The organism is Salinirubellus salinus, from assembly GCF_025231485.1.
Taxonomy (GTDB): domain Archaea; phylum Halobacteriota; class Halobacteria; order Halobacteriales; family Haloarculaceae; genus Salinirubellus; species Salinirubellus salinus.
Window position 1 is genome coordinate 2148334 of sequence record NZ_CP104003.1, and the last position, 217554, is coordinate 2365887.

General features: G+C 69.6%; 241 protein-coding genes, 3 tRNA genes and 1 pseudogene (2 of these 245 cut by a window edge). 114 read left to right on the plus strand and 131 right to left on the minus strand.

Going from position 1 to position 217554, the window contains the following annotated elements; genetic code table 11:
- On the minus strand, positions 1–166 hold the 5' portion of the coding sequence (locus N0B31_RS11495; protein WP_260591771.1) for an STT3 domain-containing protein. It extends 2267 nt beyond the left edge of the window; only the first 166 of its 2433 coding nucleotides appear in the window; the start codon lies at positions 164–166; its stop codon lies beyond the left edge, outside the window.
- A 225-nt stretch (positions 167–391) separates the two neighbouring features.
- Here N0B31_RS11495 and N0B31_RS11500 point away from each other — a divergent pair, with 225 nt between their 5' ends.
- The 3 genes from N0B31_RS11500 (at position 392) to N0B31_RS11510 (ending at position 4744) form a co-directional block, all read left to right on the plus strand.
- Positions 392–2560, plus strand: a complete 2169-nt coding sequence (locus N0B31_RS11500; protein WP_260591772.1) for a LamG domain-containing protein — start codon at positions 392–394, stop codon at positions 2558–2560.
- A 158-nt stretch (positions 2561–2718) separates the two neighbouring features.
- Positions 2719–3306, plus strand: coding sequence for a tRNA (pseudouridine(54)-N(1))-methyltransferase TrmY (gene trmY, locus N0B31_RS11505; RefSeq protein WP_260591773.1), 588 nt, complete (start codon positions 2719–2721; stop codon positions 3304–3306).
- 541 nt (positions 3307–3847) lie between these two features.
- Positions 3848–4744, plus strand: coding sequence for a CARDB domain-containing protein (locus N0B31_RS11510; protein WP_260591774.1), 897 nt, complete (start codon positions 3848–3850; stop codon positions 4742–4744).
- 231 nt (positions 4745–4975) lie between these two features.
- Here N0B31_RS11510 and N0B31_RS11515 read toward each other — a convergent pair whose 3' ends face one another.
- Together N0B31_RS11515 and N0B31_RS11520 are read right to left on the minus strand one after the other, a co-directional pair.
- Positions 4976–5716, minus strand: a complete 741-nt coding sequence (locus N0B31_RS11515; protein ID WP_260591775.1) for a hypothetical protein — start codon at positions 5714–5716, stop codon at positions 4976–4978.
- A gap of 23 nt (positions 5717–5739) precedes the next feature.
- Positions 5740–6765 carry a prohibitin family protein gene (locus N0B31_RS11520; RefSeq protein WP_260591776.1) on the minus strand — a complete coding sequence of 342 codons (1026 nt, stop codon included), beginning with the start codon at positions 6763–6765 and terminating at the stop codon, positions 5740–5742.
- 169 nt (positions 6766–6934) lie between these two features.
- Here N0B31_RS11520 and N0B31_RS11525 point away from each other — a divergent pair, with 169 nt between their 5' ends.
- The 8 genes from N0B31_RS11525 (at position 6935) to N0B31_RS11560 (ending at position 13553) form a co-directional block, all read left to right on the plus strand.
- Positions 6935–7756 carry a hypothetical protein gene (locus N0B31_RS11525; protein WP_260591777.1) on the plus strand — a complete coding sequence of 274 codons (822 nt, stop codon included), beginning with the start codon at positions 6935–6937 and terminating at the stop codon, positions 7754–7756.
- 78 nt (positions 7757–7834) lie between these two features.
- Entirely contained in the window at positions 7835–8668 is an 834-nt protein-coding gene (locus N0B31_RS11530; RefSeq protein WP_260591778.1) for an ABC transporter ATP-binding protein, read from the plus strand.
- Positions 8661–10403 carry a hypothetical protein gene (locus N0B31_RS11535; RefSeq protein ID WP_260591779.1) on the plus strand — a complete coding sequence of 581 codons (1743 nt, stop codon included), beginning with the start codon at positions 8661–8663 and terminating at the stop codon, positions 10401–10403. Before N0B31_RS11530 ends, N0B31_RS11535 begins: the two co-directional genes overlap by 8 nt.
- Positions 10404–10486: 83 nt before the next feature.
- The gene (locus N0B31_RS11540; RefSeq protein WP_260591780.1) at positions 10487–10633 is read left to right on the plus strand and encodes a hypothetical protein; all 147 of its coding nucleotides are present in this window, start codon (positions 10487–10489) and stop codon (positions 10631–10633) included.
- Between the two features lie 46 nt (positions 10634–10679).
- A tRNA-Pro gene (locus N0B31_RS11545) sits at positions 10680–10752 on the plus strand.
- 189 nt (positions 10753–10941) lie between these two features.
- Positions 10942–12147, plus strand: a complete 1206-nt coding sequence (locus tag N0B31_RS11550) for an RNA-guided endonuclease InsQ/TnpB family protein (protein ID WP_260591781.1) — start codon at positions 10942–10944, stop codon at positions 12145–12147.
- Positions 12148–12308: 161 nt separating this feature from the next.
- Positions 12309–12437, plus strand: a complete 129-nt coding sequence (locus N0B31_RS11555) for a hypothetical protein (RefSeq protein WP_260591782.1) — start codon at positions 12309–12311, stop codon at positions 12435–12437.
- A 303-nt stretch (positions 12438–12740) separates the two neighbouring features.
- Positions 12741–13553, plus strand: a complete 813-nt coding sequence (locus N0B31_RS11560) for a response regulator (protein ID WP_260591783.1) — start codon at positions 12741–12743, stop codon at positions 13551–13553.
- 13 nt (positions 13554–13566) lie between these two features.
- Here the strand turns inward: N0B31_RS11560 and N0B31_RS11565 are convergent, their stop codons facing one another.
- Positions 13567–14256 carry a DUF8071 domain-containing protein gene (locus N0B31_RS11565; RefSeq protein ID WP_260591784.1) on the minus strand — a complete coding sequence of 230 codons (690 nt, stop codon included), beginning with the start codon at positions 14254–14256 and terminating at the stop codon, positions 13567–13569.
- 146 nt (positions 14257–14402) lie between these two features.
- Complete coding sequence (locus N0B31_RS11570) at positions 14403–15368, minus strand: winged helix-turn-helix domain-containing protein (RefSeq protein ID WP_260591785.1); 966 nt, start codon at positions 15366–15368, stop codon at positions 14403–14405.
- A 147-nt stretch (positions 15369–15515) separates the two neighbouring features.
- On the opposite strand from N0B31_RS11570, the gene N0B31_RS11575 reads away from it, so the two are divergent.
- The 4 genes from N0B31_RS11575 to N0B31_RS11590 all read left to right on the plus strand — a co-directional run bounded on the left by N0B31_RS11575 (position 15516) and on the right by N0B31_RS11590 (position 19231).
- Positions 15516–16370 (plus strand): hypothetical protein, encoded by an 855-nt coding sequence (locus N0B31_RS11575; RefSeq protein ID WP_260591786.1) that lies wholly within the window; start codon positions 15516–15518, stop codon positions 16368–16370.
- A 124-nt stretch (positions 16371–16494) separates the two neighbouring features.
- The gene (locus N0B31_RS11580) at positions 16495–17745 is read left to right on the plus strand and encodes an MFS transporter (RefSeq protein ID WP_260591787.1); all 1251 of its coding nucleotides are present in this window, start codon (positions 16495–16497) and stop codon (positions 17743–17745) included.
- Positions 17746–17894: 149 nt separating this feature from the next.
- A complete protein-coding gene (locus N0B31_RS11585) occupies positions 17895–18617 on the plus strand; it encodes a profilin-fold protein (protein WP_260591788.1) in 723 nt (240 codons plus the stop codon).
- A 77-nt stretch (positions 18618–18694) separates the two neighbouring features.
- Complete coding sequence (locus tag N0B31_RS11590; RefSeq protein ID WP_260591789.1) at positions 18695–19231, plus strand: P-loop nucleotide/nucleoside kinase family protein; 537 nt, start codon at positions 18695–18697, stop codon at positions 19229–19231.
- Here N0B31_RS11590 and N0B31_RS11595 read toward each other — a convergent pair.
- From N0B31_RS11595 to cbiB, 9 genes are read right to left on the minus strand one after another with little or no spacing between them, the layout of a single operon-like run.
- Entirely contained in the window at positions 19210–20727 is a 1518-nt protein-coding gene (locus tag N0B31_RS11595; RefSeq protein ID WP_260591790.1) for a cobyric acid synthase, read from the minus strand. The genes N0B31_RS11590 and N0B31_RS11595 overlap by 22 nt on opposite strands.
- 3 nt (positions 20728–20730) lie before the next feature.
- Positions 20731–21435 carry a cob(I)yrinic acid a,c-diamide adenosyltransferase gene (locus N0B31_RS11600; protein ID WP_260591791.1) on the minus strand — a complete coding sequence of 235 codons (705 nt, stop codon included), beginning with the start codon at positions 21433–21435 and terminating at the stop codon, positions 20731–20733.
- A 29-nt stretch (positions 21436–21464) separates the two neighbouring features.
- The gene (locus N0B31_RS11605) at positions 21465–22763 is read right to left on the minus strand and encodes a cobyrinic acid a,c-diamide synthase (RefSeq protein WP_260591792.1); all 1299 of its coding nucleotides are present in this window, start codon (positions 22761–22763) and stop codon (positions 21465–21467) included.
- A complete protein-coding gene (locus N0B31_RS11610; RefSeq protein WP_260591793.1) occupies positions 22760–23467 on the minus strand; it encodes an adenosylcobinamide amidohydrolase in 708 nt (235 codons plus the stop codon). Before N0B31_RS11610 ends, N0B31_RS11605 begins: the two co-directional genes overlap by 4 nt.
- Complete coding sequence (locus tag N0B31_RS11615; RefSeq protein WP_260591794.1) at positions 23460–24476, minus strand: aminotransferase class I/II-fold pyridoxal phosphate-dependent enzyme; 1017 nt, start codon at positions 24474–24476, stop codon at positions 23460–23462. The genes N0B31_RS11610 and N0B31_RS11615 overlap by 8 nt, the downstream gene beginning before the upstream one ends.
- Positions 24466–25479 carry a nicotinate mononucleotide-dependent phosphoribosyltransferase CobT gene (gene cobT, locus N0B31_RS11620; protein ID WP_260591795.1) on the minus strand — a complete coding sequence of 338 codons (1014 nt, stop codon included), beginning with the start codon at positions 25477–25479 and terminating at the stop codon, positions 24466–24468. Before cobT ends, N0B31_RS11615 begins: the two co-directional genes overlap by 11 nt.
- Positions 25476–26024 (minus strand): NTP transferase domain-containing protein, encoded by a 549-nt coding sequence (locus N0B31_RS11625; protein WP_260643978.1) that lies wholly within the window; start codon positions 26022–26024, stop codon positions 25476–25478. The genes cobT and N0B31_RS11625 overlap by 4 nt, the downstream gene beginning before the upstream one ends.
- Positions 26024–26791: an adenosylcobinamide-GDP ribazoletransferase gene (gene cobS, locus N0B31_RS11630; protein ID WP_260591796.1), complete on the minus strand. Its 768-nt coding sequence runs from the start codon at positions 26789–26791 to the stop codon at positions 26024–26026. Before cobS ends, N0B31_RS11625 begins: the two co-directional genes overlap by 1 nt.
- Positions 26788–27693, minus strand: a complete 906-nt coding sequence (cbiB, locus tag N0B31_RS11635) for an adenosylcobinamide-phosphate synthase CbiB (RefSeq protein WP_260591797.1) — start codon at positions 27691–27693, stop codon at positions 26788–26790. Before cbiB ends, cobS begins: the two co-directional genes overlap by 4 nt.
- 179 nt (positions 27694–27872) lie before the next feature.
- Between cbiB and N0B31_RS11640 the strand changes: the two genes are divergently transcribed.
- Positions 27873–28559, plus strand: a complete 687-nt coding sequence (locus N0B31_RS11640; RefSeq protein ID WP_260591798.1) for a DUF502 domain-containing protein — start codon at positions 27873–27875, stop codon at positions 28557–28559.
- 48 nt (positions 28560–28607) lie between these two features.
- On the plus strand, positions 28608–29174 hold the full coding sequence (locus N0B31_RS11645) for an NUDIX hydrolase (RefSeq protein ID WP_260591799.1): 567 nt from the start codon (positions 28608–28610) through the stop codon (positions 29172–29174).
- Between the two features lie 10 nt (positions 29175–29184).
- On the opposite strand, the gene N0B31_RS11650 is transcribed toward N0B31_RS11645, so the two are convergent.
- Positions 29185–29754: a DUF7344 domain-containing protein gene (locus N0B31_RS11650; protein WP_260591800.1), complete on the minus strand. Its 570-nt coding sequence runs from the start codon at positions 29752–29754 to the stop codon at positions 29185–29187.
- Positions 29755–30075: 321 nt separating this feature from the next.
- Here N0B31_RS11650 and N0B31_RS11655 point away from each other — a divergent pair, with 321 nt between their 5' ends.
- The 3 genes from N0B31_RS11655 to N0B31_RS11665 all read left to right on the plus strand — a co-directional run bounded on the left by N0B31_RS11655 (position 30076) and on the right by N0B31_RS11665 (position 32260).
- Complete coding sequence (locus tag N0B31_RS11655) at positions 30076–31032, plus strand: hypothetical protein (RefSeq protein ID WP_260591801.1); 957 nt, start codon at positions 30076–30078, stop codon at positions 31030–31032.
- Positions 31033–31041: 9 nt separating this feature from the next.
- A complete protein-coding gene (locus N0B31_RS11660; protein ID WP_260591802.1) occupies positions 31042–31665 on the plus strand; it encodes a hypothetical protein in 624 nt (207 codons plus the stop codon).
- Between the two features lie 61 nt (positions 31666–31726).
- The gene (locus tag N0B31_RS11665; RefSeq protein ID WP_260591803.1) at positions 31727–32260 is read left to right on the plus strand and encodes a hypothetical protein; all 534 of its coding nucleotides are present in this window, start codon (positions 31727–31729) and stop codon (positions 32258–32260) included.
- On the opposite strand, the gene N0B31_RS11670 is transcribed toward N0B31_RS11665, so the two are convergent.
- The 5 genes from N0B31_RS11670 to N0B31_RS11690 all read right to left on the minus strand — a co-directional run bounded on the left by N0B31_RS11670 (position 32233) and on the right by N0B31_RS11690 (position 35876).
- Entirely contained in the window at positions 32233–32574 is a 342-nt protein-coding gene (locus N0B31_RS11670; RefSeq protein WP_260591804.1) for a DUF5658 family protein, read from the minus strand. The genes N0B31_RS11665 and N0B31_RS11670 overlap by 28 nt on opposite strands.
- Positions 32575–32655: 81 nt before the next feature.
- On the minus strand, positions 32656–33381 hold the full coding sequence (locus tag N0B31_RS11675) for a guanosine phosphorylase (protein ID WP_260591805.1): 726 nt from the start codon (positions 33379–33381) through the stop codon (positions 32656–32658).
- A gap of 48 nt (positions 33382–33429) precedes the next feature.
- The gene (locus tag N0B31_RS11680; protein WP_260591806.1) at positions 33430–33978 is read right to left on the minus strand and encodes a hypothetical protein; all 549 of its coding nucleotides are present in this window, start codon (positions 33976–33978) and stop codon (positions 33430–33432) included.
- Between the two features lie 40 nt (positions 33979–34018).
- A complete protein-coding gene (locus N0B31_RS11685; RefSeq protein WP_260591807.1) occupies positions 34019–34870 on the minus strand; it encodes an ATP-dependent ribose-1-phosphate kinase in 852 nt (283 codons plus the stop codon).
- Positions 34871–35039: 169 nt separating this feature from the next.
- Complete coding sequence (locus N0B31_RS11690) at positions 35040–35876, minus strand: DUF63 family protein (protein WP_260591808.1); 837 nt, start codon at positions 35874–35876, stop codon at positions 35040–35042.
- A 112-nt stretch (positions 35877–35988) separates the two neighbouring features.
- On the opposite strand from N0B31_RS11690, the gene N0B31_RS11695 reads away from it, so the two are divergent.
- Together N0B31_RS11695 and cofH are read left to right on the plus strand one after the other, a co-directional pair.
- On the plus strand, positions 35989–36381 hold the full coding sequence (locus N0B31_RS11695) for a hypothetical protein (RefSeq protein ID WP_260591809.1): 393 nt from the start codon (positions 35989–35991) through the stop codon (positions 36379–36381).
- A gap of 71 nt (positions 36382–36452) precedes the next feature.
- On the plus strand, positions 36453–37802 hold the full coding sequence (gene cofH / locus N0B31_RS11700) for a 7,8-didemethyl-8-hydroxy-5-deazariboflavin synthase subunit CofH (protein WP_260591810.1): 1350 nt from the start codon (positions 36453–36455) through the stop codon (positions 37800–37802).
- 157 nt (positions 37803–37959) lie between these two features.
- Here the strand turns inward: cofH and N0B31_RS11705 are convergent, their stop codons facing one another.
- The 6 genes from N0B31_RS11705 to N0B31_RS22590 form a co-directional block, all read right to left on the minus strand.
- Positions 37960–38976 carry a hypothetical protein gene (locus N0B31_RS11705; protein WP_260591811.1) on the minus strand — a complete coding sequence of 339 codons (1017 nt, stop codon included), beginning with the start codon at positions 38974–38976 and terminating at the stop codon, positions 37960–37962.
- A 125-nt stretch (positions 38977–39101) separates the two neighbouring features.
- Positions 39102–40181 (minus strand): 7,8-didemethyl-8-hydroxy-5-deazariboflavin synthase subunit CofG, encoded by a 1080-nt coding sequence (cofG, locus tag N0B31_RS11710; protein ID WP_260591812.1) that lies wholly within the window; start codon positions 40179–40181, stop codon positions 39102–39104.
- A gap of 261 nt (positions 40182–40442) precedes the next feature.
- A complete protein-coding gene (cofC, locus tag N0B31_RS11715; protein WP_260591813.1) occupies positions 40443–41057 on the minus strand; it encodes a 2-phospho-L-lactate guanylyltransferase in 615 nt (204 codons plus the stop codon).
- Entirely contained in the window at positions 41057–41830 is a 774-nt protein-coding gene (locus tag N0B31_RS11720; RefSeq protein ID WP_260591814.1) for a hypothetical protein, read from the minus strand. Before N0B31_RS11720 ends, cofC begins: the two co-directional genes overlap by 1 nt.
- On the minus strand, positions 41808–42986 hold the full coding sequence (locus N0B31_RS11725) for a tubulin/FtsZ family protein (protein ID WP_260591815.1): 1179 nt from the start codon (positions 42984–42986) through the stop codon (positions 41808–41810). The genes N0B31_RS11720 and N0B31_RS11725 overlap by 23 nt, the downstream gene beginning before the upstream one ends.
- Positions 42987–43114: 128 nt before the next feature.
- Complete coding sequence (locus N0B31_RS22590; protein ID WP_368389182.1) at positions 43115–44203, minus strand: NAD(P)H-binding protein; 1089 nt, start codon at positions 44201–44203, stop codon at positions 43115–43117.
- Positions 44204–44318: 115 nt separating this feature from the next.
- On the opposite strand from N0B31_RS22590, the gene tmk reads away from it, so the two are divergent.
- On the plus strand, positions 44319–44912 hold the full coding sequence (gene tmk / locus N0B31_RS11735; RefSeq protein WP_260591816.1) for a dTMP kinase: 594 nt from the start codon (positions 44319–44321) through the stop codon (positions 44910–44912).
- 1 nt (position 44913) lies between these two features.
- Here the strand turns inward: tmk and N0B31_RS11740 are convergent, their stop codons facing one another.
- Positions 44914–45243, minus strand: a complete 330-nt coding sequence (locus tag N0B31_RS11740) for a DUF7991 family protein (protein ID WP_260591817.1) — start codon at positions 45241–45243, stop codon at positions 44914–44916.
- A 129-nt stretch (positions 45244–45372) separates the two neighbouring features.
- On the opposite strand from N0B31_RS11740, the gene N0B31_RS11745 reads away from it, so the two are divergent.
- Entirely contained in the window at positions 45373–46419 is a 1047-nt protein-coding gene (locus tag N0B31_RS11745) for a thiamine pyrophosphate-dependent enzyme (RefSeq protein WP_260591818.1), read from the plus strand.
- 39 nt (positions 46420–46458) lie between these two features.
- Here the strand turns inward: N0B31_RS11745 and N0B31_RS11750 are convergent, their stop codons facing one another.
- Entirely contained in the window at positions 46459–46689 is a 231-nt protein-coding gene (locus tag N0B31_RS11750; RefSeq protein ID WP_260591819.1) for an Lrp/AsnC family transcriptional regulator, read from the minus strand.
- Positions 46690–46807: 118 nt separating this feature from the next.
- Here N0B31_RS11750 and N0B31_RS11755 point away from each other — a divergent pair, with 118 nt between their 5' ends.
- From N0B31_RS11755 to N0B31_RS11765, 3 genes are all read left to right on the plus strand, one after another.
- Complete coding sequence (locus tag N0B31_RS11755; RefSeq protein WP_260591820.1) at positions 46808–47074, plus strand: DUF8145 family protein; 267 nt, start codon at positions 46808–46810, stop codon at positions 47072–47074.
- Between the two features lie 72 nt (positions 47075–47146).
- Entirely contained in the window at positions 47147–47833 is a 687-nt protein-coding gene (locus N0B31_RS11760; protein WP_260591821.1) for a potassium channel family protein, read from the plus strand.
- Between the two features lies 1 nt (position 47834).
- Positions 47835–48065: an Lrp/AsnC family transcriptional regulator gene (locus N0B31_RS11765; RefSeq protein ID WP_260591822.1), complete on the plus strand. Its 231-nt coding sequence runs from the start codon at positions 47835–47837 to the stop codon at positions 48063–48065.
- Between the two features lie 5 nt (positions 48066–48070).
- Here the strand turns inward: N0B31_RS11765 and N0B31_RS11770 are convergent, their stop codons facing one another.
- Entirely contained in the window at positions 48071–48592 is a 522-nt protein-coding gene (locus N0B31_RS11770; RefSeq protein ID WP_260591823.1) for a DUF5813 family protein, read from the minus strand.
- 100 nt (positions 48593–48692) lie between these two features.
- Between N0B31_RS11770 and N0B31_RS11775 the strand changes: the two genes are divergently transcribed.
- Positions 48693–48777: transfer RNA gene (locus N0B31_RS11775), tRNA-Leu, on the plus strand.
- 235 nt (positions 48778–49012) lie between these two features.
- Here the strand turns inward: N0B31_RS11775 and N0B31_RS11780 are convergent.
- The 3 genes from N0B31_RS11780 to N0B31_RS11790 all read right to left on the minus strand — a co-directional run bounded on the left by N0B31_RS11780 (position 49013) and on the right by N0B31_RS11790 (position 51843).
- Positions 49013–49351 carry a ferredoxin gene (locus tag N0B31_RS11780; RefSeq protein WP_260591824.1) on the minus strand — a complete coding sequence of 113 codons (339 nt, stop codon included), beginning with the start codon at positions 49349–49351 and terminating at the stop codon, positions 49013–49015.
- A gap of 63 nt (positions 49352–49414) precedes the next feature.
- Positions 49415–50620 (minus strand): DUF8167 domain-containing protein, encoded by a 1206-nt coding sequence (locus N0B31_RS11785; RefSeq protein ID WP_260591825.1) that lies wholly within the window; start codon positions 50618–50620, stop codon positions 49415–49417.
- On the minus strand, positions 50620–51843 hold the full coding sequence (locus tag N0B31_RS11790; protein ID WP_260591826.1) for a potassium channel family protein: 1224 nt from the start codon (positions 51841–51843) through the stop codon (positions 50620–50622). Before N0B31_RS11790 ends, N0B31_RS11785 begins: the two co-directional genes overlap by 1 nt.
- A 77-nt stretch (positions 51844–51920) precedes the next feature.
- Between N0B31_RS11790 and N0B31_RS11795 the strand changes: the two genes are divergently transcribed.
- Both N0B31_RS11795 and N0B31_RS11800 read left to right on the plus strand, forming a co-directional pair.
- The gene (locus N0B31_RS11795; RefSeq protein WP_260591827.1) at positions 51921–53138 is read left to right on the plus strand and encodes an NAD-binding protein; all 1218 of its coding nucleotides are present in this window, start codon (positions 51921–51923) and stop codon (positions 53136–53138) included.
- Entirely contained in the window at positions 53135–53572 is a 438-nt protein-coding gene (locus N0B31_RS11800) for a hypothetical protein (RefSeq protein ID WP_260591828.1), read from the plus strand. The genes N0B31_RS11795 and N0B31_RS11800 overlap by 4 nt, the downstream gene beginning before the upstream one ends.
- A 1-nt stretch (position 53573) precedes the next feature.
- Here the strand turns inward: N0B31_RS11800 and N0B31_RS11805 are convergent, their stop codons facing one another.
- On the minus strand, positions 53574–55049 hold the full coding sequence (locus N0B31_RS11805) for an HPP family protein (protein WP_260591829.1): 1476 nt from the start codon (positions 55047–55049) through the stop codon (positions 53574–53576).
- A 95-nt stretch (positions 55050–55144) separates the two neighbouring features.
- On the opposite strand from N0B31_RS11805, the gene N0B31_RS11810 reads away from it, so the two are divergent.
- Positions 55145–56164 carry a phosphoribosylaminoimidazolesuccinocarboxamide synthase gene (locus tag N0B31_RS11810; protein WP_260591830.1) on the plus strand — a complete coding sequence of 340 codons (1020 nt, stop codon included), beginning with the start codon at positions 55145–55147 and terminating at the stop codon, positions 56162–56164.
- Positions 56165–56239: 75 nt separating this feature from the next.
- The gene (locus N0B31_RS11815; RefSeq protein ID WP_260591831.1) at positions 56240–56647 is read left to right on the plus strand and encodes a universal stress protein; all 408 of its coding nucleotides are present in this window, start codon (positions 56240–56242) and stop codon (positions 56645–56647) included.
- 1 nt (position 56648) lies between these two features.
- Here the strand turns inward: N0B31_RS11815 and N0B31_RS11820 are convergent, their stop codons facing one another.
- Positions 56649–57611, minus strand: a complete 963-nt coding sequence (locus N0B31_RS11820) for a formyltetrahydrofolate deformylase (protein ID WP_260591832.1) — start codon at positions 57609–57611, stop codon at positions 56649–56651.
- 141 nt (positions 57612–57752) lie between these two features.
- On the opposite strand from N0B31_RS11820, the gene purS reads away from it, so the two are divergent.
- The 3 genes from purS to N0B31_RS11835 all read left to right on the plus strand — a co-directional run bounded on the left by purS (position 57753) and on the right by N0B31_RS11835 (position 59121).
- A complete protein-coding gene (gene purS / locus N0B31_RS11825; RefSeq protein WP_260591833.1) occupies positions 57753–58007 on the plus strand; it encodes a phosphoribosylformylglycinamidine synthase subunit PurS in 255 nt (84 codons plus the stop codon).
- 55 nt (positions 58008–58062) lie between these two features.
- The gene (purQ, locus tag N0B31_RS11830) at positions 58063–58740 is read left to right on the plus strand and encodes a phosphoribosylformylglycinamidine synthase I (RefSeq protein WP_260591834.1); all 678 of its coding nucleotides are present in this window, start codon (positions 58063–58065) and stop codon (positions 58738–58740) included.
- Positions 58741–58818: 78 nt separating this feature from the next.
- Positions 58819–59121 (plus strand): DUF7967 family protein, encoded by a 303-nt coding sequence (locus tag N0B31_RS11835; protein ID WP_260591835.1) that lies wholly within the window; start codon positions 58819–58821, stop codon positions 59119–59121.
- Here N0B31_RS11835 and N0B31_RS11840 read toward each other — a convergent pair whose 3' ends face one another.
- The 3 genes from N0B31_RS11840 to N0B31_RS11850 all read right to left on the minus strand — a co-directional run bounded on the left by N0B31_RS11840 (position 59122) and on the right by N0B31_RS11850 (position 61772).
- Positions 59122–59265, minus strand: a complete 144-nt coding sequence (locus tag N0B31_RS11840; RefSeq protein WP_260591836.1) for a hypothetical protein — start codon at positions 59263–59265, stop codon at positions 59122–59124.
- Between the two features lie 249 nt (positions 59266–59514).
- Positions 59515–60621 (minus strand): archaeosine biosynthesis radical SAM protein RaSEA, encoded by a 1107-nt coding sequence (locus N0B31_RS11845; RefSeq protein ID WP_260591837.1) that lies wholly within the window; start codon positions 60619–60621, stop codon positions 59515–59517.
- A gap of 83 nt (positions 60622–60704) precedes the next feature.
- Entirely contained in the window at positions 60705–61772 is a 1068-nt protein-coding gene (locus tag N0B31_RS11850; protein WP_260591838.1) for a zinc-dependent alcohol dehydrogenase family protein, read from the minus strand.
- 203 nt (positions 61773–61975) lie between these two features.
- Here N0B31_RS11850 and N0B31_RS11855 point away from each other — a divergent pair, with 203 nt between their 5' ends.
- Both N0B31_RS11855 and N0B31_RS11860 read left to right on the plus strand, forming a co-directional pair.
- A complete protein-coding gene (locus N0B31_RS11855) occupies positions 61976–63910 on the plus strand; it encodes an aldehyde ferredoxin oxidoreductase family protein (protein ID WP_260591839.1) in 1935 nt (644 codons plus the stop codon).
- A 186-nt stretch (positions 63911–64096) separates the two neighbouring features.
- Positions 64097–64987, plus strand: coding sequence for an alpha/beta fold hydrolase (locus N0B31_RS11860; protein WP_260591840.1), 891 nt, complete (start codon positions 64097–64099; stop codon positions 64985–64987).
- Here N0B31_RS11860 and N0B31_RS11865 read toward each other — a convergent pair.
- The 4 genes and pseudogenes from N0B31_RS11865 to N0B31_RS11875 all read right to left on the minus strand — a co-directional run bounded on the left by N0B31_RS11865 (position 64984) and on the right by N0B31_RS11875 (position 66468).
- Positions 64984–65403 carry a DUF8048 family protein gene (locus N0B31_RS11865; RefSeq protein WP_260591841.1) on the minus strand — a complete coding sequence of 140 codons (420 nt, stop codon included), beginning with the start codon at positions 65401–65403 and terminating at the stop codon, positions 64984–64986. The genes N0B31_RS11860 and N0B31_RS11865 overlap by 4 nt on opposite strands.
- Positions 65404–65415: 12 nt before the next feature.
- A complete protein-coding gene (locus tag N0B31_RS22730) occupies positions 65416–65727 on the minus strand; it encodes a MoaD-like domain-containing protein (RefSeq protein WP_465270155.1) in 312 nt (103 codons plus the stop codon).
- Positions 65728–65769: 42 nt separating this feature from the next.
- Positions 65770–66045 (minus strand): annotated as a pseudogene (locus N0B31_RS22595) (ubiquitin-like small modifier protein 1); the annotation flags it as partial.
- A 75-nt stretch (positions 66046–66120) separates the two neighbouring features.
- The gene (locus N0B31_RS11875; protein WP_260591842.1) at positions 66121–66468 is read right to left on the minus strand and encodes a hypothetical protein; all 348 of its coding nucleotides are present in this window, start codon (positions 66466–66468) and stop codon (positions 66121–66123) included.
- A 246-nt stretch (positions 66469–66714) separates the two neighbouring features.
- Here N0B31_RS11875 and N0B31_RS11880 point away from each other — a divergent pair, with 246 nt between their 5' ends.
- From N0B31_RS11880 to N0B31_RS11890, 3 genes are all read left to right on the plus strand, one after another.
- Positions 66715–67827: a tRNA (guanine(26)-N(2))-dimethyltransferase gene (locus tag N0B31_RS11880; protein WP_260591843.1), complete on the plus strand. Its 1113-nt coding sequence runs from the start codon at positions 66715–66717 to the stop codon at positions 67825–67827.
- Between the two features lie 92 nt (positions 67828–67919).
- Entirely contained in the window at positions 67920–69278 is a 1359-nt protein-coding gene (locus N0B31_RS11885) for a YihY/virulence factor BrkB family protein (RefSeq protein WP_260591844.1), read from the plus strand.
- Positions 69279–69284: 6 nt separating this feature from the next.
- Positions 69285–70190: a phosphatase PAP2 family protein gene (locus N0B31_RS11890; RefSeq protein ID WP_260591845.1), complete on the plus strand. Its 906-nt coding sequence runs from the start codon at positions 69285–69287 to the stop codon at positions 70188–70190.
- A 25-nt stretch (positions 70191–70215) separates the two neighbouring features.
- Here the strand turns inward: N0B31_RS11890 and N0B31_RS11895 are convergent, their stop codons facing one another.
- Both N0B31_RS11895 and lrp read right to left on the minus strand, forming a co-directional pair.
- Positions 70216–70428, minus strand: coding sequence for an archaellin/type IV pilin N-terminal domain-containing protein (locus tag N0B31_RS11895; protein ID WP_260591846.1), 213 nt, complete (start codon positions 70426–70428; stop codon positions 70216–70218).
- 93 nt (positions 70429–70521) lie between these two features.
- Entirely contained in the window at positions 70522–70974 is a 453-nt protein-coding gene (lrp, locus tag N0B31_RS11900; RefSeq protein ID WP_260591847.1) for an HTH-type transcriptional regulator Lrp, read from the minus strand.
- 246 nt (positions 70975–71220) lie between these two features.
- Between lrp and glnA the strand changes: the two genes are divergently transcribed.
- Positions 71221–72594: a type I glutamate--ammonia ligase gene (gene glnA, locus N0B31_RS11905; RefSeq protein ID WP_260591848.1), complete on the plus strand. Its 1374-nt coding sequence runs from the start codon at positions 71221–71223 to the stop codon at positions 72592–72594.
- 216 nt (positions 72595–72810) lie between these two features.
- Positions 72811–74094 carry a hemolysin family protein gene (locus tag N0B31_RS11910; RefSeq protein WP_260591849.1) on the plus strand — a complete coding sequence of 428 codons (1284 nt, stop codon included), beginning with the start codon at positions 72811–72813 and terminating at the stop codon, positions 74092–74094.
- Here the strand turns inward: N0B31_RS11910 and N0B31_RS11915 are convergent.
- The 10 genes from N0B31_RS11915 to N0B31_RS11960 form a co-directional block, all read right to left on the minus strand.
- Entirely contained in the window at positions 74074–75084 is a 1011-nt protein-coding gene (locus tag N0B31_RS11915) for a calcium/sodium antiporter (protein WP_260591850.1), read from the minus strand. The genes N0B31_RS11910 and N0B31_RS11915 overlap by 21 nt on opposite strands.
- Positions 75085–75401: 317 nt before the next feature.
- Positions 75402–77081 (minus strand): thermosome subunit alpha, encoded by a 1680-nt coding sequence (gene thsA, locus N0B31_RS11920; RefSeq protein WP_260643979.1) that lies wholly within the window; start codon positions 77079–77081, stop codon positions 75402–75404.
- Between the two features lie 154 nt (positions 77082–77235).
- A complete protein-coding gene (locus N0B31_RS11925; RefSeq protein ID WP_260591851.1) occupies positions 77236–77820 on the minus strand; it encodes a KH domain-containing protein in 585 nt (194 codons plus the stop codon).
- A gap of 360 nt (positions 77821–78180) precedes the next feature.
- Entirely contained in the window at positions 78181–78672 is a 492-nt protein-coding gene (locus tag N0B31_RS11930; protein WP_260591852.1) for a GNAT family N-acetyltransferase, read from the minus strand.
- Positions 78673–78716: 44 nt separating this feature from the next.
- Positions 78717–79994: an MFS transporter gene (locus tag N0B31_RS11935; RefSeq protein ID WP_260591853.1), complete on the minus strand. Its 1278-nt coding sequence runs from the start codon at positions 79992–79994 to the stop codon at positions 78717–78719.
- Positions 79995–80084: 90 nt separating this feature from the next.
- Entirely contained in the window at positions 80085–80981 is an 897-nt protein-coding gene (locus tag N0B31_RS11940; RefSeq protein ID WP_260591854.1) for a DUF7351 domain-containing protein, read from the minus strand.
- A gap of 67 nt (positions 80982–81048) precedes the next feature.
- Positions 81049–81960 carry a serine/threonine-protein kinase Rio1 gene (gene rio1 / locus N0B31_RS11945; RefSeq protein WP_260591855.1) on the minus strand — a complete coding sequence of 304 codons (912 nt, stop codon included), beginning with the start codon at positions 81958–81960 and terminating at the stop codon, positions 81049–81051.
- Positions 81961–81967: 7 nt separating this feature from the next.
- Positions 81968–82261: a translation initiation factor eIF-1A gene (eif1A, locus tag N0B31_RS11950; protein WP_260591856.1), complete on the minus strand. Its 294-nt coding sequence runs from the start codon at positions 82259–82261 to the stop codon at positions 81968–81970.
- 49 nt (positions 82262–82310) lie between these two features.
- A complete protein-coding gene (locus N0B31_RS11955; protein ID WP_260591857.1) occupies positions 82311–83456 on the minus strand; it encodes a PAS domain-containing response regulator in 1146 nt (381 codons plus the stop codon).
- Positions 83457–83540: 84 nt separating this feature from the next.
- Positions 83541–85058 (minus strand): aldehyde dehydrogenase family protein, encoded by a 1518-nt coding sequence (locus N0B31_RS11960; RefSeq protein WP_260591858.1) that lies wholly within the window; start codon positions 85056–85058, stop codon positions 83541–83543.
- A gap of 89 nt (positions 85059–85147) precedes the next feature.
- Here N0B31_RS11960 and N0B31_RS11965 point away from each other — a divergent pair, with 89 nt between their 5' ends.
- A complete protein-coding gene (locus N0B31_RS11965) occupies positions 85148–85882 on the plus strand; it encodes a helix-turn-helix domain-containing protein (RefSeq protein WP_260591859.1) in 735 nt (244 codons plus the stop codon).
- 12 nt (positions 85883–85894) lie between these two features.
- On the opposite strand, the gene N0B31_RS11970 is transcribed toward N0B31_RS11965, so the two are convergent.
- Positions 85895–86719, minus strand: coding sequence for a proline dehydrogenase family protein (locus N0B31_RS11970; protein ID WP_260591860.1), 825 nt, complete (start codon positions 86717–86719; stop codon positions 85895–85897).
- A 162-nt stretch (positions 86720–86881) separates the two neighbouring features.
- Between N0B31_RS11970 and N0B31_RS11975 the strand changes: the two genes are divergently transcribed.
- The 7 genes from N0B31_RS11975 (at position 86882) to N0B31_RS12005 (ending at position 93717) form a co-directional block, all read left to right on the plus strand.
- On the plus strand, positions 86882–88195 hold the full coding sequence (locus N0B31_RS11975) for an ABC transporter substrate-binding protein (protein WP_260591861.1): 1314 nt from the start codon (positions 86882–86884) through the stop codon (positions 88193–88195).
- Between the two features lie 4 nt (positions 88196–88199).
- Entirely contained in the window at positions 88200–89114 is a 915-nt protein-coding gene (locus N0B31_RS11980) for a branched-chain amino acid ABC transporter permease (protein ID WP_260591862.1), read from the plus strand.
- Positions 89115–89137: 23 nt separating this feature from the next.
- The gene (locus tag N0B31_RS11985; RefSeq protein WP_417750608.1) at positions 89138–90430 is read left to right on the plus strand and encodes a branched-chain amino acid ABC transporter permease; all 1293 of its coding nucleotides are present in this window, start codon (positions 89138–89140) and stop codon (positions 90428–90430) included.
- A 103-nt stretch (positions 90431–90533) separates the two neighbouring features.
- The gene (locus N0B31_RS11990; RefSeq protein WP_260643980.1) at positions 90534–91325 is read left to right on the plus strand and encodes an ABC transporter ATP-binding protein; all 792 of its coding nucleotides are present in this window, start codon (positions 90534–90536) and stop codon (positions 91323–91325) included.
- Positions 91325–92074 carry an ABC transporter ATP-binding protein gene (locus tag N0B31_RS11995; protein WP_260591864.1) on the plus strand — a complete coding sequence of 250 codons (750 nt, stop codon included), beginning with the start codon at positions 91325–91327 and terminating at the stop codon, positions 92072–92074. The genes N0B31_RS11990 and N0B31_RS11995 overlap by 1 nt, the downstream gene beginning before the upstream one ends.
- Before the next feature lie 228 nt (positions 92075–92302).
- Positions 92303–93370, plus strand: coding sequence for a zinc-dependent alcohol dehydrogenase family protein (locus N0B31_RS12000; protein WP_260591865.1), 1068 nt, complete (start codon positions 92303–92305; stop codon positions 93368–93370).
- Between the two features lie 143 nt (positions 93371–93513).
- The gene (locus N0B31_RS12005; protein ID WP_260591866.1) at positions 93514–93717 is read left to right on the plus strand and encodes a DUF7470 family protein; all 204 of its coding nucleotides are present in this window, start codon (positions 93514–93516) and stop codon (positions 93715–93717) included.
- Positions 93718–93739: 22 nt separating this feature from the next.
- On the opposite strand, the gene N0B31_RS12010 is transcribed toward N0B31_RS12005, so the two are convergent.
- Positions 93740–95731 carry a DUF460 domain-containing protein gene (locus N0B31_RS12010; RefSeq protein ID WP_260591867.1) on the minus strand — a complete coding sequence of 664 codons (1992 nt, stop codon included), beginning with the start codon at positions 95729–95731 and terminating at the stop codon, positions 93740–93742.
- A gap of 109 nt (positions 95732–95840) precedes the next feature.
- On the opposite strand from N0B31_RS12010, the gene N0B31_RS12015 reads away from it, so the two are divergent.
- On the plus strand, positions 95841–96230 hold the full coding sequence (locus tag N0B31_RS12015) for a DUF2178 domain-containing protein (protein ID WP_260591868.1): 390 nt from the start codon (positions 95841–95843) through the stop codon (positions 96228–96230).
- Complete coding sequence (locus tag N0B31_RS12020) at positions 96227–96424, plus strand: helix-turn-helix transcriptional regulator (protein ID WP_260591869.1); 198 nt, start codon at positions 96227–96229, stop codon at positions 96422–96424. The genes N0B31_RS12015 and N0B31_RS12020 overlap by 4 nt, the downstream gene beginning before the upstream one ends.
- Here the strand turns inward: N0B31_RS12020 and N0B31_RS12025 are convergent.
- Positions 96421–96858, minus strand: coding sequence for an HIT family protein (locus N0B31_RS12025; protein ID WP_260591870.1), 438 nt, complete (start codon positions 96856–96858; stop codon positions 96421–96423). The genes N0B31_RS12020 and N0B31_RS12025 overlap by 4 nt on opposite strands.
- A gap of 39 nt (positions 96859–96897) precedes the next feature.
- Positions 96898–97581 (minus strand): carbonic anhydrase, encoded by a 684-nt coding sequence (locus N0B31_RS12030; RefSeq protein ID WP_260591871.1) that lies wholly within the window; start codon positions 97579–97581, stop codon positions 96898–96900.
- Positions 97582–97686: 105 nt separating this feature from the next.
- Here N0B31_RS12030 and N0B31_RS12035 point away from each other — a divergent pair, with 105 nt between their 5' ends.
- Entirely contained in the window at positions 97687–98292 is a 606-nt protein-coding gene (locus tag N0B31_RS12035) for a hypothetical protein (protein ID WP_260591872.1), read from the plus strand.
- Here the strand turns inward: N0B31_RS12035 and rnz are convergent.
- Positions 98277–99203: a ribonuclease Z gene (gene rnz, locus N0B31_RS12040; RefSeq protein ID WP_260591873.1), complete on the minus strand. Its 927-nt coding sequence runs from the start codon at positions 99201–99203 to the stop codon at positions 98277–98279. The genes N0B31_RS12035 and rnz overlap by 16 nt on opposite strands.
- A 294-nt stretch (positions 99204–99497) precedes the next feature.
- Between rnz and N0B31_RS12045 the strand changes: the two genes are divergently transcribed.
- From N0B31_RS12045 to N0B31_RS12055, 3 genes are all read left to right on the plus strand, one after another.
- A complete protein-coding gene (locus tag N0B31_RS12045; RefSeq protein WP_260591874.1) occupies positions 99498–100778 on the plus strand; it encodes a hypothetical protein in 1281 nt (426 codons plus the stop codon).
- A 129-nt stretch (positions 100779–100907) separates the two neighbouring features.
- Positions 100908–102170 (plus strand): DUF4382 domain-containing protein, encoded by a 1263-nt coding sequence (locus N0B31_RS12050; protein ID WP_260591875.1) that lies wholly within the window; start codon positions 100908–100910, stop codon positions 102168–102170.
- Positions 102171–102235: 65 nt separating this feature from the next.
- Positions 102236–102586, plus strand: a complete 351-nt coding sequence (locus tag N0B31_RS12055; protein WP_260591876.1) for a hypothetical protein — start codon at positions 102236–102238, stop codon at positions 102584–102586.
- Positions 102587–102758: 172 nt separating this feature from the next.
- Here N0B31_RS12055 and N0B31_RS12060 read toward each other — a convergent pair whose 3' ends face one another.
- Complete coding sequence (locus tag N0B31_RS12060; RefSeq protein WP_260591877.1) at positions 102759–103688, minus strand: branched-chain amino acid transaminase; 930 nt, start codon at positions 103686–103688, stop codon at positions 102759–102761.
- A gap of 143 nt (positions 103689–103831) precedes the next feature.
- On the opposite strand from N0B31_RS12060, the gene N0B31_RS12065 reads away from it, so the two are divergent.
- Both N0B31_RS12065 and N0B31_RS12070 read left to right on the plus strand, forming a co-directional pair.
- The gene (locus N0B31_RS12065) at positions 103832–105067 is read left to right on the plus strand and encodes an MFS transporter (RefSeq protein WP_260591878.1); all 1236 of its coding nucleotides are present in this window, start codon (positions 103832–103834) and stop codon (positions 105065–105067) included.
- A 40-nt stretch (positions 105068–105107) separates the two neighbouring features.
- Positions 105108–105902 carry a sulfite exporter TauE/SafE family protein gene (locus N0B31_RS12070; RefSeq protein ID WP_260591879.1) on the plus strand — a complete coding sequence of 265 codons (795 nt, stop codon included), beginning with the start codon at positions 105108–105110 and terminating at the stop codon, positions 105900–105902.
- An 18-nt stretch (positions 105903–105920) separates the two neighbouring features.
- On the opposite strand, the gene ribB is transcribed toward N0B31_RS12070, so the two are convergent.
- From ribB to N0B31_RS12090, 4 genes are all read right to left on the minus strand, one after another.
- Positions 105921–106619, minus strand: coding sequence for a 3,4-dihydroxy-2-butanone-4-phosphate synthase (gene ribB / locus N0B31_RS12075; RefSeq protein ID WP_260591880.1), 699 nt, complete (start codon positions 106617–106619; stop codon positions 105921–105923).
- The gene (locus tag N0B31_RS12080; protein WP_260591881.1) at positions 106619–107344 is read right to left on the minus strand and encodes a DUF120 domain-containing protein; all 726 of its coding nucleotides are present in this window, start codon (positions 107342–107344) and stop codon (positions 106619–106621) included. Before N0B31_RS12080 ends, ribB begins: the two co-directional genes overlap by 1 nt.
- A 152-nt stretch (positions 107345–107496) precedes the next feature.
- A complete protein-coding gene (twy1, locus tag N0B31_RS12085) occupies positions 107497–108462 on the minus strand; it encodes a 4-demethylwyosine synthase TYW1 (protein WP_260591882.1) in 966 nt (321 codons plus the stop codon).
- Between the two features lie 24 nt (positions 108463–108486).
- Positions 108487–109356, minus strand: coding sequence for a CPBP family intramembrane glutamic endopeptidase (locus N0B31_RS12090; protein ID WP_260591883.1), 870 nt, complete (start codon positions 109354–109356; stop codon positions 108487–108489).
- A gap of 213 nt (positions 109357–109569) precedes the next feature.
- On the opposite strand from N0B31_RS12090, the gene N0B31_RS12095 reads away from it, so the two are divergent.
- The gene (locus N0B31_RS12095) at positions 109570–110064 is read left to right on the plus strand and encodes an HTH domain-containing protein (RefSeq protein ID WP_260591884.1); all 495 of its coding nucleotides are present in this window, start codon (positions 109570–109572) and stop codon (positions 110062–110064) included.
- Between the two features lie 51 nt (positions 110065–110115).
- On the opposite strand, the gene prf1 is transcribed toward N0B31_RS12095, so the two are convergent.
- Positions 110116–111357, minus strand: coding sequence for a peptide chain release factor aRF-1 (gene prf1, locus N0B31_RS12100; RefSeq protein ID WP_260591885.1), 1242 nt, complete (start codon positions 111355–111357; stop codon positions 110116–110118).
- A 132-nt stretch (positions 111358–111489) separates the two neighbouring features.
- On the opposite strand from prf1, the gene N0B31_RS12105 reads away from it, so the two are divergent.
- The 3 genes from N0B31_RS12105 (at position 111490) to argS (ending at position 114908) form a co-directional block, all read left to right on the plus strand.
- A complete protein-coding gene (locus N0B31_RS12105) occupies positions 111490–112425 on the plus strand; it encodes a nucleotide-binding protein (protein ID WP_260591886.1) in 936 nt (311 codons plus the stop codon).
- Positions 112426–112510: 85 nt separating this feature from the next.
- Positions 112511–112900, plus strand: coding sequence for a DUF6276 family protein (locus tag N0B31_RS12110; protein WP_260591887.1), 390 nt, complete (start codon positions 112511–112513; stop codon positions 112898–112900).
- Positions 112901–113141: 241 nt separating this feature from the next.
- Positions 113142–114908 (plus strand): arginine--tRNA ligase, encoded by a 1767-nt coding sequence (argS, locus tag N0B31_RS12115; protein ID WP_260591888.1) that lies wholly within the window; start codon positions 113142–113144, stop codon positions 114906–114908.
- A 23-nt stretch (positions 114909–114931) separates the two neighbouring features.
- On the opposite strand, the gene N0B31_RS12120 is transcribed toward argS, so the two are convergent.
- The 5 genes from N0B31_RS12120 to N0B31_RS12140 all read right to left on the minus strand — a co-directional run bounded on the left by N0B31_RS12120 (position 114932) and on the right by N0B31_RS12140 (position 119291).
- Positions 114932–115087: a hypothetical protein gene (locus N0B31_RS12120; protein ID WP_260591889.1), complete on the minus strand. Its 156-nt coding sequence runs from the start codon at positions 115085–115087 to the stop codon at positions 114932–114934.
- Between the two features lie 224 nt (positions 115088–115311).
- Positions 115312–116007 carry a V-type ATP synthase subunit D gene (locus tag N0B31_RS12125; protein ID WP_260591890.1) on the minus strand — a complete coding sequence of 232 codons (696 nt, stop codon included), beginning with the start codon at positions 116005–116007 and terminating at the stop codon, positions 115312–115314.
- Positions 116008–116069: 62 nt separating this feature from the next.
- The gene (locus N0B31_RS12130) at positions 116070–116651 is read right to left on the minus strand and encodes a DUF7504 family protein (RefSeq protein ID WP_260591891.1); all 582 of its coding nucleotides are present in this window, start codon (positions 116649–116651) and stop codon (positions 116070–116072) included.
- Between the two features lie 22 nt (positions 116652–116673).
- Positions 116674–118110: a WS/DGAT/MGAT family O-acyltransferase gene (locus N0B31_RS12135; protein WP_260591892.1), complete on the minus strand. Its 1437-nt coding sequence runs from the start codon at positions 118108–118110 to the stop codon at positions 116674–116676.
- A 254-nt stretch (positions 118111–118364) separates the two neighbouring features.
- Complete coding sequence (locus N0B31_RS12140) at positions 118365–119291, minus strand: hypothetical protein (protein ID WP_260591893.1); 927 nt, start codon at positions 119289–119291, stop codon at positions 118365–118367.
- A 246-nt stretch (positions 119292–119537) separates the two neighbouring features.
- Between N0B31_RS12140 and N0B31_RS12145 the strand changes: the two genes are divergently transcribed.
- A complete protein-coding gene (locus N0B31_RS12145; RefSeq protein WP_260591894.1) occupies positions 119538–120359 on the plus strand; it encodes a hypothetical protein in 822 nt (273 codons plus the stop codon).
- A 232-nt stretch (positions 120360–120591) separates the two neighbouring features.
- On the opposite strand, the gene N0B31_RS12150 is transcribed toward N0B31_RS12145, so the two are convergent.
- The 9 genes from N0B31_RS12150 to ahaH all read right to left on the minus strand — a co-directional run bounded on the left by N0B31_RS12150 (position 120592) and on the right by ahaH (position 130541).
- Positions 120592–122070, minus strand: a complete 1479-nt coding sequence (locus tag N0B31_RS12150; protein WP_260591895.1) for a hypothetical protein — start codon at positions 122068–122070, stop codon at positions 120592–120594.
- A gap of 335 nt (positions 122071–122405) precedes the next feature.
- Positions 122406–123818 carry an ATP synthase subunit B gene (locus N0B31_RS12155; protein ID WP_260591896.1) on the minus strand — a complete coding sequence of 471 codons (1413 nt, stop codon included), beginning with the start codon at positions 123816–123818 and terminating at the stop codon, positions 122406–122408.
- A gap of 2 nt (positions 123819–123820) precedes the next feature.
- On the minus strand, positions 123821–125590 hold the full coding sequence (locus tag N0B31_RS12160; protein ID WP_260591897.1) for an ATP synthase subunit A: 1770 nt from the start codon (positions 125588–125590) through the stop codon (positions 123821–123823).
- 3 nt (positions 125591–125593) lie between these two features.
- Positions 125594–125917, minus strand: a complete 324-nt coding sequence (locus N0B31_RS12165) for a V-type ATP synthase subunit F (protein WP_260591898.1) — start codon at positions 125915–125917, stop codon at positions 125594–125596.
- A complete protein-coding gene (locus N0B31_RS12170) occupies positions 125914–126978 on the minus strand; it encodes a V-type ATP synthase subunit C (RefSeq protein ID WP_260591899.1) in 1065 nt (354 codons plus the stop codon). Before N0B31_RS12170 ends, N0B31_RS12165 begins: the two co-directional genes overlap by 4 nt.
- Positions 126975–127550: a V-type ATP synthase subunit E gene (locus N0B31_RS12175; RefSeq protein WP_260591900.1), complete on the minus strand. Its 576-nt coding sequence runs from the start codon at positions 127548–127550 to the stop codon at positions 126975–126977. Before N0B31_RS12175 ends, N0B31_RS12170 begins: the two co-directional genes overlap by 4 nt.
- 20 nt (positions 127551–127570) lie before the next feature.
- The gene (locus N0B31_RS12180) at positions 127571–127855 is read right to left on the minus strand and encodes an ATP synthase subunit C-like protein (RefSeq protein ID WP_260591901.1); all 285 of its coding nucleotides are present in this window, start codon (positions 127853–127855) and stop codon (positions 127571–127573) included.
- A 171-nt stretch (positions 127856–128026) separates the two neighbouring features.
- A complete protein-coding gene (locus N0B31_RS12185) occupies positions 128027–130222 on the minus strand; it encodes a V-type ATP synthase subunit I (protein ID WP_260591902.1) in 2196 nt (731 codons plus the stop codon).
- Positions 130209–130541 (minus strand): ATP synthase archaeal subunit H, encoded by a 333-nt coding sequence (gene ahaH / locus N0B31_RS12190; protein WP_260591903.1) that lies wholly within the window; start codon positions 130539–130541, stop codon positions 130209–130211. The genes N0B31_RS12185 and ahaH overlap by 14 nt, the downstream gene beginning before the upstream one ends.
- A 217-nt stretch (positions 130542–130758) precedes the next feature.
- On the opposite strand from ahaH, the gene N0B31_RS12195 reads away from it, so the two are divergent.
- Positions 130759–131454, plus strand: coding sequence for a methyltransferase domain-containing protein (locus N0B31_RS12195; RefSeq protein WP_260591904.1), 696 nt, complete (start codon positions 130759–130761; stop codon positions 131452–131454).
- Between the two features lie 66 nt (positions 131455–131520).
- Here N0B31_RS12195 and N0B31_RS12200 read toward each other — a convergent pair whose 3' ends face one another.
- On the minus strand, positions 131521–132891 hold the full coding sequence (locus N0B31_RS12200; protein WP_260591905.1) for a DUF7096 domain-containing protein: 1371 nt from the start codon (positions 132889–132891) through the stop codon (positions 131521–131523).
- 163 nt (positions 132892–133054) lie between these two features.
- On the opposite strand from N0B31_RS12200, the gene N0B31_RS12205 reads away from it, so the two are divergent.
- The 4 genes from N0B31_RS12205 to N0B31_RS12220 all read left to right on the plus strand — a co-directional run bounded on the left by N0B31_RS12205 (position 133055) and on the right by N0B31_RS12220 (position 137242).
- Positions 133055–134263 carry a helix-turn-helix transcriptional regulator gene (locus tag N0B31_RS12205; RefSeq protein WP_260591906.1) on the plus strand — a complete coding sequence of 403 codons (1209 nt, stop codon included), beginning with the start codon at positions 133055–133057 and terminating at the stop codon, positions 134261–134263.
- Between the two features lie 264 nt (positions 134264–134527).
- A complete protein-coding gene (locus N0B31_RS12210; protein ID WP_260591907.1) occupies positions 134528–135322 on the plus strand; it encodes an electron transfer flavoprotein subunit beta/FixA family protein in 795 nt (264 codons plus the stop codon).
- Positions 135319–136290, plus strand: a complete 972-nt coding sequence (locus tag N0B31_RS12215; protein ID WP_260591908.1) for an electron transfer flavoprotein subunit alpha/FixB family protein — start codon at positions 135319–135321, stop codon at positions 136288–136290. The genes N0B31_RS12210 and N0B31_RS12215 overlap by 4 nt, the downstream gene beginning before the upstream one ends.
- Before the next feature lie 94 nt (positions 136291–136384).
- Complete coding sequence (locus tag N0B31_RS12220; RefSeq protein WP_260591909.1) at positions 136385–137242, plus strand: zinc metalloprotease; 858 nt, start codon at positions 136385–136387, stop codon at positions 137240–137242.
- Here the strand turns inward: N0B31_RS12220 and N0B31_RS12225 are convergent.
- Together N0B31_RS12225 and N0B31_RS12230 are read right to left on the minus strand one after the other, a co-directional pair.
- Positions 137239–138003, minus strand: coding sequence for a GIDE domain-containing protein (locus tag N0B31_RS12225; protein WP_260591910.1), 765 nt, complete (start codon positions 138001–138003; stop codon positions 137239–137241). The two genes, N0B31_RS12220 and N0B31_RS12225, sit on opposite strands and share 4 nt — an antisense overlap.
- A 3-nt stretch (positions 138004–138006) precedes the next feature.
- Positions 138007–138588, minus strand: a complete 582-nt coding sequence (locus N0B31_RS12230) for a LemA family protein (RefSeq protein WP_260591911.1) — start codon at positions 138586–138588, stop codon at positions 138007–138009.
- A gap of 87 nt (positions 138589–138675) precedes the next feature.
- On the opposite strand from N0B31_RS12230, the gene N0B31_RS12235 reads away from it, so the two are divergent.
- On the plus strand, positions 138676–139536 hold the full coding sequence (locus N0B31_RS12235) for a polyprenyl synthetase family protein (protein WP_260591912.1): 861 nt from the start codon (positions 138676–138678) through the stop codon (positions 139534–139536).
- A gap of 24 nt (positions 139537–139560) precedes the next feature.
- Here N0B31_RS12235 and N0B31_RS12240 read toward each other — a convergent pair whose 3' ends face one another.
- Positions 139561–141042 (minus strand): sodium:solute symporter family protein, encoded by a 1482-nt coding sequence (locus tag N0B31_RS12240; protein WP_260591913.1) that lies wholly within the window; start codon positions 141040–141042, stop codon positions 139561–139563.
- Complete coding sequence (locus N0B31_RS12245; RefSeq protein WP_260591914.1) at positions 141039–141263, minus strand: DUF3311 domain-containing protein; 225 nt, start codon at positions 141261–141263, stop codon at positions 141039–141041. Before N0B31_RS12245 ends, N0B31_RS12240 begins: the two co-directional genes overlap by 4 nt.
- Before the next feature lie 289 nt (positions 141264–141552).
- On the opposite strand from N0B31_RS12245, the gene dnaG reads away from it, so the two are divergent.
- On the plus strand, positions 141553–142887 hold the full coding sequence (gene dnaG / locus N0B31_RS12250) for a DNA primase DnaG (RefSeq protein ID WP_260591915.1): 1335 nt from the start codon (positions 141553–141555) through the stop codon (positions 142885–142887).
- Here dnaG and N0B31_RS12255 read toward each other — a convergent pair.
- Both N0B31_RS12255 and N0B31_RS12260 read right to left on the minus strand, forming a co-directional pair.
- Positions 142884–143327, minus strand: coding sequence for a GNAT family N-acetyltransferase (locus tag N0B31_RS12255; protein ID WP_260591916.1), 444 nt, complete (start codon positions 143325–143327; stop codon positions 142884–142886). The genes dnaG and N0B31_RS12255 overlap by 4 nt on opposite strands.
- A gap of 8 nt (positions 143328–143335) precedes the next feature.
- Positions 143336–144676: a DUF92 domain-containing protein gene (locus N0B31_RS12260; protein ID WP_260591917.1), complete on the minus strand. Its 1341-nt coding sequence runs from the start codon at positions 144674–144676 to the stop codon at positions 143336–143338.
- A gap of 151 nt (positions 144677–144827) precedes the next feature.
- Here N0B31_RS12260 and N0B31_RS12265 point away from each other — a divergent pair, with 151 nt between their 5' ends.
- Positions 144828–145442 (plus strand): undecaprenyl diphosphate synthase family protein, encoded by a 615-nt coding sequence (locus N0B31_RS12265; protein WP_260591918.1) that lies wholly within the window; start codon positions 144828–144830, stop codon positions 145440–145442.
- Between the two features lie 2 nt (positions 145443–145444).
- On the plus strand, positions 145445–145900 hold the full coding sequence (locus N0B31_RS12270) for a hypothetical protein (protein WP_260591919.1): 456 nt from the start codon (positions 145445–145447) through the stop codon (positions 145898–145900).
- A gap of 57 nt (positions 145901–145957) precedes the next feature.
- On the opposite strand, the gene uppS is transcribed toward N0B31_RS12270, so the two are convergent.
- Complete coding sequence (gene uppS / locus N0B31_RS12275) at positions 145958–146872, minus strand: polyprenyl diphosphate synthase (RefSeq protein WP_260591920.1); 915 nt, start codon at positions 146870–146872, stop codon at positions 145958–145960.
- Positions 146873–146988: 116 nt separating this feature from the next.
- Between uppS and N0B31_RS12280 the strand changes: the two genes are divergently transcribed.
- The 5 genes from N0B31_RS12280 to hemA all read left to right on the plus strand — a co-directional run bounded on the left by N0B31_RS12280 (position 146989) and on the right by hemA (position 150908).
- Positions 146989–147183, plus strand: a complete 195-nt coding sequence (locus tag N0B31_RS12280; protein ID WP_260591921.1) for a cold-shock protein — start codon at positions 146989–146991, stop codon at positions 147181–147183.
- A gap of 111 nt (positions 147184–147294) precedes the next feature.
- Positions 147295–147693, plus strand: coding sequence for a DUF5778 family protein (locus tag N0B31_RS12285; protein ID WP_260591922.1), 399 nt, complete (start codon positions 147295–147297; stop codon positions 147691–147693).
- A 108-nt stretch (positions 147694–147801) separates the two neighbouring features.
- On the plus strand, positions 147802–148860 hold the full coding sequence (gene ahbB / locus N0B31_RS12290) for a siroheme decarboxylase subunit beta (protein WP_260591923.1): 1059 nt from the start codon (positions 147802–147804) through the stop codon (positions 148858–148860).
- Positions 148861–149535 carry a precorrin-2 dehydrogenase/sirohydrochlorin ferrochelatase family protein gene (locus tag N0B31_RS12295; RefSeq protein WP_260591924.1) on the plus strand — a complete coding sequence of 225 codons (675 nt, stop codon included), beginning with the start codon at positions 148861–148863 and terminating at the stop codon, positions 149533–149535.
- A complete protein-coding gene (gene hemA, locus N0B31_RS12300) occupies positions 149532–150908 on the plus strand; it encodes a glutamyl-tRNA reductase (protein WP_260591925.1) in 1377 nt (458 codons plus the stop codon). Before N0B31_RS12295 ends, hemA begins: the two co-directional genes overlap by 4 nt.
- A gap of 164 nt (positions 150909–151072) precedes the next feature.
- On the opposite strand, the gene N0B31_RS12305 is transcribed toward hemA, so the two are convergent.
- The 6 genes from N0B31_RS12305 to N0B31_RS12330 all read right to left on the minus strand — a co-directional run bounded on the left by N0B31_RS12305 (position 151073) and on the right by N0B31_RS12330 (position 153872).
- On the minus strand, positions 151073–151342 hold the full coding sequence (locus tag N0B31_RS12305; protein ID WP_260591926.1) for a hypothetical protein: 270 nt from the start codon (positions 151340–151342) through the stop codon (positions 151073–151075).
- A gap of 166 nt (positions 151343–151508) precedes the next feature.
- Entirely contained in the window at positions 151509–151823 is a 315-nt protein-coding gene (locus N0B31_RS12310) for a DUF5811 family protein (protein WP_260591927.1), read from the minus strand.
- A gap of 65 nt (positions 151824–151888) precedes the next feature.
- Complete coding sequence (locus tag N0B31_RS12315; RefSeq protein WP_260591928.1) at positions 151889–152374, minus strand: pyruvoyl-dependent arginine decarboxylase; 486 nt, start codon at positions 152372–152374, stop codon at positions 151889–151891.
- A 97-nt stretch (positions 152375–152471) separates the two neighbouring features.
- A complete protein-coding gene (locus N0B31_RS12320) occupies positions 152472–152882 on the minus strand; it encodes a hypothetical protein (protein ID WP_260591929.1) in 411 nt (136 codons plus the stop codon).
- A gap of 39 nt (positions 152883–152921) precedes the next feature.
- Positions 152922–153602: a phosphate signaling complex protein PhoU gene (gene phoU, locus N0B31_RS12325; protein ID WP_260591930.1), complete on the minus strand. Its 681-nt coding sequence runs from the start codon at positions 153600–153602 to the stop codon at positions 152922–152924.
- A gap of 48 nt (positions 153603–153650) precedes the next feature.
- Positions 153651–153872, minus strand: a complete 222-nt coding sequence (locus N0B31_RS12330) for a DUF8029 family protein (protein ID WP_260591931.1) — start codon at positions 153870–153872, stop codon at positions 153651–153653.
- Positions 153873–154270: 398 nt separating this feature from the next.
- On the opposite strand from N0B31_RS12330, the gene N0B31_RS12335 reads away from it, so the two are divergent.
- Positions 154271–157408, plus strand: coding sequence for an adenosylcobalamin-dependent ribonucleoside-diphosphate reductase (locus N0B31_RS12335; RefSeq protein WP_260591932.1), 3138 nt, complete (start codon positions 154271–154273; stop codon positions 157406–157408).
- Positions 157409–157435: 27 nt separating this feature from the next.
- On the opposite strand, the gene N0B31_RS12340 is transcribed toward N0B31_RS12335, so the two are convergent.
- The 5 genes from N0B31_RS12340 to N0B31_RS12360 form a co-directional block, all read right to left on the minus strand.
- Positions 157436–158071 (minus strand): outer membrane protein assembly factor BamB family protein, encoded by a 636-nt coding sequence (locus N0B31_RS12340; protein WP_260591933.1) that lies wholly within the window; start codon positions 158069–158071, stop codon positions 157436–157438.
- 53 nt (positions 158072–158124) lie between these two features.
- Positions 158125–158631, minus strand: coding sequence for a hypothetical protein (locus tag N0B31_RS12345; RefSeq protein ID WP_260591934.1), 507 nt, complete (start codon positions 158629–158631; stop codon positions 158125–158127).
- 196 nt (positions 158632–158827) lie between these two features.
- Complete coding sequence (locus tag N0B31_RS12350; RefSeq protein WP_260591935.1) at positions 158828–159328, minus strand: FKBP-type peptidyl-prolyl cis-trans isomerase; 501 nt, start codon at positions 159326–159328, stop codon at positions 158828–158830.
- 1 nt (position 159329) lies between these two features.
- Positions 159330–160799 carry a sulfite oxidase gene (locus N0B31_RS12355; protein ID WP_260591936.1) on the minus strand — a complete coding sequence of 490 codons (1470 nt, stop codon included), beginning with the start codon at positions 160797–160799 and terminating at the stop codon, positions 159330–159332.
- A gap of 54 nt (positions 160800–160853) precedes the next feature.
- Complete coding sequence (locus tag N0B31_RS12360; RefSeq protein WP_260591937.1) at positions 160854–161333, minus strand: plastocyanin/azurin family copper-binding protein; 480 nt, start codon at positions 161331–161333, stop codon at positions 160854–160856.
- A gap of 236 nt (positions 161334–161569) precedes the next feature.
- On the opposite strand from N0B31_RS12360, the gene N0B31_RS12365 reads away from it, so the two are divergent.
- On the plus strand, positions 161570–162325 hold the full coding sequence (locus N0B31_RS12365) for a helix-turn-helix domain-containing protein (RefSeq protein WP_260591938.1): 756 nt from the start codon (positions 161570–161572) through the stop codon (positions 162323–162325).
- Between the two features lie 25 nt (positions 162326–162350).
- Here the strand turns inward: N0B31_RS12365 and N0B31_RS12370 are convergent, their stop codons facing one another.
- The 3 genes from N0B31_RS12370 to N0B31_RS12380 form a co-directional block, all read right to left on the minus strand.
- Positions 162351–162647: a DUF8036 family membrane protein gene (locus tag N0B31_RS12370; protein ID WP_260591939.1), complete on the minus strand. Its 297-nt coding sequence runs from the start codon at positions 162645–162647 to the stop codon at positions 162351–162353.
- Positions 162648–162650: 3 nt separating this feature from the next.
- On the minus strand, positions 162651–162980 hold the full coding sequence (locus tag N0B31_RS12375; RefSeq protein WP_260591940.1) for a winged helix-turn-helix domain-containing protein: 330 nt from the start codon (positions 162978–162980) through the stop codon (positions 162651–162653).
- A gap of 94 nt (positions 162981–163074) precedes the next feature.
- Positions 163075–164571, minus strand: coding sequence for a molybdopterin-dependent oxidoreductase (locus N0B31_RS12380; protein ID WP_260591941.1), 1497 nt, complete (start codon positions 164569–164571; stop codon positions 163075–163077).
- Between the two features lie 103 nt (positions 164572–164674).
- Between N0B31_RS12380 and N0B31_RS22555 the strand changes: the two genes are divergently transcribed.
- On the plus strand, positions 164675–164794 hold the full coding sequence (locus tag N0B31_RS22555) for an HVO_2523 family zinc finger protein (protein ID WP_303655776.1): 120 nt from the start codon (positions 164675–164677) through the stop codon (positions 164792–164794).
- Between the two features lie 36 nt (positions 164795–164830).
- Here N0B31_RS22555 and N0B31_RS12385 read toward each other — a convergent pair whose 3' ends face one another.
- Positions 164831–165730, minus strand: coding sequence for a universal stress protein (locus tag N0B31_RS12385; protein ID WP_260643981.1), 900 nt, complete (start codon positions 165728–165730; stop codon positions 164831–164833).
- Positions 165731–165811: 81 nt separating this feature from the next.
- Positions 165812–166492 (minus strand): TVP38/TMEM64 family protein, encoded by a 681-nt coding sequence (locus N0B31_RS12390; RefSeq protein WP_260591942.1) that lies wholly within the window; start codon positions 166490–166492, stop codon positions 165812–165814.
- A 454-nt stretch (positions 166493–166946) separates the two neighbouring features.
- Between N0B31_RS12390 and N0B31_RS12395 the strand changes: the two genes are divergently transcribed.
- On the plus strand, positions 166947–167306 hold the full coding sequence (locus tag N0B31_RS12395; protein ID WP_260591943.1) for a DUF5830 family protein: 360 nt from the start codon (positions 166947–166949) through the stop codon (positions 167304–167306).
- A 46-nt stretch (positions 167307–167352) separates the two neighbouring features.
- A complete protein-coding gene (locus tag N0B31_RS12400) occupies positions 167353–167736 on the plus strand; it encodes a hypothetical protein (protein ID WP_260591944.1) in 384 nt (127 codons plus the stop codon).
- Positions 167737–167807: 71 nt separating this feature from the next.
- Here the strand turns inward: N0B31_RS12400 and N0B31_RS12405 are convergent, their stop codons facing one another.
- Positions 167808–168803, minus strand: coding sequence for a radical SAM protein (locus N0B31_RS12405; protein WP_260591945.1), 996 nt, complete (start codon positions 168801–168803; stop codon positions 167808–167810).
- 69 nt (positions 168804–168872) lie between these two features.
- Positions 168873–169730, minus strand: a complete 858-nt coding sequence (locus N0B31_RS12410; protein WP_260591946.1) for a BGTF surface domain-containing protein — start codon at positions 169728–169730, stop codon at positions 168873–168875.
- 224 nt (positions 169731–169954) lie between these two features.
- Between N0B31_RS12410 and N0B31_RS12415 the strand changes: the two genes are divergently transcribed.
- The 4 genes from N0B31_RS12415 to N0B31_RS12430 all read left to right on the plus strand — a co-directional run bounded on the left by N0B31_RS12415 (position 169955) and on the right by N0B31_RS12430 (position 174062).
- Positions 169955–171271: an MFS transporter gene (locus tag N0B31_RS12415; RefSeq protein ID WP_260591947.1), complete on the plus strand. Its 1317-nt coding sequence runs from the start codon at positions 169955–169957 to the stop codon at positions 171269–171271.
- Positions 171272–171340: 69 nt separating this feature from the next.
- Positions 171341–172048, plus strand: a complete 708-nt coding sequence (locus tag N0B31_RS12420; RefSeq protein WP_260591948.1) for a DUF6517 family protein — start codon at positions 171341–171343, stop codon at positions 172046–172048.
- A gap of 216 nt (positions 172049–172264) precedes the next feature.
- Complete coding sequence (locus tag N0B31_RS12425) at positions 172265–173353, plus strand: DUF373 family protein (protein WP_260591949.1); 1089 nt, start codon at positions 172265–172267, stop codon at positions 173351–173353.
- Positions 173354–173432: 79 nt separating this feature from the next.
- Positions 173433–174062 (plus strand): ribonuclease H, encoded by a 630-nt coding sequence (locus tag N0B31_RS12430; RefSeq protein WP_260591950.1) that lies wholly within the window; start codon positions 173433–173435, stop codon positions 174060–174062.
- A gap of 170 nt (positions 174063–174232) precedes the next feature.
- On the opposite strand, the gene N0B31_RS12435 is transcribed toward N0B31_RS12430, so the two are convergent.
- Positions 174233–174400, minus strand: a complete 168-nt coding sequence (locus N0B31_RS12435; protein WP_260591951.1) for a DUF8015 family protein — start codon at positions 174398–174400, stop codon at positions 174233–174235.
- Positions 174401–174571: 171 nt separating this feature from the next.
- Between N0B31_RS12435 and N0B31_RS12440 the strand changes: the two genes are divergently transcribed.
- Both N0B31_RS12440 and N0B31_RS22600 read left to right on the plus strand, forming a co-directional pair.
- Positions 174572–175357 (plus strand): class I SAM-dependent methyltransferase, encoded by a 786-nt coding sequence (locus tag N0B31_RS12440; RefSeq protein WP_260591952.1) that lies wholly within the window; start codon positions 174572–174574, stop codon positions 175355–175357.
- A gap of 279 nt (positions 175358–175636) precedes the next feature.
- A complete protein-coding gene (locus tag N0B31_RS22600; protein WP_380628462.1) occupies positions 175637–176077 on the plus strand; it encodes a rhomboid family intramembrane serine protease in 441 nt (146 codons plus the stop codon).
- 4 nt (positions 176078–176081) lie between these two features.
- Here the strand turns inward: N0B31_RS22600 and infB are convergent, their stop codons facing one another.
- A complete protein-coding gene (gene infB / locus N0B31_RS12445) occupies positions 176082–177896 on the minus strand; it encodes a translation initiation factor IF-2 (protein ID WP_260591953.1) in 1815 nt (604 codons plus the stop codon).
- A 111-nt stretch (positions 177897–178007) separates the two neighbouring features.
- Positions 178008–178592, minus strand: coding sequence for a plastocyanin/azurin family copper-binding protein (locus N0B31_RS12450; RefSeq protein ID WP_260591954.1), 585 nt, complete (start codon positions 178590–178592; stop codon positions 178008–178010).
- 123 nt (positions 178593–178715) lie between these two features.
- On the opposite strand from N0B31_RS12450, the gene N0B31_RS12455 reads away from it, so the two are divergent.
- Both N0B31_RS12455 and N0B31_RS12460 read left to right on the plus strand, forming a co-directional pair.
- Entirely contained in the window at positions 178716–178955 is a 240-nt protein-coding gene (locus N0B31_RS12455; RefSeq protein ID WP_260591955.1) for a PRC-barrel domain-containing protein, read from the plus strand.
- Entirely contained in the window at positions 178956–179411 is a 456-nt protein-coding gene (locus N0B31_RS12460; RefSeq protein WP_260591956.1) for an NOB1 family endonuclease, read from the plus strand.
- A gap of 1 nt (position 179412) precedes the next feature.
- Here N0B31_RS12460 and N0B31_RS12465 read toward each other — a convergent pair whose 3' ends face one another.
- From N0B31_RS12465 to N0B31_RS12475, 3 genes are all read right to left on the minus strand, one after another.
- Complete coding sequence (locus N0B31_RS12465) at positions 179413–179574, minus strand: CopG family transcriptional regulator (RefSeq protein ID WP_260591957.1); 162 nt, start codon at positions 179572–179574, stop codon at positions 179413–179415.
- A 124-nt stretch (positions 179575–179698) separates the two neighbouring features.
- The gene (locus tag N0B31_RS12470) at positions 179699–180451 is read right to left on the minus strand and encodes a CPBP family intramembrane glutamic endopeptidase (protein ID WP_260591958.1); all 753 of its coding nucleotides are present in this window, start codon (positions 180449–180451) and stop codon (positions 179699–179701) included.
- Positions 180452–180506: 55 nt separating this feature from the next.
- Positions 180507–181799, minus strand: coding sequence for a phosphoglucose isomerase-related protein (locus N0B31_RS12475; protein ID WP_260591959.1), 1293 nt, complete (start codon positions 181797–181799; stop codon positions 180507–180509).
- A gap of 102 nt (positions 181800–181901) precedes the next feature.
- Between N0B31_RS12475 and N0B31_RS12480 the strand changes: the two genes are divergently transcribed.
- The 3 genes from N0B31_RS12480 (at position 181902) to N0B31_RS12490 (ending at position 183356) form a co-directional block, all read left to right on the plus strand.
- Complete coding sequence (locus N0B31_RS12480; protein ID WP_260591960.1) at positions 181902–182327, plus strand: DUF8009 family protein; 426 nt, start codon at positions 181902–181904, stop codon at positions 182325–182327.
- A 243-nt stretch (positions 182328–182570) separates the two neighbouring features.
- The gene (locus tag N0B31_RS12485) at positions 182571–182819 is read left to right on the plus strand and encodes a DUF8028 family protein (protein WP_260591961.1); all 249 of its coding nucleotides are present in this window, start codon (positions 182571–182573) and stop codon (positions 182817–182819) included.
- Between the two features lie 123 nt (positions 182820–182942).
- Positions 182943–183356, plus strand: a complete 414-nt coding sequence (locus N0B31_RS12490; protein ID WP_260591962.1) for a spore germination protein GerW family protein — start codon at positions 182943–182945, stop codon at positions 183354–183356.
- A gap of 18 nt (positions 183357–183374) precedes the next feature.
- On the opposite strand, the gene N0B31_RS12495 is transcribed toward N0B31_RS12490, so the two are convergent.
- Positions 183375–184421 carry a lysylphosphatidylglycerol synthase transmembrane domain-containing protein gene (locus N0B31_RS12495; protein ID WP_260591963.1) on the minus strand — a complete coding sequence of 349 codons (1047 nt, stop codon included), beginning with the start codon at positions 184419–184421 and terminating at the stop codon, positions 183375–183377.
- Positions 184422–184538: 117 nt separating this feature from the next.
- Between N0B31_RS12495 and N0B31_RS12500 the strand changes: the two genes are divergently transcribed.
- The 3 genes from N0B31_RS12500 to N0B31_RS12510 are packed head-to-tail and all read left to right on the plus strand — an operon-like array spanning position 184539 to position 186508.
- A complete protein-coding gene (locus N0B31_RS12500; RefSeq protein WP_260591964.1) occupies positions 184539–184778 on the plus strand; it encodes a DUF7543 family protein in 240 nt (79 codons plus the stop codon).
- A gap of 45 nt (positions 184779–184823) precedes the next feature.
- Positions 184824–185888: a S66 family peptidase gene (locus N0B31_RS12505; protein ID WP_260591965.1), complete on the plus strand. Its 1065-nt coding sequence runs from the start codon at positions 184824–184826 to the stop codon at positions 185886–185888.
- A gap of 41 nt (positions 185889–185929) precedes the next feature.
- On the plus strand, positions 185930–186508 hold the full coding sequence (locus tag N0B31_RS12510) for a DUF7504 family protein (protein WP_260591966.1): 579 nt from the start codon (positions 185930–185932) through the stop codon (positions 186506–186508).
- Between the two features lie 18 nt (positions 186509–186526).
- On the opposite strand, the gene N0B31_RS12515 is transcribed toward N0B31_RS12510, so the two are convergent.
- The 5 genes from N0B31_RS12515 to N0B31_RS12535 form a co-directional block, all read right to left on the minus strand.
- Positions 186527–187012: a methyl-accepting chemotaxis protein gene (locus tag N0B31_RS12515; RefSeq protein WP_260591967.1), complete on the minus strand. Its 486-nt coding sequence runs from the start codon at positions 187010–187012 to the stop codon at positions 186527–186529.
- Positions 186993–187508: a chemotaxis protein CheD gene (locus N0B31_RS12520; protein WP_260591968.1), complete on the minus strand. Its 516-nt coding sequence runs from the start codon at positions 187506–187508 to the stop codon at positions 186993–186995. Before N0B31_RS12520 ends, N0B31_RS12515 begins: the two co-directional genes overlap by 20 nt.
- A complete protein-coding gene (locus tag N0B31_RS12525) occupies positions 187508–188668 on the minus strand; it encodes a chemotaxis protein CheC (RefSeq protein ID WP_260591969.1) in 1161 nt (386 codons plus the stop codon). Before N0B31_RS12525 ends, N0B31_RS12520 begins: the two co-directional genes overlap by 1 nt.
- 1 nt (position 188669) lies before the next feature.
- Positions 188670–189038, minus strand: a complete 369-nt coding sequence (cheY, locus tag N0B31_RS12530; protein ID WP_260591970.1) for a chemotaxis protein CheY — start codon at positions 189036–189038, stop codon at positions 188670–188672.
- Between the two features lie 81 nt (positions 189039–189119).
- Positions 189120–189632 carry a DUF7500 family protein gene (locus N0B31_RS12535; RefSeq protein WP_260591971.1) on the minus strand — a complete coding sequence of 171 codons (513 nt, stop codon included), beginning with the start codon at positions 189630–189632 and terminating at the stop codon, positions 189120–189122.
- 97 nt (positions 189633–189729) lie between these two features.
- Between N0B31_RS12535 and N0B31_RS12540 the strand changes: the two genes are divergently transcribed.
- The 3 genes from N0B31_RS12540 (at position 189730) to N0B31_RS12550 (ending at position 191286) form a co-directional block, all read left to right on the plus strand.
- Positions 189730–190068, plus strand: coding sequence for a winged helix-turn-helix domain-containing protein (locus N0B31_RS12540; RefSeq protein ID WP_260591972.1), 339 nt, complete (start codon positions 189730–189732; stop codon positions 190066–190068).
- A 65-nt stretch (positions 190069–190133) separates the two neighbouring features.
- Positions 190134–190415: a DUF7521 family protein gene (locus N0B31_RS12545; RefSeq protein ID WP_260591973.1), complete on the plus strand. Its 282-nt coding sequence runs from the start codon at positions 190134–190136 to the stop codon at positions 190413–190415.
- Between the two features lie 247 nt (positions 190416–190662).
- Positions 190663–191286 carry a flagellin gene (locus N0B31_RS12550; RefSeq protein ID WP_260591974.1) on the plus strand — a complete coding sequence of 208 codons (624 nt, stop codon included), beginning with the start codon at positions 190663–190665 and terminating at the stop codon, positions 191284–191286.
- 167 nt (positions 191287–191453) lie between these two features.
- Here the strand turns inward: N0B31_RS12550 and N0B31_RS12555 are convergent, their stop codons facing one another.
- Positions 191454–192215, minus strand: coding sequence for an RAD55 family ATPase (locus N0B31_RS12555; protein WP_260591975.1), 762 nt, complete (start codon positions 192213–192215; stop codon positions 191454–191456).
- Between the two features lie 182 nt (positions 192216–192397).
- Between N0B31_RS12555 and N0B31_RS12560 the strand changes: the two genes are divergently transcribed.
- Genes N0B31_RS12560 through N0B31_RS12590 form a run of 7 tightly spaced genes read left to right on the plus strand, consistent with a single transcriptional unit; the run spans position 192398 to position 199767 of the window.
- The gene (locus N0B31_RS12560) at positions 192398–193777 is read left to right on the plus strand and encodes a FlaD/FlaE family flagellar protein (protein WP_260591976.1); all 1380 of its coding nucleotides are present in this window, start codon (positions 192398–192400) and stop codon (positions 193775–193777) included.
- Positions 193778–194242 (plus strand): archaellum stator protein ArlF, encoded by a 465-nt coding sequence (arlF, locus tag N0B31_RS12565; RefSeq protein WP_260591977.1) that lies wholly within the window; start codon positions 193778–193780, stop codon positions 194240–194242.
- Complete coding sequence (gene arlG, locus N0B31_RS12570; RefSeq protein ID WP_260591978.1) at positions 194242–194691, plus strand: archaellum stator protein ArlG; 450 nt, start codon at positions 194242–194244, stop codon at positions 194689–194691. The genes arlF and arlG overlap by 1 nt, the downstream gene beginning before the upstream one ends.
- On the plus strand, positions 194688–195434 hold the full coding sequence (gene arlH, locus N0B31_RS12575; protein WP_260591979.1) for an archaellum protein ArlH: 747 nt from the start codon (positions 194688–194690) through the stop codon (positions 195432–195434). The genes arlG and arlH overlap by 4 nt, the downstream gene beginning before the upstream one ends.
- A gap of 1 nt (position 195435) precedes the next feature.
- Positions 195436–197103 (plus strand): archaellum flagellar ATPase motor FlaI, encoded by a 1668-nt coding sequence (flaI, locus tag N0B31_RS12580; RefSeq protein WP_260591980.1) that lies wholly within the window; start codon positions 195436–195438, stop codon positions 197101–197103.
- A gap of 1 nt (position 197104) precedes the next feature.
- Entirely contained in the window at positions 197105–198865 is a 1761-nt protein-coding gene (gene arlJ / locus N0B31_RS12585) for an archaellar assembly protein ArlJ/FlaJ (protein WP_260591981.1), read from the plus strand.
- A complete protein-coding gene (locus N0B31_RS12590; protein ID WP_260591982.1) occupies positions 198862–199767 on the plus strand; it encodes a CheF family chemotaxis protein in 906 nt (301 codons plus the stop codon). The genes arlJ and N0B31_RS12590 overlap by 4 nt, the downstream gene beginning before the upstream one ends.
- Positions 199768–199996: 229 nt before the next feature.
- Here N0B31_RS12590 and N0B31_RS12595 read toward each other — a convergent pair whose 3' ends face one another.
- Genes N0B31_RS12595 through cheB form a run of 4 tightly spaced genes read right to left on the minus strand, consistent with a single transcriptional unit; the run spans position 199997 to position 204857 of the window.
- Positions 199997–200863, minus strand: a complete 867-nt coding sequence (locus N0B31_RS12595; RefSeq protein WP_260591983.1) for a CheF family chemotaxis protein — start codon at positions 200861–200863, stop codon at positions 199997–199999.
- A gap of 3 nt (positions 200864–200866) precedes the next feature.
- On the minus strand, positions 200867–201688 hold the full coding sequence (locus tag N0B31_RS12600; protein WP_260591984.1) for a CheR family methyltransferase: 822 nt from the start codon (positions 201686–201688) through the stop codon (positions 200867–200869).
- Entirely contained in the window at positions 201685–203772 is a 2088-nt protein-coding gene (locus tag N0B31_RS12605) for a chemotaxis protein CheA (protein WP_260591985.1), read from the minus strand. Before N0B31_RS12605 ends, N0B31_RS12600 begins: the two co-directional genes overlap by 4 nt.
- Positions 203773–203774: 2 nt before the next feature.
- The gene (gene cheB / locus N0B31_RS12610) at positions 203775–204857 is read right to left on the minus strand and encodes a chemotaxis-specific protein-glutamate methyltransferase CheB (RefSeq protein WP_380627701.1); all 1083 of its coding nucleotides are present in this window, start codon (positions 204855–204857) and stop codon (positions 203775–203777) included.
- Between the two features lie 137 nt (positions 204858–204994).
- On the opposite strand from cheB, the gene N0B31_RS12615 reads away from it, so the two are divergent.
- Positions 204995–205453 carry a chemotaxis protein CheW gene (locus tag N0B31_RS12615; RefSeq protein WP_260591986.1) on the plus strand — a complete coding sequence of 153 codons (459 nt, stop codon included), beginning with the start codon at positions 204995–204997 and terminating at the stop codon, positions 205451–205453.
- Between the two features lie 109 nt (positions 205454–205562).
- Here N0B31_RS12615 and N0B31_RS12620 read toward each other — a convergent pair whose 3' ends face one another.
- Positions 205563–206084, minus strand: a complete 522-nt coding sequence (locus N0B31_RS12620) for a FlaD/FlaE family flagellar protein (RefSeq protein ID WP_260591987.1) — start codon at positions 206082–206084, stop codon at positions 205563–205565.
- 208 nt (positions 206085–206292) lie between these two features.
- On the opposite strand from N0B31_RS12620, the gene N0B31_RS12625 reads away from it, so the two are divergent.
- The 3 genes from N0B31_RS12625 to N0B31_RS12635 are packed head-to-tail and all read left to right on the plus strand — an operon-like array spanning position 206293 to position 208728.
- Positions 206293–206952, plus strand: a complete 660-nt coding sequence (locus N0B31_RS12625) for a FlaD/FlaE family flagellar protein (protein WP_260591988.1) — start codon at positions 206293–206295, stop codon at positions 206950–206952.
- Positions 206949–208046: an actin-like salactin gene (locus N0B31_RS12630; RefSeq protein ID WP_260591989.1), complete on the plus strand. Its 1098-nt coding sequence runs from the start codon at positions 206949–206951 to the stop codon at positions 208044–208046. The genes N0B31_RS12625 and N0B31_RS12630 overlap by 4 nt, the downstream gene beginning before the upstream one ends.
- A 4-nt stretch (positions 208047–208050) precedes the next feature.
- The gene (locus N0B31_RS12635; protein WP_260591990.1) at positions 208051–208728 is read left to right on the plus strand and encodes a hypothetical protein; all 678 of its coding nucleotides are present in this window, start codon (positions 208051–208053) and stop codon (positions 208726–208728) included.
- On the opposite strand, the gene N0B31_RS12640 is transcribed toward N0B31_RS12635, so the two are convergent.
- Positions 208683–208850 (minus strand): hypothetical protein, encoded by a 168-nt coding sequence (locus N0B31_RS12640; protein WP_260591991.1) that lies wholly within the window; start codon positions 208848–208850, stop codon positions 208683–208685. The genes N0B31_RS12635 and N0B31_RS12640 overlap by 46 nt on opposite strands.
- 160 nt (positions 208851–209010) lie before the next feature.
- Here N0B31_RS12640 and N0B31_RS12645 point away from each other — a divergent pair, with 160 nt between their 5' ends.
- The gene (locus N0B31_RS12645; RefSeq protein ID WP_260591992.1) at positions 209011–209583 is read left to right on the plus strand and encodes a hypothetical protein; all 573 of its coding nucleotides are present in this window, start codon (positions 209011–209013) and stop codon (positions 209581–209583) included.
- Positions 209584–209609: 26 nt separating this feature from the next.
- On the opposite strand, the gene N0B31_RS12650 is transcribed toward N0B31_RS12645, so the two are convergent.
- Positions 209610–209741: transfer RNA gene (locus N0B31_RS12650), tRNA-Met, on the minus strand.
- Between the two features lie 104 nt (positions 209742–209845).
- Here N0B31_RS12650 and N0B31_RS12655 point away from each other — a divergent pair.
- A complete protein-coding gene (locus tag N0B31_RS12655; protein WP_260591993.1) occupies positions 209846–210916 on the plus strand; it encodes a DUF7115 domain-containing protein in 1071 nt (356 codons plus the stop codon).
- Here the strand turns inward: N0B31_RS12655 and N0B31_RS12660 are convergent.
- Complete coding sequence (locus N0B31_RS12660) at positions 210913–211794, minus strand: DUF7537 family lipoprotein (RefSeq protein WP_260591994.1); 882 nt, start codon at positions 211792–211794, stop codon at positions 210913–210915. The genes N0B31_RS12655 and N0B31_RS12660 overlap by 4 nt on opposite strands.
- Before the next feature lie 84 nt (positions 211795–211878).
- Between N0B31_RS12660 and N0B31_RS12665 the strand changes: the two genes are divergently transcribed.
- Complete coding sequence (locus N0B31_RS12665) at positions 211879–212730, plus strand: MOSC domain-containing protein (protein ID WP_260591995.1); 852 nt, start codon at positions 211879–211881, stop codon at positions 212728–212730.
- A gap of 224 nt (positions 212731–212954) precedes the next feature.
- Here N0B31_RS12665 and N0B31_RS12670 read toward each other — a convergent pair whose 3' ends face one another.
- The 4 genes from N0B31_RS12670 to N0B31_RS12685 form a co-directional block, all read right to left on the minus strand.
- Entirely contained in the window at positions 212955–213437 is a 483-nt protein-coding gene (locus tag N0B31_RS12670) for a DUF5812 family protein (RefSeq protein ID WP_260591996.1), read from the minus strand.
- A 63-nt stretch (positions 213438–213500) separates the two neighbouring features.
- A complete protein-coding gene (locus N0B31_RS12675) occupies positions 213501–214070 on the minus strand; it encodes a DUF8056 family protein (protein ID WP_260591997.1) in 570 nt (189 codons plus the stop codon).
- A gap of 47 nt (positions 214071–214117) precedes the next feature.
- A complete protein-coding gene (locus N0B31_RS12680; RefSeq protein ID WP_260591998.1) occupies positions 214118–215062 on the minus strand; it encodes a DMT family transporter in 945 nt (314 codons plus the stop codon).
- Between the two features lie 212 nt (positions 215063–215274).
- Complete coding sequence (locus N0B31_RS12685) at positions 215275–215520, minus strand: DUF4423 domain-containing protein (protein WP_260591999.1); 246 nt, start codon at positions 215518–215520, stop codon at positions 215275–215277.
- Positions 215521–215771: 251 nt separating this feature from the next.
- On the opposite strand from N0B31_RS12685, the gene N0B31_RS12690 reads away from it, so the two are divergent.
- Positions 215772–216710 (plus strand): HFX_2341 family transcriptional regulator, encoded by a 939-nt coding sequence (locus N0B31_RS12690; protein ID WP_260592000.1) that lies wholly within the window; start codon positions 215772–215774, stop codon positions 216708–216710.
- A 16-nt stretch (positions 216711–216726) separates the two neighbouring features.
- Here the strand turns inward: N0B31_RS12690 and N0B31_RS12695 are convergent, their stop codons facing one another.
- Together N0B31_RS12695 and N0B31_RS12700 are read right to left on the minus strand one after the other, a co-directional pair.
- Positions 216727–217101: a hypothetical protein gene (locus N0B31_RS12695; RefSeq protein WP_260592001.1), complete on the minus strand. Its 375-nt coding sequence runs from the start codon at positions 217099–217101 to the stop codon at positions 216727–216729.
- 60 nt (positions 217102–217161) lie between these two features.
- Positions 217162–217554 carry the 3' end of a DUF1405 domain-containing protein gene (locus N0B31_RS12700; RefSeq protein ID WP_260592002.1) on the minus strand. The gene runs 399 nt beyond the window's last position, so 393 of the gene's 792 nt are visible here — the last part of the coding sequence; its start codon lies off the right edge, out of view; its stop codon occupies positions 217162–217164.

A 217554-nucleotide genomic window follows, 5' to 3' on the forward strand; every position in this document is an offset into this window, starting at 1 on the left:
CGACCACCCCTCGCGAGACGAGTTCGCCGAACGCCCCAGAATCAGCCTCGAGATCCCCAAACACCCACGTTTCATGACGTTCATCCACAACCGAGGCCGCCTCGACTGCCTCCTCCAGATCAGGCCGGTCAGCGAGGAGTCGAGCGACCTCGGACGCATCACTCATGTTCGTGACCTCCAAGTCAGGTTGAATAAAGCCTCTGCCCTCTGCGACTCTCGATAGCCCTCGCGTCGAAGGGCGCTGCCTACCCCAACCACGCACTGAGGGAGTGTGACCGCGCAACGGTACGCTGCTGAGCAATGCCGCTCAATTAATAACAAGACCGCTATACCAACCTGCATGAGAAGCCGGCCACCGTGGGCCGGACGGGGGGTCTCGACAGTGTTGGCGGTGATCTTCCTCGTCGGGCTCGCCATCATCGGCGGGACAATCGTCGGAGCGTACAGTTTGGGGCTCATCGACGGGGCATTGGGCACGGACGTGCCGCAGGTGGCCTACGAGTTCGAGTACGACGCTGAACAGGGCGTCCTCACCATTGGCCAGACCGCAGGCCAGCGCTTCGGGGGTGAGGAACTCAAGACACTCCAGATTCAGGTCGCCGACGGCACGAGGACCGAGACCTTCAGTTGGGCTGCGGCGGTCGGACCGGAAGCGACGGTCGCTGCTGGGTCGAGCATTCGCCTCGACGACAGCACTGGGGCCAACATGGGGTCGTTCACCCACTCGGGCGTGTTCAACGCGGGCGACACCGTCCGCGTCGTCTTCGAAGGGCGCACGGAGAGCTACACCCTCGCGACCTACCGCATCACCGAGGGGCCGAGTGCCGTCGCGAGCTGGCGGGCTCCAACCACGGGGCTGCTGAACCGCTACCCCCTCGACGAAGCTGAAGTGGTCACCACGGACATGGCCGGCGATGGCGCGGGTCGAAACACAGGGGCAACCCGAGGTGTCGACGGACAGGTCGGCTCGGCCTACATGTTCGACGGCGATGACTACATCGCGCTGGACCGGTCGTTCGACGGCAGCGGGACGCTTGAGGAGGTGACAGCGTGTGCCTGGTTCCGGACGAGCGAGCGCGGCACCGGTGAGTTCGATAACTGGGCACTGCTGGATTTCGATCGCTCGGAGTATTTTAACCTCTATGTCCGTGGCGATACGGGCGGTATTGGCTTTTCGACGTCCGGGCCCGAACGAACGATGGTCGACCACAGCACGGCCGGAGACTACACGGATGGAGACTGGCACCTCGCCTGCGGGATTTACGACGCAGCCACGGACACCAAACGCATCTACGTCGACGGCTCGCTCGAAGAGGAGGTCGCCGCACAGAACAGCGGCGGTCTGGGGACTGGCGCGACGCGCTACGGCATCATCGGCGATGGCTCGGAGGCTGCCTCGTTCGACGGCGACCGAAACACGAGGTACTTCGACGGCCGCATCGACGAAGTCCGTCTCTACGAGACGGTCCTCACCCCGAGTGAGATTAGCGCAATCTACAATGCCGGCCGCGGAGTCGATGGTGCGAGCGATCCCACCCGTGGGCTGACAAACTACTGGCCTCTCGATGAGCCGGGCACCACGGACGCCGTCGCCGATATCGCTGGTGGCGGTTCTGGAACGATCGTCGGTACAAGCACCCAGCGAGCGGTCGATGGGCCGGTCGGGAACGCCTACCGCTTCCGCGACGGGAGCGGTTACGTCGCGCTCAACCGTACGTTCATCAGCGATACCGTCGGGAACCTCACCGCGTGTGCGTGGTTCCAAACGAGCGAGGCAGACGGCTCGGAGAATTGGGCGTTACTCGATTTCGACCGCTCTGAGTACTTCAATCTCTATGTGGAAGGGGACGGTGATGTTGGGTGGTCGACCTCGGCGGTCCCCGGCTACGACAGCGGTTCGGTCGATGATCTGTACGCCGACGGCGGATTCAATGACGGGGATTGGCACCACGCTTGTGGCGTCTACGACGGCGGGAAGCGACTCATCGTCGACGGCCGAGACCGGGCGAGTCGGGCCGACCCACACGACGGGCAATCCCTCGGGACCGGTACCACCCGGTACGGTGTCATCGGTGAGGGCTCGGAGGCCGACGACTACGGCCGACTTACCAGCGCGTCGAACGGCAATCAGCGCAACGAGTACTACTACGATGGCGCGGTGGATGACGTTCGACTCTACGGACGCGGGCTTTCGACAGCTGAGGCTAGCCGCCTGTGGGCGTTTACCGGCGGGGCCGTCAAGACAACCTACGAGACTGCATCGCGGTCGTTCGCCGAGCCGACCGATGTCGAGGGGCTCTCTGTCCGGTCGCTCGGCGCACAGCTCCCGGCTGGAACAACCGTCACGGTCCGCGTCCGAGCGGACACCGGCGGCGACGGTATAGATTCAGAGGACCCACTAAGCGAGCCGGTGACGTTCACGCCTACTGCGAGCGGAATGCAGGCCGTCGACGGACTCTCCGGAGAGGCGACGACTGTCCGCCTCGAGGTGACGTTTGGCGGGACAACAGCTGCGGCCGGTTCGCCGACAGTCGATGGCTTCGATGTACTCGGGTCGTGAAACGGAGAGCCCTCCATATCCTGAGCTAGCGACGAGTGGCAGCCACTCAAGACACCTGCCAGCGTGCCAAGGGATATGCGACGGCAACTCAACCACGCAAGTCAGAACCGAGAGCACGCTCGCCACACAAACGGAGCATCGCTCGGGGAAACTGTTCGATGAGACGGTTCGCCGTCTGCGGCCACGAGGCCCCGCTCGACCCCGACTTCTCGCTGGACGCCCTGACGGGTGCCGGTCGCCTCGACCTGCTGGCGCGGTGTGTGACCGCGGGATTCCTCCTGAGCCACGGCATCCGCGAGGAGGTGGAGGTCTCGCTCGTCCTGCAAGACGAACTCACCGTCCGATTCGACGGGCGCGAACTGAAGCAACTTCACCCAGACGAGCGCTCGGCCGCGGCGCTTGTGAAGACCGCTCTGGAGGGGAAACGGGGGGCAATTGGCGCGATGGAAGCGAATCCCTCGCCGGGCGTCTACGTTGGCAAGCGCGGGCTGGCCGAGACGCTCAACCGTGCCGATGGGACGCTCGTCGAACTCCACGAAGACGGCGACCCCGCGGTCAACGTGACACCCCCCGAGGACCCGGTGTTCGTCCTCTCGGATCACCGTGACTTCGCGGACGAAGAGGCCGACCTGCTCGCAGAGCGCGCCGACCACCGGATTCGGGTGGGGCCAGAGCGACTCCACGCCGACCACACCGTGACGGTCGCACACAACTGGCTAGACACGGTCGGATACACGACGTATTAACTGGCCAGCTGGGGGGCCTGAGCATCGAACAACATACGCCTCGAAGACATCAACACCACACCGGAGCGCAGCTGACGACGATCCCAATGCGCGCTCGTGTGCTGGGCATAATACTCATGCAAGCCACAGTTGTGTGCTAAATGCCCACTTTTGTACTGACCCTCCCAGCTGCGATGGTCGGTGTACTGAGCCCCAGAATCGAATGAATAATTAGTCAAGAAGTCACAGAGTCATGTATCTAAGACAGAACCACACAAAATACAGAATGTTCAATAATTGTCTTCGATATAAACGTTCTCACGATGGGTAACGGTAACCATACTATTGCTGATATTTTTCAATCGTGTCTCTCCTCACGCTTTTCTCAGAATATACCAACCTCCGGTAGAGTTAAGACAGTCTTCTACTTGTGAGAATCATCGCTCGAAACAACCAAAACCTTGAAAAGGATGCATTGACAGACGATTGCGGTCGGACCCGACGGCACTTTCTGACCGGGGCGGCAGCGATTGCGACGGCCGGCGTCGTGTCCGGACGCGCGATGGCGGACGACCGGCCGATCGAAGAAGAGGGCGAGATTGTCGACCTGGACTACGACGGCGGCACGCTTTATCCAGGCGAGACCGAGACAATCCAACGCGTTGAGTACAATCTCGGAGCTGCTGACCGAGTCGTGTCTCTCGCAAATGCCTTCTTCCAAGGAGGTGAGAGCATCGAGAGCGTAACCTACAGCTTCGACGACGACTCTATTCCTGACAAGACAGTCTCCCCAGATAGATTCAACGCTGAGCGACGGGAAACGCGGGAGGGACTGGTCGTGGTTGAATACCCAGTCGCAGAACTCGGAGAACCCGTAGCGGTTCCCGATGGTACTATCCTCACAATCGATGTCACAATCACCGACGAGCCAACAGCAGGCCCCCTTGAGACGGAGCATGCGGTCCGGCTGGGCTCAGATGTAGACCGAGTCATCATCGGCTCCGAGAAAGAGCAAGTCCTGACAGACGGCCCAACCCCAACGGAGACCGTGATTACTGAACCCAGTTACACATCAGACATCCTGTACGTAAAGGACGGAACAGCAGAACAGATCAGCGAGAGCCAACCCTCCTCACGAGACGCCGAGTTCTCACTCGTCGCCGACCAGCCGTCGTACTACGACAGCATGGACGGGTACGAACGAGTGACAGTCACACCCGAACAGCCGACGGTCGGCGAACAAGTGACGGTTGAGGTCGTCGTCACCAACATCGGCGATGGGGCCGGCACATATCACGCCCGACTCGATAACTACTTCACCATCTTCGGGAGTCAGGACGTGGAGCTCGAACCAGGCGAGAAGACCACTCTCGAATTTACTTTCAGCTTTGACAAGGCCGGCACCCACCAGCTGTTCCTGACGAACGACCGCATCGCCGAAGTCGTCGTCACGGAGTAGCTGGCCACCTAAAATCCCCTGTCTGATCGGTCCGGTTCCCCCGCCCGCATGGCCGCGTGTTTCTGCGCTGACCGCACCCACGCTACGGCAGCTCAAGTGAACTGCCTCGAGGTCAAGCCCCGAGGCACTCGCCTTGATTCTTCTGTAGACGACCGAGTAGACCGCTCACGAGGCGAGGAAGAGACCACCACTCACAAGCCGCGGACCTCAGAGACAGCCAGTCAACCCCAATTAGCCCAGCCAAAGCGTGAGCCCAAGCACGAAACCAGCTCCACTGGCAAGCAGTCCAATTACTGCCGTCCGGGCCATCCGTCGGAGCGTCGCCCCAGGTGAGCGGTCCGAAACGACGGTCGGGTCGAGGCCAAGTCCCTCATCGGTCTCGACGAGTCGGCCCATGACGAGCACCTCTGCACCCGGCTCAAGCACTCCTTCGCGGTAGCGTCGTGTTCCTAGCGAGAGCGCACGGGCGAGGAGACTCACGACCGGAGGCCGTCGGTGCCATATCGTTCGTGACGGCACCTCGTGTCGCCGCTCGAAGGACCGGAGCGCATCGGCGGGCGTCTCGCCCGGGACTACCTCGGCAACCGACCCGTCTGCGAGGACGAGACTGGCTGTCGGCGCAACGAGCGAGATGTCAGCCGTCGGCGTCCGCACCTGAAACGGCTCGGCGACGCTCGTCCGCGCGAGCTGGACCCACGTCGGAAGCGGAACGACACCCAAACGGCGCTCCTCGACTGTCGCCTGCACGGCCAGCGCGCTCTGCTCAGAGAGAGGACTCTCAAGTGGACCGTTTGAGCCAGCGTGTGCCGTCCCTTCGACCCGGACGCAATCACCGGGCGTGGGCGAGGCGAGGGTATCGAACGCAGGGGCGCGAACCGCACGCGTCGTTTGCCACGCGTACGCGCCGCTGACGAGCACACCGAGTGCCCCGAGTGCCAGCAGCGCGACAGCGAATACGTCGAGTGGCGTCACAAGCCTTCACCTCGATCGACAGGTCAGGACCCACTTGCCGTAGGCGTGGGCGTCGGCGTCGTCCCTGCCGTCGCGTCGACCGAGGTGTCGAACCCCGCGCCCACGTCCGACTCGTTCGTCCCGCCACCGTTCGTGCTCGACCCGGTCTGGAGGATGATGGGCGTCCCCTCATCGTCGGTCGCGAGGATGACCTTGTCCGAGGCGTCGATGGCCTCGATGTACTGCTGGCGCAGGACGATGGGGTTCTCACGTAGCGCCTGCCCGCGGATCTCGATGACCCGCGCGTCGGCCTCGGCCTGGACCTCCTGGCGTTCCTTGTCCTTGCGTGCCTGCTGGATCTCGAACTCCTTCTGCTGGACCTCCTGCTTGGCGATCTCCTTCTCGTTCAGCGCGCGGTCGTAGGACTCGGGCAGGTCGACCTCCCGGACCTGCACCTCCTCGAGGACGAGCGCCTCGTCGTCGAAGACGGACTCCAGTTTCTGCTGGGCGGCGGTCGCGAGGCGCTCGCGCCCACTGCTCGTGTAGATCTCGCTCGTCTGGATACCGGCGGCCTCGTCGCGGAGCTGTGAGCGGACCGAGGGCCGGATGAGCCGTTCTTCTGCCTGCCCGACGGTCCGCCACTGCGTGACGAACGTCGAGGTGTCGTTGGCCTGCACCCGGTAGCGGACCGTCAGGTCGATGTCGACGGTCGTCCCGTTGACGCTCTGGACGACCACCGCGTCCGCGCGGCCGGGTTTGTCACCCTCGCCCTGCGTGTTCGCCATCGTGTAGGTTCGGGGACGGATCTCCACGTCCTGCACCGAATCCTTCACGGGTACGATGAGGTGCGCGCCGGGCTGGAACTCCGTGCCCGTCACCGCACCGAAGGACTTCTGGACGCCGACGTGCCCCTCGGGCACCTGGTGATAGCCACCGGCGAGGACGCCGAGGACCAGCAGGCCGACGACGGCGATGCCCGCGAGCCGGACGAACCGACCGACGTTCACGTCGGGGAGCGAAGGCCCAGAGTCCGACCCGGAGTCCGGACCGGGACCGGGGATGTCGCTCATCGGTGCACCTGCCGCGCAGTCGCTACTCGGAACCGCTGTACGGGGACCATGAACGTTCGTTCAGGAGGCGCGTGAAAAGCCCCACGGTCTCCGGTCGGAACACACACGGGCGAGTCCACCGTCACCAGTCCACCGCAGTCGTTTTGTCCCACCCGCCTCGGGTACGAACGTGCGTCCCCGCCTTCCCTCCCTCCGACCGTTCAGCGTCGGCACCGGCCTGTTCGCCGGCGTCTGCGCCGGCCTGCTCGCACACCACCTCGCGCCCGGCGTCGCCATTCCAGACCTCGGCTCCGGTCCCGGCGTCGGTCTCGCCCCCGCCGTCGGCTTCCTCGTCCTGCTCGGCGTCTGGGTCGCCCTCGAACAGGTCCCCGAAGCCGTCGACCGCCTGCTGCTCGCACGTGGACACTACGCGCTCGGCGCGTTCGCGCTCTGTCCAGCGCTGGCCGTCCTCGTCGTCGACGCAACCGGCGCCGTGGCGCTGGCCGAAGCCACCAGAGTGCAGGCGCTCGTAGTCGCGCTCGTGGGACTGGCTGCCACCTCGGCGGCGACCGGCCAGCGAGCGCGACTCCTGCGCGAGCGCGAGGCGGTCGAACTCGCCGTCGAGGCCGTCGAGGTCAGGCGGCGTCGACTGGCGGTCACCGCCGCGTCGTTCGTCGTCTTCTACGCCGGCTTCGCCGCCGTCTACCCCGCGGTCTTCTCGGTCGCGTCGTTCGTCGGTATGGCAATCGGGCTCGGCGTCGGCGCGTTCGTCGTGGGTGAACGCCGGGTCGACCTGACCGTCCTCGACCGGGGGCTGCTCGTCGGCGCGAGCGGCCACCTCGGTGCGAGTCTCGTCGCGTGGCAGCGCGTCCACAGCGTGACCGTCGACGGCGACACCCTGACCGTCCGGCGCGGACTCCCGTGGCCGCTCGTCTACCGGGTCGACCTCGGCGAATCCGACGACCGGAACGCAGTGGTCGAGACGCTCCGAGCACGCGTCGACGGCCGCTGAGCGACCGACACCTCGATACGCTGGCCACCCGACACGTTCTTCACTCGCTCCGTCGATACGCGAGGCGTCCCCCTGACCATGGATTCAGTCGAGACCTCCCACCTGACCAAGCGTTACGGCGACACGGTCGCCGTCGATTCGCTCGACCTCGCGGTCCCCGAGGGTACCGTCTACGGCTTCCTGGGCCCGAACGGCGCCGGCAAGACCACGACGATGCGGATGCTCACCTCGCTCGTCCGGCCGACGAGCGGGTCGGCGACCGTCGCCGGCGTCAACGTGACCGACCGCGAGGCGCTCGTCTCCCACATCGGCTACCTCCCCGAGGAGCCCCCGCTGTACGATGAACTCACCGCTCGCGAGCAACTCACCTACGCCGCCGGCCTCCGCGGGATCCCCGAACCCACCGCGCGCGAGCGGATGGACGACTACTTCGAGCGCCTCGACCTCGCGGACGACGCCGACCTTCGCATCGACGCCTACTCGAAGGGGATGCGCCAGAAGACCGCGTTCGTCCAGGCGCTGCTGCACGAACCGGACGTGCTGTTCCTCGACGAGCCCACCTCGGGCCTCGACCCCCGGGCGGCCCGGACCATCCGCGACACCATCGACGGGCTGGCCGACTCCGGGACGACCGTCTTCCTCTCGACGCACATTCTCCCCGTCGTCGACGAACACGCAGACGTCGTGGGTGTGCTCTCGGAGGGTCGCCTCGTCGCCGAGGGACCGCCAGCGGACCTGAAACGGCGGGCCGACGCCGGCGAGGAGGCCGACGACGACCGCTCGCTCGAGGACGTGTTCCTCGACGTGACGAGCGAGGACCCCGCGTCCGGCGACAGCGACAGCGAGGACGAGGGCGAGACGGCCACGCCAGAGGCGGCGAGCGCCGGTCACGGTCCCGAGGCCGATGGCTGAGCCGGCGTGGCTCGGGCAGGCCCGCCGCGTCGCGCGGATGGAGTTCCGCCGGAGCGTCCGCAAGGTCCGCGGGAGCGGCCTCCGAATGGGTGGGTTGCTACTCGCGGCTGGGTTCTTCACGCTCGTCGCCGTGGGGTTCTCGGCGCTCCTGATCTCGCTCGACCCCGACGTGAGCGGGTTCACCGTCCCGGACGTCTTTCGCGGGACCGTCGCCGGCCAGTGGCTGTTCGCACTCGTCATCCTCACCCAGCGGGTGGTCTCGAACTTCCCGGAACCCGAGGCCGAGGCCTTCGTCCTGACGACGATCCCGGTCCGGGCGGCCGTCCTCGGCCAGATGCTCGCCGAGACCTACCGGGCGCTGGCGTACATCGGTCTCCCCGTGCTCGCGCTCGCGGGTTCGCTCGCGTACGTGGCCGGCGCGCCGCTCCTGTTCGTCGCCGTCGTGCTCGCGTTCGGCCTGTTCGTCGCCAGCGTCTGTGCCGTCGCCGCCGCGCTCGGCTACGGCCTCAAGCTCCTCGTCGCTCGCGTCCCCGGCATCGCACGCAACCAGACCCTCCTCGGAGTGCTCGCCGTCCTCCTCTTCTTCGGCGGCTACACGCTCGTCCAGTTGCAGGTGGTCGACTACAGCGTCCTCGGCGTGCTCCCGATGGGCTGGTTCGTCGACCTCGCGGTGCTCGGCTCGCCCGTCGAGGGCTCCGCGCTGCTCGCACTCGGCGCCGCCGCGTTCGGTCTCGGTGGTATCGCCCTCGCTGTCGCGCTCGGCGCACCGCTGGCGACGGCACTCTGGCTCGGTGACTCCGTCGAGGGGCGCGTCGAGCGCGAGCAGGCCCGCGTCGGCACCGCCAGCGGCGACCCGCTCGCCGCCGCCATCTCCCCACTCGCGTTCCCGGTCGGCCGGCCCGCCACGCGACGGGTCGCCCAGCGGACCGTCCTGCTCGCACGACGGGCGCCCATCAAGCTGAGCTTCCTGCTGACGCCGTTCGTCCTCGGTGCGGTGGGCCTCGGGAACCTCGCCGCCTCCGGTAATCTCGCGGCCACCATCGGCCCGCTCGCGCCCGTGCTGGCCGTGACGCTCCCGTGGCTCACCGGCGCTGCGCTCGCGCTCAACCCGCTCGGCGACGAGGGGCGCGTCCTCCCGGTGACGCTCACCGCGCTCACCGACGGCCGGGCGTACGTCCGTGGTCTCGCGCTCCCCGGTCTGCTCTACGGCGTCCCCCTCGCCGTCGTCCTCACCCCGCTGGCGACGCTCGGCGGGACCTACACCGCGCTCGAGGTGGCCTGTCTCACCCTCCTCGCTGGCGTCACCGCCGCCAGCTCCGCGGCGCTCGCCCCGGGCGTCGGCGTCGCGTTCCCCCGCCTGAACGCCGTCCGCGTCGTCCGGGGCCGCGACCTCGTCCCGCCGCGGTTCACCGCCATCGCCCTCCACGGCGCCGCCGTCTTCGGCCTCGGCGGGTTCGCGGCCGCCGCGCTGCTCGCCCCCGACGCGACCCGGACGGGTCTCGCCGTGGTCGTCGGTGGCCTGCTCGCGCTCCCGTTCGACCTCGCGGCGACCCGCGGCCTGCCGACGGCCGGCGTCGCGGCGGGACTCAGAGACGCCGGCGACGCCATCGCAGCCGTCCCCAACCTCGCCTTCCGCTGGGGCGGGTACCTCATCCCGCCGCTCGTCGGAGTGGGACTCGCGCTCGCGGCACTCCGGTTCGCCCGCCGACGCTACGAGCGCTTCGAGGTCGACTGACGCCACGGCCGAGGGCGACGCTATCGACCGCGAAGTGGCGTTCGCCGGGCGCCGTCGGGCGAAGCGATACCGATCGCTACCGTGTGTCTCGAACGACGAAGTGGACGGGGGGTGACCTCGCGCGCTGGGCGCTCGCACTGCGCGCTCGGGAGTCGTGGTGGCGAGAGCGGCTCGCCCGCGACACCGACCCGAAGACCGCAGCGAACGGGAGCGAGGCGGTCGGTGGTTGAACCGAGTCGGAACCGTTAAACCTCGGTCCTGCCTTGCCCGTAATGCGGGCCGATGGGGTAGCTTGGTATCCTTCGAGGATCGGGTCCTCGGTACCTCGGTTCAAATCCGAGTCGGCCCATCAAATTTTTTACACTTCTAGATGAGTAGCGGAGAGTCGGATCCACGAGAACGTATCTGATTCACAGCATTGTAGCGAGCGTGTCGATTACGCCGCAGGTGGCCACGCAGAGCTGTGTCCTTCTCGGTGACGGGTGGGCGGTCGAGAGGGGGTGAAGGTTTATAAGCGAAAGTGGGACCATCAGACCACGTGCCCGGCGAGTACCTGTACCGGACGGCAATCACGCGGTTGCGCGTCAGCGAGGAGGGAGCTGAACGGCTCGAGCGGCTCATAGACGCATGGCGCGTGGGCTGTGCGATGGCGACGGATATCGCCTGGCCGACCATCGACGACCCGCAGGCGCTGCAGTCAGCGGCGTACGAGCGTGTTCGCGAGTCGTCCGGCCTGAAGAGCCAGCACGCCATCCTCGTCTGTCGGCAGGTCGCCAAGGCACTCCGTAGCATCGAGGCGAGGCGCCAGCGTGGACAGCAAGTCTCGAAACCCGTGTTTCGTTCGCCGACGGTCACTTACGGCCAGCGGACGATGACGGTGTTCGAGGACGGCTGGGTCTCGCTCACGACGCTCGGCGAGCGCGCTGCGTGTCAGCTCGTGCTCCCGAATGACGACGATGGGTATCAACAGCAGTACCTCGAGAACGACTCGTGGGAGCCGACCGAGAGCACCCTCACCCGTCGTGACGGTGTCTACTATCTCCACCTCGGCTTTCGACGCCCCGCCCCAGCGACCGAGTCACCCGAGCACAGGACAGTCCTCGGTGTCGACCTCGGTATCGAACACCTCGCGGTGACGAGCACGGCCCGGTTCTTCTCGGGTCGGGCGTTCGCTCACGAGCAGCGCGAGCTACTGAAACGCGAACGGGAACTCCAGCAGACCGGGACACGGAGCGCGTATCGCACCCTGAGATGCCTCAAGGCGAGGTACCGGCGTCGCGCTCGTGACCGCCTCCACCGCGTCGCGAACGACATCCTCGACGAAGCCGTCCGGCACGACTGCACGACGATCGCGTTCGAGGACCTTCGCGGCATCCGCGAGAACGACCTGACAGTCACCGCAGTCAACCGGTGGGCGTTCCGCACGCTCGTCTCGTTCGTCGAGTACCGCGCTCGTGGACGCGGGCTCACGGTGGAGTACGTCGACCCGTCGTGCACCTCTATCGCCTGTTCGCGGGTCGGCTGCGACAGCGTCGACTCAGCGAACCGACCCGAGCGTGGCCAGTTTCGTTGTCGGGAGTGCGGGTACGAGGTTCACGCGGACTACAACGCCGCGAAGAACGTCGGGCTGAGATGTGTCCGTTCCGGCCACACGTCGTCGGAGCGGACGGGCGTCGGCCAGTGCGCCCTGCAGTCCGGAACCCTCGGACCGGACGGGTTCACGGGCAGGTCGAGCATCCCGTAGCTCGACAGCTGGTATCCGGGTCGACCCTCTCTCCGTGGGTAACCGCGAGCCCTGTGGAACGCGGAGTGACCAGTCCCGTGGCGTGCAGTCGCCACTCAGGGTCGAGACACGGCATCACACCACCGCACAGTTTACCAGTCCACGTCCTCGAGTCGCCGCCGATGACTGTCGTCGCAGCGTTCACCGCCCCCTCCTCCGCGAGCGCCTTCGGGTCGCTCGGAGACGTCAGGGTCGAACTCGAGCGGTTCGTCCCGCTGAAAGAGGTGGCATCCCGTATCTCTGGGTCCTGAGGGTAGGCCGGGGGGAACTGGATGCCGCGTTCGCTGAACGCCTCCACAGGCAGCGGATGGAGGTGCTCGACAGCGTCGGGGGTGAGCACCTCCTGCAGATGCGGTGGCTCCGGGAGCCGAAGGAGTGGTGGATACCCTCGTCGCCTCGGACGGGTCCTCACTGGAGGGTGACGGGACTGGCACCTCGAGGCGCGCGGCACCGTGACGACCCGGAGAGGTGAGCGTCGGCAAATCTGAAAGTCTCGAAATCAGGCGTTAGAAGAGCAACAGCAGCGTTATTCGGTATGGCGTGGTATGACGTGTATGCTCGACGAGCCGCCGAGTCACTCGTTCGGCGCGAAAGAGAGGGGTGTCCACGTCCTCCACGTCGACGACGAGGCGATGGTGCGTGATCTGGTGCGGATCTACCTCGAACGTCACGGCGCGGACTGTGCCGTCCGGTCCGTGACGTCGGCGGCCGAGGCGCTCGAGCTGCTCGAGCAGGAGCAGTTCGACTGTATCGTGAGTGACTACCGGATGCCCGACATGGACGGCATCGAGTTCCTCGAGCGGGTCCGCGAGACGAACCCGGAGGTCCCGTTCATCCTGTTCACGGGGCAGGGGAGCGAGGAGGTGGCGAGCCGGGCCATCGAGCGGGGGGTGACCGACTACCTCCAGAAGGGCGAGGCCGAACGCCTCGAACTGCTCTGGAATCGCATCGACCACGCCGTCGAGCACTACCGGAGGCGGCGGGAACTGTCGGGGGAGGCACGGAAGTTCCGGGCGGTGTTCGACCGCTCGTCGGACGCGATGTTGCTCGCCGACGAGGTGGGCCGGTACGTGGACGTCAACGACGCGGCGTGTGACCTGTTCGGCGTCCCGCGCGAGGAGTTGCTAGGGCGGACGGCCATCGACTTCGCACCGCCGGAGTTCGACTTCGAGACGGCCTGGCGACAGTTCCGCAGCTCGGACGGGGAGGAGGGTGAGTTCCCGCTCGTCCGACCCGACGGCGAGACGATCATGCTCGAGTACTCGGCGGTGCCCGACGTCGTCCCCGGCTTGAACCTCTCGGTCCTCAGGCCGGTCGAGTCCGAGGACGACTCGGACGAGGATGCCGAGGACGCGGGAGCGGCCTGAGGCGACGCTCGCCTCAGGCCTCGTGACCGGACAGCGGCTCTCGGCCGCCTTCGAACACGCGGAAGACGCGCCTGAGCGCGGCACCGAGCAGGAAGCCACCGCACGCGAGCGGGACGCCGAACGCGACGGCGAGGAGCGTGGCGACACCGACCGCTTCCGGCAGCGAGACGACGGGTCCGAGTGAGAGCACGGTCGGTTCGGTGCCGTAGCGCAGCAGGCCGGCGCCGAACACCGGTGCGGAGACGAGCAGTGTCGTCGGGAGGAGCCCGGAGTTGACGGCGCTGCTGGCGGCTCCGAGCGCGACGAGCGCGGCGGCGGCGAGCAGGACGACCAGCGTGGGGTCGCGCCCGGTCCACGTGCCGACGACGGCCTCGCGGACGGCGTCGAAGCCGACGCCCGAGAGCGCCCACGCGACGGCCAGCGCGAGGACGGGCGCGAGCAGGACCGCGAGCAGCGAGACGCCCGGGCGACGACCGAGGAGGCCCACCCTGACCGGGCCGACGACGTGTCGGCGGGTGGGACCAGCGAGGTCGGCGAGAGACGCCCGTAACCAGCCGAGCCATCGGACGGTACTGCGGGCGAGCGAGCGGGCGGCCGTGCCGAGCCAGCCGAACGCACGGCCGGCGAGACGAGCCGTCAGGACGAGTGCCGCGACCAGTCCGGACAGGAACCGACCGGCGACGGTGAGAGGGCTTCGGGACACGACAGAGAGCTGTGGGCGGGACCATCTACCGTTTTGGGTGACTACGACGCCGGTTTCACCCTCAGAAGAAAAGTGTGGTCTGCCCGGCTACTTCGGCGCCGGTGCGGGCGACCCCATGCCCGGTCGAGCGGCCACGTCCAGCGGGGTCAGGCGGAATCGACCCGCCGTGCTCTGGTGACGTCGACGACTGACATGGCCTCGTCTATCGTCAACGTGAGCGAATCCCCCTTGATGGTGAACGTGATGGCCACCCGGAGCGGGTCGAGCGACTGGACATCCTCCTCGTAGTTCGCCAGCGCGCCCGGCTCCACGTTGTGGGTCTCTGGCACGAGCGGATTGGCGTCGTGGTCGGTGACGAACGACAGCAGTTCAGTCTTCGCCAGCAGACCGATGACGGCGATGCCGCTCGTCTCGTAGTGGCAGGTCGCGCACTCTACCTCGAAGAGGACCGCGTATCGTCGGTCGCAGGCGTCGCAGAAGCCCCCGGAAGCGTCGTGGTCCTCACAAACCCTCAGCGAGTGTTCGATGGTACCGGAACAGCGCGGACAGACACCCGTGCTCAACCCCAGAAGTTCCAGATTCGACCAGACCTCCGCGGCGTAGTGCATTTCGGCCGGAGTCCGACCCTGGACACCCGCCGGGGGGAGGTAGATGTGACCGAGTGTGCCGAACTCGGCGTCGAACTGCTCTCCAGAGGCCTCCTGTCTGACGATACCGGGGCACTCCGAACAGTACATCTCTACGCGTTCTTGCTGGTAGCTCACCTCGATCGGTGCCGAACAGATGGGACACGGCCGGTCCGATGGCGCCCGCTCGACCACTGGGTCATCGGTCACCGTCCCCGAGACGACCGCCTCGACGATTCGGCGTCCCGTCTGCCGGAGGGCGTAGCCCCCGTCAGCCCGACTGATGAAGTGCCCCTCGAGTTTCTCGAGGTGGTAACTGAAGTTCGACCGTGTGTCGTACTCGCTGCGCTCGAACAGCGTGGAGAACGCGAGCGGTTCGCCCGCCTCCGCGAGTGTCCGCAGAATCCCCAGCCGCGTCTCGTCGGCGACGAGGGCGAACGCCTCGTCCGGTGAGAGCCCCGACGCCGCGCTCTCGTCGACGGTCATGCCCCACTCATCACCGGAGGAGTGTATAAATCCGGGTCCGCCACTCCCCCGGCGGAACTGACCTCCGCGAACGTGTCAGAACACCCACTATAGTATCATATAGCTGAACTATAATTGTCCGACGTGTGATGGATGATGACGTACACCATGAGTTCCGAAACGACAGGCACGGGCAGCACGATGGGCGGGATTATGGACGTATCGACCGTTTCCGACCTCTCGACGTTCGGAAAAGCACGGCTCGCAGGGTTCGGACTGGTCGTCCTCGCGACGATCGGCTTCGCGGTGGTCGCGCTGGGGGAGTTGTTCAGTCTGCTCGTCGTGGGCTGGACCGAACCCGTGGGGGCGGAACTCGGCATCCATCGGCTGCACGTGATGGCCATCGCACTCACGATACTCACGACGCTCCTCGGCGTGTTCGTCCAAGCGTACAGACCGACACGACAGGTCGCGTCGATGCTCGGGGCCTTCCTCAGTATCGTCGTCGCCGCGGGAATCACGGTCGGCGTCGGCGAATCGCTCGGCTCTATCGTTCCGTTCCTCCTGCTCGTCGGACTCGCGACGGTTCTCCACCCCGCTGGCCGGGAGCTACTGGACCGGGGGCAGTCCTACAGCCCCGCGATGCTGGCGCTGGTGGTCGTCGCGGCCATCCCCATGCTCGCGTTCGCAGTCGACCAAGTGAGCCTCCAGCTCGGGTCGGGCGACCCACACGCTGCGGCCGGCCACTACACGGTGATGGCGCAGTTCGGACTGGTCCCGCTCGCCTACGGCTTCCTCGCCGCGATAGGGATGCGAGGGTGGCGCGTCGCCGCCTGGATCGCCGCCATCCCGGTCTCGTACTACGGCGTGCTGTCCATCGCATTCCCGGCACAAGCGAGTTCGACGGGCGTCGTCTGGGGGACCGCGGCCGTTCTCTGGGCCGTCGGCTTCGTCGTCGTCACGGAGTACTCGCGTGTCGGGACGTCGCCGGCACTCCGTCAGAGCGTGGCCGGACAGGACTGACCGAAACCCGGGAGGGAACACCCGTGTTCGGCGGTCGACACGCCGGACTCGCCCCCGAGCGGTGGCTGATACGATTCCATCACCGGAGGAACATTTTTCCCACGATATTCTGAACAGGGGGACGATGCTGGAGCGGGGTGAACGAGGGGAGCCGGGCGTGGGGGCTGTCGCCGGGAGCTTCGTCGTCGGCATCTTCCTGCCCAGCGTGGCCGGCGGCATCACCTTCCCTGCGCTCCCCCGACTCGAACTCGTCCTCGGGCTCTCGCCGGCGGTCGTCGGCCTCATCGTGGCCACGGCCGACGGCGCCCGCCTCCTGAGCAACGCACCAGTCGGAAGCCTGCTCGACCGGGTCGGGACTCGCCGGCCGCTCGTCGTCGGGTTCCTCCTGTTGGGCGTCTCCCCCTTCGGGTACGCGCTCGGGATGGACCCGGGAGCCATCCCCGTGGATCCGGCGGTCGTGTTCGTCATCGCACAGGGCGCAACTGGCCTCGGCTCCGCGCTGGTGCTCGTGGGCGGCTACGCGATGATAACGGACATCACGACGCCCGAGAACCGCGGTCGGTGGCTGGGGTACATGCTCGGGTCGTACGGCCTCGGATTCCCCATCGGACTGGTCGTCGGCGGTGTCGTCGGGGACGTGTACGGCCTCCGCGAGATGTTCCTGCTCGGTGGCGTGCTCAGCCTCACCTCGGTCCCGGTCATCGTCGCGATCGTCCCCGACCGTTCACCGGCGGTCGACCGGAACGGCGACATCCGCAAGATACCCGCGCTCGTCCGGGCCGACCGTCGCCTCGCGGCCATCGGAACGGTCAACGGTATCCTGTCGTTCCTCAGCCGGGCCTTCCTGACGACCGTCGTGGTGTTCACCGCCGAGCTCGGTCTCGAACTCGGCGGCCTCGGTGACATGGGCGTCACCGGTTTCCTGCTCGCACTCGTCACCCTCGCCGCGGCCGGGTCGACGCTGGTGGCCGGACGGTACTCCGACCCGTTCGACGACCGACTCACCCTCGTCCTCCCCTCGCTCTGTGTGATGGCCGTCGGGTTCGTGACCGTCGCGGCTGTGCCGACGGTGACCGGCATCGTGGCCGGTGGCATCGTCGCCGCGGCCGGTGGGGGTGCGGTCGGCCCGGTCCTCAAGGCGTATCTCGGCGACATCAGTCCGCCGGGCGACGTCGCGAAACTCGGTGGCGCGTACAACGTCTTCGGCGACCTGGGCTCGATTCTGGGGCCGATAGTCGCCCTCCCCGCAGCGTCACGGGTCGGGTTCGACGCCGTGTTCGTCGGTTGTGCCGTGCTCAGTGCTGTCGCCCTGGCGCTGGTCGTGCGGACGCTGTTCTCCACCGCACCGGTTCCGGGAGCGACGGTGAGCGAGTGAGCGACGACTCGAGGGACGAGTGTCGTCCCGACTCGTCGACGGGCACCGCGGTTGCCACCCCCGTCGAGCCCACCACACACCGGAGGCCGTCTACGTTCACTCCGCTCGCACTCCGAACGTTTACCCCCGGTGGCGACCCACCTCCGGACGTGACAGAGATCCCGTTCGAGGCGGCGTCGGCGGACGACGTGGTCGGCCGGCGCGACGATTTCGTCGCCGCCGTTCGCGACCACGCTGGGCAGTTGGCCCGTGACCTCGCCCGCCTGCAGGGTGGGGACTACGGCCGCGAGGCGTTCCGCACCGACGACGGGACGTGGACGCTGAAACACGAGGCGGGCGACCTCGAGTTCCTCCGGTTCGAGGGCGCGAAGACCGACGTCTACGTCGTCTCGACCAAGCAGGCACCCGAGCCCGAGGCGCTGGCGACGGCGCTCGCGGACTACGAGGCGTTCGTCGACGCGTGGGACGAGTGGGTCGCGGGCTACGAGGGCCTGCTCGACGACGTGCCCAGCGAGTTCCCCGCACCGGCGTCGACCGCCGAGGTGGTCGCCGAACGCGACCGCATCGTCGCGGCGATGCGCGCCACCGCAGACCGGATGGCGGGCGAACTCCACCGCTACGAGGGGACCGACTACGGCTCGTACACCGCGCGCGTCGACGGTACCCGCTGGGAACTCAAGTGGGAGGCCGACCGGGCCTCGTACCTCCGCGTCGGCGGCGAGGGCGGGACCTACCTCCTCTCGCAGTACGGTCCTCCCTCCGCCGAGTCGGTCCGCGAGTACGCCGGCGGGTTCGAGGGGTTCGTCACGGCGTTCGACGACCACGTCGCCGAACTCGAGGCCGCGATGAAGGGGCTCGACGTCGGCGAGTAGCCGAGCGGGACTGTCGGTCGACGCGAACCGTTCGGCTTCCGAGAGTTCTTTGGGGTGAGCGCGACCACGGCCGGTAGATGCAGCGACTCGTCGCCGTCGCCGGCCTGCCGGGCGTGGGCAAGACCACCGTCTCGGGGGCCGTCGCCGAGCGGCTCGGCGCGACCCGACTCCGCTCGGACGTGCTCCGCAAGGAACTGTTCTCCGACCCGACCTACGCCGCCTCCGAGACGGAGGCGGTCTACCGGACGCTCCGTGACCGCGCCGCAGAACGGCTGGCCGCCGGCGAGAGCGTGGTGCTGGACGCGACCTTCCGCGAGCAGCCGCGCCGCCGCCGAGTCGCGGCCGTGGCCGACGACCACGGCGCGGCGTTCCGCTTCGTCCACGTCGAGTGTGCCGACAGCGTGGTCCGCGAGCGCATCGCCGCGCGCGAGGGCGACGCCAGCGACGCCGACGTGGCCGTCTACGAGCAACTGAAAGGCGAGTTCGAGCCGGTCGAACGCGACAACGTCCGGGTCGACAACTCCGGGACCATCACGGAGACACGCCGGCAGGTCGACCGGGCGTTCCCCGTGAGCGCGAGCGACCCCGCTACTCAGGACAGCGTCTCGAGGTAGTCGAGGAGCCCCGGTGCCTCGCGACAGAGCGCGGCCGCCACGGCGTACGGGTCGGCCGTCTCCTCGTCGACCGACGGACGCTCGCGTCCGGTCCGCCGGTAGAGCCCGTCGACGAACGCCTCCCTCACCGCCCGGTTCTCGAACAGGCCGTGGAGGTACGTCCCCAGCACGTCACCGCAGGCGGCGCTCTCCGGGCCGAGGGGCCGGGCCACCTCACCCACGAGTTCGGTCCGGCCCGCGTGTATCTCGTAGCCCGTGGCGGTCCCGCTCGCCCCGTCGATGGGACCGGTCCCGCACACCTCGACGGTCGCCTGCTCGACACGCTTCTCGGGGGAGAAGCGCGTGACGACCGGGAGCAGGCCGAACCCCTCGACGGTCGCCGTCTCGCCGGTCCCCTCCAGCGCGGCGTTCTCAAGCCGCTCGCCGAGCATCTGGTAGCCGCCACACAGCCCGACGACCGGGCCGTCGAACGCGGCGAGTCGCCCGCCGAACCCCGCCGCCCGGAGCGCCAGCAGGTCGTCGACGGTGTTCTTGGTGCCGGGGAGGACCACGGCATCCGCGCCGTCGAGCGACGCGTCCGGTGGACGGTACACGACCCGTACCCCCGGGACCGCCGCCAGCGGTTCGAGGTCGGTGACGTTCGAGACCCGGGCGAGCCGCGGGACGACGACGGTCACCGTCCGGGCGTCGTCGACACCGTCCGCGTCGCCGAACGTCGCGGCCCCACCCTCGTCCGGGAGCGAGACGCTGTCCTCCTCCGGCAGGCCGGGGTCGTCGTACGGGAGGACACCGAGGACGGGGACCCCCGTTCGTGATTCGAGGTCGGCGGTGCCCGACTCGAGGAGCGAGGCGTCACCCCGGAACTTCGTGATGCAGGTGCCGACCACCCGCTCGCGGACGTCGTCGGGCATCAGGTCGAGGGTCCCGTAGAGGCTGGCGAACACCCCACCGCGCTCGATGTCGCCGAGGAGGAGGACCTTCGCGTCCGAGAAGCGAGCCGTCTCCACGTTCGCCAGGTCGCGGTCGTGGAGGTTCGTCTCCGCGATGCTCCCCGCACCCTCGGCCACGACGACGTCGTGTCGCGCGGCCAGTCGTGCGTGGGCCGCCCGCGCCGTCTCGCGGGCGCGTGCCCAGTGCTCGTCGTAGTAGTGCCCGGCCTCGACGTGCCCGACGGCCTCACCGTCGAGCACGAGCTGGCTCTCGCCGTCGCCCCGCGGTTTCAGGAGGACCGGGTTGTGGTCCGTCGTCGGGGTGACGCGAGCGGCGCGGGCCTGCACGTACTGCGAGACGCCAACCTCGCCCCAGTCGCCGTCGGGCCGGCGCACGGCGCGGGCGTTGTTACTCATGTTCTGGGCCTTGAACGGGGCGACCGAGACGCCGCGGTCGGCCAGCAGCCGGCAGAGCCCGGCGACGACCGTGCTCTTGCCGACGTGGCTCGCGGTGCCCGCGACGAGGAGGGTCCGTGCGCGGTCGGCGTCGTCCGTCTCGGCCTCCATCGTTCAGTACTCCGTCCCCTTCCGGGCGCGCTGGCCGTCGTCGATGGGATGCGTCTCCTTGCGGACGTTCGTGACGAGGTCCGCGATGTCGGTCACGTACTCGGGCCGCTCGTGCCCCCCGGTGAGGACGAGTTCGAGGGGGGAGGGCTTCGACTCGACGAGGTCGACCACGTCCGCGGGCGCGACGAGCCCCCGGTTCGCGGCGTACAGGATCTCGTCCAGTATCAGCATATGGACGCCCTCGTCGGCCGGGCCGTCCGGGTCCAGCGGCGCGGTCAGGTCTGCCTCGTGCGCCCCCTCGAGGAGGTCGCGAGCGCGTTCGAGGCCGCCCTGCGCTCGGGCGTGGTGTTCGTCGTCGTCCGAGCCGTCGAGCAGGCCGTGCCAGCCGTAGTGTCCCGAGTTCTCGTAGCTGAAGCCGGGCATCGCGGCGATGGCGTTGTACTCCCCGCGGGTGTCCTCGACGCTCGCCGCGCCGCCCTTCATGAACTGCAGCATGTGGACGCGGTAGCCCTGCCCGGCCGCGCGGAAGCCCATCCCCATCGCGGCGGTGGTCTTGCCCTTACCGTCGCCCCACCAGACCTGGACGAGGCCGAACGCCTCGGGTGCGGCGGGTTCGATGGTGCGGGCCTCGGGGGTGACCCCGCGGCCGGGCGTGTTCGCGTGCTGGTCGGCAGTCGGTCCGTCGTGCGTGTCGGTGTCGTCGGTCATGGTGTGGTGGGTGTGGTCGGTCTCGGTGCTCAGAGCGCGTCCACGAAGCGGTCGAACGCGCCGCTCTCGGGGTGGACGTGACAGTACGTCCCCAGCGTGCGGTGCTCGGTGAGGCCGTCGTGGTCGCTGTCGAGTCCGGTGCCGCGGACGGTGTCGAACGCGAACCGGGCGTCACCGGCGGCCTCGGCCGACGAGTAGTGGAACTCGTGGCCCCGGAGGGTCGCCCCCTCGCTGGCGGTCAGCGTCGACTCGCGCGCCCTGAGTTCCACGTGGTCGAGCGCCCGGTACCGCTCGTGCATCCGCACGTCGGCGGGCAGGACACCCGCCATCGCGTGTCTCTCGCCGTCGGCGGTGGTGAGCGACTCGGCCAGCGCCATCAGCCCGCCACACTCGCCGAGGACGGGGGTCCCGTCTGCGGCCGCCCCGGCCACGTCGTCGAGTGCCGGGGCGGAAGCCAGCGTCGCAGCGTGGCGCTCCGGGTAGCCACCGGGGAGGTAGACCGCGTCGCAGTCGGGGAGTGGGTCGCCCGCGACGGGCGAGAACACCGCGACGGTGGCCCGCTCGCGGAGCCGTTCGAGGGTCGCCGGGTAGCAGAACGCGAACGCGTCGTCGCGGGCGACGGCGACCGTCCGGTCGACTCGCGCCTGCGGTTCCCGTTCCGCGTCGGAACGAGGCGGTTCGCGCGCCACGTCCAGCAGTCGGTCGACACGGATCTCTGCGGCGGCCTCGTCCAGCGCCCCGGGGTCGACCGGCGACTCGCTCCCCAGGTGGAGGCCGAGGTGGCGCTCCGGTATCGAGAGGCCGTCTAACGGCGGGACGCGACCGAGATACGCCAGTCCGTCGGGGAGCGCCTCGCGGATACCCCGCTCGTGGCGTCCGCCGTGAGCCCGCGCGGCGAGGACGCCGACCACGTCGATGTCGCGGTCGGCGTGGTCGGCGTACTCCCGGAACCCGAGCGCGCTGGCGGCCACGCTCTCCATCCCGGCACTCGCGTCGACGACGAGGACGACCGGGAGCGAGAGCGCCTCGGCGACGACGGCCGTGCTCGTGTCGCCGTCGTACAGCCCCATGGCCCCCTCGACGACGCAGACGTCGCCCTCGCCGCGGTGATAGTTCCGGTGGAGGCCGGTCTCCCCCTGGAGCCACGGGTCGAGCGTCCGCGACGGTCGGCCGGCGACGGCGGCGTGGTGGCTGGGGTCGATGAAGTCCGGCCCGGCCTTCGCCGGCTGGACGGCGTGGCCCGCCCGTTCGAGCGCCCGAACCGTGGCGAGCGTCGCCACCGTCTTCCCGACGCCGGAGGCCGTACCGGCGAGCACGACCCCCTTCACGGCTCTGACACCTCCGGCGTGAACACCGTTGCGCGCTCGTCGGTGACGACGCCGTACTCCGCCGCGGCGACCGACTCGGGGCGCTCGCGCTCGGCGTACCGCGAGTCGAGACTCGCCCGCACCGCCTCGCGGACACAGGCCCGGGCGGCCGCCCCCACCTCGGTCGCACTCCCCGCGAACGTTACCCGCTCGCCGGCCGGGGCACAGCCGACGACGACGGCGTCGCTCGTCGTCCCCGTAAAACCCGTCTCGGCGACGAGCGTGGCCGTCTTCGCCTCGACGACAGCCCCGAGCAGGGTGGCGAGCGTCCCCTCGGCGAGCGCCCGGGTCGTCCCGACCACGAGGTTGACCGTCCCGGGTCGGGGAGCGGTCGCCGTCCCGCCGTCGGGCAGCGGGAGCGCCGCCGGGTTCGACACGCCCGCGGTGGCGTAGGCCACCACCGGCCCGAGTCGCGCGCCGCGGGCGTGCTGCAGTTCGACGCCGGTCAGCAACGTCGGCCCACCGTCGTCGAACCCCGCCTCCCGTCGTCGCTCGGCGGCGTACGCGGTGAGGTCCGTCCGTTCCCACCCCTCCGGGACGGTGACGTTGTAGGCCGCGTCGGCCCGCTCGTAGCCCCCGTCCCACCCCGTCGAGAGCCAGCGGGCACCGGGCTGTCGGACCCGGAGGACCCCCTCCCGGACCGTCGCGGTGAACGGCTCACGCATCGATAGCCTCCAGCACGGCCAGCAGCCGGTCGTGCTCCTCGGGGAGTCGGACCGCGACGCGGACGTGCGAGTCGAGCCCCCGGAAGGTCGTGGCGTCGCGCAGCGCCACCCCTTCGGCGAGCGCCGCCTCGCAGAGCGCCGCCGGGTCCCGGTCGCCCACGTCGAGCAGGAGGAACGGGGCGGCCGAATCGTGGACCGCGAACCACTCGGAGAGCGCCTCGCGGAGCCGTTCCCGTTCCTCGGCGACCCGTTCGCGCGTCTCCGCGACGAACCCCTCCCGTCGCATGCAGAACGCGCCGGTCCGGAGCGCGGGGACGCTCACGTTCCACGGCCGGCGGGCGGTGGCGAGCGCGTCGTGCCACTCGCCGGTGGCGACGGCGAACCCCGTCCGGATGCCGGGGAGGCCGAACAGTTTGGTGAGCGAGCGGGCGACCACCACCCCCTCGGTGCCAGCCAGCGAGGGCCGGTCGGTGAACCCGAGGAACGCCTCGTCGACGAGCAGGAGTGTCCCCGCGTCCCGACAGCGGGCCGCGAACGCGTGGAGCGCGTCGTCGTCGTAGGCCGCCCCGGTCGGGTTGTTCGGGTTGCAGACGACCGCGAGGGCGTGGCCGCTCGGGTCGGCGTCGAGGAGGTCGGTCGCGGGGACGAACTCCGGCGTGCCGCCCTGCAAGCGCACCTCGCGGGCGTACTCCCCGAAACTCGGGGCCGGGACGAGCGCGGTGTCGCCCTCGCTCACGGCGAGTTCGACAGCGCGGCGGATGGCCGCCAGTCCGCCCGGCGTCGGGATGACCTGCGCGGGGTCGCAGTCGACGTACGCCGCGGCGGCCGCCGCGTACGCTGCGGGCGGTTCCGGTGCGTAGCGTCGCGACGCGTCGAACGCCTCGCGGTAGACCCGTTCGATCCCCTCGGGGACGAGCGGGTTCGTGTTCGCGCTGAAGTCGAGGACTGCGGGGTCGTCGCTGCTCCCGTGGGGGACCCGCTCGACTGACGCGACGGTCTCACGGCGCACCGTCCTCACCCCCGAGGAGCGCGTCGTACCGCTCGAACAGGCGGTCGCGGACGGCCGCCATCGGCACCCCCTCGCGGTCGGCGAGGGCGAGCGCCCCGCCCATCCCGGCGCCCTCCTTGGCCTCGCCGTGCAGGAAGCGCTCGGCCGCGACGTGGTCGCTCGACTCGAAGCCGGGGTCGGTGACGACGAGGTCGACGTCGAGTGCCGCGGCCGTCTCACGGGTCGCCGCCGAGTCGTCCGCAGCCACGAACGGCGTGGTCGCCACGGTCAGGTCTCCACCGTAGCCGCCGTGCCGGAGCAGGGCGGCGACGGCGAGCATCTGGGTGCCGCCGGCGAGCGTCACCGCGGTGTCGGTGGCGAGCGCGCCCTCCGCGAGGCCGAAGACGGCCGCCAGCACCGGGTCCCCCGTGGCACGCACCGCCTCGACCGGTCGGCCGGCGAGGCTCCCCGCCTCGGCGCCGCTCGCGGCCAGCGACTCCTCGACCACGCGGCGCTTCAGCGAGAGCGGGTTCTCCGGGAGCGAGGAGGAGACCGAGTCGGCGACCCCGAGCGCCTCGAAGACGCCGAGTGCCGTCGTGGTCCCGCCGGGGACGCTCTCGCCGACCACCAGTTCGGCGTCGTGGAGCGACCGGCCCACCTCGCGGGCGCGCTCGACGATGGCAGGCGCGTCCGGAACGGCCTCGGGGTCGCGCACGTCGCGGCCGGGTGTCGGTCCGACCGAGAGCGTCGGTGCCCCGGTGGACTCGGCCAGCCCCGCCTCCACCACGAGCGGGTCGAAGCCGACCAGTTCCCGGACCGCGCGGGTCACCAGCGCCGGTGTGGGACAGCCCGTTGGGCTGACCGGGACGGCGGGCGACCGCGTCGGCCGGCCGTAGTACAGGAGTTCCGCGTCGGCCACCGGTGTGTAGCGCATCACCTCGGGGGCCGCGCCCGCGGCGCTGATGCCGTCGATGGTGGCCGTCTCGGTGGTGCCGACGACCAGCGCGAAGCGCGCGTCGGTCACAGCAGGGCCTCCGCCACCATCGCGTCTCGGAGTCGGTTCACGTTCACCGCCAGTCGGGGGTCGTCGAGTGTCATGGGTTCGTCGTCGGAATCGGGTGCGACCACGTTCAGCCCGGTCGGCGCGAGGTCGCGGTCGGGAAGCGTCGAATCGACGCGCACGCCGAGGCGTCGCTTCAGCGCGACGGGGACACAGACCGTCAGCGAGCCGCCCTCGTGGGTGTCGAGGACCGCGTCGACCACCTCGGCGTCGAGGAGTGGCAGGTCCGCGACGACCGTCAGGACGGGCGACTCGCCGAGAGCGAGTCGGTCCAGCGCCCACGAGAGGTCGGCCACGTAGCCGTCACCGGGGGCGTCGAGGACCCGGACGCCGCGTTCGCGGCAGTGCTCGCGGGTCCGCGGCGTCGCGGGGGAGGTGACGGCGTGGACGGACTCGACGCGACTCGCGGTCAGCGCCTCGTGGACCCGGTCGACCATCGGACGGCCCCCCACGTCGAGCAGGGGTTTCTCGCGGTCCGTGTCCAGCCGGGTGCCACGGCCGCCGCACATCAGAACTGCGTCCACGCAACCACCCCCGCGTGGAGCGCGGCGACCCGCGCCAGTTCCGTGGTCGCCCCGAGCACGTCGCCGTTGACACCGCCGAGGTTCGGGCGCGCCCAGCGCCAGACGAGGAGGCCGGTCAGCACGGCCACGAGGAGGGTGACGAGGAGCGCGAGGACGGCGTCGAGCGTGGTCGAGCCGCCGAGACCCAGCAGGATGACGGGGAGCGCGAGCGCGAGGACCGGCCCCGCGTCGCGGTCCCCGTTCGGGCCGGTGAGCGCCGACCCCAGCCCCTCGTGTGGGGCGTCGCCGAGACAGACGAGCAGGGCCGTCACCGTCTTCGCACCCACCTCCGCGGCGACGACGAGGGCGAGCGCCCCGACCGGGAGCACGGCGAGCGCGAGACCCGCCGTGCCGAGTCCGAGGACGACGAGGGCGACGGCGAGCACCGCCCCCACGCCGACCGTGGTGTCCTTCAGCACGTCGCGGCGGTCCTCGCTCGTCCCGTGGACGACGGCCGCGTCGCCGAGGTCGGCCACGCCGTCGAGGTGGTTGATACCGGTGACGCCGTAGACAGCGAGGACGAACAGGAGCGCCGCGGTGGGCGCACCGACGGGGAGCGCGAGCGGCAGTGCGACGAGCACGCCCACGAGCGCGCCGACGACCGGGAACGTCCACGGTGCGGCGCGGAACGCCTCCCAGCCGGCCTCGTCGTGGCCGACCGGCAGCCGGGTGAGGAAGCCGACGGCGCCACGGAGCGCGGCCGGCGCGCTCACGGTCGCACCCCCACCGCGACGGCGGCCAGCGCGAACGCGAGCAGCCCCGCGACGGCGACGGTCCGCACGCCGAGTCGGGCCCGCTCGGGCGTCGGCAGGTCAGCGTCCGGGTTGAGCGTGTAGACACCCGGTTTCGTCAGTTCGACGTCTATCGCGACAGCGAGCGTCGCCATCGGCCACCCCGAGTTCGGTGACGGCGGGGTCCGTGCCCACCGGCGAGCCGTCGTGAGTGCCCGCGGGGCGGGCCGGGCGAGCGCGACCAGCACGGCACTCAGCCGCGCCGGGAGCCACATCACGGCGTCGTCGAGACGGGCGCTGGCCCAGCCGACCGGTTTCGAGCGGTAGCCGAGCATCGAATCGAGCGTGTTCACGCCCTTCACCCACGCGGCGGCGGCGACGCCCAGTGCCAGCGAGAGCTGGGCACCGAGCGCGAAGGCGAGAATCGGGGCGACCAGCCCGTCGGCGAGGTTCTCGGCGGCACTCTCGACGGCCGCGCTCCGCAGTTCGCCGGCCGAGAGGGCGCTCGCGTCACGCCCGGCGAGCGCGAGCAGGGAGTCGCGGGCGGCGTCGAGGTCCGTCTCGCTCGCCGCGACCACCTCGCGGGCGGCCGAGACCAGCATCCGGCGGCTGGTGGTGGCGAACAGCGCGAGACCCGCGACGATTGCGGTCAGGACCACACTGCCCGACGCGAGCGCGACCAGCGCGTAGGCGACACCGGCGAACCCCAGCGGGAGACAGAGCGCGGCGACCAACCCGGCCGTGCGGGGTCGGGACCACGACCGGTCGAACGGCGCGACCAGTCGGCCGAACAGCGCGACGGGGTGGATGCGGCCGGGGAACTCCTCGACCGTCGCGTCGAGCGCGAACGCGAGTCCGACCGCGGCCACCGCGGTCAGTCCCATCGGACCCCTCGCATCGTCCGGTGGTCGTGGTAGTCCAACATCAATGTACCTAACACAAGCACGCTTGCCGGTCGGTCGGCGTGGTGGTGCACGGGTCCGTCCCCGCTCACGGGTGGCTCGTGCGTGTCGGCGTGGTGAGTCGGACGGGGGCTTATGTCCGGGCGGTCGGAGGGGGAGATATGGAACCCCGGACGGCGTTGCGCAACAGCCTGGTGACGGGGCTGGTGTTGCTCGCCCCGCTCGCGGTCACCGTGTTCGTCCTGCAGTTCGTCTTCACCCGCCTGACGCGCCTGCTCGACCCCATCGTCCAGACCAGCGAGATACAGGCCGTCGCGGCGAACGACCTGCTCGTCGCGCAGGCGCTGTCCGCGCTGCTCGTCGTCTCGGTCATCACGCTCCTCGGCTTCCTCGCCCAGCGGTCGGGCGGCGAGCGCGTGATCGACACGGTCGACCGCCTGTTCTCGCTCGTCCCACTGGTGAACGTCGTCTACACGGGCGTCCGGCAGGTCTCCGACGCGCTCTCGGCGGGCGAGGGGCGCTACCAGCGGGTCGTCCTCGTCGAGTACCCGCGACTGGACGTGCTCTCGCTCGGCTTCGTCACCGGCGACGGACCGAGTGAGGCCGACGCGGTGGCCGGCGAGGAGACGGAGTTCGTCATCGTCCCGCACTCGCCGAACCCGACCGCCGGACAGCTCATCATCGTCCCGAGCAGCAACGTCCACGAGACGGACATCTCGGTGCGCCGGGCGCTCCGATTGCTCGTCACGACTGGCGTGGCCGAGAGCGAGGACGAGCTCGTCGAACTCCAGGGAGAGGTCGAGGACCGGACCCCACACGTCGACCCGGTGGCGACCGACGACGACTGACTCGCCGCGACCGAAGCGGCTTATCGGGCGCGGGGCGCACTCGGGCACATGCGTGACCGCGACGACGACGGCGAGACCGATCCGCTCGCGTGGACGACGACCGACTCCGAGACGGACTACACCTGTCCGGGGTTCGACGTGCGCCGCGACGAGGTCCGGTTCCCCGACGGGACGACGGGGGAGTTCCACAGCGTCACCGACGACCCCTCGGTCGTGGTCCTCCCGTTCACCACGGACGGCGACGTGGTCGTCATCGAGGAGTGGCGACAGGCCGTCCGCCGGGTCAACCTCGGCCTCCCGGCCGGCGGCCTCGAAGGCGACGAGGACCCGGCCGCGGCCGTCCACCGCGAACTCGCCGAGGAGACGGGCTACGAGGCGGGCGCGGTGGAGGAACTCGCGGTCTACGAGCCGGCGAACGGCCTGTTCGACGTCACCTTCCACTACTTCGTCGCGCACGGCTGCGAGCCGACGGCCGAACAGGACCTCGACCACAACGAGTCCATCCGGGTCGACACCCGGACGTTCACCGACCTGCGCGACCGAGCCCTCGCGGGAGACCTGCGCGACGGCCGCTCGGCGCTGGCGGTGCTCCAGTACGCGCTGCAGGCGGAGTGACGGAGCGCCGCTACGGCGAGAGCTCCGGCGGTGGGCCGGCGCCCCCGAGGCTCATCTGACGAGTCCGGTAACTGTGGACGAGCGCCGAGACCACCAGAGACACCGCGAGTCCCAGGGCCACCGCGAGACCAGACACCCCGCCGACCACGCCGATGGCGACGGCGGCCGTGACCACCACCCCGAGGAGCCCGAGCATCAGGTAGTAGGTGCTCCACGGGATGTCGTCACTGTGGACCACCTCGAGGTACACCTGCAGGTCCTCCAGTTTCGAGGTGGGGGCGACCGTGCCGCGGTCGCGGTCGTACTCGACGACGGCAGCCCGGTCCATCTTGGGGAGGTGCTGTTGCTGGAGGGCGTTGTACACCCGGTGGCGCTCGGTCGGCGTGACCTCGTCCAGCGGTTCGTGGTTCTCCCAGGCGGCCACCTGTCGAGAGAGCTCACGGAGCGTCACCGGCTGGCCACGCTGCTGGAGGTAGTGGACGACCGCGCGCCGCCGCTGGTTGTCGAGCAGCTCGAACACCGTGTTCGTCGACGGCGGGCCGCTGCGCCGCTCGTCGGACACCCGGCTGTCGAGTGTCACCCCACCGTCCGACGACAGCTCACCCCGTCCACGGTCTCGTCGAGTCATATCCGAAATTCGATCACTCTGATTTCTGGGACGCTCACGTATATATCTGACCGAGAGTCCTGTCCCGTGGAACCGAATCGAGCGGTGATAACCACCCGTTAAGCCGTTCTGGCAGTTGTTTCACTCTTTTCTGGACCATCCTGACCGACTTGTGGGCACCCCTGAGCGAGAGAGGCAGCCTGCCGAGAAAGTTCAGGTAACTTATGAATATTCCTCCGTCTCCCGTAGGACCGACTGTAGTCGGGCGGCGACCGCCCGACACGGACAAGGACCATGACCCAAGAATCCACCACTCGACTCGACCGCCGTACCGTGCTGAAGACAGTCGGCCTGCTCGCCGTCGCGGGCGCCGGCACCGGTCTCGGCGTGAGTGCCTTCGCGGGCCGCGCGAGCGCCGGCATCCCCGAGTTCACGATCGACGGGGACACAGTGACGACCGACGACGGGACGCTGACCGACATCAAGCTCCGTGCCAGCGGGACCTGGCAGTTCGACGGCATCGACGGCCCCGTGAGCGGGGTCAGGATCGGGCTGAGCGCCCACCGCCCCGGCTCCGCGCACGCGCAGGGCTACACCGTCTCGACCCAGCAGATCCCCATCGAGGGCGACCCGGCCGCCGCGTCGGGGACGTTCGACCTCGACTGGGCGTCGCTCCCGTTCGACGGGTACTACTTCTACGACCTGTCGGACTTCACCGCGGGGACCGACGGGACGTCGAAGACCACGCCCGTCGTCGCCTACCTCTGGATGGAGGTCCACGAGTTCGGCTGGCAGACGAACTACGCGCTCGACGACCTCGGGGGCCCGGCGATGCCGGGCCACGGTCCAGCGCGTGAGACGCAGTTCAACGTCACCGTGAACAACCAGGAGGCGACCGGCTCCGTCGCCGGGACCGGCGAGGCAGACGCACAGGGTGTCAACGAGTACCCGCTCGGCGAGGGCGACGTCGGTGAACTGGGCCTCACCTGGTCGACCGGCAGCTGCGCGTGGCGGGTCGACAACCGCAACCCGGTCGGGACCGCCCCCATCGCCTTCACCATCCAAGGTGTCGGCGGCGACGGGTCGGTCGACGGCGTGGCGCCCGCGGGCCACTACGGCTACCCGCTCGCGGACGGGCCGAACGGCCACGACCCGCACGGGACATACGCCGACCTCGACACGCCGACAGCGAAGCTCCTCGTCGACGGCCAGCAGGTGGACGTCAAGGCACGTGGAGGGTGCACCCAGTGAGGTGACATCATGACCGCACGACTCACCCGACGGACGGTGCTCGGCGGGCTAGCAGCGACGGGCCTCGCGGCGACGGGCCTCGCCACCCTCCCGGCACCCAGCGCGGGCACGCAGGTGATGTTCGCCGTCGAGGACGCCAGCATCACGACCGACGACGGCACCATCGACGGCGTCGCCATCGACGTGGACGGCAGCTGGCAGTTCGACGGCGTCGACACCCCCGGCACGGACGTCCACCTCCAGCTGGGGCTGAAAGGCGAGACCGAACCGGAGACCTGGACGTGGGAGACGGTGGCGGTGGATGGCCAGTCCATCACGCCAGCCCACGCCGCCACCGGCACGTTCGCGTTCGAGGACGTGGACCTGCTTGCGGAGACGGTCTGGACCGCCGAGGACTTCGCCGCGCCGGCGAACGACTCGGTGAACTCCGGCGAGGAGGGCCAGACCGAGACGGAGACCACCCTGACGCTCCGCCTGCTCCTGCAGGTCCGTGACGCCGGCGGTGCGCTACTCGTCCAGGACGAGAAGCGCGCGTCGTTCGACATCACCGTGGTGAACGAACCCAGCAGCGTGGGGAGCGAGGGAGGCGGGACCGTCGAGCTCTCCGGCTCGAACGAGGAGCACACCGAGTGAGGGACGACGGGCACCCCCGCTCGGATCGAAGTCTGGTGCGTGATGCCCGTGGAGGAACCACATGAGACTCACCAAGAAACGCGTCCTGCTCGTGCTCCTGTTACTGGTGGTGGTGCTGCTCGGCGCGGGGCTGGGCTTCCGGGGCGGCGACGGGCCGGTACCGGAGGAGCCGGGGCCTGCGGAGACGGCGACGCCCGCCGAGACACCAACGCCGACGGACACGGCCACGCCACCACCCGGGGTGACGGAACCCCCGACGCCGACGGCCGTGTCGACACCCACGGTCACACCGACGCCGGATGGGACGACGGCCCCGAATCCGGCGACCGAGACGCCGGACGGCACGACGACCCCGACGGCGACCCCCACGCCGCGTGACGGCCGCGACCCGCCACCCGCGACCCCCCGGCCGGGGACCGAGCCGGCCGACCGGGGCCGTGACGGCGGGTCGGGACCCTCCGGCGACTCGGCCACGGCACCGACCGGTGACGTGGACGGAACCGGCGACGCGCGGGCCGAGGGTGAGGACGAACACCCGGACGACACCTGGGTGGGCGCCGAGCCCGCTCAGCCGAGCAGGAGTCGGAGGTTGTAGACCGTCGTGAACGCGCCGACCACCGCCAGCACCACCGGTGGGGCGTAGTACGAGATACGGTCCTCGGTCCCGCGGAGCGCCGCGAGACTGAGGCCGATACAGAAGAGCAGTACCGCGATCTTCAGTCCAGCGAGCCCCCCGTTCCCGAACGTCTCCACCACCGCACGCACCAGGACGTTCGCCTCGCGCACCGTCGGACTGAACTGGACGATAGCGATGGTGGTGACGGTGTCACCGACCCCGTAGGTCGCCGTGGCGATAATCCAGAGCCAGTAGAACTCCTGCTCGCGCAGGCGGGTCCAGCGGGCGGCCATGTCGAGAGCCTCGACATCCCAGTACTTATCTCTGCGTCACGTTTCGCTCGGCGAGACCCGGACGGTGGACGCCCTGGCTGTTCAGAGCCCAGCAGCGGCGTCGAGCGAGATTCGGATGGCCCGCTCGACGTTGTCCTTCGCCTTCTCGGGGAGCTCCTCCCCCTCCGTCTCGCCCTTCTGTGTCCCCTCGACGAGGTTGCCGTCGACGGTGCAGATGGCGCCCGCGCGGAGTCCCTTGCGCCGCGCGAGCGTGAAGATAGCCGCCGCCTCCATCTCGACCGAGAGCAGGCCCGCGGCCTCCCAGTCCTCGACGTAGGCGTCGGTCTCGGCGTAGAACGCGTCGTCGGAGGCGATGGGCCCCACGTGTACGTCCTCGTCGTTCGCTTCGGCCGCATCCACGAGTGCCGACAGGACGTCGTAGTCCGGCACCGCGGGGACCGTCTCGTCCTCGTAGCGTTTCGTCGTCCCCTCGTCCTTCGCGGCGCCGGTGGCGACGACCATGTCGCCGATCTCCATCCCGCGCTGGAGCGCCCCGGTCGTGCCGACGCGGACGAACGTCTCCACGCCGACGGCAGCGAGCTCCTCGACCGCGATGGCCGCGGAGGGGCAGCCGATGCCGGTCGAACAGAGCGTCAGCTCCCGGTCGCCGTAGGTCGCGTTGACGACGCGATACTCCCGGTTCTCGGCGACGAGTTCGTGGGAGTCACAGAGCCCGGCGATACGGTCGACGCGGTCGGGGTCGCCCGGCAGCAGCGCGAGGTCGTGGACGTCACCCGGCTCGCAGAGTACGTGCGGCTGTTTCGCCATGTCTCGGGCGACTCCCCGCGGGGTCGAAAGCGTGGCGGTCCGACCGGCTCAGCCGACCGGCAAGAACGCGTAGAGGAGCGGGACCACGGTGAGGAGCGCCACGCCGTACACCGTCGCGGAGACGAGCCAGTCACGGCGCACCGTCCGGCGGACGTCGGCGTCCTCGAACAGCCGGTCGCCGAACCGCGGGAAGACCAGCCGCGCGAAGAAGACGTAGAGGAACGTGATGACGAGGACGATGGCCACCGGGTCCGACAGCGTGAGCGGCGTCGGCGTCCCGAACAGGACGAGCCGCTGGGCGACCGTCTGCACCGAGTCGACGCCGCTGACCACGAGTTCGTAGATGACGCCCGCGAGCATCCCGGCGGCGTAGTGCGCGGCGTCGGCCTGTCGCTTCGTGACGCTACCGGGCGACCGGCCGAACAGCGCCGCGGCCGCGACGTACGGCGGGACGTCACCCTCGGGGAGCGCGTCCATGGCGATGGTCATGATGGCCGTCGCGCCGAACCCGGCGACGACGGCGACGGCGAGGCGCACCTCCAGCGGGAGGGCGGCGGCGATGTGTGCGACGGGGAGCGACGCGAACGGCGCGGACATCGCCTCCCCGTACCGGTCCCCGTGTCAAACGCGTGTCGGTCTACAGGAGCCCCTCGATTCGCTCCCACGAGACGTCCGGGCGTGGCCCCTCGCTGCTCGCCGCCAGCGCCCCGCAGGCGTTCGCCACCGCCAGCGACCGCTCGCGGTCGGTCCCCCGGCCCGACGCGGCGATGAACCCCGCGGCGAACGCGTCACCCGCACCCGTGGCGTCGACGGCCGGGAGGTCCACCCCCGAGTGCTCGAGCGTCTCGTCCGGGGCGACCAGTGACGCCCCGCGTTCGCCGTGTTTCGTGAGCACCACGCAGTCCTCCGGGAGTGTCCCCCGAGCCACCTCGGTCGCCTCGCGGTCGTTCAGGAACAGCAGGTCCGTCAGCGCGAGCGTCTCGTCGTAGTCCCGTCGGTCGAGGAGCCGGCCGGGGTCGAAACTCACCCGCAGGTCGTGCTCGACGGCGAGTTCGGCCAGTCGTGCGGCCGTCGCCGGGCGCTGTCCGGTGAGGTGGAGGTGGTCCGCGCCGGCGACCCACGAGGCCTCGACGTCCTCGGGACCGACGGCCTCGTTCACCCCGCCGTCGTCGATGACCGACACCTCCCCGGCCGCGTCGACGAGGAGGTACTTCCGGGCGGTGTCGCCGGGTGCGGTGAGTACGGGCGAGACGTCGACGCCGGCCTCGACGAGCGTGTCGAGCGCCTGCCGACCCGTGGCGTCGTCGCCGACGCTCCCCACCAGCGAGGCGTCGTGCTCCAGCGCGACGAGCGTCACGGCGACGTTCGCCGCGGAGCCACCCCCGGACTCGTAGCGGTCACGGACCCGCGACTCGCCGTCCGGGACCGGGAGCCGGTCGAGCCGGATCGTGACGTCCCAGTTGACGTGCCCGGCACACACCACGTGCATGGCCCGACCTCCGGCCGGGCCGCTGAAAGAGGTTCCTTTCGTCGGAAGTTTTATGCGCAATCGAGTCGTTGGAACGAAGTGCCGCCACCGCCGCAGTTCCGGTGGCGTACACCCACCCCCACCCCCACACCGTTTTGCGAGGCGACGCTCTCACCGGCCAGTGACCCGTTCAGGCGACGGTGAACAGCACGAGGTTGTGCGCACCCGGACCGAGTCCGACGGCCGCCACCAGACCGAGCAACAGCGTCCCCTCGCGAGGCGCCTCCTCGACGTAGTCCGTGAGCAAGAGTACCACGCCAATGGCCAGCGCCACCTTCACGAGGACGAACACCCACCCACCGCCGAGGTACTGGGCCGTGGGGAGCGCCTGCCCGAGTTCGAGGACGACACGGGAGAGCGGCGTCTGCTCGCCGAAGCCGGTGAGCACGTCGACCCCGATGGCCGTCGAGACGCCGTCGAGCGTGTGTGCGAGGACGACGAGGAGCCCGGCCGCCCCGGTCACCTCGACCCGAGGCCGACGCCGTCTGAGGAGTGTCCAGACGAGGCCGGCGACCACGACCGAGACGAGGAGTCCGACGGCGGGCCAGAACGGCTGGAGCCCCCCGCTCGCGCTCCCGACGGTGAGCGCCGAGCCGACCACCGCACCGCCCGTGAGCGCGCCCGAGAGCAGGAGCACCGAGGGGGCAGACGGGAACGACCACGTCTCGGGGTCGAACCGAGCGACGGCGGCCCAGACGAGCCCCGCGAGGACGAACGTCGAGAGGTAGACGGCGGGCGAGCCGAACAGCGGAGCGACGACGCTGGGGACGGCCTCGAGCTGGAAGAGGACGTAGCCAGCGGCGCCGGCGACCATCCACGGGGCGAACGCGGCGACGACCCGTGGCGTGACGGGCGGGTCGAGACGGTAGAGCAGGGCGGCGACGCCCGCCACCGCGAGGAGCAGTCCGAGGAGGTACGGCAGCGGCGGGAGCGCGAACCCGGAGGGCAACACCAGCGCCGTGTACATGTGCCGACACGGGTGGGGACCCGGCGAAAGGGTTGCGGTCCGGCCGTGCCAACGCGTGTCGTTTCGGGGGCGTTACCGCGAACATATGGGGGCGACGGCCGTAGCCGCGGACGTGTCCGACGCCACGACGGAGCGGTATCGGCCGGGGGCCTGCAACATCGGGGCCCGCGAGCGGCGACGCCGGTACCGCCTCGCCGCTGGCGCACTCCTCGCCGCCGTCGGCTACCTCGCGGTCGTCGTCGTGACGGGGCTCCCCGCGGTGTTCGCGCTGGGCGCGTTCGTCCCGCTCTCGCTCGGGTGCGAGTGGTGTCTGCAGGGACGGCGCTCGTTCTGTGCCACCCTCGGCTTCAGCGGGCGCTACGCGTTCCCCGGTGCGCGGGGGACGGTGCCCGACGGCGACGCGCGGCAGGCCGACCGGCGCTACGCCTTCCGCCTGACGATACTCGGCTTGCTGGCCGGGGGCGTGCTCACGCTGGGGACGTACGTCGCACTGCTGCTGGCGTGAGGGGAACCGCCAGACTGTAGGGGGTTGCCGACACCCGGAGGGTTCTTCACCGTCGGGTGACAGCCTCGGGTATGGACGCGCCCGAGCCGTCGGTGAACGTCCCCCGCGACCGGTACTCGTTCGACCACCGGCCCATCACCGACGGGTCGTTCGGGGACGCGCTGGAGCGGGCCCGCGCCGGCGAGCGGCTCACCGTCGACGAGGGCATCGAACTCATCACCACCGGCACGGACCGCGCCGGCATCGACCCCGAGCGCAAGGAACTCGTCCTCGAGGCGGCCGACCGGCGGCGCGCCGAGGTGGTCGGCGAGGAGGTCACCTTCGTCGCCAACCTCAACAACAACGTCACGACGGCCTGCGACACCGGCTGTCTGTTCTGCAACTTCAAGGACCCCGCGGCCGCCTTCGAGTCGGACGCCCCCGCCGAACACGCGGCGGGCGGGTTCACCAAGACGCCCGCCGAATCACGCGACATCGTCGATTCGGCGCTCGACCGCGGTATCTACGAGGTCACCTCGGTCTCGGGACTCCACCCCGCGTTCGTCCTGAACGAGGAACACCGCGAGCGACTCGAGTCGATGGACGAGCCCCCGAACTACCGACCCGCGAGCGACTACCAGGTCGACCCCGGCACCTACGTCGAGCAGATGGAGGCGATGAGCGTCGGCGGGGTCCACCTCCACTCGATGACGCCAGAGGAGGCCTACCACGCCCGCCGGGGTACCGACTGGAGCTACGAGGCGGTGTACGCCGAGCTGAAGGCCGCAGGGCTCGACAGCGTGCCCGGCACCGCCGCCGAGATACTCGTCGACGAGGTCCGTGACGTCATCTGCCCGGAGAAGATCGGGACCGACGAGTGGCTCGAGGCCATGGAGGCGGCCGCGAACGTCGGCCTCGACACCACCGCGACCATCATGTACGGCCACGTCGAGAACGAGGCCCACCGCGTGGAGCACCTCCAGCGCGTCCGCGAGTTGCAGGACCGGACCGGCGCCATCACGGAGTTCGTCCCGCTCTCGTTCGTCCACCGCGACACCCCGCTCTTCCGGCAGGGGATGGTCGACGGCGGCGCCAGCACCGACGAGGACGAACTGATGATCGCCGTCTCGCGACTGTTCCTCGACAACGTCGATCACGTCCAGTCCTCGTGGGTCAAGTACGGCGACGCACAGGGGCTGAAGATGCTCTCCTGTGGCGCCGACGACTTCATGGGAACCATCCTCTCGGAGGAGATCACGAAACGTGCCGGCGGCGAGTTCGGCGAGTTCCGCTCGTTCGACGAGTACGTCGACATGATACGGGCCATCGGCCGGGTACCCGTCGAGCGCTCGACGGACTACCGCCAGCGCCGCGTCGTCGAGGGGGACGGCCCACACGGCCCGACGCTCGGGCCACGGGCGGACGGGACTCCGCTGCTCTGAGCCGGCGAAGGTTCATCAACGAAGCCGGGACCAGCCACCCCGTGACCTGAGCGAGGCGCGGCGTGGCCGAGGCGGGAGCGTGGGCCACCACGCCGCGGGCGGAGGCGCGGACCACCTGTTCGATTCTGATTCGGAGCTGAGCGACCGGCCGACCGTCTCAGGGGAGCGAGACGACCGGGCAGTTGACCGTCGCCACACCCGAGGCGAGCTGTTCGGCGTCCATCGCGCTGGCGAGGTCCGAGACGGCGTCGAAGTCGGCGTTGTCGTAGACGTTCACCAGCCAGAGCGGCGAGTAGCCCTCGTCACCGGGGAGCGTGGCGAGGACGTTGTGCGTCCGGTCGCCGCCGGCCTCCGTCACGAATCCGGACGGCGGGCCGCCGCCATCCTCGCCGGGGTTCACGTTGAACGTGACCCAGATGGGCGAGACGGGGACCGACTCGCCGGCCGAGGTGAGCGGCGCCTCCGTGAACTCGAAGTAGGAGACGACCTGCCCGCGGTACCAGCCCTCGACGAGGCCGGCGTCGCCGTCACCGGCGCGCATCGACGCCGTGGACCCGTCCGGGACGACGGGACAGTTGACGAGCGTCTCCGTCGCCGTCGTCTCGTAGCCCGCGTCCGCGATGGCCTGCCGGCTGGTCACCGTGTTGGCCTCGTAGTCCGCCGGGACGGTCACGCGGTGGACGTGCCAGAAGTCGTTGTAGCCCTCGTCGCCCGGCACCGCGTCGACGACGTTGAGCTGGTCCTCGACTGGCGTCTCCTCGCCCTCGCGGAACAGCACGAAGATGGGTGCCGGAGCGGTCGGCTGGACGTCGAAGTTGTAGTAGGCGACGTGGCCGCCGTCGGGGCCGAGCCCCTTCGTCAGGAACGGTCCCCCGTCGAAGTCGATGGGTTCGTTCGGCCCGGGGAGGCCGTTCTCCTCGGTGCGGACCATCAGCGTGCCGGCTGCCTCGCTGAAGCGGTCGACGGAGACACGGGGGGCCTCCATCGGCGCCATCGGTCCCTCGGTCATCGACCCGCCCTCGGTGGGAGTGGGCGTGGCCATCTCCGTGGCGGTCGGCGTGGACTCCCCACCGCCGTCGCCAGTGCTGTCGCCGCCGGTACATCCCGCGAGCAGTGCCACACCGGCGAGGCCGGTGGCCGCCACGAACCGTCGCCGCGTCGTCTGTTCGGACATCACGGCAGACGGGACGTCGACGTGGTATATCCCGGTTTTTCGAGTTCCGGTCGGAGTCCGGCCCGAGAGCCTCTCGGCTCGGACTCGACTCCGTGCAAGATTGGCCCAGACTCCCGGCGAGACGGTCAGTCACTCAGTACGGACCGGTACCGCGCGCCGGCCGCGTCGTCGGCGTCGATGGCCCCCCGGATGCGCGGCGAGAGCCAGTCGAGGTGTCGCTCGTAGACAGGCAGGCGCTCGCGCAGCGGCACGCCCGCCTCCTCGGCGATGGCCTCCAGTTCCCGCAGCGCCGGCCACGCGTAGTCGGGGTTGATGTGATCGTCCGTGACCGGCGAGACGCCACCGAGGTCGTCGACGCCACAGTCCAGCAGGTCACGCACCGGCGCGAGGTTCGGTGGCACCTGCACCGACACCTCCGGCGGGAGGACGACGCGGGCCATCGCGACCACGCGGCGCATCGCCTCCAGCGCCGGTCCTGGTTCGCTCCACCGCTCGTTCGGCGACACCGGCTGGACGATTACCTCCTGGACGTGGTCGTAGCGCTCGTGCAACTCACGGATGGCGAGCAGCGACACCGCCCGGTCGCGCCACCCCTCGCCGATGCCGACGAGGAGACCCGTCGTGAAGGGGACCCCGAGTTCACCCGCGGTTCGGATGGTCGCGAGACGCTGGCCCGGCGACTTCGCGCGAGGGCCGCCGTGTGCCTGCACGTCGGCCGTCGTCTCCAGCATCACGCCCATCGAGGCGTTCAGGTCCGCGACCAGTTCCATCTGCTCGCGGGTCTGGTCGCCCGGATTCGAGTGGGGCAAGAGCCCGGCGTCCAGCGCGATCTCGCAGGCCTCGCGGAGGTAGCTGTGGATGGAGTCGTGGCCCCACTCGCGGAGCTGGTCGTGGACGGCGGTGTAGCGGTCGTCCGGGTCGTCGCCGAACGTGAACAGCGCCTCGGTACACCCGGCGTCGGCCCCACGCTCGACGATGGCACGGACCTCGTCGGGCGGGAGCAGACTCGCCTGCCCCGGCGGATCGTAGTAGGTGCAGTAGGTGCAGGTGTACCGGCACGCGGTCGTGAGCGGGACGAACACGTTCCGCGCGAACGAGAGCTCGGGGGCGGCGTCCACGTCAGAGGGGTCGACAGCGAGCGCTCGGTCGACGGCCGTCTCGTCGATGTCGAGCGTGACGTCGTACGCATCTGCCCCGGGAATCACGGCCGTCGCTCGGAGGCGAAGGCACTAAAACGTTGAGAGCGGCGACCGTGCAGTGCGGGACCCCGACGCAGGTGCCTCTGGTAGCGGGGGGTGGCCCGGGACTCGACCAGGGTGCCCTAGAACGCTGGCTTCCGGGCTCTCACCGCCCACGCGCGAGTCGCCCCCGCGCGCTTTTCAGTTCTCGCCCGAAGGTCAAAAATCCCGCTATCGAATCGACGGCAGACTCCCTCGGGAGGGTGACGGCCCCCACCCGAGTCGAGTTCAGCCCTCGCGTTCGGTCCGGACGCGGCCGTCACCGGTCACGAGCTCGAACCCCGCGTCGGCGAGCCACCGCGCCGCCCGGCCCTCCGAGTGGAGCAGGACCTCCACGAGGTCCGCGGGGTCGTCCACGTCCGTGGCGAGTCGGAACGAGTCCACCTCGGCCGTCGACGCCCCCACCTCGGCGGCCGTCTCCCGGTGGTCACGGACCGAGGCTCCGTGGTAGTCCACCCGGAACTCGGGGTGGCGGACGACCAGCGCGTTCGTCCCGCCGCCGCGGCCGGGGGCGAGCACCACGTCGCCGACGGTCCCGAACAGCCGTTCGAGAGCCACGGGCGTCGCCAGCGCGAGGTCCGCCATGACCACCGCGAGCGGCGCCTCGGCGGCGTCGAGTCGTGCGTTCACCGCCGCGGTGAGAGGTCGGTCGTCGACGGCGACCGGGACGGGACACTCAACGGGGCCGGTGGCGAGGACGGTGGGGTCGGCGTCGGTCGCGGCGAGGGCGTCCAGCACGTCCCCGAGCATCTCGGCGGCGAACGCGCGTCGCTCCTCGGGGGTGAGGACGGGGGCGAGCCGGGAGTTGGGGTCCTGCGCGTCGAACGGGACGAGGACCTCCATCAGCTCAGGGGGTCGCTCGGGCCGGACCGACCGCGCAGGTAGAGCACGCCACCCACCACCGCCACGAGGGCGACGACGCCGAGGGCCCCGTAGAGGAGGAGCTGCGTGGTCTGGCTGGACTGCTGGGACTGCCGGGCGGTCGCCTCGGCGTCCTCGGCGAGGTCCGTCGCCAGTTCGAAGTCGCCGGTGCCGTAGGCGCGGATGGCCCGGTCCAGCTGTTCTTCGGACTGTTCGCTGTTCGTGTCGGCGACGACCGCGTCGGCCGCGTCGATGGCCTCGCGGGCCTCGGCGGACGCCTCGGTGTAGTGGACGACGTCCCACGTGTCCACCGTGTTCACGTTGTCACCGACCACCTTCGCCAGCCGCGCGAACTCGAAGGACTGCGCCGGGTCGTAGGTGAAGTTCTCGACCGCGGGGGCCTCGCCGGTCACGCGCACCTCGACGCGTTCGACGTTGTCGGCGGCGGAGACGGTCGTCTCGAACGACGACCCCGAGAACGTCTCGGAGGTGGTGTCGCCGTTCAGCTGGACGAAGCGGACCCGCCAGTTCGCGGCTTCCAGTTCCGTCTGGCCGCGGAGCGTGAACTCCTGCGTCCCGTCCTCGTAGAGGTCGTTCAGCGTGAACGACGCCCGACGCTCCTCGCCGACCTGCTGACGGTTCGGCACGCCGTCGGCGGAGGCCGAGATGGCCGCGACGGGGACGGCGACGAGCGACGCGACGAGCAGCAGTGCGAGGGTCGATACGAGGAGGTCAGAACAGCGGTTCCAGCTCATCCTCGTCGTCTTCGACCAACCGCTGTAAGTTCGCTTCGGATGCGTCCCGAAGCTCCTCGATGTTCTCCTGGGCCTCGATGGCCACCTGCTGGAGCTCCTTGATGCGCGGCACGTTCGTCACACCCGAGAGCAGGACGACCCCGGCGACGTACCGGGAGTTCGAGACGGGGTAGTCCCCACCGCGGACCTCCATCGAGCCGGTCTGCTCCTCGAGCCACTTCCGCCCGCGCTCTATCCCCTTCCGGTTGAGGTACTTCGGCGGGCCGGACATGACGAGCAGGGCACGCTCCGTACCCGAGACCTCACAGGGGAGCGTCAGCCGCCCGAGCGTGGCCTTCCGGACGAGACTCGTGATGCGGTTGGTGGTCGTCGCGGCGTCGACCTCCTCCTCGTCGCCCCCGGTGAACCGCGAGAGCAGCCCCTTCTGCTGGGCGTCGCGCTGGAGTTCCTCGCGGGCGTAGCCCACGGTGGAGACCCCGCCGCACGCGAGCGTGTTGATGATCTCCGAAGAGTCGACGACGGACTCGGCGACCTCGCCGCCGCGTTCGACCTCGCCGGCACCGAACAGGATACCGAAGCGCCGGACGATCTCCTCGTTGATGTCGGCGTAGCCCGACTCCATCGACTCGCCGGTCTTGCGCCACGCGTCGTTGTCGAACACGAGGAGGTTGTCGACCTCGCGGACGAACGTCTGGAACGAGCGAGCGGCGTTGAGCGTGTAGATGCCACCCTCGTCGGCGCCCGGCAGGATACCCATCCCGTAGACCGGTTCGGTGTAGATGCGTTTGAGGTGTTTCGCGAGGACGGGCGCACCGCCCGACCCCGTGCCGCCACCGAGCCCGGCGATGACGAGGAACGCGTCCACCTCGTGGACCGGGATGTTGTCGATGGCACCCTGGACCTCGTCGATGTCCTCCTCCGCGACCTCGGCACCGAGTTCGTTGTCCGCACCGACCCCGTGGCCCTTCACGCGGGCCTGGCCGATGAGCACGCGCTGGTCCTCGGGCACGCGTTTCAGCCCCATCAGGTCCGCCTTCGCCGTGTTGACGGCGACGGCGGCCTTGACGATGTTGCTCCCCGTCCGTTCGTCGTACTCGAGGAACTTGTCGAGTACCTTGCCACCGGCCTGCCCGAAGCCGATCATCGCGAGTTTCATGGGTCGGTCACTACGCTAGGCCCGTCCCGTGTTCACGATAAACTTTCGGCCAACTACGCGAACGATTCTCCACCCGTCCCGGTGGTGAAAGGAACGTCTGACCCGGCGTGACCCCGTGAGAGCGGGACTCAGGCGCGTGCCCGGTCCGGCTGGGCCGCCGCGGGGTCCACGCCGAGGTACTCGGCGTACGTCGTGAGGTCCTCGGGGTCGACCCCGAACGCGTCGATGTCGTTGTGCTCGACGATGAGGTCCTTCCGGAGCGACTTCGCCTGGTCGGAACCGAGCGGTCCCCCGATGGACCCGAGCACGGAGAGCCCCACGTCCGCCAGCGCCATCGGCACCGGCACCACGCTCGTCGGCTTGTTCTCGGCCGCCCACGTGAGCCGGACGACCTCGGCGAACGACTGGACCTCCGGCCCACCCACCTCGTATATCTTCCCGACGTGGGGATTTACGTCGCCGTCGGCGTCCTCGTCGACCTCGACCTCGGTGGCTTCCTCGTCCTCCTCGCCACCCTCCTCGGTCTCGTCCTCGTCGGCCGCCTCTGCCGCGTCGTCATCGTCACCGGCGTCGCTCTCCTCGGCCGTCTCCACCCCCTCTTCCTCGCCCAGGTCGCCGGTCTCACCCTCGATGGCGTCGGCCATCAGCGGGACGAAGTCCTCGATCCACATCAGCTGGAACTGCTGCTCGCCGCCGCCGGGCAGGGGCGTCAGGTACGGCGTCGCCACCAGTTTCGTGAACGAGCGGATCTCGTCGCCCTCGCCGAACAGGACGGTGGGGCGGAAGATGGTCCAGTCGAGGCTCGACTGCCGCACGGCCTCCTCGGCCTCCCCCTTCGATTTGAGGTAGGCGGTGTCTGCGGTCGGCGAGGCGTGGATGCCACTCATCTGGACGAGGTGGCCGACACCGTGTTCCTCGGCCGCACGTACGCAGTTCTCCGTCCCGCCGAGGTGGACCTCGAAGTGACGCTCGTTGCCACCGCTCGGCTTGAACAGCGGCGAGAGTGCGACGAGGTTGACCACCGCGTCGCGCCCCTCGAACGCCGCCTCGATGGAGTCGTAGGCGGTCACGTCGCCGGAGAGACGCTCCACCTCGGCCGGCAGGTCGCCCTCGTCCGGGTTCCGGGAGAGCGCGGCCACCTCGTGGCCACGTTCGACCAGTTCACGACAGAGGTTCGACCCGACGAAGCCGCTCCCACCGACCACGAGTACGTTCATGCGCGCTGATACGCCGGGCGACGACGTAAAACCACGCGTCGCGGTGGTCCTCGTCGGCTCAGCGGTTCGCGGCGACACGCACGGGCTTTAGGTTCGGGCGCCGCCGAGACCGGGTATGCTCATCACGCTCGAGGGGATCGACGGCTCCGGGAAGACCACCGTCTGGGAGGCGCTCTCGGCCTCCGGGACGCTCCCCGAGGACGCCGTCTTCACCCGCGAACCGAGCGAGACGTGGTACGGGAAGAACGTCCGGCGGTCGCTCGCCGACCCCGACGCCGACACCTTCGCCGAACTCTTCCTGTTCACCGCGGACCACGCCGACCACCTCTCGCGCGTCGTCCGGCCCGCCCTCGCCGAGGGGAAGGTGGTCGTCTCGGACCGCTACTCGGACTCCCGATACGCCTATCAGGCGGCCAGTCTGGCGGGCGAACTGGAGCGGCCGATGGAGTACATCAAGGGCGTCCACGCGCCGTTCACCCGACCGCCGGACGCGACAGTCTACCTCGACGTGCCGGCCGAGGTGGGTGCCGGCCGGGCGGGCGCGACGGACAAACTGGAGCGACGCGAGTACCTCGAACGGGTCCACGCGAACTACGAGCGTCTCATCGAGGCCGAGCCCGAGCGGTTCGTCCGGGTGGACGCCACGCAGTCGCCGGAGGCCGTCCTCGCGAGCGTGGAGGACGCACTCGAGTACGTCCTCGAGGGCTGAGTCAGTCGCCCGCGCGGTACTCCGCCGGCAGCTCCACGTCGTCCGGCGCGGGCATCCAGAAGTAGTCGAACGCCACGCCGAGTGCCATCGGCAGGACGACGGTGATGCCGAAGACGAGCGCGGCGCTCCCGAGGTTCCCTCCGAGCCCGGCGATACCGGAGAGGATGAGGACGACGACCGTGAGCACGACGGGTTCGATGAGGAGGGCGAACACCACCGGCCCCCAGTCGGTGTCGAGCCGGACGCGGAAGAACCGGGTCATGAGCGCGGCGAGCCCCGCGTTGACACCGACGATGACGAGGAGGCCCACGACGTCGACGACGGAAACCATTGCGCCACAGTTGGGGTTCCGTGCTCTTTGCTCCTCCGCTCGATGGTGGCCCACCCTCGGGGTGCCAGCCCCTCGCTCCGGTCCCGTCCACCACAACCACTTTCGCGGGACGCGCCCACGGGTGACGGTATGCACCGGGTCATCGGCGAGCGAGACGTAGACGAGACGCCGTTCGACGAGGAGGACGCCCGCGACCTGCTCTCGGAGATGGTCAGGGCGCGCGCGTTCGACGAGCGGGCGCTCTCGCTCCAGCGGCAGGGCTGGATGTCCGGCTACCCCCCGTACCGTGGGCAGGAGGCCTCGCAGGTGGGGGCGGCGGCGGCGATGCGCGAGGCCGACTGGCTGTTCCCGACCTACCGGTCGAACGCGATGCAGCTGGCCCGCGGGGTCCCGCCCCGCGACGTCCTGCTCTTCCGGCGCGGGTTCGCGGAGTTCAACTCGGACCACGCGGTCCGGAACTTCCCGCAGGCGGTCCCCATCGCCACGCAGTTGCTCCACGCCGTCGGCTTCGGGATGGCCGAGAACTACGGCGCCGGCGCGATGGTCGGTGAGCGCGAGACACCCGCCGAGTCCGCCGTCGTCGCCTACCTCGGCGACGGCGCCACGAGCGAGGGTGACTTCCACGAGGCGATGAACTTCGCGGGGGTCTTCGAGACGCCCGTGCTGTTCTTCTGCGAGAACAACGGCTGGGCCATCTCAATGCCGCGCGAACGCCAGACCGCCAGCGACTCCATCGCGGTGAAGGCCGAGGCCTACGGCTTCGAGGGCGGGCAGGTCGACGGGAACGACCCGCTCGCCGTCCGCGAGTACGTCGAGCGGGCACTCGAGCGGGTGCGGGCGGGCGAGCCGTTCCTCGTCGAGAGCCTGACCTACCGGCAGGGACCACACACGACGAGCGACGACCCCTCGCGCTACGAGGACCGGGCGGGCTACCCCGAGTGGCGGACGCGCGACCCCATCGAGCGTTACGCCGAGTACCTCCGGGAGCAGGGCGTCGTGGAGGAGGGGTTCGTCGAGGCGGCCCGAGAGGCGGCCGACGAGGAACTGAAGGCGGCCGTCGAGGCCGCGGAGGCCGAACCGACCCCCGAACCGGGGACGGTGTTCGACCACGTCTACGAGGACCTGCCGCCGCGGCTGCGTGCCCAGCGGGCCGAACTGCTGGAGCGCGTGGACTGAGGGCGCCCGCGACGACCGCGGCTCCGAGCGACGGCGAGCCTACTCCAGACAGACGTAGGTCTTGGTGTCGATGACCCCCGCGAGCCCGCGGGTCTGCGTGGCGACGGTCCGCATCAGGTCGTACACCTCCGGGGTCTCGGCCTCGACGATGAGGTCGTACTCGCCCGCGACGACGTGCGCCTCGGTGACGCCCTCGAATCCCGTGATCTCCTGGCGGGTCTCCTCGGCGCGTCCCGCGTCGATCTTCACCATGATGAACGCACGAGCCATGCTACCGTGTTCCACGGTTCGGAGCAAAAACCTTCGCCCGTCCCGCTCTGGGCGCCCGCGGGTCACTCGGGGCGGCTCGCCCCCGAACCGTCTTGGGGACGGCACCCCCAGTACGGGTGTGGAGCGCCCCGTCGACCCACCCGCCCGCTGTCCGGTCTGTGACACCGTGTACGACTCCGTCTCCAGACACGGCGAGGGCGACGGCCTCGTCGTGAACCTCCGTGTGAACCGGCGCTACGCGCGGGTCTGTTTCGACCCCGTCACCGTCGACGGGAGCGCCCGCGTCGACTTCTACCACCACACCCACGCGCAGGTCGGCCGAAGCGAGCCACCCTCCGACCGGACGGTCCTGCCGGCGGGCGGCGTCGGGGCCGACGACCGGTGAGACGGGCGCGTCGGCGGAAGCGAGAGTGGGTCCGGGGGAATATTCATGGTAACACACGACATACCCCGTCCCATGCGATTCATCATCGTGGGCGCAGGACGCGTCGGGATGCGGACCGCGCGGGTGCTCCGCGAGGAGGACCACGAGGTGGTGCTCGTCGAACCCCAGCGGGCACGGGTCGAACGCCTCGCCGAGGAGGGGTTCACCGTCGTGGAGGGCGACGGGTCGGACGAGGAGGTGTTGCTGGACCTCGACCTCGATTCGGCCGACGGCCTCGCGGCGCTCACCGGCGACCTGACGGTCAACTTCGTGGCGTGCATGATCGCCAAGGCGCACGACTGCCGGACGGTGCTCCGGGCGGACAGCGACTACCGCGAGTACGTCGTCCGCAAGTACTCCCAGGACGTCGACGAGGTGGTCTACCCCGAACGGCTGGGCGCCGTCGTCGCCAAGAACGCCCTGCTGGGCGGGAACATCCACGCTATCGCGGACATCTCGCCCACGGTGCAGTTGGTCGAGCTCACCGTGACCGAGTCCTCGCCGGTGCGTGGCTACACGCTCTCGGAGGTGGAACTGCCGGCCGACGCCCGCCTCCTCGGGTTCGGGAAGGCCGGCGGGCGGATGAACCTCCCCGAACCGGACCAGTCACTCGAACTCGGCGACCGGGTCATCGTCATCGCGGACTACGACGTCCTCCAGGACGTCCGCCAGCTGGTCGTCGGACAGACGGCACCCGTGGCCGCCGCGGGGGGTGTCTGAGATGGTCACTGCCTACGTGATGGTGAAGGCCCACACCGGCGACGCGGACCGCTTGCAGGGTGCCATCGGTGACATCGAGGGGGTGACCTCCTGTCACATCGTCGCCGGAGACGTCGACCTCATCGCCAAGGTGGAGGTCGAGACGCCCGCGGACGTGAAGGACATCGCCGCCACGCAGATACAGAACATCGACGGCGTCGAGGACACCCAGACGTACGTCGCGATGGACTGAGCGAGCTACAGCGGCATCGGGTCGCCGCTCCCGTCGCCGTCCCCGCCGCTGGACCGCGCCGAGGAGAGCAGTTCGGAGACCGGCGAGCCGTACTGGTAGCCCGGCACGATACCCTCGACGTACGTCCCCTCCACGTACTCGGCCATCGCCTTCGTCATCCGGGGGACGTGGTCGGCGTTCCCCCACTCGAACTCGAAGGTGGCGACTGCCTCGTCGGCGACCCGTTCGACCTCGTAGGCGTCGAGCGAGAGGTCCTGGCGGACCGCGCCGGGGGCGTCCTCCAGTCGAAGCGCGAACGTGTCGAACCACCCCTCCTCGACGGCCGGGCCGACGGCCTCCTCCGTCGTGGCAGAGAGCATCGGAACCCGGACCTCGAGGCTGTAGACGAGCGCCCAGTCGTCCGTCTCCTCGGCGGTCACTCGCCCGCCGAACGTGCTCGTGGTCACGACGAACCCCTCGCCGTCGCGCTCGAACGCGTCGTGGGCGTCGAACGCGCGGACGAACTTCTCCGGAGCGTCTGCTGTCATCGGTCGTGGTAGGGACGGGAGGATGAAGAGGGCGTCGGGACCGGCCCCGCGGGGGAGCAACCGAAACGGACTTTCGGGGGACGGCCGGAGCGTCTCACGAGCGGGGGTGTCCGAGTCTGGCCAAAGGAGGCGGACTTAAGATCCGCTCGCGTAGGCGTTCGAGGGTTCGAATCCCTTCCCCCGCACTGCCGCTCCGAACGAACGTGAGGAGCGTGCAGTGTGTCCGGAAGGGTTCGAACCAGGGAGGACGCGAGCGAAGCGAGCGTCCGACCGTGGTTCGAATCCCTTCCCCCGAACCCGTGGCGAACCCTCAAATACCAGCACGCGACAGCCACCCCGTGACCTGACGGTCGACCGGGGGCGCAGCGCGGTCGCGTGGCACCACGCTCCCGGCCTCGGGCTGTGGTGCCACCTGCTCGCCTACCAGTCCACCGAGAGCGTGCCGTCCCCGTTCGGGTCGGGCGAGAGCTCCTCGTTCGTCCGCCGGTCGACGACGTGGATGACGCCGCGGTCCTTCTTGGCCGGACAGATCTCCGCCGCCCGGACGTTGTGTTCGAGGTCCTCCTCGCCGAAGAAGTAGACGTGGGGCTTGGCGATGCCCGTCTCGAACGAGAGCTCCCAGTTGGTGGACACCTCGGCGCACTTGCCCGCGCCGATGCACTTGTTCGCCTCGAAGATGATCTTGTAGGGGGCCTCCTCGACGGGGGGCGCGTCGCGCTCGCCGATGTCGGAGGGGTCGATGGGGCCGTCCTCTGCCATACCGGTCGTCCGGGCGGCGTCGGTTTGTCGCTGTCGGTCGGCCGTGCGTGAGCGGCGCGGCCGTCAGTCGTCGCCTGCCGCGGCCGGCTCGGCGTCGGGGGAGGTCCCGCGAGCGGCGGCCTCGAGCCGACGGAGGAGCGCGGGGCGAGCGACCGCGTAGACGCTGTCGCCGGCCTCGAGGACGCGGCTGCGGGAGGGGAGGGGTTCGACGGCACCCCCGCTGGGGCGGACCGCCGCGACGGCCACGTCGAGCGACCCGACGGGGACGCCGACGAGGTCACCGTCGGCCGCGACGGTGACGACGCCCAGCGTCTCCTCGGCGGCCCGGAGCAGCGAGACGAACTCGCGGTCCGGGCGGGGTTCGACCGGGAGCGTGACGAGTCGGTAGCGGATTTCGGAGTCGAGCGCTGGCGCCTCGGCCGCGTCGACGGCGAGTGTGACCACGTCCTCGACGACACCACGGACCTCCGCGAGACAGACCCGTTCGGGACCGTCGGGTGTCGGCCGGTAGACCTGGACCACGTCCCCGGCGCTGGCGGCGAACGCGGGGTCGGCACGGACCGCCACGGCCGCCGACTCCGGCGGGAGCGTCGGGCCGAGGCCGGCCTCACGCGAGCCGACGGCGAGGAACTCGACGACGCCCTCCTCGGTCAGTTCGACGTCGACGTAGCCGACGCCGTAGTCGGTCCGGAGGCGTTCGACCAGTCGCCGTCGCAGTTCGTCGACGGTGAGCCGACGCGGGAACACGAGCGTCTGACCCGCGAGCTTCGCCTTCGTCCCCTCGTCGACGGGGTCGTAGCCATCGGCGTCGACCACGTCGTCCGCGACCGGGAGCTCGACCGTCGTGGAGCGACCCACGGACCGGACGATGGTGCTGACGTCGGTGTCGATGCGGCCCGCGCCCGTCAGCCCGACGACCGCCTCACCGAGTCGGTCACCCGTCCGCCCGCCGGCGACCGCGGTCACGGCCGCGAGACCGAACGCCGCGACGTTGAACAGCACCGACTGCGCCGTCGGCAGGTCGCTCGTGTCGATGACGCCCTGGAGCGCGCCGAGCGTGGTGATGCCGACGGCGTTGAGGTAGATCGAGACGCCACTCACGCCCACGAGCACAGCCAGCCCCTCGGGAACGCGGCTGCGGGCGTACCAGCGGTGGAGCGCGCCGATACCCGAAGCGAGCCCGCCGGCCAGCAGGGCGATGCCGACCAGCCGGGCGACGACGCGGAGGAGGTCGTCACCGAGGCCGAACTGGAGCGGGAGCGCTACCATCAGCCGACCACCCCCGCGAACGTCGACAGCGCGTCGCGTGTCCCGATAGCGAACACCTCGTCGCCGGCGGCGAGTCGCTGCTCACCGCGGGGGGCGAACGTCCACGTCCCGCCGCTCCGGACGGCGAGCACCGCCACACCGTACTCCTCGCGCACGTTCGCGCTCCCGAGCGTGACACCGTCCAGCCCCCCGTCGGGCCGGACGGTCAGCCGCCGGAAGCGGCGGCCGGCCCGCCGCAGGAGCGAGACGAGTTCGAACTCCCGGCGAGTCCCGCGGGCCGCGACGACGACCCGTGCCCGGTCGGCACGCAGGAGCGCCGGGGCGTCGCTCCGCGCGACGGCCACGGTCACCCGCCCCTCGCCGCCGGCGGCGGCCGGTGTCGACGACGGGGGCATCGCGTCCTCCTCGGTGGCCGTGCCGCCGTTCGTCGCCACCGACGAGGGCTCCTGTTTCGCCCCGTCCGAGCGGACGCTGACGACGGTGCCGGCGACCGTCGTCTCTGCGGTGTGGACGGTGATCTCGTCGCCGCGGGTGAGCCCGGTGGGAACGAGCGTCTCGACGGAGACGGCCCGCTCGCCGGTCGGGACGCGTTTCGAGACGCCCGAGAGCGGCGGCGCCGCCGCGACGCTGGCGTTCCCACGCTCGTCGATACCGACCGTCACCTCGCTGCAGTCGAACTCCGTCCGGAGCCGCTCGGCGAACCGCGTCTCCAGTTCGCCGAGCGGGAGGTCCGCGGGGAGGCGCCAGTCACCCTCCCGGATGGCGGTCCGGGTAGCCGGCGAGAGCGGCGGATACCCCTCGATGTCGTCCACCTCGCCGACGACGCGGAGCCGGACCTGCCCACGGCCGCCGACCAGTTCGACCACGTCCGTCGAGAGCGTGCGCTCGCGCAGTCCCTGCAGCGAGACGCGGCGGGGGAACGTCGCCCCCATCGCGTCCCCCTTCGCGTGGGCGTACAGCGTCAGCATCAGGACGACGACGATGGCGACGACGATGGCCGTCGCACTGGCGTTCTGTCTGAGCGCCGCGTCGTTGAGCGCGAGCAGGCCGCCGTTCACGCCGGCGATGGCGAGACCGAGGACGACGACACCGAAGCCGGGGATGCTGACCCCCGTGACGTACTTGAACACGAACCCGAGGGTCCACGCGACCAGTCCGGGGATGATACCGGTGAGGATACCGAGGTAGATGCCGAGCAACACCTCGACCGGGAGCGAAGCCATAGTTTCCGTCACCGGACGCGGGAACATACCTGTACCGAAGCGGACGGTTTAACCTCCGGCCGCTGGTCGACTCCGGTATGGCGCGGAGCGAGGCGGCGGGCCGCTCGCGGTGGGTCAGGCGGCTGTTCGGCCCACGAGCGGCTGTCACGCTGGCCGGGCTCGTGGCGCTCCTCTCGGTCGCGACCGGCATCCTCAACATCGGATCGACCAGCGTCTCGGGGCCGCTCGCGGAGGTCATCCCGCCGACCGTCCAGCAGGCCGTCGGGTTCACCGGCGCGCTGACCGGGTTCCTGATGCTGGCGAGCGTCGCCGGCCTCCGCCGCGGGTTGCGGGCGGCGTGGTACTCCACGCTCGTCCTGTTGCCGGTGACCGCGCTCCAGGGCCTCGCCCAGTCGAACGTCGTCTCCTACCCGCTGGTCGGGCTGTCGGTGGTCTCGGTCCTCCTGTTGCTGTTGAACCGCCGGCCGTTCGAGCGCGATATCGACCTCTCGACGACGCAGGTGGCGGCACTGGCAGCCATCGTCGGCGCACAGGTGTACGGCACCGCCGGCACCTACGCGCTGCGCGAGGAGTTCACCAACGTCCAGACGCTGACCGACGCGTTCTACTACACCCTCGTGACGGCCTCGACCGTCGGCTACGGCGACGTGGCCCCAGTGCCGGACTCGGACCGGGCGACGCTGTTCGCCATCTCCGTCATCGTCGTCGGCACGGCGTCGTTCGCCGCCGCGCTGGGGACACTGCTGACACCCGCCATCGAAGCCCGCCTCGCGAACGCACTCGGAAACATGAGCGACTCACAACTCGACCTGCTCGACGACCACCTCATCGTGGTGGGCGTCGGCGACCTGACCGCACCGATACTCGAAGAGGTGGCAGACCTCGGCGAACAGTTCGTCGTCGTCACCCGCGACCCGGAACGTGCCCAGCGTCTCCGCGAACGCGGCTACGAGGTCCTCACCGCCGACCCCACCGAGGACGAACCCCTGAAGCGGGCCGGCGTCGAACGGGCACGCGCGCTCGTCGCCGCGACGGAGGACGACGCGCAGGACGCCCTCGCGGTGCTGGCCGCCCGCGAACTCAACCCCGGCCTCCGTATCGTCGTCTCCGCCACCGAGCGCGAGAACGAGAAGAAGCTCCGGCGAGCGGGCGCCGACGAGGTGCTCTCGCCGGCGGCCATCGGCGGCCACCTGCTCGTCCTCTCGGCGCTCGGCGAGGAGGGGATGAGCGCGGTGGCCGACCGCATCCTCGGCACCGAGGAGGCCGACGAGTCGGAGGAGGTCGACCTGCCGTGAGCGAGGTCGACGAGCGGGTCGCCGCCGGTGAGACCGTCGAGGCCCGCCACGAGGGGCGGGAGACGTGGCTCCGGACGGACCGCCGACTGCTGCGGGAGACGGCCACCGGGGTCGAGACGGTCGGACTCGACGCCGTCGTCGGGGTGCGACGCACGAGCGGTGACCGCGACACGCGGTACCTCGTCGCCGGGCTGGCGGCGCTCACGCTCGCCGTCGTCGTCCCGACCGTCGCCGCCGCGGTGAGCGTCTCGTTCTTCGCCGTCGCGCCGGTCGCGGCGCTGCTGGCACTCGCCTGCCCGCTCGCCCTGCTCCTGTGGTATCAGTCCTCGACCGTGTTCCTCGAACTGCGGCTGGACGACCCGGCACGGGAGCCGTGGCGCCTCCCCGACACGGAGGCGGCGGCGGCGTTCCTCGCACCGTTCGAGTCGGACTAGGCTAGCCGTTCCGGTCGAGGATGGCCACGTCGCACTCGACGGTCTCCAGTCGCTCGAACGTCGGGCGCGAGACCAGACGTGACGCCGTCGAGCGGTCCCCCGAGGACCCGACGACGACGAGGTCGTACTCGCCGGCGACGCGTGCGAGGTACGACTCGATAGGGAGCGCCGCGATGTGGGTCTCCACCTCCCGGCCGACCGTCTCGACGAGGTTCGAGAGCATCCGCGAGGCCCCGCTCCGCTCGCGCGAGGACCCGATGCAGTGGACGACGCTGACCCGGCCCCCGTCCCGGGCGAAGCGGGTCGCGAACTCGATCATACGGTGGGCCACCTCCCCCGCCTTGCGCACCGGGACGAGCACGTCGCGCCACTCGGTCCGACCGTCGACCGACCGGTGGACGAGGACGTCCGTCTCGGAGCGGAACAGGTCGCCGACGAACCGCGTGAGCGTCCCGTCTGCCGTCTCGTACCCCGTCACCACGAGGTCGCAGTTCGTGTCGGCGACCACGTCGAGGACGGTAGCCGCCGAGGCCCGCCCGTCGGCCGCGCTCACCAGCACCACCTCGGTCGGGACGCCGTAGCGTCGCTGGAGGTCGGCGGCGACACGCTCCAGTCGCGTCGCCGAGAGCGCGGTGTCCCCCTCGTGCCCCTGGACGGTCGTCCCGTCGTCCGGCGTCCCTCCGTCGGAGAGCGGTCGGCCCTCCACGCCGACGGGCACGTCGAACTCGGTGACGGCGTCCTCGTCGACCGTGCCCAGGAGGACCACCTTCGACCCCTCGTGGCCCGCGGTGAGCGCCGCGCCGAGGTGGGCCGTCGCCAGCGGGTAGTCGCCGCGCCACGGCACCAGCACCCGGTCGCCCCCCTCGATTGAACTGTAGAGGTAGCGCGCCCGTTCCTCGAAGAGGTGCCGGCGCCAGAGCACGAACACGCCGGTGACGAACGCACTGGAGAGGAAGACACTCACCACGTACGCCTCCTGCGTGGTCCGGGTGACCAGCGTGAGCAGGGCCGTCGAGAACGCCGCGGGTTCCTCGAGGTCGAGGGCCCACGTCGTCGCCGCGGCGAGGAACACCGACAGAGCGGCCCAGAGCGCGGTCACCTCGACCGCGGCGGGCGTGACCCCCTGGACGCGGGCACCGACCTGCACGGTGGCGTAGCCGACGAGCGCCCCCGTCGTGAGGCCGCCGACGAACCGCCACGGCGAGGCGAACCGTCCCTCCGGGTCCGAGAACAGCGTGTACGTCGCCGACGCCAGCGGCGGGAACAGGAAGAACGACACCTCCTGGATGGCGAACCGGTCGGCGAGGTACGACACCGCCGCCACCAGCAGGGGGACGAACACGAGGATGGAGAGGTGGATGAGGTTGTTCGTGTGTTCGAGCCACGCCCGGAGGTCGCGCACCTCGCGGCGTTCGAGGCGGCGGAGTCGGGCGGCCACCCGTCGGAGGCGTTCGGCGAGTCCGTCGGGTGCGTCCATCGTCTCGGCCCGGGTTCGGGGCAGGCCGGCAAAGGCGTTACGTGACGGAACCGTCGATGGGAAACGCCTTAGTCCGGCGTCGGCCACCTCCGGGCATGACCAGCGTCAAGGAGTTCCGGGTCAGCGAGGCGGCGACGCCGGACCGCCTCGGTCGCGGGGCGTTCGTGTTCACCGACGACTACTCGGTGTTCGACTGGGGGAAGATGCCCGACGCCATCCCGAACAAGGGCGCCGCGCTCTGTGCGATGGGCGCGAAGAACTTCGAGTTGCTCGAGGCCGCGGGCGTCCCGACCCACTACCGCGGCGTCGTCTCCGGCGGCGACGTCCGGACCCTGGAGCGGGTCGGCGACCCGCCCCGCGAGATGGCCATCGACCTCACCCGCGTGCCGGACCTCCCTCACGAGGGCCGCACGTACGACTACGACGCGTTCCACGCCGAGGCGGGCGAGAACTACCTGATTCCGCTCGAGATCGTCTTCCGCAACCGCGTCCCCGTCGGGTCGTCGCTCCGCTCGCGGACCACCCCGGACGCGGTGGGACTCGAGGGCGAGGAGTGGCCCGACGAGGCCGTCGACCTGCCCGAACCGGTCGTGGAGTTCTCGACGAAGTTCGAGGAGTCCGACCGCTACCTCTCCGACGAGGAGGCCGACCGCATCGCGGGGCTCGCCGACCTCGAGGAACTGGAACGGGTCGCCCGGACCGTGAACCGCGTCGTCACCGACCGAGCTGCCGAGGCCGGCCTCGTCCACGAGGACGGCAAGATCGAGTGTCTCTACTTCGACGGCGAGGTCCGGGTGGCCGACGTGGTGGGGACGTTCGACGAGAACCGCTTCTCCTTCGACGGCCAGCAGGTCTCGAAGGAGGTCGTCCGCCAGTACCACAAGCGGACGCAGGCCGAGTGGGTCGAGGCGGTCGAGGACGCGAAGGAACGCGCGAAGGCCGAGGACGTGGCCGACTGGCGCACGCTCTGTGCGGTGAACCCGCAGCCGCTCCCGAAGCACGTCGTCGACGCGATGCGTGACCTCTACACCGCTGGCGCGAACGCCTACCTCGACCGGAACCTGTTCGACGCGCCGACACTGGAGGCGGCCGTCGAGACGGTGCGTGACCTCTGAGCGGCGGCCGACGTCGTATAAACGGGTGGGAACGAGCGGAACGTTTTAATCCGGAGCGGCGTGACTGATGGTGTCATGGTAACGTACCTCGTGGGCACGGACGGAGAGGAGGCCAGCGAGACCATCTGTGACCACCTCGAGACGGAACTGGAGGCCGTCGACGTGCTTGAGGTGGTGAACGTGCTCTCGTCGCGGGCGAACCGGGACGAGCGCCAGGCGGGTGAAGAGGCGCTCGCACTGTTCGAGGACCGCTTCGACGACCGCGTGACGGTGAACACCCGCCAGTTGAGCCGGGGGCGCTCGCCGGCGGACGAGATCGCGGCCTACGCCGAGGAGATAGCCGCCGACGAGATCGTGGTGGCACTCCGACGGCACACCCGGACCGAGCGGGTCATCTTCGGCAGCGTCTCCCACAAGCTCCTGCAGAAGGTGACCCGGCCCATCACGCTGGTACCGCTGCCGCAGTACCAGCCGGTGGTCTGAGCTAGTCGTCGCTCTCCTGTCGGCCGACGACCTCACCGAGGCCGTCGACCGGTCGGTCGGGGTTCAGGGCGTCGGCGTCGGGGTCCATCCCGAGCTGGTACGTGCCCGACGTCACGTCGTCGCGGAGCTCCGTCCGGCCGTGGTAGACGGTGGCTGCGTCGTCGAGGTGGAGGCGAACCGCCTCGATGAGCGCCTCGGCTTCGAGGGGCTGGCCCTTCCGCTCCAGTTCGTCGGCCGTCGCCCCGTCTGGCACGTCGAACGCCCGCTGGGTGATGATGGGCCCCTGGTCGAGGTCCGTCGTGACGTAGTGGGCGGTGACGCCCGCGATGCGGACGCCCTCCTCGCGGGCCTGTCGGTACGCCTCGGCGCCGGGGAACGCCGGGAGCAGCGACGGGTGGACGTTGATGATGCGGTCCTCGTAGCGGAACACGACGTTCGGCGAGAGGATGCGCATGTAGCGCGCGAGGACGACGAGGTCGACCTCGTACTCGTCGAACAGGTCGAGGACGCGGTCCTCGTCGGGGACCCCGGAGTCGTCGCCGACGTCGTAGAACGGCACGTCGTAGTGTTCGGCGAGCGGTTCGAGGTCGTCGTGGTTGCCGACGACGAGGCCGATGTCCGCACCGAGGTCGTCGTTCGACCACGCCTCGAACAGCGCCTCCAGACAGTGGGACTCCTTCGTGACCATCACCGCGATCTGCTGGGTCTCGCGGTCCGACGGGAACCGGGCCTGGATGTCGACGCCGAGCTCCGCGCCCAGATCGTCGAGGTCCTCGCGGAGCGTCTCGGGCTTGACGACCATGTCGCTCGTGTCGACGTGGAGCGTCATCCGGAACAGCCCCTCGCGGACCGCCTGGTCGAGGTCCTCGATGTTGATGCCACGCTCGAACAGCAGCGACGTGACGCCGGCGATGATCCCCTTGCGGTCCTCGCCGACGACGATTATCTCGGTGTAGCGGGTCACGGTACCCTCCGGGCGTGCGTATCGCTCATGAACCCGAGTCGGGAGAGCGCGCCGAAAAGCCGTTCGTTTCGGCCCGAGTTCGCGTCGCCCGCACCCACCGTCTTCCGAAAGGGGTTTGCCCCGCCGCCCGAGTCTCCCGGTATGACCGGCTACACCGCCACCGTCACGGTGCGCCTGAAACACGGCGTCCTCGACCCCGAGGCCGAGACCACGCAGCGGGCGCTGGAGCGACTCGGGTTCGAACTGGAGGACCTGCGTGCGGCCGACCGCTTCGAGATCGACCTCTCGGCCGAGGACCCCGACGCGGCCGAGGAACGCGCGGGAGAGATGGCCGAGCGCCTCCTCGCGAACCCCACCATCCACGACTTCGACGTGGAGGTCGCCGAGCGCGAATGACGGTCTCGTCCAGCGGGACGGCCACGGTCGGTGGACACACCGTGGGGTGTCGACAGTGACCGTCGCCGTCCTGAAGTTCGGCGGCTCGAACTGCGACCGCGACGCCGTGCAGGCGCTCGCCGACGTCGGCGTCGACGCCGAGCTCGTCTGGTACAAGGAGGGGCTCCCGACCGACGTCTCCGGCGTCCTCCTCCCCGGCGGCTTCTCCTACGGTGACTACCTCCGGGCCGGCGCGATGGCCGCGCGCGACCCCATCGTCGAGGAGGTGCGGGAGCGGGCCGGCAAGGTCCCTATCCTCGGGGTGTGCAACGGCGCTCAGATCGGCTCCGAGGCGGGCCTGACCCCCGGCGCGTTCACCGTCAACCGCTCGGCACGCTTCCAGTGCGAGCACGTCCACCTGCGGGTGGAGACGACGGACACGCCGTTCACCGCCGCGTTCGACGAGGGCGACGTGGTCTCGCTCCCCATCGCGCACGGCGAGGGGCGCTTCGAGACGGAGAGCGAGGCCGCCTACGAGGAACTCGTGGCGACGGACCGCGTGCTGTTCCGCTACTGCGACGCCGACGGGAACGTGACCGACGAGGCGAACCCCAACGGGTCGCGTGGCAACGTCGCCGGCGTCGTCGGTGCGGACCGCACGACGGCGGTGCTGATGCCCCACCCCGAGCGCGCGGCACTGGCGGACCTCCACGCCGGCACCGACGGCCGGGGCGTCCTCGAAGGGTTCGCCTGAGACGGGGCGCACGCCGGCGGGGACTCACGGAGCGGGAACCGGCGCGGCGCTCTTTGCCGCTCGGCACGGAGTCCGGACATGGACAGCACGGAACGCGGTCGGGCCGCCGAGGAGACGGTACAGGTGTGGCTCGTAGAGCGCACCTACTCCGACGACGAGCAGAACCTCATCATCCTGACGTACGCGACGCCGGACGGGACGCGAGACTACCGCAAGGAGCGCGCGCTCACGTCGTTCACCGGGGACCACCGGGAGACGACGGCAGCGGTGGCGGTGTCGCCGTCGAACCTCGGGACCGTCTCGGACCCGGAGACACGCGAGCGGTACGCGACGGAGGCACGGCGGATGCGCGATCGCCACGACCCCGACGACGCCATCTAGTCAGGGGTCGACGGTGGTGGGCGTTCGCGTCGCCAGCCACTGCCCGTTCTCCCCGCGGCTGGCACGTTCGCGGACGACGAACCACCCCGTCTCGAACTCGACGCTCTCGAACTCACCCTCACGCTCCATCTCGGACTCGCTCATCTCGTTCACCTACCTCGAGCCAGGACGACAGCGGACATTGCTACCCGCAGACTACCCGCGAGTTAATCCCGTGTTACTACCTGACAAATTCACGAACACGTGAGTTTAGACGGTGGATAACGGTCGCCTCGGGACCGCTCACGGCATCCGGGCCGAGCGGAACCGGCAGGGCGCCTCGGCCCCGACTCCCGGCCGTGATACCGTACTGCGAGTCGCCGTGGCAGCGGTCCGTGGGGGGCGGTGACTCCCTTATCGCGTCAGCGGCATCCCGTAGCTCTTCTCGCGCTCCATCACCGCCTCCCACGTCAGTTCGCACTCACACGAGACTTCGGAGAACACCGACGGGTCCTGTCGCAGGTCGAAGTCCTTCACGGCCGTCTGGACGAACTCGTCGCACTCCCCGCAGTTGTGCGCGCCGCGCTCGGACCCCGACCCGACGGGGTCCGAGACGACGATGGCGTCGGCGTCGGCGGTCCGCTCCAGCACCGCGCAGACCGACCAGAGCCACGGCGGGCGGTAGCCCCCGTCGTGGAACAGGTCCTCGACCATCGTGTGTCGCTGGACGTTGGTCGGGTTCATCGAGACGGTGTGACAGCCGTCGACGGCGGCACAGCGCTCGACGCTCGAGACCATGTCCTCGACCGCTTCGAACTCGGTGAGGAAGGCGGGCTTCAGCAGCAGGTAGGCCTTCACGCCCGCGTCGGCGTCGTCCTCCGTGGCGACCGCACGGACCTCGTCGCAGGCCGCCTCGAAGTCGCTGAAGTCGAAGTACTTGTTCACGCAGTCGTGGCGCACCCGGTCCGTGGCGGTCTCGAGGCCGACGGCCACGTCACAGGCGAGCCCGTGGTCGGTGAAGTCCCGGACCTTCTCGCGGTCCACGAAGTCCGGCAGGGACTCGACGACCATCCGGTCGCGGTCCGCGAACGTCTCCGCGATGGCCCGACGCGTCTCGGCGGGGACCTCGCGCTCGTCGAGGAACGACCCGGAGGTGTAGATCTTGACGAGCCCGCTCCGTTCGTCGGCGTTCTCGGCCTCGTGCTCCAGACACACGTCGATCTGGGCCATCAGGTCCTCGTGGCTCACGCTGCCGCCCTCGACGGACTCGGCGACGTAGCCACACATCGTGCAGCCCCCGGCACGGGCCCACCGGCAGCCGCCGGTGTTGAGTATGATGGTGAGACTCTGGTAGACGCCGGTCGGCGTGTTGTCCTCGTCGATCCACACCCGCGTCGGCTCTCGCGGGTCGTAGGTCCGGTCGCGCCGCCCGCGGATCTCACGCATCACCTCGTTGTGGGCGTCCATCCCCCGTCCCTGCTCGTAGACTTCGGGGTCGGGTTGGGGGTCGGGCTTGCTCATGGGCGGAGTACCGGGTCGGCGGGGAAAACGCCTCCGTTGTGCACCGGACGCGGCGAGAGAAGTGGACCGGGGAGTCCCCGGGGTCAGTTACTGAAGTCGGTACAGATGGGGATACCGAGCGTGTCGTAGTCGCTCATCGCCGCGAGCTCGTCCGGCACGCCGTGGATGTCGATGGTCTTCTCGACGAGCGCGGTGGGGTCGAGTTTCCCGGTCTCGATCATGTCCAGCATCTCGCTGTAGCGCGAGGGCTGCAGCCCGAGCGACCCCTTGAAGTCGATCTCCTTGGCCACGAACTCGTCGGTCGGGAGCGGGACCATCCCCGACTCCTCGCTCGTCGTCAGGCCGATCTGGACGTGCGTGCCACCCTTGCGCAGCGAGTTCACCGCGTTCTGGCAGGTGACGGCGATACCGAGCGCGTCGGCCGAGACGTCCGCGCCCCCGTCGGTCAGGTCCCGGACCTCCTTGGCCGGGTCGTCCACCTCGCTGGCGTTGACGGTGGCGACCGCGCCGAGCTCTCTCGCTTTCTCCAGTTTCTCGTCCATCAGGTCGACGCCGATGACGTTCGCGCCGAGCGCGTTGGCGATGTGGACCGCCGAGAGACCGATGCCCCCGCAGCCGTGGACGACCACGTCGTCGCCCGCGCCGACGGGTGCGCGGTGGGCCATCGCGTGGAACGAGGTCATGAACCGGCAGCCACAGCCGGCGGCGGCCTCGGCGTCGATGCTCTCGGGGAGCGGGACCGCGTTGATGTCCGCGTTCGGGATGTGTACCTCCTCGGCGAACGCGCCCGGGGCCTCGTTCATGAACCCGAGGCCGACGTGGTTCTCACAGATGTTCTCGCGGCCGTTGCGACAGAGGTCACACGTCCCGCACGCGAAGTTGAACGGGATGGCGACCTCCTGTCCCTCCTCTACGTGCTCCACCTCGCTCCCGACGGAGACGATACGGCCCGTCGGTTCGTGCCCGAGGACGTGCGGCGGGTCGGGCCGGTAGCCGAACCAGTCCCAGTCCCCCTGCCAGCAGTGCCAGTCCGACCGACAGACCCCACAGCCGAGCACCTCGGCCACGGCGCCGTGTGGCTCCGGCTCCGGCCGGTCCACCTCCTGTACGGTGAGCGGTTCCTTGAACGCCTCCAGCACTACTGCCTGCATGGCGAGTGGCACGTTAGCACATGTCTACAAAAGTGTTTTTCGAGAAGAATGTGAGACTCACGGACGGGGGAGCGAGACCGCCCGGCGCTCCGTCGATGGCCGGTCGCCGCGAGTCGCCAGCAGCCGGTGCAACCAGTTCCGGTTACGTCGGTGCGGCAACAATTACGACACTACGGCCCAACTAGGAACTGTTAGGGCTTACCATGACAGACTTAGGCGGCTTTCAGGACCACGTGGCCCGCGTCGACCTCTCCTCGGGTGAGGTGGGCTACCACGGTATCGACGACGAGGACGCGAAGAAGTACATCGGGGCGCGCGGCCTCGGCGTGAAGTACGTCTTCGACCAGGGGCCCGACGTGGACCCGCTCGGGGAGGACAACCTCCTCGCGTTCATGAACGGCCCGCTCACGGGCACGCAGACGGTGATGTCGGGACGCATCGCCGTCTGTACGAAATCCCCGCTCACGGGGACGGTGACGGACAGCCACCACGGCGGCTGGTCGGGCGCGCGCCTGAAATGGGCCGGCTTCGACGGCCTCTGCTTCGAAGGCCGGGCCGAGAACCCCGTCTACGCCGTCGTGGAGGACGGCGAGCTCGAACTCCACGACGCCTCGGACCTCTGGGGCAAGGGCGTCCACGACACCCTCGCGGAGCTCGAGGAGCGCCACGAGGGCGCCTACGGCAAGAACATGTCCGCGATGGCCATCGGGCAGGCCGGCGAGAACCAGGTCAAGTACGCCGCCATCCTCAACGAGGACGACCGCGCCTCGGGCCGGGGCGGCACCGGCTGCGTGATGGGCAACAAGAGGTTGAAGGCCATCGTCATCAAGTCGACGACGAAGATGCCCAAGCCCAAGAACCCGGAGCTGTTCCGGGAGGGCCACCAGCAGGCGATGCAGGTCATCCAGGAGTCGGACGTCACCGCCCCGAACGAGGGTGGCCTCTCGCTGTACGGGACGAACGTCCTCATGAACGTCACCGAGGAGACGTCCGGGCTCCCGTCGAAGAACGCCCGCTACACGTCCACCGAGGACGCCCGGAACGACGGCTACGGCGACGAGAACTACGACTCCGAGAAGGTCTCCGGCGAGAACGTCCGCGAGAACATCCTCGTGGACGAGCCGACGTGTCACTCCTGCCCGGTCGCGTGCAAGAAGGAGGTCGAGGTGACGACGATGCACAAGGGCGAGGAGATGAACGTCCGCACGGAGTCCTACGAGTACGAGTCCGCGTGGGCGCTCGGCCCGAACTCGGGGCACACCGACCGCGACCAGATCGCCCTGATGCTGCAGAAGTGTAACGACTACGGGATGGACACCATCGACTCGGGCAACACCATGGCGATGGCCATGGAGATGACCGAGGAGGGCAAGCTCGACGACCTCGGCGACGGTATCGAGTGGGGCGACACCGAGGCGATGGTCGAGATGCTCGGCCGCATCGCCAACCGCGAGGACGACCTCGCCGACCACCTCGCCGAGGGCCCGAACCACCTCGCAGAGGAGTTCGACGCCCACGACAACTCGCTGGCCGTCAAGGGCCAGACGATGGCCGCATACGACCCCCGCTGCATGAAGGGGATGGGCATCGGCTACGCCACGTCGAACCGCGGCGCCTGCCACCTGCGCGGCTACACGCCGTCGGCCGAGCTGCTCGGGTTCCCCGAGAAGGCCGACCCCTACGAGTGGCGGGGCAAGGGTGAGCTGACCATCGCGTTCCAGGACATGCACTCCATCTCGGACTCGTTCGACATCTGCAAGTTCAACGCGTTCGCGGAGGGCATCGAGGAGTACGTCAAGCAGTACAACGGCATGACGGGCCTCGACGTGAGCGAGGAGGAGCTGCTCGAGACGGGCAAGCGCATCTACACGCTCGAGCGGTACTACAACAACCTCAACGGGTTCGACGGTGAGGACGACTCGCTGCCCGCGCGCTTCCTGAAGGACGGCATCCCCGGACAGGGCGCGAGCGAGGGCGAGTACTGTGAGCTCGAGGAGATGAAGGAGGAGTACTACGAGGGTCGCGGCTGGGTCGACGGCGTCGTCACCGACGAGCGACTCGAGGAGCTCGGCATCGACATCGGGCCGGGGACCGGCGTCTCCAGGAGCGGTGGGGCGGCGGCACCGAGCGACGACTAGAACCCACGTTTTCCGCCTCGGGTGGCCTTCGGCCACCACTCGGCGCAAAAACGTGGGGAAAAAGTGCGCCCCTCGCTCCGCTCGGGGCGGGTGAAACGCCTCACTTCGTTCGGCGTACGCTGGTGAGACAGCCACCGCACCTTCCGCGACCGCTAGCGCCTAACCGTGGGGGCACCTCTCTCCACCATGCAGTCGTCCACCACCGCCGAAGAGTGGACCCACGACGAGACCACCCTCTCCGAGGTCACCCTCCACCACGTCACTGCCGGCCCCGAGGACGGCGACCTCGTGGTGTTGTTCCACGGCTTCCCCGAGTGCTGGTACGCGTGGCGCCACCAGATACCGGCGCTCGCCGACGCCGGCTACCGCGTGGTCGCCCCGGACCTCCGGGGGTACGGCACCTCCTCGCGTCCCGAACGAGTCGGGGCCTACGGGCTGGACCACCTGAGCCGCGACGTACGAGACCTCGTCGAGGCGTTCGACCGCCAGTCCGCCCACGTCGTCGGCCACGACTGGGGCGGCGTGGTGGCGACGGCGACGGCGCTCTACCACCCCGCGGTCGTCGACCGACTCGTCGTGCTGAACGCCCCCTACCCGACGAACGTGACCGACCAGTTCTCGATTCGACAGGCGCTTCGCTCGTCGTACGCCGCGTTCTTCCAGCTCCCGTCGGTCCCCGAACGCCTGTTCCGGGCCCGCGATTTCGCCCTGCTCGAACGCGCGTTCGAGGACGCCGCGCCCGGTGCGTACACCGAGTCCGAGCTGGCGGTGTACCGCGAGGCGTGGTCCCAGCCGGGGGCGCTGACGGCGATGCTCGACTACTACCGGGCGTTCGGCCGCGACACCGTGCGCGACCTGCTCGGCCGTGACTCGGCGTGGACCGCCGGCCGGCGGGTCAACGCCCCGACGTTGCTGCTCTGGGGCGAGAAGGACCGCGCGCTCGGCCCGGAGGTCCGCGAGGCGTTCGAGCGGGCGGTGCCCGACTGCCAGACGGAGCGCTACCCGACGGCGACCCACTGGCTCCACGCGGAGTTCCCCGACCGGGTGACGGGCGACCTCCGGGAGTTCCTCGACTAGGCCCCCGTCCCGGTCCCGGTCTCGACCCCGGTGCCGGCCTCGCCCTCGCTCTCTGGACCGGTCCCCACGACCACCGCCTCGCGTATCTCCAGGGCGCTCTCGAACTCATCGAGACGGTCTGCGTCTCGGCCGACCCAGCGCAGTTGCTCCGCGTGGGCGCGCCGGAGGGCGTCGCGCTCGCGGTCGTTCACCCCGAGCGTCGCCGCCAGTCCGTCCCAGTGGTCCGGTTCGACGAGGAAGACGACGAACCGGTCGTCCTCGTAGACGGCCTCGTACTCGCGGCGGTAGCGCGCCAGTTCGCCCCGGAGGTGGGCCTGCGCGGCGTCGACGAGGACCGGCAGTCGCCGCGGCGAGAGGCTCGCCTTCGCGCCGGCCAGCAACAGCACCTCACCGTCGAGCGGGTCACCGTTCGCCATCGTGCCCGCGGCTCACCCACCCGCCCGGATGGCCTTCTGCGCGAACCGCGGGAGGAGGTCGGTGAGCACGTCCGGCTCACCCGTGAACCGGACGGTCACCTCGGTCAGGTTCATCGTCGACCCCTCGTAGACGGGCACCTTCTCGGCGCTCGTCTCGACGCGCCAGCCCTCACCGGCGACGACGTGCGCCGCGACCCGTTCGCCACCCATCCCGACGAGATACTCCAGCGCGAGCCGCTCGGAGATCCCGCGGTAGGACTTCTCGACGAGCCCCTCACCGTCCTCGTCGATGGTGAGGACGGCGTCGCTGAACCCCGGCGGCATCTCCAGCGTGCGCGACCCGCCACCGGCGACGGCCTCCTCCGACCCGCCCGCGACGGGGGGGAACACCGACAGCCGGTCGCCGTCCTCCATCGGCGTGTCTACCCCCTCCATGTGGTAGACGTCACGGCCGTTCTTCAGGACGCTGAGCTGGTCGCGGACGGCGCCGTCCTCGACGAGATCACCCTCGAGGCCCGGGAACTCCGCCTCCAGCGCCAGCAGGATGTCTCCGACGGTGCTCCCGTCCTCGTACTCCCGGTGTATCGTCTTCTGTCCGACCTCCGCCCGGAAGTTGGCGAAGAACCGGAGCTCCAGTTCCATGACCGCTAGACGGTGCGGCGGGCTAAAAAACTCCCTGCGGCCGTGTGCCCGACGCGTCACGAGACGGACCGCCCGTCACAGCAGTTCGCGGACCTCGGAGTACCACATGTCGTGTTCGTCCACCGCCTCGACCCGCTCGGCGATGGCGACGGCGATGGCGTGCCAACAGAGCTGTGTCGGGTCCTCGCTGTCGAGGTTGTACTGCGAGTCCTCGCAGGTACAGCCGCCGTCCTCGACGATGTACTCGTCCTCGTGGCCGACGACGACGGTGAAGTCGTTGTACCCCTTCACCCGGCCCTCACCGACGGCCTCGATGGCCTTCCGACCACGCGAGCCGTGGACGGCGATGATACGCTCGACTACGTCGGGGGTGAGCGCCCCGGCCTCGGCGAGCGCGGCCTGCCAGTCGTCGACGGCGGTCACGTCCCTCGAGTTCGACGCGTGGCGATAAAGTCGGTTCGGTGGGGCAGACGGGCGTCGGACGGTACCAGCGGGCCGGCGGAATCGGTGCGGGCCGGCCGAGAGAGTGCCGTAGTGAGTGCGAGTCGCGGTACAGCGTGGACCGCCACCGCACCGCGACCGTGGGCTCCCCGGACCGCCCCCTCCGGTCGGGACCGCGCGACGGGGACGAAACGTCGGCCTTTTCGCCCCCTGTCACGGTCGGACCGTATGGAGACTGACACCGAGGAGGGGGGACTCTCCTTCGAGGTGGAGGGGACCCACGAGGACGGCCACGACGAGGGCGTGTTCTACAACCCCGTCCAGGAGCTCAACCGCGACCTCACCGTGGCGGTCCTGCGGGCCTACCCCGAGTGGTCGGGCCGCGACGTGGACTCGTACCTCGACGCCACCGCCGCCTCCGGGGTCCGGGGGGTCCGCGCCGCGAGCGAGGGCTACGACGCCGTCTGCTGCGACGTGGACCCCGACGCCGTCGCCCTCGCCGAGCGCAACTTCGCGCGCAACGACCTCCCCGGCGAGGCCGTCCACCGCAAGGCGCAGGCCTACATGCACGAGTCGCACTTCGACGTGGTCGACCTCGACCCGTTCGGCACCCCCATCCCGTTCGCGGACGCGGCGGTCGACTCGGCGAACGCCCTGCTCTGCGTGACCGCGACGGACACCGCCCCGCTCTGTGGCGCACACTTCCGCTCGGGCGTGCGGACCTACTCGGCGGTCCCCCGGAACACCGAGTTCCACGCCGAGATGGGGGTGCGTGTCCTCCTCTCGGCGCTCGTCCGGACCGCCGCACGCTACGACGTGGCCGCCCGCCCCGTGTTCACCCACGCGACCAGCCACTACGTCCGGACCTACCTCCACCTCGACTCGGGCGCACAGGTGGCCGACGAGCAGGTGGACGAACTCGGCCACGTCGACTGGTGTCAGGACTGTTACTACCGCGAACACGAGCGCGGCCTGCTGGCCGACCCGCTCGACTCCTGCCCGGTGTGTGGGGGGACCGTCCAGACCGCAGGTCCCCTCTACCTCGGCCGACCCGACGACCCCGACTTCCTCGCGGCCGTCGCGGGCGAGCTGACCGACGAACTCGGGACCCGCGAGACGGCCGAGAGACTCCTCGAGCGCATCGCCGGCGAGCTCGATCGACCGACCCACTACGACCAGCACCGGCTCTACCGGAACTGGTCCGAACCGGCCATCGGGATGGACGAGTTCCTCGAGGGGTTGCGCGAGGCGGGCTTCGAGGCCTCACGGACCCACTACGGGGGGACGACGCTGAAGACGGACGCGACGCCCGCCGAGATGCGCGACCTGTTCGTCGAGTAGCGGCGGCCGGGCGTCGGGAGCGGACGAAATCCCACGCCGACGGACTGTCCTTTCCCACCGCTTATATTACACCCACGCTCGAACGGCGTGGCGTGAGCTTTCCGCAGGAGGAGAGGCGCCAGCGTCCCAGCGGGCCCGACCTGATCAGGGCGACCGTCGAGGCCGTCCGCTCGGACCAGATCACGTTCATCGCGGCCAGCCTCGCGTACTACGCGTTCATCTCGCTGTTGCCCCTCCTGCTGCTGGGCATCGTCGCCGCGGGCGTGTTCGGCGGCGAGGAACTCGCGCTCCGGCTCGCGACGGAGGCGAGTGGGGCGTTCGGCGAGGAAGCCGGAACACTGGTCCGAGAGACGCTGACGGACACCTCCGCGCAGGCCGGCGCCAGCGTGGTCGGTGTCGTCTTCCTCGGGTGGAGTGGCCTGAAACTGTTCCGGGGGCTGAGCGTGGCCTTCGCGACGGTGTACGGGGGTTCGACCGAGGCGTCCTTCCTCGTCCAGCTCCGGGACGCCATCGTGGCGCTGCTGGCCGTCGGCCTCGGCGTGTCGGTGACCGTCGCCGTCGGGCTCGCGCTCGCCCTGCTGGAGTCGGAGCTACTCGGCATGGACATCGACTTCATCGCCACGCTCGGGACACCGCTGCTCGTGGGGGGGCTGACCGCGGCGTTCCTCCCGCTCTACTACCTGCTCCCCGGCGTCGACATCTCGGTCGGCGAGGCACTCCCCGGGGCACTGCTCGCGGCCGCGGGCTGGACGTTCCTCCAGTTCGGCTTCCGCCTCTACGCCGGGGTGGCGTCCGCGGCCCAGGTGTACGGCGTCCTCGGCGCCGTCCTCCTCATCGTCACCTTCCTCTACTTCGGCGGGCTCATCCTCCTGGTCGGCGTCGTGTTCAACGCGGTCCTCGCGGGACGACTCGACCGGGACGACATCGAGGCCGACATGGAGGCAATCGACAAGACAGCACGAACCATGACAGACGACAACGACGCAGGCGGTGTGACGGGCGGCGAACCGAGTCCGGGACCGGGCGACGGCGACGGGGGCGGCCCCGGCGGCCCGAGCGGAGGTGGCGACAACTTCTCCGACGAGTTCGACGGCGACGTGGAGGCCGAACTGGAACGGCTCTACGACGAACTCGACCGGTTCGAGGAGGAGTTCGACGACCGCATCGTCCACCGCGAGGAGATAGAACGCGAGCTCAAGCGGTACGTCCGGGGCCGGGTGCGTCGTGGGAAGGCCCGGGGCTGGGGTCCGTATCTGGTCTTGCTGTACGGCACCGCCATGACCATCGGCGCGTTCGTCTACCTCTCGGGCGGCTGGGCCATCCTCGCGATGCTGGTCATCTGGCTCTCGACGCTCGGCCTCTACGTGCTGATGCTCATCGTCGGCGGCGCCGTCGGCGTTGCCGGCCTCCCCGGCCGGCTGAGCGACCGGTTCGGCGCGTTCCGCGACTGACCGGCGATGAGTCACGGGCTCGGTGTCACGGAGTTCCTCACCGCGAACACGCCGGACGTGTTCGTCGTCCTCTTCGCCGTACTCACGCAACTCGGCGGGCTGTGGTTCTACTTCCTCGCACTGACCGCCGCGTACACGCTCGGTGAGGGCCTGTTGCCGCGGGCGTTCCTCGACCGCGAGCGCGTCGCCTACCTCGTCGCGCTCGCACTCGGCGCGGCGGCGCTGACGGCGACGCTGAAGGGGCTGGTCGCGCACCCCCGGCCGCCCACCGCGACGGTCGCCGCCGGGGCCGACCTCGTCCCAGAGGCGCTCCGGCCGCTGTACGAGCGGGCCGCGACAGAGGACGGCTTCGCGCTCCCGAGCGGCCACGCCACCGGCGCGACGGTCATCTACGGCGGTGTGGCCACCGTCCTCGCCGCGGGGACCCGTCGCCAGCGGTACCTCAGGGCGGGCCTCGTCGTCGCCGTCGTCGCGCTCTCACGGCTCGTCCTCGGCGTCCACTATCTCGGCGACGTGCTCGCCGGCGTCGCCGTCGGCGCGGGCTACCTGCTGCTCGTCGACCGGGTGGCGGGTCGAGGGGCGCGCCCCGAACTGGCGTTCTCCGTGGCCGGCGTCGTCGCCGCGCTCGCCGTCCTCGTCGAGGGGTTCGGCGCCGAGTCGACGGCGGTGCTCGGGGCGGCCCTCGGCGCCCGTCTCGTCTGGGGTGCCGTCGGTGGCGACGTGCGGGCGCTCGACACGACCCGGACGGTCGGCGTGCTCGCGCTCGCGTTCTCGCTGCCCGTCTTCGGGGGGCTGTTCGGCGCGACGTACGCACTCGAACCGGCAGCGCCGCTGGCGCTGCTGGGCGGGGCGGTGTCGGTCGGCGGCATCCTCGTGGCGCCGCTGATCGGGAGTCGGCTGGCGGGCCGGTGAGCGCGCTCACCACGAGCGTCGGCCCTCAGGGCCCGAGCGTCGCGAAGTCGATACCGCTCAGGATACTCTCGAATCGATTGACCGCCTGTTCGGCCGTCTCGACGTCACCCAGCGTGAACAGCACGCCGGTCACCGTCGCCGCGAGGATGACGACGATCGAGACCATGATGATGGTCCCGATGATCGGACTCACCCCGCGGTCGTCGAACCCCACCGTCGAACGGTCGTCCCCCAGCATACAGCCCCACGTGACACTCACAGGACATAACGTTTGGCCGACAGGGGGCCGACCACCAGTCGGGACCGGCCGGTGATGCGGGGGGCTGGCCGCCTAGAAGTCGAGTTCGAACTGCTGGTTCTCCACGACGGTGTTCAGCACGACCGACGTGTTCGACTCCTTGATGTCGGGGTCGGTCAGCAGTTCCTTGATCTGGTTGTTCATCCCGTCGGTGTCCTTGAACTTCCCGATAGCGACGATGTCGTGGTCGCCCGTGACCTCGTACACCGAGACCATGTGCTTGTGCTCTTTCAGCCGGTCCGTGATGTCCGGGAGCGCGCTCCCCTCGACCTTCAGCTGGATGACGGCGGTGACGTCGTAGCCGAGCGCCCCGTAGTCGACGATGGGCGTGTACCCGCGGATGACACCCTCCTCCTCGAGGTCGGAGAGGTGGTTCGACACCGTGGTCACGGAGACGTCGAGTTCTTCGGCGAGGCTACGCAGCGACGCGCGGCCGTCGGCGAGCAGCGCGTTGATGAGCTGTTCGTCGAGGTGCTCGTAGGTCATACCCTCCATTCAGCAGGGGGGCACTTAGAACTTTACGAACGGCCAATTCGTGTCGCGGTTCGGGGGGAGAGACCATCGAAACCACGAACCGGCTATTCGCCACGGCGTCATCTTTTGCCGGACTGGCCCAACCAAGTGTTCAGTAGAATCACTCATCGTTGGAGAAATGGGTCTCGAAAGGGCGGTTACGTTTGCTCGGAACGGTAGGGTTTTAGTGAGAGCGATTGAGGAATACATCGTCCAGAGATGACGGATGACAACCTCGCCACCGACGGTGGCCTCTCCGAAGAAGCACAGCGCGCCCTCGACGAGATCGAGGAGAAGAACGTCGACTTCCTCCGCCTGCAGTTCACCGACATCCTCGGTACGGTGAAGAACGTCTCCATCCCGGCCGAGCAGGCCGAGAAGGCGTTCACCGAGGGGATCTACTTCGACGGCTCCTCCATCGAGGGGTTCGTCCGGATCCAGGAGTCGGACATGCGGCTCAAACCCGACCCCGAGACGTTCGCCATCCTCCCGTGGCGGAACACCGACGAGCACGCCTCGGCCCGCCTCATCTGCGACGTCATCAACACCTCGACGGGCGAACCGTTCGAGGGTGACCCGCGCTACATCCTGAAGCAGGCGCTCGACCGCGCCGAGGAGATGGGGTTCACCGTCAACGCCGCGCCCGAGCCCGAGTTCTTCCTGTTCGAGGAGGACGAGGACGGCCGCGCGACCACGAAGACCAACGACGCCGGCGGCTACTTCGACCTCGCGCCGAAGGACCTCGCCTCCGACGTCCGTCGTGACATCATCTACGGGCTGGAGGACATGGGCTTCGACATCGAGGCCTCGCACCACGAGGTCGCCCAGGGCCAGCACGAGATCAACTTCACCTACGACGACGCGCTCACGACGGCCGACAACGTCGGCACCTTCCGCACCGTCGTCCGGGCCATCGCCGCCCAGCACGACCTGCACGCGACGTTCATGCCCAAGCCCATCGCCCGCATCAACGGCTCGGGGATGCACACCCACATCTCGCTGTTCACCGAGGACGGTGAGAACGCGTTCCACGACGACGACGACGAGTTCAACCTGAGCGAGTCGGCCAAGCAGTTCACCGCCGGCATCCTCGAACACGCGCCGGCCATCACGGCCATCACGAACCCGACCGTGAACTCCTACAAGCGCCTGGTCCCCGGCTACGAGGCGCCCGTCTACGTCGCGTGGTCCGACCGGAACCGCTCGGCGCTCATCCGCAAGCCGGCCGCGCGTGTCCCGGCCGCCTCGCGCATCGAGGCCCGCTTCCCCGACCCGTCGTGTAACCCGTACCTCGCGTTCGCCGCGCTCATCCACGCCGGCCTCGACGGCATCGAGCAGGGCCTCGAGTGCCCGGACCCGGTCCGCGAGAACATCTACGACTTCGACGAGGACAAACGCGAGGAGTACGGTATCGAGACGCTCCCGACGAACCTCGGCGAGGCCGTCGACGCCCTCGAGGCGGACGAGGCCATCTACTCGGCGCTCGGCCCGCACATCGGCCCGAAGTTCGTCGAGGCGAAGAAGGCCGAGTTCCAGGAGTACCTCGTGGAAGTCAGCCAGTGGGAGCTGGACCAGTACCTCGAGACCTTCTGAGAGAACCCTGTTGCGCTCGGGGTCGGCCTCCGGCCGACCGCTCGCGCAACAACGTTCACGAAAGAGACGGCGCTCGCGCCGGGTGGGTGTGCTGGTGGCTTCCGCCACCGCACCGCAGCCACGCCGTTCCCGCACCGCCACGGCCGCACCGACTGTCTTCCACCGGGGCCTCGCCGTGACCCCCACTTCTTTCGAGACCGACCGTGAGCGAACGGTATGGTCGCACTCTCCACCTCGCTCGGCGTCGCCGTCCTCGCCGGTCTCGTCGCGTGCTCGGCGTTCTTCTCCGCCAGCGAGATCGCCATCTTCTCCACGGAACGACGCCCCGGTGAACCCCCCGAACGCGGCGCACTCGGCCGGTTACGTGAGGACCCGCACCGCCTGCTCGTCACCATCCTCGTCGGTAACAACTTCGTCAACGTCGCCATCGCCACGCTGACGACCACACTGCTGGTCCGCTCGCTCTCACCGGAGACGGCCGCCGTCGTCTCCACCGCGGTGGTCGGCACCGTCGTCCTCGTGTTCGGCGAGATCGTGCCCAAGTCGTACGGCGTGGGCAACGCCGAGACGCTCGCCGAGCGGGTCGCCCGACCGCTCGAACTGCTCGGGACGGCGCTCTACCCCGTGGTCGCCGTCTTCGACGCCGTCACGGGCGTCATCACCGGGCTGTTCGGCGGGGAACGCGACATCGAACGGCCGTACATGACCCGCGAGGACCTCGCGGCCATCGTCGAGTCCGCGGAGGCGGAGGGCGTCATCGAGGCCGACGAACAGGAACTCATCCAGCGGGTCCTGCGGTTCTCGGGGACGGACGCGGCGGACGTGATGGTCCCCCGCGCGGACGTGGTCGGCGTGGACGCCGACGCGTCGGTAGGCGAGGCGCTCGACCGCTGTCTCGACGCGCGGGTCACCCGGGCGCCCGCCTACCGCGGGACGCTCGACGAGGTGGTCGGCCACGTCGACGTCCGTGACCTCGCCGGCGCACCACGGGAGGCGCCGCTCGACGGCTACCTCCGGCCGGTCCTCCACGTCTACGAGTCCCGGCCGGTCGACGAGGTGCTCGCGGACCTGCAGGTCGAGCGCGTGGAGGTGGCCGTCGTCTTCGACGAGTTCGGCGCCGCCGAGGGCATCCTCACGACGGAGGACGTGGTCGAGGAACTGGTCGGTGAGATACTCGACGTGGGCGAGCGGCGGCCAGTCGTCCTCACCCCCGAGGGGCACGTCCTCGCCCGGGGGAAGGCCGGTGTCGAGGCAGTGAACGCCGCACTCGGGACGACCATCGAGGCGGCTCCCGACGGGGGGACGACGCTGGCGGCCGTACTCACCGATGAGCTCGGGCGCCCCGCGGCGGTCGGTGAGGTGGTGACCGTCGGCGACGCACGTCTCACCGTCGAGGAGGTGGTTCGGAACCGTGTCCGGCGGGTCAGGGTCGAGCGAGTGGCGCCGGACGCCGACGGGGACGAGGACGGGAGTGGGGACTCAGAGGGGCCCGTTCAGTAGGTCGAGCGCCCAGCGCGAGAGCGCCACGACGACGAGGAGTGCGCCCTCCCGGCGGGTCAACTGGCGGTCCGACCGGAGCAACACGAGCGCGAGGACCACCAGTCCGAACATCCAGATTGCGCCACCGCGGGCGTTCGCGGCGAGCGTGAGCGGCCCCGCGAGCCCGGCGATGCCCAGCACCGCGAGGAGGTTGAACACGGAACTCCCGACGAGGTTCCCGACCGAGAGCTCGTGTTCGCCGCGCTGCGTGGCGACCATCGAGGCGGCGAACTCCGGCGCGGAGGTGCCGGCCGCGACGACGGTCAGTCCGACCACCCACTCGGAGATGCCGGCGTCGAGCGCGAGCGTGGTCGCGCCGTCGACGAGGACGTCCGCGCCGAGGACGACCATCCCGAGGCTCAGGACGACGCGCGCGAGGGCCCCCCAGTCGACGCCCGACTCGGCGACCGACTCCAGTTCTTCCTCCAGTTCCCCGGCGACGCCCTCCAGCCCCTCGACCACCTCCGCCACCTCGCCGCTCACCGACTTGATGCCGGGACGGCGGAGGAGCCAGAGGAGGTAGGCGGCGAGCCCGACGAGCAACACCGCCCCCTCCCAGCGAGCGAGACGGAGGTCGAAGAGGAACGCCACGACGGCGACGGTGGCGAGGAACAGGACGAGCCCGTCACGCCGGAGGATGCGGCCACGGACCGGGAGGACACGGACGAGCGCGACCGCCCCGAGCACCACCCCGAGGTTGAAGAAGTTCGACCCGACGACGTTGGCGACGGCGATGTCGGCGGCCCCGCGGAACGCCGCCCCGGCGGTCACGGCCACCTCGGGAGCGGAGGTACCGACGCCGACGACGAGGACTCCGACGACCACCGGGGAGACGTTCATCCGGGCGGCGAGTGCCGTGGCGTTCTCGACGAGGACGAGCGCGCCGTACCAGAGCGCCCCGACGCCGACGACGACGAGCGCGAGCGCCCAGAGGGTGTCGAGCGGCGTCATGAGTGGTGGGGAGAGCGGGAACTCGGAGACGGGACGGCCGGGGTCACGGTACCATCGGTAGACGGCCCGGCACAAAGAACTACGCCGTTCGGGGCAGGCGGCGGTGGCGTCGCTGGGGAGCGTAGCGAAAGAAGAACGCGAGTCAGTCGGAGTGCGGTGCGGTTGCGGCAGCGGTGCGGGAGCGACGCGGCGGCGGTGACCACCAGCACACCCATCCGCGGCGAGCGGGCCCGGAGGCCCCCGACGCCGCGCTTTTCCCCCACGTTTTTGCCCGAACGAGGGCCCGAAGGGCCCGAGAGAGGTGCAAAAACGTGGTCTTACATCATGCCGCCCATGCCGCCGCCCATACCGCCCATGCCGCCCATGCCGCCGCCCATACCGCCGGGGCCGCCGGGGGCACCGCCTTCGTCGTCGTCGTCGTCCGTGCCACCGCCCTTCAGGTCGCCCGCGGCGATGACGTCGTCGATGCGCAGGATCATGACGGCCGCCTCGGTGGCGGACTCGATGGCCTGGGTCTTGACGCGGAGCGGCTCGACGACGCCGTCCTCCTCCATGTCGACGACCTCACCGGTGTAGGCGTCGAGGCCGGCGGCGGTCGCGCCACCGTCGTGCTTCGAGCGGAGGTCGACCAGCGAGTCGATGGGGTCGAGCCCGGCGTTCTCCGCGAGCGTGCGCGGGATGACGTCGATGGCGTCGGCGAACGCCTCGACGGCCAGCTGCTCGCGCCCGCCGACGGAGTCGGCGTAGTCACGCAGGCCGAGCGAGACCTCCGTCTCCGGGGCACCGCCGCCGGGGAGGACCTTGCCGTCCTCGAGCGTCGTGCGGACGACGCCGAGCGAGTCGTCGATGGCGCGCTCGATCTCGTCGACGACGTGCTCCGTGCCGCCGCGGAGGATGAGCGTGACCGACTTGGCCTCCTCGACGTCCTCGACGAAGATGCGCTCGTCGCCGCCGACGTCCTTCTGGCCGACGGAGCCGGCGAAGCCGAGGTCCTCGGGGGTGATGTCGTCGATGTTGGAGACGACCGTGCCGCCCGTGGCGCGGGCCAGCCGCTTCATGTCGGACTTCTTGGCGCGGCGGACCGCGAGGATGCCCTCCTTCGCGAGGTAGTGCTGGGCCATGTCGTCGATGCCCTTCTGGCAGAAGACGACGTCCGCACCGGCCTCCTTCAGCGTGTCGACCATCTCCTTCAGCTGTTTCTCCTCCTGGTCGAGGAACTGCTGGAGCTGGTCCGGGTCCGTGACGTTGACCTCGGCGTCGATCTCGGTCTCGCGGACCTCGATGGCCGTGTCGAGCAGCGCGATGTTCGCGTCCTCGACGGCGTACGGCATGTTCTCGTGGACGCGCTCCTTGTCGATGATGACGCCTTCGACGAGCTCGCTCTGCTCGACCGAGCCGCCGACGACCTTCTCGACCTTGACGTTGTCCACGTCGATCTCGTCGTCGTCCTTCACGGCGAGGACGGCGTCGACGACGAGTTCGGCCAGCAGGTCACGCGCGTTCTCCGCGCCCTTGCCGGTCATCGCCGTGGAGGCGACCTGCTCGAGGTACTCGCGGTCGTTCTCGTCGACGTCGATGGCCGCGTCCTCGAGGATCTCCTTGGCCTTCTGGGCGGCCTGTCGGTACCCCTGTGCCAAGATGGTGGCGTGGATGTCCTGCTCGAGGAGGTCCTCGGCCTTGGCCAGCAGTTCACCGGCGATGACGACGCTCGTCGTGGTGCCGTCGCCCGTCTCGTCCTCCTGGGTCTCGGCGACCTCGACGATCATGTTCGCCGCCGGGTGCTCGATGTCCATCTCCTTGAGGATGGTCACGCCGTCGTTCGTGACGACGACGTTGCCCGTCGAGTCGACGAGCATCTTGTCCATCCCTTTCGGGCCGAGTGTGGTCCGTACGGACTCGGCGACGGCCTTCCCGGCCGTGATGTTCATCGACTGGGCGTCACGCCCGGAGGTACGCTGGCTGTCCTCCGAGAGCACGATGAGGGGCTGGTTACCCATTTGCTGAGCCATGTTCAGCCGAGAGGTTGATTGCGATTCTACAAAAAAGTACCGGATAGGGTCGCGGGAATCGCCACCAGACGGCCGGAGGGAAGCCTGTGCGAACCGTTATCAGACATATTTAAATAGTGTTCTGAGCAGTCGTCTCCGACGGCTACTCGGGCGTCTCGGGCTCGGACCCGGCCGCTTCTCCGCCTGGGAACTGGTGGTACTCCAGCCCCGCCGTCTTCATCTCGTTGTGCCGGCGCTCGAGGAAGGAGTAGACCGCGCCGTGCGGTGCCCCGTCGAGGATCATCTCCGCGGCCGAGCGGACCGCGTCGACCTGTTCCGGCCCGCCGATGATGCCCAGCGTCGAACCGTAGATGACCACGTTCGCGCCCGTGAGCTCCTCCATCAGCTGTCGGGTCCGGCCCTTCTCGCCGATGAGCCGACCCTTCTGCCGGCGGAGGTCGTTGCGGTTGCGGGTGGCGGCGTCGAGGTCAACGAGGTCGAGCATCCGGACGTCGTCGTCGAGCAGGGAGAGCGCCGCATCCGGGTCGAAGCCGCGGCCGATGGCCTTCACCACGTCCGGCCCCTTCAGGCCCGTGATGGGGTCGCCGACCGATTCGATGCGGACCGACCCCGTCTCCGAGTCGATGTCGAGGCGGACCTCCGCCTCCGACTCGATGCGCCGCATCGTCGCGCCCCCCTCCCCGATGAGGACGCCGATGCGGTCCTGCGGAATCGTCACATGTTGCATAGGCAGGCTTGCGTCTCGGCGGTGTTAAGGGTTCGTTCCTGTGGTTCCTGTGGGAAGGATTGTGTCGGTCTCGGCCGACGTGACTGCGCTGTCCCCGCTGGTGGTGCGGATTCCGTAGTCGGAGAGGCGGTGGGCGAGGCGCGGTCCGACTGAACCGCACGGCGACCGCGGAGGCCCCGTAATCCGTGTGTTCGAACGAACCACACGGCCACGGAGGGCCGCCCGGCGACAGCCGGGCGGGTCCGACGCGGGGAAAGGTTGGTGTCGCCGTGCCACCGCGCCAGCGGTGGCCGGCGCGACTGCTGCGCGGTGCGGTTCAGTTGTACCGCGCTAGTCTCCCCGCTCGACGATACGAACCCCCTACAGCCGCTTCTCGAGTTCGTGTTCCTCGTGGAGCGACCCCGCGACCTCCGTCCGGGCCTCGCCCAGTCGCTCGAACCCCTGCGACTCGAAGAACGCCACGCCGGCGTAGTTCTCGACGAACACCGAACAGGCGAGCCGGTCGGCCCCCTCGTCGGCCACCCGCTCGGCCACCGCGTCGAGGAGCGCCGACCCGAATCCCTCGCCCCAGTGGTCGGGGTGGACGTAGAGCGCGTAGAGTTCCGCCTCGTCGGCCCACGTCATCTCGGCGGAGGCGAACGCGACCACCTCGTCCTCGCGCTCGGCGACGAGGAGGTGGAACCCGTCGAGTTCGTCGATGGCCCGTTCGAGCGCCTCGGGGTCGTAGAGGTCGTCGAGTGCGCGCCGGCACTGGCCGGGCGTGAGGAAGGCAGCGTAGGCCGCCTGCCACGCCTCCTGTGCCACCTCGCGGATGCGGGGGACGTCCGCGGCCGTCGCCTCGCGTACGTGCATGGTCACGCATCCGACGGGCCCGCCCAAGTGCGCGTCGGTGTCAGTCAGAGCCGGAGCGTCTCGATCTCGCCGATGTGCGGGAGTCGCCGCAGGTCCGGCACCGCGAACACCCACAGCGCGACGAACGCGAACCCGACCGCGCCGGCGAGCATCACCAGTCCGGGCGAGGTGACGGCCGCGAGCGACCCCCCGAGGAGGCCACCGAACGGCGTCGCCCCGGCCGAGACGCTCCCGACCAGCGCCATCACGCGACCCATCGACGCCTCCGGGACGAGCGCCTGCATCATCGAGGCGAACAGCACGTTCGTCACGCCCACCGGGACGAACGCGACGGCCAGCAGCGGCACCGTCATCGGGAGCCAGCCAATCCCGACGGCGGTGGCCCAGACGACGGCGCTGAACGCCGCGCCCCCGCCGAGCAGCAGCCCGAGCGGTCGGTCGTCGAAGACGCCCGCGACGAGCGACCCGACCAGCAGGCCGCCGCCGATGGCGGCCATCGCCAGCCCGTAGGCGACCTCGCCGCCGAGGGCGTCGCCGTACGCCGGCAGCACCGCGAGCACGCCGCCGAGCGAGCCGTTGACGACGACCGTGGCGAGCATCGCCCGCGAGACGACGGTCCCGCGGACGAACGAGAAGCCCGCGCGCAGCGAGTCGAGGTAGGACTCCGGTCCGGGGTCGCCGCCGTCGGCGGCCACGGTCCCCTCCGGCGTCTCGTCGCCCGCCTCCCCCTCGGTTCGGTCGGCCGCCTCCGCCGCGGGGATGGTGATGCCGAGCAACAGCAGGGCGGCGACGGCGAACGTGACGCTGTCGACGACGAACAGCGTCACCGCGCCCACGACGGCGACGAGCAGTCCGCCGAGCGCGTTGAACGCCGCGTCCACGCCCTGGTACGCGACGGAGAAGACGGAGTTGGCGGCGACGAGGTCCTCCCGGTCGACGATGCGCGGGATGGCCGCCGACTGCGCCGGGTAGGCCGGCTGGTTCAGGAGTGAGAGCAGCGACATCACCACGAGCAGCACCCACACGCTGAGCGCGTCGAGGAAGTAGGCGACGGGGACGACGAGGACGAGCACCATCTGGGTCACCTGCGTCCCGACGAGGAGCGACCGGAGCGGCACCCGGTCGACCAGCGGGCCGAACAGGAACTGGAGGCCCGCCGGCGCGAGGACGAGGAACGTGGCGAGGCCGGTGTAGAACGTCGAGCCGGTCAGGGCGTAGACGAGCCACGTCGCCGCGACGTAGTAGAGGCTGTCGCCGGCGTTCGTCACCAGTCGGGCGAGGAGCAGCCGACGGAGGTCGGAGTCACGCAGGACGCGTCGCATACCCGTCGGTCGGTGGTCACGGCGATAACTGATTGCAGAGCGACATTTCTGTTCGACGGATTGCAGAAACCAGCATCTGTCCGGCGACGGTCAGGACCCGGTCACCTCGAGGACGTCGAGGCCGTCGTCGAGGGTCAGCGTGAGCGTCTCGCCGTCGAGTTCGACCCGGCACTCGACGCGGAGGGGGACCTCGCTCACGACGTGGGCGTGGTCGTCGTAGAGCCACGCCAGCCCCAGCGTGGTCGGGTCGCGCGTGTCGACCCCGTGGTCCCAGTGGAAGGCGACGACGGCGGGGTGGTCGAACAGCGCCGCCCCGAGGCTGGTGAAGGCCCGTTCCGGGCACCGCTCGCACTCGTAGTGGACGACCACGCCGGGCGTCTCCCCGCGGGCGTTCCCCTCCTCGCCGGGGGCCGCCACGGCTACCCGCGGCGAGACGGGGCCGGTGCAGGCCAGACAGAACCCGGAACGCATCTCCCCCATCAGGCGGCCCGTCCACCGGAGGAACACCTCGGGGTACTCGGCGGGGTCGTACCCCTCGAGCGCCCCCGGCGGGACGGCCGCGGAGCAGAACACCTCGCCGCACTCCGTGCAGGCCACCTCGCCGCGTTCGGCCACGTACGTGGCCTCGACGAGGCCGCCACAGACGGGGCAGGGGGTGTCGACGGCGACCGGGTCGGCGTCACCGCGTTCGGTGTAGGTGCCCGCGAGGATGGCCCCCACGACCAGCAGGGTGGTGTAGCGCATCCGGTAGCCCGCCTCGTCGTGGTCGAGGAACGGCCCGACGAGTTTGCCGAGGTGGTAATTGAACTGGCCGGAGTCACGGGTGCCCACCCGGTCACGGAGTTCGGAGAACGAGACGGGGGCGTACGGGTCGCCGGACTCCTTGGCGGCGTCCATCACCGCCCGGAGGATGGCCACGCGTATCTCGTGGCCGACGAGGGCGAACGCCTCGTCGGCGCTCAGGGCGTCCTGTTCGGGGGTACTCATCGACTGGGACAGGTCACCAGTCGTGAAGAAGTTCGCGGGGGAATCGGTGCCACGCCGCCGGCCGCGTTCAGCCCGACTCCTCGGCGTCGTACGGGTCCAGTTCGCCACCGCCGTCTGCCTCGCCTTCCCCCGAGACGAACGCGAGCAACTGGTCGCCGTCGGTCTCCACGCCCTGTCGGGCGAAGAAGTTCGCCACGTTCTCGCAGTCCCGTTCGAGGAAGTCGCGGTAGTTCGGGTGGTGGACGGTGACGGCCTGCCCGAGGTCCAGGACGACGAGTTCGCCGTCGTGGACCACGACGTTGTACTCCGAGAGGTCACCGTGGACCAGGCCGGCCCGGAACAGCCGCCGCATGTACTCGCGGACGACCTCGTAGGCGACCCGCGGGTTCTCGATCTCCACCTCGTTCAGCCGGCGGGCGCGGTCCTCCTCGGTGCCGAGGTACTCCATCACGAGGACGTTCCGCTGGACGGCGATTGGTTCGGGGACCCTGACACCGGCGCGGGCGGCGCGCTGGAGGTTGGCGAACTCCTTCTTCGTCCACGCGACGACCACCTTCTTCTTGTCCGAGCCGATGCCCTCGAACCGCGGGTCACCGTCGAGGTACTCGCGCATCGACCGGAAGTCACTCGCGTTGATGCGGTACACCTTCACGGCCACCTCGCCGTCGTCCGAGGCGGCGAGGTAGACGTTCGCCTCCTTGCCCGTCGAGAGCGGGCCGCCGAACGCGGCGATGTGGCCGTCCTGGACCAGTTTGTAGAGCGCTCCGAGCGTCGCCTCGTCGAACACCGAGTCCTCGACCTTGAACTGGTCGGCGTCCTTGATGCGTTTCCGGAAGGTGAGGAACTCCCGGTCGCGCTTGCGGGCGATGCGGTCGGCCTCGTCGTCCGAGACGTCGATCTCCTCCCACTCGTCACCGAAGGCGTCGGCCTCGTCGGGTTCGAGCAGGTCGAACTCCCCGCTCGCGTCGGGGTCACTCATCGCATCGTCACGCCGAGTCCACGATGTGACCCTCCTCGCGGAGCTGGTCGGCCTCGCTCTTCTCGTAGCGCCACGCCACGTCGGCCTTCTCGTCCTGCCAGTCCCACGGCTCGACGAGGACGACATCGTCCTCCCGTATCCAGATGCGTTTCTGCATCCGCCCCGGGATGCGTGCGGTGCGTGTCTTCCCGTCCATACACCGGACCTCGACGCGGTTCGCCCCGAGCATCTCCGTGACGACGGCGAACACCTCGTCGTCGTCCGGCATGCGCAGGTCCCTGCGTCCGCCTCCGTCGCTCATGGACGGGGGTACGGGAAGGGGAGGTTTAACTTTGGCTCGTCGGGAGCGGTCAGTCGGTTCCCCCGTCCGTCCGACCGAACCCCACCACGCCGAGCGGGTCGCCGGACGGACCCACCAGCCGGTGGTGCCGGAGCGTGAGCGGCACCCGGTCGCCGCCGTCGGTCACCAGTTCCGCCCGGAGGCGGACCTCGCCCTCCCGTAACGCCGTCTCGACGGCCTCGCCGAACGGGCCGTCCTCGGTCTCGAACAGTTCGCTCACGCAGCACCCGAGCAGTTCCTCCCGGTCGTGCCCGCTCATCTCCTGTGCTCTCACGTTCACCCGGACCACCTCGCCGTCCATGTCGAGGTGGTAGAACGCGTCGTCGAGCGTGTCGAGGAGCTGGTCGACGAAGGTCCGCTCTGTGAGCAGTTCCCGCTCCATCTCCCGGAGGTCGGTGACGTCAGAGAGCACCGCCTGTCCACCCTCCTTCCCGTCGTAGACGACCGGCGCGGTGGCGATGAGCGCGTAGGCGTCCTCGCCGTCGGGACCGACGTACCGCTGCTCGACGGTCGGGACCGGCTCGCGGTCCTCGAGGACGGTCTGCAGTCGCTCACCGACGAGGGCGCGGCTCTCCGGGTGGACGAACGCCTCGACCGACTGCCCGACGAGGTCCGCGGGCGAGACCGCCCCGACCATCTCGGCCGCCGCCTCGTTCGCGTAGTCTATGGTGGCGTCCCCGTCGAACAGCACGACCGGCGAGGGCGAGGTCTGGAGCATCTGTCGGTAGCGACTCTCGACCTCGTCGAGCGACGTCTCGGCCCGGTGGCGTTCGACGGCGTTCCGGACACGGTTGGCGAGGACGAGGAACTGGTCGCCGTTCGTGTCCTTCTGCATGTACTCCGTGACGCCCGCCGAGATGGCCTCGCTGGCCACCTCCTCGCTCCCGCGGCCGGTGAACAGGACGAACGGGAGATCCGGGTCGACCCGCCGGACCGCCCGGAGCAGCTCCAGCCCGTCCATTTCCGGCATGTCGTAGTCGCTCACGACACAGTCGTAGGGACCCGTCTCGAGCGACTCGAGGGCGGTGCTGGCGTCCTCGACGGTGGTCACCTCGAACGCCTCGTCGGTCCGCTCGAGGAAGGTGGCCGCGAGGTCGAGGAACATCGGGTCGTCGTCGACGTGGAGGACGTGTATCTTCGACGGTGACCGGGCCATTCACTCACGGTTCGTCCGGCCTGCAGGAAAGTCTTTGGAGCGGCTCCGGCACGCGATGAGACGGTGGGAGGTCGGTCCTCGCGTTCAGTCGTCCGACTGGGTCTTGATGTCCGCGCTCAGCCCCTGTGCCATCTGGATGTCCTTCGAGTTGTTGAGCGTCCACGCCGTACGCTCGGTGACGGCCTCGATGATCTCGCGGGCGCTCGGGTAGCCGTTGCCGGACTTCTTCACGCCGCCGAACGGGAGGTGGACCTCCGCGCCGATACACGGGAGGTTGCCGTAGGCGAGGCCGACCTCGGCGTTGTCACGGTAGTAGTTGATCTCGCGGTAGTTCTCGGAGATGATGGCGCCGGCGAGGCCGTAGTCCGTGTCGTTCTGGATCTCGACCGCGTCCTCGATGTCACCCTCGTACTCGAGCAGGGCGACGTGCGGGCCGAACACCTCCTCGTGGGTGCACCGGAGCGGCTCCTCGTGGTCGGCCTCGTAGACGAACGGGCCGATCCAGTGGCCGTCCTCGTGGCCCTCGGGGATCTCGTCGGCGTCGAGCTCGGTGCGGTCGACGAGCACGTTCACGTCCTCCTCGCGGGCGAGCTCGTTGTACCGGGAGACCTTCTGTCGGTGCTCGTCCTCGATGAGCGGCCCCATGAACGTGTTCTCGTCGAGCGGGTCGCCCACGGCGACGGACTCGGCGAGTTCGACGAACCGCTCCTTGAACTCGTCGTAGACGTCCGTGTGGACGACGAGACGCTCGGAGGAGACACAGCGCTGGCCGGTGGTCTTGAACGAGGACATCACCGCCGAGTGGACGGCGATGTCGAGGTCCGCCTCGCTCGTGACGACGATGTTGTTCTTGCCGCCCATCTCGCAGGCCGCGAGTTTGCCGGGCTCGCCGCCGACCTTGCTGGCGATCTGCTGGCCGACCTCGGCGCTCCCGGTGAACAGGACGGTGTCGACGCGCTCGTCCTCGACGATGGCGTTGCCGGCGTCGCCGAAGCCCTGCACCATGTTGAACACGCCGTCCGGGATGCCCGCGTCCTCGAACATCTCGGCGATGATCTGGCCACACCACGGGGTCTGCTCGGCGGGCTTCCAGACGACGGTGTTGCCCTCGACGAGCGCGACGGCCATGTGCCAGAACGGGATGGCGACCGGGAAGTTCCACGGCGTGATACAGCCGACGACACCGCGGGGCTTCCGGCGCATGTAGGCGTCCTTGCTGGGGATCTCGCTCGGGACGACGTCGCCCTTCGGGTGGCGGGCGTCGCCGGCGGCCCACTCGACCATGTGGTAGGCCTCGATGACGTCCGCGCGCCCCTCGCTGATCTCCTTGCCACACTCGCGGGTGACGACCTCCGCGAGCTCCTCGGTCCGGTCGCGCAGCTCGTGGTAGATGTCCCAGAGGTACTCCGCACGGTCGATGTGCGAGAGGTCACGCCACTCGTCCTCGGCCGCCTCGGCGGCCGCGAGCGCACGGTCGATGTCCGCCTCGGTGCCGCGGTGGAACTCCGCGAGCGTCTCGCCCGTCGCCGGGTTCTCCGAGACGAACGTCTCGGTGCCGCTCCCGTCGGTCCACTCGCCGTCGATGTAGTGTCGTTCCGGCATATCAGAGACACCGACGACGGACAAGTAATACGGATGACCGACCATGGGAGGGTCGAACGTGTTAAGCGGCACGGCCCACAGGGAGGTGTATGGCCAAGAGCGCGCTAGAGGGGAACGAACACGCGGGTACACGGTTGACACTCGACCTCTGGCATCCGAACTGCTGGGCGATCGGGGCGACCGAACAGGTCGACGGGGGGATACTGGCACACGCCATCTACGATTCACCCACCGCACCGGCTCCGGAGGCGGTCAACGGCCTGTTCACCGCGTTCGGGGAGACGGCCGACGAGGTGGAGACCCTGCTCGAACACGTCGAGGAGTCCCCCCACGCCGGGGAGGTCAGGCAGTTACAGACCCGCTTCGGCCAGCGAGGGGGGAACGCCCCGGGGAACGTGGTCCGCGAGTTCTTCCTCGAGTACTCGCCGGGGGACATGATCTGTCCGACCCTGCTGGAGTACGGCTTCGTCCACAGCGCCCCCGTCCGCATCGAGGGGGGCCGCGAGACGTGGCAGGTGGTGTTCGCCGGTGACCGCGAGGAGATCGAGCCGCAACTCGACGAGGTCCGCGAGCACGGTCCAGCCGAGGTGAGCGTCGAGAGCATCACGACCGCCGGCCCGTCGAGCGAGACGGACGAACGCCAGCGACGCCTCGAGACGCTCACCCCCACGCAGCGGGAGGTGTTCAACCTCGCGCGCGAGGAGGGGTACTACGAGTGGCCTCGCGGCGTCTCGACCCGCGAGCTGGCCGAGGCGCTCGACGTCTCGAAGACGACGCTCCTCGAGCACCTGCGCAAGGCCGAGGCGAAACTGCTCGACCCCTGAGCGGGCCGGTCCCTACGACAGGACCGCCCGGAGCGCGAACAGCGCGTTCTCCTTGCGCTCGCGCACGCGACGGTAGAAGTACTGCATCCACTTCGACCCGTACGGGATGTACTGGTACACCTCGTACTCCTCGGCGAGGTCGTACTGCGCGTCCTCGCGCACGCCCATGAGCATCTGCACCTCGAAGTCGGTGCCGTGCTCCTCGTGGAGGTCGCGCGCGTACTCGATCATCGCGGGATCGTGACTGCCGACGGCGACGCCGCCCTCGAACTCCCGGAAGGCGTACGCCATGCACTCGCGGTAGGCCTCGTCCACGTCGGCCTTCTTCTTGTGTGCGAGGTCGTTCGGTTCGTCGTAGGCGCCCTTCACCAGCCGGACCTTCCCCGGCAACTCGGCGAGGCGTTCGAGGTCGTCGGGCGTGCGCTTGAGGTTCGCCTGCACGCAGACGCCGACGTTCCCGTCCGTCTCGACGGCGTGGCGCTCGTACGCGTCCAGCGTCACGTCCGTCGTCTCGTGGTCCTCCATGTCGATCCAGACGAACTCCTCGGTGGAGTCGACGATGCGCGCGAGGTTCTCCTCGAACGCCGCGTCGCTCACGCCGAGCCCGATCTGGGACGGTTTGACCGAGACGCAGGCGTCCAGCGTGCTCGCCTCCAGCGACTCGAGGAGGTCGACGTACGCGTCGGCGTCGGCGTCGGCCTTCTCGCGGTCGTGGTAGTGTTCGCCGAGGAGGTTCAGGATGCCCTTCACGCCGTGGCGGTTGCACTCCTCGACGTGGTCGAACGCCGTCTCGGGGTCCTCCCCCGCCACGAAGTTCGACGCGATAGGCGGTATCATACACACTGGTGAGAACTGGAACACCCTAAGTGGACACCCGACCATACGTTTCTCGACTCTCGTACACGAAATAATACACGACGGCGGCGGCGCTCCTCCCCCTCCGACCATGGTAGGGTCGGAGTTTAGGCCGGTCCTCGGAGTACGGACGGACGATTCCGCATGACATCGAATGACAACCGGCGAATCAATCGCCGCGACGTGCTGAAGGGGACGGGTGCGGCGGGACTGGTTCTCACCGCAGGCTGTGTCAGTACGGCAGACGAGACACCGACACCGACCGAGAGCGGGGGGAACGGTGGCGGTGGCGGCGACGGTGACACCGACACCGCGACGCCCACCGAGGGCGGCGACATGGGCGGTGCGTACAGCATCGGGATGGTCAACTCCCTGACCGGGTCGCTGTCGGCGTTCGGGGCGCGCAACGAGCGCGGGATGGAACTCGCGCTGGAGTCGGTCAACGAGGTCGGTATCGGCGGGCGCGAACTCGACATCATCGTCGAGGACTCCGAGAGTCAGGCGCAGGCCGGCGTCTCGGCCGCCCAGAAACTGGTCAACCAGGACCAGGTGCCGTTCGTCATCGGCGCGGTCGGCTCGGGGGTGTCGCTGGCCATCTACGAGTCGGTCATCCAGGGGACCGACGTGGTCCAGCTGAGCCAGAACTCCACCAGCCCGGACCTGACGAACTTCCCGGGACTGCTCCGGATGTCGCCGACGGGTCGCACGCAGTCGACGGCGCTCGCGGACATCATCTCCGAGGACGGCTACGACTCCGTGGCGGTCGCGTGGGTCAACAACGACTACGGCCAGGGGCTCGCGGACGCGTTCGTCGAGGCGTGGGACGGTGACGTGGCGTACAACAGCCCGCACGACCAGGGCCAGTCATCGTACGCCTCTACGGTGTCGGAGATGGCCAACTCCGGAGCCGACGCGTGGCTGTTCATCACCTACCAGCCCGAGTTCACGGCGATGGCACAGGAGGCCTACTCGAACGGCTACGAGGCCCAGTACTACGGCGCGGACTCCGTACAGGGCTCGGACGTGCTGTCCGACACCCCGGAGGGGAGTCTCGAGGGCATGAAGATCGTCACCCCCTCGGCCGCCGTCGAGGAGCAGAACTACCAGGACTTCGCCGAGCGGTTCGAGGAGGCCTACGACCAGACCCCCAGCTCGTGGGCGGCGTTCGCCTACGACTGCGTCATCACCGCGGCGCTCTCCATCGCGACGGCCGACGAGTTCACCGGCGCCGCCCTGCAGGAGACCGTCCGGGACGTGACCCGGCCCGAGGGCGAGCAGGTCACCACGTTCGCGGAGGCGATGGACGTGCTCGGCGAGGACGGCTCGGCGAGCGACATCGACTACCAGGGCGTGAGCGGACCCATCGACTTCGACGAGAACGGTGACCCCGTGGGGTTCCTGCAGATCTTCACGGTGGAGGAACACGAGTACGTCTCGACCGGATTCACCTCCGCCTGAGACGATGTCGGTCCTCGAGTACGTCGCGAACGGGCTGGTGTTCAGCAGCATCATCGTCCTCGCGAGTATCGGCCTGTCGCTGGTCTACAGCATCGCCGACTTCGCGAACTTCGCCCACGGCGATACGATGACGGTCGGCGCGTACGGCACGCTGGTCACCTTCGGGTTCGTCGGTGGACTCGGGGGCACCGTCTTGGGACTGCCGTACGGCTTCTTCGTAGCACTCGTCGCCGGCATCGTCGTCGCCGCCGTCGTCGCCGTCGTCACGCAACGACTCGTCTACGAGCCGCTCGACATCGGGTCCATCGGCCTGCTCATCACCTCGATCGGGGTGGCGTTCGTCTACCGAGCGCTCGTCCGACTGGGGTTCGGTGCGGACCCACGTGAGTACGCGGTCGAGCTGCAGCGGCCCATCGAGGCGCTGTTGCCCTACGGCATCCGGATGACGGTCCACGACGTGGCCATCGTCGGCTCGGCGGCCCTGCTCGTGACGGGCCTGCACCTCCTGTTGCAGTACACGGACCTCGGTCGGAAGATGCGTGCGATGGCCGACAATCCGGACCTCGCCCGCGTGAGCGGCATCCGGACCGGCCGCATCCGCATCTGGACGTGGCTCATCGGCGCGGGGCTGGCGGGGGCCGGCGGCGGCTTCCTCGGCCTCTACAACAACGTCGGCCCCCGCATGGGGTTCGACATCCTGCTCGTCGTGTTCGCCGCCGTCATCCTCGGCGGCATCGGCTCCGTCTACGGGGCGATGCTCGGCGGGTTGCTCATCGGGATGATCGACCAGATGACGCCGATACTCGGTGACGTGGGGATCCCCATCGGCACCGAGTACTCCTACGCCATCGCGTTCGTCATCATGGTCGCGGTACTGCTCGTCCGGCCGAACGGTATCGCCGGGGAGGCAGGCTCGTGAGCGTCGGCGACCGACTCCCGCAGCTGGGACTGCTCGACGGCTACACGCGGGCCGAGCGTGGCGTCGTCGGGTTCGTCGTCCTGCTCATGCTGCTGTTGACCTACGGCCTCGTCACCGGCGGCCTCGGGCCGACGTACTTCCTCTACCTCATCGGTCTGGTCGGGATGTACGTCCTGCTCTCGTTCGGACTGAACGCCCAGTGGGGCTACACGGGGCTCATCAACTTCTCCGTCGCGGCATTCTTCGGTATCGGCGCGTACGGTACCGCCCTGTTGAGCGCGGACAGTTCGCCCATCGCGGGCGACATGCTCCCCGTCGTGGGACTGTTCGTCGGCCTCCTCGTCGCCGCCATCGTCGCCGTCGTCATCGGCATCCCGACGCTGCGACTGCGGACCGACTACCTCGCCATCGCCTCGCTGGGGCTAGCCGAGGTCATCCGCATCCTCGTCCAGAACCAGCGCGACTACACGAACGGGAGCGCCGGCCTGCGTGGCATCCCCGGCTTCTTCGAGGGGTGGCCGGTGCTGGAGACGTTCCCGCAGGCGATGCCCACGCTGATCGTCGAGCGGCTGGTCGTCACCATCCCGTTCGTCGCGGAGTTCGGCCTGTTCGGGTTCCGCCTCGGCCCCGGCTTCTGGCAGGGCCTGCTGAACGTCTCGCTCGTGCTCGTCTTCGTCGGTGTGACCTACGCCATGCTGCGCCGGGTCCACCGCTCGCCGTGGGGGCGCGTGCTCCGGACCATCCGGGCCGACGAGGACCTCGCCGAGGCGCTCGGGAAGAACACCTACGCGTTCAAGATGCAGTCGTTCGTCCTCGGCAGCGTCATCATGGCGCTTGCGGGGGTGTTCTACGCGCACCTGAACCTCTACGTCTCGCCCGGCGACTTCGAGCCCATCAACACGTTCTACGTCTGGATCGCCGTCATCCTCGGCGGGAGCGGCTCGAACCGGGGGGCGATGTTCGGCGGGTTCGTCGTCATCGCCATCCGCGAGGGGACCCGGTTCCTCGGGGACCTGCTGCCGGCGGCGTTCCCGACGCTCGGTGTCCCGTTCACCGACCTCGTGGTCTCGTTCCCGGCGCTCGTCGAGAACACGTACGCCACCGTGGTGAGCAACTTCGCGTCGACCCGCCTGCTGGCGGTCGGCCTGATCATCATCCTCGTGATGCGGTTCCGGCCCGAGGGCGTGCTGCCACCGCAGCGCGAACTCATCTGGCCGGCGGCGACCGAGGGGAGCGACCCCGGCTCGGAGCCGGGGGCACGGGCCGTGAGTACAGACGGCAGTGGAGCGAACCGTGGAGGTGAGACGAATGAGTGAGACCACCCAGGCGGAGACCGAGACGGAGAGCGAGGCCTCGACCGCGGCCCAGCAGGCCGCCGAGGAGGACCCGGACGGCGGGTTCCAGTTCGGCGGCCCCGACATGCACGACGGCGCGAACCTCGGCAAGGAGGACGTCGTCCTGAGCGTCGAGGGGCTGCGAAAGACGTTCGGCGGCCTCGTCGCCACCGACGACGCCACCTTCGAGGTCGAACGCGGGACGATCACGGGCATGATCGGGCCGAACGGTGCCGGCAAGTCCACGCTGTTCAACCTCGTCAGCGGGTTCTACGACCCCGAGGCGGGGAGCGTGACCGTCAACGGCGTCGACGTGACCGGCGCCGAACCGCACGAGGTGGCCGAGAAGGGCCTCGTCCGGACGTTCCAGACCCCCCGGAAACTGGAGGGGATGACGGTCCGCGAGGCGATGCTCGTCGGCCCGCGCTCGCAGGTCGGCGAGTCGTTCGTCTCGCTGTTCACCCGCGGTGACGAGGTGACCACGCAGGAACGCAAGAACCTGGAGGACGCCCACCGCATCCTGGAGGAGTTCGAGATCGGTGACCTCGCCCACCAGGCCGCGACCGACCTCTCGGGCGGGCAGATGAAGCTCGTGGAGCTGGCCCGCGCGATGCTGGCCGAACCAGAGATACTGCTGCTCGACGAGCCCGTCGCCGGCGTCAACCCGACGCTGGCGAACAAGCTCTCCGACCAGATAGAGCGACTGAACGAGCAGGGGACCACGTTCCTCGTCATCGAACACGACATGGAGTTCATCATGAACCTCGCGGACCCCATCGTGGTGCTCGACCGCGGACACGTCCTCACGGAGGGGACGCCCGACGAGGTGCGCTCCGACGACCGTGTCATCGACGCGTACCTCGGAGGTGGCGCCTGATGGCGAGTTCGGAGACCAGCGCGAGCGACGGCGACGGCCGCGGCGAGCGCGTCCTGACCGTCGAGCACGTCGACAGCGGCTACGGCGAGGTGCAGGTGCTCGACGACCTGACGCTCGACCTCGCCGAGGGCGAGGTGGCCTGTCTCATCGGGCCGAACGGCGCCGGCAAGTCGACCGTCCTCAAGACGGTGTTCGGGATGCTGACGCCGTGGACCGGCCACGTCCGGTTCCACGGGCAGGACATCGGCGGGATGGCCCCCGAGGACATCGTCCGCGAGGGCATCGGCTACGTCCCGCAGACCGAGAACGTGTTCGGGTCGCTCACCATCGAGGAGAACCTCCGGATGGGCGGGGTCGCCCGGAAGGACGACCTCGGACCCGTCCTCGACCAGCTCTACGACCGGTTCCCCCTGCTCACGGAGAAGCGGAACGCGAAGGCGAGCACCCTCTCGGGCGGTCAGCGGCAGGTACTCGCGTTCGCCCGGGCGCTGGTGATGGAACCCGAGATCCTGCTCATCGACGAGCCGTCGGCCGGGCTCGCACCGAACACCGCGGACGAGGTGTTCGAGGACGTCCTCGAGGTCAACGACCTCGGGACGGCCATCCTGATGGTCGAGCAGAACGCGAAGAAGGGGCTGTCCATCTCGGACCGCGGCTACGTCCTCGACCAGGGGACGGTCCGGTTCGAGGACGACGCCGACGCGTTGCTCGACAACCCCGAGGTGTCGCGGCTCTACCTCGGCGGCTGACACGACGGCGGCGGCCCGACCCACACCGACGCGTGGAGTGGCGCGCGTGAGCGCGTCCCACGAACGGCTCCCCCTCGCACACGAGGGAGGTTTAAGTAGCCGCGAGGAACCGGGGCGCCCGCCACCTCCGGGGGCGCCTCGGACGTATAAATCGACGGCCGGCGATGGGGGGGCCGCTCTTCACCCGACCCATGAGTTAAGTAGACCCATCGCCACCGGAAGCCCAGCATGCGCGCAGTTGTGTTCAAGGGAGCGAAGGAACCGATGCAGGTGGAGGAGGTCGACCGGCCCGACTGCCCCGCCGACGGAGTCGTGGTGGAGACGGAGGCCTGCGGGGTCTGCCGGTCGGACTGGCACGCCTGGATGGGCGACTGGGACTGGTTCGGCGTCCCGGCGACCGAGGGGCGTATCTTCGGGCACGAACCCGTCGGCACCGTCGTCGAGGTGGGCGAGAAGGTGCAGAACTTCAGCGAGGGCGACCGCGTCACCAACCCGTTCACGCTGGCCGACGGCACCTGCCGGCAGTGCCAGAGCGGCCACCACAACCGCTGTGAGCGCAAGATGCCGATGGGCTTCCTCGACTTCTCGCCCGGCGCGTACGCCGAGGAGTACCCGGTCCGTGCCGCCGACACGAACGTCATCAAGCTCCCCGACCACATCGACCCGGTGGAGGTGGCCGGGCTGGGCTGTCGGTTCGCCACCGCGTTCCACGGCATCTCCCAGCGCGTCGACGTCGGCCCCGGCGACTGGGTCGCCGTCCACGGCTGTGGGGGGGTCGGCCTCTCAGCCATCCACACCGCCGACGCCCTCGGCGCGAACGTCATCGCCGTCGATCTGAAACAGGAGGCGCTGGACAAGGCGCTCGAACTCGGCGCCGACGAGACGGTCAAGGTCGACGAGGTGCAGGACGTCCCGCAGACGGTCAAGGGGTTCACCCCGCGCTCGTCCGGCGCGGACGTCTCGGTGGACGCGCTGGGCATCGCCGCCACGCTCCAGAACTCCATCAACTCGCTGGGACCGGGCGGTCAGCACCTCCAGATCGGCCTCACCACCAGCGAGGAGCAGGGCGAGGTCGCCATCCCCGTCGACACGATGGTCTACGACGAGCGGGAGTTCGTCGGCTCCTACGGGATGCCGCCCCACGAGTACGACGCCATCTTCCGGATGATGGAGACGGGCAAGATCGACCCCGGGAAGATCGTCAGCGAGACCATCACGCTGGAGCAGGTGCCGGACACCATCGCGTCGATGGGCGACTACGACACCGTCGGTATCCCGGTCTGCAACGAGTTCTAGACGGGTCCCGGTCTCTCCGGCTGCGTTCGTCGGCCTCGGTGGGTCGTGGTCGATACCGGCGAGCGGCGGGCAGGCGAATACAGGCCCGACACCACGGTACGCAGTTCCACACCACTTATGGCCGGAGCGGCGAACGCGGACCTATGGACCTCGAAGAGACGAAGGAGATGCTCGGACAGCGCGGTCAGCTGGGTGCGGCCCTGCTGGTACTCGGTCTGTTCGTCATCGGCAAGCACGACAGGAAGGCCGCCGTCGGGACGACGCTCGTCGTCGTCGGGATGGGGCTGGTCGCGGGGGGTATCGTCGACAGCGCGCTCGAGAAGATGGGGATGAAGGGCGCCTTCTGAGTCGGGAGCGGCGGCGGCCGGCTCAGTCGCCCTCGCCGCGTTCGGTACGCTTCGTCTCGGCCCGGTGTTCGCTGATGAGCCGGTCCACCATCTCGTCGGTCTGGTCCTTGCGCCGGTCCTCGGCCCGGTCCGCCCAGTCCTCGACGACAGCCTCCACCTCCGACTCGTGGGCGACGGCCAGTTCGTCGACCTCCTGTATCGTCACGTCGTCGGCCGGGCCGACCGGGATCTCGTGGTCGAACAGCACGTCGTCGGCCTGCTCCGAGAGGTTGCCCGCTCGCAACACCACCTTCGGCTCCACCGCGGCGAGCATCTCGGCCGTCTCGCGGCCGGCACCGCTGGCGTCCCGGAGGTAGACCACGTCGTCGCGCGCGAGACCGAAGCGCTCCTGTGCGTCCTCGATGGCCGCCTTGGTGAACTGTTCGAGCGGCTTGACGGGGACGAGACCGGCCTTCTGCTCGGCCACGTCGGCGAAGTTCGAGTGGTCGAGCCGCCAGAGCGACTTCAGCCGCTCCAGTTTCCCCTCGAGCTCCTCGTTGCGCTCGCGTTGTTCGTCCAGTTTCCGCTCCAGTTGGTCGTTCTTGCGCTCGAGGCGGGTGACCTCGCGGCGCTCTCTGGCCTCGCGACGCTCCTCGCGGCGGGCCTCGCTCAACTCCGACTGGAGCTCCGAGACGCGCTCTTCCTTCGTGGCGATGGTGTCACGCAGGTCCTCGACGTGGTCCTCCAGCCGGCCGATGCGTGATCTGAGCCGCTTGATCTCGCGTTCCTCGGCCGTCGGCTCGCGCGGGTCGTGTTCGTGCTCGTCCTGCTCCGGCTGTTCGTCCTCGGTCAGGTCGCGGAGGACGGCCTCGACGCTCTCCTCGCCGGAGACGACCCGGCCGATGACCTCGCCGCGTTCGAGGTCCGGGGGCACCTTCCGCGAGATGCGAGCGAACTGGTCCTCGTGGTCGTCGAACGCGTAGAGCGCCGCGGCCATCGCGTCCCGCTCGTGGTCGTTGTCGTACCCGACCTCGCGGGTGCGGTGCTGTTTCCCGTCGACCGGGAGGTCCGTCGTCGGGGTCCAGCCGGCGGCGTCGAACGAGCGGCGGAACTTCTCCACCGTCTCGGGCATCGGAGTGACGTCCGCGGCGACGAGGATGGGCCGGCCGCGCTCGATGATCCACTCGATGACGGCGGCGGTGTCGGCGGTCCGGGTCGAGAGCACGTCGAGGACGTTGCCGTCGAGGTCCAGCACGGCCACGGCCGTCGTGGTGCCCGGGTCGATGCCGACGATGACGTGGTCGCGGCGCTTGGCGAGCGGCTCGAACTCGATGCCGTCGCGGCGCTCGCGCTCGATCTCGACACGCACGTCGCCACTCCGGTTCGCCGAGACCGGGATGTCCGCCGGCGTCCCCTCGACGTGGAACAGCGCGCGGGCGTAGCCGCCGTACTTCTCGGTCACCTCCTGCTCGTACTCGAGGCCGGCGTCGTCAAGTTCGGACTCGATCTCGCGGGCGCGCCTGCGGACGTTGCCGTGGATGCGCCGCGTGTAGCGGTCCTCGGACCACCCGCCCTTGCCCGTGGAGCGGCCGCGCGAGACCTTCACCGTCGTCGTGTTCGTGAACGCCGAGACCTCGTAGCCGACGTTCATCGCCGCGAGGCGGGCGGCGGCCTCGGCCTCCTTCATCGGCTTCTTGCCGTACGGGACGCCGTGGCGCGAGGCCACTCGGGAGAGTGGTTCCGGGCGTTCGGCGCCGGTCACCTGCACCAGTCTCGTCTCGCTCGGCAGGTGGCGCAGGAAGTGCACGAGCGCGTCCTTGTCGGCCGCCAGTTCGTACATGTTGTCCGTGGCGAGGATGGCGGGCTCCTCGCGGTCGACCAGCCGCTTCAGTTTGCGGAGGGAGACGACGTCCCGGTCGACGTGCTCGCCGTCGAAGGCGACGAGGGCGTAGGAGGGCGAATCACCCCGGACGTCACCGCTCTGGACGTCGACGCCGAAGACGACGGCGTCGAGCGCACTCGTGCGGGTGCTCACAACTGTGGTAGGGGACGGGCGAGAATAAATCCCGTGGCGAGGGCGGACGTGGCGACAGGTTGAAGTGTGAGTGTAAAGTACGCTTTACACGTAAAACGAGCTTTACACCATGACCGAGACAGCCACCCCCACCGTCACCCCCCGTCGCACGTACGTCGGCCTCTGGGCCGTCGGGACTGCACTCTACGTCGCCCTCCTCCTCGCGGGGCAGGTGCTCGCGGGCGTCGCCGCCTTCGCCCTCTTCGGCGTGGGCGCGCTGGCCTACCACCGGACCCGGCAGCGCCCGATGCTGGACGAGCGCGACGCCTCCGTCCTCGAGACGGCCAGCGCCAACACCGTCCGCCTGCTCGGCGTCGGGTCGGCCGTCGTGTTCCCCAGCACTGCCGCTCTCGACGCGCTCGGGTACGTGACGTGGCCCGCGTGGCTCACCCCCGTCGGACTGTTCCTCGGGGCGTTCTGGGCCGTCTGGGTCGCGAACGTCGCGCTCACCGGTCGATGAACAACAGCGTCCGCGAGCACCGCGAGGCCGAGGGGCTCTCCCAGGGTGCGCTCGCCGAGGCGGTGGGCGTCACCCGACAGACGATCAACGCGGTGGAGCGCGAACGCTACGACCCGTCGCTGGAACTGGCGCTGAAACTGGCCGGCCACTTCGACCGGCCCGTCGAGGACCTGTTCTGGCTCGACGGGGACTAGAGTCCACCGCGGACCCGCTCGGCCACCGCGTCGAGGTCCTCTCGGTCGACGAGCATCGGGCTCCACTCGAACGCCACGCTGTCGCCCTCGTACCGGGGGACCACGTGGAGGTGGACGTGGTACACCTCCTGTCCCGCGGCGGCCCCGTCGGCGAGGAAGAGGTTCACACCGTCGGGGTCGAGCGACTCGCGGAGCGCGGCCGCGACGCGCTGTCCCACCCGGAACAGGTGGCCCCCCGTCTCCTCGGGGAGATCCGAGAGCCCGACGCTGTGTGCGCGGGGAACCACGAGCGCGTGGCCCTCCGTGACGGGGTTCACGTCGAGGAACGCCAGCGAGCGGTCGTCGTCGTGGACGACGCTCGCGGGTGCGTCGCCGGCGGCGATGGCGCAGAACGGGCAGTCGTCGGGGGCGGCGGTGGGGTCGTCGGTGGTCACGCACCCACCGAGGTGCGGCCGGGACTTGGCTCCTCGTGTCTACGCCTCGGCGAGGAGGTGGTCGGTCCGCTCGTCGGCCCAGTCCTCGAGGATCGCGGTGTCGGTCCGGCCGTCGACGCTGACGAGGTAGGCCCGGCCGGCCGGTCCACCGTAGTGGCCGTGGAGGTCGTAGACGAAGCCGAAGACGGTCGCCTCCGTGGGGACCTCCTCGCTCTCGGCGAGGAAGGCGACCTGCTCGCAGACGTTGTGCTCGACGAGGTCGTCGACGACGGCGCTCCGGGGCTGGTCCCGGTCGACGGCGCCCGAGAGGCCGCGCTCGACGACCGGGACGAGCGGTTCGACCCGGCGGCGGATGCCGGGTGCCTCGGGGTACTCGCCGGTCGTGGCGGCGTCGTAGGCGGCCGTGACCGCGCCACAGCCGGTGTGGCCGACGACGACGACCATCCGGGTGTCCGTGTGCCGGATGGGGTACAGCAGGTTCCCGTCGACGACATCCGCGTCGGTGTCGTCCCACGCGAGGTTGCCGATGTTCGAGGGGGTGAACAGCCACCCCGGCTCGTGGACGTCCCACATCCCCTCCTGCGAGACCCGCGAGTCCGCACAGCAGAGCGAGACGACGTGGGGGTGCTGGCTCTCCTGGACCTCCGCGAAGTAGTCCGCCGGGAGCGACTCGACGTGCCGGTCGTTCCGGGCGAGCAGGTCGGCGAGCGTCTGGCGCGGCATAGCTCCGGTCGGACGTGCGGGGACGAAAAGCTATCTCTCCCGACCAGGAGCCACGACGCCACACCCACCCCAAGTGGGATAGCCGTCCGTACCCTCTACGGGGGCATGAGCAGGATACCGAGTCCCTGGAACACGGCCCGGATGGTCGGTCTCCTCGGGGACGAGGAGTTCGTCGACGCGCTGACGAACGTCGAGGGGACCATCGAGGAGGTGAACGAGACGCTCGACCGGGTCGAGACGGTGGAGGACGAGGCCGCACAGGCGGTCCACGAGGCGAACGAGACGCTCACGGCGGTCGACCAGCGCCTCGCCAAGGTCGACGAGACCATCTCCCTGCTGGAGGCCAAGATCGAGGCCGGGTTCAGCCTCGCGTTCCTCCTCGTCGCTGCGAACCTCTACGTGCAGGGCGACCTCGTCCTCGCCGCTACCCTCGCCCTCCTCGGGGTGCTCGGTGCGGGCGCGCTCGTCTCGACCGCACGGACGCTCCCGCAGGTCCAGAAGCTCCGCCAGCTGGGTGGGGCCGCCTACGACCGCTTCAACGGCGTCGACGAGGACGACCGCGAGTTCCCGACCATCTTCGACGGTGCCGAGGCCCGGCGTCGGTCGAGGCGAGCGCGCACCGCGAGTGCCGACGACGAGGACGGAGCGGCGACGGAGGGTGACAGCGACGAGGCGCGGGGCACGGCGGCGTCGACTCAGTCGTCCGGGTAGGGGAGGTCGACCTCGTCGCCGTCGTCGGGTACGAACGCCTCCCCGTCGAACGTCTCGCGGGCCTCCTCGGCGATCGGGGTGACGTAGCCGGCGTAGCGCGAGGAGACGTGGGTGAGCGCGAGGCGCTTCGCACCGGCCGCAGCGGCCACCTCGGCGGCCTCACGGGCGGTCGAGTGGCCGGTCGAGTTCGCACGGTCGGCCTCCTCGGCGAGGAACGTGGCGTCGTGGACCAGCAGGTCCGCCGCCTCGGCGGCCTCGACGGTGGCGTCGGTGGGCCGGGTGTCACCGGTGTAGACGAACCGCCGGCCGGGACGCGGGTCGCCGACCACCTGGTCGGAGTGGACGACGGTGCCGTCGTCGAGCTCGACGCTCTCGCCCTCGTGGAGCTTCGAGAACAGCGGTCCCGGTGGCACCCCGAGCTCCTCCGCGCGTTCCCGGTCGAACCGGCCCTTCCGGTCGTCCTCGACGAGCGCGTAGCCGACCGACTTCGTGCGGTGTTCGGTCCGGAACGCGCGGACCTCGAACTCGCCGGCGCGGTAGGCCACGTCGCCCGCGCCCACCTCGCGGATGCGGAGGGGGAACGAGGGGCGGGTGGCGGTGCCGTCGAGCAGGTTCCGCATCGCCCGGCGGCGTCCGTTCGGGACGTGGATGGCGACCGGGTCCGTGCGGTCGTTGAACTCCATCGTCTGGAGCAGTCCCGGGAGCCCGAGGACGTGGTCACCGTGCAGGTGCGAGACGAAGACGTGCGAGACGTCGAACCCCGTGCCGAAGCGCATCATCTGGCGCTGGGTCCCCTCGCCGCAGTCGAACAGCAGGCGCTCGCCCTCCCGTCGGACGAACACCGCGCTGGTGTTGCGCTGGACGGAGGGGACCGCCCCACCGGTACCGAGGAACGTCACGCACAGCGACATGGCTCGGACTCCGGGGCGGGCGTACAAACCGACTTCGGAACGTCGACGCGCGCACTACACCATATTATCTCACCCCTGACATTCGCCACGACGTGAGTTTAGACGGTTCCAAACGCTGGGTAGTACCCTCAATCCCCCGACGGGAGAGACGCGTTATACCATTGTTAACGCCGATTTCGTGGCTTTTCACGCGTTCGGCCGGCGACGAAAGGGAACGAACTGTCGGCCGGGTTTATCACTCCGCCGGAGGTGAGAGCCATCGAAGCGATGACACATACGAGACGACTCCTGACAGTGACGACAGCACTACTGCTCGTACTGAGCGTCCCCACCGCGGCGTGGGCGCTCGGTGGTTCGGCGAGTGGCGCCCAGCAAGAGGCCACACCGGCCGTCGAGGTGACGGACCTCGAGGCGCCCGCGTCCGCCAGCGCCGGGGACGTCATCAACGTCACCGCGACGGTGACGCTCGCCGAGTCCGGCAACGCGACGGCCACGGCGACGGCGGCCGACGGCGACAACGCCACGGCAGCACCGAACGAGACGGAGATGGCCACCGAGACGGCGGCACCGAACGCCACCGAGACGGAGATGGCCACCGAGACGGCGGCACCGAACGCCACCGAAGCGCCCAACGCCACGGAGACGGAGGCCGAGGGGCAGTCGGTACCCGTCGAGTTCCGTCTGGGCGGTGACGTGCTGTTGCGCGACACGGTCGTCCTCGAACCTGGTGAGAGTCAGACCGTCACCTTCCAGGTCGACACCACCGGTCTCTCGACCGGCGTCTACATCCACAGCGTCCTCGCGGGTGACTCCGGCGAGGACGCGACGATCCTCATCGTCGAGGGCGACGGTCAGCCGGCGCCGACACCCAGCCCGAACAGCACCTCCTTCCAGGTCGCGAACCTGAGTGCACCGAGCGAGGTGACGGCCGGCGAACCGGTCGAGGTGTTGGCCACGGTCTCCAACCCCGACGAGGAGAACGTGACGGAGACGCCCGCGGCCAACGAGACGGAGACAGCCAACGAGACAGAGGTAGCCAACGAGACGGAGAGTCCGACCGAGACGGCGACCGCGACCGAGGCTGCGCCGAACGAGACGGAGGTGCCGAACGCGACCGAGGCGCCCTCGGCGACGGCCGAGACCCAGACCGTCGAGTTCCGCGTCGAGGGTGACGTGGTCGCCACGCAGAACGTGACGCTCGAACCCGGCGAGTCCACGGAGGTGAACTTCACGCTGGACACGACGGCGATCGAACCGGGCATCTACACCCACGGTGTCCTCACGGAGGACTTCGGTGAGATGGCCGTGCTGCGCGTCGTCGAGGATACGGGCGACGCGACGGAGACACCGGCGCCGAACGCCACCGAGACGCCCGAACCGAACGGCACGGAGTCGCCCGGCACGTCCACGCCGACCGACGGAACTCCGACCGACGGAACTCCGACCGACGGAACCCCGACCGACGGAACTCCGACCGACGGAACCCCGACCGACGGAACCCCGACCGACGGAACTCCGACCGACGGAACCCCGATGGGGACCGACACGGCAGCGGAGGAGACCGAGACGGCCTGACGGAGTCGCCCGGCCTCCGGGGCTCCGTTCAGACCGTTCAATCGACAGACAGCGTAGGGGTTCGAACCCACGCGAACCGCCCGAACGGACGACACCCCCTTTTGTACCCGTCTCGAACGTCCGGGTGCAATGAGAGAGCAACTGCTCGCGGTGGCGCTGGCCGCGACGCTCGTGCTGGCCGGGTGTTCGGGCGCGGTCAGTCCGACCGCCAGCCCCAGCGCGGCCGACGACGCGACGCCGACAGCGGGAACGCAAGCGATGACGAGTAACAGCGGGACGGTCAACTTCTACGTGAGCGACGAGACGAACGCCATCAGCGACTTCGAGTCGCTGAACGTCACCGTCGAGGCGATCTCGTTCAAGCGCGCGGACGCGGGTGACGACGAGTCCGAGGTCGAGAACGAGGACGAGAGGGAGACGGAGGACCCCGAGGCCGACGACGAGAACGCCACGGCCACCCCGGAACCGACCGCGACCCCCGAGTCCGAGGAGGTGAACGAGACCGCGGAGCCGACCGAGACGCCCGACTCCGAGGCCGACTCGGAGGAGATAGAGGACGAGGAAGAGAGCGACGAGGAAGAGAGCGACGAGGAAGAGAGCGACGACTGGGTCGTCCGCGACGTGAACTCGACGACCGTCGACCTGACCGAGCTTCAGGGCGAGAACGCGACCCAGCTCAAGCGTGCGAACGTCCCGAACGGCACCTACACGCAGGTCCGCCTGCACATCAGCGAGGTGAACGGGACCCTGAAGGACGGGTCGCAGGTGAACGTCAAGCTCCCGTCGAGCAGACTGAAGTTGAACAGCGAGTTCACCGTCGGGAACGGTGAGGAGGTCGACTTCGTGTACGACGCCACCGTGTTCGAGGCCGGTAACTCTGGGAAGTACATCCTGAAGCCCGTCGCCAGTGAGTCCGGGACCGACGTCCCCATCAAGTCCGTCGACCGTGACGACGAGGGCGAGGGTGACATCGGCGCCCGGTTCGTCGGCCAGGTCGAGCGCGGCCAGGCCGCGACGGTGAAGGTCACCTCGCAGGGCGGTCCCGTCTCCGGTGCGACCGTCGAGGTCGGCGACACCGAGTACCAGACTGGCAGCGACGGCACGGTGATGTTCGACGTGCCGAGCGACGCCGAGGAACTCGAGGTCGAGGTGGAGTACGACGACGGCGAGGCCGAACTGAAGCGCACGTTCGCCACGGACGGTGACGACGAGGTCGAGAGCGACGACGCGGAGGAGCGCGAGGAGGGCGAGACGGCCGAACCGACAGAGACCGAGGAACCCACCGAGACCCCCGAGACCGACGACGACGCTGACGACTCCCGGCAGGACCGTGGGAACGGTGGCAACCCGAACGACGACGACACCGCGACGCCCACCTCGACCGAGGCGTAACTGAGCGACTCACCGCCGGCAGCCGAGTAGACACCCTTCTGAGACGACGGGACGACCAGTGCGGCGTGCAGCCCTCCACTCGCCGGTACCTCGTGAGCGCGCTGGTCCTCCTCGGTGCCCTCGTGTTGTTCGGCCCCGCCGCCGGCGTGGCCGTGCTGACAGCGACGACCCGCTTCGCGGACGTGCTCGGCGTGTCCACGAACGCCGGGACGCCGGCGGGACTCGTCGCGTCCGTGCTGGCCGTCGCCGCCGGACTCGCCGTGGCCACCGAGGCCGCGGCGGTTCGATTGGGCGGCCCGGCCGCGCTCCACCGCGGGAGCGACGCGGCACGAGGCGTCCGCTACGCGACGCTCGGCGCAGTGGCGCTCGCGTTCCGCCGTGGCCGGCGTGGGAAGCCGTTCGACCCGCTGGCGTAGGCGTTGCTGTAGAACCCAGCCACACCCACCCGCGGCGAGCAGGGCGGGACCGACGGTCCCGCTGGCAGACGGCGGCTTCACTGCCGTCGACGAAGCGACCCGCGCTTGTTGAATCGAAAGTGTTGCCGGAGTGGTTCGCGCCTTCGGCGCGACCCCGACGAGAAAAGTTTGGTCAGACGTACGTGAACCACTCGTCGTGGTCGTCGGTCCGCCGCTCGATGACCTCGAAGAACCGCGACTGGAGTTCCTCCGTGACGGGGCCGCGCGAGCCGTCGCCGATGACGGTGTCGTCCACCGTCTTGATGGGCGTGACCTCCGCGGCCGTGCCGGTGAAGAACAGTTCGTCGGCGGTGTAGAGCTGGCCGCGGGAGATACTGGCCTCGTCGTGGACCGTGTAGCCGAGCTCCTCGGCGAGTTCGATGACCGTCTGGCGGGTGATGCCGTCGAGGATGGACTCACTCAGCCCGGGCGTGAATATCTCCCCGTCGTTGACCATGAAGATGTTCTCGCCGGGGCCCTCGGCGACGTCACCCTCCTTGTTGAGGACGATGGCCTCGACGTAGCCGTTCGAGCGGGCCTCCTCGCCCGCCAGCATCGAGTTGATGTACGGGCCGGTGGCCTTGATGTTCGTCGGAATCTGGCTGGAGTGGTGTTTGCGCCACGAGGAGACCATCACGTCGACCCCCTGTTCGAGGGCGTCCTCGCCGAGGTAGGTGCCCCACGGCCAGCAGGCGATAGTCGTCTCCGTCGGGCAGTCGCGCGGCGAGACGCCGAGCGAGTTGTAGCCGTAGTAGACGAGTGGCCGGATGTAGCAGGACTCCAGGTCCTGCCGGCGGATGAGTTCCAGCGTCGCCTCGGTGAGTTCCTCGCGGTCGTGGCTGATGTCGTGGCCGAGCGGCGCGGCCGACTGGTAGAGTCGGTCGAGGTGTTCCTCCCAGCGGAAGATGGCCGGGCCCTGCTCGGTGTCGTAACAGCGGACGCCTTCGAAGACGGCGGTCCCGTAGTGGAGGCTGTGTGTGAGCACGTGCGTCTGTGCCTCCTCCCACGGGACGAACTCGCCGTCCATCCAGATCGTGTCGACGTCCATCTCCTCGAATCCCATAGGTGCGCGGTCGGCGCCCCTCGTAATGAGTGTTGACGATTCTTGCCACGGATGCACGTGGCCCGGAGCGCATCAGTCACACTACAGGAATCGGTTCCGGGAAACGCTCTTCCGGGGGCACGGAGAACCCGGACGACGGGACGATGCGAACGCCCGGTGTCGTCACTCGGTACTACCTGTACGAGGCGACCGACACCGCCGGGTTCGTCTGGCCGGTGTTCACGCTGTTCCTGCTCTCCCGTGGCCTCTCGTTCACCGAGATAGCCACGCTGAGCGCCACGATGGCCGTCCTCGTCGTGGTCGGCGAGGTGCCGACGGGCTACCTCGGTGACCGCATCGGCCGGCGTAACAGCCTCGTCCTCGGCCGGGTGGCCGCTGTCGCCTCCCTGCTCGGGTTCCTCGTCGTCACGACGTTCCCGGGGTTCCTCGTACTGTACGCACTCTGGGCGCTGACGTTCACCTTCGCCTCCGGCACGGCGGAAGCGTGGCTCTACGACACGCTCGAGGAACGCCTCGACACGGACCAGTTCACCCGCGTCAGAGGTCGCGGGCGGGCCGTCGGGTCGTGGGCGATGGCCGCCACGATGGTCGCGTCCGGGTTCCTCTACGTCGGCGACCGGGAGTGGCCGTTCGTGGCTGCGGCGGCCGTCGGCGTGGTGAGCGTCGGCGTCCTGCTGACGATGCCGGAACCCAGCCGTGGAGAGGGCGACGAGGATGAGCGCCTCTCGGTCGTCGAGGCACTGCCGGTCGTCCGGGGGGCACTCGGCCGCCCCGGCGTCCGCTCGCTGGTGCTCTACGTCGGCCTGTTCTACGGGGCGGTGAGTGCGGCCGACGACCTGATACAGCCCATCGCCGTCGACGCGTTCGACGGCTACCTCGCGGTCCTGCCGGCCGCCGCCGCCGGACTGCCGGGGGAGGCGCTGCTCGGATTCCTCTACGCCGGGTTCACGGCCGTCGCGGGCGTCGCCAGCGACAACGCCGGCCGACTGGAGTCAGCACTCGGGACGACGGGGGCGGTGGTCGTCGTCCCGGCCGTGGTGGCGGTCTGCTACCTGTTCCCGCTGGTGGCGACGGCCACCGCCGTCCCGGTGTTCTTCGTCCTGAAGGCGGGACGTGCCGCGGTGGCTCCCGTCACCGGGCAGTTCCTGAACGACCGGGTCGAGAGCGTGGGCCGGGCGACGGCGCTCTCGGCCGCGGCGATGGTGTTCGCGCTGGTCCGGGTCCCGCTGAAACTCCTCGCCGGTGGGGTCGCCGACGCCGCCGGACCGGTCGCCGGGGTCGCGGCGCTGGGCGTCGCGTTCCTCCTCACCGGGGGCGTGCTGGTGGCCGTCGAGCGACCGGGGGCCGTCCCGACCGACGTGGCCAGCCACGGTGACTGACCCCCAAAGGCTCACGTTCCCTCGCGAACGCGGACCGACGATGGCTGCCGACCTCGCCCTCTACGCCGCCGTCGTGACCATCGACCTGGTCCACGGCGCCGAACCCGGGCACGGCTGGCCCGTCGCCGCCGCCTACGCGCTGGACCGCGAGAACCGCTTCGCCTCGGGACTGCTCACCAGCGTCGTCATCGGCGTCGGCCACCTCGTGAGTTCCATCGCCGTCGTCGCCGCGTTCCTCCTCGTCGCCGAGTGGGTCGGTGTCGCCGACCTCGGGTGGGTCCGCTACGTCGCGGGCGTGCTCCTGATAGCACTCGGTATCAGGGAGTACCTCGGTGGGGGCCACTCGCACGACCACGCACACCACGAGAGGAGTCACGACCACGCACACCACGAGAGGAGTCACGACCACGCTCACGGGGAGACGGCGGTCCCCGACGTCGACCCGACCGAGTCGGTGCTCACTGCGGCCGCCGCATCCGAGCCGGCGCTCGGGGAGACGGACGGGGGGCACGGAGACGGTCACGCACACGCCCTCTCGGCCGACGACCCCCGTGGCCTGTGGGGGCTCGCGTCCTCGGCGTTCGTCCTCGGGTTCGCCCACGAGGAGGAGTTCGAGATACTCGGGTTCTGCACGGGGGCGACCGACCGATGTCTCCCGCTGATGCTCGCCTACGCGGGGGCGGTCGTGCTCGCGCTGGTGGGCCTGACGCTCCTGCTGGTCGCGGGGTTCGAGCGCTACGAGGACCGAGTGGGCCGCTGGGCCGAGCACTTCCCGACCGTCTCGGCGGCGGTGCTGGTGCTGATGGGGCTGGGGTTCCTCGCGGGCGTACTGTAGGTGGCCGCCGCAGCCGACTCAGTTCAGTCGGTCGACGAGGGCCGCCCCCTCGACGTAGACGAGGCCGTGGCGACGGGCGTAGGCCCGTGCGTCGGGCGGGGAGAGCGCCCCGCCCGTCTCGTCGTCGAGCATCTCGCAGACGACGACGGCGGGTTCGCGGTCGGCGGCGGCCGCGAGGGCGACGCCGAGTTCCGTGTGGCCCTTCCGGTCGTCGAGCAGGTCCGGGGCCGCCCGCAGGAGGTGGACGTGGCCCGGCGCGCGGAAGGCGTCGACGAACTGGTCGTAGTCCGGGGCGGCCGCGAGCGCGCCGAGTTCGGAGATGGTGAGCGCGCGGTCGGCGTCGGTGATGCCGGTGAACGTCTCGCGGTGGTTCACCGTCAGCGAGAACGAGGAGCGCTCGTCGTATGCGAGGTCGTGGTCGGCGGCGAGGCCGTGGTCGATGGTCTCCTGGACGAACGGCAGTCCGAGTTCCTCGCTCACCGCGTCGGAGAGGGCGACGCAGACGAGGCCGCCGGCGTCGTTGCGCATCCGGGCGACCGCGGCGGCGTCGACGTCGCTGGCCGGGTAGACGAGGTCCGTCTCGCCCTCGCGGTCGGCGGCGTCGTGGACGAGGACCGGGTCGCCGCGGCGGAAGGCGGCGAGGGTCCGGTCAACGGGGTCGGTCTCCGTCTCCGTCTCGGGGTCCGTGGTCGCGTCGGCCTCGGCGTGGCCCGCCATCAGCGCGCACCTCCGTGCCCGCCTCGCTCACCGACGTGGACCGAGACGTGGTCCTCGTCCTCGAGCCCGAGTTCCTCGCGGAGTTTGACCGGGGCGATGAGCTCGAGCTGGTCGGCGCCGTGGTGGGTCCGCTCTGGTGCGACGACGTGGACCTCGTCGAACCGGTCGCCCGCGGGGGTCTCCAGCGAGGCCGGCCAGCAGAACGCCGGCCCGTAGGTCCGGTCGTCGTCCTCCCAGCCGTCGATCGGGACGGGGTCGAGGGTGTCCATCCGGGCTCGCGACCGGACACTGTCGTCGTCCAGTTCCACGTTCAGCGTGCCCGCGAACGGGGCGTAGCCCAGCCGCTCCTCGAACTGCTCCATGTAGCCCGGGAGCGAGATGTAGTGCCGGCCCTCCCCCATGCCGCTCGTGACGACACCGGAGAGCGCGACCCCGACCTCGCCCTCGAAGATGCGGCGGTAGTCGGCGTACTCGCGCTGGAGGGCGCGCTCGCCGGACTCCGTGACGGCGACCCGCTGGCCGTCGCTGACGATCTCGCGCTCGACGAGACCGGCGTCCTCGAGCCGCTGGAGGCGACGCGAGGCCGTCTGGTTCGAGACGCCGAGTTCGCCGGCCAGCACCGCACACGTCACCGTCGCGCGGGTCTCCAGCGCCCCCGCCATCGCCAGCCGCTTCAAGGTGGCCAGTTCGTCGTGGCCGACCGACAACTCAGCCTGTCCTGCCATGACTCGGCGTTGGGACTTCCGAGGCATAAGCGTACCGAAGGTGAGATGCGTAACAGAATTGAGACGCAGCCGCGCCGCACGCGTGTTCTCGTGCGAGGTTGGGGCAGCACCGACAAGAACCCGTCGTTCGATGCAACCGTCGCCCGCCGAAATCAGGCGTACGGGTTCGCCTTCCAGAACTCGCTCCCGCCCTTGAGCTTCGGCACCCACGTGTCCGCCTCGCGTGCGAGCAACGCCACCCGCGACTGCTCTACCTCCCGGTAGACGTCGTGGTCGGGCAGGAACTCGCCCACCTGCTTCGTGAACGCCCGGACCCGCTCGTGGCTCGGCATCGCCGAACGGTCCAGTCGCCCGCGTGAGTGCCCGACGTGCATGTAGGCCTTCATCTCGACGAAGTCCACGCCCGCGCGGTCGCACATCGCGGCGTACCACGCCGGCGTGTGCATGTTCACGCCGTCGACCAGCGTGGTCCGGATCACGGTCCGCGTCTCCTCCTTCGCCGCGAGGACGTCCAGAGTCTCTATCAGCGTGTCCCACGCGTCCTCCTCGACGGCGTTCACGGTGCGCTGGAACGTCCGGCGGTCCGCGGCGTCGACGCTCACGTAGAGCTGGGTGGGGTCACAGCGTTCCAGCATCTCGGGCCGGGTCCCGTTCGAGACGAGGAACGTCGTGATGCCCCGGTCGTGGAACGCCTCGACGAGTTCGGGGAGGTAGGGGTAGAGCGTGGGCTCGCCGTCGAGCGAGATGGCGACGTGGCGTGGCTCCATCGCCTCCTCGAACACCTGACGCGGGACCTCGTCGTTCCCGCCGAACCCCGAGAGGAGGCGTTTCTGGAGGTGGATGCTCGCGTCGACGACGGCCTCCGGGTCGTCCCACTCGACGCCGTCGAGTTCGTAGCTGTGGCCGGCGTGGTCGCGCCAGCAGAAGACGCACCGCTCGTTGCACTTGACGACGGGTGTCATCTGGATGCACCGGTGGCTCTGGATGCCGTAGAAGGTGTTCTTGTAACACCTCCCCTCGCCCTTCAGGGCGTGTTCGGTCCAGCCGCAGGTCTGGGCCGCCGTGTGGTTGACGCTGTGGTAGTCCGGGTCGTCCACCTGTCTCGGCCCGCTGCTCATGGACTGGCGGTGGGGACGGGGCGACTAAACTGGTGTGGTCGGGCCGCGCGGCGGCACGGAGAACCACCGTTGGTAGGCGTACAGCCAGAGCAGCGACGGCAGGGCGATCGCCGCCAGCAGCACCATGGACTGCCACTCCGCGCTCCCGTACACCGAGAGGAAGACCGGCGGGAGGTTGAACGCCCCGTGGACGAGCGCGACGAGCACCACGTTCCGCGTGAGTTCGTACAGGACACCCAGCACGAGCGCGAACCCGACGAGCGGCAGGAGTGCCTCGGGGAGTTCGGCGGGCGAGCGGCCCGCCACGACGAGTCGCTGGGGCACGTGCCAGAGCGCGAAGAGGACCGCCATCACGGTGATGGCGGCCGCCCGGCGCGGCAGGTCGCGCTCGCCACCGAACAGCGCGACGAGCTTGTTCTGCAGGTACGCCCGGCCCGCGAGTTCCTCGGCGAGTCCGACGAACACCCACTGGGAGACGGCGAGTCCGACGTAGAGCGCCGGCGGCACGCCCGCGAGCGCGAACGTCCACGAGTCGGCCACCGTCACGCCGACGACGAGGAGCAGGAGGTTGACGGAGACCACGACGCCGGCGAACCACAGCACGGCCCGCCGGGCGAGCGGCCGGGTGAGTCCGACCGCGGCGAGACCGACTCCCTCGAGGCGGAGGACGGCCAGAGCGAGCCCCAGCAACAGTGAGGCGCCGAGGATCGTCACGCCGACGCCGAGCCACGGCGTCGTCTCCAGCCCCAGCGGCCCGGTCAGGAACGGTGCCACACCGGCCAGCGTGACCACTGGAAGGAGGGCCGTGGCCACGAGGAACCCCGCGAGCGGGAGCAGTCGCCGGTCGAACCCGGCACGTCCCTCGACCCGGGGCGCTGTCGTCTCGGGAGTCATGCTGGAGTGTCGGTCCTGACGCTCGATGGACACGTCGCTGGTTCCCGCCGGCCGAGAACAGTCCCGGCTGGAGGACGGAGTGGGACAACTCGAGAGACAGAACGTCCACTGATTGCTCGTAATTCGTGAGTTAGTCGAGTATATCCGAGAACTGGCGACAAATTGCCGGAACGAGTGCGTCTTTTACCACACGAACGAAGACATCTCTCAGACATGGCTGCAGATGGGTTCTTCGTCGACGACGAACCGTACACGACCCCGACGCTGGGGACGGACGAACCGCTGGACGTGGAGGCGACCGCGTACTTCCGCGCCTCGGCACCGGCTGTCGCCCGTGCCCGACAGGAGACGGCGAGGGCTCGCCTGGACGCGCTGGTCGACGCGAACGTCCTCCACGGGCTGACCGTCGACCGCTGGCCGAACAAGGCGAGCGTCCCGGCCGACGGCCCCACCCCCGTCCCCGTCGAACGCTACGAGGAGTTCCGCGCGGCGCTGGGCGAGGACGGCCACCTCGACCCGTTCTTCGAGGACCGCCCCGGCATCGGCCGGTCCTCGCGCGTCGTGGTCCTCCCGGTCATCACGCTGGCGCTCCGGCGCGACGGGGAGCTGACCGGCCTCTATCCGTGCTGGAAGGACGGCCACCACTACAGCATCGAGGAGGGGCTGGCGGCGCTGGAGGAGGGAACGGACGCCGAGAACCTCCGGTGACGGGAAGCGAGAGAGCGCAGCGGAGGAAGATGAGGGAGTCGACGACCGTCCTTAGACGCCCGTCGAGTACCGCAGGATGCCGGCGACGCCGCCGAACGCGGTCATCAGCTGTTCGCCCTTCTCGAAGTCCGTGCTGATGAACTTCGTCTCGGAGCCGCGCTGTTCGGCGAGTCCCATCAGGTGGTCGATGACGTCCTCACGGTCGACCACCTCGGCAGACTGGCCGTTCTCGCAGGTGTGCTCGGGGGTCTGGTGGCGTCGGTCGACCACCTCGAACTCCTGTTTCTCGCCGCAGTCGTAGACCACCACGTCCTTGCGCAGGTCCTCGGAGATGAGCAGGCGGTCGACCGCGCCCATCATCAGGTTGCGGCGGGTCTGGTCGAACCCGTAGGTGGCCTTCCCACCGTCGTGGAGCTCCTCGAAGAACTCCTCCATCTGGCGCTTGTCCTTCATCACCTCGTGGTCCGCGAGCACGTCGCCCGCGGCGTCGACGAGGTCCTTCAGCCCCGACTCGTCGGTGTAGGAGACGTCGAACTTCCCGAGCACCTTGTCCTGGAGTTCGTGGTGGAGGTACTCGCCGTCGAGGAACTCGTCCTTCGTGGGCGAGGGGCCACCGACGAGGACACCGTCCATCTCGTGCCGCTTGTCCACGAACAGTTCGTTGGCCATCTCCGCGACCTCCTGGTAGAAGTTGTCGATGGCCTCCAGCCGCAGGCGGGCGAACCGCTGGGCTGACTGGCCACCTTTCCGCTGCTTGCCGGGCACCAGCGAGGAGGCCGACTTCACCGCCTCCACGCGCTTGCCGCGGAGCCAGCCGACGTTCGCCTCGCGCCGGTCGAGGACGACGAGCCCGTACAGCCCCTTGTCCTCCAGCATGTACTCCAGCGGCTCGGTGAGGAACTCCGAGTCGCAGTGGTAGCGGAACGACTCGACCGGCTCGGGCGGCGACTCCAGCACCCGCGTGACCATGTCCGTCTGCCCGCCGCCGGTGTCGAACGCGCCGCTGAAGATGACCATCCCGTTCTCCGGCGGGTAGGTGTCGTAGTACCGGAGCCGGTCCTTGATGCTGGTCAGCGCGTCCTGCACGGCCGTCCGGGTCTGCTTCGACTTGATGTTCGACGCCTCGCTGTGTTCCTGCGTGACGTGGGCGACGACGTCGGAGACCTGCCGGTCCTCGGGCATGTAGATGGACACGAGCTGGGTCCCGGAGCCCTTGTACTCCTGGAGTTCCTCGATGACCTTCTTGAACTCGTACTTCTGTTTGTCCGACTGCTCCTCCTCCTGCTTGCTCATTACCCGCTCTAGGCCGATGTGCGGTAAGTAACTGTTGACGCGGGACCGTTCACCCGTTAATACGGCGGACCAGTAATAACCGGAAGAACGACCACACCAAACTATTAGTCGGGGAATACGAAAGCGTTAGTCATGGACGTATTCGCAGTCGCCGGGGGGGACGGTGCCGGCAAGACCGCGACGGCGTTGAACCTCGCCGTCGCGCTGCGGGAGGCGGGGTCGTACGCGGCGGTCCTCGACGCGGACCTCCGTGGGAACATCACCTCGATGCTCGACGTGGACTACGACGCGACGCTCCACGACGTGCTCACGGGTGACAGCCGCGCGAGGGACGCCGTCGCCGACGTGGAACTCTCGGCCGACACCCTGCCCGAGAGCGACCTCGCGGCCTACCGCAAGGCGCTGGCGGCCGACCGGACCCAGTTCCGCGCCGGCGGCGACCGCGACGAGGTGACGACCGAGGAGGACGAACCCGACATCGACACGCTCCCGGTCGTCGCCGGCTTCGAGAACCGCGCCGAACACACCGGCACCGACCCGGAGGCGCTCGAGAGCGTCCTCGAGAACTTCGTGATGGCCTACGACGTCCTCGTCGTGGACACGGGCAACGGCCCGGCCTCCCAGTCACCCACCATCGACGTGGCCGAGGGCACGCTCACGGTCACGACGCCCGACCCGGCGAAGATGGAGGCCGCACGCGAGGACGTCCGGGCCTGTACCAACGCCGGGACGAGACTGATGGGCACCGTCGTCAACCGCGCCGGTGACAAGACCAGCATCTCCGAGGTGACCGACACCGTCGGCACCGAGGCCTTCGGCGTCATCCCCGAGGACGCCCGGACCGCCGCACTCGAACCCGTCTTCTTCTCGGTGCCGGGGAGTCCCGCCGCGAACGCCTACGGCCGACTCGCCGGCAAGACCCGGTCGTGGGACGGCACCTCGGCGCTCGTCGGGCAGGCCAGCGCGGACGGGGGCGACGACCCCGGCGCCGGCCGCGGCGGCGGCACGGACGACGAGGACGACGACGACTCCGGCGGGTTCCTCTCCGGCCTGCTGGGCGACGACTGAGCCGCGGCGCGCACGCCCTCGGCCGCCCGCCCCCCGGCGGCCGCGGGCAGCACCGTTTTTCACTCCCCCCGTCGAAGCCCCGCCCATGCAATGTCCCGACTGTAACGGTCAGGTCGCCACGTTCGACGTCCCGGAGAACCTCCGCGAACACCTCCCGAAGCCCGTCCCCACCGCGGGGCTCTGTACCCGCTGTCTCGCGCTCCACCCCACAGACGAGGGCGGCGACCCCGAGTTCATCGACCTCGAGGCGTTCCCCGAGGACCCGGACGCCGCCATCTCGCTCGCCATCGCCATCGGCCTGCTCGACTCGCTGGCGCTCAACCGCGCCTCCATCGAGACGCTGTTCCGCCGGGTCGCCGAGGCCGGCGAGGACCCGTTCCTCGCGCTCGACCGCCTCTCGACCTCCGGTGCCGTCCAGCCCCGGGTCGACCTCGTGGCGCGCAAACAGCAGATCGAGCAGTTGATGAGCAGCTGAACGGTCGGGCACGCGCGGCTCTCGCGCTCGCGCCGACCGGGGCGTCCGGCGGCGACGCCTCACAGCTCACGGGTCGCTTCACTCCCCGTTCGCTCGTACCGCGGCCCCCCTCCGGTCGGCCGTGTGGGTCGTGTGTCGGTCGCGAGCGCTCCCTCCCGCTCGCCGGTACCGAGGAACCTCACTACGTTCGGTTCCTCGTCAACCCGACACCGATTTACCCCACCGCCCGGAATCGCCGAGCATGTTCGTCACCTTCCGCGAGGAGGTCCGCGACGCCCTGCACGGGGCGCTCACCTCGCTCGACTACCCCACGGACGACCTCGGCATCGAGGAGCCACCCGAGGACGTCCCGGCCGTCCTCGCCTCCAGCGTCGCGTTCAGACTCGCCAGCGAGGCCGGCGCCCCGCCCCCACAGGTCGCCGCCGAACTCGCCGACGCCATCGACGCTGGGACGCTCGAGTACGTCGGCCGCGTCGAGACGCAGGGCCCGTACGTGAACTTCCTCCCCGGCGACGCCTACCTGGCGGCCACGCTCGACGCCGCACAGGACACCGAGTACGGCCACCTCCCGGACCGCGACGAGAGCGTCGTCGTCGAGCACACCTCCGCGAACCCGACCGGCCCGGTCCACGTCGGCCGCGCACGCAACCCCATCACCGGCGACGCCATCGCCAACGCACTCGAGTTCGCCGGTTACGACGTCGAGCGGCACTACTACGTCAACGACGCCGGCCGACAGGTCGCCGTCTTCACGTGGGCCTACGAGACGTTCGACGAGGCCGACCTCGACGCGGACCCCGCCCGCGACCGCATCGAGTACGACCTCGTGCGCTACTACCGCAAGGGCAACGCCTACCTCGAGGACGCGGACCCCGAGGAGGTGGAGGCGGCAGAGGCCGAGATCGAGGCCATCATGCGCGGGCTGGAGGCCGGCGACGAGGAGACCTTCGAACGCGTCGCCGAGGTTGTCGACCGCGTGCTCTCGGGGATGACCGAGTGTCTCTCCCGCCTCCCCGCCACCTTCGACGAGTTCGTCAAGGAGTCACGGTTCATGCGTGACGGCTCGACCGACGACGTGGCCGAGCGCCTCAAGGACAGCGAGTACGCCGTCCTCGAGGAGGAGGCGTGGCAGCTCGAACTGGACGAGTGGGGCATCGAGAAGAAGCTCGTGTTCCTCCGTTCCGACGGCACCTCGCTGTACACGACCCGTGACCTCGCCCACCACGAGTGGAAGTTCGAGAACTTCGACCGGGCGGTGACGGTGCTCGGTGAGGACCACAAACTGCAGGCTCAGCAGCTCGACGCCGCCCTCGAGATACTCGGCAACGACACCAGCCAGCTCACCTCGACGTTCTACTCGTGGGTGAATCTCCCCGGCGGCGAGGGGATGTCCACGCGCGCGGGCACGGGAATCGACCTCGACGACCTGCTCGACGAGGCCATCGACCGCGCCCGCGACGAGGTGGAGAGGCGCCTCGAGACGCGCCAGCGCGACGACGACCTCGACGAGGCGGACATCCAGCGCATCGCCGAGCAGGTCGGGCTCGGTGCGGTCCGCTACGACATCGTCTCGAAACAGCCCACGAAGGCCATCACGTTCCAGTGGGAGGAGGCACTCGACTTCGAGGCCCAGTCCGCCCCGTACGTCCAGTACGTCCACGCGCGGTGCTGTGGCATCCTCGACGAGGCCGAACGCGCGGGTCACGAGGTGCCGGCCGAACCCGACGCGAGCGCGCTCGGAACACCCGAGGAGGAGGCCCTCGTGCTGACCATCGCGCGATTGACGGGTGCGATAGACAAGGCCGCCGCCCAGCTGGAACCCCACCGCGTCGCCACCTACACGCGCGACATCGCCGAGACGTTCAACGCGTTCTACCGCGAGTGTCCCGTCCTCACGGCCGAGGACGAGGAGGTGCGTGCCGCGCGGCTGGCGCTGGTCCGCGCCTCGCGTCACACCGTCGCCAACGCGCTGGCGGTGCTCGGCGTGGCGGCGCCGGAGTCGATGTAGAACGGGCGGACGAGGCGGTCAGTTCAGAAGAGGAACGGTGCCTGGACGAACCCGCCCGCGATGAGGTCACCGCCGACGAACAGCACCGCCGCGGCGCCCAGACCGAGGACGAGCAACAGGAACATCACGATCCACGCGGTGGGGAGTGTCGGGTCCGGTTCGGCTTCGGCTTGGCTCATACCCACGGGTCGCACACGCTGGATGAAAGGCGTTCTTCTTTGCGGCGGACGGTGGGAACGAGTAGAGCCAGTCAGGATAGCCACGGAGCGGTGCTGTCGCGGTGCGGTCACGCCAGCGCACCCACCCGGCCGGAGCGAAGCGAGGGCCGCCTTTTGAATCGAAAGGTTTCGAGGAGCGGTTCGGGCGCGGAGCGAGCGAACCCGACGAGAGAAGTTTCGTGGCTTCAGTCGTCGGCGGTGACCGCTTCCTTCTCCGCCTCCGCCTCGGCGGCGGCCTTCGCCGCCTGCTTCTCCTCCTCCTCTTTCTTGGACTTGATCTTCTTGAGCCGGAAGATCTCCTCGCGCTCCTGCTCCTCGAGTTTCTGCTCGATGTACTCCTGGTTCTCGTAGAGCTGCGGGAGGAGCGTGAACTCGAGCGCGTTGACACGGCGCTTGGTCGTCTCGATCTCGTCGAGCATCTTCTTCATCGCCGTCTCGACCTCCGCGGCGAGGACGATCTGCTCGATGAGTTCCTCGTAGGCCGCCGCGGCCTCGTCGATGCGGGCACTGGTGCCGAGGACGCCGTACCCACGCTCGTCGAGCGACTTGCGGACCTTCGAGGACTCGATCTGCGGGACGACCACACCCATGATGTTCTTCGACTGGGTGGTGATCTCCGGGTGGTCCTTCAGCGCCGCCGCCGCACCCCGGACCGCGACGTCGCCGTCCATCGCGCGGGCCATGTTGATGGCGTGCTGCGCGCGGTTGTACGCGTCGTTCATGTCCGAGCGGACGTCCTGCGCCTGGTCGAGGATGTCCATGAACTCCATGATGAGACCGTCACGCTTCTTCTCCAGCGTGTCGTGGCCCCGCTCCGAGAGCTCGATGCGGTCCTCGATAGCCATGAGGTTCTTGCGGGTGGGCTTGACGTCCTTGGCCATGTTGGCTGGGTGTTGCGGGCGACTGGGTGTAAAGCTTTTCAGTCGGGCGGGCGGCGCGACGCCTACTCCTCGGGCGTCGGCCGCCGACGGACGGTGACGTCGCCGTCCGCGTCGAGCCGGACCACGGCGTCGACGAACGAGAGCAGGGTGTTGACCGTCCGGTCGTCCACGGCGGCGGGGTCGAGGTGGAAGTGGGCGGTCGCACCAGCCGCCGAGAGACGGGTGGTGAGCGCGTGGACGAACCGGTAGGCCCGGTCCGAGTCCACGTACTGGAGGAGCGTGGTGAGCGAGTCCAGACAGAACGCGACGGGCTCCTCGTCGACGGCCTCGGTGACCGTGATCTCGAGGCCGGTCAGGTCGTCCGGCGAGTCCACCGTCTCCACGCCGAGCGCCGTCGAGGAGACGCCGACGGCGACGGCGAACGCCCCTCGCGGGAACGCGTCCTCGTGTCGCTCGACCCAGTCGGCGGGCGAGCCACGGTAGAGCACACCCACGGCCCGACTGGCGTCGTCGCGCTCGAGGAGCGCCCGACACAGCGCCTCGCGCTCCGTCGCCATCCCCGGCGCGAGCACGAGGACGTTCCCGACGCCAGCGAGGTGCTCGGCGGCCGAGGTCGGCGTGTGGTGGGACATTCGGTCTGCCATCGGGATTCTCGAACGAAGAACGCTACGGTGTCTCTGCTTCGGCCGTCTGGAGTGCCGCCTCCATGGCGTCCAGTTCGGCCTGGAACTGCTCGGCGATGTCGAACGGTTCGGCGACCAGCCCACGGTCCGTGGTGACGCCGACCCGGACGTCGCCGTCGTAACTGAGGATGCTCACCCCGATGCCGATGCCGTTGGACTGGGGCACCCAGAACATCACGTCGCTGACCTCCGTCCCCGCCAGCGAGAACGCCTCCTTCGGGCCGGGTACGTTCGTCACCACGGCGCTGGCCTTGTTCTCGAACAGTTTGAGGACGAGCTTCTCGAGCGTCGGCGGACCGCGCCCGCAGATCTTCAGCAACAGGAGGAACAGGAACGCCTCGGTCCCCTGCTTGAGCGCGCCGGTGTTGTCCTGGATGGCCTGGATGCGCTCGTGGGGGTCCTCGATGCTGACCGGCAGGTCGAGGAAGCCCAGCCCGAAGTAGTTCCCGAGGTCCTCGGTCCGCTGGTCGAGCGGCTTCAGGTTCACCGGCATCGTACACCGCAGGTCGCGGTCGGTCGGTTCGCCGTTCGCCTCCAGATACCGCCGGAACGCGCCCGCCGTCGCCGCCAGCATCACGTCGTTGATGGTGGCGCCGTGCGCCCGGCCGATGGCCTTCGCCCGCTCCACGTCGATGGGGTCGGACCACGCCACCTCCTTGCGGACCCCGAGGTCGCCGACCAGCGAGGTCCGTGGCTCCTTCGGGAGCGTCACCGCCCGCACGCCCGTCACGGCCATGTTCGCCCCCTGTCTGGCCGCCTCGGCGGCCTTCCGGAGTCGGCTCCGCCCGTCTCCGTCGGTGTTCGGCTCCGACGCCACGGCCGGCTCCGGGTCCGGCGACGGGTCGGCGCCGTTCCCCTCGACCGCCCCGCTCCGGCGGTGGTGCGGTGGCGTCGGCATCGTCCCGATGGGGAGGTCGATCTCCTCCGGCTCGTCGGCCAGTCCCAGCATCACGTACAGCAGCGCGAACCCGTCCGCGATGGAGTGGTGGATACGCACCACGAGCGCGTTCCCGTCGCCGGCCCCCTCGACGAGGTAGAACTGCCAGAGCGGTTTCGTCTTGTCGATGGGCGTGCTCATCACGTCGCCGACGTACGTCTGGAACTCCTCGCGGCCCTGCGGTTCCGGGAGCGAGACGTGGTGCAGGTGCGAGTCCAGGTCGAAGTCCGGGTCCAGTTCCCAGCGGGGCCGGCGGCCGAAGTCGCGGCCGACGATGCGCTGGCGGAACCGGCGGAACGGGAGCAGGCGCTCCTCGACGACCTCGCGCAGGTCCGCGTAGTCGATGGGGTCGTCGAACACCAGCACGCCCGTTATCTCCATCAGGTTCGTGCGGTCACCCATCCGGCGCCAGGCGTTGTCCGGTCCCGAGAGCGGTTCCCCCCCGGAGTCGTCGCCGCGGCCACCGTAGTCGTCCTGAGACATCGTTCGGTTGTGTGGATGTTATACGACCGAAACATAAGCGTGCCGCCGTCGATAGCCGCCGAACGTCGGGACGGGAAGCGGGTGGTGCTCTCGGCAGGGAGAGCGTTCGTCTTCCAAGAAAGAGGCACCACTGGAACCCTCAGCAGGTGACACGACCGGCTTGCTGGATGTAGAGGATACAGTCAGCAGGCAGTCAATCGGCATCTCGTCTCGACAGGCGGAGTCCGACCTGCCGGTGAGCGAGTCGAGTCGGTTCACCCCCCGAAGACCCGTCGGAGGAAGTTGACGATGATATGTGTGTCTTGGGTGAAACGATAGCCGATGTAGATGAGCAGCGCGACGAGCAGCGCAACGAACGGAACGTACCACTCGAACCACAAGCAGACCGTGAAGAAGACCGAGGCAGTAACGATCGCACCCTTTCGTAGAGCTTGATGGCGAAGCCAGTAGCGGTAGTCACCGAAGCTCCCATCGGTGAGCAACAGCGGCACCTGGTCGGTCCCACGAAGGACCCAATCGCCCTGTTCGATGTGAAGTTCACCGCTGACGCTCACCGTCGTCCCGTCGACCAGCGGGCGTGCTTCCAGTAGGTGGCGGTCTAAATCGATGCTATCGTTGTGCCGTCGCACATGACTGGCGAACCGCCGAAGCGAACGGTGTTCCGTGCGGTTTCGGAGGTGGGTGTACCACGAGTCCCACGGTGAGATCGAGAGCCGGTCCGATTTCATCATGCCGCCGACCTCCAGCTGATCGAGCGGTGTCGCCCCGGTTGCCGAACGGAACCACGTCGGGTCGATGCGAACCGTCTGGCCGTCGGTCGTGACCCCGATGCGGCCCCACTCGAGCCCCGAGGCGAAAGTGTGCCACCGCTGGCGCTCCCAGCCCCACTCCTCGATGGTGAGGTTGCTGTTGGTGTTGTCCGGGAACCGCGCTCGCCAGAGGTAGGCGCCAACGGCCTGGTCGGTATCGTCGATGGTCGCACCACCCATCGGGGGCGGTTCTTCGACGACTAACTCTCCTGTAAGCGCTACCGATTCGCCCTCACCCGGCGACCGGGGGACTTCACCGCCCTCCGTCGGCAACGATTGGAGGACCAGCAAGGCGGTGAGGGCCCGGTAGCCGTAGGCAAGTGCGACCGCCAGGAGGACAGCAATCAAGAGGAGGATTATCAGCGGGGGCATACGTGAGTGAGGGACGTTCCACACTTGGTCTGGACGGAGATAAATGGGCAAAATCAGTCGGAGTTGTGACCGACTCGCGCTATGTATGCAGCACAGCCTCAACGAACTACCCGATCGCTTCCAGTAGCGGTGTGCGAGATATAGAGGGTGTATATAGCCGAACGCTCCCGCCGTTCGGAGGTACGCGGCCGGCGCTCACTCGGTAACGGCAGTAGTCATTAGTACCATCGTCGAGAGAGTTTCTATATGCCGTCCCGTGACGAGGATGCCTCGCCCCCAAACGCGTCACGTATCAAGACCAAGGTGGAGTCCGGCACAGCACTGGGCGTCGGCGACATCAAGTTCCTCCTCCGGTACGTTGAGCGGTACGATCACCGCGAATTGGAACCGTATCGAGACGACATCGACGACGCGATCTCCGGCGAACTGGGGCACGAGGTCTACGTCTCAATCCTCGAAGAGTTCGAGCAAGCGGGGGTGCTCGACGAATTACGGCCCGATCTCGTCGACCCGGCGCTCGACCCCGAAGGATTCACACGGCGGGAGATGAACACTGGGGCGTACTACGACCCCAGAACCGTCCATGACGAACGGGGCGAAGTTGTCGGCTCCATTCGCCCCCCTACTAAGCAGCCGACTCGGCTGCTGAGTATCCGGGCGTCGATCCGTGACTACCTGTTCTGTATCGGTCGAGGGTTCAATTTCGACCCGGAGCGGATCTACGATTACGAGGCGGATTATGCGAACTTCCTCCGGTGCGTGCTCGAATACGTCGACGGTGGAGACTCGTTCGACCTCGAGGTCTGGTGCGACGACGACGGTGACCTGTCGACGGTCACCGTCGTGCTTCGGTCGGAGGCTCGGTCGTATCGGGAGTCATTCGGACAGGGGGGCGACTGGCTCAGGCTCGCCTCGTTCGACCCGATCGAGGCAGCACTAGCAGCGGAAACCACACAGCGACTTCGGTATAGTGCCGGCGGGAACGACGGGGCAGTACTGATCCTCGACGCCGAGACGGCGCCACTGGTGGACACGTACCTCGAAATGTTACCACCAGCGGCTCAATGAACGACCACCTGTATTCAATCGGTGAAGGCGAAGGGTAGACCGACTCGCGCCCTGTATCCAGCACGGGTTCGATGAACTACCAGTGTCCAGTCAGAACCGACGTGCAACACTCAGAGCGCGTATTCAGCACTGGGTGTTAATAGTTTTCACCTAATAAACTATAAATAAATTTATAGAACGACCGCACGCACTCTCTTCGATGAGTCCGACCGGTTCCGGTCGGAGAACGGCCTCAGTTCACAGCCTTCGACAGTTCCGCGCCCGCCTTGAACTTCACATCCTGCGACGCCCGACTCGCACTCACCAAGTGACGCACCAGCACATCAACCGTAACGTGCGTCACGAACCCGTATTCGTCGCCCGTCACCTCTAACGTGACCTCATCCTCATCCTCGGCCTCTCGTCCCGGTCGCTTCCGAAGAGGGTAGTCGACACCCCCCGACTCCGAAAGCACACCCGTCTCGACCAACTCCGCCACCGTCCCCGAATCCAGCCGCGCCCCTCGCCGGACGCGTGGCCATTCCCAGTCGGCTGCTCCACCGGCTACATCCTCAAACGAACCCCCAAGGTCAGAAAGCTCAACGCCCACCACCTCAGTCGGACCCGCCATCGATAACACCGTCACCGAATCCTCGTACAGCGCGGCGTCGTCGATGACCCACCCACCCGTGTACACGAGCTGGTCGTTGCTCTCACACCGCTGGACGTACAACACCGCCGGGAACGGCTTCGGACACCGCGGCGGCTGCACCATCACCTGATACACCGACACGCCCGAAGACGAACCAGACTCCGTCGTCCGCGTCCAGACACCGGGTCCACACGGATCATCATCAGAACAGCTCGTGTCCGACCCATCTCCATCAGGGCCAGCAATGATTGGGTCCGCGGAGAGCGTCATCAGCATCTCTGTCTTTATTCTTGCACCATCCGCCGACCTGTCGCCCGAAAGCAGGAACACCGACCCATCATCCGACCGAACGACCTCCAGACCCCCGCCCGTCGCCATCGGCCCGGACACCTCCGCAATGAAGTGCGGCGTCGCCCCACACACCGCCCCCGGATACACGTCTGAATCGCTATCATCGCAATCACCACCCCCATCCGAGCCAGCAGTCTTCGACGACCCCCACGAGTACACCCGCCCCTCGCCATCGGACTCGCCCGTCAGATACGCGATGAGCTGCTCCGGCGTCACCTCCTCACGGATACTCCCGTTCCCACCCGGAACCTCGGCATCAGGCAGACACACCGTAAACCGCTCAGCAACAATCGGCTCCCCACCCAGATACGCAACAAGCTCGTCATCCTCGTCAGCGTCGCCAAGCCCATCGCCATCAGCATCTCCATCCGTCGACCGCGACTTTTGCTTGTTACTCCGCGACGAATTGTAATCCTGAGCCATCACCGGCGATGACGTAACCCAGCCCTCCAACTCTACGTCTCCAAGTTGTCCACCCGACACCGTCGGAGTCAGCCGACTCACGTGCGGCTCACCGACGACGAACTCGCCCACACTCGCCGCCTGTGTCCCCGCGAACACCGCCGCAGGCGACGCCCCCGTGTTCGTCACCGCTGACGCCACGCGGCTCAGACAGCCGCTGAGTCCGACAACGGTAACGGCACCAGCTGCGGCAAGTAGGCTCCGGCGGCGAACCGGTATCTCGCCCGTGTCGGCAGTACTGCTCTCCGGGGAAGACGAATCACTCATCTGGTATTGAATACCATGCATAAGAATAAAATTTCCTATGATTGGGGCGTAGAGGTTACACCCATTTCTGTATGGATGCTGTCGAGGCGTTTCGAGGCATGGAACAGAGACGTAGACGACCGACTCGCGCCCTCTATTCAGCACGACGGTCAGAACCTATCACTAGTCGATGGGTTCAACGAACCCAGAGGAGACAGCGTTCGAAGCCGCTGTGCTGGGCGGGAATACAACCGCACCGCCCCGCGGCGAGCGAAGCGAGCTGCGCTTTTCGAATCGAAAGTTTTGCGCGAGCGGTTCGCGCCGACGGCGCGAACCCGAGCGGAAAATTTTCGTGGCTAGTCGTCCGCGCTGACCGCTTCCTGCTCCTCTTCGACGTAGTACTCCTCGATGAGGTCCTCGTCGATACGGTTGAGCTCCGGCTTCGGGAACGCCGAGAGCAGGTCCCAGCCGATGCCGAGGGTGTCCTCGATGGAGCGGTTCGTGTTGTACCCCTGCTGGACGAACTCGTTCTCGAACGCCTCGGCGAAGTCGAGGTACTTGTTGTCACGCTCGGAGAGCGCCTCGCGACCGACGATGTTCACGAGGTCACGCAGGTCCTCACCCTCCGCGTACGCGGCGTAGAGCTGGTCGGACACGTCGGCGTGGTCCTCGCGGGTCAGCCCCTCACCGATACCGTCGTCCATCAGCCGGGAGAGGGACGGCAGCACCTGGATGGGCGGCTGGATACCCTGCGAGTTCAGGTCACGGTCGACGTAGATCTGCCCCTCCGTGATGTAGCCGGTCAGGTCCGGGATCGGGTGCGTGTCGTCGTCACCCGGCATCGTGAGGATGGGGATCTGCGTCACCGAGCCCTCGCGCCCCTCGATGCGGCCGGCCCGCTCGTAGAGGGTCGCCAGGTCGGTGTACATGTACCCGGGGTAGCCACGCCGGCCCGGGACCTCCTCGCGAGCCGCCCCGATCTCACGGAGCGCCTCGCAGTAGTTGGTCATGTCCGTCAGGATGACGAGCACGTGGTACCCCTTGTCGAACGCGAGGTACTCTGCCGTCGTCAGGGCCAGTCGCGGCGTGATGGTCCGCTCGACCGCAGGGTCGTCCGCGAGGTTCATGAAGACGACCGAGCGCTCCAGCGCGCCGGTGCGCTCGAAGTCCTGCATGAACTCGTTTGCCTCCTCCTGCGTGATGCCCATCGCGCCGAAGATGACCGCGAACTCGCTGCCCTCGCCCTCGGCGTCCTCTTCCGGGACGGTCGCCTGACGGGCGATCTGGAGCGCGAGGTCGTTGTGCGGCAGACCGGACCCCGAGAAGATGGGGAGCTTCTGGCCGCGCACGAGCGTGTTCATCCCGTCGATGGCGCTCACACCCGTCTGGATGAACTCCTCGGGGTACTCGCGGGCCGTCGGGTTGATCGCCGCCCCGACGATCTCTCGCTCCTCCTCGGGTTCGATGTCCGGCCCGCCGTCGATGGGCTGGCCGGACCCCGAGAGCACGCGACCGAGGAGATCCTCGGTCAGCGGCATCTGCAGGGTCTCACCCAGGAACCGCACCGAGGAGTTCCGGTCGATACCGTCGGTCCCCTCGAACACCTGGATTGCGACGTACTCGGAAGTCGATTCCAGCACCTGGCCACGCCGGACGTCCCCCGAGGGCGTCTCGATCTCGACGATCTCGTCGTACCCGACGGGCTCGTCGACCTCGGCGAACACCAGCGGGCCGCTGATCTCCGTGATTGTCTTGTATTCTTTCTGCATGGTCAGTACAGCTCCTGCAGTTCGCTGGTGATCTGGTCCTCGACCTCGTCGATGAACTCGTCGTAGTCCTCGGCGGTCCCCATCCGGTTCAGCCGGGGGGCACCGTCGATGGCCTGGATCTCCTCGACCGGGACACCCGCCTCGAGCGCCTCGAACGCCTCGTCGTTGAACGTCTTGATGGCGCCGAGCATCCGGTAGGTCTTCTGCGGCTCACAGAACGTGTCAACGTCGTGGAACGCGTTCTGCTGGAGGTACGCCTCGCGGAGGTAGCGCGCCACCTCGAGGGTGAGCTGCTGGTCCTCCGGCAGGGCGTCCTTACCGACGAGCTGGACGATCTCCTGCAGCTCGGCCTCCTCGTCGAGCGTGTCGACGGCCCACTGTCGCCGCTCGGGCCAGCCGTCGTCGACGTTCTCCGTGAACCACGGGTCGAGCTGCTCTCGGTAGAGCGAGTAGGACTCGTTCCAGTTGATGGACGGGAAGTGCCGCCGTTCGGCGAGGTCCGCGTCCAGCGCCCAGAACGTCTTGACGATACGCAGGGTGTTCTGCGTGACCGGCTCCGAGAAGTCACCACCCGGCGGCGAGACGGCGCCGATGACCGAGATGGACCCCTCCGTGCCGTTGATGTTCTGGAAGTAGCCGGCGCGCTCGTAGAACTCCGAGAGGCGGGCGGCGAGGTACGCGGGGTACCCCTCCTCACCGGGCATCTCCTCCAGCCGCGAGGAGATCTCGCGCATGGCCTCGGCCCACCGCGAGGTGGAGTCGGCCATCAGCGCCACGTCGTAGCCCATGTCGCGGTAGTACTCGGCGATGGTGATGCCCGTGTAGACACAGGACTCACGCGCCGCCACCGGCATGTTCGACGTGTTCGCGATGAGGCACGTCCGGGACATCAGCGGGTTCCCGGTGACCGGGTCCTCCAGCTCCGGGAAGTCTTCGATGACCTCGGTCATCTCGTTGCCACGCTCGCCACAGCCGACGTAGACGACGATGTCCGCGTCGGCCCACTTCGCGAGCTGGTGCTGGGTGACGGTCTTGCCCGAGCCGAACGGACCCGGGATGGCGGCCGTCCCGCCCTTCGCGATGGGGAACAGGCCGTCGAGGATGCGCTGGCCGGACACGAGCGGCGTGTCCGGCGTCTGCTTCTCGACGGTCGGACGCGGCTCGCGCACCGGCCACTCCTGGTGCATCGAGAACTCCGCGCCGGTGTCCAGTGCGACGACGGTGTCGGTCACGCTGTGGCTGCCACCGTCGACCTCGACGACCTCGCCGGTGTGCTCCTGATCCGCACGGGTCTCCGGCGGGACGAGCACCTTGTGGTCGATCTGGACCGTCTCCTCGACGACACCCAGAACGTCACCGGGCGAGACCTCGTCGCCGACCTCGACGGACGGCTCGAACTCCCACTCTTTCTCCATGTCGATACCGGGGGCGTCGACCCCACGGTCGAGGAACGCACCCATGCGCTCCTCGAGGACGTCGAGTGGACGCTGGACGCCGTCGTAGATGGAGTCCAGCATGCCGGGACCCAGGTCGACGCTCAGCGGCTCGCCCGTGTTCTCGACGGGTTCGCCGGGAGCGACGTCCGAGGTCTCCTCGTACACCTGGATCGTCGTGATGTTCCCCTCTATCTCGATGACCTCGCCCATCAGCCCTTCGTCGCCCACGTAGACGACGTCGTTCATCCGGGCGTCGAGGTCCGTGGCGGTCACGACCGGACCGCTCACGCTCTCTATGACACCTTCCGCGGTGTCTGCTTCGGTTGCCTGACTCATGTTCTAGTCTTCCGCCATCAGGTCGATCCCGATCGCTCGCTTGATCTGGTCGCGGAGACCGCCGCCACCGGCGGCGCTCCCCAGCGTCACGAGCACGGGCTCGACACTCGTTTCGACGTCGCGTCGGACTGTGCGCGAGAGATGCTCGAGGTCGTCCTCGTGCATCACCACGATACCGACACCGTCGTCCTCCAGCATCTCGGTCACCGCCGCGTCGAGTTCCTCGGGCTTGTCCTCCTCGGGAACGTTCGCGAACTCGCGGATGCCCGCGAGACGGAAGCCCGTCGTGAACTCCGGACTGCCGATGACGCCTATCTCCTGACTCATATCATCACCAGCTCCGTGTCGATCTCGTCCTCGCCCAGCCCGGCCTCGCGGCCGCGGGCGATGGCACGCAGGTTGTCCACCTCGCGCTCCTTGGCGAGCACGTACGCCAGCACCGGACACACCGACAGGGGGTACCGGTTCGAGAGGCGGTCGGAGTACTCGAGCAGCGCCGCGTCGAGCGCGTGCTCGAACGCGATGAGGCTATCTGCCTGCTCCAGTTCGTCGAGCGCCTCGTTCAGGTCGCTCCCGTACGGCGACTCACGGATGCGTGCGACGAGTTCGTCCGTGTTCGTCGAGAGCTGCCGGAGTTCGTCGGCGTCGAACAGCCGACCGCCCTCGATGAAGTACTCGCCCGGGTCGATGTCCGCGCCCGACCGGGCGATGCGGAGCGCGTTCCGGAGGTTCCGGAAGTCGATCTCCGCGCGCAGGAACTCGATGTAGAGCTCCGTCGCCACGTCCGGTTCGCTCGGGAGCCCCGAGAGCAGCGTCTCGTAGAACGCCCGGTCGACCGCGTTCTCGAGCGGGACCAGCGTCCCCGTCGACTCGTAGTCGTCGAACGCCGCCGCCAGCGGCTTGCCGAACATCGTCCCCTGCAGGCGGTCGACGGCGTCCTCGATGGACTCCGAGTCGACCAGCGTCGAGAGGAACTCCTCGTCGAACTCGCCGGCTCCGATGAGGTCGTCCTCGATCTCCTGTCGGGAGGCGTCGGCGTACAGCCCACGCACGACGGTCTTGACGTTCCACGCGTCGAACTTCCGGAGGTAGCGCGCGATGTAGTCGTACAGCCGCCCCTCGGCCCAGTCCAGCAGGTCGTTGAAGTGCTTGGCCAGGTTGCGGTTCAGCGCGTACTCGATCAGGTCGACGCCGGAGTAACGGGAGCCGAGCGCGTTCATCTCGCGCTCGTACTCCTCTTCCTCCATGAAGCGGGCGATCTCGCCGGTCCCCATGCGGACGAGTTTCCGGTAGTCGTCCTCGTCGAACAGCGACGCGCGACGGGACCGCACGCGGGCCGTGACGTACTCGTAGTTCGAACTCGACTCCGATGGGGCGATGATGCTCATTGGAACAGTTCGTCCGATATCTCCCGCAGGTTGTCCTCCCAGACCTCGGCGAGGACGGAGTCGAACGTGTTGTTGACACGGACCCGCGAGCCCTCGCTCTCGACGACGACGCCGCCGAGGCAGTCGTACTCGCCGGCGTACGAGAAGCCCTCGTAGTCGTCGAGCACGTCGGTCAGCAGTTCCTCGTCGTCGGCCCGGCCGTACACCTGCACGTCGTCGCCGTCGAACTCCTCGGCGGCCACGTCGAGCAGGGCACGGGTCAGTTCTTCGCGACGCTCACCCTCGAGACCGGCGACCTCCTCCTCGACGTCCTCGCGGACGTCGGCGAGCAGTTCGCGGCGGGCTTCGAGCCGGGCCTGCTTGGCCTCGAGCTTCGCGGAGGAGAGCGTCTGCTCTCGCTCCTGCTCGATGCTGCGCTCGACCTCGCGCTCGGCCTCCTCGAGGATGTCCTCGGCGTCGCTCTCGGCCTCGGAGACGATCTCCTCGGCTCGCTGTTCGCCCTCGTCCCGGATTTCCTCCGCACGCGCGCGGGCTTCGTCCCGGATGTCCTCTACGACTGTATCCAGACTCATGTTGGAAAAGGGGGGCGTGTTCAGACGAAGCTCTCGTACGGGACCTCGGGCACGACGAAGACCACGACGAGCGCCAGGATGACGAGCGTCTCCGGCAGGACCGTCAGGATGAGGCCACGACCGAACATCTCGTCGTCCTCTGCGACGGCACCGACCGCCGCGGCACCGATACCGCGCTCTGCGTACCCGGCACCGAACGCCGCGAGGCCGACCGCGAGCGCGGCCGCGGCCTTCGGCGGGATAGCCGGGAAGTTGGTCTGAATCGGTACGAGGATGGCAGCGACCAGCGATGTGAGTTCCATCATTCTTGAGTTACCTCTGGTGTGGTTCCGAACGGCTAGACGTCCACACAAGAGACCCATAAAACTTCCCAAACGCGGTTGCCAGCGCCCGTGCGGCCGGCTTAGCACGAACCGCACGCTCCCCGCTGGAGGAGCCGCGGGGCGGGCGAGACCGAAGCCGGCGGCGGGCCGAGGTCAGTCCTCGGTCGTGTACGTCCGCTCGTAGCCGAACGGGTTGTACTTCGCGCCGCCGCCCTCGTAGAACTTCCCGAAGAACTCCACGTACTCGAGACGCACCGCCTGCAGGCCGGCGCTCGTGACACCGAGCGCGAGGACGAGCGCGTGGCCGAATACGAGGATGACGATGCCGAGCAGCGCGAAGCTGATTCCACCGTGGGCCAGTCCCTCGAACAGGATTCCGGTCGGGACGTACCCGTGGAACTCGGTCCCCTGCTGGATCATCTCCTGGGTCGGCATGCCACCCGTTCCGAAGTGCCACCCACCCTTGCTGTCGACGTAGACGCCGAAGAACAGGAGGTTGACCACGAAGGCCATCCCCGCCTTGGCGAGCAACACAGCCGCGAGCCTGGTGTACGAGAGGACGTTGACGAGCACGTTCAGGAACTCGACGCCCTCGATGGGCTCACCGTAGACCAGCAACACCAGCCCGACGGCGAACACCGCCAGCCCGGCCAGCCCGACGGACGGCGGGAAGCCGGTGAACCCGAGTTCGAACGGGTTCCCGTTGAACACGCTCTGCGAACCGTACATGAGCGACGGTGCCGAGCCGAAGGCGCCGGCGAAGATCCACGCCCACAGCCCGAACATCATCAACAGCCACGAGCCGTTCTCGTACATCGCATCGGCGAATCCGTGGCTGAGGTCCTGGTAGAAGCCGACGATCCAGCCGACGGTCAGGTGCAGGACACCGGCGAGCAGGCTGACGACCAGCCAACCGAGCGCGTAGTCGGCGTACTGGGGCTTGAGCCCCTTGTGCAGCGGCGGCGAGCCGTCGAACAGTATCTCACCGAGTTCGAGCAGTCCGAATATCTCGCCGTACAGGACGCCGAACAGCGCCGTGAACCCACCGGCCCACAGCGCGACGCCACCGAGCGAGCGGATCATGTCGCTGTCGAAGCGCGTGTAGAGGAACGCCCCCAGCGCCATGTAGAGGATCCCGTAGCCGAGGTCACCGATCATGAACCCGAAGAAGGCCGGGAACGTCAGGAAGACGATGAACGTCGGGTCGAGTTCGGTGTACTTCGGCCGGTTGATGACCTCGACCAGCGCCTCGAACGGCTTGACCGGGCCGGCGTTGTTCTGGATGACCGGCGGCGCACCGCCCGCCATCGCGGTGTCGGTCCCACCGTCGGAGACCGCCTTCTTGTCGCCGCCATCCGTGGCGACGGGGTCCCCGACCGGTTCCTCCTCGCCGTGCGGGTGGCCGTCCTCGTCGTAGGCCGCCTCGCCGTGCTTCTCGATCTCGACGTGGTCACCGACCGCGTCGGTCAGCGACGTGACGAGGTCGTCGTACCGGATGGAGGGGATCCACCCCTCCGCGACGAAGGCGTTCTCCGTCGTCGCGAACGAGAGCGGCGCCTCGCGCTTCTGGACGTCGATGGCGAGTTGCTCCTCGGCCGCGAGCAGGAAGCCCGCGGACTCCGCGCGGACGTCCTCCAGTTCGGACTGGACGGTCTTCAGTTTCGACTCCAGCGTCGACCTGCGCTCGCGCAGGTCCGAGACGTAGCCCTCGGGCGAGCCGTCGACGTCCGGGATGTCGAGACCGGTGAACTGCGCGCCGACCAATACGTCGTTCACGTCGACGTCGTCTCGGACGTACGCGAAGACGCCGAGCGCGCCCTTCTCGCCGGTGAACAGTTCGAACTGCTCGACGCCGGGGGTCTCGGTCAGCGCCTCGCGGACCGCCGACGGGTCGCCCTCGCCCACCGCGACGGAGAGCGAGTCGTAGCCGGAGAGGAGGTCGAGGTCGACACCGAGGTCGACGAACGGCTCGACCATGCCGAGTTCCTCCTCGACCGAGCGGAGCTCCTCGCGCAGGTCGTCGCGCCGGTCGTCGAGTTCGTTGACACGGACCCGGACGTCCTCGAGTTCGCGCTCGAGTTCCTCGTCGTCGAGGACGCGCGGGTGAGCGCGCTCCTCGACGCTCGCCTCCTCCACCTCGAGGATGGACTTGAGCGAGCGCACGGTGACGAGTTTCTCGGAGGCCTGGTCGGCGCCCTCCGTCGGGTTGCCGGGGTCGAACCCCTCCCACGCGCCGTCGTACTCCGTCATGTGCAGCAGGCGGAGGTCGTGGACCGTCTCGACGACCTCGTCCATCACGCCCTTGGATCCCGTTACCGAGACCCGGCTCATCCGTTCAGGTCTGAGCATGCACCGCCTCCTCGAACAGGTCGACGACGTGTTCGACCACCTCCTCGCGGCGCCGCTCGGCCTGCGCTTCGAGCTGCTCGCGCTCGGCCTCGCCCTCCTCGACGATGGTCGCTCGTTCTTGTTCGATATCCTCACGGGCCTCGGCGAGTCGCTCTTCCTTCATCGAGGCGGCCTCCTCCCGAGCCTCCTCGCGGATGCGCTCGGCCTCCTCGCGGGCCTCCTGGATGTGCTCCTCGCGGTCGGCCTCGGCCTCGGCGACGATGTCGTCGGCCTCGGCCTCGGTCTGTTTGATGCGTTCGAGAACCTCTGGCCTCGCCATATGCTTATCGTGCGTGGGTTGCACCACGGCGTATAAGGTAGTTGCGAAAGGCAGAGGCGTGGCGGGTCTCCGGTCGGGAATTCGACCGAATCGTCGCCCCTCCTGTCGGTCCGTCGTCTCGTTCGCGTCGCGTCGCTCGGCCGCCCGCCGGACGAGCACCCGGCCGGTTCGGCGGGAAACCGGGGAGTTATGACCGTCCCACACCAACACGAGGGCAATGGGATTCCTCGAGAACAAGGCCCGAGCGCGGCTGTTCTACCGGTACTTCTCGGAGCTGTACGACACCATCAACCCGTTCATCTGGAACGAGGAGATGCGCGACCAGGCGCTCGAGTGGTTCGGCATCGAGGAGGGTGACGTCGTCCTCGACGTCGGCTGTGGGACTGGGTTCGCCACCGAGGGGCTGCTCCAGCACACCGACGAGGTCCACGGCCTCGACCAGTCCGACGGCCAGCTCTCGAAGGCGTTCGCCAAGTTCGGCAAGACCGAGCAGGTGAAGTTCTACCGCGGCGACGCGGAGCGCTTGCCGTTCAAAGACGACACGTTCGACGCGCTCTGGTCCTCGGGGTCCATCGAGTACTGGCCGAACCCGGTCGACGCGCTAGAGGAGTTCCGGCGGGTCGTCAAGCCCGGCGGGCCGGTGCTCGTCGTGGGACCGGACTACCCCGAGAGTACGGTGTTCCAGAAGCTCGCGGACGCCATCATGCTGTTCTACGACGCCGAGGAGGCCGACCGGATGTTCACCGCGGCCGGCTACGAGGAGTTCGAGCACCACATCCAGCAGCGCAAACCCGGCACACCGAAGGCCATCACCACCGTCGCCCGCGTGCCGGGTGGCGAGGACGAGGCCGCGGCCGAGGAGGCCGACGCGGAGGTCGACTCCGACGTCGGCGACGACGCCATCGAAGCCTGAGCAGTCGTTCCGTCACGCCGTCTCCACGCGACTCGACCGCCGAGCGACGGGTACACGACGCCCGCGCTACGACTGCGACGCGAAGGGGTCGCTCGGGAACGTGATGGGGACGCTGACCGTCGTGTCCCGGGCCGTGGCGTTCACCACGAACGGGTCGCGCGGCGTGACCGTCCAGAGGCGGCCGTCGGGGCCCGTGCGACCCACGCGCTCGCCGTCGAGGGTCACCGTCGCCGCCACCGGGTCGTTCGACTCGTTGTCGCGAACCTGGATCTCGAGCGGTCCGCCGGCGTAGGTGCGGTTCACCTGCAGGAGCAGGCCGTCCGAGGTGTTGACCCGTGGCCCGGACGTCGGCACCTCGTCCACGGAGAGGTACTGGACCTCGCGGAACACGTCGGCGGTCCCCCCGTCGATGTAGGTGATGAGGTCGCCGTTCCGGGCGGTCCCCTGCCGGTGGTCGACGGTGACCGAGTAGACGCCGGCGAGGTAGAGGAACGGCGCGCCGGTCCGCGAGCCGACGGAGAACGCGAGCTGGTTGTCGAACGCCCACGGGTAGAGGGCGCGAGCGCGGTCCTGTGCGGCCTCGAGCTGGTACTGGTCGTCCCGGAAGAACTGGTCGGGCGCGCCGGCCGCCCGCTGGTCGGGGAGGTACGCCTCGCGGACGAACTGACGGTCGAACTCCTCGCCGACGATGGTCGAGAGGACGACACCGCTCGCAGAGGTGGAGACGAACACCCGCTCGGTGTCCTCGTCGCCACGCATCGCGCGCTTGGCCTGCTCACGGACCGGCCCCTGGAGACCGACCAGCCGCGCCTTCAGTTCGGCCACCGCCGCCGCGTCCACGGACGAGTCGTCGACCGACTGGGTGTACTGGTAGAGTTGCTGGACGGCGGGCGCGAGCGCGTCCGCCCCCGCGTCGACGGCCGCGAGTTCGCGGAGGTAGGTCTGCGGGCCGATGGAGCCGCGGTTGTACCGCGCGAGCGCCTGCCGCTCGCGCCGCTCGAGCGTGGCGATGCGCTCGTCGAGACGCTCGTGGCTGCGGGCGATGGTCGCCCGTCGCTCGGCGGCGGTCTCGGCCGCCTCGAACGCCTCGACCAGCCTGAGTCTGGCGTAGCGACCCCGGAGCGTCGCGTCGTCCATCGCCATCGTCGCGCCCACGTCGAGACGGACGACGGCGACGGTGGAGGTGGTCACGTCGCTCGACGGGAGCGAGAGGTAGGCCGTGGTCCCGTTCCGTTCGGTGACGGGAGGACTCGTCGCGGCCGCGCTCGCGGGCGGTCCGGCGTCGGCCGTCGGGGTTCCGGTGCGGGCGGGCGGCGCGTCCGAGGGGGCGCCGGCCGTCCCGGTCGAGGCGTCGGTCGTGGGGAGGGCAGCGACCGGGGAGAGGGCGAGCAGCAGGGCGAGGGCGATGGCCACGCCGGTCGCACGGGGACCGTCCATGTCCGCTCGGTGGGAGACGCCAGCACAAAAATCCACTCGTCCGGGGGGCGGCGCGAGCCGCACGAGAGAAGCCACGAGCGACGCTTAGACGTTTCACAGAGGTCTGAGACGTTTCACCGGGTCATGGAAAGCGTTTTGCCGCGAGGGCGTGGACCTCCGGGGTATGCGGCCGGGGCTGCCCTCCACGCTGACGCTGGTCCTCGTGCTCGTCCTCGCCGGTGTGGCCGGCGGCGTCGGGACTGCAGCGACCGCCCCGGTGACCGACACGCGGGCGGACGTCGTGCAGGTCGACCCGCCGAGGAACGGGACGCTCGTCGAACTCCAGTTGACGCCCGACGGCACCGCGCGCTGGACCGTCGAGCAGCGCTTCGCGCTCGACGACGAGAACGACACGCGCGCCTTCGAGCGCCTCGCCAACGAGTTCGAGGCCGGCGACGCCGGGACGGGCTACCTGGAGGCGTTCGCCCGGGGGCGGGTGGCCGCGAGCAACGCCACGGGTCGCGAGATGCGCCTCGTGAACATCAGCCGTGACAGCCGGGTCGAGGCGGCGAGGAACGTCAGCGTCGGCGTCCTCGAGCTCTCGTTCGAGTGGACGAACTTCGCGCGGGTCGGGGGCGGCAGGCTCCGCGTCGACGACGCGTTCCGCACGCCGGACAACGGGACGTGGTTCCCCGGCATCACCGAGAGCGAGACGTTCGTCGTCCGCCCGCCGGCGGGCTACGGCGTCTCCTCGGCACCGGCGGCTCCCACGCGCGGGGTCATCCGTCTCTTCGGCCCACGCGAGTTCGAACCGGGCTACCTCGACATCACGTACGAGCGACTGGCGACCCCCACCGAGACGCCGACGGTCACGGCGCCTGGGGGCACGCTCACCGGGTCGGGGACCCCGAGCGACACGCCGACCGTGCCGCCGACGGTCGACCGGGAGACGCTGTTCCTCCTCGTCGGCCTGGTGGGGCTCGGTCTGCTGGCCGTGCTGGTCTACCTGCTCGCGCGACGCGGGACGGGCGACGACGGGGGCGCCCCGGCGGCCGCGAACGGGGGCGTAGACGACGGTGGGGCGATCGCCGCCGGTGTCGCTGGTGGCGAGAGCGGTGACGGCGAACCGGAGCCGGAGCCAGCGCCGGAGCCCGAGCCGGAACCCGTGGACACGGAGCTGTTGAGCGACGAGGAGCGGGTGGAACACCTGCTGGAGTGGAACGGGGGGCGGATGAAGCAGGCGAACATCGTAGACGAGACCGGGTGGTCGAACGCGAAGGTCTCACAGCTGCTGTCGGCGATGGACGAGGCCGGCCGCATCGACAAGCTCCGCATCGGTCGGGAGAACCTCATCTCGCTGCCGGACGAGGACGTGACAGAGTTCGAGGAGTGAGTCGCCGACCGACGGGAGACGGCTGGATGGCGAACGGTGAGCGGAGCGAGCCGTGAGCGGTCGAACGGAGCGACCCGCGAGAAGTGAGCCACCCGGAGACGGTGGCGACGCCGACGGACGGCGGCCTCGGGCCGTGTCACCTCTCGACGTACACGGCAATAACGGCCGTAAACGGCCGGGAGAGCGGTCGACGAACTCCCCGATGCCTGCGCCATTCGGAAACGTTTAACCACGAACGACCGTCACCTAGAGACGACACGACCCATGAAGATACTCGTCACCGTCAAGGAGGTGGCCGAGGTCGAAGACGAGTTCGACATCGACGGACTCGACATCGACTCCCGCTACCTCGACTACGATCTCAACGAGTGGGACGACTACGCCATCGAGGCGGCCGTCCAGATCTCCGAATCGGCCGACGACGTGGAGGTCGTCACCGCCACCATCGGGCCGGAGCGGTCCGAGGAGACCATCCGGATGGCGCTCGCGAAGGGTGCCGACCGCGCGCTCCGCGTGTGGGACGACGACCTCGAAGCGGCCGAGTACCTCGACGTGAACACGAAGGCCGACCTGCTCGCCGCCGTGGTCGAGGAGGAGGACCCCGACCTCGTGCTGACGGGTGTCCAGTCGGCCGACGACTCCTACGGTGGGACGGGCGTGGCCCTCGCCGAGCGCATCGGCTTCGAGTGGGCCGCCGTCGTCAACAACCTCGATCTCGACGCCGACGCCGGCGTCGCCAGCGTCCGCCGCGAACTGGAGGGCGGTGTCGAGGAGCTGACCGACGTGGAACTGCCCGCGGTCCTGACCATCCAGACCGGTATCAACGAGCCGCGCTACGCGAGCCTGCGTGGTATCCGGCAGGCACAGCGCAAGCCGCTCGACGTCCAGTCGCTCGGTGACCTCGGTCTCGACGCGAGCGCACTCGAGACGCCCATCGAGCGCACCTCGATGTACGAACCGGAGTCCGAGTCCGACGCCACCATCTGGGAGGGGTCGGCCGAGGACACCGCCGGGGAACTGGCTGCGTTCCTCCGCGAGAAGGGGGTGGTCGAGGGATGAGCGACGTCCTCGCGATCACGGAGTCCCGGCGCGGCGCCCTGCGTGACGTCTCATACGAGATGATCACGGCGGGCCGCGAGCTCGCCGACGAACTCGGTGGCGAGCTCCACCTCGCGGTCATCAACGGCGACGTCGACGCGTTCGCCGAGGACCTGAACCGCACCGGCGTCGACGCCATCCACACCGTCGACGCGGGCGAGGAGTTCAACCACGACGTCTACACGCAGGCCATCACGCAGCTCTACGAGCACCTGTCGCCGACGGCCCTGCTGATGCCCAACTCGGTCAACGGCCTGGACTACGCGCCGGCCGTCGCCGGTGGGCTGGACCTGCCGCTCGTGACCGACGTCGTCGGCTTCGACGCCGACGGCGGCCTCGAGGTCACCCGCGAGCAGTACGGTGGCAAGGTCGAGACGACCTACGCCATCGACCACGACGCGTACGCGCTGACCGTCCGCCCGGCCGAGTGGCCGCAGGCGGGAGGTGACGGCGACGCCGCCATCGAGGCGTTCGACGCCGACATCGACGAGGACGCCGTCCGTTCGACGGTCAACGGCTTCGAGGAGGTCGGTGCCGGCGACGTCGACATCAGCGAGGCGGACGTGCTGGTCTCGGTCGGCCGCGGCATCGAGGAGGAGGAGAACATCCCGCTCGTCCAGGCACTCGCCGACGCGCTGGGTGCCACGCTCTCCTCGTCGCGCCCCATCGTGGACAACGGCTGGCTGCCGAAGAACCGGCAGGTCGGTCAGTCCGGCAAGGTCGTCACCCCGGACGTCTACATCGCCATCGGCATCTCCGGGGCGGTGCAGCACGTCGCTGGCATGAAGGGTGCCGACACCATCATCGCCATCAACACGGACCCGAACGCGCCCATCTACGACCTCGCCGACTACGGTATCGTCGACGACCTGTTCGAGGTCGTCCCCGAACTCATCGAGGAGTTCGGCGGCGAGGCGCCCGAACTCTGAGTCGGTCGCGTTCCACACCAGACCGCACCACCTCTCCATCTTTCACCCGACGAGCGACCGAACCTTTTCGACACCCCCCGTCCGAATCCCCGGCATGGAGACGCGACCCGTCGAGGTGGTCCCACTCGGCGACGTGGACGAGCGACACGCCGAGACAGCGATGCGCGCGCTCGCCGACGTCTACGGGTGTGACGCGCGGGTGGCACGGCGGGAGCCGCTGCCCGCCGGCGCACGCGACGAGGAGACCGGACAGTACCGCGCGGACGAACTGCTGGAGGCGCTCCCGGTGGGTGGGTTGCTCCGCCTCGGCGTCACGGACGTGGACCTCACCTATCGGCGGCGCAACTACGTGTTCGGCGTCGGCTACCTCGGCGAGTCCCGGGCAGTCTGTTCGACCTACCGGCTGGACACCCCGGACACCGAGGCCACAGCGGAGCGACTCCGCAAGCAGGCGGTCAAGCAGGTGGGCCACCTGCTGGGACTGGAGAACTGCGACAACCGTTGCGCGATGCAGTTCGCACCGACCGTCGACGAGGTGGACGTCCGGCCGGAGACGCTGTGCCGGGAGTGCCGTTCGACGCTGGCGTCGGCGGAGCGGGAGCCGACGGCCGGGACGGCGGGGAGTTCCGGGAGCGCCGTCGCGCCCTCGAAGGCCGACATCGAGGCGATCGAGGCGAGCGGAGACAGTGACGCCGACCGGAAGGGCTGGGGCGAGCAGGTGGTCGACGAGGGGGTGACGACGGTCCGCTTCACCCTCACGCTGGCCGCGTTCGCCCTCTCGTTCGTCGTGGTCGGAGCGGGAACGTACTGGCTCGTCGAGGACGTGTTCGGCGCGCAACTGGGACAGGTGGCCGGGTACGGCGTGCTCCTGCTCGCGGTGCTGGGCGGCATCTACCTCACGGTGAAGCTCAGACGCGTGGGGCGGGCCGCGTACGGCCGGGTCCGGGACTAGAGCGCGCTGGCCCCGAGGAACAGCTGTGCGATGCCGGAGAACCAGAGGAAGGCGGCGAGCGACACGGTGGCGGCGACGCTCCCCACGATGGCCGACGTCAGGAGCGCCCACCGGCGCGCGGACAGGAGGTCGTCACGCGAGCGGTCCGAGCAGAAGAACGGCCCCGCACCCGTCGTGAGGAGTATCGGTTTCGGCCCGTCGTCGTACACCTCGTCCCGCACGGCGCGGCCGTACGCGACCACCTCGTCCCCGGGGCGGAGGTGGTCCTGCCGGTAGCGCCGTTCGTGGCCCGGCGAGCGCTCGGCCGTGGCGTTGGCACGGTCGAAGGCGAGCACCTCGGGTGGGCGTCCCTCGTGGCTCTCTATCTCGTGGGTGACCGAGCGGTCGTCGGTCAGGTCGAGGTCGACGGTCGGGTCGACCCGGACTCGCCCGGCGTCGGTGGCCACGGCGAACGGTTCGGCCTCGCGCTCGTCGAACAGCGTGGTCGAACTCGACTCGCTCCAGTCCTCGACCGTGAGGTCGTAGAGCACGCACTCGTCGGCACCGATGGGGGTCCGGAGTGTGCCGGCCAGCGGTTCGACGCGTCCCTCGACGGTGACCCGGCCGTAGGCCAGCGAGTCCAGTTTCGGCACGGGCACGTCCGTCAGGGCGTTGTACTCGGCGTAGCGGTCGAAGCCGTCCCGGACCCGGAGCAGTCCCCAGAACACGCCGTAGACGGACCCGCCGAGCAGCGCGAGATAGGCGACGACGGCCAGCACCATCGGTCAGCGGGCGAACTGCTCGCGGATATCGACGCGCTCGCGGGCCTCCTCGTCGGCGCTGAACGGTTCGCGTGGCTCGTAGTCACGGCGCGAGGCGAACAGCGACTCGGGGAAGCGGTCGAGGCGGGCGTTGTAGCGGGCGACGGCCTCGTTGTAGTACTCCCGGCGGTCCTCCAGTCGCCGTTCGAGTTCGGTGATGGTCTCCCCGAGTTCCGCGAAGTGCTCGTCCGCGCGGAGTTCGGGGTAGTCGTCCGCGAGGTTGTAGATCTCGTCGACCGCCCGTTTTACCTCCACCTCGGCCAGCGCTCGCTGGCTCGGCGTGTCGGCCTCGACGAGTCGCTCGCGGGCGACCAGCACCTCCGCGAGCACCTCCTGTTCGACGTCGACGTGTTCGCGGGCTACCGCCACGAGCGAGGCCACCTCGTCGTGGCGCCGCTGGAGCAGGGTCTCGACGTTGCCCCAGGTCCGGTCGACGTTCTGCCGGGCCTCGACGAGGTTGTTGTGCGCGGACCCGAGGTAGCGGACGAGACTGTAGACGACCAGCAAGCCGGCGAACCCGGCGACGACGCTGGGGAACGAGACCATGTTTTCGAGAGACCCCGGAGCGGACGTATTTCTACCTGTCGCCCGCATCCGTCACCTACTTCCGCCGACCACTCCTCCGTTCGGCTGATGGAGTACCTCGAGCGCCGGCGGACCGCCATCGAGGAGCGACTGGAGGCCGTCCTCGACGGCGTCGAACCCGAGGCGCTCACCGAGCAGGTCCGACACGTCTCGCTGTCGGGGGGCAAGCGCGTCCGCCCGATGGTGACGGTGCTCTCCTGCGAGTCGCTGGGTGGGGACCCCGGCCTCGACGGCGGGCGCGGGACCGCCGTCGACTACGCCGTCGGCATCGAACTCGTCCACAACGCCTCGCTCGTGGTGGACGACATCATCGACGCCGCGGACCTCCGGCGCGGGGTCACGGCGGCCCACGTCGAGTACGGTCACAGCGCCGCAATCCTCGCCTCGGACGGCCTGCTCGGCGAGGCGTTCGCCCTGTTCTCGGCCGACGAGGCGGCGATGCAGGCGGTCAGCGACGCGATGGTCGAACTCGGGATGGGCGAGGCCACCGAACTGGTCGCCCAGCCGTCGAACGAGGCGGAGTACATGCAACTCGCCCGGCGGAAGACGGGGGCGCTGTTCCGGGCGGCCGCGGAGCTGGGCGCGGTGGCCGCGGGCGCCGACCCCTACACGCAGGAGGCGTTCGGCGAGTACGCCGAGCGCGTGGGCGTGGCGTTCCAGATCCGCGACGACGTGCTGGACGAGATCGCCGACCCCGAGGAACTCGGGAAACCGACGGGCCACGACGAGGAGATGGAGCGACCCTCCATCGTGCAGGTGACCGACCTGAGCCCGGAGGAGGCGAACCAGCGGGCGCGCGACGAGTCCGACCGGGCGTTGCGGGCGCTGGAGTCCGCGGACCTGCAGGAGTCGCGAGGAGCCGACTACCTGCGCGACCTCGCGGAGTTCGTCGTGGTCAGGGAGAAGTAGGACGGGTCGGTCGCCGGGCGCGGCTCAGTCCGCCCGGAGGCCGTCGAACGACGTCGCGCGCTCGGCCGGCACGGGCGTCGTCACCAGCGAGACGCCGACGGTCAGCACGAGACCCAGCAGCATCCCGACGACGCTCGCCGACCAGCCGCCGAGGTACGTCGAGGGGATCTGTACGAGAAAGACGCTCGCGAGGTAGAACGCCTGCGTGCCGACGATGCCGGCGAGCATCCCGGCGCGGGTGGTCCGGGTCCAGTAGAGCGCGACGATGACCGGGAGCGCGAGCTGGGCGAAGCCGCCGAACGCCGTGTCGCCGATCTGGACGATGGTCCCCTCCGCGAACAGCGAGGCGACGAACGACCCGAGCGCGAAGACGGCGACGCCGATGCGGCCCACGAGCGCCTCGCGGTCACCGCTCCCGAGTGCCCCGCGGAGCCGCTGGACCGGCCGGTAGACGTCACGGGTGAGGTACGAGGCCCCCGACAGGAGCATCGAGTCCGACGAGGACATCATCGCGGCGAGCGCGCCGGCGATGACGAGCGCGGCGAACCACGCGGGCGTGTACTCGTTGAGCAGCGCGGGGACGACGTTGCCACCCTCGGGGACCGTCACCCCGAGGCCGGCCGCCCACGCGCCCAGCATGAACGCCGGGACGAACAGCAGGAGGACCAGCACCGGCCAGAGCGCGAACGTGCGCTGGAGCACCTGCTTCGAGCGCGCGGCGAAGAACCGCTGGTTGATCTGCGGGAACATCGTCACGCCGAAGGCGATGGAGATGGCCGTCGAGAGCATCCACTCGGGGGTGTAGAGGCCACCGCCGAGCGCGGCGAACTCGGGCTGGTTCGTGGCCATCGCGGCCGTGGCCTCACCGAGGCCACCGACCGCGGCGAGCACCCACGCGACGGCGCCCCAGACGAGCACCAGCATGAACGCCCCCTGGATGGTGTCGGTCCACGCGACGCCGCGCATCCCGCTGACGACGACGTAGAGCACCATGAACAGGGTGATGCCGCCGGCGCCGACCCAGAACGGGATGGCCCCGTCCGTGAGACCCACGATGGCCTGCCCGGCCCCCTTCTGCTGGAGCATCACGTACGGGAACAGCCAGAACAGCGAGAACCCGGCGACGAGGACGCGGAGCCCCGTCGAGTCGAAGCGGTCCCCGAGCATCTCGCCGAGGGTGACGTAGCCGTGTTCCTTCCCGACGAGCCACTGTCGGTAGCCGACGACGTACCAGAGGACGGCGAACAGCACGCCGTCCATCAGCCCCATCACGAGGATCCACTCGGGACCCGCGCCGTAGGCGAGGTTGGGCCCGCCGAAGAAGGTGAACGCCGAGAGCAGCGTCGCGAACGTCGTGAACAGGAGGACGACAGTCCCCAGCGTACGGCCGGCGAGGTAGAAGTCCTCGGCCGAGCGGTCGGTGCGGCGGTAGGCGACGAGGCCCACCGCGACGGCGACCAGCAGGTAGGCACCGATGACGCCCACCTGGACGTACAGTTCGTTCACGGCGCCACCTCCACGGGGTCCGTCTCGACGCCCACGCCCCACGCGGTGCGGGCGAACACGGCGAACACGCCGGCGGTCAGCACCATCCACCCGACGTGCCACCAGAGCCACAGCGGCAGCCCGGCGACGACGCGCGCGTCGCCCCACAGGAACCACGGGACGGCGAGCGCCACCAGCACGAGCGCCACGATACCCCAAAGTACGGTCTTCGTACCACGCATGTGTACGCCACAGTATCCACACGCGAGCCTAATACTTGTCGCTCGTCACCGATACCGCGTTTCGAAGAATATTTTTCTTCAGTACGCACGGGGGCCGCGAACTCCGCGCACGGGCGGCCGGTTCCGACACCCGACGGTCCCTCGGAACCCGACGACGGCGCCACGGAGGCGAGCGCGACCGCCAGTGCACGTCCGTCCGTGGGTTTAAATCCGGACGGCGACTCCTGTATACTGGCCATGAGTTCACTCATGGAATCACCATCCACGCCCCGAACGGGGCAGTTCACCCATGCAGGACACGGCAAAATACCTCATCCACGCGGACATCGAGACCAGCGGCGTCGTCGAGCGCAACGACGTGGTCGGCGCGATATTCGGCCAGACGGAGGGCCTCCTCGGGGAGGAACTGGAGATACGGGACCTCCAGGACTCCTCGAAGGTGGGCCGCATCGACGTCGAAGTGACGAGCGAGAACGGTCGCTCGACCGGCGAACTCACCATCGCCACCTCGCTAGACAAGGTGGAGACGGCCATCCTCGCCGCAGCGCTGGAGACCATCGACCGGGTCGGCCCCTGTCGGTCCACCATCAGCGTCCGCTCCATCGAGGACGTCCGGGCCGCCAAGCGACGTGAGGTCGTCGAGCGGGCGAAACGCCTGCTCGCCGAGTCGTTCGACGGCGCGGTGATGAGCAGCGACGAGCTCGTCGAGGAGGTGCGTAACGCGGTCCGGGTCGCCGACATCACGGAGTACGAAGGGTACCCGGCCGGCCCGCGGGTCGCGGACAGCGACGCCATCATCGTCGTCGAGGGCCGCGCGGACGTCCTCCAGCTCCTGAAGTACGGCGTGAAGAACGCCGTCGCCGTCGAGGGGACGGACGTGCCGGAGGCCGTCGCCGGCCTGACGAAGGAGCGGACCGTCACGGCGTTCCTCGACGGCGACCGCGGGGGCGACCTCATCCTGAAGGAGCTCGCGCAGGTCGGCGACGTGGACTTCGTCGCGCTGGCGCCGCCCGCCCGCTCGGTGGAGGACCTCGAACGGCACGAGGTGATGGCCGCGCTCCGCGAGAAGGTGCCCTACGAGGTGGCCGTCGAGGCGGGCGAGGAGGCCGTCACCGCGACCGACGGGAGCGTCAGACCCGCGCCCGAGGCCGACGCCGAGGAACCCACGGTGACCCCGGAGACCCCGGCGGCGCCCGACGAGCCAGTCGCCGACGAGTCGGCCGAGGCGGCGGACGACGAGGAGGCACAGGCCGAGGCGGCCGACGAGGGCGAGGACGCGGGCGAGAGCGAACGGGCCGACCCCGACCCGGAGACGCTCGGCGGGCACGTCCGTGCGGTCCGCGAGAGCGGGACCGTCCGCCTGCTCGACGGGGAGTTCGAGGAACTCGGGAGCGGGAACGCCGAGAGCGCGTTCGACCTGCTCCGGGAGGCCGACCCGGTCCCCGAGGTGGTCGTCCTCGACGGGACGCTCGAACAGCGGTTGCTCGACGTCTGCGCCCAGCGCGGCGTCGAACAGGTCGTCGCCCGCGCCACCGGCGAGTTCGTCAAACAGCCCGCGAGCGTCCGTATCCGCACGTTCGAGGGCCTGCTCCACCCGCCGGAACCCGACGGGGCGCAGGCCTAGGAGTCGAGCGAGCGCCCCAGTCTGACCCCGTCCTGGGTCCTGTCCGCCGTCTCGTAGTGTGCGGGCAGTCGCTCGACCAGGTCGAAGCCCGCGTCGCGGTAGAACGCCCGCGCCCGGTCGTCCGCCGCGCGCGTCGTCAGTTCGAGTCGGTCGTGGTCCGCCACCCGCCGAGCGGCCGCCTCGAGGAGCGCCCGGCCGTGCCCCCGGCGCCGGTGGCCGGGCGCGACGGCGAGTTCGGCGAGGTAGGCGACCCGACCCGCCTCGTCGGGAAGGACGAGAGCGTAGCCGACGGGCGACCTCGCTGGCGTCTCGACGGCGACGAGCGCGACGGCGGGGCCGCGGACCCCGAACGCGAGGAGCCGTGCCGAGGAGTCGGGGAGCGCCACCGCTCGGATGGTCTCCAACCGGGGGAGGTCCGCGTCCGTCGCGTCGCGTATCATCGGCGCGGTCAGAGCGCGACGGCGCCGACGGCGAGCGCGAGGAGCGCGGCCGCCACCGCGCCGCCGAGCGTGGCGAGGAAGTTCACCGACTGGTTGTCGAGCGACTCACCCTCCAGCGTGGCGCCGAGGAGGCTGTCGACGGTCATCCCGACGAACCCCGCGGCCACCACCGTCGCGGTGGCGGCCGGGCCGAGGTCGAAGAAGACCGCCGCGATGCCGGCGATGACACCCGCTGCGGCGATACCGACCACCTCGCCCTGCCACGTCACCGCGCCGTCGGTGCCGGCGGGGACGCGCTCGAACGTCGTGATGAGCCGTGGGTCGTCGTAGAGGCCGCCGATCTCCGAGGAGAACGTGTCGGCCATCGCCGTGGCGACGCTCCCGGCGAACGCGAAGCGGAACAGTTCCGGCGGGAGACCCACGGTCCCGCTCGCGGCGAACGCGAGGACGGCGACGAGTGCCACCGCGGAGTTCGCGAGGACGTTCCCCGACCCGCGGGCGCCCTCGTTGGCCTCGGCGATGCCCCGCTGCGCCTTCTCGTCGTAGCGGAACTTCGAGGCCAGCCCGCCGAGGCCGAAGAAGGTGACGAGCAGGGCGAACCAGCCGTATCCCCCGAGGACGATGGCGAGCAGCGCGAGGAGGACGCCGGTGAGCATCCCCTCGAGCGAGGCCGTCTCCAGCGCGTAGGCGACGTAGCCCAGCAGGACGGTCACGACCACCCCGACGGCGACGCGGGTGGGGCCGACGACGACGCCGAGTTCGAGCAGACCCCAGAGGAACAGGGCGCTGGAGACCATCACGAGCGGGTCGTCGCGTTCGAACAGCATCGACCGGAGGAGGGCGGCGAACAGCGCGGCGGCGGCGGCGAGGAACACCACGAGCGCCGGGGCGAGCGGCGACCCGAGGAGGAGCCCGACCGCGAGGACGCCGCCGACGCCGCCGACGGTGCCGCCGGCGGCGAACGCACCCACCGCGAGGAACGGGTCGGCGCCCGCGGCACGCGCGACGGCCTGCAGGAGGTTCCCCGAGACGAGGACGGCGATCCCCCCGACGTACGCCTCGGCGGGGAGGCCGAACTGCGTCGCGAGGAGGGCGAGGCCCGCGGCGGCCAGCGCGAAGCCAGCGAGACCGTAGAGCCGCCCCTCCTCGTAGTCGCCGGGGCGGGCCAGCAGGTCGAACAGCGCACCCTCGTCGACGACGTAGAGCGCGGCGGCCGCCACCAGGACGAACGGGAGGGTGGCCGCGGCGGTGACCACGGCCTCGTCGAAGCGGCCGGCGAGCGCCGGCACGAGGAGCGAGAGTGCACCCACCGCGGCGAACGCACCCGCTCGCCGCACGTTCCCCGTCACGGCACGTCGGTTCCCCCGAGACGCACTTAACCATCCCGGTGGCCGACCGGTCGACCACCCGCCAGCGTCGGGGTCGCTCGCGGCCGTGTGCCCGACCACGGCTCTGACGCCGACCACGGGACTTAGGCCGGGGGGCGTCGGAGTGGACCGCGTGGGACTGTACGACCGCTATCTCGCGATGCGCGTCCGCCGGAGCGGCGCCAGCCTCCCCGAACGGGTGGCGCTGGTCATCACCGAGCGCGACCTGCTCGAACCGGGCGCCTACGGGACGCTCACCGACTTCCTCGGCTGGGCGTTCGAGCACGGCGCCGAGCGGGTGATGGTCTCCGTCTCCGTCCTCGACCCCGAGGCGGTCCCGACGCTCCGGCGTGCGCTCTCGGACCTCGACGTGCCGTGGCCCATCGCCGTCCGCGGCCCGGACGACGAGGACCCGGCCACCGCCGACACCCCCGTCCAGGTGAACATCGGCCTCGGCGGGAAGGCGGAGTTCGCCACCGCCGTCCGCCGCGTCGCAGAGGCGGTGGAGGCGGGCGACCTCTCGCCCGAGGACGTCGACGCCGAGGACATCGAGGCGAGCCTCGTGTTCCCCGAGGACCCGGACCTCGTGGTGAAGACGGGGGCCGAACGGCTCTCCGACTTCATGATCTGGCAGTCCGTCTACTCCGAACTCTACTTCACGGACGTGAACTGGCGGGACTTCCGGGAGCGTGACTACCTCCGGGCGATCCGTGACTACCAGGAGCGACAGCGGCGATTCGGGAGGTAGCGATGCGACGACGCGCCCTCCTCGGTGCGTGTTCGCTCGCGGTGCTCCCCGGCTGTGGGGTCTTCCGCGGGCTGGACGCCGCGGCCGCCGCCGAGCCCGGTTCCGTCGCCATCCAGAACGACGACGACCGGGACCACCGCGTGACCGTGACCGTCGAGCAGGTGAGCGACGACGCCGAGGACGTGCCGCCGCCGAGCGCGGACCGGACGCCAGCGGCCGGGACCACGCGCTCCCGCGAGGCGACGTTCGAGGTGGCCGGCGGCGGGACGGTCCAGGAGACCGAGTTCGTCACGGAGCCGGGGGCGTACTTCGTCACGGTGGAACTGGAGACGGGCGCGCGAGCCACGACGTGGCTCGGACTGTCCGAGCGCGCGGCGGGTGGCGTCGCCGGGGAGAGACTGGAGGTCTACGTCGGCGGAGACGGTGACGTGACGGCGTTCTCCCCGAGTGCGGAGTGACGGGCAGGTCGAGGACGGGGCGGTGGTCGTGCGGTCGGCACGGAACGTCGACCGGGTCTAGTCCGCGACCTGTCCATCCTCGCCGTCCAGTTCCTCCACCTCGCCCGGCAGGGCGTCGCGGAACCGGGCGAGCACCTGCCGGGCCTCGACCAGTTCCACGTCCCCCAGCGACCGGACGAGCGCGAGCGCGCGTTCGGCCCGCGACTGACGCCACGAGGCCTGCCGGGACTCGTAGGTCCGGATGGCCCGCAGGAAGTCGACCCGTCGGAACTCGGGCCAGTACGGCGAGCAGAAGAAGACGGCGGCCTCGTTGCCGTTGGCGTGCCACGGGAGGAAGTTCGAGGTGCGCTCGTCGCCGCCGGTGCGGATGATGAGGTCGACGTCGCGGGCGGGACCGCGGTAGAGGCGCTCCTCGATGGCGGCGACGTCCACCTCGTCGGCCGAGAGGTCGCCGCGCTCGACGGCGCGGGCCACGTCGCGGGCGGCCGAGAGCAGTTCCGCGCGCCCGCCGTAGGCGAGCGCGACGTTCAGCGTGAAGCGGTCGTAGCCCGCCGTGCGACGCTCGGCGTAGTCGACGGCCTCGCGCACGCGAGCTGGCAGGCGGTCCACCTCGCCGATGGCGCGGATGCGGACCTCGCGGTCGTGCACCTCCTCGCGGTCGGCGAACTCGCGGAGTTTCGACTCGATGAGGTCGAACAGGTGTTCCTGTTGCTCGGGCGGGCGGTCGAAGTTCTCGGTCGAGAAGGCGTAGAGCGTGAGTTCCTCGACGCCGAGGTCCGCACACCAGTCGAGCATCCGCTCGGTTGTCCGGGCGCCCGCGCTGTAGCCGTCGGTGGCCTCGCCCCCCTCCTCGCGGGCGTACCGGCGGTTGCCGTCCTGGATGACGGCGACGTGTGCCGGTGCGCCGGAGAGTTCACGCTCCAGCAGTCGCTCGTAGACCCGCAGCACTCGGCGGCGCACGGCCTCCAACATCGTTCCGGGGTGGGTCGCCCCGAACTATGTACCTTGTGGCGTCACCGGGTCGCTGCCGGCCGGTTACCCCGGTCACCGACGAGTTTTTATAAGTCAATCGCCTCGTTCAGGGTGCAATGGCGACCGGCACGGTTGACTTCTTCAACGACACGGGCGGCTACGGCTTCATCACGACGGACGAGTCCGACGAGGACGTCTTCTTCCACATGGAGGACATCGGCGGGCCCGACCTCGAGGAGGGCCAGGAGGTCGAGTTCGAGATCACGCAGACCGACAAGGGTCCGCGCGCGAAGAACCTGACCCGTCTGTAGACGGCAGTCGAACGGTTCGAGAGACGTTCTCGGGGCCGGCCGGGGAGCGACAGCGTCGGCCGGCGCGAGCGGATTCGGAACCGGTATGCCCGTCCGGGGGCGACTCCGGGTATGACGGAGACGGCCGATGCCGACCTGTACCGGCGGGTGGAGGCGCTGCTGGAGCCCGGCGACATCCAGTTGAACGGGCTGGTGCTCCACACCGACCTGACGACCGAGGAGGAGTCGGTGCTCCACGAGCGGACGGTGGCCGTGGGCGACCTCATCGCCGAACACGCCACCGAGGAGGACACCTACATCTACTCGGGCAACGACGACCCCGACTTCGGGCTGAACCAGCATCAGGGGCTGACGCTGACCGGCGACGAGTTCGTCTGGGAGTGCCAGCAGCTCCTGCGCGACGGCACCTACGACGTCGTGTTCTACTACGAGGCGAGCGCGGACCAGGCGGCCATCCTCGAGGCCGTCGAGGCCGAGACGGGGGACCGCGTCGTCGGCATCGAGGGGTAGGGGGCAGCCGACACCCGACGTTCGCGCGGCGATCTCGCTGCCGCCCGACCGCGCGTCTCGGACACCGCTAACGCGAGGCTTATCCACCACCGACCCGGACCACTCCGTATGGAGACGGACGCCGACCTCGACCGGGTGGACCGGGCGGTGCTCAACGCTTTCCAGGGTGGGTTCCCGGTCTGCGAGCGGCCGTTCGACCCCGCGGCCGCGGCGCTATGCGAGCGAGGTATCGACGTGACCGCCGACGAGCTCCTCGAACGGGTGCGACGACTCGACGAGGACGGGGTCATCTCGCGGTTCGGCGCGCTGGTCAACGCCGAGGCCATCGGCGGGACCGCGACGCTCGTGGCGATGCACGCCCCGCCCGAGCGGTTCGACGAGGTGGCCGAACAGGTCAACGCCCACCGCGAGGTGGCACACAACTACGAGCGCGAGCACCCGCACCTCAACATGTGGTTCGTCGTCTCGGTCGCGGACAGCGACGAGGTGGACAGCGTCCTCGGCGACATCGAGGACGAGACGGGCCAGCCGACGTACAACATGCCGAAGGAACGCGAGTTCCACGTCGGCGCGAAGTTCCTGCTCGACGGCCCCATCCCCGACGGCGACGTGGACCTCTCACACCTCGGCCCCGACGTGGAACCGACGGACGCGACGACCATCACCCCCGAGGAGCGCGACCTCGTCGTGGAGATACAGGGTGGACTCCCGGTCACCGAGACGCCGTACGCCGACGTGGCCGACGCCATCGGCGCGGACCCCGAGTGGGTCCGCGCGACCGTCAAGCGGTTCGACCTGGAGGGGAAGGTCCGCCGCGTCGGGCTCGTCCCGAACCACTACGCGCTCGGCTACACGGAGAACGGGATGACCGTCTGGAACGTCCCCGACGATATCGTCGAGGAGGTCGGCCCCGAGATAGCGACGTTCGAGTTCGTCACGCACTGCTACCGCCGGCCGCGCCACGACGGCGTCTGGCCGTACAACTTCTTCGCGATGACCCACGGACGCTCGGAGGAGGAGAGCAAGGCCCGCATCGAGGAGGTGCGCCAGCGGATGGCCGAACACTGGGACGTGGGAGACGAGGACTGGGACTCGCTGTTCTCGACGCGCATCCTGAAGAAGACGGGCATCAGGCTGGAGGAACGCGCGGAGGCGAACACGGTCTGAATGATCCCCCTGCTCCACGACTTCACGGGCGAGACGGTGCTGGTGTTCGGCGGCGGCCCGGTCGGTGCCCGGAAGGCCCGTCGGTTCGCCGAGGAGGCTCGCGTCCTCGTCGTCAGTCCCGAGTTCTGCGACCGCTCGTTCGAGCCGAGCGAGCGGCGCCACCCCGACGCCGGCGTGGAGTTCGTCAGGGACGCCCCGGACCCCGAGGGGGTCGAGGGGTACGTCGAGCGGGTCGGCCCGGCGCTGGTCGTCGCGGCCACGGACTCGGCGGCGGTGAACGAGGCAGCCGTCGAGGCGGCTCGCGAGCGCGGGACACTGGTCAACCGAGCGGACGAACATGGCGGCCGCGAGGCTGGCAGCGTCGTCGTCCCGGCGACGGTCAGGGACGGGTCGGTGCTGGCCGCCGTGGCGACCGGCGGGCGGGCACCGGCGCTCTCGAAACACCTCCGCGAGCGCATCGAGTCCGACCTCGAAGGGGCGGGCGCGATGGCCGACCTGTTGGGCGAGCTACGGGAGGGGTTCCAGCGAACGGAGATGCCGCCTGAGCGCCGCCGAGCGGCCGTCAGGGCGATTCTCAGGGACGATAGTGTATGGAAGCATTTAGGTACGGACGGGGCCAAGGCCCGACGACTAGCCGAGGACGTCGCCGCAGACGTTCCGGGTGACACATCGTGACCACGCCGACAGGACTCATCTCCGGAGTGAGCGTCTCCCACCACTGCGGGGGTATCGACGACATCGGGGCGGTGAGTCACAGCACCCAGCAGGAGACCGTCGCGCGACTGCTGGGCCGGGAGGGGGTGACCGAGGCGTTCGTCGTCCAGACGTGTAACCGAGCGGAGGCGTTCGTCGTCGCGGACGACGCCGCCACCGGCCGCGCGGCGCTCGCCCCGTACGTCGACCCCGTCGACGAGGCCGTCGTCGACGAACTCGACCACGAGGCCAGCCTTCGACACCTGATGCGCGTCGCCGCGGGCCTCGAGTCGCTCGTCGTCGGCGAGGACCAGATCATCGGGCAACTCCGGGCCGCCTACGAGGACGCCCGCGCCGCCGGTGGCGTCGGCCCCGTCCTCGAGGAGGCCGTCGTGAAGGCCATCCGTGTCGGCGAACGGGCACGCACCGAGACGGCCATCAACGAGGGGGTCACCTCGCTCGGGAGCGCCGCGGTCCGGCTCGCCCGCGAGGAGATCGACCTCGAGCGGACCGCCGCACTCGTCGTCGGCGCCGGCGAGATGGGCGCGCTCGCGGCCCGCGCACTCGACGGCGTCGTGGAGCACGTCGTGATCGCGAACCGCTCGCTCGAGAACGCCGAACACCTCGCGGAGTCGCTCGACGGCCCGGCGAGCGTCGTCGGCCTCGACGCGGTCCCCATCGCACTCGCAGAGGCCGGTCTCGCCGTGACCGCCACCGCGAGCCCGGGGTACGTCCTCGACGCCGAGGCGCTGGCGAACGCGGGCGAGACGCTCGTCGTCGACCTCGCACAGCCACGCGACGTGGCCCCCGAGGCCGCCGACCTGGACACCGTGACGTTGCGCGACCTCGACACGCTCGAGGCGGTGACCGCGGAGACACGTGACCGCCGGCGCGAGGCCGCCGCCGCCGTCGAGGCCATCATCGACGAGGAGTTCGAGAACCTCGTCACCCAGTACAAGCGCAAGCGGGCCGACGAGGTCATCGCCGCGATGTACGAGGGCGCCGAGGAGACCAAGGAGCGAGAACTCCGCACCGCCGTCTCGCAGCTCGAGTCCGCCGGCGACCTGACCGACGAGCAACGCGAGGTGGTGGCGTCGCTCGCCGACGCCCTCGTCGGGCAACTGCTCGCCCCACCCACGCAGAGCCTCCGGGACGCCGCCGAGAACGACGACTGGTCGACCATCAACACCGCACTCCGGCTCTTCGGTCCGGGGCTCGACCTCGCCGACCAGGAACCCATCGAGACGGAAGCGCCCGCTCCGACGGCCACGGCCGACGTGGACCCCGAGGAGATCCCCGAGGGGGTACAGGACCGGATGCCAGAGCGGGTGCTTGAACGGCTCTCTGACGACTAAGCAACCACTTTTTGCACGCGAGGCGTGGCTCCGCCGCGCCTCGCGGCAAAACCGTGGGGAAGAACGCTCCTCGCGCCTGCGGCGCTCGGCGTACGCTGGTGGATATCTGTGTGGTGGTCCCGTGCAGAAGACCCCTCGCTCGCCGGCGCCGGACGCCGCCCCGGTCAGTCGTCGTGTTCGGACCAGTAGTTGAGCCACTCGGCGAGGCCACCGCGCATCCCGTCGACGCTGACCCGGACGGTGCCGTCGAGTCCCCACCGGGCGAACGGAGCGTCGTCGCCGTAGCGGAGCGGCACGTCCACCTCGAACTCCTCGAAGGTCGCCTCCAGGTCCTCGGCCTCGTCTATCTGAGCATCGAGGACGTCCTCGATGGCGTCCATCCACGTATACTCGAGGGCGGCCGGTTCGCTCCCCGGCCGGGCGCTATCGGACATGCGCGAGAGTTCCCTCGCTCCGTGCTAAACAGTTTCGTTGGCTCCAACCTCGTGAGAGCGTGCCGGCCCGGGGTTTCGTTCGCCACGACGGCCGACCGAACCGAGCACACCAGCGTACGTCGAGCGCCGCGCGAAGTGCAAAACGTAGTGGGCGAGAAGTGGCTGTTTAACGAGCGGCCCGCGGCCCACGCGAGGACCGCTTCACCTCGAAGACGGCCGCCGCGGCGAGTTCGTGGGCGAACGCGTCGTCGACGTCGGTCGAGAGGTTGGCGCTGACCACGGACCCGGCCGGGGGACGGACGGCGACGGTGGCCCGCGGCCCGTCGGCGCCGTCGACGATCTCGCTGCCCACGACGAACTCGTCGGGGAGTAACGCACGCGTCTCGGCGGTGACCGACGCGACCGAGCGCCGCAGCGCGCGGCGTTGCTCCGCGTCCAACTCGGTCTCGGGGAGCCCCGCGTAGGGGGTGTTTCCGTGCATGTAGGTCTGTCACCCTCGTAGCGGTGACGCGGGTATAAAGGCGTCGTCCACGGCGACAGCCGCCCTCAGCACAACGGCTCGCTCTCTCCGTACACCGCGAGGACGAGCGCCGTGACGTATCGGTCGGGGTCGGGGTCGGCGGTGACGAGGCGGAGGCCGTCCTCGCCGTCCCACGTCCGGTCGGGCCGGAGCGACCGGCCGTGTTCGAGGCCGTCCTCGACGCGCCGGCGGACGGCGTCGGGGTCCGTCCCGCCGGACTCGTAGAAGATGCCCGGTCCCTCCGCAGACCGCGACCAGCCGAGGGCGGCGGCAGCCGTCCCCTCCGCGCCGGGGGCGAGCGTGGCCCGACCCTGGACGACCGTGAGGCCGTTGCCGGCCGGGCCGAGGTCGGGCGCCTCGCCGACCACCTCGACGCGGGCGTCACCGGGGAGGACCGACGAGACCGTGACGAGGTTGTAGTCGTGGACGTTCGCCGCTGCGAGCGCCGCGTCGTACGAGGCCGTGGCCGTCGGGCCGGTGGCAGTCCCCCAGACGACGCGGACGAGTCCCATATCTGGTCGTGGGGGATTCGGGGCGAAGGGGGTTACGGTTCGGGACGACACGGGGCAGTCGGCGCCGGGCGTGGGCGGGGCTGTGATAGCCGCCGGGCTAGTGGACCTCCCGCCGAATCGTCACCGTCTCCCGTGACTCGAGGACCACCCAGAGACGGTGCAGTCCACTGTCGGCGTCGACGGTTCGGCTGGCGGTCGAGCCGGTGTCGAGCGTCACGGTCACGTCGGCAGTCGCGGGGTCCGCCCCCTCGCGCGGGAGGGCCTCGGTGAACGTCCTGGAGTCGTCGGCGCCGACCGCGACCCGGCGGTCGAAGGGGGTGGACCCGTCGGCCAGTTCGACGGTGACAGTCGGGGTGAGGTCGACGGTCGCATCGCTGTCGACGAACAGTTCGGAGCGGTGATGTCGGCCCGCGAGCGCGGTCCGCGGGTCGACACAGCCGGCGGTGAGGAGAGCGAGCGATGAGGCGCCGAGGCTAGCGAGGAGGCCTCGTCTGGAGGGGCGGCGCATACAGGTGCCGAGACAGGGCGAAGTAAGTGTCTTCTCCCGCTACTCCAGCAGCGAGGGGTCGTTCTCGACCATGTAGAGGGTGCGTGCGGCGACGTTCACCGCGTGGTCGCCGACGCGTTCGAGGTCACGGACCGTCAGCAGGAGTCGGGAGACGTCCTGCATCAGCCGCTCGATGTCCGCGTCGCTCTGGTCACCCTCGAGTTCCGTCTCGATGAGTTCGCGGACGACGGCGTCGGTGGCGCGTTCGCACATCGCGTCCACCTCGTCGTCGCGCTCGGCGACGGCGAAGCAGGCCTCCACGTCGTCCCGTGCGTAGGCGTCCATCGCGTCCTCGAGCATCTCGGCGACGGCCTGGCCGATGGCCTGCACGTCGACGTCCGGGAAGCGGTCGTAGTGGGCGTCGAGGGTGTAGGCACCGAGGTTGGTCGCGAGGTCGGCGACCCGTTCGAGGTCCGTGAGGATCTTGAACGAGGCCGCCACGAGCCGGAGGTCGCCGGCAACGGGCTGTTGGAGCGCCAGCAGGTCGATACACTCACCCTCGAGGTCGAGGTACATCTCGTTGATCTCCTCGTCACCCTCGATGACCTCGTGGGCGAGGGCCTCGTCCTTCGCCTCGAGCGCGTCGAGGCCGGTGCGGAGTCGCTCCGAGACGACCTCCGACATGAACAGGACGTCCTCGCGGAGGTCCGCGAGCGACTGCTGGTAGGATTCGCGTGGCATGGTGTCTGGTCCCGGATTTTCTACATATACCTATATACCTTTGGATAGCTACAGGCCGAGGAGGCCGCCGACGGGCCCGAGGAGGCCGAGCACCCAGAGGATGGCGGCGACGACCGCCGCGACGACGACGATCTTCCACGCGATGCGGAGGACGATGCGCGCGACGAGGATGACCACCGCGACGATGAGGAGGGTCGTGAGGATGCCGGGGAGCGAGAACAGTCCCTCCATCTGCAGGGGAAGCGGGGGGAGCGTGAGCGGGTTGAGCATGGACGAAGCGTCACCGTGCTGGTGGTTAAGCGTACTGGCCCCGTCCGTGGGTCTCACCCCCACACGACGTCGGACGGGCGTCACGCGCCCGACTGACACGCGGCGTTCGGAACCCCCCTTTCGTTCGCCTGCGAAGACGGTCGCCGTCGGGTGAATCTAGAGTCGAAAAGACCACTTTCACTCCGGTCTGACTACCCTTATGCGTCGTCCACACACTTGTAGAGACCGTCGCGTGAGACCACGCGCGTGCCGGGAAGTCAGACACGAAAAGTGCAAACAGTGAGACACCCGTCACGCCCTGAAACCCACCGCCGGAGGGTCATTCCGGCGACCGAGTATACCCAGATTGCCACTACTATGACAGGAACACGTTTCCACCGGAACCGGGGGGGTGCCTGATGTCCACGCCGGACCTCTCTGCCGACGACCTCACCCTGCCAGTCAAGCGGACCGACGGCGAGACGCTGGCGGACCGACTGACCGACAACGCCTACCACAACATCCTGCCGGCGAGGTACCTCCGCAAGGACCACAACGGTGACCTCGTCGAGACGCAGGAGGACCTCTTCCCCCGCGTCTCGAAGAACATCGCGCTCGCAGAGGTCGTCTTCGAGGCCGGCCGCCGAGACGAGACGGTCTCGGTCACGCCGGACCAGCTCAAGCCGGACCACCCCCGGCGCGACGAACTCGCCGCCGAGGTCTTCGGTGAGGGGACGACGGCAGCCGACGACGCCGAGACCGAACTCACGCCCGAGAACGTCAACAAGTTCGCCTACGACACGGTCGTCCCGGAACTCGACGCCGACCTGCGCGAGCACGTCGAGAGCGTGGAGGCGGAGTTCCGCGACCTGATGGAACGGCTCTCGTTCGTCCCGAACTCGCCGACGCTGATGAACGCGGGCGACGAACTCCAGCAGCTCTCGGCCTGTTTCGTCGACTCTCCCGACGACGACCTGACGGACATCCACCAGACGGCCAAGGAGGCCGCCGAGGTGTTCCAGTCCGGCGGCGGGATGGGCTATGCGTTCTGGCAGCTCCGACCGTACGGCGACGCCGTCGGCTCCACCGGTGGTATCGCCAGCGGTCCGATGACGTTCATGGAGACGTTCGACCAGATGTGCGAGACCATCGCGCAGGGTGGCACCCGACGTGGCGCCCAGATGGGCGTGATGCGTGTCTCGCACCCCGACGTCATCGAGTTCATCCACTCGAAGAACAAGGACGTCTCGCTGGCTCACTGTCTCCGGCTGAACGACCCCGACGACTACACCTACACCACCTTCGCCGAGGCGCTGGAGGAGGCCCGTGACCTCATCGACGAGGACGGGCGCGTGCCCAAGCACCTCCGCAACGCCGTGGAGGGCCACCTCTCGAACTTCAACATCTCCGTCGGCGTCACGGACGACTTCATGGAGGCGCTGAAGAACGGTGAGGAGTTCACCTTCGAGAACCCCCGCACCGAGGAACCCCACATCGCCAGCGAGGAGACGAAGGAGATGTACTCCCGCTACGGCCTCGGCGAGTACGTCGAACCCGGCGAGGAGTTCTCCATCCCCGCACAGGTCCTTTGGGACCGCATGGTCGACGGCGCCTACGAGAACGGCGAACCGGGCGTCATCTACCTCGAGCGGGTGAACAAGGAGCACTCGTTCGACGTCGAGGAGCACCCGGACCACCGCATCCTCGCGACGAACCCCTGTGGCGAGCAGCCCCTCGAGGAGTACGAGGCCTGCAACCTCGGGCACATCAACCTCTCGACGCTCGCCGCGCAGGACGCCCCCGACTGGCGCGTCTGGTCGGCCGAACACGCCGACGAGTACGACTCCACCGAGGCCGCCGTGGACGCCTTCCTGCAGGAGGCCATCGACGTCGAGGAGTTCGACCACCGCATCGAGTGGGGGACCCGGTTCCTCGAGAACGTCGTCACGATGTCGGACTTCCCGGTCGAGAAGATCGAGCAGAAGGTCCGCGAGATGCGGAAGATCGGTCTCGGCGTGATGGGGCTGGCACAGCTCTACATCCAGCTCGGCATCCGCTACGGCAGCGACGAGGGCAACGAGGTCGCCCGCCAGCTGATGCGACACATCAACCACGGCTCGAAGGCCGCCAGCCACCAGCTGGCCGAGGCGCGCGGGCCGTTCGCCGAGTGGGACAACTCGAAGTACGCGAACCCGACCGAGTACCGCGAGTGGTTCGAGAAGCAGACCGGCGAGTCCGCCGACGACTGGGCGGACGGCTACCCCATCCGGAACCACAACACGACGACCATCGCGCCGACCGGCACCACCTCGATGGTGGGCAACACCTCCGGTGGGTGTGAGCCCATCTTCTCGGTGGCCTACTTCAAGAACGTCTCCGACGACGTGCAGGGCGACGAGATGCTCGTCGAGTTCGACGACTACTTCCTCCGCATCCTGGAGGCCAACGACATCGACGTGGAGGCCGTGAAGGCCGAGGCCGTCGAGCAGATGCAGAACAACGCGTTCGACGGCATCGACTCGCTCGACCGTGTCCCGGACGCCATCGCCGAGCTGTTCGTCGTCACGGCGGACCTCTCGGGCATCGACCACGCCGCGGTCCAGTGTGCCTGTCAGGAGGGGGTCGACTCGGCCATCTCCAAGACCTGCAACTTCCCGAACTCCGCCTCGAAGGAGGACATGGACGAGGTGTACCGCTACATCTACGACCACGGTGGCAAGGGTGTCACCGTCTACCGCGACGGCACCCGCTCGAAGCAGGTGCTGACGACCCGTGCGGACAACACCGAGTTCTCCAGCATGGACGAGGACGAGGCCGCCGAACAGCTCCTCGAGAACATCGACCAGGCGTTCGGCGACATCGAGCGGTTCCTCGACCACGACGCCGTGCAGGAGCGCTTCGGCGACGCCATCGACCTGCTCGCGGCCGAGCAGGAGCCGTCGGTCGACTACGCGGAGAAGCAGGCCCGCCCGGACGTCCTCCGTGGCGTGACCCAGCGCATCGACACCGGCTACGGCAAGGTCTACATCACCATCAACGAGGACGTGGACGCCGGCCAGCCGTTCGAGCTGTTCGCCAACACCGGCATGTCCGGTGGGTTCACCGCCTCCTTCACGGAGGCGCTGGCGAAGTCCATCTCCGTCGCGCTCCGCTCGGGTGTCGACCCGAACGAGATCGCCGACAAGCTCCGGGGCATCCGCTCCCCGAAGGTCGCGTGGGACAAGGGTGAGCAGATCAACTCCATCCCGGACGCGTTCGGCGTCGCCCTGCGGCGCTACCTCGACGACGAGATCGACAAGCCGTACCCGCGCCAGCAGAGTCTGACCGAGGTCTCCGAGAGCGAGGTCGACGAACTGCAGGACCAGGAACCCGACCGCGAACCGCCCGCCCCCGAGACCGACGGCGGCGGTGTGGCGGCCGAGTCCGGCGACACGGACGCCACCCAGTCGCTCATCGACGCCGGCGAGAGTCCGGAGTGTCCGGACTGCGGCGCGATGAGCCTCTACTTCAGCGAGGGCTGCAAGACGTGCGAGTCGTGTGGCTGGTCGGAGTGCTGAACTGACGGACTGACTCCCCTCTTCTCTCTACGTTCGCGCCACGAGCGAGAGGCGTCGCTCCTCGTCCCGGGTGACGACGAGACACCGCCCGCCCGCGACGATGGGCCCGTGGAACGAGGGGCTGTCGAGCGGGACCCGTCCGCGCTCGGTCCCGTCGGCCAGCGAGATGGTGCGGAGTGACCCCGAAGGGTGTCCGTCGCCGCGCTGGTCGGTGACGGCGGTCAGGTACACGCCGTCGCCGGCGACGACCGGGCGACCGAACGAGACCGGTTCGTCCGCCTCCCCGTCCACGTACGTCCAGCGCACGTCACCGCTCGTCGGGTCGCGGGCCTCGACCCGGTCGTCGTAGAAGCCGTTGAACTCGACGTGGACGAGGAGCGTCTCGTCGGTGCGGGCGACCACCGTCCGGCCGCCGTCGACCTCGTCGGCCTCGAGAGGCGCGGTCCACGCCGATTCGACCGCGAGCGAGTCCGGCGCGGTCGCACCGGGCGAGACACCGGTGTTCCCGGCGTCGTGGTGCGGGTGTGCCCAGTCGGTCGGTTCGGTGAGGAACGGGGCCGGAGCGGGCGTCGATCGACCGGTGAGTCCTTCCAGCGAGGTACAACCGGCGAACGCGGCCGTGCCGGCGGCCGCGAGGAGGGCGCGTCGCGTCGGGGAGGGCATTCGTTCCCCGTCACGGAGCCGCCGCCGAGTAGTTTCCGGCCGAACGACAGGTCTCAGGCCTTGCCGTTCAGCGGGCAGATGAAGAAGTTCGGTGGCGCGCCGTCGATGGCCGGCCGGCCCTTCGTGATGGTCAGGTCGCCCGCCGCCTCGGCCGCCAGCACCGCCGCCTCGGAGGTGAGCGGTTCGGCGAGCGTCACGCCCGGCGCCAACCGGGCGCTGTAGTGGACCCACTGCCCGCCGTTCCAGTCCTGGTCGCCCGGCGCGGCTTCGGAGACGAACGGCGACCCGCCACCGTTTACTCCGTCGTTCGGCGGGAGCGAGGTCGGTGTGCCGTCGTTGACGAAGTAGATGACGTCGCCTGGCACCGGCTCCGAGTCCAGTACCTTCACCACGTTCGTCCGGTAGAGGGCGCCGTTCGCCCAGACCCGACCGAACTGCTTCGCGTTCTCGCTCCGACCGTTGCTCGCCGACGCGCTCCCGAGCGTCCCGAGGCCGGCGCCCGTCACCGCGAGCGTGGCACCGGTCCGGAGTACCGTCCGTCTGCTGTGTCCATCTGCCATCTCGTATCACGGGCCTCTCGGCCCGGTAGAGGGCTCGTCGACCCTCTGAAAAGGCGTTCTGCGAGTTCCGGGCGAACTCCGTACGAGCTTCGTTCGGGCTGCGGCTCGAGTCCGTCTAGAATTCGCTCACGGCTTCGAGCTGGTCGTCCTCAGCCCCATCTGATAGCCGAACGGGTCGCGGGGCGACCCCACCGGCTCAGGCCGGTTCCTGCCCGGTCTTCGTCGCGTGGACCTCGAGCAGTCTGATTTCGAACTCGACGCGCTCGCCCGCGAGTTCGTGGTTGAAGTCGACGGTCACCTCCGCGTCCCTCACGTCGGTCACCCAGCCGGTGTCGCCGCGGTCGCTCCTGACGAGTTCCCCCACGTCGACCGCTCCACTCCCCGCGTCGACGTCCTCGCGAGGGAACGTCACGACGCTGTCCTCTTCGACGCGGCCGTACGCCTCCGACGGGTCGAGCGTGACGGTGCGGGTCTCGCCCGGCTCCATCCCCTGGACGGCCTCGTCGATGCCGGGGAGGACGTGGCCCTCACCGACGCGGAACTCGAGCGGCTTGAAGTCGCGGTGGTCGTGATAGACACCCGAGTCGAGCGCCACGTCGACGTCCGTGGTCTCGAACACCGCACCGGCCTCGGGACCGTCGACCAGCCGGCCGGTGAGGTGGACGATGGCGACCTGTCCCGGTTCGACGCCCGCCATCTCACTCCTCGACGGTGCAGGTCACCGCGTGGACGAGGTGGGCGTTGTTCCCGTAGCCACCCTGGTTCCACGGGAACTGGTCGTCCTGGATGGACCGGAGCTGGTCCTCCGGCGCGGAGATGCTCGCCGGCTGGGTGTAACCGCGCTCGTCCGTGGCCCGCGAGACGAGCGTGTGCTCGCCGGCCGAGGGCTCCTGCCAGACGTAGCGGAACTGTCGCCACCCGGTCGGGGCACCGACGGGGCCGAAGAACTCCGCTTCGCCCCACGTCTCGCCGCCGTCGGTGGAGACCTCGACCGTCTCGACGGCGTCGTCACCGGCCCACGCGACGCCGATTATCTCGATGGTGCCGGCGGGCGACGGGGAGACGGTCTGCCCCTCGCCGGGGTAGCCGATGAGGGACTTCTCCACCTGGTCGTACATGTAGGCGTTGTTGATCTCGTCGGTCTGGTCCATCTGCTCGCGCGTGTCGTACACCGGGATGTCCTCGTAGTGTTCCGCGCGGGTGTCCTCCTCGGGGACGACGCGGTAGGAGTACTGCTGCCAGTGGGTGTAGGTCCGCTGGCCGTCCTCCGGGGCGCCCGGCTCCTCCCACTCGTCGCCGATGACCATCGAGTCCATCACGTGCATCCGGTCGACCCACTTGACGTTGTTACAGCCGAACCAGCCGGGGACGAGCAAGCGCACGGGGAACCCGTGGTCGGGAGAGACCGGCGAGCCGTTCATGTTGTACGCCAGCAGCGTGTCGTCCATCACCTTCTGCATCGGGATGGACCGGGTGAAGATGTCCTCACCCTCCGGGTGTTCCCCACCCATGACGGTGAGGAAGTGTCCGTCGCTCGTCTCCGCTCCGTAGGACTCGAGGATGTCGGAGACGGGCGTCCCGGTCCAGACGGTGTTCCCGACCGCGCCGTAGTGCCACTGGTTCCCCCCGACCTGCGGGTCGAAGAACGACCGGCCGTTGCCCGCACACTGCATGGTGTGGGTGACCGACTGGGTCCGGAACGAGTGCTTGATCTGCTCCATCGAGAGCTCCACCTCACCGTCGACCATCCCGGTCAGCGAGACGGTCCACTCCGACTCCTCGATGTCCGGTGTCGGGTAGTGGTTCCGGATGTAGTGCTCCTCGCGCGGCGTGATGTAGTCGGTGTAGGTGGCGCGGGCGGCGGCCTGTGCGTTCTCCGGCTCCGGCGAGAGGATCTCCAGCCCGGGGTAGCGTGCCTCCAGCGGTTCCTGCTCCGGTTCCGGCGTCTCGGTCTCCGTGGGGGGTTCGGTCGGCGGCTCCGTGGGTGGTTCGGTCGGCGGCTCCGTCTCGGCCGGGGTCGGCGTCCCGGTGTCCTGGCCACACCCGGCGAGGACGCCCACCCCCGCCAGCGACCCCGTCGCCATCAGGAGTCGTCGTCGTCTGACGAACCGATCACGCGACGAGGCTTCCTCCGAGTCCCGCTCCGTTCTCGGCTGGTGCTGTGACATGCAGTAGCACTCTCCGGAGCAGCGGGTATGAAATGTCGCTTGGTCCTCACTAACTCACTCGGTGACGGTGACCGAACCGACCATCCCCTGGCCGGCGTGTGGCGTACAGACGTAGACGTACTCGCCGGGCACCGTGAACTCGTGCTCGAACACCTCGTCGACCTCCATGATGGCGAAGTGCTGGTCGCCCTCGTAGGAGTGGAACGGTTCGGCCCCCTCTGGGTTCTCGCACCTCGGCGCGGCGTCCGGGTGGCTCGTCACGTTGTGGCCCGGGCTCATCGCCTCCCACCTGACGGTGTCGCCCACGCTGATCTCGATGTCCTCGGGCTCGAACCGGAGGCGCCCTTCCGGCCCGACGGCCACGTCCGTGACGCCACTCGACGGGGTCGGCGTCGCCGTCGGTTCCGGTGTCGGCTCCGGTGTCGGTTCCGGCGTCGGCGTCGTGTCACCGCCACCGTCGCTGCTACAGCCAGCGAGCGACGACCCGAGGGCCAGCGCGGCCGCCGTCCGCAGGTAGGTGCGTCTTCCAGGCATCGTGCACGCCACCCGACGGGAGGGACCCGTATATAACCTGAATTAGTGAGTACCAACGAACCCACGCCGTCGGAGGGTTCCCCACCAAAATATATATGCGCGTTTGTGCGTAACGTTGACACGAAACGACGTAGTACGGACGACAGGCGCGACGGAGACGAGACCAGACCGGTCCCGAGAGCGGGGGACCCGCCGGCGTGGGCACTGGGGCGACTGAGGGGAGACCTCCGAGACACATGCGCGAACTCACCTTCGAACTGGAGTACGAGCCCGGTGCCGACCCGCTGATGGACACCTTCATCGAATCGCCGTCCCTCTCGTCGGACGGCATCGCGAGCTGTATCCGCCGGGACCGACTCTGGCGGCTGGAGCGGTTCGTCGGGCCAGCCTCGGCGCTCGACCGGGTCGAACGCGTCCGGCTGGATTCCGAGACGCCGCGCGAGGAGATGACCCACACCGAGTGCGGGGCGGTCAGGGAGCACGACGTACTGGAGCGGGCACCGGCCACACTCGTCCTCTACACCCACGTGAGACGCCTGCACACCTGCGACTCGGTGCTGGCGCTGGCCGCACGCCACCTCGACCTCGGGGTCGTGTTCCAGACGAAACGCCGCGAGGACTGCCAGAGGTGGCGCCTGCTCATGCGCTCGGAGGAGAACGTCGACGTGTTCTACGAGCAGGCGACCGAGCATCTCGGCGACGGCATCGAGCTCCACATCGGACGGCTCGGACCGGCCGAACGACTCGACTACGACTCCCTGGCGACGGTGTCCGTCCCGGAGGAGCAACGCGAGACACTCCGGGCGGCCATCGAACACGGCTACTACGAGACCCCACGACAGCTCACGGTCGCGGAGCTCGCCGAGGCCCTCGGCGTCCCCCAGTCGACGGTCTCCTACCGGCTCCGGCAGGCCGAGGCGCAGCTCGCCAAGGGGTACCTGCACCGGTTCAGCGCCGAACGGGGCCACTACAGCCCGAACGACGCCGACTGAGCGCCGTCGGTGAGGACTACCGGCCCTACTTCACGGTCACGTACGTCAGGAACACGAGCGCGACCATCTGCAACGCCCTGAGCACCATCACGACCTGCTGGACGCCGGGGTCGCCCGAGTAGAGCATCTGCATGCTGAAGAAGAAGTATATCGCCGCGGCGTTCTCCAGCAGCAGGACGGCCCCGAACGCGACGAGGCCCGCGATCATGCTCGACCCGAAGGTCCGGTAGTTCCGTAGCCAGACGACGGTGAGCGTCCCGAGCAGCAGGACGTTCACCGCCGCCATCGCGCTCGCCATCAGGATGGTGTTGCTCATCGCCATATCTCAGTCCTCCGTGTCCGCGTCCGCGTCGTGCTCCGCTCGCTCGGCCTCCTCGTCGAACGCCACCTTCGCCGTGATGGTCTCGAACGTCTCGCGGTGGCGCTCGAACCGGTCGGTGAGGAAGTAGAGCGCGCCGTACTCGTCGCCCGAGCGCTCGACCACGTCGTGCTCCATGAGCATGTCGAGGTGGTGACGGACGGTGTTGTAATCGACGTCCAGCCGTTCGGCCAGCTGGTTGGCGTTGCGCGGCCGGTCGTCGATGGCTCTGACGATGCGGACCCGGTTGGCTCCGCCGCGCGTGCCCGCCAGCAGGTACCAGAGCGCCTTCTCCATCCGCGGTCACCGAACCGGTCGCCGGGCGAGCGTAAAGAGGTGTCCCCCCGAGCCGCCGCCATCGGCACCGGCCGGCTGCCACGTGCGGCCGTCACTATCGCACCGTCTGCCGAACCCACCCAGCCGGCCCGTCGGGGTACGGTCCCGTCGGCTCCTCGCCCTGCATCCGCCCCTCGTCGTCGTACATCCGGACGACGACCTCGTGTTCCCGGCCGGGCGACTCGTAGCGGTGGACCCACTGGCGCCACACGTCCGTACCGGGCAGGCGCTCGGAGAGGTCGGCGTCGGTCCACGTCGCCCCGCCGTCGACGGACACCTCGACGCGGGAGACGCCCGCGAGTCCGGCGTAGGCGTGGCCTGCGACCTCGGTACGGCCGTCCGCCAGCGTGTTGACGGCGTGGAGCTTCGCGACCGGCTTGACCGGGCCGGTGCCGTGCCAGCCACGCTCCTCCCAGTAGCCGTCGACCTCCTGTTCGAGGATCTCGATCTCGGTCAGCCACTTCACGTTGATCTCGCCCCAGTGTCCGGGGATGAGCGCACGGACCGGCGCACCGTGGCCCCGCGGGAGCGGTCGGCCGTTCATCCGGTATGCCAGCAGCCCGTCGCGGAGCGCCTCGAGCGGGAACTCCTCGTAGAAGCCGTCCGCGGCCCGGAGCATCACGCAGCAGGGGCCGTCCGGGAGACCCGCCTCCTCCACGAACGGCATGATGTCGGTCACCGTCCAGAGCGCGTTGTCCATCTTCGTGCCGTTGAGTTTCTCCCCGACACACCGGAGCGTGACGAACTCCTCGTGGGACTCGCGGGCGGTGACGTCCGCGTAGTCGAACGTCCGTTCCTCGTCGACGGCGCCGGTCACCCGGAGCGACCACTCCTCGGGAGCGACCGTGGGGTCGACGGAGTTGATGTCGACCTGGTAGAACCGCCGGCTGACGAGCGGTTCGATGCCCTGCACGTCGAGTGACTTCGCCTCGGCGTCGGCGAGCAGGCGGGCGGGTTCGCCGGTGACGGCCACCTCGCCGGGACTCCGGTTCGCGTCGACGCGCCGCCCGAGGAGGAACCCGAGACCGACGACGCCGACGGCGCCCGCGAGACCGGTCAGGACGCTCCGCCGCTCGGCGTCCGTCGCCGTCGGGTCGACGAGGCGGGCCGCCTCGGCGACGGTCAGCAGCACCGCGACGCCGAGGCCCGCACCGAGCGACTCGACGAGCGACCCGGTGAGGAGAGCGCTGGCGGTCCAGACGGCGAGGCCGGCGAGGAGCGCACCGACGAGCGAGACCGCGGGTCGGTCCAGCGTGGCAGCGACGTTCCGGCCGGTGACGAGGCCCGCGAGCGAGAGCGCGGCGAACAGCACCGCGGTGAGGGCGACGGCACCCAGCAGCGCGAGTTGCTGGCCGAGACTCCCGAGGACGGTGATGGCGAAGGTGACGAGCGCTCCGGGCGTGACCCGTGCGACGGCGCTCTCGATCGGGGCGACGGCGAACGCGGGGGTGAAGCCGGCGGCGGCGTACGAGCCGGCGACGCCAGCCACGCCCGCGAGGAGGGCGAGGAGGGCCAGCGGGACGACCCCCCGGAGCCGTGTAGCAGTGGACATACCCGGACTGACGGCCACACGCCGTAAGTCCGTTCTCCGAACTCCGTCTAGAATCTGCCCCGACTCCCACTGGATTCAAGCGCAGTGCGGCCGAAGTGGTGGTATGAGTGGTGGCCCACGCTGTCCGACCTGCGACGGGGAACTCTACAAGCGCCACTGCAAGTACGTCTGCCCGGCACACGGCGTCGTGATGGACTGCGCGGACACCTTCTGGAACCGCTGAGCCGGCCACTGAGCCGGGCGGCGGGGGGCGCCGGGGTCAGTCGACGCCGCCGACGAACGCGTCGGTCTTCCGGACCGTCAGCACGGGCCGCTCGGCCCGGCGGAGGATGCGCTCGGCGGTGCTCCCGAGGACGGCGTCGGTGACCCCGCGCCGGCCGTGCGTGCCGACCACGAGGAGGTCCACGCCCGCCTCGTCGGCGTACGCGAGCAGTCCGGGGACGGGAGAGTCCTCGCGGACCGCCGCCACCGCCTCAACGCCCGCGGCCTCGGCCCGCTCGACGACCGCCTCGGTCGCCCGCTCGGCCTCGGCCTCGAGGAAGTTCCGCCACTCCAGCACGGGGGCGTCCTCGGCGCCGGTCCCGAGCCGGCCGAGGTCGACGAGACTGACGGCGTGGACGCGCGCCCCGGTCCGGGTGGCGAGGTCGATTCCGTGTTCGACCGCCGCCTCGGCCGCCTCGCTCCCGTCTGTGGCGACGAGGACGTCACCGTACGCCTCCTCGAGGATGGGGTCGGCCCCGTGGGTGGCGAGGACGGGGACGGCCGCCCGCTGGACCACGCGCTCCGTGACGCTCCCGGACACGTAGCGGCGCACCCCCTTCCGGCCGTGGGTACCCATCACCACGAGGTCGGCGTCGTGGGCCTCGGCGTACGAGAGGATGACCTTCGCGGGTTCACCCCGCTCGTTGTCTCGGTGCACCGTGACGTCGCCGACCGCCTGCGCCGCCGTGTTCAGCCACACGTCGCCAGTCCGTTCCAGCCGCTCGACGAACTGCTCGTCGATACCGCCCGCGCTGAACGGGCCGGCGGCCGCCTGCACGTCGAGGACGGCCAGCAGGTGGACCGTCGCGTCGAACTGGCGGGCGAGGACGCCGGCGTGTTCGGCCGCCCGTCGCGCGTGGTCGCTCCCGTCGGTGGGGACGAGGATGTCGTCGTACATCGTCACTCGACACGCCAGTTGACCGCCGCGGGGGATAAGCGATTACCTCGCCGGCGCCCGGTCGGGCGGTGGGCCGGTCGGCTACTCCGAGACGCCGGGGAGTCCACCGCGCCACGCCCGGTAGAGCGGCCCAGCGACCAGCAGGACGGCGACGGCGAGCGCCGCCACCCCCAGCGGCACGCCCGCCGAGACGCCCTCGACCCGGAGCGTCTCGAGCGATGCCCCCAGCAACACCGCCGTCGTCACCCACGGCAACTCGCCCAGCGCCGTCCCCAGCGCGTACGCCGGCAGGCCGATGCCCGACAGCCCCGCGCCGTAGGAGACGGGGTCGGCCGGCAGCGGCGCGAGCCTCGCGGCCGCCAGCCCCCGCACGTCGCCGGTCACGGAGAGGAAGCGCGCACCGGTGTCGCCCGCGCGGCCGAGCAGGCCGTCGCCGCCCGCCTCGTCCAGCCCGGCGGCCCCCGAGCGCCGGGCCAGCAGGTACGGCGGCAGGCAGGTCACGACGGCCCCCGCGAGGCCGACGGGGATGGCCATCGGCCCGAACAGGTAGCCCAGCAGCACCGAGAGGACGCTGATGGGCCACGCGAGGAACGGACGGACGAGGTAGGCCACGAGGAGCGCGGGCGCGAACAGGAGCGGCCGCTCGGCGAGCGTCGAGAGCGCGTCGGCCACGCGGGCCGGGGAGGTGAACAGCACGCCCGCGACCACGAGACCCGCGAGGACGCCGACCGCCGCCACCTGCCGTCTCGTCGCCCGGTTCACGCGTGTTCGTGGTTCCTGTCACGGCATACGCCTTCTGGTGTCTGTGGGTGGGGTGTCCGGGCTCCGTCGCAGTCGACGGGTCTCGGTGGCGACGAGCGGAGGGGCGAGCACGGTACCACTGAACCGCACCACTCAACGGCCGCTCGGTCCGTGGACGCGGACCGGGACGGCGTGCCGGCCCTCCCCCGTTGCGACGAGACGCGCCACGGGCCGTCTGGTTCGGTCGGTCGGCCGACCCACTCGGCCTGTGCGCCTGCCGTGAGCGAAGCGAACGGGGGCGCACGATGGGGGAGGGCAGGGCCGCCGTGTCGCGCCAACCGGCGCGACCGGCCGTTGTGCGGCGCTGTCTCCCCTGTACCGTGATTCGCACGCTCGCTCGGTCCGAACGACCACTCGTTCGCCAACCCCTGACCACGGACAACGTTTAATCTAGCCCCACACCCACGGACTACCTGTGCCGGACCGCGAACAGGTGGAACTGGGCGTCCAACTGCTCGAACGCCTCGAACACGCCGAACTCCCGCTGAGCGAGGTCATCGACCGCATCGAGACCATCACCTCGGACCCCGCGACGACCCGCGAGATCCTCGACGTGGCCGAGATGCGCGGCGTCATCGACCGCGAGGACGGCGTCGTCCACGTCGCCAGCGGGAACTTCCTCTCGTTCCAGTCCGAGGTGGTGGAGAAGAAGGGGGAGTTCACCTGCAAGCGCTGCGGGGCGAGCATCTCGACGGGCTACTTCATGCAGATGAGAGCGGGCGATCTCGGGCCGTTCGGGTCGTCGTGTATCCGGAAGGTGACGGGACGGGAGTGAGCGGGCGGCGGGGCGACGGCACCTGTCGAGGGGCGCAGGCCGTTTAGTGGTCGCCGCACGAACGACGCCCGTGCTCGTCAGCGTCCACCACTACGAACTGACCGACTCGACCACCGACGAGGCGTTCCGCGAGGCTGTCGGCGAGGCCGAGACGCGCGACCTGTTCGACCTGCCGGGCCTCGTCGAGTACCGGTTCCTGCACGGCGTGAAGGGTGCTCGAGAGGGGCGGTACGCGGCGCAGTGGGTCTACGAGAGCCGCGAGGCGTGGGTCGAGTTGTGGGGGCCGGCCGACGCCCCGCTACCGCCGAGCGAGTACCCACAGCGCTGGCGCGTCTGGGAGGACGAACTGCTCGGGCCGCTGCTCGTGGGCGAGGCCGACGACATCGAGTTCACGACGTACGAGGTGGTGGACGCAGGGCGAGAGGAGTAGTCTCCCGGAGTGTTCTCACGGTGCCCGGTGCACCGCTCGCGCGCTCCGAGGACCGCCTTCGGCGCCCCTCACTACGCCAGCGGCGTCCGCTCCACCACCGTCCCGTCGACGGTGGGGTACTGCTCGACGACCTCGCCGCGCTCGAGGTCACCGTTCTCGATCATCTCCTCCAGCAGCCACCACGCCACCTCGACGTGGTTCGTCTTGACCGTGTAGAACTCCTCGGGGACCCCGAGGTCACGGAGGTGGGCCTCGTCGACCCACGTCTTCCCGTAGACGAGCGTGCCGTCCTCGGTGACGTCGTCGAACGGGCGCGAGATGTTCTGGGCCATCCGCTTCAGTCGGTTCCGGTGCTGGGCGGCGTCCTTGAACACGCTGGTGCAGAAGTAGACCCGCGGGTGCTCGCCCATCACGTCGAGGATCTCCTCGCGGGCGCCGTCGACGGCGCTCATGTGGCCCTCCTTGAGTTCGTAGCCCTCGGCCTTCATCCGGCGGAAGTTCCCGTCGGACATCTCGAACTCGTTGACGTTGCAGAACTCGGCGGCCCCCTCGTCGAGGAAGTCGAGGAACTCCGTCTCCGCGCGGATACCGGGAATCTCGAACGCGGGCGTCAGCCCCTCCTCACGGGCGACGTAGAGGATGTCCTCCCACTCCGTGCCGTGCATGTCGCCCCAGAGTTCGTACGGCGGGTGGAACCGGATCTCGTCGAGACCGGCCTCCGAGAGGCGCCGCATGTTCTCGCGCCCGCCGGTGATGCCGGTGTAGAGGTGGGTGTGGTGGTCCTCGCCGAACTCGTCCTTGAGGAGCCGGAGATACCGGGTCGTCTTCTCCATCGCCTCCTGCGGTTCGCCGCCGGTGATGGAGGTGCCGAGCGCGTCCATCCGCTTGGCTTCCTCGACGATGTCCGAGTCCTGCTCGACCTTCCGTTCGTTGGCGTAGACGTCCGTGACGTTCTTGCGGTTCTCGCCGAGCGGGCAGTAGAAGCAGTCGCGCTGGTCGCAGTAACCGTAGACGAACAGCACCATCTTGCCACCTTTGGCACACTGCTCACAGCCCTTCGATATCATCGGTTGTCCCGAGTAGCGGGCCGAGTGACAAAAGCCGTGCGAACTGGCACGGCCCACGGCGGGGGAGGTTCAGTCCCGACGGGCCCCGAGCAGGCCGCCGGCGACGATGGCCAGGAGTCCAACCGCGACGCCGAAGCCGGGGCCGTCGCCGCTGGAGCCGCCGGGGGTCGTCCCGGCGTCCGTCGGCGAGTCGGTCGTACCGTCCGGCGTCGGCGAGTCGGTCGGCGTGGACGTCGGCTCCGCGACGACGACCGCGTCCACCTCCGTCAGCGTCCGGTTCGCACCGTACACGCTCACCGTCGTGTCCGTCCCCGAGGCCTGCGCGCCGAGGTCGAAGGTCGCCTCGAACGACCCGTCTTCGGCGACCGTCGCGGCCTGCGACTTCAGGAAGGGGTTCTCGCCGGACGAGCGCACGCGGACGACCACCTCGCTGTCGGGGGCGAGCGTCGTCGACCCCGAGACGGTGGCGTCCGAGCCGTTGACGAGCGAGAGCATCTCGCCCTCGTGGTCGAGCGTCGCGTCGCCGAGGGTCACGGCGTCGGCGGTGGTGAGTGTCTGGTTTGCCCCGTGAACCGTGACGGTGGCGTTCGCGCCGACCGGGGCGTCGCTCAGGTCGAGGGTCACGGCGAACGTCCCGTCGTCGGTGACGGCCGTCGTCTCTTGGACGATGAACGGACTCGCGCCGCTGGAGCGGACGCGGACGGTCACCTGTGACCCGGGGTCGAGCGTCGTCGTCCCGGTGACGGTGGTGTTCGGGCCGTTGACGAGCGAGACGTGGCCGCCGTCGTACTCGACGGTCGCGGACTCGGCTGTCTGTGTCTCGGCCGAGAGGGCCGACGATGCTGTCACCGTGGGAGCGACGGCGGCCGTGGCGAGCGTCAGCGCGAGCGCCACGACCACCGCCACCCGGTGGAGATTCTCTGTCATCGTGGAGGGCGGACGGCCGTCGGGCGGCACGTCCCGTCCGATGCTGCTGGAGGCACGGAAAAGTACTTTCTCGAGACTCAAACAGCCGTTTCGCCCTACCAGCCGAACGTGTCCGAGCGGGTGGGGACGCCGTACCGCTGTTCGTCCGGCGCCGACTCCATCGCCGGGCGGTTCGGGGCCGTCGTGTCAGTAGCGTTATCCGGGTCTCGGTCGTCTCCAGTGGTATGTCCGGAGCCCAGCGCCGTGCGCTCGCCATCGTCTTCGGGGTGGTGTTCCTCGACCTGCTGGGGTTCAGTATCGTCATCCCCATCCTGCCGTTCTACGCGCGGGCGTTCGGCGGCGACGAACTCGCCATCGGGGCGCTCGCTGCCGTCTACTCCCTGATGCAGTTCGTCTCGGCACCGTACCTCGGGTCGCTCTCGGACCGCTACGGCCGCCGGCCCATCCTCGTCCTCTCGCTGTGTGGCAGCGTCGTCGCGTGGACCATCTTCGGCCTCGCGGGGAGCCTCGCGGTGCTGTTCCTCTCGCGTGGGCTGGCCGGCGCGATGGGGGGGAACATCGCCACCGCACAGGCCTACGTCGCCGACGTGACCCCACCGGAGGAGCGCGCGAAGGCGCTGGGCTTCCTCGGGGCCGCGTTCGGTCTCGGATTCATCGTCGGGCCGGGCGTGAGCGCAGGGCTCACGCTCCCCGGTGTGGTGGATACGGTTGACGCCGTCCTGCCCGCGGTCGTCCCCATCGACCAGTTCTCGCTCCCCGCGTTCGCCGCTGCGTTCGCCAGCCTGCTCGCCGTGGTCGGCGCGCTCGCGTTCCTCCCCGAGAGTCGCGAACTCGACGACGCGACCGTGGCGGGAGACCGCCCCTCGCAGGCCGCAGCGCTCCGCGAGGCGCTCACCGACCCCGGCCTCCGGGGGCTGGTCGTCGCGTTCTTCCTCTTCTCGTTCGCCTTCTCCGGCGTCCAGGTCATGTTCATCCCGTACGTCGCCGACGTGTACGGGTACGCCGAGGCGCAGGCCGCACTCCTGCTGACCTACATCGGCGTCCTCGCCGTCGTGGTGCAGGGCGGCCTCATCGGCCCGCTGACCGAGCGGTACTCCTCGACGCGGCTGACCGTGTTCGGCGCGGGCCTGCTGGCCGTCGCCCTCGTCGCCATCCCGTTCACGCGCGAGTTCGGCCTGCTGTTCCCCGACCTCACGGGCGTCGCCGGCTTCCTCACGCCCGCGTTGCTCGCGCTCCTGTTCGTCCTCGCGTTGCTCTCGCTCGGGAACGGTGTCCTCGGCGTCACCCTCACGGCGCTCGTCTCCGGGCAGGCCTCGGCCGACCGACAGGGGAGCGCCTTCGGCATCACGCAGGGGGCCGGCAGCCTCGCGCGAACCGTGGGGCCGGTGCTGATGGGCGCGCTCTACGCCAGCGTCGGGTTCCAGTCCCCGTTCGTCCTCGGCGGCCTCCTCGTCCTCCCGGTGGTCGCCATCGCGCTCTACCTCCGGGTCGGCGACGAGGCCGGCGAGCCCCAGCCGGCCGACCCCGCACAGGCCCGCTGAGTCTCGTCGCCGCCGGCCGACACGTCACCGGCCGCGAGACTCATACCGCCCGACCGCTTCCGGGGAGACATGACCGACCCCGCAGACGCCCGCCTCCAGACCTCCCGTCGTGCGTTCCTCGGTACCAGTGGCCTCCTCCTCGCCGCCGGCCTCGCCGGGTGTACCGGGCGCTCGCTGGCCTCGTTCGCCGCCTCGCCCGCGACGGTCCCCGCCGCGACGCTCGACCGGACGGGCTACGAGGAGCGCAGCGTCGACGAACGGGTCGTCCGGCAGGGGTTCGGCGGCGTGGATGCCGTCGAGGTACGCAACTGGGTGGCCCAGTACGAGCGACCGCTCGCCCCCTCGGTGCTCGACGCACTCCCCGGCACCGACGACGCGGGCGACCAGCGGGTCGCCGTCTTCGCCGTCCTCTCCACCCCGAAGGTGGAGGTGGGCGGCCGGGAGTTCAACCCGGTGGCCGGCTTCTCCGCGAACGACGTGCTGGACCTCGTCCAGTCGACCTACGGAGGTCTCCGCGAGGTCGAGCGGGCCGACGACCGGGCGGTGACGGTGCTCGGGACGGCCACGAGGGTCGTGGAGTACCGCGCCGCCGGTGGACTGGAAGCGGGGGGCACGTCGGCCGACGTCGAGGGGCTCACGGACCTCTCGGTCCACGTCACGGACCCGGTCGAACACGGTGGGGACTTCGTGGTCGGGCTCGCGGCTCACCCCGCCCTCGCGGCCATCGAGCGGGGGACGGTCGACCGCCTGCTGGAGTCGATAGAGCACGAGGCGTAGCGCGGCGGGGGCGGAGCGGTGCCGATGCGGAGCGGTCCGGACCCACCAGCGTCCGCGAGCGTAGCGAGCGGTTCACCCGCGCCGAGCGAAGCGAGGCGCGGCTTTTTCATCGACGTTTTTGCGCGAGGGGGTCGCGCCGGAGGCACGACCCCGAGCGGAAAAAGGTCGCGCGACAGAGTGTTAACGGATGCCGCCGTAGGTGTCTCCGAACCACCCGTGCTGCTCGTGCTCTGCGTGGACCTCGACGACGACCTCGGTCGGAAGACCGGCTTCGAGACGCCGGTCATCGGTCGCGAGAGCGTCGAGCGGGCCGCGACCGCACTCGCCACCGCCGACCCGGAGGACTCCGACGTGAACGTCCTGTTCGCCGGCCTGCACCTCTACGACGACATCGAGGACGAACAGGTGGAGGTCGCCGCCGTCACCGGCACCGCGAAGTCAGACGTCGCCGCCAACCGGAAGGTGGGCGACGAGGTCGACACCGTCCTCGCGTCGCTGACGACGGGCGAAGACGTGCGTGCGCTCGTCGTCACCGACGGCGCGCAGGACGAGTCCGTGCTGCCGGTCATCCGCTCGCGGGTGCCCATCGACGGAGTCCGTCGCGTCGTCGTCCGGCAGGCCCAGAGCCTCGAGTCGATGTACTACACGCTGAAACAGGTGCTCTCGGACCCCGAGACCCGCGGGACCATCCTCGTGCCGCTCGGCATCCTCCTGCTCATCTACCCCATCGCCATCCTCGGTGACGCGCTGGGGTTGCCGGGCTCGACGCTCGGGGTGGTCTCCGCGCTGCTCGGCCTCTACCTCCTGTTCAGGGGGCTCGGGCTCGAGCAGACCATCGACCGGAGCGCCGAGCGCATCCGCCAGTCGCTCTACGGCGGACGCGTCCAGCTCGTCACCTACGTCGTGGCGCTCGCGATGCTGTCCGTCGCGGGGTTCAGCGGCCTCCAGTCCGTCGAGGAACTCGGTGGCATCGAGGCCGTCGGGGTGGCGGGCGCGCTCGCGGGCGCGACGTTCGGCGCCGTCCAGTGGCTCGCAGCCGGCGGTATCATCGCCTCGCTCGGGCGCATCACCGACGAGTACCTCTCGGGCGGGTTCCGCTGGCGCTACCTGAACGCGCCGTTCTACGTGGCCGCCATCGCGCTCGTCCTGTTCGCGCTCTCGGGGTTCTTCCTCGCGCGCGTCTCGCTCTCGGAGCTCGCGGGCGCACTCGCCGGCGGCACCCTCATCGGCGTCGTGAGCACGCTCGCGTTCGCCGTCGCCGAACAGCGATTCCCCCGCCGAAGCGAGGGCGAGGCCCCGCAGTAGGTGGTCGGCGTCGGACCCACGCGTGACACGACCTCACACGTGCACCTAATTTAAGTACCGTGGGTACCGTAGCGGAGGTATGGCCGCGTACCACCGGCCTGGCCTCCGGAATCTGTTCGACGACTCCCCGACCCCCCACATCGCCCACCCTCCCCACACCCACCGTCGAGACTACTACCTCGCAGCCGACGGCTCGTTCCGTGGTGGTGGCGAGGGGGGACTGGGAGTGATCATCGAGACCCGCGACGGGGAGCCCGTGGCTCGGCTCTCGGTCCCCGACCGGGTCCCGGACAACAACGTGGCCGAGTACCGCGCGCTCCACCTCGGACTGGACGTGCTGGCCGCTCGGGCACCCCCCTCGGCGCGGGTCGGCGTCCTCGTCGACCACGACGACCTCGCGGCGAACGTCAACCGCGCCATCCTCGCGGGCGAGGCCAGCGGCTATCGCCCCCCGCATCCATTCCGCGTCCCCGACGCCGCCGAACACCACTGGCGGGGCATCCGCGCCCGCCTGCACGGGTTCGCCGAGTTGCGTGCCGCCCGCATCTGCTCGGCCGAGAACCCCGCGCACCCGCTGGCGAACACGCCGGGCCAGTACGCACACGTCAACGCCGAAGCCGACCGCTGTGTGCTCCCGTCGGCGTCGCTGGAACCCGAGGAGGAGCAGGTGCCGCCGCCGAGCCGGGCGAATCGGCACGCCTCCGACTAACCACTTTTTGCACTTCGTGCGGCGCTCTGCGAGCGCCGCGCTCAGGCAAAAACCTGGGGAAAAAGTCGCGGCATCGGGGGCTTCGCCCCCACTCGCCGCGTACGAAACGCCTCGCTCGCTGCGCTCGCTCGGCGTACGGTTACAGCAGTAGCGGGGTCGGGAACACGGCTCTAGGGAGTCAGCCCGAACATCGCGAACCCGACCAGCAGCGAGGCCAGCAGGCTTCCGACGCCGATGGCGAGCATCAGCGGGAGCGAGGAGACGGTACCCAGCGCGGCACCGATGGCGATGGGCGCGGGGACGCTCGCGAGGAGCACGTCGTACTCGCGCTGTGACATGCCCGGGTGAAGTGGCGCCTGATAATTAAATGTTATTAGGCCGCGTCGGAGGGGTCGAGCGGGGATTCAGGCTACGGCCGACGTCGGCCGCGGGCGCCGTGGACGACACACCACGAGACGTCGACACACGCCCCCCGAAGACGTATGTCGGAGGGCGCCCGTCACCCGTCGATGACCGAGTCCCCCGAGAGCGACGCCCCGGAGACACGCGAGAACCGCGACCTCTGGGACGCGTGGAGCGACGCCTTCCAGGCCGCGTGGCGAGCCGACACCGACGAGGGCGAGCTCCCGCCCGCCGGGGTCTTCCTCGGCCCTGACGTGCACGACGACGAGACGCGTGCCGAGGTGCTCCCCGACCTCGACGGACTGGACGCCGTCGAACTCGGCTGTGGCGGTGGACAGGGCACCGTCGGGCTCGCCCTCGAAGGCGCGAACGCGACGGGCGTCGACTTCTCCACCGGGCAGCTCCGGTGGGCCCGCGAACTCCGCGCGGCCTACGAGGTCGAGGCCGACTTCGTCGCCGGCGACGTGACCGACCTCCCCCTCGCCGACGACCAGTTCGACCTCGCGTACTGCTCGTGGGTGTTCCAGATGGTCGACGACCTCCACGCCTGTTTCGCCGAGGCCCACCGCGTCCTCCGACCCGACGGCGAGTTCGTCTTCGCCGTCCCGCACCCGTTCTACGAGACGTTCGACGCCGACGAACGCGAACTCGACTGGTCCTACTTCGACCGCGGGCCCGAGCGCAACCCCATCGGCGAGTACGACCCGGACATGCTCGTCTACCACCACACGGTGGGCGACTACCACGAGGCGCTCACGAACGCGGGGTTCACCGTCGAGCGACTGCTCGAACCGGGGTCGAGCGATCCCGACGTGTACGAGGAGCAGTGGAGCCACAAGCCCGACCTGATGGCGATGGTGCCGCCGGCGCTGGTGGTGAAAGCGGTGGCGTGAGCCATTTGGTTTATCATTCGACAGCTTTCAATCAGTAATGTGTCGTCACGTCAGGGCCCAGAAAATGCACTGTCGAAGGTCTTCAACCACCCTCTTGGGTTTCTGAAGGAAGCCTTGTGGCCACCCAGCTATGAAGCACGGCCAAAGACTGGCATGCTACTCGTCGCGATATGCTCAGTCTTTGTCCTCGAATTGGGTCTGACATTTCGGTATGGCGCTGGGAGTACCGAGAATTTGCTTGCATACTTTTTTAAATACGAACCATGGCTTGTGTAGCCAATAGCCCCACTCCTTCACCGTGGATTCGGGCACTTCCTTGCAAATATCGTATTTATCCACATAGCGTCGCCGGTTGAAAGTGGTTTGAACAGACGGAAATACATCTCTCTCTTGTTGTTAGCAGGCTACGTACCTGTTTACGCCGATGGAGTGAAATTCGTAATATTTGGCCATGAACCACACGTAGCCGTATACGGAGCTAGCGCATTCGCCTTTGGCCTGCTGGCCTATGAAGTCGGCTCGCACATAGGGCGTAACTGGGAATTGACTCCCAGACAATGGCTGATAGTGGTGTGTGGACTCGCCGCTGTAGCGGTTGTTATCAAAAACGGAATCATATCACTCTGGAACCCAATTTCACTCCACCTCGGTCATCTTGGAGGAGCGTCATTTGGGATAGTCCTCGGCTACATTTGGGGACCGAGCGACAGTTCGAGGTAGGTAATTACTTCCCCCAGAACGGGTCCACTTTCCGGTGCTTCTCCAGATACTGACTCAGCGCCTCTATCTCGTCGCTCGGGATCTCGTCACGCAACTCCTGCTCCAGAATCTTCGCGTGTTTCTCTGGCAGTTCCGTCCAGAGTTCGTCGCCCTCGTCTATCTGGCGGCCGACGGTGGGGCCATCGATGGAGACCGCGGCCCGCTCGCCGGCCCGGAGTTCGTCGATGTCCTCGCCCTCGTCCTGGATGGACTTGAGCATCCCAATCCGCTTGGGCTTGCCACCCTCCCACTTGGCGATGTTCGAGTTGCGCTTGAGCGTACCGGCCATCACCTCGACGCCGACGACGGCGGGGCTGGACTGGCGGAAGACGTGGTCCTCGAGGATTCGGAACCGCGAGGGCCGGATGATCTTGTCGAGCACCTGCTCCTGCTGGGAGCGCTCGATCTCGTCGACGTACTCCTCGTACTCCTCGACGAGCTGGTAGATGACGTCGGACTCGAACAGCCGCACCCCCTGCTCGTTCGCCCGGCGCTCGGCGTCTTTCAGCACGTCGACGTTGAACGCGAGGATGACCTCGTGCTTCGGCTCGTTCGCGGTGGAGGCGACGGCGATGTCGCGCGGCGCCACGTCACCGACCTCGGCGCGGACGACGGGCACCTCGGCCTCCGCCAGCGCGTCGGCGATGGCCTCCAGCGACCCGAGCGTGTCGGCCTTGACGACGACACCCTCCTCCTCGGTCTCGACCTCGAGGCCGGCGAGTTCGGCCTGCACCTCCTCGACGACCTCGGCGACGGGCTGGTCGCGCACCACGCGGACCGGGGCGCCGGCGATGGCGTCGTCGAGGTCCGGGGCGGCGATCTTCACCCCCGCCGCGGCCCGGACCTCGGGCACCTTCTCGAACTGCTTCTCGGTGCGTATCTCGGCGAGCGGTCGGGGCTGGAGGAGCGCCCGGACCTGCGTGACGATGGGTTCGTTCAGCCCCCCGACGACGATGGTGTCGTCCGTGCGGACGCTGCCGTCGTAGAGCACCACGTCGAGCGTCTTGCCGAAGCCGCGTTCGTCCTTCACCTCGAGGACGGTGCCGGCACCCGGCCCGGTCACGTCGATGGCCATCGCCTCCTTCATGTAGCGCTGCGAGAGGCCCATCAGCACCGCGAGCAGGTCCGGCACGCCCTCGCCCGTCATCGCGGAGACGGGGACGACACCGACGTTGCCCTGGAAGTCACGGACCCGCCAGTACATGTCCGCGGAGAAGTCGTTCTCCGAGAGCTGGCCGATGATCTCGTAGAGCGCCTCGTTCAGCCGCGACTCGGCCCGATCGGACTGGGCCTCCATCGACTGCTGGATGGGGCTGTTCTCGTTCGGGTTCCAGCCGGGGGTGGTGTCGACCTTGTTCGCGGCGACGATGAACGGCGTCTGGGTCCGTTTCAGGATGTCTATCGCCTCCAGCGTCTGTGGCTGGAAGCCGTCGTTCACGTCGACGACGAGGATGGCGATGTCGGCGAGCGCACCCCCCCGGGCGCGCAGCGTCGAGAACGAGTGGTGACCCGGCGTGTCGATGAACAGCAGGCCGGGCAGGTCGAAGTCGTCGGGGTTCACGAGCGCCCCCGAGATCTCCGAGATGGTCTCCAGCGGGACGGCGGTCGCCCCGATGTGCTGGGTGATGGCGCCGGCCTCACCCTCGATGACGGCCGACCCGCGGACGCGGTCCAGCAGGCTCGTCTTCCCGTGGTCGACGTGTCCGAGGACGGCCACGATGGGCGTCCGCAGCGACTGCTCCTCTCCGCTCGCCTCGTGGTCTGTGTCTGTGTCGGACATGAGAATCGAACCCCGGAGAACTCCTTGCCCGCAGTGGGCGACGTGGTGGGTTAAGTCTTTCAGAACGCCCTCGGCCCCGGCGTGGGGGCCAGCGTCGCCGGCCGACCCGGGCTACTCGACGGTGAACGACCCGCGCATCCCGATGGACTGGTGCGGGTCGCAGTGGTAGCTGTACTCGCCGGGCGTGTCGAACGTATAGGCGTACGTGTGCCCCGAGCCGAACGTGCCGTCGTCGTCGCCCGCCCAGTCGGCGCCGTCGGGCTGGCCACCGTCGTCGGGCGAGACGTTGTGTCCCCCGGAGGCCCACTCCCAGAGGACGGTGTCGCCGACGCCGATGGTGAACGTCTCGGGCTCGAAGACGACCCGCCCCTCCGGCCCGACGGCGACGGTGCGGTCGGGCACGGGCGTCGCCCGTGCGGTGGCGGTGGGCGTGTCGGTGGCCGTCGGGGAGTCGGTCGCTGTCCGCGTCTCCGTCGGCGCCTGCGTGTCGGTGGGGGTGCGCGACTCGGTCGGCGTCGGCGAGTCCGTCCGGGCATCCGTGGCGGTCGGTGTCGGCGACTCCGTCGGCGTGTCGGTCGGCGTCGCCGTCGGCGAGTCCGTCGCCCCCGGCGTGGGGGTGCCGTCGCCGCCGCTACAGCCGGCCAGCCCGACCAGCGTGGCTGGCATCGAGACTCTGAGGAACGTGCGTCGGTCCATACACGGACGACGGCCGCGCCCCACAAGAGCGTTCACCCAAAAGGGACCCGAAACCGACGGCAGTGGCCGCCAGGCGTCCGACACCCCGTGGCGTTTATGTACCGCGCGGTGATTCGCATCGATATGGTAGAGATACTCGCCGAGAATCTCTCGGGCAAGACCGTCATGGGTGACGACGGCGCCGAACTCGGCCTCCTGTACAACATCACGATGCGGATGAAGACCGGACAGCTGGGCCACCTCATCGTCGACCCCGGCGAGCGTGGGGTCAACGCCGACTTCGAGGTCGACGCGCACGGCCACTACCTCGTCCCCGTCTCGAACGTGCAGGCCGTGAAGGACCACATCGTCGTCCGTCGGTAGATGCGAGTTCTCGACAGTTCGGCGTTCATCGACGACTACCACGTCACCGGCGACGTGGCGACCATCCCGATGGTCCGCGAGGAGTTACAGGACTCGTCGGGCTACCGCTTCGACGCGCTCGAGGGGAGCGGGATGCGACTCCACGTCCCCGAACCCGGCACGGTCGAACGGGTCGAGCGAGCCGCCCGGACCACCGGCGACGCGACGGAGCTCTCCACGACCGACGTGCGCCTGCTCGCGGCCGCCTTCGAACTCGACGCTACCCTCGTCACGGACGACTACGCGATGCAGAACGTCGCCGACGAACTCGACCTCGAGGTCGAGGTCATCGCGCAGGAGGGCATCGACGAGCGTATCGACTGGAACTACCAGTGTCAGGGGTGTGGCCGCGTCTACGACGAGCACCGCGAGCGCTGTGAGATCTGCGGGGCCGACCTGACCCGCAAGCGACCCTAGGCTAGGCCTGCGGCTCGGGTTCCGGGTCCGACTCGTCCGCGTACTCCAGTCCGGCGTCGATGAGCTGGCGGACCACCTCCTGTTCGGTGACGCCGTACCGGGTCGCCAGTCGCTGGACCCGTTCTGCCTGTCGCTCCTCGCACAGGACGGTCAACCGGTACATGTGCCCTCCTTCGGCGGAGCGACGATAAGCCTCAGTCAGACATCTGTCACAAGCTCACGGGGCGGGGAGTGTCGTCGCCACCGGGAAGTCACGCGGGCCGAGAGGAACGCCCGGAGCGAGGGCGTCAGACTCCGCCCGACACCTGGAAGTAGAGGCTGGTGAACAGGATGGCGTTGTAGACGCCGTGGACCAGCGAGGGGACGACGATGTTCTCGGTGCGCTCGTAGATGGCACCGAGGATCATCCCGAGGACGAACGTCACGGAGATGTAGACGAGGATACCCGAGAGCGGGCCGCCGAGGAGGGCGAAGACGTGCGCGACGCCGAACAGGCTCGAGGCGATGGCGATGGCCGGCACCGCGGAGTACGAGCGCCGGAGCACCCCCTGGATGGCCCCGCGGAACAGGAGTTCCTCGCTCGGGCCGACGACGAGGATGGCGAGCGGGATGAGCAGCGGGACGAGCCCGGGGTTCTGCTGGCCGGCCTCGACGATGCTGTTCTCGGCGGGGGTGACGTTCAGGAGCGAGACGATGGCCACGATGCCGAGGTAGCCCGCGAACAGCGCGACCAGCCCGCCGACGGTCCAGCCGACGTCCCTGAGCGTGGGGACCCGGAGGCCGACGAGGCCCCAGTTGTCGGTGACGGCCATGTACAGCACGACGGCGACGCCGAAGCCGACCCCCTGCAGGACGATGCCGGCGATGGCGAACAGGATGGGCTGCTGCTGGAGGTCGATACCGACCGCACCGATGGTGACGATGCCGACGCCGAAGACGACGACGGCGGTCAGGAAGCCCGCGACGGTCAGGCCGACGCTGGTCCCGACGCTCCGGAGTTGCTGCCCCCGGTCGGCGTTCGAGGCTGTGGAGCCTTCCATTGCCCCGGACTACGGGCCGGCGTCGAATATCCCTTTCCTCCTTGGCCGAGCAGCCCTACTCCACCACCAGTCGCCGCTTCTCGGCCACCGCGTCGGCCTCCTCGAACTCGCCACCGCCGAGCAGACCGCGGGCCGCACGCTTGCCCCACTCCACCGCCGGCTGGGTGAACGTCTCCACGCCGTGGAGTTCCCCGACGAGGATGCAGGCCGCCTCCATCGCCACGAGCAGTTCGCCAACGCCCTCCGGCGTCGGGTCGACGGTCAGCCGGACGTTCGGCTGGCCGGCCGCCGCCAGCGACGCCTCCGTCGCCGCGAACTCCGCGTCGACGAGGTCGCCGAGCGTCGTCTCACCGTCCCCGAGGTAGGCGAGACCCGCCACGTCCGTCTCCGGGATGGGCACGTCGGGGCGCTCGCTCGACTGGACGAGCGTCACGAGCTTGTCGTGCCGGCCGGCGCGGTAGAGTTGCAGCTGGGAGTGCTGGTCGGTCGCGCCGAGCGCCCGCACCGGCGTCTGGCCGAGGCCGTCCTTCCCGAGCGACTCGGCCCAGAGCTGGGCGAACCACTCGGCGAACGGCTCGAGCGACTCGAGGTAGGGCATCACGGCGTTCGTCGTCGCACCGCGGTTCTCCAGCGCGTAGCAGACCGCGCCGTAGGCGTAGGCCGGCGAGTCGAACAGCGACAGCGCGAGCGACTCGCGGGCCGCGCGGCCGCCGACGAGGACGCCCTCGACGTCGCCGCCCAGGATCGCGGCCGGGACCAGCCCCACCGTCGAGAGCGCGGCGAACCGGCCGGGAACCCCCTCGGGCACGTCGAGCGCGGGCAGGCCCTCCGTCTCGGCGGCCGCCCGGAGCGGACCGTCCGCGCCAGTCGTGACGACGGTCCGCTCGGTCCAGTCGACGCCGGCCTCGGTCATCGCCTCGCGGACGACGAGGAAGTTCGCCAGCGTCTCGGCGGTGGTGCCGGACTTCGAGACGACGTGGACGGCGGTGTCGGCCAGCGGGAGCGCGTCGAGGACGCGCCGGGTCTCCGCGGGGTCCACGTTGTCGAGGACGGCGTGGCCGTCGAGTCCGAGCGCACGCGAGACGGTGACGGCGCCGAGCGCTGACCCGCCGATGCCGACGGTGAGGACGTGGTCGGCGTCGGTCAGCGGTTCGACCGCCTCACGGATCTCCGTCGCGTCCGTCGTCTCGGGGAGGTTCAGCGCGGCGTAACCGAACTCGTCGTCGGCCATCCCCCGTTCGATGCGTTCGTGGACGCGTGCGACCCGCTCGTCGAGTCGTTCGAGTGCCCCCTCGGAGACGCCCGGCCGGGCGACGTCCGAGAGCGCGTTGCCGATGTCGACCTGCATACTCGGGTCTCAGAGCGTGGGGGCAAGACGTTTGGTTTCTGCGTGGCGCCCGCGTGTGCCGACAGCGTCACGCCTAAGCGGCGCTCGCCCCCACTGCCGGGTGTGCAGTCCGACGACCCGACGGTCATCCGGTCGCTCGCGGTCCACACCGACGACGTGGTGGCGGCGCTCGAGGCCAACGCCGCACGCGACGCCGGCGCCGTCCTGCGCGTGACCCCGCCGTTCAACGGCCGGATGCGTGCGCGCCTCCACCTCGCCGGCGGCGAGGGCGCGTACGACACCGACCCCGAACCGATACACCTCGCGCCCGAGCGACTCGTCGACGACGAGGCACCCCCCTATCCGACGCCCGACGAGACGGAGGACGAGTTGCGCGAGCGCGGCGAGTACAGCACGGACCGACACCGCGAGTACCACGCCGAGCGGGTCGACACGTGGCGCGAGGCGCTCCGTGACCACCTCGTCGAGCGGACCGCCGTCCCGGCCGTCGCGGCGGGCCACGACGTCGACGTCCTGCCCCTCGGCTGAGGGACCGCCGCGACACCGACCACGCCGCCCGCGAGACGGGAACGCTCCCCACGACTATCGAGCACTCCGTAGTTTCCGGAACCAATCTCTCAGAGGCGTTCGTAAAACTTCTAACCGCCTCTGAGCACTTCGTGAAACGTCCGTTTCCCACCCAGTAACCGGAGTGAAAGGTGCTGAAATCAATCGAATGCTCTGTCGGGTATATGGGGTCGGCTGCCCATGGTCTGGGTGAGGCCGCACCCCATGTCCACCACGACTCCCTCCACCCTGACCGACGAACGAACGACTGCCCTCCAGGACGTTGCCGCCCGCGCGGCACGGAGCCTCCGTGGCCCCGTCCAGGCCCTCGGGTTCTGGAGTGCCGTCCTGCTGCCGTTCGCCTCGCTGTACCTCCTGGCCGACGGTCTGGCCGGGAGCGAACTGGCCCCGCTTGTCGCGCTCCTCGTGCTGAACGCCCTCGCGCTGGTCGTCGGCCACGACCACCGTCGCTGACCCGACCCCGCACCCCGCGTTCGGCCCTCACCGGTCCCCTTCTTCCCCGCGGCCCGACACACGACGGCCGGACTGGCGAGTGCCAACACAGGGTTCTCGCCGTCGGCCGACCACCGGCCCGCCATGGCAGAGCAGGAACACGGCATCGGTGTCGACGTCGAACACGTCGACCAGGAGGGCGAGCGACCCGAGGCAGGCGACGGGTTCTTCGAGCGACTGGTCGGCGACCTGAGCGACCGGGCGGGCGTCGAGTCGGTCTACGGCGACCCGGTCACCGTGGGCGACCGGACCGTCGTCCCCGTCGCCCGCGTCGCCTACGGCTTCGGCGGCGGCTCCGGGGAGGGCGATGACGGCGAGGGCTTCGGTGCCGGCGGTGGCGTCAGCGCCACTCCCATCGGCGCCCTCGAGGTCGACGGCGACGGGACGCGGTTCGTCCGGTTCGACGAGCGACGACGCCTCCTCGGGGTCGCCGGACTGACGTTCCTCGCCGGTATCGCGCTCGGCCGGCTCGGGAACCGGACCAGTAGCGACGACTGACGCCCGACGACGGCGCCGTCACTCCTCGACGTCGGCCGCCGTCGGCCGGCCGCCGGGGCGCACCGCGACACCCACGCCACCGAGGAGCGCCGAGAACCCGTCGCCGGTCGCGCGGTAGAGCAACACCGCGGCGCCGACCGTCGCCACCGGGAGACCGGTGAGCGCCACGAGCAGTCCCGTGAGTGCCAGCTCCACCCCGCCGATACCGCCCGGCAGGGGGACGCCGTTGGCGACGGTTCCCGCGGGGACGACGAACAGCGCCAGCGCGAGCGGGACGGGCGCACCGAGTGCCGCGAACGCGAGGTAGAGCGGCAGTGCGGCGAGACACCAGCCGAGCGCCGCGAAGATCAGCGCCCACGCGAGCGCCCGGCGGTCGCCGCGGATGGACGCGAGCGTGCCCGCCGCCCGGTCGAGGGCCTCCTCCACGCGCGGGCGCGCGAGGCGCGTCGCCACCCGTGTCGAGAGCCGTCCGACCGTGGCCCGCCCGACGGCCGCGAGGCGGTGGACGGCCGTGCGGACCAGCCCCGGTCGCCGGCCGACGGCCGTGGCCACCACGCCGAGAGTCACGGTCAGCCCCGCCGTCGCCGGGAGCAGCGCGCGCCCGACGGGGACTGAGACGGCGTCGGCGACGGGAGCGGGGACGCCGACGAACGCGAGGCCGACGAGGGCGGGCGGGACACAGCCGAGGAAGCCGACGACCTTCCCGGTCAGCACCGCCGTCAGGTCGCGCTCGAAGCCGAGTCGCGTCTCGCGCCCCAGCGCGTAGGCCATCACCGCCGGGCCGCCGGCGCGGCCGCCGGGGAGCGTGAGCTTCAGGAAGACGCCGGTGACGTACGCGAGGCCGAACGCGCCCGGTGCGGCCGTCGCGCCGGCCGCGTGGTGGAGGCGGCGCTGTGCCTCGCTCCACGACGCGAGCGCGCCGAACGTCGACAGACAGGCCAGCACCACGAGTCGCGGGTCGGCGCGCGAGAGGTCACGCACCACCCGCTCGGGACCGAGGACGAGGAGGAAGCCCACGAGTAGGGCGACGGCGAGGAGAGCGGCGAGCGGGCGGCGACGACGCATCGACGGAACGTGGGGTTCGACGAATTTGAGTCTGCGGGTCGGTCCATCGCGCGAGTCCCGGCCCGTCCCGGCGGGCCGTGTCGAGGGCTTTTCGACCACCGGGGCCGACGCGGGGGTATGGAGTGGCACGTCGTGGACGACGGCGAGGAGCGGATCGAGTGGGAGCGCCGCGACCGGTTCGTCCGGGTCGTCTGCCGGGCGACGACGAGCGGCGAGTGGGCGGTGACGCTCGACGCGCTCGAACAGGCTCCCGAGGGACAGGACTACGCCCGGGAGACGCACCCGACCCGCGAGGCGGCCGAGGAGCGGGCGGCGGCGTGGCGCGAGGCCTACGCGGGCGAGGACGAGGACGGGTGACACGCCCGGCCAAACCACTTGTACGACCGCGCCGCACGCGGGGACGTGACCGACGACGCCACCCCGACCGTCGCCCCACCCGTCTCGCCCGGTGACCGGGTGGCGGTGCTGTCGCCCGCCTCGGGCGGCGGCCACCGCTTCCCCCACCCGTACGAGCGTGGCCTCCGCCTGCTCCGCGAGCGCTTCGACCTCGAGCCCGTGGCGTTCCCGACGGCGACGAGGTCGAGCGAGTGGCTCTACGACCACCCCGAGGAACGCGCCCGCGACCTCGAACGGGCGTTCCGGGACCCGGACATCGGAGCCGTCCTCGCCACCATCGGCGGCAACGACCAGGTCCGGGTCCTGAAGCACCTCGACGGGGACGTCCTCGCCGCCACCCCGACCCGGTTCTTCGGGTCGAGCGACAACACCCACCTCCACAGCCTGCTCTGGGAGCGCGGCGTCGTCTCGTACTACGGCGGCGACGTGCTGACGACGCTCGGGACGGCCGTCGACCGCTTCGCCGAGGCGGGCGAGTGGCTCGGGCGCGCCCTGTTCGACGAGACGTTCGGCGACCTCACGCCGGCGGCCGAGTGGACCGACGAGGACCCGGACTGGTTCGCGCCCGACTACCACGGGACGGCCCTCGAACGCGAACCGTGGGAGTGGGCGTGGCGTGGCGGCGACCAGCGCGCCGAGGGCCGGCTCTGGGGGGGCTGTCTGGAGGTCCTCGACACCGTCCTCGCGGCCGACCGGACCTGTCCCGGGACCGACGCGCTGGCGGGCGGCGTGCTGTTCCTCGAGTCGAGCGAGGAACTGCCGGGCGAGAGTGAGGTGAGGCGGATGCTCCTCGGCATGGGCGAACGTGGGGTGCTCGGGGCGGTCGACGCCGTCCTCGTCGGGCGACCGAAGGCCCGGAACCCCCACGAGGACCCCGGCTCCGAGGCGCGGGCCGCGTACCGCGAGGCGCAGTACGACCTCGTGACGGACGTGGTCGCGGAGTACGCCCCCGAGGTGCCGGTGGTCTGCGGGGTCGACGTGGGCCACACCTACCCGACGGCGCCGCTCCCCGTGGGCGGGCGGTGCGTGGTCGACCCGGCGGCCGAGCGCGTCACGTTCCCGACCCGGTGAACCGGCAGACATAGGTGGCCCCGGCCACCTACCTTGTCCCGATGAGCGAAGAGTCCGGGCCGGTCGCACTGAGCGAGGCCCGAACCGTCCTCCTCCTGGGCGCACCACACGACTCGCACATGGGCGAGGGGTGTCGCAGCCTGATCCACGGCGGTGACGCCGACCACGTCCTGGTCGTCCTGCTGGCACGCTCCCCGCGCGAGTGGATCGAGTGGTGGGAGCGCCACGAGGGGACGGTACCCGAGGAACTGGTGTTCGTCACCACCGGCGACCCGCCCTCCGGGCTCCCGCCGGGGACGAGCGTCGAGCGGGTCTCCTCGCCGACGGACCTGACCGCACTCGGCATCCGCGCGGCGGACCACCTCGAGCGCTGGGCCGAACAGGGGGTCAAGCCGTCGCTCTGTTTCGACTCGCTGACCGTCCTCCTGCAGTACGTCGACGTGGAGACGGCGTACAAGTTCCTGCACGCGCTCTCGACCCGCGTGGCGAACGCGGACGCGCGCGCACACGTCCACCTCGACCCGCGGACCATGGACGAACGGACGCTCTCGACGGTCGAGTCCATCTTCTCGGCCGTCGCCCGCCACGACGGCGAGTCGTGGAACATCGGCCGGCGCTGAACCGGAGCGGAGCGGTGACTACCGCTCGCCGCCGTCGGTCACCGCCGGGCCGGTCGTCGGGCCGTCCGCACCGGTCGCCTGTGCGCCGCGGCGCCCGTCGAACGCGTCCAGCAACGCCGCCAGGTCCTCCGTCCGCCGAGCGAGGTGCTCGACGCCGTCGGACACCTCGGCCACCGCCGAGGCCTGTTGCTGGGCCGCGGCGCTCACACTCTGTGCCTCCGCGCTGGTCCGGTCGGTCTCGGCCTCGATGCGGTCCATCCCGCTGCGGGCGGCGTTCGCCGCCGTCGTCCCACGCTTCCCGTCCGCCGCCGCGTCCGTGGTCAGCGACGAGAGCTGGGCCGTGGAGGACGATATCTCCTCGACGGCGGCCGAGAGGTCGTTCATCGAGTCGGTCAGGTCGAGCAGTCGCTCGGTCTGATCGGCCGACCCGTCGGGTCGAGTCCCGTCCGGCGTCCCGGGCGGTCCCGGGGCACCGGAACGGAGTTCAGAGTAACAGGTCGCCACTGGCCGCCGAGGCGACGAGGAGGGCACCCGAGTCCACCTCCAGCGTGAGCGACCGGCCGTGATCGCCGCCCACGTCCCGGCCGACGACGGGGACGCCGGCGCGTTCGAGCGCCGCCTCGGCGGCCTCGACGTTCCGCTCGCCGATGCTCCCGTCCGCCGAGGAGAACTCGAACATGTCGCTGCCGCCCGCGAGTTTCGCCCGGAGGTCGGTGGCACCCTGCTGGCGCAGGGCCTCGACGAGCGCCGGGACGGCCGTGTTCGCGTACTTGCCGGGGCGGTCGGGGTCGCTCGCCTCGGGGAGCATCACGTGGGCGAGCCCGGCGACGCCGGCCGCACGGTCGGAGAGCGCCACGCCGACACAGGAACCGAACCCCGACGAGCGGAGCCGCTCACCCGTGGCGGCAGTCCGGAACTCCGCGATGCCGACCCGTATCGTCTGGGGGTCGTCGGTGGCGTCGACCGGCGCCGTCTCGGCCGCCGAGCCGTAGACCCGCATCAGTCGGCGGCGGTCGGCAGTGTCTCGAGTGCCCGTTCCAGGTCCCGTTCCTTCGGGAGCGCGTAGACCTCACAGCCGAACGCCCGCTCCGGGGTCCGTATCTCCGACTCGACGAGGAACGCGTGGTCCTGTGTGGCCGCCAGCGTGGCCGCCAGCGGGTCGAGGATGGCCGGCCCCATGTCGTGGACGAACTGCGGCGGCGAGATGTCGATGGTCGTCTCCAGCGCGTTCGCCCAGCCGTCGACGAACCCGCTCGTGAGGACGTTGCCGATCTCCTGGATGGCGGACTGGCGCATCCCCTCGAACCCCTCGCCCTCGGCGCCCGGCATCAGGGCCTCCACGACCCCTTCGGCGGACGGTTCGTCGAACAGGATGGCGATGTACCCCTCCGGGGGGCCCCCGAACTCCAGTACGGTCCCCACGCGCACGTCCCCGTCGAGGTGGCCCGGGATGGACTCGATGGGGACGAACGTGAGCGTGCTCACCGCCACCTCGGCGTCGATACCCGTCATCGCGCTCATGTTGGCGGTGGCCTGACGCGCCCCGTCCTCGACGAGTGCGTTGAACTGTCCGAGTCGGTCGACCGGCACGCCCGCGAACGGGGAGCCCGCGACGCTCTCCGGCGTCGGGAACATGAAGATGCGGAACGAGAGGTCCTCGCCCACCCCGCGGAGTTCGCTCTCGAAGACGAAGGTGTCCGCCGCCGTGTCGTCGAGGAGTCCCCCGAGCGGTCCGGCGACCCCCGCGTCGGCCCCCTCGCGTTCGACGAACTCGGGCGGCGTGATGTCGATGGTCTCACCGAGGTAGTCCGCCCAGCCGTCGATGAACCCGGAGATGGTGATGTTGCCGACCTCCTGCAGGCCGGCCCGGGAGTCGGCCTCGTCGGCGTCCGGCAGGAGCGACTCCACCACCCGGTTGGCGCAGGCCGGGTCGAACCAGAGCAGCGTCTCGCCGGCGAGGCCGCCGTCGAACCCGATGCGGACGCCGACGAACGGCTCCGCGAGCGTTCGCCGGACGTCCTCGGCCGTCGACACCCGGACGCGGGTGACGTCCACCTCCGTCTCTATGCCGGTGAGCGCGGAGAGCGACGCGGACGCGGCCGTGGCCCCGGCGTCGGCCAGCCGGGTGACCGTCCCCAGCGAGTCGAGGTCGACAGCCATCTCAGACCTTCGCGGGAGCGACGTCGGCTATCGCCTCCAGGACGTTGGGCTTCTGGAACGGTTTGGTGATGTACCCGTCCGCGCCGGCCTCGACGGCCGCACGCATCTTCTCCTCCTGCCCCACGCTGGTGCACATCACCACGCGGGAGTCCGGGTCCGCCTCCTTGATGGCCGTCGTCGCCTCGATGCCGTCTCGGATGGGCATCACGACGTCCATCGTCACCACGTCGGGGTCCAGTTCTCGGTACAGCTCGACCGCCTCGACGCCGTTCTCGGCCTCGCCCACGACCTCGTGCTCCCCGTCCAGCAGTTGCTGGAGCAGGTTCCGCATGAACGCGGAGTCGTCGACGATCAGTACGGTGTGTCCCATACGTCCCGAAGGTGGGAGAATCCTCTGCATAAGGGTTGGCCCCCGATTATCGGGCCTGAGAACGACGTGCCGTACCCCAGCTCACTCGACGTTGACGCCCTCCTCCGAGACGGCCGCAAGCAGGTCGGCGATGTCGTCCTCGGGAGTCAGGTCGTGTGCGGCGACGAGCCGTGCGAGGGTCCCCGGTGGGTATCTGACCGTGAGCCCGGAGGCCCGCAGGAGCACGCCGAGCACCTCCTCGGGCGGGCTGGACGGGTCGACGCCGGCGGCGTACCAGAGCAACAGCGAGCGGAACACCTGCCCGAGGTCGTCGGCGAACACGGACGTCTCGCTACTGGCGTCGCCGAACCGGGCGGCGACGACGAACCCGTGGGCGGTGTCGGCGTCCTGAACCCGCTCGAGTGCCGATGTGCCGGCCGGGCCGTCGCCAGCGGCCGGCGGGTCGCCCATCTCGGCCGGGTCCGGGGGGTCGGGCGACTCGTCGGCGTCGGCGGCGATGACGAACCGACCGTCCGAGAGCCGCGCGGCCCGCTCGGAGCGTTCGATGTCGAGTTCCTCCGGGCCGAGGACGCCCTCCTCGTCCTCTCGACTCATGCGTCCCGTTCGACAGCCCCACTCAAATCCGTAGTGGGACGCTCGCCGGACGAAACGCCGGTAGTTTTTACTACTGATAACGCGGTGATAATCACGAATGGACCCGGACGAGACCCTCCTGGTCCTCGGGACACAGTACAACTCGGCCATCCTCGGGGCGACCGACGAGCCGAAGTCGGTCAAGCAGCTGTCGAACGACCTCGACATCCCCATCGCCACCTGCTACCGCCGGGTGGAGGAGTTGACCGAGGCCGGGTTGCTGGAACTGGACGACCGCGTGCTGTCGGACGAACACCGGCGGACCAGCGTCTACCGTCGGCGGGTGGACGAGGTCACCGTCCAGTTCACCGAGGCGGGGTACGAGGTGGACGTGGCCGAGCGGAGCCAGGTCAAGAACAAGCTCGACGACGTCTGGCGGACGATGGCCGACGACTGACTGCCAGTTCTCGGGGGCGAGAATCGAGGGCACAGGTTCATACGAACGCCCGAGTAGCGCCGAGTATGCCACTCACTGGACCGCTCTACCTGCTGTTCAGCGCCACCAACGTCACCGCTGGACTGCTGGTGGCTGGCCTCTCGGCCCGCGCGTACCACCGGACCCAGAAGGTGTCGATGCTCCACCTCGCGGTGGGGTTCACGCTCGTCGCGGCGGCGACGCTCGCCACCGTCGCCAGCCTCGAACTCGCGGCCGCGCCGCTGGGCCGGCAGGTCCTCCTCGTCGAGGGAGCCATCTCGACCGTCGGGCTGCTGTTCGTCGTCTACAGCGTCGTCACACACACGTAACACACCTGGTAGTTATCGGGACGTCGAACGGCGAGCGACGCCACGAGCCGCCCCACGCGTGAGGGCGCACGCGTCCACAGTGATGGTACGAAGTGTACCGTTCGAACCACCGAAACCGACGTACTGCGGCCGTTTTCAATGTCGATAATTAGGGCCGAGCAGTTATATGCAACCACCCGGTCGGTAGAGGTGTTGACCTTCAACGTTCGCGGGGCGGACGTGGGGTCAGAACGGAGACAAACACGACATGTTCGAAAACGAATCAGAAGAGAACGAGCGGGGTCAGGTCGGTATCGGGACCCTGATCGTCTTCATCGCCATGGTGCTGGTCGCGGCCATCGCGGCTGGCGTCCTGGTGAACACGGCTGGGTTCCTCCAGAACACGGCGGAACAGTCCGGTGAAGAGAGCGTAGAACAAGTAACTAACCGCGTCCAAGTGGTGAGTTCCTACGGTGTCGTTGGTAACAGCGACGACGTGAAGACGGTCAAACTGACTGTCCGGTCGTCAGCTGGGTCTGGCGACATTGATATGGAACAAGCGACCGTGAATTACCTCTCTGACGACACTGTCAGCAATCTGGCGTACGCCGGGAACGCGGAAGCCGACATCGCGGCAGATGGGAGTGATTTCGCCGTTGTTCCGGTGAGAAACCCCGGCGGTGCACTCCCGGTCTTCACCGATGATGGCGACCGAGCGAACATCGTCATCAATACGGCTGCACTGGAGTCTGACGTCGCCAGTGGAAAGCTGGAAGCGGGCGAAGAGGTCAAATTGGAGATCACGACAGAAACCGGTGACAAGACCGTTGTTCGGTTCACCGTTCCGGATTCGCTCGCAGGCAAGAGCGAAGACGATCCGGTCTCACTATAGAACCGCCTTCGAAACTCCTTCCGAGCCACACTACGCTCTTTCGAGCGTCCTTCATTTTCTCGCACCCTACGCCCCGAGCGACCGCCACGGTCGCCGGGGTGACGTGCGTTCCGAACGGCGAGCGACAGCCGTCGCTCGGCACCACGAGAACCGAAGAGTCGGACCGCTCAGAAGTCGAAGTCGTCCGGAGCGCCGCCACCCCCACCGCCCATCCCCATCGGGTCGTTGTTCAGCCCGAACAGGTCGGCGGCGTCGGGGTGGACCTCGATGCCCGCGTCGGTGATCTCGAGCGGGAACAGGTCGGACTTGGTCGCCTGCTTGCGCATCTTGGCCACCCAGACGAACCGGTTGCGGGTCCCGCGGGTGGGCGTCTGGCCGAGGTAGATGTTCCCGTCCGTGAGGAAGTTCTCCAGGCCGATGTCGGTCCGGGGGAACAGCGCGGACTGCTCGTGGGTGAGCAGCGAGGTCAGGTCGTTCTCCTTCAGGATGTCGATGAGTTTCAACAGGTAGCGCCGGCGCTCGGTGTCGTCGTCGAAGAACATCTGGAACATCGTCAGCGAGTCGACGACGATGCGTGAGTAGCGGTCCTCGGTGAGGTCAGAGAGGACCGTATCGAGCGTCGAGGAGAAATCGGCCTCCTGGAGTAGGTCGCGCTTGTCGTACACCTTGATGTGGCCCTCCTCGACGTACTCGCCCCAGTGCTCCAGACCCACGGACTCGGCGGCCTCCTGGATGTCGTCGCGGGTCTCCTCGAACGAGAGGTAGAGCCCGTCCTCGTCGAACTGCTCGACGCCGTTGTAGACGAACTGCTGACAGAGGATGGACTTCCCCGTTCCGGGGTTGCCACTGACGAGGACCGCGGCGTTCTTCACCAGCCCACCGTCGAGTACCTCGTCGAGGCCGGGGACCCCGGTCTTCACCTGTTGCATACCCCCGAGTAACCGCTCGCGAGTAAATAGCTGTGGGGCGACGAACGCGCCGCGAGTCGAGGACGCGACCCCCACCGGCGCCCGCACTCGCCCCCACGCGTGTGGCGCTCGCGCCGCGCCCGTTATCGGCGCTGATAATTCGAGACCAAAGTTCATATGTCGAACCTCGGTACCGAAGAGCGATGCAGATAGCGAGTACCGCGACCGCCTCGGTTCTCACGGACCCGACGGTCGCCACGGAGAGTGCCGTGATGGTCTGGCACCTCCTCGTGAGCCTGCTCGCGCAGCCGGAGCTCGCCCTCGTCCTCCCCGCCGTTGGGGGGATGTTCGACCTCGGGGGGAAGGGCGAGAGCGAGGGCGACGACGTCGACGGGGACGACGTCGAGGACGCCGACACCGGCTTCGCGGGGGACGGGGACGACGGGATGGACGGGATGGACGACTGGGACGACCTCGACGACGGCGATGACGACTGGGCCGAGGACGCCGGTGGCACCCAGGTGGGGGAGTTGGAGGACAAGGTCAACAGCCTCGAGACCGACCTCAGTGCCGTCTCCTCCTCGATGGAGACGGTGAAAGAGGAGAACCGCCAGCTGGCCGAGACGGTCGAGGAGGCCGACGAGACCATCCGGAAACTGCTCGACGTCTACGAGATCGTCACCCGCGGCATCAACCCGTTCGTCGACGACGCCGAGGCGATGGCCGCCGCCGACGGGAGCTTCGGCCTCTTCGGCGACCAGGCGAGTGAGGAGCCCATCGACCCCGAGATCGCCGGCGCCGACGCCGAGTCGTTCTTCGACGACGACTTCGACGACTTCGACGACTTCGGGGAGGAGGCCGACGAAGCGACCGAGGGCGACGAGGACGACGAGGGCGGCGGCGCCTCGTTCGACGAACTGAAAGCCGAGTACGACGCCGACGACGGGAGCTGGGAGGACGTCGTCGACGAGGAGGGAGAGGAGGAAGTCGTGGCCCCCGAATCCGATGAGGATGACCTCGACGACGAGGCGGCCGCGGACCTCCTCGAAGCGGAGGGGGACGACGAGGACGCGTGGGGTGAGGAACCCGGCCTCGAGGGCGAGGACGAACCGGAGTCGGAACCTGAACCCGACGCCATCGTGGACGAGCAGGTGCCCGAACCGGAACCCGAACCCACGCCGACCCCGCTGGCGAACGGGAACGGGAGCCAGAACGGCCACGCGGGGAGGGCCGGGAACGGCCACGCACGCGACGACCGGCCGTACCTCGCGGCAGTCCCGACGGGCTACGCCGCCGAGGTGGTGCTGCTCGACTGGGCACGCCACCTCGTCGACGAGGGCGACGCCGCCGGCGCCGTCGACGCCTTCCGTCACTACGAGCGGCTGGGGTGGATATCCGAGCCGGTCCGGCGTCGGCTCGCGACGCTGGCGACGGAGCTCTGCGACGCGCCGACCACCTCGACGGTCGAACTCGGGCCGGAACACCACCGACGGAGCCTCGAGTACGTCAGCCGACTCGCCGGGCGACCGGTGACCGGCGGTCTCATCCGCGAACGCGACGGGCGCCTCACGGGGGGACCGTAGATGGGGTTCGGCGTGAGCGGAGCCACCGCGGTGGTCGTCGTCGGCCTGTTCGTGAGCGCCGGCATCTTCTACGACGCGGCCGCGACGAGCTACGAGGCCGTCGACGAGGCCGAGGACGACCGCGCCGAGGCCCTGCTCGAACAGCGCAACACCGCCGTCGCCGTCGCCAACGCGGCCATCCAGTCGCCGGGGAACGCGCTCGTCGTGACGATGGAGAACACCGGGTCGACGACCCTCGGCGTGCCCGAGACGACACTGCTCGCGGAGAACGTCGTCGTCCCACACGACGCGAACGCGACGTGGGCCGTCGAGAGCGACACCGGGACCGAGGTGTGGCTCCCCGGCGAGACGCTCGAGGTCACCGTCTCGCGGACGTGGCTCGACACCACCTTCGACGGCGGCGACCCGACCCGCGTGAAGGTGGCGACCGACACCGGCGTGAGTGACGCGGCGGAGGTGCGCTGATGGCCGACTCCACCATCCCCTCGCTCGTGATGTTCATCGCGAGCATCATCCTCGCGGCGGCGGTCAGCGGCGTCCTCATCAACACCGTCGGGGGCGTCTCGCGGGCCGTCGACGCGCAGGGCGGCGACCTCGCGACCAACATCGAGACGGACGTGGAGATCATCAGCGACGCCGGCAGCCCCGTCTACGACGACGGGACCGGGGAGGTCACGCTGCTCGTGAAGAACACGGGCCAGCGCTCGCTCCCGGCCGACGCGACGGTGCTCGACGTCATGCTCGACGGCCAGTACCAGACCGACGTGACCGTCACCGAGGTGACGGGTGCCCCCGAGTGGGGCCGGGGTGACGTGGTCGAGGTCGTGGTCGGCGTCGGCCCGCTCGGCGCCGGCGACCACCGGGTCAAACTGGTCACCCGCGGCGACGAGGAGGTGTTCACCTTCCGCGCATGAGCAACCAGTTCCCGCTCGGTCTCGACGACCACGACCGGCTCGCCGCGGAACTCGGTGGGGGGCTCCCGCGCGGCGCCATCGTCCTCGTCGAGGGCGAGTACGGTGCCGGCAAGTCCGTGCTGAGCCAGCGACTCACCTACGGGTTCTGTCAGGAGGGGGTCTCGGTGACCTACCTCTCGACGGAGCTCGAGGTGCGAGGGTTCCTCGACCAGATGCACTCGCTCTCCTACGACGTGGTCCGGCCGCTGCTCGACGAGCAGGTGCTGTTCCTCCACGCCGACGTCGGGGGGAGCGGCGCGCTGTCCGGCGACGACGACCAGGAGCGCCGCGAACTGCTCACCCGGCTGATGGACGCCGAGACGATGTGGCAGTCCGACGTGATCGTCGTAGACACGTTCGACGCCATCCTCCGGAACGACCCGAAGTTCGAGGCGCTCGTGCGGCAGAACGACGAGCGACAGGCCGCCCTCGAGATAATCGGCTTCTTCCGGGACGTGGTGAGCGAGGGTCGCACCATCGTCATCACGGTGGACCCGACCACGGTGGACGACGAGGCCATCGGTCCGTTCCGCTCCATCGCCGACGTGTTCCTCGAACTGGAGATGACCGAGGTGGGCAACGACGTGCGGCGCAACATCTCGGTCAAGCGGTTCGCCGGCATGGGCCAGCAGGTGGGAGACACGGTGGGGTACTCGGTCCGTTCGGGTATCGGCATCGTCATCGAGTCACGGAGCGTCGCCTGAGATGACCACGGAGCACGGTTCCGCCACGATATCCGCCGACCTCAAGAGCGAGGCCGGCCGGTGGAGTCACCTCCGTGAACACCTCAAGCGGTTCAAGCAGATCACGGGCGAGTTCCCGAAGCTCATCCCCGGTCCCGAGGGGGAGTACGAGTCCCCCCGCCCGAACGTCATCTACCACCTCGGTGGGCCCATCTACGTCCAGGTGTACGGCAACCTCGGCGAGGACACGAAGTACTACGCCATCGAGCCGGAGCTGAACGAGGACGAACGCTCCGTGTTCACCGTCGTCAAGAACAAGTTCCTGGAGCGGTCGGTCTCGAAGTCGGCCCCCACGACCGACGAGGGGTACGAACAGCGTATCGTCGAGTTGCTCGACGAGATCGTCCACATCGCGGAGCAGGCGAAGGGCACCTTCCAGCGCGTCCTCTCGCGGTTCAACCTCGGGAAGACCGAGGTCACGAAGGAGACCTACGAGAAGATCCGGTACCGCCTGATACGCGACATCGTCGGGCTGGGCCCGCTCGAGCCCATCATGCGCGACGAGGCCAACGAGGACATCCACATCATCGGCCCGAAGCAGGTCGACGTCGAGCACGGCGTCTACGGCCTCATCGAGACCACCGTCGAGTGGGAGGACAGCGCGGAGTTCGACAACTGGATCCGGAACATGGGCGAGCGCATCGGCGACCCGGTCAGCGACTCCGACCCCATCGTCGACTCCACGCTGCCGGACGGGTCGCGTATCAACATCATCTACTCCGACGACGTCTCGCTGCGCGGGTCCTCGCTCACCATCCGGCAGGGCGAGGACATCCCGCTGTCCGTGTTCCAGATCACGAAGTGGGGCACGCTCTCGCCCGAGTTGGCAGCCTACCTCTGGCTGTGTCTGGAGAACGAACGGACGGTGTTCGTCGTCGGCGAGACGGCGTCGGGGAAGACGACCACGCTCAACGGCATCCTCTCGTTCATCCCGAACGACTCGAAGATATACACCGCCGAGGACACCGCCGAGGTGCTGCCCCCCCACGACACGTGGCAGCAGCTCCTCACGCGAGAGTCCGAGGACGGCGGCGGGGTCGACATGTTCGACCTCGTCGCCGCGGCGCTCCGCTCGCGGCCCGACTACATCATCGTGGGCGAGGTGCGTGGCGAGGAGGGCCGCATGGCGTTCCAGGCGGCCCAGACCGGCCACCCGGTGATGCTCACGTTCCACGCCTCGAACATCGTCTCGATGATCCAGCGGTTCACGGGCGACCCCATCAACATCCCCGAGACGTTCATGGACAACTGTGACGTGGCGCTGTTCCAGAACCGCGTCAAGCGGGGCAACGACACCCTCCGGCGGGTCACGAGCGTCCACGAGATAGAGGGCTACTCCAAGGAGATGGGCGGGGTCGTCACCCGCGAGGTGTTCTACTGGGACCCCGTGGACGACGAGATCGTGTTCCAGGGGATGAACAACTCGTACATCCTGGAGGAGAAGATCGCCACCCTGCTCGGCTACGAGGACACCCGCGACATCTACGACGACGTGGCGTTCCGTGCGGAACTCGTCGAGCGGGCCATCCAGGAGGGTATCCTCGACTACCACGCGGTCAACGAGTTCATCGACGACTACCAGCGCGACGGGATGGAGGGCATCCCGTTCACCATCCACAGGGAGGGCTGAGATGGCCGCCGAGCCCGGGACCGAGAACGAGCGGACGACCGGGGCCGCGACCGGCGGGGCCGACGGCGTCGACTGGCTCGAACTGGCCGAGTCGGTGCTCGAAGCCTACGAGAAGATGGAGATACCGCTCCGACGGTACGGGCTCCTCGTCCTCGCGCCCGCGGCGATGCTCTTCGCGTTCTCCGTGGTCGGGCTCGTCGTCCTCCCGTTCGGCCTCGTCGTCCGGCTGCCGCTGGTCCTGCTCGGGACGGTGCTGTTCGGCGCGGCGCTGGTCTACCCCAAGTTGCTCGTCGAGCAGGAGCGCATCGCGCTGGAGCGACAGATCAACCTCATCGTCACGCACATGACGGTGCTCTCGCAGACCAACATCGACCGCGTCGAGGTGTTCCGCACGCTCGCCCAGGAGGAGGAGTACGGCGCGCTCGCCGAAGAGATGGGCCGCATCGTCCAGCTGGTCGACGCGTGGAACCAGTCGCTCGACGAGGCCTGCCAGCGCCGCGCCCGACAGGTCCCCTCGAAACCCCTCTCGGACTTCCTCGACCGGATGGCCTACTCGCTGAACGCCGGGCAGGAACTCGGCGACTTCCTCCTCGGAGAACAGGAGGCGATGACGCAGGCGTACGTCACCGTCTACGAGGGGACGCTCGACAACCTCGAGGTGATGAAGGACCTCTACCTGTCGATGATCCTCTCGATGGTGTTCGCGCTGGTGAACGCCGTCGTCCTCCCGATGCTGACGGGGGTGGACGCCGCGACGACCGTCGCGGCCGTCCTCGTCGTGTTCGTCCTCGTGCAGGCCGGGTTCTACTACGTCATCCGCACCATGTCGCCGTACGACCCGGTCTGGTACCAGGCCGGCGACCACCGGACACGCGACGACTGGCTGCTGCTGGGGACCGTCGCCGGCGCGGGGGTGCTCGCGGCGCTGCTGCTGCTCGGCGGCGCCGTGATGTGGTTCCTCGGCGGGTCGCTCGGACGGTTCGCCGCCGACCTCCCCCTGCCGCTGAAGGCGGCCATCCCGGTGACGCCGCTCGTGATCCCGGGCATCGTCGTCCGTCGGATGGAGGAGGACATCAAGGACGTCGACGAGGAGTTCCCGACGTTCATCCGTGCGCTGGGGTCCTCCGAGAGCGCGAAGCAGGCGACGACGACGGCGGTGCTCGAGACGCTCCGCGAGAAGGACTTCGGCGAGCTCTCCTCGCACATCGAGGGGCTGTACACCCGGCTGTCGATGCGCCTCGACACCGGTCACTCGTGGTACCTGTTCGCCGCCGAGAGCCGCTCGTACCTCGTCCAGAAGTTCTCCGAGATGTACAACCTCGGCCGGCAGATGGGTGGCGAGCCCAAACTGCTGGGCGAACTCATCAGCCGGAACATGAACGAGGTGCTCCAGTTGCGCGAACAGCGCCGGCAGGCGACGGTGACGCTCATCGGCGTCATCTACGGCATCACGGCCGCGGCGTCGTTCACGATGTTCATCGGGCTGGAGGTGACGGTGGAGCTCGCGGAGATATCGAGCGAGATGAACCTCGACGCCACCGGCTTCGGCGCCCAGTTGCTCTACGCCGGCGTCTACGACGTGCCCGCCATCGAGTACCTGTTGACGCTCATCGTCCTGTTCAACGCCGCGCTCTCCTCGCTGATGATCCGGCAGGTTGACGGCGGTCACAAGGCCAACGCCTACTTCCACTTCGTCCTGCTGCTGTGGCTGGGTGCCCTGCTCGGCGTGGCGACGCGCTCCGTCGCGGGGGCGTTGCTGTGAGCTCGCCGAGCGGGAAGGGTGCGAAGGGGGGCGAGCGGCCGGTCGTCGACTTCGTCGCCAGTTTCGTCGCCGGCGGCGCCGGCCCGTACGTCCCGCTCCGGGGTCGCGTGGTGATGTCCTCGCGGCGGCTCGTCCTCGTCAACGCCGCCGCCCGGACGAACGTCCCGTTCGGCGCCATCGACGACGTGGCCATCGGCCGGGTCCCCGAGAACGTCGCGGACCTCTTCGACGATACGGTGCTCGTCGGGTACGCCACCGGTGACGGGCGCCGGCGGACGGCCATCGTCGGCGCCGAGACGGAGCACGTCGACCGCTTCGCCGGCCTCCTCTACAGGGCGCTCCTGGAGGGGCAGGACGTCGTGGTCCGCTACGCCACCCGCGTCGGCGGCCGGTTGCGCGACGAGACGCCCGTCCGCTCGTGCTCGGCCTCGCTCGACGTGGGGGCGGGGACGCTCACGTTCGAGGACGGGGCCGGCTGGACCGAGACCATCGAGGCGGACGAGGTAGGGTACGTCCGCTGGGTCGACCGGACCATCGGCGGCGAGACGCGGACGGTGCTCTCGGTCGAGCACGTCGAGGACGGGTCAGCGCTCACGACGGAGGTGTGGATGCGCTCGCCCCGGCGGCTGAACGTACTCGGGCGCTTCCTCCGACAGGAGTTCTCGGCCGCCGCCGCCGGTGCCTCCACGGTCGACGTCGACGAGGACGACCTCGAGGTGCTCGTCGCCATCCACACCCTCGGCGAGGACGCGACCGAGATGATTCGGGGCGACGAGACGATGAGCGAGCGCTGTGAGTGGCTCGTCGACGAGGGACTCGTCGAGGACGGCCCGACCGGCCTGCAGGCGACGGCGCAGGGCCACGTCCTGCTGAACCGGCACTTCGAGTCGGTGAACGAGTAGGGTCGTGAGGTGGGTCCGGGGTGTTCGGTAACGACGTGCCGGGCAGCGGGCGGGACGGACGCCGTGGTGAGGAGGGGCCGAGCGCGTCGGGATACAGCGTGAACCGTACCGGAGCGCGACCCGTTCGATCTGCACCGCGCTGGTCTCCACGCTCCTCGCCACGGCACACGGTCGTGGAGAGTCGCTCGACACGAGGTGGGTCCCACGCCGAGCGAGACGGCCGGCTGGACTACTGCGTCTCGATGACGTCGCCGGCGATGTGCCGGCCTCGCGCGTTCAGCTCCACCTCGCGCCGGACCCGGACCTCCTCGACGACCTGCAGTTCGAGCAGTCGCTCGACGAGTTCCTCCGCCTCGTCCACGTCGATGCCGAGGAAGTCGGGGATGTCGAACGGCGAGACTCCGGAGTAGAGCGCCATCACGACCTGCTGTTCGGTCTCGTCGAGGTCGACGTCGACGCCGACGTGGTCCTCGCGCTGGCCGAACACGGTGGCGAGGATGGCACACTGGCGGGCCTTGCCCGTGAAGTACGTCTCGACGCTGGTCCCCTCCTCGTCGGCGTGTTCGACCTCGAGGACGCGCCGGGTCGACCCCTCGACTGTCCGCTCGGCCGACCGGACCGCCCCCACGTCGTCGTACGGGATCTCGACGAACTCCCCCTTCGGCGTCGCCATCGCCACCGCGTCGGGTTCGACCTTCACCCGGGCGTCCTGCCACTCCGAGTCCTTGACGACACCGCCGACCTTCGCCGGGTGGCGGGTCCGGAGCGCGTCGCGGCCGACGAGCGCGCCGTAGAACGCCGTCTCGAACGTCTCGTCGTGGACCACCACGAGCAGAACGTCCTCGTCGATGTGGACGGAGAGGTAGTCGGCCTCCCCGGCGACGCGCTGGTTCACGTCGAACCGACCGCCCACGTTCGTCACCTTCGAGAGGGCGACGGTGAGTTTCCCGCCTGTGCCGGCCAGCACCAGCCGACGGTTCGACAGGAGGACGCGGCCGGGCGTCCAGTCGGCGTCGTCGACGGGGCGACCGCTCCGTCTGGCCCAGCAGAACTTCCCCCTCGCGTCCGCGAGTCGTCGCTCGTCCGTGCGCTGCATCGACTACCCCCGCTGCCGGTAGACCCGGCGGCGTCTGTCGACGGCCTCGAACGCGTCGCGACAGTCCGGCGGCAGCGTCTCGGTCAGCCCGACCACAAGGTGCCCACCGGGGGCGAGCCCCGCCAGGAGCGTCGACACCATCCGTGCCTTCGCGCGCTCCTCGATGTAGATGAACAGGTTCCGACACACCACGAGGTCGAACTCGCCGGCCGGCTCCCCGTCGGTCAGGTCGTGGCGGCGGAACGTGACCAGGTCGCGGACCCGGTCGTCGACGACCACCGCGTCGTCGGTGACCGTGACGTACTCCGTGGCGCCGTCGACGGCCGTGAGCTGTTCGACCGGGTCGTCGGTGCCCGACCGCCGGTAGCGGCCCTCGCGGGCGCGTCGGAGTATCCCACGGTCGATGTCCGTCCCGACGATGTCGACCCGACGCTCGTCGATGGCGGGGTCGAGGAACGCAAGCATCGCCATCGAGTAGGCCTCCCGGCCGTCCGAGGAGGCGGCCGACCAGATGCGGACCCGGCCGTCGACCTCCCGGAGCACCTCCCGGACCACCGCCCACACCTCCGGATTTCGGAAGAAGGAGGTGACGTTGACGCTCAGCGCGTCGAGCAACGCCTCGCGCTCGTCGGCCTCGTCGTCGAGGAGGCGACCGTACGCCTCGTACCCCTCGACACCACGCCGGCGCATCCGGGCCTCCACCCGTCGGCGGAGGTAGGCGTCGTTGTACGAACTGGTCCGGAAGCCGAGGTCACGCTCCACATCACGCAGGAGTCGCTGGAAGGCCGGGTCGGCCTCGGACGACTCGGTTCGACTCCCACTCACGGGCCCACCTCTCCCTGACTCGACGGGAGCGTCGCCACGTCGAGGATGGGGATGACCTTCCCGTCGCCGATGACCGCCGCACCCGAGAGGCCCTCCACGTCGTGGAGCGGTCCCTCGAACGGCTTGACCACCACCTCCTCCTGCTGGGTCACCCGGTCGCAGTGCAGCGCGACCGGCCGCTCGGTCGGCTTGATGCGGACGAGCATCCCTCCGGAGGTGGCCGCGGCCTCACTGGACCGCACGCCACCGTCCGCGGCGAGTCCACCGTCACCACCGGACGCGACGGCGCCGTCGCCGAGCACCCGGTTCAGGTGGACCAGCGGGTAGACGCGGTCCTCGTGGCTCAGCACCTCGCGGCCGTTCACGGTGTGGACCCGCTCGGTCTGCAGGACCTCGTCGACGCTGGAGACGGGGAGGCCGAACTCCTGACCGCCCACCTCCACGAGCAGGATGCGGATGATGGCCACCGAGACCGGCAGTCGGATGGTGAACAGCGTCCCCTCGCCGGGCGTCGAGTCGACGCTCACGTTGCCGTCGAGCTTCCGCACAGTCGTCCGGACCACGTCCATCCCGACGCCGCGGCCGGAGACGTCGGTCACCTCGTCGGCGGTGGAGAAGCCGGGGTGGAAGACGAGGTCGTGGACCGCCGAGTCCTCCATCGACTCCAGTTCGGCGGGGGAGTGGAGGCCCCGTTCGGCCGCCTTCTCGCGGATCGCGTCGGCGTCGATGCCACCTCCGTCGTCGCGCACCTCGACGACGACGTGGTCCTGCTCGCGCGTCGCGGTCAGCTCGATGGTCCCGGTCCGCGGCTTGCCGGCCATCTCCCGGTCGTCCGGTGGCTCGATGCCGTGGTCCGCGGCGTTCCGCAGGACGTGCATCAGGGGGTCGGCGATCTCGTCGAGGATGGTCCGGTCCAGTTCGATGTCGTCGCCCGCTATCACGAGGTCGATCTGCTTGTCCTGCGAACGCGCGAGGTCACGGACGAGCCGTGGGAACTTGCTCACCACCTTCCGCAGCGGGATGAGCCGCATGTTCATCACCGTGTTCTGGAGGTTCGTCGAGATCTTCTCCAGTTCGTCCATCGCGTCCGCTGCGGTCCGGTCGTCGGTGGCGTCCACCACCCGCCGGAGCTTGATGCGCGAGGTGACGAGCTGCTCGACCAGTTCGTGCAGTTCGTCCAGTTGCCCCACGTCGATCCGCACGGAGCGGACGGTGGTGTTCGACGCGCGCTTCGGGGTCGAGCCGTCGGCGTCCGGCCCGGCCTCCGTGTCCGCCTCGGTGTCGGTCTCGAACGCCCTTCCGCCGCCCGACTCGGCCCCGGATTCGGCCTCGCCCCCGGCCACGGCATCGGGAGCCCCGTCCGCCTCGACGGTCGTGACCTCGACCCCGGTGACGCCCCAGCACCCCTCGAGCGTCGCCGCGAGGTCGTCGACTGGAGCGGCGTAGAGCGCGACCGTCTCGTCGAACTCGCCGGCCTCCAGCGCCTCGCGGTCGGGGGTCGTCCCGTACAGCGGCAGGTCGGCCGGCAGGTCGCCGAGGAAGAGGCCGGCGTCGACACCCTTCATCTCACCCGTCTGGAGCGTGACGGTGGCACGGACCACCGGGCCGCCATCTGCCGCCTCGCGGACACCCTCGGGAACGACGGCGGACGGTCCCGTGGCGGGGTCGGTGGGTGTGGGGTCGCCGTCCGCGCTGTCCACGACCGTCTCCCCGTCGAGGACGGCCCGGATCTGGTCGACCACGTCGTCCACCTCGGTCTCGGGGGTGCCGGTCGCCTCGATGTCGGCGACGATGGCCTCGAGGCGGTCGACGCCGGCGAACACGAGGTCCATCAGCGCCGGGGTGACGGCGAGTTCGTCGTCGCGAACGTCGTCGAGCAGGTCCTCCACGGCGTGAGCGAGGGTGGCGCCGCTGGCGAACCCCATCGCGCCGAAGTTCCCCTTCAGCGTGTGGGCTCGCCGGAAGATGCGGTCCATCGCGTCCCGGTCGTCCGGGTTCGACTCCAGCTCGAGCAGGGCGTTGTTCAGGTCGTCGATGCTCTCCTCTGCCTCGTTGATGAACTCCTGGTAGACGTCGTCGTGCATTGTCAGTCCCCTCCACCGCTCGTCACCGCCGCGGCCACCGCGCCCGCCACGCCGTCGGCCGGGACCACCCGGTCGACGACGCCGGCACCGATGGCCCGGCGCGGCATCCCGAACACCGCCGCCGTCGCCTCGTCCTGTGCCAGCGTCCGCGCGCCGGCCCGCTTCATCGCCCGCAGGCCGTCTGTGCCGTCACCGCCCATGCCCGTGAGGACGACCCCGACGAGCGGGTCCTCGACCCGTCGGGCGGCGCTCGCCATCGTCACGTCGACCGCGGGGCGGACGTTGTTCACCCGCGGTCCGTCGTCGAGGGCGACCCGGAGGCGACCGCCGGCGTTGCGCCGCACCGCGAGGTGCGACCCGCCGGGCGCCACGAGCGCCTCGCCGCCGCCGATTCGGTCACCGTCGCCCGCCTCGGACACGTCGTACGGGCCGGCCGCGTCCAGTCGCTCGGCGAACCGCGCGGTGAACCCGTCGGGCATGTGCTGGACCACCAGCACGCGCAGGTCGGCCGCCCGCGGCAGGTCGGCGAACAGCCGTTCGACGACCGCCGGGCCGCCCGTCGACGCCCCCACGACGAGGACGGGGTCCGCGACGTACGACCGCTGGGCGGGCGCGCGCGTCGCAGGGGTCGGCGTGGCTGTCTCCGACGGGACCAGACTGGTCGCGTCGACGCTCGCCACGGCCGGCACCTTCTCGGTGAGTTCGCGCCGGAACGCGCCCACCCCGCCCCGGTCGGGGTCGGGTTTCGGCGTGAAGTCGGCCGCCCCCTTCGAGAGCCCCTCGAGGGTCACCTCGGCCCCCTCGGTGGTGTGGGCCGAGACGAGCAACACCGGCGTCGGCGTCTCGCGGACGATCTGCGCCGTGGCGGTCACCCCGTCCATCCGGGGCATCTCCACGTCCATCGTCACCACGTCGGGATCGTGGTCGGCCACGGCGGCGACGGCTTCGTGCCCGTCGGCGGCCGTCGCTACCACCTCCACGTCCGCCTCGCGGAGCGTCTCGACGACGAGCGACCGCATGAACGCCGAGTCGTCGACGACGACGGCCCGGAGTCTGCCCTTCCCCCGGGACCGCTGGCCGGTCACCGGCGACCCCCACGGGCCCTGCTGTTCTCCATCACTGGTATCCGGTATCCGAACGCCGTACAAGAACGTGTCCCCCCGATTATCGCCGTCGAGAACCGGCACCGTGTGCTTATGTCCGGGAGCGGGCACCGGGAGGTATGAGCATGGAGGCAGAGACGCCGGCGGTCGACGACGCGCCGGAGGGTGAGACGGTCCAGGTGCTCGAGTTCGCGCTGAACGACGAGACGTACTGCGTCGACATCGAGTACGTCGCCGAGATCGTGGACCGGACCGAACTGACGAACGTCCCGAACGCCCCCCACGCCGTCGAGGGCGTGATGGACCTGCGCGGACGGACGACGGCCATCGTCAACCCGAAGACGCTGCTCGGACTGGCCGACGCCGCCGAGTCGAAACGCATCGTCATCTTCAACTCCGACACGGTGGACGACGGCGCGACCGGCTGGGTCGTCGACGAGGTGTTCCAGGTCGTGCGCGTCACACCGGGCGACGTCGAGGCCCCACCGTTCGACGACGACTCCATCCGGGGGGTCGTGCGCCGCGAGGAGGAGCTGGTCATCTGGGTCGACCCGGAGGCGGCGAGCGCGGGCGTCTGAGGGCGACGACCGCTCCGGCCCGGTCGAAGGGCACGGTCTGGTTCTGCGGTGTCGGTCGAGGACGACCGGGGCCACGCGCCACCGGTTCCGGCGGCGTCGACGCCCCGACTCAGTCCAGCGACGCGAGTTTCGCCACGAAGACGAGACTCTGCTGGTGGTCGTCGACGTCCAGCGACTCGCCCGCCGGGGGAGCCGGGAATCCGCGGAGGTACTCGGCGAGCTGGTCCTCGGCGCGCTCTGTGAGCCACCCTACGGAGCGGTAGTAGCGCAGCGCGTCGAGCGTCGCCCGGTAGCCCGCCCGGTCGACGAGGAACGCGAGCCAGTCGAAGACGACGCTCTCGGCGGCGTACCCCGAGGGCACCGCCTCGAGGTAGGGACGCTGTCCGGCGGTCGCCTGGTGTATCAGGAGCTGTTCGAGCCGGTCGGCCCGGCCCGAACGCTCGCCCGCGCCGGTGCTGCTCGCGTCCGGTCCCGCCCCGGCCCGCTGGCCGGTCTCCCCGTCCGTCGTCGTGCTCCGTGCCCCCGCGCGTTCGTGGTCCCACGTCCCACCCAGCTCGTTGCCGAGCCGCGCTGCGGCCCGCTCGACGGCGTCGCCGGGGTCGCTCGTCGTCCGGCCGTCGTCCGTGCTCATGGCTCCACCGAGTGGTGAGTCCTGCATAAGTGCTGTCCCCCTGGTATCAGTTCCGATAATTTGGACCGTGCAGTTATGTGTCGCGGTTCGAACGTCGAGGTATGAGACGGGCGACACGACTGGCGGTGTCGGCACGCGTCGCGGACACCGAGTCGACCGACCGTCTCAGTCCACGGTGGCGGACGGGCCGTCGGGCTGGGTGGTGCGCGTGAGCGCGGACCTCGACCCGACGGCGTACGACGTGGACGAACTGCGGCGGGCGGCCCGCGGGCTCGGTTCTGCGCCGTCGCGGGACGACGCGGCGGGGACGAGACCGTCCGCCCCCGCCCGTGCGGCGGCCGCCGAGGAGCTGCTCCTCGCCGCGGCCGAGGGCCACGCCCGACGCCCCTACCTCCCGGCGCTGCCGGCGGGGTTCGGCGCGGAGGCGACGGTCGAGGAGTTCTGCTCGTTCCTGCTGGAGCGGGCCGGCTTCTCGCGGGCGTACCGGACGCTCGCCCACTACCACGAGACCGGGTGGCTCGGGGCGGCGGCCCGCGAGGCGCTGGAGACGCGGCTGACCGGGCTGGCCGACGGGACCGACCCCCGGCCGGCGGGTGGCCGACTCACCTCCGAGGACCACCGCGTCTCGCTCGTCTACGTCGCCCGGCTGGCGACGGTCGGCGAGGACGGCGGCCCCGCCACGGATGGGGGCGAGCCGAGCCCCGACTCGCGCCCCTCGCCGGACCTCTGGTCCGACGGCGGCGTCGACGGCGCCCGCACCATCGACCCCGAGACCCTCGCGGAGTGGTTCGGGGACGGCGCGGTCCCGGTCGCGTTCCCCGGCGGCGGACTCGCTGACGACGCACCTTCCCACGACTCAGGACAATGACCGACGAAACCGACACCGACGACGTTCGAGCGGACGGGGGCGTGGCTCCCGTCGGCGTGAAGCTAGGCAGTACGCGTACCGTGGCCGTCTTCCCCAACGGGGAGGTGACCGAGGTGGCCGAGTCACTCACCTGTCTCGCCACCTACGAGGACTCCCTGACCGGCGAGGAGCGGGTCCTCTTCGGCGAGGAGGCCGCCACCGAGTACCCGGACCGCGCGGAGTACACGCTCCGCTCCGGGCTCCCCGAGGACGACGACCGGGCCGACCTCACGGGTCGGTTCTTCGACGCCTTCCTCGGGGACGCGGGGGTCCCGACCGACTCCGCGGTGGTGTACGCCATCCCGAGCATCGACAACGAGCGCGGCCTCGAGAACCTCCGGACGGTCGTCGAGGGCTCCTCGGTCGGCGGGCGGTTCACCCGCGCGTACCCGGAGTCGCTCTGTGGCGCGGTCCCGGCGATGGGCGACGGCCTCGAGGCGGTCGACGAGATCTTCGTCTCGGTCAACATGGGCTCGACGAACCTCGAGGTCAGCGCCTACCGCCGCGGCGAACAGGTGGCCCCCTACGCCACCGGCACCGTCACGGGCAACGAGGTGGACCGCCGCATCGTGGGCTACGTCGAGGAGGAGACCCAGCGCCGCGTCGCCATCGACATCACCACCGCGCGCGAGTACAAGGAGGACCACGCGGACTTCGTCGACTACGAGGCGTTCGACGACGTCGTCCAGCAGCCCGGGGGCGGCTCACACCAGTTCACCATCGAGGACAGCGTGATGCGAGCCGTCGACGAGTACGTCGACGAGGCCGTCGAGGAGGTGGCCAACGGTTTCCTCCCGAAGCTCGCCTCGACGAACATGAAGGTGTACCAGCTCGCGCTGGAACAGCCGGTCGTCCTCACGGGTGGGATGGTCGCCATCCCCGGGCTCGTCGAGGCGTTCGAGCGCCGGCTGAGCGAGGCGCTCGACCGCGAGGTCACGGCCGTCGCACCCGACGAACCCGTCCGTGCGGCCGCCGTCGGTGCCCAGCGCATCGCCGAGCGCCTCGCGGCGGTCCACGCCGGCGGTGCCGACGCCGCCGCCGCGGCCGACGACTGAGCCGGTGCGCCGAACGGTCGAGCGCGTCGAGCCCGACGCCGAACCCGACCCGATACCGGCCGACTTCTTCGAGGACGACGATGTCCGAGCCACGGCGTCGCTGGAGGCGGGCTGGGTCGCGCTCTCGGACACGGAACTCCTCCGGTACCATCCCGACGGCGAGCCACCGCTGGCGCGGGTCCCCCTGCCGAACGTGGCCGCGCTCGAACTCCAGCGGACCGGCGGGGGTCGCCTGCTCGCGTTCGTCCCGCGGCTGGTCACGTTCGGGATGGGCGCGCTGGTCGCCGGCCTCGTCCTCCGGGGGTTCTCGCTGCCGACGAGCGCCGCCGAGGGGGCCGGCACCGAGGGGCTGGGGTCGCTGCTCGGCGTATTGAGCGCCGCGCTCTCGACGCTCGCGAGTGGCCTGCTCCTCGGCGGTGTGGGACTGGTGTTCCTCGCCGTCTGCCTCGTGGGGGTCGCGCTCTCGCGCCGGGAGACGGAGCTGGCCGTCGAGCGAGCGGGTGGGGCGTCGGTCACCTGCCCGGTCGGCGAGCGAGCTGGAAAGCGGGCGCTGCGGGCACTCGAACCCGGGCTGGCGGGGGGAGCGCCGCGGGAGGGGGACGAGGCCGCCAGCGACGAGGGGTCGCTGGCGAGGACTCAGTCGTCCGCCGAGACTCCGGTCGAGAGGTCGTCCTCGAGGTAGGCGACCGCACAGTCGGTCGAGCAGAAGCGACTCCCGAACTCCATGTGCGGGTGGTGGTGGCGGAGGGTCACCCACCGGCCGTCGGTGTCGATAGGCGACTCACATCGGTCACAGCGCGGCATCTTGCATCGTGATACGTGGGCAGGGGTTCTGTAGGTTACTCTTCTGGCGGTGGGCGTCACCCGGAGCGGGTGACGCCCGTCGGACCGCGAGCCAACCACTATTACGGTCGCCTCACACTCCCCACGCGAACGGGGCTCGCCCCGACCGCAATCACGACCGATGCTCCCCGACCTCCCCGACGACGGCCGCAAGACGGTGTTCTGCGTGGATTGTGACGAGTGGCGCCACCCCCGACACGCCTGTGCCCGAGACCCGACACACGACACGGCACCGCTGCCGGTCCTCCAGCTCAGAGCGGAGGGGCCGCTATCGCCGGCTGGGTTCCGCGACCGGGACGGGAGCTTCGGTCCGGAGGTCCGCCAGCAACACGACGTGACCAAGTTCGACCTGATGGCACACTCGAAGGGCCGCAACTCCACGTTTGGGGCGACGACACCGGTGTACTATCTAGCTGGGGAGCACGACCCGGCGCAGGTCATCTCGACGTGGCTCCGGGTGAACGAGTCGCTGTTGGCCGGGCGCGGTCTGAGCACCGAGAACGTCTCGCGTGCGCTCTCGAAGCGTGAGTTCCGGGCGGCGTGGCGGGACCTGCGCGAGGAGCGGACGTTCGAGTTCCTGCAGGAACCAGCGCAGTCGAACCACGGCGGGGGCCAGATGGAGGACGTCGAGTGCCCGTTCTGCGGCGCGATGGTCAAACGACTCCCGACACACCTCCCCTGCGCCTCGCAGTAGGCACTGGGGGAGTTGAACAAAGTGAGTGCCCGGGGCGGGCTCCGAACCCGCGATCTCCGCATGACCCAGGTGCGAGGCAGGCAGCCTCGCGGGGCGGTGCGGTGGGACGCCGTGTTACCCTATGAGTGCGGCGCTATGTCCAACTAAGCCACCCGGGCGCACTCTTCCGTACCGGCCTGTCGCTCTTGAAGGTTCTCATATGCCCCCGCTCGACCCCGAAGCGCACCTGCGGTTTTATCACCGGCGGGTGACACCGACGAGCATGGAACTCCCGGACCTGCTGCGCGACCGACTCGACGGGGAGTCGGTGCTCGCGAGCGTCGACCTCGGGGGTGGAGACCGCGTGGTGGTGACGCCGTCGCGGGCGCTTTGCTACCGGAGCGAGGGGCTGCTCTCCGACGAGTCCGTCGAGACGTTCCCGCTCGACGCCCAGCGACTCGAGCTCCGGTCGGGCCGGCGCAAGACCACGTTCGAACTCGGCTACGTCGACGAGCGACGTGACTTCACCGTCCCGTCGAGTCGAGCCTCCGAGGTGCTCTCACCCCTGCTCGGTGGCGTGCTCCGGACCGCCGACATCGTCGAGACCGACGAGTCGGTCCGTGGCGCCTACCGGTTCAGCGAACTCACGCTGGTCGTCACGGACCGTCGGCTCGTCAGACACGTCGGCGCCGCCGTCTGGGACGAGGAGTACGAGGTGGCTCCGTTCGCCGACCTGACCGGCCTCGCGTTCGAGGAGGGGAGCGTCGGCACCGAGGTGTCGGTCGAGGTTGACGGCTACCCACAGCGGTTCAAGGTGCCCAACGAACACGCCGGGAGCGTGCGCAAGACCCTCCAGAATGCCGTCTTCGCGTTCCACGGCGTCGACTCACTGGCCGAACTCGACGCCGCCGTCGGCGTCGACAGCGAGGCGGAGGACGAACTGGTCGAGAGCGGCTTCACGAAGAAACTCGGCGACGACGACGACGAGGAGCGACCGTTCGCCGACCTGACTGCGCCCGAACTGGACCACGACAGGGACCGGGACGGGGGGCAGGAGACCGACCGGGAGACGGACGGCCGGGCACACGCGTCCCCACAGGCCGACGACGGTGAGGAGGCCGTCACGGCGACCCGGACCGTCGAGACGGCACGGCCCGAGACGGAAGCGGAGCGCGGAACGGGGACGGAACCGGAGGCAGGGAGCGCCGAGACGGCGGGCGACGCGGCCGCCGGTGCCGAGGTGGCCGCGCGACTGGCCGCGCTCGAGGAGGCCGTGGAGCGACAGGGCGAACGCATCGAGCGACAGCAGCGGACCATCGAACGGCTGGTCGACGAGCTCCGTCGGGGTCGCTAGCCCTCGACGAGCGCCGTCGCGTACCAGTCCGGGCGGGAGACGTCCGTCGCGCCGACGCCTGCTATCCGGCCGGCCCGGCGGACCCTGACGAGGCCGCCCTCGCGCCGGTCGGCGTACGTGACCGCGTACGACCTGACCAGTCCCGACTCCGTGACGACGGCCGTGACCGAGAGGTTCGCTATCGACGCCACGTCCGAGCGGCCGGTGAGCGACCGGAGCGCCGCCACCGAGCGCAGGCCGGTGCCGGCGAGTCGGTAGCGCCACTCCCCGTCGGCGCGCTCGCGGTCGGTGACGGTGGCGTTCACGGCCGAGAGCGCGAGCAACACCTCACGGCCAGCCGTCGGGCCGGGGAGGAGCGCGGTCGGCTGTGGGCCCTCGCCGTCGGCCGGGGCCACCGTCGCGTAGGTGGCGTTCCCGTCGTCGACGACGCGCCGCCGGAACCCGCGTTCGCTCGTCGCGTACTGCTCGACGCGGGCGACGGTGCCGAGGCGCTCACGGAGCGCCCCGTCGATGGTCCGGACGACGTGGTAGCGCCCGTCGGCGCCGAAACGAGCGCGGGTCACCACCCGACTCTCGACGGTACCGTCGGGGAGGGTGCGGCTGACGGTCCGGTTCGTCCGGAACGAGGTACCCTCGAGGTGCGAGCGGTGGGCCGCGAGGAGGGCGCCCGCGTCGGTCACGCCCGACGCGGTCAGGCCGGGCGCGAGGTCCGGGGGCGGCGTCGGTGGGGGCGAGGGGACGGGCGCGGGCGTCACCGTCTCGGCCGGCGTCGGCGCGGCAGGGGCGGTGAGCCCGCTACAGCCGGCGAGGACCAGCAGGCACGCGAGGGTGAGCGCCGACACCGCGTGGGTGGACGCCTCGGGACCGGACCGTCTCACGCTCCACCGTGGCGCCGCGCGGACTTCAATCCCGGGCGAGGGTGAGAGTGCGATTGATGTGGGCCGGGTGCGGAGTGGGCGTCGATGGACGATGCCACCCCGACGCTCGCGCGGGTCGCGGTCTACCCGGTGAAGTCGCTCGACCCGCACCCGCTCGACCGGGCGACGGTCCGCGAACACGGCGGCCTCAGTCACGACCGCGAGTTCGCCATCGTCGACGGCGACGGCGGGTACGTCAACGGCAAGCGCGAACCGGCGACCCACCGGCTTCGCTCGCGGTTCGAGCCCGGCGAGGTGTCGGAGACGCCTCGTGGAGCCGATGGAAGCGTCGGCGGCCCGACTCTCTCGCTCCGGCCGAACGACGCCGCGGAGTGGGCGACGTTCTCGCTGGCCGACGGGGAGCGGGCCCCGCTGGAGGCGTGGCTCTCGGACTACTTCGGCTACGAGGTGGCCGTCGAACGCGACGAGCGCGGCGGATTCCCGGACGACACGCACGCCGCGGGGCCGACGGTCGTCGCGAGCGGGACGCTCGAGGAGGTCGGCTCGTGGTTCGGGTTCGGCGCCGAGACGGCCCGTCGGCGCCTGCGCCCGAACCTCGTCGTCGACGCCCCCGCGTTCTGGGAGGACCGGCTCTACTCTGCGACCGACCGCGAGCGGGTCGTCCCGTTCACCGTCGGCGACGCGACGTTCGAGGGGGTCAACCCCTGCCAGCGGTGCGTGGTCCCCTCCCGGGACCCCGACACGGGCGAGGAGACACCCGGGTTCCGCCAGCGGTTCGTCGAGAAGCGCCGCGAGACGCTCCCCCCCTGGGCCGGCGACGCCTGGTTCGACCACTTCTTCCGGCTGACGGTGAACACGCGGGTGCCACGCGGGACGGTGGGCGAGACGGTGAGCGTCGGCGCCCCGGTGCGGGTGGGCGAGGAGCGTCCGGTCTGAACGGACGTTTCGACGGTTCTGCGAGCTGGTTCATCGGCCCGTCCCTCCTCGCGACGGACGGGGACGACAGACACCCGACTCTCCCGGCGAACGGCGCTCGCGACGGCGGCGTCGCCGGTCCGGGGGTGGTGGTGCACCTCGCCGCGGACGGCAGCCGAGCGGTCACGCTGTCGTCGTCCGCTCCCCACTCGCGCTCGTGCCACGCGCCACGGCGCCCCGTGCGCTCAGGGGAGGTACCTGACGCTGACCAGGCCGGCCTCGTGGCGTATCTCGACGCGGTTCACGCCGAGCCGGGCCGCCCGGACGAGTGTCCCCTCGTCGTCGTGCACGTCTGCCACGGCGGCCTCGGTGTCGGGTTCGGGGACGGTCAGGACGTGGATCTCACCCTCGCCAGCGCGTTCTCGGCGAGTCACGTCGCCGACCTCGGCGGGGGCGAGGTCGCGTTCCTGGGCGGTCGGTGGCTCCTCGCTCACCTCCACCGCGAGTCGCCAGCGGGTGTCCACCTCGACGACGCGCCACGTCACCTCCATCGGCGGGTCCGGCGCGACGGTGCCCTGGACCACGTCGCCGGCCTCGAGGCCGGGGTTCTCGCTCAGCGTGTGGACCTGGCCGCCGTCGACGTCCTTCAGCACCGCCGAGTCGGCCTCGGCGTGCGTGACGAGGAACCGGCCCTCTGTCGCGTTCTCGGGAGTCTCGGGGTCGCTCACGGGTGGGCTGAGGCGGCGGGTCTCCTTCCGGGTTTCGTGTTCGGTCGCCGGGCGACCGGGGACTCAGGCCGCGTAGCGATGGGTGAAGTAGACGAGGAGGGCGGCCGCGAACGGGATGGCCGGGGCGGCCACCTCGGGGACGGCGTAGAGCAGTTCGACCAGCGGCGCCGTGAGCCCGCTGGGGGCCGGCCGGGCCACCGTCTCGCCGTCGAGGACGAACTCCGGTGGGATGGAGGCGGTGATACCGAGGTAGAGGCTGACGACGAACAGGAACCCCGAACCACCGAGCAGTCGGTCGTAGCGGGCGTCACTCCCGGTCCGTCGGTGGTTGCGGGCGACGAACAGCACCGGTGCCATCAGCGGTGCGACGACGAGCAGCCCGACGAGGATGAACAGCGCCCGCGCGAAGGTGAACGTCCCGCCGGGGCCGCCGAGCGTCTGGGCCACCTGGACGACGAGCGCGAACCCGAACAGCAGGGCGAGCGAGAGCGCGAGCAGTCCACCCACCAGCGCGTACGCGCGGAACAGCCGCGAGTCGCTCCGCCGGAACGCGTAGGGGTAGGCGCCGAACACGCCGCCGTAGCCGTCGTCCTCCGGCGGGCCGCCGGCCTCGCCGCTGGCCGTCTCGGTCATTACCCACCGTAGGGCGGGCGGGTCGGTAAACCCCCCGATTCGGCGCGTCAGTCGGCCGACTCGGCCGTCGAGCGGGCGTACCGTCGCCACTCCGCCCGGATGGCCTCGCGTTTCACGAGGACGAACCCGACGACGATGACGAGGAAGCCTGCGACCGTGTTGGCGTCGATGACCTCCGAGAGGAGGAGGAAGCCGACGAGCGCGGCGAAGACGGGGGCGACGTAGGAGACGAGGTTGATCTCGACCGGACCGAGACGGTCCAGCAGGTCGAAGTAGACGAGGAAGCCGAGCGCGCTCGCCGCGAGCGAGAGGTACGCGAGCGACCCGATGGCGTCGACGGGCGCGGCCTCGACGGCCGCGAGCATCGCCGCCGGCGACTCCCCGAGCCCGGCGCTCAACCCGTGCATCAACAGCGCGCCGCCGACCATCGACCACGCCTCCATCGTCTCGATGGGGAGGTCGGCGTCGATGCGGCGGGTGAGGACGCTCCCGAACGCGAACGCGAGCGCGGCGCCGAAGACGAGCAACAGTCCGAGGTTCCCGAGGAGGTTCGTGGGGTCCGGCGGGTCGATGACGGCCACGCCGACGAGTCCGAGGACCATCCCGACCAGCCCGACGACACCGAGTCGCTCGTCGGGGAGGAGGACGCGCGCGAACGCCGTGGTGAGGACGGGCGAGAGCGAGACGACGACGGCGGCGGCGGCGCTCGTCACCTCGGGGAACCCCTCGCCGACGAACAGGAGCGAGTGGTAGCCCGCGATGAGGAAGGTGGCGCCGACGGCGACTGTGGCCCACTCCGCGCGGCCGCGCGGGAGCGGTCGGTCGGTGACGAACGCGGCGTACGCGAGCATCAGGACGCCGGCCACGTCGTAGCGCACCGCGGCGAAGAGGACGGGCGGGAAGCCGAGGTCGAGGCCGGCCTTGATGGCGACGAAAGCGGAGCCCCAGACCGCCGCGAGGACGAGGAACAGCAGGAGGTTCCGGTAGCGCACGTCGGGGGTCGGAGGGGGCCGTGCCTGAACGTTTCGGAGTGCGCGGCCGAACGAAGTGAGGCCGCGGGAGAGCGAGCGGGAGCGAACGGAGTCCTCACGAGCGAAGCGAGTGAGGGCCGTGGCAGGCGACCGGAGGGAGTCTGCCTGAGTGGGCGACACGCGAGCAGCGTGGCGATGGCTCACCGAGAGCGAACGAGCGGTCTCTCGCCACCTCAGAAGATGTACGGGTCGTCCGGGCCGGCCATGTCGGGCACCACCCAGAGGCCGTCCCCGTCCTTCTCGATCTCGCCGTTGGCGTGCAGGTCCTCGAGCATCTCGCGGACCTCCTCGACCGGGAACCGGAGCGAGGCCGCGATGCTCCGCGCCGTCGCGCCGTCCGAGGCCGTCAGCACCTCGATGACGTCCTCCGTCGGACTCCCCTCGTCGCCGAACCCACCGTCGTCCCACTCGTCGTGCATGGATGCCCGTGGGCAACGGGGGATATGAACCCACGGGTCGACTCGGGCGGTGGACCGTGTGGGCGTCCACCGTGGTGGTTGCCCCCTGCTAACGCGAGAGATTTCTCCGGGCGGGCGGTTCCGTCTAGCACTCGTCGATAGACGAGACGACCGGAGGTGGTAGCCCCCGTGTGGGTGCTGTCCTCCGACTGTTCGACACCGCGGAGCCGACGGCTCGTGGTTTTTATACGCCCCGGCGCGGTCGTCCACGTATGCAGACCCACATCGTCCCGGTCGGGTTCGACTACGACCGGCTCATCGCGCCGCTGGTGCGCGACCGACTCGACGTTGACCGGGTCGTCCTCCTCGAGGGAGCGGTGGGGAGCGAGGCGAACGTGGAGTACTCCCAGCGGCTCGCGGAGAAACTGGAGAACGACTTCTCGAACCTGCTGGGGGCGGAGACCGAGCGCGTGCGTGTCGAGGACGTCTACGACTACGACGCCGCGTTCGAGCAGGCCTACCGACTCATCAACAGCGAACTCGACGCCGGCGCGGACGTCTGGGTCAACGTCAGCGCGATGCCCCGCACCGTCTCGTTCGCCTACGCCACCGCCGCCCACTCCGTGATGGTCGAGCGCGAGGGGGACCGTGACCGCATCCGGACCTACTACACCGTCCCCGAGCGGTACCTGGAGACCGACCTCGCCGAGGAACTCCGCTCGCAGATCCGGCTGCTGGAGGACCTGCTCGCCGAGGGGCTGGACGAGGAGGCCATCCGCGAGGGGCTCCGCTCGGCCCGGTCGCTCATCGCGGAGTTCGACGAGCGCGGGACCACCATCGGTGCGAAGGAGGTGAGCGGGAGCCACGTCGTGGAGCTGCCGGTGGCGTCGTTCACCTCCGTCAAGCCGTTCGAGGAACTCGTGCTGTTCACGCTCGGCGAGTACGGCGAGTTCGAGTCGGTGAGCGACCTCGCCGCGACGCTCGCGGAGGACCTGGACGAGGAGTACACCGACGCGTTCCGGTCGAAGGTGCTCTACAACGTCGACCGACTCGGGCCGGGCGGGAAGGGGTACATCGAGCAGGAGGAACACGGGAAGTCCTACCGGACGCGACTCTCGCGCATCGGGGAACTGTGGGTCCGGGCGCACGCCGACGCCGATACGGAGCGGGTGAGCGGGTCGGGGACCGGCGCGGAGCCGGAGGACGGCTGACGCCACCTTCGCCAGGTCACTTCGTGTCCGAGTCGAGGTACGTCTCGTAGGCCGACTGGAGGACCCTCGGGGAGCGGTAGTTCCGACGCTCGGCGACGAGCGTCACCACCACGAGGAACACGAGGAAGCCCGCGGCGACCGCCGGGTCGTCGGTCGGGTCGAGTCGGTCGAGCGTCCGGTGGAACCAGAACACGTCCGTCAGCGGCGAGGTCTGGTGGAATCGACGGAGCGCCTCTCGAGCGACGGGACTCACCCAGTGAACGTCGGGGACCATCGCCCACGTGCCGCTTGCCAGGACGACCGTCCGGGGGTACCTTACCGTCGGCAGGAGGGTGAGGAGCAGCGTCGCCATCGCCGCCCCGAACGCGAAGTGCGCGAGTGCCAGCGACACGAGGGAGGGTACGGCCGGCGGCCGCTTAGCCGTTGGCGTGAGCGGGCGACTCGACCGTCGTCACGTCTCCCCCGACGCCTTCACCTTCGCCACCCGCGTCGCCAACGCGAGGAAGACACACGCGACGGTGAGGGTCACCGCCGCCGCCGCCGCGACGTCGTGGGCCGGGACCGTGTGGTCGAACCCCGCCGAGAGCGACAGGAACGGCTCGGCGTTCAACAGCGTGTGGGTGTACGTGTCGAACGGGCTGACGAGGTAGTCCACCACGTCGTTGAGGACGTACCACGCGGTGGCGACGGCGACGGCACCCACGGAGAACGAGGCGTACCGCTGGACGAGGAACGCCTCCACGACCATCGCGAGGTGCGAGGTGACGAGGAACGTGTAGAGGCCGTACTCCCAGAGGAACGCGAGAGTGTCGAGGGAGCCGCCGAGGGCCGCGAGCCCCCCGCT

What these genes read in the sequence shown, in the direction of transcription:
- trmY (WP_260591773.1), top strand. Translation starts at nt 2,719, where the DNA reads ATGAGACGGTTCGCCGTCTGCGGCCACGAGGCCCCGCTCGACCCCGAC.
- N0B31_RS11510 (WP_260591774.1), top strand. Translation starts at nt 3,848, where the DNA reads ATGGCGGACGACCGGCCGATCGAAGAAGAGGGCGAGATTGTCGACCTG.
- N0B31_RS11520 (WP_260591776.1), bottom strand. Translation starts at nt 6,765, where the DNA reads ATGAGCGACATCCCCGGTCCCGGTCCGGACTCCGGGTCGGACTCTGGG.
- N0B31_RS11530 (WP_260591778.1), top strand. Translation starts at nt 7,835, where the DNA reads ATGGATTCAGTCGAGACCTCCCACCTGACCAAGCGTTACGGCGACACG.
- N0B31_RS11535 (WP_260591779.1), top strand. Translation starts at nt 8,661, where the DNA reads ATGGCTGAGCCGGCGTGGCTCGGGCAGGCCCGCCGCGTCGCGCGGATG.
- N0B31_RS11555 (WP_260591782.1), top strand. Translation starts at nt 12,309, where the DNA reads ATGACTGTCGTCGCAGCGTTCACCGCCCCCTCCTCCGCGAGCGCCTTC.
- N0B31_RS11560 (WP_260591783.1), top strand. Translation starts at nt 12,741, where the DNA reads ATGCTCGACGAGCCGCCGAGTCACTCGTTCGGCGCGAAAGAGAGGGGT.
- N0B31_RS11570 (WP_260591785.1), bottom strand. Translation starts at nt 15,368, where the DNA reads ATGACCGTCGACGAGAGCGCGGCGTCGGGGCTCTCACCGGACGAGGCG.
- N0B31_RS11575 (WP_260591786.1), top strand. Translation starts at nt 15,516, where the DNA reads ATGAGTTCCGAAACGACAGGCACGGGCAGCACGATGGGCGGGATTATG.
- N0B31_RS11580 (WP_260591787.1), top strand. Translation starts at nt 16,495, where the DNA reads ATGCTGGAGCGGGGTGAACGAGGGGAGCCGGGCGTGGGGGCTGTCGCC.
- N0B31_RS11590 (WP_260591789.1), top strand. Translation starts at nt 18,695, where the DNA reads ATGCAGCGACTCGTCGCCGTCGCCGGCCTGCCGGGCGTGGGCAAGACC.
- N0B31_RS11595 (WP_260591790.1), bottom strand. Translation starts at nt 20,727, where the DNA reads ATGGAGGCCGAGACGGACGACGCCGACCGCGCACGGACCCTCCTCGTC.
- N0B31_RS11600 (WP_260591791.1), bottom strand. Translation starts at nt 21,435, where the DNA reads ATGACCGACGACACCGACACGCACGACGGACCGACTGCCGACCAGCAC.
- N0B31_RS11610 (WP_260591793.1), bottom strand. Translation starts at nt 23,467, where the DNA reads ATGCGTGAGCCGTTCACCGCGACGGTCCGGGAGGGGGTCCTCCGGGTC.
- N0B31_RS11625 (WP_260643978.1), bottom strand. Translation starts at nt 26,024, where the DNA reads ATGTGCGGCGGCCGTGGCACCCGGCTGGACACGGACCGCGAGAAACCC.
- cbiB (WP_260591797.1), bottom strand. Translation starts at nt 27,693, where the DNA reads ATGGGACTGACCGCGGTGGCCGCGGTCGGACTCGCGTTCGCGCTCGAC.
- N0B31_RS11640 (WP_260591798.1), top strand. Translation starts at nt 27,873, where the DNA reads ATGGAACCCCGGACGGCGTTGCGCAACAGCCTGGTGACGGGGCTGGTG.
- N0B31_RS11645 (WP_260591799.1), top strand. Translation starts at nt 28,608, where the DNA reads ATGCGTGACCGCGACGACGACGGCGAGACCGATCCGCTCGCGTGGACG.
- N0B31_RS11655 (WP_260591801.1), top strand. Translation starts at nt 30,076, where the DNA reads ATGACCCAAGAATCCACCACTCGACTCGACCGCCGTACCGTGCTGAAG.
- N0B31_RS11660 (WP_260591802.1), top strand. Translation starts at nt 31,042, where the DNA reads ATGACCGCACGACTCACCCGACGGACGGTGCTCGGCGGGCTAGCAGCG.
- N0B31_RS11665 (WP_260591803.1), top strand. Translation starts at nt 31,727, where the DNA reads ATGAGACTCACCAAGAAACGCGTCCTGCTCGTGCTCCTGTTACTGGTG.
- N0B31_RS11670 (WP_260591804.1), bottom strand. Translation starts at nt 32,574, where the DNA reads ATGGCCGCCCGCTGGACCCGCCTGCGCGAGCAGGAGTTCTACTGGCTC.
- N0B31_RS11675 (WP_260591805.1), bottom strand. Translation starts at nt 33,381, where the DNA reads ATGGCGAAACAGCCGCACGTACTCTGCGAGCCGGGTGACGTCCACGAC.
- N0B31_RS11680 (WP_260591806.1), bottom strand. Translation starts at nt 33,978, where the DNA reads ATGTCCGCGCCGTTCGCGTCGCTCCCCGTCGCACACATCGCCGCCGCC.
- N0B31_RS11685 (WP_260591807.1), bottom strand. Translation starts at nt 34,870, where the DNA reads ATGCACGTGGTGTGTGCCGGGCACGTCAACTGGGACGTCACGATCCGG.
- N0B31_RS11690 (WP_260591808.1), bottom strand. Translation starts at nt 35,876, where the DNA reads ATGTACACGGCGCTGGTGTTGCCCTCCGGGTTCGCGCTCCCGCCGCTG.
- cofH (WP_260591810.1), top strand. Translation starts at nt 36,453, where the DNA reads ATGGACGCGCCCGAGCCGTCGGTGAACGTCCCCCGCGACCGGTACTCG.
- N0B31_RS11705 (WP_260591811.1), bottom strand. Translation starts at nt 38,976, where the DNA reads ATGTCCGAACAGACGACGCGGCGACGGTTCGTGGCGGCCACCGGCCTC.
- cofC (WP_260591813.1), bottom strand. Translation starts at nt 41,057, where the DNA reads ATGGAGGTCCTCGTCCCGTTCGACGCGCAGGACCCCAACTCCCGGCTC.
- N0B31_RS11720 (WP_260591814.1), bottom strand. Translation starts at nt 41,830, where the DNA reads ATGAGCTGGAACCGCTGTTCTGACCTCCTCGTATCGACCCTCGCACTG.
- N0B31_RS11725 (WP_260591815.1), bottom strand. Translation starts at nt 42,986, where the DNA reads ATGAAACTCGCGATGATCGGCTTCGGGCAGGCCGGTGGCAAGGTACTC.
- N0B31_RS22590 (WP_368389182.1), bottom strand. Translation starts at nt 44,203, where the DNA reads ATGAACGTACTCGTGGTCGGTGGGAGCGGCTTCGTCGGGTCGAACCTC.
- tmk (WP_260591816.1), top strand. Translation starts at nt 44,319, where the DNA reads ATGCTCATCACGCTCGAGGGGATCGACGGCTCCGGGAAGACCACCGTC.
- N0B31_RS11740 (WP_260591817.1), bottom strand. Translation starts at nt 45,243, where the DNA reads ATGGTTTCCGTCGTCGACGTCGTGGGCCTCCTCGTCATCGTCGGTGTC.
- N0B31_RS11745 (WP_260591818.1), top strand. Translation starts at nt 45,373, where the DNA reads ATGCACCGGGTCATCGGCGAGCGAGACGTAGACGAGACGCCGTTCGAC.
- N0B31_RS11750 (WP_260591819.1), bottom strand. Translation starts at nt 46,689, where the DNA reads ATGGCTCGTGCGTTCATCATGGTGAAGATCGACGCGGGACGCGCCGAG.
- N0B31_RS11760 (WP_260591821.1), top strand. Translation starts at nt 47,147, where the DNA reads ATGCGATTCATCATCGTGGGCGCAGGACGCGTCGGGATGCGGACCGCG.
- N0B31_RS11765 (WP_260591822.1), top strand. Translation starts at nt 47,835, where the DNA reads ATGGTCACTGCCTACGTGATGGTGAAGGCCCACACCGGCGACGCGGAC.
- N0B31_RS11770 (WP_260591823.1), bottom strand. Translation starts at nt 48,592, where the DNA reads ATGACAGCAGACGCTCCGGAGAAGTTCGTCCGCGCGTTCGACGCCCAC.
- N0B31_RS11780 (WP_260591824.1), bottom strand. Translation starts at nt 49,351, where the DNA reads ATGGCAGAGGACGGCCCCATCGACCCCTCCGACATCGGCGAGCGCGAC.
- N0B31_RS11785 (WP_260591825.1), bottom strand. Translation starts at nt 50,620, where the DNA reads ATGGTAGCGCTCCCGCTCCAGTTCGGCCTCGGTGACGACCTCCTCCGC.
- N0B31_RS11790 (WP_260591826.1), bottom strand. Translation starts at nt 51,843, where the DNA reads ATGGCTTCGCTCCCGGTCGAGGTGTTGCTCGGCATCTACCTCGGTATC.
- N0B31_RS11795 (WP_260591827.1), top strand. Translation starts at nt 51,921, where the DNA reads ATGGCGCGGAGCGAGGCGGCGGGCCGCTCGCGGTGGGTCAGGCGGCTG.
- N0B31_RS11805 (WP_260591829.1), bottom strand. Translation starts at nt 55,049, where the DNA reads ATGGACGCACCCGACGGACTCGCCGAACGCCTCCGACGGGTGGCCGCC.
- N0B31_RS11810 (WP_260591830.1), top strand. Translation starts at nt 55,145, where the DNA reads ATGACCAGCGTCAAGGAGTTCCGGGTCAGCGAGGCGGCGACGCCGGAC.
- N0B31_RS11815 (WP_260591831.1), top strand. Translation starts at nt 56,240, where the DNA reads ATGGTAACGTACCTCGTGGGCACGGACGGAGAGGAGGCCAGCGAGACC.
- purS (WP_260591833.1), top strand. Translation starts at nt 57,753, where the DNA reads ATGACCGGCTACACCGCCACCGTCACGGTGCGCCTGAAACACGGCGTC.
- N0B31_RS11835 (WP_260591835.1), top strand. Translation starts at nt 58,819, where the DNA reads ATGGACAGCACGGAACGCGGTCGGGCCGCCGAGGAGACGGTACAGGTG.
- N0B31_RS11840 (WP_260591836.1), bottom strand. Translation starts at nt 59,265, where the DNA reads ATGAGCGAGTCCGAGATGGAGCGTGAGGGTGAGTTCGAGAGCGTCGAG.
- N0B31_RS11845 (WP_260591837.1), bottom strand. Translation starts at nt 60,621, where the DNA reads ATGAGCAAGCCCGACCCCCAACCCGACCCCGAAGTCTACGAGCAGGGA.
- N0B31_RS11850 (WP_260591838.1), bottom strand. Translation starts at nt 61,772, where the DNA reads ATGCAGGCAGTAGTGCTGGAGGCGTTCAAGGAACCGCTCACCGTACAG.
- N0B31_RS11855 (WP_260591839.1), top strand. Translation starts at nt 61,976, where the DNA reads ATGACAGACTTAGGCGGCTTTCAGGACCACGTGGCCCGCGTCGACCTC.
- N0B31_RS11860 (WP_260591840.1), top strand. Translation starts at nt 64,097, where the DNA reads ATGCAGTCGTCCACCACCGCCGAAGAGTGGACCCACGACGAGACCACC.
- N0B31_RS11865 (WP_260591841.1), bottom strand. Translation starts at nt 65,403, where the DNA reads ATGGCGAACGGTGACCCGCTCGACGGTGAGGTGCTGTTGCTGGCCGGC.
- N0B31_RS22730 (WP_465270155.1), bottom strand. Translation starts at nt 65,727, where the DNA reads ATGCCGCCGGGGTTCAGCGACGCCGTCCTCACCATCGACGAGGACGGT.
- N0B31_RS11880 (WP_260591843.1), top strand. Translation starts at nt 66,715, where the DNA reads ATGGAGACTGACACCGAGGAGGGGGGACTCTCCTTCGAGGTGGAGGGG.
- N0B31_RS11890 (WP_260591845.1), top strand. Translation starts at nt 69,285, where the DNA reads ATGAGTCACGGGCTCGGTGTCACGGAGTTCCTCACCGCGAACACGCCG.
- N0B31_RS11895 (WP_260591846.1), bottom strand. Translation starts at nt 70,428, where the DNA reads ATGCTGGGGGACGACCGTTCGACGGTGGGGTTCGACGACCGCGGGGTG.
- lrp (WP_260591847.1), bottom strand. Translation starts at nt 70,974, where the DNA reads ATGACCTACGAGCACCTCGACGAACAGCTCATCAACGCGCTGCTCGCC.
- glnA (WP_260591848.1), top strand. Translation starts at nt 71,221, where the DNA reads ATGACGGATGACAACCTCGCCACCGACGGTGGCCTCTCCGAAGAAGCA.
- N0B31_RS11910 (WP_260591849.1), top strand. Translation starts at nt 72,811, where the DNA reads ATGGTCGCACTCTCCACCTCGCTCGGCGTCGCCGTCCTCGCCGGTCTC.
- N0B31_RS11915 (WP_260591850.1), bottom strand. Translation starts at nt 75,084, where the DNA reads ATGACGCCGCTCGACACCCTCTGGGCGCTCGCGCTCGTCGTCGTCGGC.
- thsA (WP_260643979.1), bottom strand. Translation starts at nt 77,081, where the DNA reads ATGGGTAACCAGCCCCTCATCGTGCTCTCGGAGGACAGCCAGCGTACC.
- N0B31_RS11925 (WP_260591851.1), bottom strand. Translation starts at nt 77,820, where the DNA reads ATGCAACATGTGACGATTCCGCAGGACCGCATCGGCGTCCTCATCGGG.
- N0B31_RS11930 (WP_260591852.1), bottom strand. Translation starts at nt 78,672, where the DNA reads ATGCACGTACGCGAGGCGACGGCCGCGGACGTCCCCCGCATCCGCGAG.
- N0B31_RS11935 (WP_260591853.1), bottom strand. Translation starts at nt 79,994, where the DNA reads ATGCGACGCGTCCTGCGTGACTCCGACCTCCGTCGGCTGCTCCTCGCC.
- N0B31_RS11940 (WP_260591854.1), bottom strand. Translation starts at nt 80,981, where the DNA reads ATGAGTACCCCCGAACAGGACGCCCTGAGCGCCGACGAGGCGTTCGCC.
- rio1 (WP_260591855.1), bottom strand. Translation starts at nt 81,960, where the DNA reads ATGAGTGACCCCGACGCGAGCGGGGAGTTCGACCTGCTCGAACCCGAC.
- eif1A (WP_260591856.1), bottom strand. Translation starts at nt 82,261, where the DNA reads ATGAGCGACGGAGGCGGACGCAGGGACCTGCGCATGCCGGACGACGAC.
- N0B31_RS11955 (WP_260591857.1), bottom strand. Translation starts at nt 83,456, where the DNA reads ATGGCCCGGTCACCGTCGAAGATACACGTCCTCCACGTCGACGACGAC.
- N0B31_RS11960 (WP_260591858.1), bottom strand. Translation starts at nt 85,058, where the DNA reads ATGCCGGAACGACACTACATCGACGGCGAGTGGACCGACGGGAGCGGC.
- N0B31_RS11965 (WP_260591859.1), top strand. Translation starts at nt 85,148, where the DNA reads ATGGCCAAGAGCGCGCTAGAGGGGAACGAACACGCGGGTACACGGTTG.
- N0B31_RS11970 (WP_260591860.1), bottom strand. Translation starts at nt 86,719, where the DNA reads ATGATACCGCCTATCGCGTCGAACTTCGTGGCGGGGGAGGACCCCGAG.
- N0B31_RS11975 (WP_260591861.1), top strand. Translation starts at nt 86,882, where the DNA reads ATGACATCGAATGACAACCGGCGAATCAATCGCCGCGACGTGCTGAAG.
- N0B31_RS11980 (WP_260591862.1), top strand. Translation starts at nt 88,200, where the DNA reads ATGTCGGTCCTCGAGTACGTCGCGAACGGGCTGGTGTTCAGCAGCATC.
- N0B31_RS11990 (WP_260643980.1), top strand. Translation starts at nt 90,534, where the DNA reads ATGCACGACGGCGCGAACCTCGGCAAGGAGGACGTCGTCCTGAGCGTC.
- N0B31_RS11995 (WP_260591864.1), top strand. Translation starts at nt 91,325, where the DNA reads ATGGCGAGTTCGGAGACCAGCGCGAGCGACGGCGACGGCCGCGGCGAG.
- N0B31_RS12000 (WP_260591865.1), top strand. Translation starts at nt 92,303, where the DNA reads ATGCGCGCAGTTGTGTTCAAGGGAGCGAAGGAACCGATGCAGGTGGAG.
- N0B31_RS12005 (WP_260591866.1), top strand. Translation starts at nt 93,514, where the DNA reads ATGGACCTCGAAGAGACGAAGGAGATGCTCGGACAGCGCGGTCAGCTG.
- N0B31_RS12015 (WP_260591868.1), top strand. Translation starts at nt 95,841, where the DNA reads ATGACCGAGACAGCCACCCCCACCGTCACCCCCCGTCGCACGTACGTC.
- N0B31_RS12020 (WP_260591869.1), top strand. Translation starts at nt 96,227, where the DNA reads ATGAACAACAGCGTCCGCGAGCACCGCGAGGCCGAGGGGCTCTCCCAG.
- N0B31_RS12030 (WP_260591871.1), bottom strand. Translation starts at nt 97,581, where the DNA reads ATGCCGCGCCAGACGCTCGCCGACCTGCTCGCCCGGAACGACCGGCAC.
- N0B31_RS12035 (WP_260591872.1), top strand. Translation starts at nt 97,687, where the DNA reads ATGAGCAGGATACCGAGTCCCTGGAACACGGCCCGGATGGTCGGTCTC.
- rnz (WP_260591873.1), bottom strand. Translation starts at nt 99,203, where the DNA reads ATGTCGCTGTGCGTGACGTTCCTCGGTACCGGTGGGGCGGTCCCCTCC.
- N0B31_RS12050 (WP_260591875.1), top strand. Translation starts at nt 100,908, where the DNA reads ATGAGAGAGCAACTGCTCGCGGTGGCGCTGGCCGCGACGCTCGTGCTG.
- N0B31_RS12060 (WP_260591877.1), bottom strand. Translation starts at nt 103,688, where the DNA reads ATGGGATTCGAGGAGATGGACGTCGACACGATCTGGATGGACGGCGAG.
- N0B31_RS12065 (WP_260591878.1), top strand. Translation starts at nt 103,832, where the DNA reads ATGCGAACGCCCGGTGTCGTCACTCGGTACTACCTGTACGAGGCGACC.
- N0B31_RS12070 (WP_260591879.1), top strand. Translation starts at nt 105,108, where the DNA reads ATGGCTGCCGACCTCGCCCTCTACGCCGCCGTCGTGACCATCGACCTG.
- ribB (WP_260591880.1), bottom strand. Translation starts at nt 106,619, where the DNA reads ATGGCGGGCCACGCCGAGGCCGACGCGACCACGGACCCCGAGACGGAG.
- N0B31_RS12080 (WP_260591881.1), bottom strand. Translation starts at nt 107,344, where the DNA reads ATGGCAGGACAGGCTGAGTTGTCGGTCGGCCACGACGAACTGGCCACC.
- twy1 (WP_260591882.1), bottom strand. Translation starts at nt 108,462, where the DNA reads ATGAGCAGCGGGCCGAGACAGGTGGACGACCCGGACTACCACAGCGTC.
- N0B31_RS12090 (WP_260591883.1), bottom strand. Translation starts at nt 109,356, where the DNA reads ATGACTCCCGAGACGACAGCGCCCCGGGTCGAGGGACGTGCCGGGTTC.
- N0B31_RS12095 (WP_260591884.1), top strand. Translation starts at nt 109,570, where the DNA reads ATGGCTGCAGATGGGTTCTTCGTCGACGACGAACCGTACACGACCCCG.
- prf1 (WP_260591885.1), bottom strand. Translation starts at nt 111,357, where the DNA reads ATGAGCAAGCAGGAGGAGGAGCAGTCGGACAAACAGAAGTACGAGTTC.
- N0B31_RS12105 (WP_260591886.1), top strand. Translation starts at nt 111,490, where the DNA reads ATGGACGTATTCGCAGTCGCCGGGGGGGACGGTGCCGGCAAGACCGCG.
- N0B31_RS12110 (WP_260591887.1), top strand. Translation starts at nt 112,511, where the DNA reads ATGCAATGTCCCGACTGTAACGGTCAGGTCGCCACGTTCGACGTCCCG.
- argS (WP_260591888.1), top strand. Translation starts at nt 113,142, where the DNA reads ATGTTCGTCACCTTCCGCGAGGAGGTCCGCGACGCCCTGCACGGGGCG.
- N0B31_RS12120 (WP_260591889.1), bottom strand. Translation starts at nt 115,087, where the DNA reads ATGAGCCAAGCCGAAGCCGAACCGGACCCGACACTCCCCACCGCGTGG.
- N0B31_RS12125 (WP_260591890.1), bottom strand. Translation starts at nt 116,007, where the DNA reads ATGGCCAAGGACGTCAAGCCCACCCGCAAGAACCTCATGGCTATCGAG.
- N0B31_RS12130 (WP_260591891.1), bottom strand. Translation starts at nt 116,651, where the DNA reads ATGGCAGACCGAATGTCCCACCACACGCCGACCTCGGCCGCCGAGCAC.
- N0B31_RS12135 (WP_260591892.1), bottom strand. Translation starts at nt 118,110, where the DNA reads ATGTCTCAGGACGACTACGGTGGCCGCGGCGACGACTCCGGGGGGGAA.
- N0B31_RS12140 (WP_260591893.1), bottom strand. Translation starts at nt 119,291, where the DNA reads ATGCCCCCGCTGATAATCCTCCTCTTGATTGCTGTCCTCCTGGCGGTC.
- N0B31_RS12145 (WP_260591894.1), top strand. Translation starts at nt 119,538, where the DNA reads ATGCCGTCCCGTGACGAGGATGCCTCGCCCCCAAACGCGTCACGTATC.
- N0B31_RS12150 (WP_260591895.1), bottom strand. Translation starts at nt 122,070, where the DNA reads ATGAGTGATTCGTCTTCCCCGGAGAGCAGTACTGCCGACACGGGCGAG.
- N0B31_RS12155 (WP_260591896.1), bottom strand. Translation starts at nt 123,818, where the DNA reads ATGCAGAAAGAATACAAGACAATCACGGAGATCAGCGGCCCGCTGGTG.
- N0B31_RS12160 (WP_260591897.1), bottom strand. Translation starts at nt 125,590, where the DNA reads ATGAGTCAGGCAACCGAAGCAGACACCGCGGAAGGTGTCATAGAGAGC.
- N0B31_RS12165 (WP_260591898.1), bottom strand. Translation starts at nt 125,917, where the DNA reads ATGAGTCAGGAGATAGGCGTCATCGGCAGTCCGGAGTTCACGACGGGC.
- N0B31_RS12170 (WP_260591899.1), bottom strand. Translation starts at nt 126,978, where the DNA reads ATGAGCATCATCGCCCCATCGGAGTCGAGTTCGAACTACGAGTACGTC.
- N0B31_RS12175 (WP_260591900.1), bottom strand. Translation starts at nt 127,550, where the DNA reads ATGAGTCTGGATACAGTCGTAGAGGACATCCGGGACGAAGCCCGCGCG.
- N0B31_RS12180 (WP_260591901.1), bottom strand. Translation starts at nt 127,855, where the DNA reads ATGATGGAACTCACATCGCTGGTCGCTGCCATCCTCGTACCGATTCAG.
- N0B31_RS12185 (WP_260591902.1), bottom strand. Translation starts at nt 130,222, where the DNA reads ATGCTCAGACCTGAACGGATGAGCCGGGTCTCGGTAACGGGATCCAAG.
- ahaH (WP_260591903.1), bottom strand. Translation starts at nt 130,541, where the DNA reads ATGGCGAGGCCAGAGGTTCTCGAACGCATCAAACAGACCGAGGCCGAG.
- N0B31_RS12195 (WP_260591904.1), top strand. Translation starts at nt 130,759, where the DNA reads ATGGGATTCCTCGAGAACAAGGCCCGAGCGCGGCTGTTCTACCGGTAC.
- N0B31_RS12200 (WP_260591905.1), bottom strand. Translation starts at nt 132,891, where the DNA reads ATGGACGGTCCCCGTGCGACCGGCGTGGCCATCGCCCTCGCCCTGCTG.
- N0B31_RS12205 (WP_260591906.1), top strand. Translation starts at nt 133,055, where the DNA reads ATGCGGCCGGGGCTGCCCTCCACGCTGACGCTGGTCCTCGTGCTCGTC.
- N0B31_RS12210 (WP_260591907.1), top strand. Translation starts at nt 134,528, where the DNA reads ATGAAGATACTCGTCACCGTCAAGGAGGTGGCCGAGGTCGAAGACGAG.
- N0B31_RS12215 (WP_260591908.1), top strand. Translation starts at nt 135,319, where the DNA reads ATGAGCGACGTCCTCGCGATCACGGAGTCCCGGCGCGGCGCCCTGCGT.
- N0B31_RS12220 (WP_260591909.1), top strand. Translation starts at nt 136,385, where the DNA reads ATGGAGACGCGACCCGTCGAGGTGGTCCCACTCGGCGACGTGGACGAG.
- N0B31_RS12225 (WP_260591910.1), bottom strand. Translation starts at nt 138,003, where the DNA reads ATGGTGCTGGCCGTCGTCGCCTATCTCGCGCTGCTCGGCGGGTCCGTC.
- N0B31_RS12230 (WP_260591911.1), bottom strand. Translation starts at nt 138,588, where the DNA reads ATGGTCTCGTTCCCCAGCGTCGTCGCCGGGTTCGCCGGCTTGCTGGTC.
- N0B31_RS12235 (WP_260591912.1), top strand. Translation starts at nt 138,676, where the DNA reads ATGGAGTACCTCGAGCGCCGGCGGACCGCCATCGAGGAGCGACTGGAG.
- N0B31_RS12245 (WP_260591914.1), bottom strand. Translation starts at nt 141,263, where the DNA reads ATGCGTGGTACGAAGACCGTACTTTGGGGTATCGTGGCGCTCGTGCTG.
- dnaG (WP_260591915.1), top strand. Translation starts at nt 141,553, where the DNA reads ATGCAGGACACGGCAAAATACCTCATCCACGCGGACATCGAGACCAGC.
- N0B31_RS12255 (WP_260591916.1), bottom strand. Translation starts at nt 143,327, where the DNA reads ATGATACGCGACGCGACGGACGCGGACCTCCCCCGGTTGGAGACCATC.
- N0B31_RS12270 (WP_260591919.1), top strand. Translation starts at nt 145,445, where the DNA reads ATGCGACGACGCGCCCTCCTCGGTGCGTGTTCGCTCGCGGTGCTCCCC.
- uppS (WP_260591920.1), bottom strand. Translation starts at nt 146,872, where the DNA reads ATGTTGGAGGCCGTGCGCCGCCGAGTGCTGCGGGTCTACGAGCGACTG.
- N0B31_RS12280 (WP_260591921.1), top strand. Translation starts at nt 146,989, where the DNA reads ATGGCGACCGGCACGGTTGACTTCTTCAACGACACGGGCGGCTACGGC.
- N0B31_RS12285 (WP_260591922.1), top strand. Translation starts at nt 147,295, where the DNA reads ATGACGGAGACGGCCGATGCCGACCTGTACCGGCGGGTGGAGGCGCTG.
- ahbB (WP_260591923.1), top strand. Translation starts at nt 147,802, where the DNA reads ATGGAGACGGACGCCGACCTCGACCGGGTGGACCGGGCGGTGCTCAAC.
- N0B31_RS12295 (WP_260591924.1), top strand. Translation starts at nt 148,861, where the DNA reads ATGATCCCCCTGCTCCACGACTTCACGGGCGAGACGGTGCTGGTGTTC.
- N0B31_RS12305 (WP_260591926.1), bottom strand. Translation starts at nt 151,342, where the DNA reads ATGTCCGATAGCGCCCGGCCGGGGAGCGAACCGGCCGCCCTCGAGTAT.
- N0B31_RS12310 (WP_260591927.1), bottom strand. Translation starts at nt 151,823, where the DNA reads ATGCACGGAAACACCCCCTACGCGGGGCTCCCCGAGACCGAGTTGGAC.
- N0B31_RS12315 (WP_260591928.1), bottom strand. Translation starts at nt 152,374, where the DNA reads ATGGGACTCGTCCGCGTCGTCTGGGGGACTGCCACCGGCCCGACGGCC.
- N0B31_RS12320 (WP_260591929.1), bottom strand. Translation starts at nt 152,882, where the DNA reads ATGCGCCGCCCCTCCAGACGAGGCCTCCTCGCTAGCCTCGGCGCCTCA.
- phoU (WP_260591930.1), bottom strand. Translation starts at nt 153,602, where the DNA reads ATGCCACGCGAATCCTACCAGCAGTCGCTCGCGGACCTCCGCGAGGAC.
- N0B31_RS12330 (WP_260591931.1), bottom strand. Translation starts at nt 153,872, where the DNA reads ATGCTCAACCCGCTCACGCTCCCCCCGCTTCCCCTGCAGATGGAGGGA.
- N0B31_RS12335 (WP_260591932.1), top strand. Translation starts at nt 154,271, where the DNA reads ATGTCCACGCCGGACCTCTCTGCCGACGACCTCACCCTGCCAGTCAAG.
- N0B31_RS12340 (WP_260591933.1), bottom strand. Translation starts at nt 158,071, where the DNA reads ATGCCCTCCCCGACGCGACGCGCCCTCCTCGCGGCCGCCGGCACGGCC.
- N0B31_RS12345 (WP_260591934.1), bottom strand. Translation starts at nt 158,631, where the DNA reads ATGGCAGATGGACACAGCAGACGGACGGTACTCCGGACCGGTGCCACG.
- N0B31_RS12350 (WP_260591935.1), bottom strand. Translation starts at nt 159,328, where the DNA reads ATGGCGGGCGTCGAACCGGGACAGGTCGCCATCGTCCACCTCACCGGC.
- N0B31_RS12355 (WP_260591936.1), bottom strand. Translation starts at nt 160,799, where the DNA reads ATGTCACAGCACCAGCCGAGAACGGAGCGGGACTCGGAGGAAGCCTCG.
- N0B31_RS12360 (WP_260591937.1), bottom strand. Translation starts at nt 161,333, where the DNA reads ATGCCTGGAAGACGCACCTACCTGCGGACGGCGGCCGCGCTGGCCCTC.
- N0B31_RS12365 (WP_260591938.1), top strand. Translation starts at nt 161,570, where the DNA reads ATGCGCGAACTCACCTTCGAACTGGAGTACGAGCCCGGTGCCGACCCG.
- N0B31_RS12370 (WP_260591939.1), bottom strand. Translation starts at nt 162,647, where the DNA reads ATGGCGATGAGCAACACCATCCTGATGGCGAGCGCGATGGCGGCGGTG.
- N0B31_RS12375 (WP_260591940.1), bottom strand. Translation starts at nt 162,980, where the DNA reads ATGGAGAAGGCGCTCTGGTACCTGCTGGCGGGCACGCGCGGCGGAGCC.
- N0B31_RS12380 (WP_260591941.1), bottom strand. Translation starts at nt 164,571, where the DNA reads ATGTCCACTGCTACACGGCTCCGGGGGGTCGTCCCGCTGGCCCTCCTC.
- N0B31_RS22555 (WP_303655776.1), top strand. Translation starts at nt 164,675, where the DNA reads ATGAGTGGTGGCCCACGCTGTCCGACCTGCGACGGGGAACTCTACAAG.
- N0B31_RS12385 (WP_260643981.1), bottom strand. Translation starts at nt 165,730, where the DNA reads ATGTACGACGACATCCTCGTCCCCACCGACGGGAGCGACCACGCGCGA.
- N0B31_RS12405 (WP_260591945.1), bottom strand. Translation starts at nt 168,803, where the DNA reads ATGATATCGAAGGGCTGTGAGCAGTGTGCCAAAGGTGGCAAGATGGTG.
- N0B31_RS12410 (WP_260591946.1), bottom strand. Translation starts at nt 169,730, where the DNA reads ATGACAGAGAATCTCCACCGGGTGGCGGTGGTCGTGGCGCTCGCGCTG.
- N0B31_RS12415 (WP_260591947.1), top strand. Translation starts at nt 169,955, where the DNA reads ATGTCCGGAGCCCAGCGCCGTGCGCTCGCCATCGTCTTCGGGGTGGTG.
- N0B31_RS12420 (WP_260591948.1), top strand. Translation starts at nt 171,341, where the DNA reads ATGACCGACCCCGCAGACGCCCGCCTCCAGACCTCCCGTCGTGCGTTC.
- N0B31_RS12430 (WP_260591950.1), top strand. Translation starts at nt 173,433, where the DNA reads ATGGCCGCGTACCACCGGCCTGGCCTCCGGAATCTGTTCGACGACTCC.
- N0B31_RS12435 (WP_260591951.1), bottom strand. Translation starts at nt 174,400, where the DNA reads ATGTCACAGCGCGAGTACGACGTGCTCCTCGCGAGCGTCCCCGCGCCC.
- N0B31_RS12440 (WP_260591952.1), top strand. Translation starts at nt 174,572, where the DNA reads ATGACCGAGTCCCCCGAGAGCGACGCCCCGGAGACACGCGAGAACCGC.
- infB (WP_260591953.1), bottom strand. Translation starts at nt 177,896, where the DNA reads ATGTCCGACACAGACACAGACCACGAGGCGAGCGGAGAGGAGCAGTCG.
- N0B31_RS12450 (WP_260591954.1), bottom strand. Translation starts at nt 178,592, where the DNA reads ATGGACCGACGCACGTTCCTCAGAGTCTCGATGCCAGCCACGCTGGTC.
- N0B31_RS12455 (WP_260591955.1), top strand. Translation starts at nt 178,716, where the DNA reads ATGGTAGAGATACTCGCCGAGAATCTCTCGGGCAAGACCGTCATGGGT.
- N0B31_RS12460 (WP_260591956.1), top strand. Translation starts at nt 178,956, where the DNA reads ATGCGAGTTCTCGACAGTTCGGCGTTCATCGACGACTACCACGTCACC.
- N0B31_RS12465 (WP_260591957.1), bottom strand. Translation starts at nt 179,574, where the DNA reads ATGTACCGGTTGACCGTCCTGTGCGAGGAGCGACAGGCAGAACGGGTC.
- N0B31_RS12470 (WP_260591958.1), bottom strand. Translation starts at nt 180,451, where the DNA reads ATGGAAGGCTCCACAGCCTCGAACGCCGACCGGGGGCAGCAACTCCGG.
- N0B31_RS12475 (WP_260591959.1), bottom strand. Translation starts at nt 181,799, where the DNA reads ATGCAGGTCGACATCGGCAACGCGCTCTCGGACGTCGCCCGGCCGGGC.
- N0B31_RS12485 (WP_260591961.1), top strand. Translation starts at nt 182,571, where the DNA reads ATGTCCACCACGACTCCCTCCACCCTGACCGACGAACGAACGACTGCC.
- N0B31_RS12490 (WP_260591962.1), top strand. Translation starts at nt 182,943, where the DNA reads ATGGCAGAGCAGGAACACGGCATCGGTGTCGACGTCGAACACGTCGAC.
- N0B31_RS12495 (WP_260591963.1), bottom strand. Translation starts at nt 184,421, where the DNA reads ATGCGTCGTCGCCGCCCGCTCGCCGCTCTCCTCGCCGTCGCCCTACTC.
- N0B31_RS12500 (WP_260591964.1), top strand. Translation starts at nt 184,539, where the DNA reads ATGGAGTGGCACGTCGTGGACGACGGCGAGGAGCGGATCGAGTGGGAG.
- N0B31_RS12510 (WP_260591966.1), top strand. Translation starts at nt 185,930, where the DNA reads ATGAGCGAAGAGTCCGGGCCGGTCGCACTGAGCGAGGCCCGAACCGTC.
- N0B31_RS12520 (WP_260591968.1), bottom strand. Translation starts at nt 187,508, where the DNA reads ATGCGGGTCTACGGCTCGGCGGCCGAGACGGCGCCGGTCGACGCCACC.
- N0B31_RS12525 (WP_260591969.1), bottom strand. Translation starts at nt 188,668, where the DNA reads ATGGCTGTCGACCTCGACTCGCTGGGGACGGTCACCCGGCTGGCCGAC.
- cheY (WP_260591970.1), bottom strand. Translation starts at nt 189,038, where the DNA reads ATGGGACACACCGTACTGATCGTCGACGACTCCGCGTTCATGCGGAAC.
- N0B31_RS12535 (WP_260591971.1), bottom strand. Translation starts at nt 189,632, where the DNA reads ATGAGTCGAGAGGACGAGGAGGGCGTCCTCGGCCCGGAGGAACTCGAC.
- N0B31_RS12540 (WP_260591972.1), top strand. Translation starts at nt 189,730, where the DNA reads ATGGACCCGGACGAGACCCTCCTGGTCCTCGGGACACAGTACAACTCG.
- N0B31_RS12545 (WP_260591973.1), top strand. Translation starts at nt 190,134, where the DNA reads ATGCCACTCACTGGACCGCTCTACCTGCTGTTCAGCGCCACCAACGTC.
- N0B31_RS12550 (WP_260591974.1), top strand. Translation starts at nt 190,663, where the DNA reads ATGTTCGAAAACGAATCAGAAGAGAACGAGCGGGGTCAGGTCGGTATC.
- N0B31_RS12555 (WP_260591975.1), bottom strand. Translation starts at nt 192,215, where the DNA reads ATGCAACAGGTGAAGACCGGGGTCCCCGGCCTCGACGAGGTACTCGAC.
- N0B31_RS12560 (WP_260591976.1), top strand. Translation starts at nt 192,398, where the DNA reads ATGCAGATAGCGAGTACCGCGACCGCCTCGGTTCTCACGGACCCGACG.
- arlF (WP_260591977.1), top strand. Translation starts at nt 193,778, where the DNA reads ATGGGGTTCGGCGTGAGCGGAGCCACCGCGGTGGTCGTCGTCGGCCTG.
- arlG (WP_260591978.1), top strand. Translation starts at nt 194,242, where the DNA reads ATGGCCGACTCCACCATCCCCTCGCTCGTGATGTTCATCGCGAGCATC.
- arlH (WP_260591979.1), top strand. Translation starts at nt 194,688, where the DNA reads ATGAGCAACCAGTTCCCGCTCGGTCTCGACGACCACGACCGGCTCGCC.
- flaI (WP_260591980.1), top strand. Translation starts at nt 195,436, where the DNA reads ATGACCACGGAGCACGGTTCCGCCACGATATCCGCCGACCTCAAGAGC.
- arlJ (WP_260591981.1), top strand. Translation starts at nt 197,105, where the DNA reads ATGGCCGCCGAGCCCGGGACCGAGAACGAGCGGACGACCGGGGCCGCG.
- N0B31_RS12595 (WP_260591983.1), bottom strand. Translation starts at nt 200,863, where the DNA reads ATGCAGCGCACGGACGAGCGACGACTCGCGGACGCGAGGGGGAAGTTC.
- N0B31_RS12605 (WP_260591985.1), bottom strand. Translation starts at nt 203,772, where the DNA reads ATGCACGACGACGTCTACCAGGAGTTCATCAACGAGGCAGAGGAGAGC.
- N0B31_RS12615 (WP_260591986.1), top strand. Translation starts at nt 204,995, where the DNA reads ATGAGCATGGAGGCAGAGACGCCGGCGGTCGACGACGCGCCGGAGGGT.
- N0B31_RS12620 (WP_260591987.1), bottom strand. Translation starts at nt 206,084, where the DNA reads ATGAGCACGGACGACGGCCGGACGACGAGCGACCCCGGCGACGCCGTC.
- N0B31_RS12630 (WP_260591989.1), top strand. Translation starts at nt 206,949, where the DNA reads ATGACCGACGAAACCGACACCGACGACGTTCGAGCGGACGGGGGCGTG.
- N0B31_RS12640 (WP_260591991.1), bottom strand. Translation starts at nt 208,850, where the DNA reads ATGCCGCGCTGTGACCGATGTGAGTCGCCTATCGACACCGACGGCCGG.
- N0B31_RS12645 (WP_260591992.1), top strand. Translation starts at nt 209,011, where the DNA reads ATGCTCCCCGACCTCCCCGACGACGGCCGCAAGACGGTGTTCTGCGTG.
- N0B31_RS12655 (WP_260591993.1), top strand. Translation starts at nt 209,846, where the DNA reads ATGGAACTCCCGGACCTGCTGCGCGACCGACTCGACGGGGAGTCGGTG.
- N0B31_RS12665 (WP_260591995.1), top strand. Translation starts at nt 211,879, where the DNA reads ATGGACGATGCCACCCCGACGCTCGCGCGGGTCGCGGTCTACCCGGTG.
- N0B31_RS12675 (WP_260591997.1), bottom strand. Translation starts at nt 214,070, where the DNA reads ATGACCGAGACGGCCAGCGGCGAGGCCGGCGGCCCGCCGGAGGACGAC.
- N0B31_RS12685 (WP_260591999.1), bottom strand. Translation starts at nt 215,520, where the DNA reads ATGCACGACGAGTGGGACGACGGTGGGTTCGGCGACGAGGGGAGTCCG.
- N0B31_RS12690 (WP_260592000.1), top strand. Translation starts at nt 215,772, where the DNA reads ATGCAGACCCACATCGTCCCGGTCGGGTTCGACTACGACCGGCTCATC.